The 230686-nt window shown below is 55.4% G+C and carries 229 protein-coding genes, 2 tRNA genes, 1 other RNA gene, 2 pseudogenes and 1 other annotated feature (1 of these 235 running past the window's edge); of the genes and pseudogenes, 112 read left to right on the forward strand and 122 right to left on the reverse strand.

Features of this window, described 5'->3' with window-relative positions; genetic code table 11:
* The 3 genes in view from KW828_RS21805 to KW828_RS00245 are tightly spaced (at most 17 nt apart) and all read left to right on the forward strand, a layout consistent with a single transcriptional unit that may run on beyond the window.
* Positions 1-257 carry the 3' portion of a hypothetical protein gene (locus KW828_RS21805; protein ID WP_256349922.1) on the forward strand. Its footprint begins 103 nt before the window's first position, so 257 of the gene's 360 nt are visible here — the last part of the coding sequence; the start codon falls outside the window, past its left edge; the stop codon is at positions 255-257.
* A gap of 17 nt (positions 258-274) precedes the next feature.
* Complete coding sequence (locus tag KW828_RS21810; protein ID WP_256349923.1) at positions 275-2218, forward strand: pesticin C-terminus-like muramidase; 1944 nt, start codon at positions 275-277, stop codon at positions 2216-2218.
* Positions 2208-2564, forward strand: coding sequence for a hypothetical protein (locus KW828_RS00245; protein WP_218334471.1), 357 nt, complete (start codon positions 2208-2210; stop codon positions 2562-2564). Before KW828_RS21810 ends, KW828_RS00245 begins: the two co-directional genes overlap by 11 nt.
* Positions 2565-2776: 212 nt before the next feature.
* On the opposite strand, the gene bdcA is transcribed toward KW828_RS00245, so the two are convergent.
* Complete coding sequence (gene bdcA, locus KW828_RS00250; RefSeq protein ID WP_218334472.1) at positions 2777-3490, reverse strand: SDR family oxidoreductase; 714 nt, start codon at positions 3488-3490, stop codon at positions 2777-2779.
* 73 nt (positions 3491-3563) lie between these two features.
* On the opposite strand from bdcA, the gene KW828_RS00255 reads away from it, so the two are divergent.
* Positions 3564-4178, forward strand: coding sequence for a TetR/AcrR family transcriptional regulator (locus KW828_RS00255; protein ID WP_371316064.1), 615 nt, complete (start codon positions 3564-3566; stop codon positions 4176-4178).
* Positions 4179-4396: 218 nt separating this feature from the next.
* On the opposite strand, the gene KW828_RS00260 is transcribed toward KW828_RS00255, so the two are convergent.
* The 5 genes from KW828_RS00260 to KW828_RS00280 all read right to left on the reverse strand — a co-directional run bounded on the left by KW828_RS00260 (position 4397) and on the right by KW828_RS00280 (position 9288).
* Positions 4397-4537, reverse strand: a complete 141-nt coding sequence (locus KW828_RS00260; protein WP_218334474.1) for a hypothetical protein — start codon at positions 4535-4537, stop codon at positions 4397-4399.
* A gap of 188 nt (positions 4538-4725) precedes the next feature.
* Positions 4726-4938: a cold shock protein CspG gene (gene cspG / locus KW828_RS00265; protein ID WP_218334475.1), complete on the reverse strand. Its 213-nt coding sequence runs from the start codon at positions 4936-4938 to the stop codon at positions 4726-4728.
* An 867-nt stretch (positions 4939-5805) separates the two neighbouring features.
* Positions 5806-6072 carry a VF530 family DNA-binding protein gene (locus tag KW828_RS00270; RefSeq protein ID WP_218335325.1) on the reverse strand — a complete coding sequence of 89 codons (267 nt, stop codon included), beginning with the start codon at positions 6070-6072 and terminating at the stop codon, positions 5806-5808.
* Positions 6073-6230: 158 nt separating this feature from the next.
* Positions 6231-7517 (reverse strand): PTS ascorbate transporter subunit IIC, encoded by a 1287-nt coding sequence (locus KW828_RS00275; RefSeq protein ID WP_371316065.1) that lies wholly within the window; start codon positions 7515-7517, stop codon positions 6231-6233.
* Between the two features lie 283 nt (positions 7518-7800).
* The gene (locus KW828_RS00280; RefSeq protein WP_218335326.1) at positions 7801-9288 is read right to left on the reverse strand and encodes a diguanylate cyclase; all 1488 of its coding nucleotides are present in this window, start codon (positions 9286-9288) and stop codon (positions 7801-7803) included.
* A 378-nt stretch (positions 9289-9666) separates the two neighbouring features.
* Between KW828_RS00280 and KW828_RS00285 the strand changes: the two genes are divergently transcribed.
* Positions 9667-11235: a methyl-accepting chemotaxis protein gene (locus KW828_RS00285; protein ID WP_218334477.1), complete on the forward strand. Its 1569-nt coding sequence runs from the start codon at positions 9667-9669 to the stop codon at positions 11233-11235.
* Positions 11236-11585: 350 nt separating this feature from the next.
* Here the strand turns inward: KW828_RS00285 and KW828_RS00290 are convergent, their stop codons facing one another.
* The 8 genes from KW828_RS00290 to sad form a co-directional block, all read right to left on the reverse strand.
* The gene (locus KW828_RS00290; protein ID WP_218334478.1) at positions 11586-13037 is read right to left on the reverse strand and encodes a tagaturonate reductase; all 1452 of its coding nucleotides are present in this window, start codon (positions 13035-13037) and stop codon (positions 11586-11588) included.
* A gap of 100 nt (positions 13038-13137) precedes the next feature.
* Positions 13138-13680 (reverse strand): GNAT family N-acetyltransferase, encoded by a 543-nt coding sequence (locus KW828_RS00295; RefSeq protein WP_218335327.1) that lies wholly within the window; start codon positions 13678-13680, stop codon positions 13138-13140.
* An 86-nt stretch (positions 13681-13766) separates the two neighbouring features.
* A complete protein-coding gene (locus KW828_RS00300) occupies positions 13767-14735 on the reverse strand; it encodes a diguanylate cyclase (RefSeq protein WP_218334479.1) in 969 nt (322 codons plus the stop codon).
* A 53-nt stretch (positions 14736-14788) separates the two neighbouring features.
* The gene (locus KW828_RS00305; protein ID WP_129363210.1) at positions 14789-15781 is read right to left on the reverse strand and encodes a sensor domain-containing diguanylate cyclase; all 993 of its coding nucleotides are present in this window, start codon (positions 15779-15781) and stop codon (positions 14789-14791) included.
* 151 nt (positions 15782-15932) lie between these two features.
* Positions 15933-17360 (reverse strand): GGDEF domain-containing protein, encoded by a 1428-nt coding sequence (locus KW828_RS00310; protein ID WP_218334480.1) that lies wholly within the window; start codon positions 17358-17360, stop codon positions 15933-15935.
* Positions 17361-17488: 128 nt separating this feature from the next.
* Entirely contained in the window at positions 17489-18415 is a 927-nt protein-coding gene (gene glsB / locus KW828_RS00315; RefSeq protein WP_218334481.1) for a glutaminase B, read from the reverse strand.
* 54 nt (positions 18416-18469) lie between these two features.
* Complete coding sequence (locus tag KW828_RS00320) at positions 18470-20059, reverse strand: methyl-accepting chemotaxis protein (protein WP_218334482.1); 1590 nt, start codon at positions 20057-20059, stop codon at positions 18470-18472.
* A 178-nt stretch (positions 20060-20237) separates the two neighbouring features.
* A complete protein-coding gene (sad, locus tag KW828_RS00325; RefSeq protein ID WP_218335328.1) occupies positions 20238-21626 on the reverse strand; it encodes a succinate-semialdehyde dehydrogenase in 1389 nt (462 codons plus the stop codon).
* Positions 21627-21730: 104 nt separating this feature from the next.
* Here sad and KW828_RS00330 point away from each other — a divergent pair, with 104 nt between their 5' ends.
* Both KW828_RS00330 and KW828_RS00335 read left to right on the forward strand, forming a co-directional pair.
* Positions 21731-22600, forward strand: a complete 870-nt coding sequence (locus KW828_RS00330; protein WP_218334483.1) for a LysR family transcriptional regulator — start codon at positions 21731-21733, stop codon at positions 22598-22600.
* Positions 22601-22686: 86 nt separating this feature from the next.
* Positions 22687-23631 carry an L-lactate dehydrogenase gene (locus KW828_RS00335; protein ID WP_218334484.1) on the forward strand — a complete coding sequence of 315 codons (945 nt, stop codon included), beginning with the start codon at positions 22687-22689 and terminating at the stop codon, positions 23629-23631.
* A 2-nt stretch (positions 23632-23633) separates the two neighbouring features.
* On the opposite strand, the gene KW828_RS00340 is transcribed toward KW828_RS00335, so the two are convergent.
* Entirely contained in the window at positions 23634-24431 is a 798-nt protein-coding gene (locus KW828_RS00340) for a PhzF family phenazine biosynthesis protein (RefSeq protein WP_218334485.1), read from the reverse strand.
* Positions 24432-24609: 178 nt separating this feature from the next.
* Between KW828_RS00340 and KW828_RS00345 the strand changes: the two genes are divergently transcribed.
* Positions 24610-25806: a sugar transporter gene (locus KW828_RS00345; RefSeq protein ID WP_218334486.1), complete on the forward strand. Its 1197-nt coding sequence runs from the start codon at positions 24610-24612 to the stop codon at positions 25804-25806.
* A gap of 38 nt (positions 25807-25844) precedes the next feature.
* Here the strand turns inward: KW828_RS00345 and KW828_RS00350 are convergent, their stop codons facing one another.
* The gene (locus tag KW828_RS00350) at positions 25845-26510 is read right to left on the reverse strand and encodes a MarC family NAAT transporter (RefSeq protein ID WP_088221881.1); all 666 of its coding nucleotides are present in this window, start codon (positions 26508-26510) and stop codon (positions 25845-25847) included.
* A 186-nt stretch (positions 26511-26696) separates the two neighbouring features.
* Here KW828_RS00350 and marR point away from each other — a divergent pair, with 186 nt between their 5' ends.
* Genes marR through marB form a run of 3 tightly spaced genes read left to right on the forward strand, consistent with a single transcriptional unit; the run spans position 26697 to position 27777 of the window.
* Positions 26697-27131, forward strand: a complete 435-nt coding sequence (gene marR, locus KW828_RS00355; RefSeq protein ID WP_088221882.1) for a multiple antibiotic resistance transcriptional regulator MarR — start codon at positions 26697-26699, stop codon at positions 27129-27131.
* Between the two features lie 17 nt (positions 27132-27148).
* On the forward strand, positions 27149-27529 hold the full coding sequence (marA, locus tag KW828_RS00360) for an MDR efflux pump AcrAB transcriptional activator MarA (protein WP_140419632.1): 381 nt from the start codon (positions 27149-27151) through the stop codon (positions 27527-27529).
* A gap of 32 nt (positions 27530-27561) precedes the next feature.
* Complete coding sequence (marB, locus tag KW828_RS00365; protein WP_218334487.1) at positions 27562-27777, forward strand: multiple antibiotic resistance protein MarB; 216 nt, start codon at positions 27562-27564, stop codon at positions 27775-27777.
* A gap of 32 nt (positions 27778-27809) precedes the next feature.
* Here marB and eamA read toward each other — a convergent pair whose 3' ends face one another.
* Positions 27810-28706 carry an O-acetylserine/cysteine exporter gene (eamA, locus tag KW828_RS00370; RefSeq protein WP_218335329.1) on the reverse strand — a complete coding sequence of 299 codons (897 nt, stop codon included), beginning with the start codon at positions 28704-28706 and terminating at the stop codon, positions 27810-27812.
* 202 nt (positions 28707-28908) lie between these two features.
* On the opposite strand from eamA, the gene ydeE reads away from it, so the two are divergent.
* Positions 28909-30105, forward strand: a complete 1197-nt coding sequence (gene ydeE, locus KW828_RS00375; RefSeq protein WP_218334488.1) for an efflux MFS transporter YdeE — start codon at positions 28909-28911, stop codon at positions 30103-30105.
* 259 nt (positions 30106-30364) lie between these two features.
* On the opposite strand, the gene KW828_RS00380 is transcribed toward ydeE, so the two are convergent.
* Positions 30365-31468 (reverse strand): cobalamin-independent methionine synthase II family protein, encoded by a 1104-nt coding sequence (locus KW828_RS00380; protein ID WP_218334489.1) that lies wholly within the window; start codon positions 31466-31468, stop codon positions 30365-30367.
* Positions 31469-31626: 158 nt separating this feature from the next.
* Positions 31627-31983, reverse strand: coding sequence for a helix-turn-helix domain-containing protein (locus KW828_RS00385; protein ID WP_256349924.1), 357 nt, complete (start codon positions 31981-31983; stop codon positions 31627-31629).
* 89 nt (positions 31984-32072) lie between these two features.
* On the opposite strand from KW828_RS00385, the gene KW828_RS00390 reads away from it, so the two are divergent.
* A complete protein-coding gene (locus KW828_RS00390) occupies positions 32073-32822 on the forward strand; it encodes an SDR family NAD(P)-dependent oxidoreductase (RefSeq protein ID WP_218334490.1) in 750 nt (249 codons plus the stop codon).
* 21 nt (positions 32823-32843) lie between these two features.
* Here the strand turns inward: KW828_RS00390 and KW828_RS00395 are convergent, their stop codons facing one another.
* The gene (locus KW828_RS00395) at positions 32844-33245 is read right to left on the reverse strand and encodes a rhodanese-like domain-containing protein (RefSeq protein WP_218334491.1); all 402 of its coding nucleotides are present in this window, start codon (positions 33243-33245) and stop codon (positions 32844-32846) included.
* Between the two features lie 67 nt (positions 33246-33312).
* Between KW828_RS00395 and ftrA the strand changes: the two genes are divergently transcribed.
* A complete protein-coding gene (ftrA, locus tag KW828_RS00400) occupies positions 33313-34320 on the forward strand; it encodes a transcriptional regulator FtrA (protein ID WP_218335331.1) in 1008 nt (335 codons plus the stop codon).
* Between the two features lie 521 nt (positions 34321-34841).
* Here ftrA and dcp read toward each other — a convergent pair.
* Positions 34842-36887 carry a peptidyl-dipeptidase Dcp gene (gene dcp / locus KW828_RS00405; RefSeq protein ID WP_218334492.1) on the reverse strand — a complete coding sequence of 682 codons (2046 nt, stop codon included), beginning with the start codon at positions 36885-36887 and terminating at the stop codon, positions 34842-34844.
* Between the two features lie 160 nt (positions 36888-37047).
* Between dcp and ydfG the strand changes: the two genes are divergently transcribed.
* The gene (gene ydfG, locus KW828_RS00410) at positions 37048-37794 is read left to right on the forward strand and encodes a bifunctional NADP-dependent 3-hydroxy acid dehydrogenase/3-hydroxypropionate dehydrogenase YdfG (protein ID WP_218334493.1); all 747 of its coding nucleotides are present in this window, start codon (positions 37048-37050) and stop codon (positions 37792-37794) included.
* Positions 37795-37833: 39 nt separating this feature from the next.
* Here ydfG and KW828_RS00415 read toward each other — a convergent pair whose 3' ends face one another.
* Entirely contained in the window at positions 37834-38448 is a 615-nt protein-coding gene (locus KW828_RS00415) for a TetR/AcrR family transcriptional regulator (RefSeq protein ID WP_218334494.1), read from the reverse strand.
* Positions 38449-38733: 285 nt separating this feature from the next.
* On the opposite strand from KW828_RS00415, the gene KW828_RS00420 reads away from it, so the two are divergent.
* From KW828_RS00420 to KW828_RS00435, 4 genes are all read left to right on the forward strand, one after another.
* Positions 38734-39186, forward strand: a complete 453-nt coding sequence (locus KW828_RS00420; protein WP_218334495.1) for a hypothetical protein — start codon at positions 38734-38736, stop codon at positions 39184-39186.
* A gap of 125 nt (positions 39187-39311) precedes the next feature.
* Positions 39312-40004: a hypothetical protein gene (locus tag KW828_RS00425; protein WP_218334496.1), complete on the forward strand. Its 693-nt coding sequence runs from the start codon at positions 39312-39314 to the stop codon at positions 40002-40004.
* Between the two features lie 525 nt (positions 40005-40529).
* Positions 40530-40682 carry a hypothetical protein gene (locus KW828_RS00430; protein ID WP_218334497.1) on the forward strand — a complete coding sequence of 51 codons (153 nt, stop codon included), beginning with the start codon at positions 40530-40532 and terminating at the stop codon, positions 40680-40682.
* A gap of 166 nt (positions 40683-40848) precedes the next feature.
* A complete protein-coding gene (locus KW828_RS00435; RefSeq protein WP_218335332.1) occupies positions 40849-41205 on the forward strand; it encodes an MmcQ/YjbR family DNA-binding protein in 357 nt (118 codons plus the stop codon).
* An 83-nt stretch (positions 41206-41288) separates the two neighbouring features.
* Here the strand turns inward: KW828_RS00435 and KW828_RS00440 are convergent, their stop codons facing one another.
* Both KW828_RS00440 and KW828_RS00445 read right to left on the reverse strand, forming a co-directional pair.
* Positions 41289-41870, reverse strand: a complete 582-nt coding sequence (locus KW828_RS00440; RefSeq protein WP_218334498.1) for an alpha-ketoglutarate-dependent dioxygenase AlkB — start codon at positions 41868-41870, stop codon at positions 41289-41291.
* Positions 41871-41904: 34 nt separating this feature from the next.
* The gene (locus tag KW828_RS00445) at positions 41905-44448 is read right to left on the reverse strand and encodes an excinuclease ABC subunit UvrA (RefSeq protein WP_218334499.1); all 2544 of its coding nucleotides are present in this window, start codon (positions 44446-44448) and stop codon (positions 41905-41907) included.
* A gap of 227 nt (positions 44449-44675) precedes the next feature.
* Here KW828_RS00445 and KW828_RS00450 point away from each other — a divergent pair, with 227 nt between their 5' ends.
* Entirely contained in the window at positions 44676-45566 is an 891-nt protein-coding gene (locus KW828_RS00450; RefSeq protein WP_218334500.1) for a LysR family transcriptional regulator, read from the forward strand.
* Positions 45567-45632: 66 nt separating this feature from the next.
* Here KW828_RS00450 and KW828_RS00455 read toward each other — a convergent pair whose 3' ends face one another.
* Both KW828_RS00455 and KW828_RS00460 read right to left on the reverse strand, forming a co-directional pair.
* Complete coding sequence (locus KW828_RS00455) at positions 45633-45959, reverse strand: multidrug efflux SMR transporter (protein WP_218334501.1); 327 nt, start codon at positions 45957-45959, stop codon at positions 45633-45635.
* The gene (locus KW828_RS00460; protein ID WP_218334502.1) at positions 45956-46282 is read right to left on the reverse strand and encodes a multidrug efflux SMR transporter; all 327 of its coding nucleotides are present in this window, start codon (positions 46280-46282) and stop codon (positions 45956-45958) included. The genes KW828_RS00455 and KW828_RS00460 overlap by 4 nt, the downstream gene beginning before the upstream one ends.
* A 481-nt stretch (positions 46283-46763) precedes the next feature.
* Between KW828_RS00460 and KW828_RS00465 the strand changes: the two genes are divergently transcribed.
* A complete protein-coding gene (locus KW828_RS00465) occupies positions 46764-47246 on the forward strand; it encodes a glutathione peroxidase (protein WP_218334503.1) in 483 nt (160 codons plus the stop codon).
* 19 nt (positions 47247-47265) lie between these two features.
* On the opposite strand, the gene KW828_RS00470 is transcribed toward KW828_RS00465, so the two are convergent.
* Positions 47266-48207, reverse strand: a complete 942-nt coding sequence (locus tag KW828_RS00470) for an AraC family transcriptional regulator (protein ID WP_218335333.1) — start codon at positions 48205-48207, stop codon at positions 47266-47268.
* Between the two features lie 94 nt (positions 48208-48301).
* Here KW828_RS00470 and KW828_RS00475 point away from each other — a divergent pair, with 94 nt between their 5' ends.
* Positions 48302-49072, forward strand: coding sequence for an SDR family oxidoreductase (locus tag KW828_RS00475; protein WP_218334504.1), 771 nt, complete (start codon positions 48302-48304; stop codon positions 49070-49072).
* 69 nt (positions 49073-49141) lie between these two features.
* On the opposite strand, the gene KW828_RS00480 is transcribed toward KW828_RS00475, so the two are convergent.
* Positions 49142-49873, reverse strand: a complete 732-nt coding sequence (locus KW828_RS00480; RefSeq protein ID WP_218334505.1) for an SDR family NAD(P)-dependent oxidoreductase — start codon at positions 49871-49873, stop codon at positions 49142-49144.
* Positions 49874-49972: 99 nt separating this feature from the next.
* Between KW828_RS00480 and KW828_RS00485 the strand changes: the two genes are divergently transcribed.
* Positions 49973-50353, forward strand: coding sequence for a helix-turn-helix domain-containing protein (locus KW828_RS00485; protein WP_218334506.1), 381 nt, complete (start codon positions 49973-49975; stop codon positions 50351-50353).
* 74 nt (positions 50354-50427) lie between these two features.
* Here the strand turns inward: KW828_RS00485 and KW828_RS00490 are convergent, their stop codons facing one another.
* A complete protein-coding gene (locus tag KW828_RS00490; protein WP_256349927.1) occupies positions 50428-51501 on the reverse strand; it encodes an FAD-binding oxidoreductase in 1074 nt (357 codons plus the stop codon).
* 261 nt (positions 51502-51762) lie between these two features.
* On the opposite strand from KW828_RS00490, the gene KW828_RS00495 reads away from it, so the two are divergent.
* Positions 51763-52839: a mechanosensitive ion channel family protein gene (locus KW828_RS00495; RefSeq protein ID WP_218334507.1), complete on the forward strand. Its 1077-nt coding sequence runs from the start codon at positions 51763-51765 to the stop codon at positions 52837-52839.
* 65 nt (positions 52840-52904) lie between these two features.
* Here the strand turns inward: KW828_RS00495 and KW828_RS00500 are convergent, their stop codons facing one another.
* The 3 genes from KW828_RS00500 to KW828_RS00510 form a co-directional block, all read right to left on the reverse strand.
* Positions 52905-54215 (reverse strand): PAS domain-containing methyl-accepting chemotaxis protein, encoded by a 1311-nt coding sequence (locus tag KW828_RS00500; protein WP_218334508.1) that lies wholly within the window; start codon positions 54213-54215, stop codon positions 52905-52907.
* A 138-nt stretch (positions 54216-54353) separates the two neighbouring features.
* Positions 54354-55037, reverse strand: coding sequence for a hypothetical protein (locus KW828_RS00505; RefSeq protein ID WP_256349928.1), 684 nt, complete (start codon positions 55035-55037; stop codon positions 54354-54356).
* 64 nt (positions 55038-55101) lie between these two features.
* The gene (locus KW828_RS00510; protein WP_371316066.1) at positions 55102-56250 is read right to left on the reverse strand and encodes an MFS transporter; all 1149 of its coding nucleotides are present in this window, start codon (positions 56248-56250) and stop codon (positions 55102-55104) included.
* A gap of 116 nt (positions 56251-56366) precedes the next feature.
* On the opposite strand from KW828_RS00510, the gene KW828_RS00515 reads away from it, so the two are divergent.
* Entirely contained in the window at positions 56367-56852 is a 486-nt protein-coding gene (locus KW828_RS00515; RefSeq protein ID WP_218334509.1) for a MarR family transcriptional regulator, read from the forward strand.
* Between the two features lie 239 nt (positions 56853-57091).
* Here KW828_RS00515 and KW828_RS00520 read toward each other — a convergent pair whose 3' ends face one another.
* The 3 genes from KW828_RS00520 to KW828_RS00530 form a co-directional block, all read right to left on the reverse strand.
* On the reverse strand, positions 57092-57439 hold the full coding sequence (locus KW828_RS00520) for an outer membrane protein assembly factor BamE (protein ID WP_218334510.1): 348 nt from the start codon (positions 57437-57439) through the stop codon (positions 57092-57094).
* Positions 57436-57957: a hypothetical protein gene (locus KW828_RS00525; protein ID WP_256349929.1), complete on the reverse strand. Its 522-nt coding sequence runs from the start codon at positions 57955-57957 to the stop codon at positions 57436-57438. The genes KW828_RS00520 and KW828_RS00525 overlap by 4 nt, the downstream gene beginning before the upstream one ends.
* 521 nt (positions 57958-58478) lie before the next feature.
* On the reverse strand, positions 58479-58925 hold the full coding sequence (locus tag KW828_RS00530) for a hypothetical protein (protein WP_218334511.1): 447 nt from the start codon (positions 58923-58925) through the stop codon (positions 58479-58481).
* 246 nt (positions 58926-59171) lie between these two features.
* On the opposite strand from KW828_RS00530, the gene KW828_RS00535 reads away from it, so the two are divergent.
* Positions 59172-59675 carry a thioredoxin fold domain-containing protein gene (locus KW828_RS00535; protein WP_256349930.1) on the forward strand — a complete coding sequence of 168 codons (504 nt, stop codon included), beginning with the start codon at positions 59172-59174 and terminating at the stop codon, positions 59673-59675.
* Between the two features lie 18 nt (positions 59676-59693).
* Here KW828_RS00535 and KW828_RS00540 read toward each other — a convergent pair whose 3' ends face one another.
* Positions 59694-60242 (reverse strand): helix-turn-helix domain-containing protein, encoded by a 549-nt coding sequence (locus tag KW828_RS00540; RefSeq protein ID WP_218334513.1) that lies wholly within the window; start codon positions 60240-60242, stop codon positions 59694-59696.
* Between the two features lie 99 nt (positions 60243-60341).
* Between KW828_RS00540 and KW828_RS00545 the strand changes: the two genes are divergently transcribed.
* The 5 genes from KW828_RS00545 (at position 60342) to KW828_RS00565 (ending at position 63571) form a co-directional block, all read left to right on the forward strand.
* On the forward strand, positions 60342-61010 hold the full coding sequence (locus KW828_RS00545) for an AzlC family ABC transporter permease (protein WP_256349931.1): 669 nt from the start codon (positions 60342-60344) through the stop codon (positions 61008-61010).
* Positions 61010-61330, forward strand: a complete 321-nt coding sequence (locus KW828_RS00550) for an AzlD domain-containing protein (RefSeq protein WP_218334514.1) — start codon at positions 61010-61012, stop codon at positions 61328-61330. Before KW828_RS00545 ends, KW828_RS00550 begins: the two co-directional genes overlap by 1 nt.
* 110 nt (positions 61331-61440) lie before the next feature.
* Positions 61441-62292 carry a glyoxalase III HchA gene (gene hchA, locus KW828_RS00555; protein WP_218334515.1) on the forward strand — a complete coding sequence of 284 codons (852 nt, stop codon included), beginning with the start codon at positions 61441-61443 and terminating at the stop codon, positions 62290-62292.
* 190 nt (positions 62293-62482) lie between these two features.
* A complete protein-coding gene (locus KW828_RS00560; protein WP_218334516.1) occupies positions 62483-62812 on the forward strand; it encodes a hypothetical protein in 330 nt (109 codons plus the stop codon).
* A gap of 72 nt (positions 62813-62884) precedes the next feature.
* The gene (locus KW828_RS00565; RefSeq protein WP_218334517.1) at positions 62885-63571 is read left to right on the forward strand and encodes a GntR family transcriptional regulator; all 687 of its coding nucleotides are present in this window, start codon (positions 62885-62887) and stop codon (positions 63569-63571) included.
* A gap of 281 nt (positions 63572-63852) precedes the next feature.
* Here KW828_RS00565 and KW828_RS00570 read toward each other — a convergent pair whose 3' ends face one another.
* The 4 genes from KW828_RS00570 to rspA form a co-directional block, all read right to left on the reverse strand.
* Complete coding sequence (locus KW828_RS00570) at positions 63853-65310, reverse strand: mannitol dehydrogenase family protein (protein ID WP_218334518.1); 1458 nt, start codon at positions 65308-65310, stop codon at positions 63853-63855.
* A 172-nt stretch (positions 65311-65482) separates the two neighbouring features.
* Positions 65483-66859, reverse strand: coding sequence for an MFS transporter (locus tag KW828_RS00575; protein WP_218334519.1), 1377 nt, complete (start codon positions 66857-66859; stop codon positions 65483-65485).
* 54 nt (positions 66860-66913) lie between these two features.
* Positions 66914-67933 (reverse strand): Zn-dependent oxidoreductase, encoded by a 1020-nt coding sequence (locus KW828_RS00580; protein ID WP_218335339.1) that lies wholly within the window; start codon positions 67931-67933, stop codon positions 66914-66916.
* A 12-nt stretch (positions 67934-67945) separates the two neighbouring features.
* The gene (gene rspA, locus KW828_RS00585; protein WP_218334520.1) at positions 67946-69160 is read right to left on the reverse strand and encodes a starvation-sensing protein RspA; all 1215 of its coding nucleotides are present in this window, start codon (positions 69158-69160) and stop codon (positions 67946-67948) included.
* Between the two features lie 155 nt (positions 69161-69315).
* Between rspA and KW828_RS00590 the strand changes: the two genes are divergently transcribed.
* The gene (locus KW828_RS00590; RefSeq protein WP_218334521.1) at positions 69316-69873 is read left to right on the forward strand and encodes a nucleotidyltransferase family protein; all 558 of its coding nucleotides are present in this window, start codon (positions 69316-69318) and stop codon (positions 69871-69873) included.
* Here the strand turns inward: KW828_RS00590 and KW828_RS00595 are convergent.
* Entirely contained in the window at positions 69870-70199 is a 330-nt protein-coding gene (locus tag KW828_RS00595; RefSeq protein ID WP_218334522.1) for a YnfA family protein, read from the reverse strand. The genes KW828_RS00590 and KW828_RS00595 overlap by 4 nt on opposite strands.
* 179 nt (positions 70200-70378) lie before the next feature.
* On the opposite strand from KW828_RS00595, the gene KW828_RS00600 reads away from it, so the two are divergent.
* Positions 70379-70720, forward strand: a complete 342-nt coding sequence (locus KW828_RS00600; protein ID WP_218334523.1) for a DUF1283 family protein — start codon at positions 70379-70381, stop codon at positions 70718-70720.
* A gap of 23 nt (positions 70721-70743) precedes the next feature.
* Entirely contained in the window at positions 70744-71304 is a 561-nt protein-coding gene (gene speG / locus KW828_RS00605; RefSeq protein ID WP_218334524.1) for a spermidine N1-acetyltransferase, read from the forward strand.
* 9 nt (positions 71305-71313) lie between these two features.
* On the opposite strand, the gene KW828_RS00610 is transcribed toward speG, so the two are convergent.
* A complete protein-coding gene (locus KW828_RS00610; protein ID WP_218334525.1) occupies positions 71314-72024 on the reverse strand; it encodes a YnfC family lipoprotein in 711 nt (236 codons plus the stop codon).
* Positions 72025-72195: 171 nt separating this feature from the next.
* Here KW828_RS00610 and KW828_RS00615 point away from each other — a divergent pair.
* The 5 genes and pseudogenes from KW828_RS00615 to dmsD all read left to right on the forward strand — a co-directional run.
* Positions 72196-72494, forward strand: a pseudogene (locus tag KW828_RS00615) (DUF1161 domain-containing protein); the annotation flags it as partial.
* Between the two features lie 164 nt (positions 72495-72658).
* The gene (gene ynfE / locus KW828_RS00620; protein WP_218334527.1) at positions 72659-75097 is read left to right on the forward strand and encodes a selenate/tellurate reductase subunit YnfE; all 2439 of its coding nucleotides are present in this window, start codon (positions 72659-72661) and stop codon (positions 75095-75097) included.
* 10 nt (positions 75098-75107) lie between these two features.
* Positions 75108-75725, forward strand: coding sequence for a DMSO/selenate family reductase complex B subunit (locus tag KW828_RS00625; RefSeq protein ID WP_218334528.1), 618 nt, complete (start codon positions 75108-75110; stop codon positions 75723-75725).
* A 1-nt stretch (position 75726) separates the two neighbouring features.
* A complete protein-coding gene (locus KW828_RS00630; RefSeq protein ID WP_218334529.1) occupies positions 75727-76584 on the forward strand; it encodes a dimethyl sulfoxide reductase anchor subunit family protein in 858 nt (285 codons plus the stop codon).
* A gap of 14 nt (positions 76585-76598) precedes the next feature.
* Positions 76599-77210 carry a Tat proofreading chaperone DmsD gene (dmsD, locus tag KW828_RS00635; protein WP_218334530.1) on the forward strand — a complete coding sequence of 204 codons (612 nt, stop codon included), beginning with the start codon at positions 76599-76601 and terminating at the stop codon, positions 77208-77210.
* A gap of 156 nt (positions 77211-77366) precedes the next feature.
* On the opposite strand, the gene bioD is transcribed toward dmsD, so the two are convergent.
* From bioD to KW828_RS00650, 3 genes are all read right to left on the reverse strand, one after another.
* On the reverse strand, positions 77367-78062 hold the full coding sequence (gene bioD / locus KW828_RS00640) for a dethiobiotin synthase (protein ID WP_218334531.1): 696 nt from the start codon (positions 78060-78062) through the stop codon (positions 77367-77369).
* Positions 78063-78188: 126 nt separating this feature from the next.
* Positions 78189-79409 carry a sugar metabolism global transcriptional regulator Mlc gene (gene mlc / locus KW828_RS00645; RefSeq protein ID WP_218334532.1) on the reverse strand — a complete coding sequence of 407 codons (1221 nt, stop codon included), beginning with the start codon at positions 79407-79409 and terminating at the stop codon, positions 78189-78191.
* A 131-nt stretch (positions 79410-79540) separates the two neighbouring features.
* Positions 79541-80434 (reverse strand): LysR family transcriptional regulator, encoded by an 894-nt coding sequence (locus KW828_RS00650; RefSeq protein WP_218334533.1) that lies wholly within the window; start codon positions 80432-80434, stop codon positions 79541-79543.
* 121 nt (positions 80435-80555) lie between these two features.
* Between KW828_RS00650 and KW828_RS00655 the strand changes: the two genes are divergently transcribed.
* A complete protein-coding gene (locus KW828_RS00655) occupies positions 80556-81806 on the forward strand; it encodes an MFS transporter (RefSeq protein WP_218334534.1) in 1251 nt (416 codons plus the stop codon).
* A 55-nt stretch (positions 81807-81861) separates the two neighbouring features.
* Here the strand turns inward: KW828_RS00655 and KW828_RS00660 are convergent, their stop codons facing one another.
* The gene (locus tag KW828_RS00660) at positions 81862-81960 is read right to left on the reverse strand and encodes a KPN_01571 family protein (RefSeq protein ID WP_218334535.1); all 99 of its coding nucleotides are present in this window, start codon (positions 81958-81960) and stop codon (positions 81862-81864) included.
* Positions 81961-82124: 164 nt separating this feature from the next.
* Here KW828_RS00660 and KW828_RS00665 point away from each other — a divergent pair, with 164 nt between their 5' ends.
* From KW828_RS00665 to KW828_RS00675, 3 genes are all read left to right on the forward strand, one after another.
* Positions 82125-83609: a carboxypeptidase M32 gene (locus KW828_RS00665; protein WP_218334536.1), complete on the forward strand. Its 1485-nt coding sequence runs from the start codon at positions 82125-82127 to the stop codon at positions 83607-83609.
* Positions 83610-83762: 153 nt separating this feature from the next.
* Positions 83763-84098 carry an acid resistance repetitive basic protein Asr gene (gene asr, locus KW828_RS00670; RefSeq protein WP_218334537.1) on the forward strand — a complete coding sequence of 112 codons (336 nt, stop codon included), beginning with the start codon at positions 83763-83765 and terminating at the stop codon, positions 84096-84098.
* Positions 84099-84379: 281 nt separating this feature from the next.
* The gene (locus tag KW828_RS00675; RefSeq protein WP_218334538.1) at positions 84380-85201 is read left to right on the forward strand and encodes a serine protease; all 822 of its coding nucleotides are present in this window, start codon (positions 84380-84382) and stop codon (positions 85199-85201) included.
* Here the strand turns inward: KW828_RS00675 and KW828_RS00680 are convergent, their stop codons facing one another.
* From KW828_RS00680 to KW828_RS00705, 6 genes are all read right to left on the reverse strand, one after another.
* Positions 85202-87364 (reverse strand): bifunctional diguanylate cyclase/phosphodiesterase, encoded by a 2163-nt coding sequence (locus KW828_RS00680; protein WP_218334539.1) that lies wholly within the window; start codon positions 87362-87364, stop codon positions 85202-85204. It abuts the gene before it with no gap.
* A gap of 101 nt (positions 87365-87465) precedes the next feature.
* On the reverse strand, positions 87466-87795 hold the full coding sequence (mdtI, locus tag KW828_RS00685; RefSeq protein ID WP_218334540.1) for a multidrug/spermidine efflux SMR transporter subunit MdtI: 330 nt from the start codon (positions 87793-87795) through the stop codon (positions 87466-87468).
* Positions 87782-88132 carry a multidrug/spermidine efflux SMR transporter subunit MdtJ gene (gene mdtJ / locus KW828_RS00690; protein ID WP_218334541.1) on the reverse strand — a complete coding sequence of 117 codons (351 nt, stop codon included), beginning with the start codon at positions 88130-88132 and terminating at the stop codon, positions 87782-87784. The genes mdtI and mdtJ overlap by 14 nt, the downstream gene beginning before the upstream one ends.
* 440 nt (positions 88133-88572) lie before the next feature.
* Positions 88573-88716: a hypothetical protein gene (locus tag KW828_RS00695; protein ID WP_218334542.1), complete on the reverse strand. Its 144-nt coding sequence runs from the start codon at positions 88714-88716 to the stop codon at positions 88573-88575.
* Positions 88717-88772: 56 nt separating this feature from the next.
* Entirely contained in the window at positions 88773-89210 is a 438-nt protein-coding gene (locus tag KW828_RS00700; RefSeq protein ID WP_218334543.1) for a hypothetical protein, read from the reverse strand.
* 221 nt (positions 89211-89431) lie between these two features.
* Positions 89432-89671: a hypothetical protein gene (locus KW828_RS00705; protein WP_218334544.1), complete on the reverse strand. Its 240-nt coding sequence runs from the start codon at positions 89669-89671 to the stop codon at positions 89432-89434.
* A gap of 433 nt (positions 89672-90104) precedes the next feature.
* On the opposite strand from KW828_RS00705, the gene KW828_RS00710 reads away from it, so the two are divergent.
* Positions 90105-90989 carry an SDR family oxidoreductase gene (locus KW828_RS00710; protein WP_218334545.1) on the forward strand — a complete coding sequence of 295 codons (885 nt, stop codon included), beginning with the start codon at positions 90105-90107 and terminating at the stop codon, positions 90987-90989.
* A gap of 51 nt (positions 90990-91040) precedes the next feature.
* The gene (locus tag KW828_RS00715; RefSeq protein ID WP_218334546.1) at positions 91041-92879 is read left to right on the forward strand and encodes a glycoside hydrolase family 15 protein; all 1839 of its coding nucleotides are present in this window, start codon (positions 91041-91043) and stop codon (positions 92877-92879) included.
* Between the two features lie 66 nt (positions 92880-92945).
* Here KW828_RS00715 and KW828_RS00720 read toward each other — a convergent pair whose 3' ends face one another.
* Complete coding sequence (locus KW828_RS00720; RefSeq protein WP_218334547.1) at positions 92946-93134, reverse strand: DUF1272 domain-containing protein; 189 nt, start codon at positions 93132-93134, stop codon at positions 92946-92948.
* Positions 93135-93321: 187 nt separating this feature from the next.
* Between KW828_RS00720 and KW828_RS00725 the strand changes: the two genes are divergently transcribed.
* The gene (locus tag KW828_RS00725; protein ID WP_218334548.1) at positions 93322-93573 is read left to right on the forward strand and encodes a ParD-like family protein; all 252 of its coding nucleotides are present in this window, start codon (positions 93322-93324) and stop codon (positions 93571-93573) included.
* Entirely contained in the window at positions 93570-94352 is a 783-nt protein-coding gene (gene map, locus KW828_RS00730) for a type I methionyl aminopeptidase (RefSeq protein WP_218334549.1), read from the forward strand. Before KW828_RS00725 ends, map begins: the two co-directional genes overlap by 4 nt.
* A gap of 196 nt (positions 94353-94548) precedes the next feature.
* On the opposite strand, the gene smrA is transcribed toward map, so the two are convergent.
* Complete coding sequence (gene smrA / locus KW828_RS00735) at positions 94549-95112, reverse strand: DNA endonuclease SmrA (RefSeq protein ID WP_218334550.1); 564 nt, start codon at positions 95110-95112, stop codon at positions 94549-94551.
* A gap of 516 nt (positions 95113-95628) precedes the next feature.
* Between smrA and ogt the strand changes: the two genes are divergently transcribed.
* The 3 genes from ogt to uspE all read left to right on the forward strand — a co-directional run bounded on the left by ogt (position 95629) and on the right by uspE (position 98182).
* On the forward strand, positions 95629-96144 hold the full coding sequence (gene ogt / locus KW828_RS00740) for a methylated-DNA--[protein]-cysteine S-methyltransferase (RefSeq protein ID WP_218334551.1): 516 nt from the start codon (positions 95629-95631) through the stop codon (positions 96142-96144).
* Positions 96145-96338: 194 nt separating this feature from the next.
* Positions 96339-97091: a fumarate/nitrate reduction transcriptional regulator Fnr gene (gene fnr, locus KW828_RS00745; protein WP_218334552.1), complete on the forward strand. Its 753-nt coding sequence runs from the start codon at positions 96339-96341 to the stop codon at positions 97089-97091.
* A gap of 143 nt (positions 97092-97234) precedes the next feature.
* Positions 97235-98182, forward strand: coding sequence for a universal stress protein UspE (gene uspE, locus KW828_RS00750; RefSeq protein ID WP_218334553.1), 948 nt, complete (start codon positions 97235-97237; stop codon positions 98180-98182).
* Positions 98183-98279: 97 nt separating this feature from the next.
* Here the strand turns inward: uspE and pntB are convergent, their stop codons facing one another.
* Together pntB and pntA are read right to left on the reverse strand one after the other, a co-directional pair.
* Entirely contained in the window at positions 98280-99668 is a 1389-nt protein-coding gene (gene pntB, locus KW828_RS00755; RefSeq protein WP_218334554.1) for a Re/Si-specific NAD(P)(+) transhydrogenase subunit beta, read from the reverse strand.
* Positions 99669-99678: 10 nt separating this feature from the next.
* Positions 99679-101208: a Re/Si-specific NAD(P)(+) transhydrogenase subunit alpha gene (gene pntA / locus KW828_RS00760; protein WP_218334555.1), complete on the reverse strand. Its 1530-nt coding sequence runs from the start codon at positions 101206-101208 to the stop codon at positions 99679-99681.
* A gap of 526 nt (positions 101209-101734) precedes the next feature.
* On the opposite strand from pntA, the gene ydgH reads away from it, so the two are divergent.
* From ydgH to tus, 6 genes are all read left to right on the forward strand, one after another.
* Positions 101735-102679 carry a DUF1471 family protein YdgH gene (ydgH, locus tag KW828_RS00765; RefSeq protein ID WP_218334556.1) on the forward strand — a complete coding sequence of 315 codons (945 nt, stop codon included), beginning with the start codon at positions 101735-101737 and terminating at the stop codon, positions 102677-102679.
* 180 nt (positions 102680-102859) lie between these two features.
* On the forward strand, positions 102860-104242 hold the full coding sequence (locus KW828_RS00770; protein WP_218334557.1) for an amino acid permease: 1383 nt from the start codon (positions 102860-102862) through the stop codon (positions 104240-104242).
* A 37-nt stretch (positions 104243-104279) separates the two neighbouring features.
* Positions 104280-105002: a dihydromonapterin reductase gene (gene folM, locus KW828_RS00775; RefSeq protein WP_218334558.1), complete on the forward strand. Its 723-nt coding sequence runs from the start codon at positions 104280-104282 to the stop codon at positions 105000-105002.
* Positions 105003-105068: 66 nt separating this feature from the next.
* Positions 105069-105791, forward strand: a complete 723-nt coding sequence (rstA, locus tag KW828_RS00780; protein ID WP_218334559.1) for a two-component system response regulator RstA — start codon at positions 105069-105071, stop codon at positions 105789-105791.
* A gap of 26 nt (positions 105792-105817) precedes the next feature.
* Entirely contained in the window at positions 105818-107125 is a 1308-nt protein-coding gene (gene rstB, locus KW828_RS00785; protein WP_218334560.1) for a two-component system sensor histidine kinase RstB, read from the forward strand.
* A gap of 64 nt (positions 107126-107189) precedes the next feature.
* Positions 107190-108119, forward strand: a complete 930-nt coding sequence (gene tus, locus KW828_RS00790) for a DNA replication terminus site-binding protein (RefSeq protein WP_218334561.1) — start codon at positions 107190-107192, stop codon at positions 108117-108119.
* Here tus and fumC read toward each other — a convergent pair.
* Positions 108116-109519 (reverse strand): class II fumarate hydratase, encoded by a 1404-nt coding sequence (fumC, locus tag KW828_RS00795; RefSeq protein ID WP_218334562.1) that lies wholly within the window; start codon positions 109517-109519, stop codon positions 108116-108118. The genes tus and fumC overlap by 4 nt on opposite strands.
* A 147-nt stretch (positions 109520-109666) precedes the next feature.
* Positions 109667-111313, reverse strand: a complete 1647-nt coding sequence (fumA, locus tag KW828_RS00800; protein ID WP_218334563.1) for a class I fumarate hydratase FumA — start codon at positions 111311-111313, stop codon at positions 109667-109669.
* Positions 111314-111512: 199 nt separating this feature from the next.
* Between fumA and manA the strand changes: the two genes are divergently transcribed.
* Together manA and KW828_RS00810 are read left to right on the forward strand one after the other, a co-directional pair.
* Positions 111513-112691: a mannose-6-phosphate isomerase gene (manA, locus tag KW828_RS00805; protein WP_218334564.1), complete on the forward strand. Its 1179-nt coding sequence runs from the start codon at positions 111513-111515 to the stop codon at positions 112689-112691.
* 98 nt (positions 112692-112789) lie between these two features.
* Positions 112790-114325, forward strand: coding sequence for a YdgA family protein (locus KW828_RS00810; RefSeq protein WP_218334565.1), 1536 nt, complete (start codon positions 112790-112792; stop codon positions 114323-114325).
* 75 nt (positions 114326-114400) lie between these two features.
* On the opposite strand, the gene malI is transcribed toward KW828_RS00810, so the two are convergent.
* A complete protein-coding gene (malI, locus tag KW828_RS00815; protein ID WP_218334566.1) occupies positions 114401-115423 on the reverse strand; it encodes a Mal regulon transcriptional regulator MalI in 1023 nt (340 codons plus the stop codon).
* Positions 115424-115587: 164 nt separating this feature from the next.
* On the opposite strand from malI, the gene malX reads away from it, so the two are divergent.
* The 3 genes from malX to add all read left to right on the forward strand — a co-directional run bounded on the left by malX (position 115588) and on the right by add (position 119468).
* Positions 115588-117180, forward strand: a complete 1593-nt coding sequence (malX, locus tag KW828_RS00820; protein ID WP_218334567.1) for a maltose/glucose-specific PTS transporter subunit IIBC — start codon at positions 115588-115590, stop codon at positions 117178-117180.
* 10 nt (positions 117181-117190) lie between these two features.
* Positions 117191-118360, forward strand: a complete 1170-nt coding sequence (locus tag KW828_RS00825; RefSeq protein WP_218334568.1) for a MalY/PatB family protein — start codon at positions 117191-117193, stop codon at positions 118358-118360.
* Positions 118361-118466: 106 nt separating this feature from the next.
* On the forward strand, positions 118467-119468 hold the full coding sequence (gene add, locus KW828_RS00830) for an adenosine deaminase (RefSeq protein ID WP_218334569.1): 1002 nt from the start codon (positions 118467-118469) through the stop codon (positions 119466-119468).
* A 31-nt stretch (positions 119469-119499) separates the two neighbouring features.
* Here the strand turns inward: add and KW828_RS00835 are convergent, their stop codons facing one another.
* Positions 119500-120540, reverse strand: coding sequence for an oxidoreductase (locus KW828_RS00835; RefSeq protein ID WP_218334570.1), 1041 nt, complete (start codon positions 120538-120540; stop codon positions 119500-119502).
* Positions 120541-120747: 207 nt separating this feature from the next.
* On the opposite strand from KW828_RS00835, the gene blr reads away from it, so the two are divergent.
* From blr to gstA, 12 genes are all read left to right on the forward strand, one after another.
* Positions 120748-120885, forward strand: coding sequence for a division septum protein Blr (gene blr / locus KW828_RS00840; RefSeq protein WP_218334571.1), 138 nt, complete (start codon positions 120748-120750; stop codon positions 120883-120885).
* Positions 120886-121007: 122 nt separating this feature from the next.
* Entirely contained in the window at positions 121008-122408 is a 1401-nt protein-coding gene (locus tag KW828_RS00845) for a GH1 family beta-glucosidase (RefSeq protein ID WP_218334572.1), read from the forward strand.
* Between the two features lie 220 nt (positions 122409-122628).
* Positions 122629-123069 carry a DUF2569 domain-containing protein gene (locus KW828_RS00850; RefSeq protein ID WP_218334573.1) on the forward strand — a complete coding sequence of 147 codons (441 nt, stop codon included), beginning with the start codon at positions 122629-122631 and terminating at the stop codon, positions 123067-123069.
* A gap of 75 nt (positions 123070-123144) precedes the next feature.
* Entirely contained in the window at positions 123145-123726 is a 582-nt protein-coding gene (rsxA, locus tag KW828_RS00855) for an electron transport complex subunit RsxA (protein ID WP_218334574.1), read from the forward strand.
* Complete coding sequence (gene rsxB, locus KW828_RS00860) at positions 123726-124304, forward strand: electron transport complex subunit RsxB (RefSeq protein WP_218334575.1); 579 nt, start codon at positions 123726-123728, stop codon at positions 124302-124304. Before rsxA ends, rsxB begins: the two co-directional genes overlap by 1 nt.
* The gene (gene rsxC / locus KW828_RS00865; protein ID WP_218334576.1) at positions 124297-126408 is read left to right on the forward strand and encodes an electron transport complex subunit RsxC; all 2112 of its coding nucleotides are present in this window, start codon (positions 124297-124299) and stop codon (positions 126406-126408) included. The genes rsxB and rsxC overlap by 8 nt, the downstream gene beginning before the upstream one ends.
* Positions 126409-127461 carry an electron transport complex subunit RsxD gene (gene rsxD / locus KW828_RS00870; RefSeq protein WP_218334577.1) on the forward strand — a complete coding sequence of 351 codons (1053 nt, stop codon included), beginning with the start codon at positions 126409-126411 and terminating at the stop codon, positions 127459-127461.
* Between the two features lie 9 nt (positions 127462-127470).
* Positions 127471-128091, forward strand: a complete 621-nt coding sequence (gene rsxG, locus KW828_RS00875; protein ID WP_218334578.1) for an electron transport complex subunit RsxG — start codon at positions 127471-127473, stop codon at positions 128089-128091.
* A 3-nt stretch (positions 128092-128094) separates the two neighbouring features.
* Positions 128095-128793, forward strand: a complete 699-nt coding sequence (locus KW828_RS00880; protein WP_218334579.1) for an electron transport complex subunit E — start codon at positions 128095-128097, stop codon at positions 128791-128793.
* Positions 128793-129428, forward strand: a complete 636-nt coding sequence (nth, locus tag KW828_RS00885; protein WP_218334580.1) for an endonuclease III — start codon at positions 128793-128795, stop codon at positions 129426-129428. The genes KW828_RS00880 and nth overlap by 1 nt, the downstream gene beginning before the upstream one ends.
* A gap of 522 nt (positions 129429-129950) precedes the next feature.
* A complete protein-coding gene (gene dtpA / locus KW828_RS00890) occupies positions 129951-131453 on the forward strand; it encodes a dipeptide/tripeptide permease DtpA (protein ID WP_218334581.1) in 1503 nt (500 codons plus the stop codon).
* 100 nt (positions 131454-131553) lie between these two features.
* Positions 131554-132156, forward strand: a complete 603-nt coding sequence (gstA, locus tag KW828_RS00895; protein WP_218334582.1) for a glutathione transferase GstA — start codon at positions 131554-131556, stop codon at positions 132154-132156.
* Between the two features lie 89 nt (positions 132157-132245).
* Here the strand turns inward: gstA and tyrS are convergent, their stop codons facing one another.
* From tyrS to anmK, 4 genes are all read right to left on the reverse strand, one after another.
* Positions 132246-133520 (reverse strand): tyrosine--tRNA ligase, encoded by a 1275-nt coding sequence (gene tyrS / locus KW828_RS00900; RefSeq protein ID WP_218334583.1) that lies wholly within the window; start codon positions 133518-133520, stop codon positions 132246-132248.
* 123 nt (positions 133521-133643) lie between these two features.
* The gene (pdxH, locus tag KW828_RS00905) at positions 133644-134300 is read right to left on the reverse strand and encodes a pyridoxamine 5'-phosphate oxidase (RefSeq protein WP_218334584.1); all 657 of its coding nucleotides are present in this window, start codon (positions 134298-134300) and stop codon (positions 133644-133646) included.
* Positions 134301-134356: 56 nt separating this feature from the next.
* On the reverse strand, positions 134357-134680 hold the full coding sequence (mliC, locus tag KW828_RS00910; protein ID WP_088221979.1) for a C-type lysozyme inhibitor: 324 nt from the start codon (positions 134678-134680) through the stop codon (positions 134357-134359).
* Positions 134681-134783: 103 nt separating this feature from the next.
* Positions 134784-135917, reverse strand: a complete 1134-nt coding sequence (gene anmK, locus KW828_RS00915) for an anhydro-N-acetylmuramic acid kinase (protein WP_218334585.1) — start codon at positions 135915-135917, stop codon at positions 134784-134786.
* A gap of 279 nt (positions 135918-136196) precedes the next feature.
* On the opposite strand from anmK, the gene slyB reads away from it, so the two are divergent.
* Positions 136197-136664 (forward strand): outer membrane lipoprotein SlyB, encoded by a 468-nt coding sequence (gene slyB / locus KW828_RS00920; RefSeq protein ID WP_218334586.1) that lies wholly within the window; start codon positions 136197-136199, stop codon positions 136662-136664.
* Between the two features lie 51 nt (positions 136665-136715).
* Here slyB and slyA read toward each other — a convergent pair whose 3' ends face one another.
* Positions 136716-137156 (reverse strand): transcriptional regulator SlyA, encoded by a 441-nt coding sequence (slyA, locus tag KW828_RS00925; RefSeq protein WP_218334587.1) that lies wholly within the window; start codon positions 137154-137156, stop codon positions 136716-136718.
* Between the two features lie 195 nt (positions 137157-137351).
* Here slyA and KW828_RS00930 point away from each other — a divergent pair, with 195 nt between their 5' ends.
* The 3 genes from KW828_RS00930 to KW828_RS00940 are packed head-to-tail and all read left to right on the forward strand — an operon-like array spanning position 137352 to position 140459.
* Positions 137352-137588, forward strand: a complete 237-nt coding sequence (locus KW828_RS00930) for a DUF1656 domain-containing protein (protein WP_218334588.1) — start codon at positions 137352-137354, stop codon at positions 137586-137588.
* Positions 137589-137595: 7 nt separating this feature from the next.
* A complete protein-coding gene (locus tag KW828_RS00935) occupies positions 137596-138447 on the forward strand; it encodes an HlyD family secretion protein (protein WP_218334589.1) in 852 nt (283 codons plus the stop codon).
* Between the two features lie 2 nt (positions 138448-138449).
* Entirely contained in the window at positions 138450-140459 is a 2010-nt protein-coding gene (locus KW828_RS00940) for an FUSC family protein (RefSeq protein ID WP_371316068.1), read from the forward strand.
* Here KW828_RS00940 and sodC read toward each other — a convergent pair.
* The 3 genes from sodC to KW828_RS00955 form a co-directional block, all read right to left on the reverse strand.
* On the reverse strand, positions 140452-140973 hold the full coding sequence (gene sodC / locus KW828_RS00945) for a superoxide dismutase [Cu-Zn] SodC (protein ID WP_218334590.1): 522 nt from the start codon (positions 140971-140973) through the stop codon (positions 140452-140454). The two genes, KW828_RS00940 and sodC, sit on opposite strands and share 8 nt — an antisense overlap.
* A gap of 80 nt (positions 140974-141053) precedes the next feature.
* Complete coding sequence (locus KW828_RS00950; protein WP_218334591.1) at positions 141054-141950, reverse strand: aldo/keto reductase family oxidoreductase; 897 nt, start codon at positions 141948-141950, stop codon at positions 141054-141056.
* A 49-nt stretch (positions 141951-141999) separates the two neighbouring features.
* Positions 142000-142239 carry a DUF1289 domain-containing protein gene (locus tag KW828_RS00955; RefSeq protein WP_088221987.1) on the reverse strand — a complete coding sequence of 80 codons (240 nt, stop codon included), beginning with the start codon at positions 142237-142239 and terminating at the stop codon, positions 142000-142002.
* Positions 142240-142337: 98 nt separating this feature from the next.
* Here KW828_RS00955 and KW828_RS00960 point away from each other — a divergent pair, with 98 nt between their 5' ends.
* The 4 genes from KW828_RS00960 to rnt all read left to right on the forward strand — a co-directional run bounded on the left by KW828_RS00960 (position 142338) and on the right by rnt (position 145338).
* Positions 142338-142937, forward strand: coding sequence for a TetR/AcrR family transcriptional regulator (locus KW828_RS00960; protein ID WP_218334592.1), 600 nt, complete (start codon positions 142338-142340; stop codon positions 142935-142937).
* Positions 142938-142990: 53 nt separating this feature from the next.
* The gene (locus KW828_RS00965; RefSeq protein WP_218334593.1) at positions 142991-144085 is read left to right on the forward strand and encodes an alkene reductase; all 1095 of its coding nucleotides are present in this window, start codon (positions 142991-142993) and stop codon (positions 144083-144085) included.
* 87 nt (positions 144086-144172) lie between these two features.
* On the forward strand, positions 144173-144580 hold the full coding sequence (gloA, locus tag KW828_RS00970; RefSeq protein ID WP_088221990.1) for a lactoylglutathione lyase: 408 nt from the start codon (positions 144173-144175) through the stop codon (positions 144578-144580).
* 101 nt (positions 144581-144681) lie between these two features.
* The gene (rnt, locus tag KW828_RS00975) at positions 144682-145338 is read left to right on the forward strand and encodes a ribonuclease T (RefSeq protein WP_218334594.1); all 657 of its coding nucleotides are present in this window, start codon (positions 144682-144684) and stop codon (positions 145336-145338) included.
* 37 nt (positions 145339-145375) lie between these two features.
* Here the strand turns inward: rnt and grxD are convergent, their stop codons facing one another.
* On the reverse strand, positions 145376-145723 hold the full coding sequence (gene grxD, locus KW828_RS00980) for a monothiol glutaredoxin 4 (protein WP_088221992.1): 348 nt from the start codon (positions 145721-145723) through the stop codon (positions 145376-145378).
* Between the two features lie 329 nt (positions 145724-146052).
* Between grxD and KW828_RS00985 the strand changes: the two genes are divergently transcribed.
* The gene (locus KW828_RS00985) at positions 146053-146895 is read left to right on the forward strand and encodes a C40 family peptidase (protein WP_218334595.1); all 843 of its coding nucleotides are present in this window, start codon (positions 146053-146055) and stop codon (positions 146893-146895) included.
* 56 nt (positions 146896-146951) lie between these two features.
* On the opposite strand, the gene KW828_RS00990 is transcribed toward KW828_RS00985, so the two are convergent.
* A complete protein-coding gene (locus tag KW828_RS00990) occupies positions 146952-148115 on the reverse strand; it encodes an MFS transporter (RefSeq protein WP_218334596.1) in 1164 nt (387 codons plus the stop codon).
* 169 nt (positions 148116-148284) lie between these two features.
* A complete protein-coding gene (locus tag KW828_RS00995; protein ID WP_129361951.1) occupies positions 148285-148377 on the reverse strand; it encodes a YnhF family membrane protein in 93 nt (30 codons plus the stop codon).
* A gap of 294 nt (positions 148378-148671) precedes the next feature.
* Between KW828_RS00995 and purR the strand changes: the two genes are divergently transcribed.
* Positions 148672-149697, forward strand: coding sequence for an HTH-type transcriptional repressor PurR (gene purR / locus KW828_RS01000; RefSeq protein WP_072568299.1), 1026 nt, complete (start codon positions 148672-148674; stop codon positions 149695-149697).
* A gap of 16 nt (positions 149698-149713) precedes the next feature.
* On the opposite strand, the gene punR is transcribed toward purR, so the two are convergent.
* Entirely contained in the window at positions 149714-150625 is a 912-nt protein-coding gene (gene punR / locus KW828_RS01005; protein WP_218334597.1) for a DNA-binding transcriptional activator PunR, read from the reverse strand.
* A 113-nt stretch (positions 150626-150738) separates the two neighbouring features.
* Between punR and punC the strand changes: the two genes are divergently transcribed.
* Both punC and cfa read left to right on the forward strand, forming a co-directional pair.
* Positions 150739-151923, forward strand: a complete 1185-nt coding sequence (punC, locus tag KW828_RS01010; RefSeq protein ID WP_218334598.1) for a purine nucleoside transporter PunC — start codon at positions 150739-150741, stop codon at positions 151921-151923.
* Between the two features lie 300 nt (positions 151924-152223).
* Positions 152224-153372, forward strand: coding sequence for a cyclopropane fatty acyl phospholipid synthase (gene cfa / locus KW828_RS01015; RefSeq protein WP_218334599.1), 1149 nt, complete (start codon positions 152224-152226; stop codon positions 153370-153372).
* Between the two features lie 37 nt (positions 153373-153409).
* On the opposite strand, the gene KW828_RS01020 is transcribed toward cfa, so the two are convergent.
* A complete protein-coding gene (locus tag KW828_RS01020) occupies positions 153410-154042 on the reverse strand; it encodes a riboflavin synthase subunit alpha (RefSeq protein WP_088221998.1) in 633 nt (210 codons plus the stop codon).
* A 225-nt stretch (positions 154043-154267) separates the two neighbouring features.
* Between KW828_RS01020 and mdtK the strand changes: the two genes are divergently transcribed.
* From mdtK to KW828_RS01060, 8 genes are all read left to right on the forward strand, one after another.
* Positions 154268-155641 (forward strand): MdtK family multidrug efflux MATE transporter, encoded by a 1374-nt coding sequence (gene mdtK, locus KW828_RS01025; protein ID WP_218334600.1) that lies wholly within the window; start codon positions 154268-154270, stop codon positions 155639-155641.
* 150 nt (positions 155642-155791) lie between these two features.
* Positions 155792-155868 (forward strand) — tRNA-Val (locus KW828_RS01030).
* Between the two features lie 15 nt (positions 155869-155883).
* Positions 155884-155960: transfer RNA gene (locus tag KW828_RS01035), tRNA-Val, on the forward strand.
* A gap of 98 nt (positions 155961-156058) precedes the next feature.
* Positions 156059-156832 carry a DeoR/GlpR family DNA-binding transcription regulator gene (locus tag KW828_RS01040; protein WP_218334601.1) on the forward strand — a complete coding sequence of 258 codons (774 nt, stop codon included), beginning with the start codon at positions 156059-156061 and terminating at the stop codon, positions 156830-156832.
* A 119-nt stretch (positions 156833-156951) separates the two neighbouring features.
* Complete coding sequence (locus KW828_RS01045) at positions 156952-157743, forward strand: inositol monophosphatase family protein (RefSeq protein WP_218334602.1); 792 nt, start codon at positions 156952-156954, stop codon at positions 157741-157743.
* A 19-nt stretch (positions 157744-157762) separates the two neighbouring features.
* Complete coding sequence (locus KW828_RS01050; protein ID WP_218334603.1) at positions 157763-158941, forward strand: MFS transporter; 1179 nt, start codon at positions 157763-157765, stop codon at positions 158939-158941.
* 414 nt (positions 158942-159355) lie between these two features.
* A complete protein-coding gene (gene pykF, locus KW828_RS01055; protein ID WP_218334604.1) occupies positions 159356-160768 on the forward strand; it encodes a pyruvate kinase PykF in 1413 nt (470 codons plus the stop codon).
* Positions 160769-161076: 308 nt separating this feature from the next.
* The gene (locus KW828_RS01060) at positions 161077-161313 is read left to right on the forward strand and encodes a major outer membrane lipoprotein (RefSeq protein ID WP_007374746.1); all 237 of its coding nucleotides are present in this window, start codon (positions 161077-161079) and stop codon (positions 161311-161313) included.
* Positions 161314-161375: 62 nt separating this feature from the next.
* Here KW828_RS01060 and KW828_RS01065 read toward each other — a convergent pair whose 3' ends face one another.
* The 10 genes from KW828_RS01065 to KW828_RS01110 all read right to left on the reverse strand — a co-directional run bounded on the left by KW828_RS01065 (position 161376) and on the right by KW828_RS01110 (position 172969).
* Positions 161376-162392 carry a L,D-transpeptidase family protein gene (locus tag KW828_RS01065; protein ID WP_218334605.1) on the reverse strand — a complete coding sequence of 339 codons (1017 nt, stop codon included), beginning with the start codon at positions 162390-162392 and terminating at the stop codon, positions 161376-161378.
* 100 nt (positions 162393-162492) lie between these two features.
* Positions 162493-162909 carry a cysteine desulfuration protein SufE gene (gene sufE / locus KW828_RS01070; RefSeq protein WP_218334606.1) on the reverse strand — a complete coding sequence of 139 codons (417 nt, stop codon included), beginning with the start codon at positions 162907-162909 and terminating at the stop codon, positions 162493-162495.
* A 12-nt stretch (positions 162910-162921) separates the two neighbouring features.
* Positions 162922-164142: a cysteine desulfurase SufS gene (gene sufS / locus KW828_RS01075; RefSeq protein ID WP_218334607.1), complete on the reverse strand. Its 1221-nt coding sequence runs from the start codon at positions 164140-164142 to the stop codon at positions 162922-162924.
* Positions 164139-165410, reverse strand: coding sequence for a Fe-S cluster assembly protein SufD (gene sufD / locus KW828_RS01080; RefSeq protein WP_218334608.1), 1272 nt, complete (start codon positions 165408-165410; stop codon positions 164139-164141). Before sufD ends, sufS begins: the two co-directional genes overlap by 4 nt.
* A complete protein-coding gene (gene sufC / locus KW828_RS01085) occupies positions 165385-166131 on the reverse strand; it encodes a Fe-S cluster assembly ATPase SufC (RefSeq protein ID WP_218334609.1) in 747 nt (248 codons plus the stop codon). Before sufC ends, sufD begins: the two co-directional genes overlap by 26 nt.
* Before the next feature lie 9 nt (positions 166132-166140).
* Positions 166141-167625 carry a Fe-S cluster assembly protein SufB gene (gene sufB / locus KW828_RS01090; protein ID WP_218334610.1) on the reverse strand — a complete coding sequence of 495 codons (1485 nt, stop codon included), beginning with the start codon at positions 167623-167625 and terminating at the stop codon, positions 166141-166143.
* 8 nt (positions 167626-167633) lie between these two features.
* A complete protein-coding gene (gene sufA / locus KW828_RS01095) occupies positions 167634-168002 on the reverse strand; it encodes a Fe-S cluster assembly scaffold SufA (protein WP_218334611.1) in 369 nt (122 codons plus the stop codon).
* Between the two features lie 388 nt (positions 168003-168390).
* Positions 168391-169305, reverse strand: coding sequence for a kdo(2)-lipid IV(A) palmitoleoyltransferase (gene lpxP / locus KW828_RS01100; RefSeq protein ID WP_218334612.1), 915 nt, complete (start codon positions 169303-169305; stop codon positions 168391-168393).
* Between the two features lie 200 nt (positions 169306-169505).
* Complete coding sequence (gene menI, locus KW828_RS01105; RefSeq protein ID WP_218334613.1) at positions 169506-169916, reverse strand: 1,4-dihydroxy-2-naphthoyl-CoA hydrolase; 411 nt, start codon at positions 169914-169916, stop codon at positions 169506-169508.
* Positions 169913-172969, reverse strand: coding sequence for an FAD-binding and (Fe-S)-binding domain-containing protein (locus KW828_RS01110; RefSeq protein ID WP_218334614.1), 3057 nt, complete (start codon positions 172967-172969; stop codon positions 169913-169915). Before KW828_RS01110 ends, menI begins: the two co-directional genes overlap by 4 nt.
* A gap of 206 nt (positions 172970-173175) precedes the next feature.
* Here KW828_RS01110 and ydiK point away from each other — a divergent pair, with 206 nt between their 5' ends.
* Both ydiK and rprA read left to right on the forward strand, forming a co-directional pair.
* Positions 173176-174270 (forward strand): AI-2E family transporter YdiK, encoded by a 1095-nt coding sequence (gene ydiK / locus KW828_RS01115; protein ID WP_218334615.1) that lies wholly within the window; start codon positions 173176-173178, stop codon positions 174268-174270.
* Positions 174271-174456: 186 nt separating this feature from the next.
* Positions 174457-174563: antisense sRNA RprA (gene rprA / locus KW828_RS01120), an RNA gene on the forward strand.
* Between the two features lie 64 nt (positions 174564-174627).
* Here rprA and ppsA read toward each other — a convergent pair.
* Positions 174628-177006, reverse strand: coding sequence for a phosphoenolpyruvate synthase (gene ppsA / locus KW828_RS01125; protein WP_218334616.1), 2379 nt, complete (start codon positions 177004-177006; stop codon positions 174628-174630).
* A 332-nt stretch (positions 177007-177338) separates the two neighbouring features.
* Here ppsA and KW828_RS01130 point away from each other — a divergent pair, with 332 nt between their 5' ends.
* Together KW828_RS01130 and aroH are read left to right on the forward strand one after the other, a co-directional pair.
* Entirely contained in the window at positions 177339-178172 is an 834-nt protein-coding gene (locus KW828_RS01130; RefSeq protein WP_218334617.1) for a pyruvate, water dikinase regulatory protein, read from the forward strand.
* A 179-nt stretch (positions 178173-178351) separates the two neighbouring features.
* Complete coding sequence (gene aroH, locus KW828_RS01135; RefSeq protein ID WP_218334618.1) at positions 178352-179398, forward strand: 3-deoxy-7-phosphoheptulonate synthase AroH; 1047 nt, start codon at positions 178352-178354, stop codon at positions 179396-179398.
* A 256-nt stretch (positions 179399-179654) separates the two neighbouring features.
* Here aroH and selO read toward each other — a convergent pair whose 3' ends face one another.
* From selO to fumD, 15 genes are all read right to left on the reverse strand, one after another.
* Positions 179655-181097 carry a protein adenylyltransferase SelO gene (gene selO, locus KW828_RS01140; protein WP_218334619.1) on the reverse strand — a complete coding sequence of 481 codons (1443 nt, stop codon included), beginning with the start codon at positions 181095-181097 and terminating at the stop codon, positions 179655-179657.
* A 61-nt stretch (positions 181098-181158) separates the two neighbouring features.
* Positions 181159-181872, reverse strand: a complete 714-nt coding sequence (locus KW828_RS01145) for an EAL domain-containing protein (RefSeq protein ID WP_218334620.1) — start codon at positions 181870-181872, stop codon at positions 181159-181161.
* Positions 181873-182192: 320 nt separating this feature from the next.
* Entirely contained in the window at positions 182193-182657 is a 465-nt protein-coding gene (locus KW828_RS01150; protein ID WP_218334621.1) for a C40 family peptidase, read from the reverse strand.
* A gap of 77 nt (positions 182658-182734) precedes the next feature.
* Entirely contained in the window at positions 182735-183484 is a 750-nt protein-coding gene (btuD, locus tag KW828_RS01155; RefSeq protein ID WP_218334622.1) for a vitamin B12 ABC transporter ATP-binding protein BtuD, read from the reverse strand.
* Entirely contained in the window at positions 183484-184035 is a 552-nt protein-coding gene (locus tag KW828_RS01160) for a glutathione peroxidase (RefSeq protein WP_218334623.1), read from the reverse strand. Before KW828_RS01160 ends, btuD begins: the two co-directional genes overlap by 1 nt.
* Positions 184036-184071: 36 nt before the next feature.
* Positions 184072-185052, reverse strand: coding sequence for a vitamin B12 ABC transporter permease BtuC (gene btuC, locus KW828_RS01165; protein ID WP_218334624.1), 981 nt, complete (start codon positions 185050-185052; stop codon positions 184072-184074).
* Positions 185053-185153: 101 nt separating this feature from the next.
* Positions 185154-185453, reverse strand: coding sequence for an integration host factor subunit alpha (gene ihfA, locus KW828_RS01170; protein ID WP_006820203.1), 300 nt, complete (start codon positions 185451-185453; stop codon positions 185154-185156).
* Between the two features lie 4 nt (positions 185454-185457).
* Complete coding sequence (pheT, locus tag KW828_RS01175) at positions 185458-187845, reverse strand: phenylalanine--tRNA ligase subunit beta (RefSeq protein WP_218334625.1); 2388 nt, start codon at positions 187843-187845, stop codon at positions 185458-185460.
* Between the two features lie 14 nt (positions 187846-187859).
* Positions 187860-188843, reverse strand: coding sequence for a phenylalanine--tRNA ligase subunit alpha (gene pheS, locus KW828_RS01180; RefSeq protein ID WP_218334626.1), 984 nt, complete (start codon positions 188841-188843; stop codon positions 187860-187862).
* A gap of 63 nt (positions 188844-188906) precedes the next feature.
* Positions 188907-189029, reverse strand: a sequence feature (Phe leader region).
* Positions 188980-189024: a pheST operon leader peptide PheM gene (gene pheM / locus KW828_RS01185; protein ID WP_001386830.1), complete on the reverse strand. Its 45-nt coding sequence runs from the start codon at positions 189022-189024 to the stop codon at positions 188980-188982. (Overlaps the previous feature by 45 nt.)
* A gap of 118 nt (positions 189030-189147) precedes the next feature.
* Positions 189148-189504 (reverse strand): 50S ribosomal protein L20, encoded by a 357-nt coding sequence (gene rplT, locus KW828_RS01190; RefSeq protein WP_088222026.1) that lies wholly within the window; start codon positions 189502-189504, stop codon positions 189148-189150.
* A 46-nt stretch (positions 189505-189550) separates the two neighbouring features.
* Entirely contained in the window at positions 189551-189748 is a 198-nt protein-coding gene (rpmI, locus tag KW828_RS01195; RefSeq protein ID WP_001124225.1) for a 50S ribosomal protein L35, read from the reverse strand.
* Between the two features lie 91 nt (positions 189749-189839).
* Entirely contained in the window at positions 189840-190382 is a 543-nt protein-coding gene (gene infC, locus KW828_RS01200) for a translation initiation factor IF-3 (RefSeq protein ID WP_088222027.1), read from the reverse strand.
* 3 nt (positions 190383-190385) lie between these two features.
* Positions 190386-192314 (reverse strand): threonine--tRNA ligase, encoded by a 1929-nt coding sequence (gene thrS / locus KW828_RS01205; RefSeq protein ID WP_218334627.1) that lies wholly within the window; start codon positions 192312-192314, stop codon positions 190386-190388.
* 213 nt (positions 192315-192527) lie between these two features.
* Positions 192528-192743 carry a fumarate hydratase FumD gene (gene fumD / locus KW828_RS01210; RefSeq protein WP_218334628.1) on the reverse strand — a complete coding sequence of 72 codons (216 nt, stop codon included), beginning with the start codon at positions 192741-192743 and terminating at the stop codon, positions 192528-192530.
* Positions 192744-193046: 303 nt separating this feature from the next.
* Here fumD and KW828_RS01215 point away from each other — a divergent pair, with 303 nt between their 5' ends.
* Positions 193047-194498 carry a flagellin gene (locus KW828_RS01215; RefSeq protein ID WP_218334629.1) on the forward strand — a complete coding sequence of 484 codons (1452 nt, stop codon included), beginning with the start codon at positions 193047-193049 and terminating at the stop codon, positions 194496-194498.
* A gap of 84 nt (positions 194499-194582) precedes the next feature.
* On the opposite strand, the gene KW828_RS01220 is transcribed toward KW828_RS01215, so the two are convergent.
* Positions 194583-194816 carry a hypothetical protein gene (locus KW828_RS01220; RefSeq protein ID WP_218335341.1) on the reverse strand — a complete coding sequence of 78 codons (234 nt, stop codon included), beginning with the start codon at positions 194814-194816 and terminating at the stop codon, positions 194583-194585.
* A gap of 273 nt (positions 194817-195089) precedes the next feature.
* Positions 195090-195848, reverse strand: a complete 759-nt coding sequence (locus KW828_RS01225; protein ID WP_218334630.1) for a YdiY family protein — start codon at positions 195846-195848, stop codon at positions 195090-195092.
* 292 nt (positions 195849-196140) lie between these two features.
* Here KW828_RS01225 and pfkB point away from each other — a divergent pair, with 292 nt between their 5' ends.
* The 3 genes from pfkB (at position 196141) to KW828_RS01240 (ending at position 198454) form a co-directional block, all read left to right on the forward strand.
* A complete protein-coding gene (gene pfkB, locus KW828_RS01230; protein WP_218335342.1) occupies positions 196141-197073 on the forward strand; it encodes a 6-phosphofructokinase II in 933 nt (310 codons plus the stop codon).
* Between the two features lie 112 nt (positions 197074-197185).
* Complete coding sequence (gene ghoS, locus KW828_RS01235; RefSeq protein ID WP_218335343.1) at positions 197186-197488, forward strand: type V toxin-antitoxin system endoribonuclease antitoxin GhoS; 303 nt, start codon at positions 197186-197188, stop codon at positions 197486-197488.
* 105 nt (positions 197489-197593) lie between these two features.
* Positions 197594-198454, forward strand: a complete 861-nt coding sequence (locus KW828_RS01240) for a fructosamine kinase family protein (protein WP_218334631.1) — start codon at positions 197594-197596, stop codon at positions 198452-198454.
* Positions 198455-198510: 56 nt separating this feature from the next.
* Here the strand turns inward: KW828_RS01240 and KW828_RS01245 are convergent, their stop codons facing one another.
* On the reverse strand, positions 198511-199047 hold the full coding sequence (locus KW828_RS01245; RefSeq protein WP_218334632.1) for a YniB family protein: 537 nt from the start codon (positions 199045-199047) through the stop codon (positions 198511-198513).
* A gap of 137 nt (positions 199048-199184) precedes the next feature.
* On the opposite strand from KW828_RS01245, the gene hxpB reads away from it, so the two are divergent.
* The 4 genes from hxpB to KW828_RS01265 all read left to right on the forward strand — a co-directional run bounded on the left by hxpB (position 199185) and on the right by KW828_RS01265 (position 202976).
* Positions 199185-199853: a hexitol phosphatase HxpB gene (gene hxpB / locus KW828_RS01250; protein WP_218334633.1), complete on the forward strand. Its 669-nt coding sequence runs from the start codon at positions 199185-199187 to the stop codon at positions 199851-199853.
* A gap of 149 nt (positions 199854-200002) precedes the next feature.
* Positions 200003-200764 (forward strand): 2-dehydro-3-deoxy-D-gluconate 5-dehydrogenase KduD, encoded by a 762-nt coding sequence (gene kduD / locus KW828_RS01255; protein WP_218334634.1) that lies wholly within the window; start codon positions 200003-200005, stop codon positions 200762-200764.
* Positions 200765-200859: 95 nt separating this feature from the next.
* Positions 200860-201450 carry a metal-dependent hydrolase gene (locus KW828_RS01260; RefSeq protein ID WP_218334635.1) on the forward strand — a complete coding sequence of 197 codons (591 nt, stop codon included), beginning with the start codon at positions 200860-200862 and terminating at the stop codon, positions 201448-201450.
* A 134-nt stretch (positions 201451-201584) separates the two neighbouring features.
* Positions 201585-202976: an L-cystine transporter gene (locus KW828_RS01265; protein ID WP_218334636.1), complete on the forward strand. Its 1392-nt coding sequence runs from the start codon at positions 201585-201587 to the stop codon at positions 202974-202976.
* Positions 202977-203035: 59 nt separating this feature from the next.
* Here KW828_RS01265 and cedA read toward each other — a convergent pair whose 3' ends face one another.
* A complete protein-coding gene (gene cedA / locus KW828_RS01270) occupies positions 203036-203389 on the reverse strand; it encodes a cell division activator CedA (protein WP_218335344.1) in 354 nt (117 codons plus the stop codon).
* Positions 203390-203509: 120 nt separating this feature from the next.
* On the opposite strand from cedA, the gene katE reads away from it, so the two are divergent.
* Positions 203510-205768, forward strand: a complete 2259-nt coding sequence (gene katE, locus KW828_RS01275; RefSeq protein WP_218334637.1) for a catalase HPII — start codon at positions 203510-203512, stop codon at positions 205766-205768.
* A gap of 138 nt (positions 205769-205906) precedes the next feature.
* Here the strand turns inward: katE and chbG are convergent, their stop codons facing one another.
* The 8 genes and pseudogenes from chbG to osmE all read right to left on the reverse strand — a co-directional run bounded on the left by chbG (position 205907) and on the right by osmE (position 211715).
* On the reverse strand, positions 205907-206668 hold the full coding sequence (gene chbG / locus KW828_RS01280; RefSeq protein WP_218334638.1) for a chitin disaccharide deacetylase: 762 nt from the start codon (positions 206666-206668) through the stop codon (positions 205907-205909).
* Between the two features lie 3 nt (positions 206669-206671).
* A complete protein-coding gene (locus KW828_RS01285; protein ID WP_218334639.1) occupies positions 206672-208024 on the reverse strand; it encodes a 6-phospho-beta-glucosidase in 1353 nt (450 codons plus the stop codon).
* Between the two features lie 44 nt (positions 208025-208068).
* Complete coding sequence (gene chbR, locus KW828_RS01290) at positions 208069-208908, reverse strand: transcriptional regulator ChbR (protein WP_218334640.1); 840 nt, start codon at positions 208906-208908, stop codon at positions 208069-208071.
* A gap of 15 nt (positions 208909-208923) precedes the next feature.
* Positions 208924-209271 carry a PTS N,N'-diacetylchitobiose transporter subunit IIA gene (gene chbA, locus KW828_RS01295; RefSeq protein ID WP_218334641.1) on the reverse strand — a complete coding sequence of 116 codons (348 nt, stop codon included), beginning with the start codon at positions 209269-209271 and terminating at the stop codon, positions 208924-208926.
* Positions 209272-209325: 54 nt separating this feature from the next.
* On the reverse strand, positions 209326-210684 hold the full coding sequence (gene chbC, locus KW828_RS01300; protein WP_218334642.1) for a PTS N,N'-diacetylchitobiose transporter subunit IIC: 1359 nt from the start codon (positions 210682-210684) through the stop codon (positions 209326-209328).
* Between the two features lie 10 nt (positions 210685-210694).
* Positions 210695-210757 (reverse strand): annotated as a pseudogene (locus tag KW828_RS21820) (hypothetical protein); the annotation flags it as partial.
* A gap of 6 nt (positions 210758-210763) precedes the next feature.
* Positions 210764-211081, reverse strand: a complete 318-nt coding sequence (locus KW828_RS01305; protein ID WP_218334643.1) for a PTS sugar transporter subunit IIB — start codon at positions 211079-211081, stop codon at positions 210764-210766.
* A 292-nt stretch (positions 211082-211373) separates the two neighbouring features.
* Positions 211374-211715: an osmotically-inducible lipoprotein OsmE gene (gene osmE / locus KW828_RS01310; RefSeq protein WP_218334644.1), complete on the reverse strand. Its 342-nt coding sequence runs from the start codon at positions 211713-211715 to the stop codon at positions 211374-211376.
* Positions 211716-211971: 256 nt separating this feature from the next.
* Between osmE and nadE the strand changes: the two genes are divergently transcribed.
* Together nadE and cho are read left to right on the forward strand one after the other, a co-directional pair.
* Positions 211972-212799 carry an ammonia-dependent NAD(+) synthetase gene (gene nadE / locus KW828_RS01315; RefSeq protein ID WP_218334645.1) on the forward strand — a complete coding sequence of 276 codons (828 nt, stop codon included), beginning with the start codon at positions 211972-211974 and terminating at the stop codon, positions 212797-212799.
* Between the two features lie 151 nt (positions 212800-212950).
* Positions 212951-213826, forward strand: coding sequence for an excinuclease Cho (gene cho, locus KW828_RS01320; protein ID WP_218334646.1), 876 nt, complete (start codon positions 212951-212953; stop codon positions 213824-213826).
* Between the two features lie 28 nt (positions 213827-213854).
* Here the strand turns inward: cho and ves are convergent, their stop codons facing one another.
* The 7 genes from ves to KW828_RS01355 all read right to left on the reverse strand — a co-directional run bounded on the left by ves (position 213855) and on the right by KW828_RS01355 (position 221557).
* On the reverse strand, positions 213855-214412 hold the full coding sequence (gene ves / locus KW828_RS01325; protein ID WP_218335345.1) for an environmental stress-induced protein Ves: 558 nt from the start codon (positions 214410-214412) through the stop codon (positions 213855-213857).
* 305 nt (positions 214413-214717) lie between these two features.
* Positions 214718-215200 carry an ATP-independent periplasmic protein-refolding chaperone Spy gene (spy, locus tag KW828_RS01330; RefSeq protein WP_218334647.1) on the reverse strand — a complete coding sequence of 161 codons (483 nt, stop codon included), beginning with the start codon at positions 215198-215200 and terminating at the stop codon, positions 214718-214720.
* Positions 215201-215530: 330 nt separating this feature from the next.
* Complete coding sequence (gene astE, locus KW828_RS01335) at positions 215531-216499, reverse strand: succinylglutamate desuccinylase (RefSeq protein ID WP_218334648.1); 969 nt, start codon at positions 216497-216499, stop codon at positions 215531-215533.
* A 9-nt stretch (positions 216500-216508) separates the two neighbouring features.
* The gene (gene astB, locus KW828_RS01340) at positions 216509-217834 is read right to left on the reverse strand and encodes an N-succinylarginine dihydrolase (protein WP_218334649.1); all 1326 of its coding nucleotides are present in this window, start codon (positions 217832-217834) and stop codon (positions 216509-216511) included.
* Positions 217831-219309 (reverse strand): succinylglutamate-semialdehyde dehydrogenase, encoded by a 1479-nt coding sequence (gene astD, locus KW828_RS01345; RefSeq protein ID WP_218334650.1) that lies wholly within the window; start codon positions 219307-219309, stop codon positions 217831-217833. Before astD ends, astB begins: the two co-directional genes overlap by 4 nt.
* Positions 219306-220340: an arginine N-succinyltransferase gene (astA, locus tag KW828_RS01350; RefSeq protein WP_218334651.1), complete on the reverse strand. Its 1035-nt coding sequence runs from the start codon at positions 220338-220340 to the stop codon at positions 219306-219308. The genes astD and astA overlap by 4 nt, the downstream gene beginning before the upstream one ends.
* Positions 220337-221557 (reverse strand): aspartate aminotransferase family protein, encoded by a 1221-nt coding sequence (locus tag KW828_RS01355; protein WP_218334652.1) that lies wholly within the window; start codon positions 221555-221557, stop codon positions 220337-220339. The genes astA and KW828_RS01355 overlap by 4 nt, the downstream gene beginning before the upstream one ends.
* 445 nt (positions 221558-222002) lie before the next feature.
* On the opposite strand from KW828_RS01355, the gene xthA reads away from it, so the two are divergent.
* Positions 222003-222809, forward strand: a complete 807-nt coding sequence (gene xthA, locus KW828_RS01360; protein WP_218334653.1) for an exodeoxyribonuclease III — start codon at positions 222003-222005, stop codon at positions 222807-222809.
* Positions 222810-222812: 3 nt separating this feature from the next.
* Here the strand turns inward: xthA and KW828_RS01365 are convergent, their stop codons facing one another.
* Positions 222813-223097 carry a YnjH family protein gene (locus KW828_RS01365; RefSeq protein ID WP_218334654.1) on the reverse strand — a complete coding sequence of 95 codons (285 nt, stop codon included), beginning with the start codon at positions 223095-223097 and terminating at the stop codon, positions 222813-222815.
* Positions 223098-223332: 235 nt separating this feature from the next.
* Between KW828_RS01365 and gdhA the strand changes: the two genes are divergently transcribed.
* Both gdhA and KW828_RS01375 read left to right on the forward strand, forming a co-directional pair.
* Positions 223333-224676, forward strand: a complete 1344-nt coding sequence (gdhA, locus tag KW828_RS01370) for an NADP-specific glutamate dehydrogenase (RefSeq protein ID WP_218334655.1) — start codon at positions 223333-223335, stop codon at positions 224674-224676.
* A gap of 43 nt (positions 224677-224719) precedes the next feature.
* Positions 224720-224971, forward strand: a complete 252-nt coding sequence (locus KW828_RS01375) for a hypothetical protein (protein ID WP_218334656.1) — start codon at positions 224720-224722, stop codon at positions 224969-224971.
* A 20-nt stretch (positions 224972-224991) separates the two neighbouring features.
* On the opposite strand, the gene KW828_RS01380 is transcribed toward KW828_RS01375, so the two are convergent.
* The 3 genes from KW828_RS01380 to KW828_RS01390 all read right to left on the reverse strand — a co-directional run bounded on the left by KW828_RS01380 (position 224992) and on the right by KW828_RS01390 (position 228643).
* Positions 224992-226926, reverse strand: coding sequence for a DNA topoisomerase III (locus KW828_RS01380; protein ID WP_218334657.1), 1935 nt, complete (start codon positions 226924-226926; stop codon positions 224992-224994).
* 4 nt (positions 226927-226930) lie between these two features.
* Positions 226931-227974 carry a selenide, water dikinase SelD gene (gene selD / locus KW828_RS01385; RefSeq protein ID WP_218334658.1) on the reverse strand — a complete coding sequence of 348 codons (1044 nt, stop codon included), beginning with the start codon at positions 227972-227974 and terminating at the stop codon, positions 226931-226933.
* 117 nt (positions 227975-228091) lie between these two features.
* Positions 228092-228643 (reverse strand): NAD(P)H nitroreductase, encoded by a 552-nt coding sequence (locus tag KW828_RS01390; RefSeq protein ID WP_218334659.1) that lies wholly within the window; start codon positions 228641-228643, stop codon positions 228092-228094.
* 163 nt (positions 228644-228806) lie between these two features.
* Here KW828_RS01390 and sppA point away from each other — a divergent pair, with 163 nt between their 5' ends.
* Positions 228807-230660, forward strand: coding sequence for a signal peptide peptidase SppA (gene sppA, locus KW828_RS01395; RefSeq protein WP_218334660.1), 1854 nt, complete (start codon positions 228807-228809; stop codon positions 230658-230660).
* The last annotated feature ends 26 nt before the right edge of the window (positions 230661-230686 follow it).

Here is a 230686-nt window from a genome sequence, read left to right on the forward strand (position 1 = left end):
TCGGCATGAGTCATTACTGGCACGGGGGGATCCACATCGGGACGTCATCCTCTCCGGCCTCAGTGCTGGATCAGGATACGCCGGAAAAATCCGTGCCGCTCCAGTTCATGATGAACGGCGAGGTGGTGGCATGGCGGGTTAACCGGGATTACGCAAATATTGACTGTTACCTGGAACGCCCCCTGCGCCAGTCCGGCACCTTTGTTCTGGTCAAATCAGTGTACAAGCCAGACGAGCAGGATGAATTCTCCTGCTGACGCTGTACCAGCTTTACATGCACATCGCACCATTGTCGGAATTTCCGAAACGCCCGCTTCACCGGGTCACGCCGAAGGGACACGGCGTGCGGATGCGCAAACACTCCCGCTACGATGACAGCCGTGAAATCGTGCCGGACGTGCTGGCAAATAAACACGGCCACGCCAGAACGCTGATGCAGGGTGACACGCTTGCCGTGCTGCAACAGAAATCTTTTTTACTGGAACAACAGCCGGAGCCGTTCGCTCTGGTGCAGCGTCTTCAGGACGGTAAACCCGCAGGCAAGCTGTTCTGGGTCTCGATGCGTCCGGAATTTCTGGAGCAAGATGGCGACTGTTACGTGTGCCTCCCAGACTGGATGCACAGCGCACTGAATCACGGCGTATTTGATGATGTGGTGGTGCCATCTGTTCCGCTGAAAGTCATGGTGAAAGCAGGGGATCCGGTCGGGTTCCTCGGCGCTCAGGATCTGGCTGACGAAGATAACTATCCGCAGATTATTACCACGGACTATAAAGCCCATATCGAGCTGCTGAGCCCCGATGAGCATGTGCCGGATGTGGTGGCAAACGTGAAGGGCATCAAAACGGGCAAACAGTTCATTAAGCTGAAGCTGAAACGGCCGCTGTACCTGCGAAACGGGGAGGGCGAGGAAAGTACCTTTGAGCAGATGAGCGCTATTACCCGTGCCGATGCAGGGAAAATTATTCCGCGTGATGCCACGTACCCGTTTATGGATAAAACCGGGGTCACATACTTTCAGATCCGCCCGCATACGTGGATGCACCAGGACGATGTGGAACAGCTCAGCCAGCATGATTTAGCCGGATTGGACTTTGACTGTATTGAAGCTGAACACACAACCGATTTTACCCGCACGTTGGATGAACGCTGGTTTATTGATGCCCTGAAAAGCATCAGCTCGCACTTTGATAGCGAAAAAGGACCTGCATCAGCACAGGCAAAAATGTTTTATGACAGCCTGATCCACAATGCTGAAAACAGAAGACCGCCCAGCCCGTATCCCGATAAATCTCAGGACGAACTGCTGTTCGGCGCACTGCATACCAATCAGATGAACATCCCGGAATATGCGCGGCGCCTGATAGTGAAGCATGACAGCGACTGGCACAGTACCCGCGAAGATACACGCTGGTCATCGGTATTTAAGGCCAGGGATGAAAGCCCGGTTGTGCAGCAGGCCAACGGGGGATTTCTGGACGCCACGCGCTGGATGGATAAGGTTCCGCCGTTCGCCAGTCAGCGGTCAGTATGGCATTTTCATCCACTTGAGTTCTTATATGTAATGTCCGGTGATGATGATATGGATATCAAATGGTTAACTGTACCTAAAGGTCAGTTAACATTTGATGCTGAGGGGAATGATAATAACGACAGTCCTTATTTCAGTCGTCACATTCATTGGCCTGGAGGTGTATCAGGGATAACTATTGGACGAGGATATGATTTAGGACAGCAAAATGATCCATCATCAGATTTTGACTCTATTGAATTAAGTCAACCGTTAAATAATTGGCTTGTAGAATCAAAAGGCATGTCTGGTTTGGATGCTAAAAACCGTTATAAATCAGCGGATAGCAGCATCAGTGATTATGAGATAACAAGAAAACAGCAATATGATCTTTTTGTCATTACTTACAATAGGTTAGAGGAAGATGTAAAAAGAATATGTCAAAAGCCTGATACTATTAGGGTGTATCATCCGAATCTAAATACCACTCCAGAACAAGCATGGAATGATATTCCAGAAAAAATAAAAGAGGTGCTTGTAGATCTTAGATATCGTGGGGATTACACGCCTCATGCTCGTTCTTTAATTCAGCGGCATGCATATTCTGGGGATTTATCTTCATTCGGTCAGGTATTATCAAATAGGAATCAATGGTCAAATGTTCCACAAGATAGATTTTTAAGGAGAGTTAGATTTTATGAAAATTAAATATATTTTGTTCGCTTTGTTTGCTTCATATTCTGCGGCAAGTGTTGCCGCATTTTCTGAGGAAGAAAATAGCCAGCTTGCAGGTATTAATGAGAAAAGATCAGGGGAAGTAAAAGCGGCATTAGATAAATTGAACAAATCGGTTGATGCACAGGTCGATAACAACCCAGAACGTAAGCACTTGATTCTGGCTTTGAAAAAGTCATGGGGAGATATGATTGTTAAAAAGTGCCAATTGGAAACGATTGATTCCAAAGGAACTGATGCAGAAACAGCTGAAGTGAGCAATTGCCTTCTAAAAAGCTATCAGGAAGAAATGAAGTATTTCGATGCAATGCTCCCGTAATATTCACTTATTGCCTCGAGAACAAAATCAGAAGATGGGGCAGAATGTTTAACATTAGCCAGAGCTGTAATTGGCGGCCAGCGTACAGCATGTGGTGGGCAGCCACTACAGCGCGGGGCACTGGCTGGCCAACTTTGCTTGATGCCGCTGGAGTAAAGGCAGGGCAGAGACGGCAGGAATAAGGGGTTCGGCGATACCAAACCCCGTCGGGATCACGCGCCAAATGCGCCGTCAATGGTGTGCATGGCGCCGGTCACGAAAGAGGCTTCCGGCCCGGCGAGCCAGGCTACCATACCGGCCACTTCTTCAGGTCGCCCGTGACGTTTGATGGCCATAAAGCTGTGCATCAGATCTTTCATCGGGCCATTTTCCGGGTTAGCGTCAGTATCAATTGGGCCAGGCTGAATGACATTAACGGTGATACCGCGTGGACCAAAATCTCGCGCTAAGCCACGAGCCAGGCCCTGTAACGCGGATTTACTGACAGCGTAAGAGGCCATGCCAGCAATGGGCATCCGATCGCCATTGACCGATCCCATAATAATGATGCGTCCTCCTTCCGGCATTTGCCGCGCGGCCTCGACGGCAGCGTGATAGGGCGCATGGATGTTGATGCGAAACAGACGATCCACAGCATCACTATCCTGCTCAAGTGCGTCACCGAAAAGCGCAATACCGGAGTTCACCACCAAAATGTCCAGCGGACCGGCTGTACGAACCAGATTGATCACCGCGTCGCGATCGGCGCTGTCAGCCTGTACCGTTTTGCTGCCCGTTTCTGCCGCCAGTTGCATTGCTGCGTCCTGCGACCCGGCGTAACTAAAGGTGACTGATGCACCTTCGGCGGCAAACCGACGGACGATGGCCGCGCCGATACCTCGGCTGCCACCAATAACGAGAACGGATTTGTGTTGAAAAGAAGTCATGTGCGTGTCCTTGTGGTATTGTAGTGAGCATTACAATATTCGACGGTCATGCAGCCTGTCAAGGAGTTATGTAGTGGTCACTACAAAAGCAAGTAAAACCCCGGGGCGTCCCCGCAAGTTTGATGCTGAGCAGGCGATCGCCACAGCGCAAAAACTCTTTCATTCAATGGGATACGACGCACTCAGCGTAGCGGATCTCACGAAAGCGCTGGGTATTAATCCTCCCAGTTTTTACGCCGCGTTTGGCAGCAAGTTCGGCCTGTATCAGCGCGTGCTGGCGCGTTACTCCCGCCAGGACGCTATTCCGTTTGCCGACATTTTACGTGCAGATCGTCCGGTGGCGCAGTGCCTGACCGAGGTGCTGAACGAAGCCGCGCGGCGGTATGTTGCAGATCCGATCACCAGCGGCTGTATGGTGGTTGAGGGCACGCATTGTGATGATCGGGAAGCGCGCGATGCGGCGTGTGAACTTCATCAGGCCGCAGAAAGAATGATCCGCGAATTTATCGCGCGTCAGTATCCTGAACAAGCCGAACGGCTAACCGATTTTATAGCCACGGTGATGGCCGGGCTTTCTGCCAGAGCACGGGCAGGATACAGCGAAGCGCGATTGCGGGAAACGGTACGCATGTGTGCCGCGGTGCTGGAACAGGCGCTGCCGGTTGATGCTGGCGCGAGACAGGAATGATGCGTTCCAGGCCTGAGGCGTAAAACATTTTCCTACAAACCCGGCAAACATGCCGGGTTGGTTATTAACGGTAAACGACAGATGCGGGCGTAATCATAAAGGGTGGGGCTGAGTTGCAGGCGGTGCGCGTGACCCTAAATACAATTTAACATAATATACATTATGCGCACTGTTGATGTGGTAGTTAAATGCTGAGGTTTAATCCCGGCCCAGATATGTCATAACTTTCCAGCCTTGCGGCCGCGCAGCGTCGCATCCATCCATCTGAGCTGGTCAGTATTCAGCACGATTGCTTCAATGACCTTCTTCAGGTTCATCAGATCGGGCTGCAATCTTTTCATCTTGTCCAGGACTGACATTCCGTATCGTCATGACGAGTACTGTTTTTCTGTGGCGGTATCCTTCCTGCTCCTGCCTGCGGGATCCTTTTTCCCATGAATTCAGGAAACAAAAAAACCCGCTCAAGGCGGGTTTTTTATCACGTTTACTTATCTGCTCAGGCTCTGGCCGTCATCGCTATCGTAAGTGTTCGTGGCATTATCGGCTCTTACAGCGCGATAACGTTAGCAGCTGCCGGACCTTTGGCGCCATTCTCGATAGAGAACTCAACCTTCTGCCCTTCGTCCAGCGTCTTGTAATCGTTGCTCTGGATAGCAGAAAAATGTACGAATACATCTTTGCTGCCGTCTGCTGGCGTAATGAAGCCGAAGCCTTTTTCAGAGTTAAACCATTTTACTAAACCAGTCATTTTATTAGACATAGATACTTCCTTTAATTTTCTTGAGCCACAGATTGTGGCGAACATGGCCTGCTTGCAGATGAGGACTTATTGGGCACTTAGGAGGAGGCTCATGCAGAAGAGTATCTAAGGATAACGCTTGAACTGAGGACTGCTTTACTAAAACTGCTTTCATAAGGTCTGTATGCCAAACCGATGACGCATAATGGACTGTTATGGGTTGTGAAGCAAGATTAGTTTTGTCAATGTTTTGCGCGGGAAATTTACAATTCGAGGAGGTGTTTGAGTAATCTTAAAAGCCCTGACCATTGCAGTCAGGGCTTTTAAGGTACTATGGACTTCAGAGTTAACATTAATGGACTTAATAGAGTGATACTACTATTTATACTGCTTTTAAATGCACCCGTTTACTACAGATAATATTGGGCATTAAGACTAAAAAACCTCCCACTATTTATCTCGTTAAACACCTGCCTGCGCTTTTTAAAGCTAAGCGTGGCAACTTAAACAAGTACATCCCCATCGCGACATATACTCTTTGATGCGTTGCCCTTTGCCGTTACGGTTACAAAAAATAAGCTAAACCGCCAGCATGTACTACAAAAACAAGGCCTTACATCGTCGCGTTATCACTACCATTTTGCGAATCAGCACAATCACTACGAGGCCTGAAAGCATACTGCATCCCAAACTACAAACTTCGTGGCCTTTATAGCAAAATGGCTTACCCCAGTATTTCAAACTATTCACTAAGGACTTTCATTGTGCTGCTAAGTTCTAATTTACGCATTTGAACTCAGGAGTCAATACTGTTTTTAAACGCATGTTTATACTTACAGCGCCATAATAATGAGAAACCATTTACTGACGCTTAAATGAACATTGCCTCTACTTCCACTTCGACCACGGCCCGTCATCCGCTTGAGACGAAACCTTATCCCCAAGCGTACTGACGTAAAGATCTTCCACTTCCTTTCGTGCCCAGGGGGTACGGCGCAAAAATTTCAGGCTTGATTTGATACTGGGATCTTTTTTGAAGCAGTTGATATTTATGCGTGCGGCCAGCTCGTCCCAGCCAAAACGGGCGACAAGATCGGTTAATAAGGCTTCGAGCGTAACGCCGTGCAGCGGGTCTTTGGAAACATGTTCAGCCATGATGATCCCGGAGAGAGTAAATTTCTGCACACCATACTGCCCTGCGCGGCGTAATGCAATTCAAGCCCCCTGTTTGGCTAGCGAATTTGGGTCTGTTACAAAGCCCGTCATCAGGCACTCAGGAGAGCCAAAGGCGATGATGCCTCCGGCTCTTTTGTTTAGCTGAATAACCGCAGCAGATAATCCAGAATCAACGACGGCAGCGTAAAGTCCGGATCCGCGAACGTCACCCCCTTCGCGCCCAGTTGCGAGAAGATGGGCAACGTCAGCGCCGGTAACACACACAGCAGCAATCCATTAATACTGCTGGCGATCACCGCGCCACGGAACCCGCCGGTCGCATTCCCAAAAATAGCTGCCGCGCCGCCGGTAATGAAGCTCGCCATGATCCCCGGCACAATAATCGGCAAGCCAATAAACGGGAACAAGAAGATACAGACCAGTTCAACGGCGAAGCTTATCAAAAAGCCAATCAGCGTGGCGTTAGGCGCTTTGGTGAACAGCACCATAACGTCTACGGCCGGAACCGCACCCGGTGCAAAAACGCGGGCGAAACCTTTAAAAGCCGGCACGATTTCAGCGGTGAATAAATTCACCCCTGCTTTCGCAAGATAAAGGCCGCAGGCAAAAATAGCCGACTGTTCCAGCACAAAGATAACGACGTTCTTATCCCCTGCCCCTGCACCATATACCACGGTCATTGCATCTTTGATCTGCGGTTGCGTGGCAAAAACACAGGAAATCAGCAGTAGCACCAACATTGTTAACAATGTTGCAATATTAGGCTCACGGATAAAATCGAATTTATTACTGATATTTAAGTGCTCAGTATCGCTTTTTTTATTACCGAACCATTTCCCCATATAAGAGCCAATCACATAGGAAGAAATAGCGGCATGCGAAATAGCGTATTCATTAGAACCGATAATTTCACGGCTGAAGCGGCTGAGGATAAACGGCGATACGGCCATATAGGTGCCAATCAGCAGTGAAGCGATGACAACCATCATGGTATGACTGAAGCCGAACTGCATCAGCACTGCCGTAATGGCGAAGGCCATAAACAACACCAGATGCAGGGACAGATAGATGTACTTGCAACGGGTAAATCGCGCCAGCAGTATATTAAGTATCATAGAAAACAACAGGATAAGTGCAGCGATTGAACCTAACTTATCAATAGTTGCCGCCATAATGGCTTCGTTGCTCGGCACCACCCCAACAATATTAAATGCGTTTGAAAACAGTGAACTAAAAGCGGTCAGCACTTTCATTAAAATGCTGCCGCCCACTTTGATCATCGTAAAACCGATAAAAGATAAAAAGGTTCCCGTAATCAAACGGGAAATTGACGCTTTTTGAAATAACAATCCGAGAAAGGCAACGATTGCTATGATAACGGCGGGCGTTTTAACAAGCCCTAAAAGTATATCCATTATTATCATCCCAGTAGGTACGACTGATTACACCATTATGTCGGGCTCCATGCAAAGAACCCGCGGAGATACTATCACTGGCGATCAACATCGATCTGCTATACACATCACAGTTGAAATAATATATACGCAAAACTAAAACATTATTTCATTTGAGTTAATGATAATTGTATGGATGATTTGATATGCTTAGTTAATATATTGTTACTACCATTCTAGTCATCTAATAAAAGCGATTTTTATTTAAAAAAAAGCATGCGCGAAGGCATGCTTTAAGCGAAGAGAAAGGATGTTAACCCGGTGGTGTAATGACGAACGCACGATCGCGCCCTTTGATTTTCGCCGCATAGAGCGCTGAGTCAGCCCCCTCTTTGATCATGCGCGCATCGTCTTCAGTGCCGGTACCCACCAGACTGAAGCAGCCAGCGCTGATAGTGACCACCTGACGCCCCGTTGATGAATGTTCGTGCCTGATCCGCGCATAGCGCACCGCGTCCACGGCGTTCTGCGCCAGCATAAAAGCTTCTCGCAGATCGGTTTCTGGCAGCACAATCGCGAATTCCTCTCCGCCATAACGGGCGATCAAATCACTCTGACGTAAATTCAGCTGCATCAGTATTTCGGCAACCTGACGTAAACAGTTATCCCCCGCCACGTGGCCGTAGTGGTCGTTATAGCGTTTAAAGAAATCAATATCGATCATGATAAGCGACACGGGCTGCTGCGTATGGACAGAGGTTTTCAGCGACTGGGTCAGGAAGAGATCGAACTGGCGACGGTTAGCCAGCCCGGTGAGACCATCCGCCAGTGCCATCGTCTGTAAGGTGTGATTAATACTGGTCAGCTCATCCCGCAGCATGGTCAGTTCGGTCTGGTCACGCACGTTGCGTCTCACCTGGCGAAACACCAGGGCGCCCATGATCACCGTCGCGAGCAACAGCATGGCGTTGAGGATGATGTCGGGCAGGCTCTCTTTTAGCCAGCTTTGCCACAATGCCGGTTTGTCATACCCCGCCGCGACGACCAGCGGGAAGCGCTCAAGGCGCGCATAGCCATAAATACGCTCGACGTTATCCAGCGCCGATTTCCAGGTCGCATTGCCGCGATCGTGTTTAGGGAGTTCACGAGTAAACAGCGGACTGGCAGAAAGGTTGCGGTTAATGACATTGTTATCAAACGGTCGCGCATAGAGCGCCGTGCCGTCGGTGCTAAGCAGGGCCAGTACATCACGCTGCCCCATCTCAAAGTAGTTATAGAAGTGACGGAAATAGTCGACTTTTACCGTTGCCAGCGCCACGCCGGCAAAGCCGCCGTACCTGTCATTAATCCGTAGCGACACCGGAATAATCAGATCGCCCGTTGAACGGCTACGAATAACATGCCCGATATGCACGCTGCCGTGGCCATTCGCCCGGTGATAAAGAAAATATTCGCGGTCGGCGTTATTCGCGATGGCCGGTAATTTGCCAAAAGACGTCACGCGCATAAAACCCTGTGCATCGTAGACGAACAGACCATGCAGCTGCGGCAAGCGCTCTTTAATATCGGCGAGATAGCGATTGAATTTTTTCGGCTCCATGCCGCTGATGCCGGTTTGCGGGATATTACGGCGTATCTCACGCAGCGTCAGTTCCGCCTGCACAAAGGTATCTTCCGCCTGACGCGCCTGTGACACCGACAGGTTGATCGCGCTACGCTCCGTCTCTTTGATGGCGCGTTCCCAGGAACGGTTGAGCGTCCAGCTGCTGGTGGCGATGCCGGCGATCAGCAATCCGCCCATAAACAAGGTGATGCTGCGCCCCAGTGATGAACTGAGCGACAGTGCGCCTGCAATGTGTTTACCGACTTTCACCCTTCCTCCTGCGCCACACCCTGACTTTCAGTAAAGCACACAATGCGCTGATTTATTAACAGAATAGGCTGACATATTGTTCCTTGCTGTCAGCCTCAGTCAACGCTATCGCCCTCACCCACTGTAGATTTATGTCAAATTTATCACAGTAAAAAAACACATTTAAAACATCATTTTAAAATATTTATACGGACTGTTTACAGCCGAAAAATAAGCACCTGATATGTGATAAGGATCAACTTATTTAATGAATCTTTTCAAGGTTATGCCGTTAATAGTATGACCTTTTATAACGAAGTTACTCCCATGAAAAAATATGCACAATCAACCGTATTCACCAAATTATTAACCGGTTTTTCCGTTCTTATCGCCATGATGCTGTTATTAGGCGTGGTGGCGATTTATCAACTTCACGCCAGCAATCAGCACATTGATGCTTTCCGTGATAATCGTATGCCGGGGGTACGATCGTCGCTGGAAATGCGCGGTGTACTTTCTGAAATGCGGCTACAGCAAATTCAGTACATTAACTCCACAACCCCCGCCGAGCGGGAAAAACACCGCCTTGAGCTGCTGCAAAACCAGGAGATTTTCCTCAATGCGCAGCGGCGTTATGCGCGTCAGTCCAGCCTCACTTCGCCTGAAATGCAGGCGTTATTTTCGCAGGTGGTCAATAACTTCACGCAATTTGTCGATGTGAACGCAAAAGTGATCGACGCTGTTAATGCAGAACGTCTTGAGGAGGCCAGCCAAATAAGCGGCGCGGTGTCGTCAAAATATCGTACGCAGCTGATGAAAGATTTAGCTTCGCTGGTCGATATGGAAATTGCTATTGGGGATCAAGCCAGTCAGAAAGCCGCCAGTGGTTATAAACAGGCATTGTATATGCTGTGCGGTTTATTAATTCTTGCGCTTATTGCCACCGGTATTATCGCCGCGTGGATTTCGCGTAATCTCTCCCGACAACTGGGTGGCGAACCGGGCTATGCGGTGGAGATCATGCAGCATATCGCCGCCGGTAAACTGGCGACCCACATCGAACTTAAAGACCAGGATCAACACAGCCTGCTGGCGACCATTAAGTTTATGAACAGCAAGCTGGCGGAAATTATTCACAGCATTATCAACGGCAGCGAATCCATTTCTCATGCCGCCAGTGAAATCGCTATGGGCAACAGCGATCTGTCACAACGTACCGAAGAACAGGCCGCGTCGCTGGTACAGACCTCTGCCAACATGCAGCAGATCACCGAAAACGTGAAAAGTAACGCTGAAAACGCGCATAAAGCCAGTGAACTGGCGCGTCAGACCTCGCAAACCGCGGTTAAAGGCGGCAAAGAGGTGCACGATATGCTGCAACGCATGCACCAGATTTCCGACAGTTCACAGAAAATCGTCGATATTATTTCGGTCATTGAGGGTATCGCCTTCCAGACCAACATTCTGGCGCTCAATGCTGCCGTAGAAGCCGCCCGCGCCGGTGAACAAGGCAAAGGCTTTGCGGTGGTTGCCGGTGAAGTGCGTAATCTGGCGCAGAAAAGTGCCGAAGCGGCAAAAGAGATCAAAACGCTGATTGATGGCACGGTGGAGAAAATTACCGAAGGTTCACGCTATGCGGATACCGCCAGCCGGGCGATGGAAGATATTGTGAACTCGGTGAATAAAGTGACCAGCATTGTGGCCGAGATTTCGTCGGCGTCCCATGAACAGCATCAGGGCATTCGCGAGATCAGCGTCGCCATCGACCAGATGGACCAGGTCACTCAACAAAACGCCGCGCTGGTTGAACAGGCGGCGGTGGCCGCCCATTCGATGACCGAACAAAGCGAGCACCTGCGGGATTCGGTGCGCTTCTTCCAGCTCTCAGCCAGTTAAAGCCTCAGGGGGCGCAGGCCCCCTTTTCTTCACGGTCGGTGTTTCAGGGTAAGTCAGTGACAAGAGAGAGGTCGTAAGCGGTGGCGAACATAGCAACGCAGGCGACCAGCACCACTATCATTTGAACGATTCTTTCCATTGCGCGTCCCTCCTCTGTTCAAAGCTAATCTTAGGGCTAATGCAAACTAATTGCTAAGTAAATGTGGCGCATTTGTTTCACTACGTAGCCATTACGACGCTGTAGCCACAGTTTATGTTTTGAGAAGAATAAAGGATGTTGTAACTACAGGAGGGGTTAAAAAAACCCGGCCTTCGCCGGGTCAGGGTTTACGCGAGTTTGCTGCACGGCCTCAGCACAGCGGCTTCACCGCATCGCGCATACCCCGCAACAGGATTGCATCCAGATCCAGCGACACCTGCTCGACCAGACCGGTGACCTGCGTCAGATCCTGCTCCCAGTGTTCGCTCACGGACAGCACCGCTTTCACCAGTTCGCTGGTGCTGATCTGGCGATCGCCATGCTGCGCCCACAGTTTCTGATAACGCTCGATCCAGTGCGCATCATCCTGCACCGGATAGGTTTCGCCGTTGCGCTCGCCACGATAGAACGCAATCAACGCCGCCAGAGCAAAGGTCAGACGGGCCGGCAATTTACCGGTCGCCTTCTGCCCTGCCAGCAGCTGCGGCAGAATACGTGTGCGGAATTTAGTCATGCCGTTGAGGGAAATCGACAGCAGCTGGTGCTTGATGTACGGGTTACGGAAACGGCCGGTCACCGCGCTGGCAAAGGTTTCCAGCTCATCGCGCGGCAGATCCAGCACCGGAATGATCTCGTCGTAAATCGCTTTTTCCACAAACGCACAGATGTCGCTGTCGTTCATCGCCTCGCCTACGGTGTCGATCCCGGCCTGGTATGCCACCGGCACCAGTGCGGTATGCGCGCCGTTGAGGATCGCCACTTTGCGCTCTTTGTACGGTTTAATGTCATCCACAATCAGCACGTTGAGCGGGAATTTATCCAGACGCAGATCAGACGCCAGTGACTTCGGCCCCTGAATGACAAACAGGTAGAAATGCTCGGCAGTATCAAGGAAGCCATCGTGATAGCCCAGCTCAGCTTCGATGCTGGCAACCTCATCACGCGGATAACCGGTCACAATACGATCCACGAGGGTGGAACAGAAGGCATTGGTGCTGTCCAGCCACTGCACGAACGCCGCCGGTAACGCCCACTCCTGCGCATAGCGCAGCACCAGTTCACGCAGCGCATCGCCGTTATAGTCAATCAGCTCGCACGGCACGATCACCCAGCCTTTGTCTGCCGCGCCATTGAAATGGCTGAAACGCTCAAACAGCAGACGGGTCAGTTTCGCCGGGTAGCTCACCGCTGGCGCATCTTCAAACGTGTCGCCGGCGTGGTAGCTGATGCCCGCTTCGGTGGTGTTAGAGAACACAAAACGGATGTCCGGGTTGTGTGCCAGCTTCAGGAACTCATCATACTGTGTGTAAACGCTGATCTCGCGATTCACGGAGCGGATCAGACGCGCATCGCTGACGGCTTCGCCCTCTTCATTCAGCCCACGAATGATGGTGGTATACAGCCCATCCTGCGTGCTCAGGGACGGCGGGAAATCGCTCTGGATCGGACGAACGATCACAATCCCGGCATCAAGGTCGGTATGTTCGTTCAGCAGATCGATTTGCCAGTCAACGAATGCGCGCAGGAAATTCCCTTCGCCGAACTGAATGATACGTTCCGGGTACTGGGCTCCGGGAAAATCGCGACGGTTAATCGTTTTCACAATGGGTTCCTTTTTGATTAGTCATACAACCTGGGAAGATTGGTGTGATAACTTACCAGACTTTACGACTATGAAACCCTGTTTTGATCAAAATGCGTCGTCATATTGCGGCGAATGTTAAATTCTTATAAAAAATTGTCGTGCCCGTCACATTTCCGTCCGGCATCAGCGCATAACCGGGGATCTCGCCCACCCGCTGCCAGCCACAATTGGCATAGAAATATTCCGCATTGCTGCCGGTTGCCGTATCGAGAACCAGCAACGTTTTGCCATTTTCCTTTGCAATATCATCGAGTTTGTCCATCAGCACGCGGGCCACACCCTGCCGCCGCGCAGATTGGTGAACCAAAAGTTTGGCCACATCCGCACGATGTGGCTGATTGGGCGGCTGGTCGAGGATAATCTGCGCGGTACCGATAATGCGCGCCGCCGTGTTTTCGGCAATCACCAGCACCCGCTCGCCCCGCGCCACGCTCGCTGCCACTCCCTGCCAGAAACCGCTGGCGACCTCACGGGTAATGGGCAGCATAAAGCTCACAGATGCGCCGCCGCGCACGCAGTCTTCGAGCACGTCGCAGAGTTCGTCAATTCGCAGGAGGATGTCGTCGCGCCCGAGCGGGCGGCAGTGAAATGGCGTGGTCATCATGCTTTCCTTTTCAAAATGACCACTATGCTGATAACAAAATCTTAACGCAACGGTGTAGCCATAGCGTTTTCCTGTGGCTGCGCTCAGCGTGACGCGCTGTTTTTCACCTTCATGGCATACATGCGATCGTCTGCCGTTTTCAGCCAGCTTTTGATGTCCGGCATGGCCTGGTGATCGTACTCACTGACGCCCCAGGAGAACGACAATTTCCAGGGCTTTTGTGAGGAGTGATTAAAGGCCTCTGCCTGCTCAACCAGATGGGTCATCGCGACCCAGGCGCCATCTTCGGTGGTATCGGAAAACAGCACCGCGAACTCATCGCCGCCGAAGCGCACCAGCAGATCGGCCTCACGGAAACTCTCCCGCAACAGCGCCGCCACGGCTTTCAGGGCATTGTCGCCCTCTTCATGGCCCCAGGTATCGTTGATGTATTTAAAGCGATTGAGATCGATCCACGCCAGCGTCAGCGGCTCCGCCCGGCGGCGGGCGGCGGTGATGGCGAATTTCGCGAGGTTTTCAAAACCACGGCGGTTGTACAGGCCGGTCAGCCCGTCGGTTGTCGCCACGCTGATGGTGGCGAACTCATCTTCCACAATGGCGGCAAAATCTTTCAGTACCGCCAGTTCCGGCGGGGCAAACTCGCGCGGTTTCCTGTCGATAATACAGAACGAGCCCACGTTGGCCCCATCCGGCACGCGCAGCGGATAACCGGCGTAAAAACGGATAAAGGGTTCGCTGGTCACCAGTGGGTTATCGCTAAAACGCGGATCGGCCCGCGCGTCGGCCACCACCATCGGCGTGTCATTCAAAATCACGTGCCCGCAAAAAGAGATTTTGCGCTCGACATGCCCCTCCTGGATGCCGTCACAGGAGATAAAATGCAGCGCATTGTCACCCACCAGGCTGACCAGCGCGATGGGCACGTCGAACATGCGTTTTGCAAGACGGGTCAGCCTGTCGAAGCGTTCATGGGATGCGGTTTCCAGCAAACCAGATTCGTGCAGCGAGGCCATCCGTTGCGATTCGTTGGGGGGAATTTCAGGGTGTTTCATAATGCACTCTTCTCGCCAGACATGCATAAAGTCTAGCGCATTCAGCGAGTTTGTCAGTGGCAGTAGATCCGGTTTTTCCCTTCACGCTTGGCGCGATACAGGGCATCGTCGGCGGCTTTCAGCCAGTCGGCGACGTCATCCATCGCCGGGGTCGCACTGGCTATACCAATACTCAGCGTGGTACGAAAGGTGGTATCCGCGCCAATGGTCATCACCGACGCGCCGTCCATAATTCGGGTGGCGACGACATACGCCTCGTCGAGCGTCGTATCCGGCAGCAGGATCACAAACTCATCGCCCCCCAGTCGCGCCGGGGTATCCGTTTGCCGGGTCGCAACATGGAGAATTTTCGAGACCGTCACCAGCAGCATATCGCCCACTTTATGGCCGAACCTGTCGTTGACGTCTTTGAAATTATCAATATCGATAAACATCAGTACCGAGCTACGGCAGCGCTGATTCAGCGTTTCCAGCTCATGGGTAATGCGTTTTTCCAGCAGGCGACGATTGGCGATGTCCAGCAGCGGATCCATCATGGCAATACGTTCCAGCTCGCGGCTTTTCAGCCGCAGCTTACGGGCAATGGAATCCGTCAGCACGCTCAACGCGAGCATATAGATCGCCACCAGCGGCAAGGTGGCAAACATCGTGCGCTGGGAAACCCCGGCCACAAAGGGCATACCGCTCACCAGCCAGGCCAGCAGGCACACCGCCACCAGCGCGATGGCCGCTTTGCGCAGCAGTTTACGCCCACCCGCCGCCAGCCTGTCCGAGAGCAAAATAGTGGCGATCACCACCGACGGCAGCGGATTCAGTGCCATCATGGCGATCCAGAAACCGCCCGCCCCCGCATCAAACAGCAGATTCTGATGCTCCGTGGTCAGCGGGGTGGCAGCACGTCTGGCGCGGTAAAACGCGGCGGTTGGCCAGATAAAGGCATTCGCGCCGAGCAGCGCCATCATCCACAGCGGCTGATGGTGTTCCACCAGCACCGAGAGGATCGGGAAAAAGCACAGCAGCGTACCGAGGATACGCATCAGATACATGCGGCGAACGAATCGCAGCCCCGTCACTCTGGCATTAGTGTTCAGTTTATCCGATCCGTTCATGACGCGAGTCTCACCAGACAGCGCTGGCCGAAGTATTGACGTAAAGCATAGTATTGACGTGGAAAATACCTGGCAAGCCCTTTCACGGTTATACCGCCAGACAATGCACGTCACCGGGTGCACTCACGCGATTACGCCCGGCCTTTTTCGACAGATAAAGAAACGCATCCGCTTCATTCAGCAGACGATTAAACGTTTCCGTCTGCTGCCAGAATTCCGTCACCGCATGACTCAGCCCGATACTCACCGTCAGTGACAGCGTCTGTTGCCGCCAGCGAAAACGGTGTTCTTCAATGCTCTGACGAATAGTTTCCGCCAGCGCCAGCGCCTGTTGTTCATTTGCCAGGGTGGCGATCACCGCGAACTCCTCCCCGCCCATACGCGCCACGCTGCCTGCTTTCCCGACGAGCTGCTGCACCTTCTGCGCCAGCGCAGTGAGGATCCTGTCCCCGCATTCGTGACCATAGTTGTCATTAATGGTTTTGAAGTAATCAATATCCAGCAGCATGACCGACATGGTTCGCGGCGCATGGGTATCCTTCTCCTGCTGACGCAGCAGCTCATACAGCCCCGAGCGGGAATAAACCTGCGTGAGAAAATCGAAGTCCGCACGCAGCGACACCTGCTGGATCAGCGCATTAATCGCATTCACACTTACCGACACCATGATCGGGCAAATCGTCATGGTGGCGATCCCCAGACGGGCGGAAAACATCTGTGAGGTATGCAGATGTTCAGCAACAGAAATATTGATCACCGAGTTCGCCACCAGCACGATCTCTGTGGCGCCGGTGATCAGCGTCAGTACCGCTGTAGTCAGCAGCGAATAACGCACCGCACACCAGATCAGCGCCGGCAGCGGGAATGCCAGACTGCCCGCCCCGCCAATCACCACCGAGGCGGCGATACAGATCGTCAGCGTCACCAGCGGTAACAGATGCTGCACCTTAAACGGACGACGCAGCCCCGGCCAGGAAACGGCCAGAATGCACGGCAGGATCATCACGCCAGTAGAAAACTGTTCGCTGAACCAGTCGGCAAACAGCGGCCAGAACGCCTGACTGTCGATACCATAAGACGCAAAGGTGCCAAAGAACGCGCACAGCACCGAGGCCAGCAGACAGTAATTAAACAGCCGCAGGGCGATGGCGAGCGCTTCCGCTTTCTCCGGCGCATGTTTATCCCGTTGCACCAGCAGCGCAAAGGTGAGGATAAACACCATATTGGAGAAGTTAATGACGAAAGAGGTCGCCCCCCAGTCGGTGGTCAACCCGTCATACAGCAGCATCGCGATATAGCAAATGGCGTAATTATGCAGGCGGTTAAGCCAGGCAACACGCGCAAAAATACCGGCCATCACCGCATTCAGCGGCCAGAACAGCGACAGCTCTTCCACCAGCCGCAGCATCGCGCCAATGGCGTAGAACAGCGTGGTAATAAGAAACAGACAGACAGCGTTACGCAGTGGTTTATCTTCGCGAAACACACGAAAAGGCGTCTTCACATCAGGGCGCATTCAACAGGAATTCCAGACAATCGCACAGGGCGAGCATGAGGCCAGACAAAAATGGATCAGGAGCTTAACATGTCCTTAAACATCCTGATCGGCAATCGCGTCATATTCTCTGTGCGTATATCTGACGATCAGTAAACGGAACGTCCCATTCGCGTGGTTAGGGCTTCAAGCGCCGCAATGCCCGCCAGTGAATTCCCCGCCTCATCGAGTTCCGGGCTCCAGACGGCAATCACCATTTCATGGGGCACCACGGCGATGATCCCCCCGCCGACGCCGGACTTCGCCGGTAGCCCCACGCGCCAGGCAAATTCCCCTGCGCTCTGATACATGCCACTGGTGGCCATCAGGGCATTCACCTGACGGGCCTGTAACGGCGTAACTACAGGCTCCTCCAGATGCGGGGCGCGGCCTTCGCAGGCGAGAAACAGAAAGGTCTTCGCCAGTTCGGCGCAGTTCATCCGCAGTGCGCAGTAGTGGAAATAGTTTTGCAGCACGGTGGTGACATCGTTATGGAAATTGCCAAAGGATTTCATCAGCCAGGCAATCGCCGCGTTACGCGCAGAATGATCGAACTCCGAGCGGGCGACGGTCGCGTCATAGGCAATGTCCGGCACATCGCTGAGCTTACGGACAATTTCCAGCATCCGCTGACGGGGCGCGCTAAGACGACTTTGCAGCATATCGCACACCACCAGCGCCCCGGCATTAATAAAGGGATTGCGCGGAATGCCCTGCTCGATTTCCAGCTGTAACAGAGAGTTAAAAGGATGACCGGAGGGATCTTTACCGACGCGCGACCAGAGTTCATCTTCCTGATAGTGGTTCATCGCCACCACCAGACTCAGCACCTTGGAGATTGACTGAATGGAGAAACGCTCGTCGGCATCGCCCGCGGCAACATGCTGCCCGTCCACGGTGCTGATGGCGATCCCCAGCTTGTTACCGTCCACCGAAGCCAGCGCCGGAATATAATCCGCCACCTTGCCGCGCCCCAGCAGCGGCCTGACCTGCGTCAGAATAGTTTCCAGTACGTCGTTATTGATGATCATCGCCACAGCCTGCTCCTTACACCCCGGCCAGAAGAGGCCAGGAGTATACCAGAGCGGCCGTCAGGCCGGCAGACGAAAACGCGCCACCGCCTGCATCAATTGATGTGAATCATCATGGAGTTGCCGGGACGCCATCGCCGCGGTACCCACCAGTTCACCCGTATGCCGCGCTACCTGATTAAGACCGTGCAGCTGGCGGGTCATCTGGTGAATATTCTCCCCCTGACTGAGGGTAGCGGCGGAAATATCATTAAGCAGCGTGCTCAGATGCCCCACCAGCCCGGTAACCTGTTGCAAATTATCTTCCAGCCGCGTCACCGCCTGCGATCCATCCTCAATCCCCTGTAATGAATGCTGGATCAGTTGCTGAATGGTCTGCGTGGAGTGACTGCTCTTGCGCGCCAGCAGACCGACCTCTTTCGCCACCACCGCAAAGCCGCGCCCGTGATTCCCGGCATGCGCCGCTTCGATGGCCGCATTGAGCGCCAGAATGTTGGTCTGGAAGGCGACGCTGTCGATAATCGACACAATGCCGCGCATCTCGGCGGAGCGTTCAACAATCGCGCGCATCGAGGCATTGACCCTTTCCATCATGCGATCGCCCCCCGCCGCCACCTGTTGCGCCTCATCGGCCCGCTTGCTGGCAAGTCTTGCATAGCCCGTATTCCCTTCGACGTGGGATTCCAGCGCCGCGATATGCGCCGTCACTTCATCCAGTTCCTGCGCCTGCCGGGCCGATTGCTGATAAAGCTTCTGGTTACCTTCAGCCAGATGATTGATGTGATCCACCATCGAGGCGGTAGCATCGTTCACCTGCGCCACCAGCTGTAACAGCCCCTGCTGCATGGTGCTGATACTGCTGCCGAGCTGGCTGATTTCCCGGTTGAAGTACCTCACCTGTGGAAGCGGCGTGGAGAGATCGCCGGCGGCAAGCAAATTAATATGCGCAATCAGACGGCGCAGCGGCACGATCACCCAGCGGGACATGCCAAACCACACCGCCACGGCAATGCCCAGCAGTAACGCTGGTGCCAGCAAATAAAGATCCTGCAAGCCGGTGAGACTGCCCATCAGCGCCTGACGCCCCTGCTCCGCCCGTTGCTGGCTGGCCTGCTGATAGCGGGCAAAGTTCTCGTTGAAATCCGCCTGAAACGCCTGGGCGGGCACGGCAAAAAAGGCGTCAATGGACTGGGTGCGGGTCAGACCGTCGGCCTGCTCTTTAATCGCGCCGAAGAACTGCTGATAGCTGTTAATCAGCGCCTCATCGTTAACCGGGTGTAACGCCAGCCAGTCGTCCCAGGCCTTATGGGAGGTGACCAGCGCCTGCTGCGCCTCATCCATCAGACTGTGCCAGCTACCGTCAGACCCGGTGGCCTGATCTTGCATAAACCATACCCCGGCGCGGTTTAGCAAATCGCTGGCGGCGAGCAGCGCGATGCGCGACTCATCAAGTTTGACCTGCTGTTGTTGCGCCAGCTGATTGCGCTGTTCGTTATGCTGCGCTTCGTTAAGGGAGCGGGAGAGCAACAGCGAGGAGGAGATCTGGAGGGCGGAAAACAGGCCGATCACACAAAAAATACCGGCCAGCAAACCAAACTGCCGTGGGGTAAATCGCCGCGTCAGACGACGAAAAATTTGCAATAAGTTCATGATATTCTTCTGTAACCTCACAATGGGCGCGAGTCTACAAAAGATAAATGACAGTACCATGACATTGAGATTGCCATGGACAATGACATGGACATGGACATCGCCCGGCGGCGCGTTGCTTGCCGGGCCTACGGGCGAGATGTTGTAGGCCCGGCAAGCGCAGCGCCGCCGGGCAAGCTCACCAGACGCGATCCTTCCACACCGTCTGCACATTACAAAACTCATGCAGGCCGAAATGGGACAGCTCACGGCCAAAGCCACTTTTCTTCACCCCGCCAAAGGCGACGCGGGCATCGCTGGCGCTGTAGCCATTAATAAACACCCCGCCGCACTCCAGCCGCGCCGCAAAACGGGCGGCACGCGCCTCGTCGGCGGTAAAGATCGTCGCCGATAACCCAAAATCACTGTCATTCGCCAGCGCCAGCGCGTGCTCCGCATCCTTCGCCACGGTGATCGCCGCGACCGGCCCGAACAGCTCCTGCCGAAACGCCGTCATCTCAGGCGTGACGTTACCCAGTACGGTGGCCGGATAGTAATTCCCCGCGCCCGCCCGTTTCTCACCGCCGAGCAGCAAGCTGGCCCCTTCGCGCAGACTGGCTTCTACCTGCTGGTGCAGCTCGTCGCGCAAATCAAAACGCGCCATCGGGCCGAGAAACGTCTCTTCGTCCTCCGGTGCGCCCATTTTCAGCGCTGCCGCCGCGACAAACTTTTCAGTAAAGGCGGCGGCAATCCCTTCCTCGACGATAAAGCGCTTCGCCGCGGCGCACACCTGCCCGGTATTCTGATAGCGCCCGGCAACGGCGGCGTTTACCGCCAGATCCAGATCCGCATCGTTAAGCACAATAAAGGGATCCGAACCACCCAGTTCCAGCACGCATTTTTTCAGCGCTGCGCCAGCCTGCGCACCAATGGCCGCCCCAGCCCGCACGCTGCCGGTGACCGTCACTGCCGCTATACGCGGATCGGCAATCGCCTGGCTGACACCGTCATTCGTGGCATTCACCTGCGCAAATACCCCTTCCGGTATGCCCGCCTCGCGGAAAATTTCCGCCAGCAACTCTGCACAGCCCAGCACATTGGGGGCGTGTTTCAGCAGGTAGCTGTTACCGGCAAGCAGGATCGGCACCGCGCCGCGAAGGACCTGCCATACCGGGAAGTTCCACGGCATTACCGCCAGCACCGGGCCAAGCGGACGATACTCAATCACCGCCTGATTGTTTTCCACCAGCGTCGGTTCCGCCTTTAGCATCCCCGGGCCGTGTTCAGCATACCAGTCGCAGAGATCCGCCGATTTTTTTACTTCGGCGCGCGCCTGCACAATGGGCTTACCCATCTCCTGAGTTATGCATTGGGCCAGGGTTTCACCGTGCAGGCGCAGCGTGGCGCCAACCTGACGCAGCTTATCTGCACGTTGCAGCACGTCCAGCGCGCGCCACTGGTGATAGCCACGCTCGGCCTCGGCGATGGCGTTATTCACCTCGTCAGCGGTGGCCCATGGACGGGCGGCGAGGGTTTCTCCGCTGGCCGGGTTGACGGACAGCGCATGGGTGGCAGATGTAAGGGTCATCATTTTCTCTCTTATTGACTGTAAGACTTGCCCTATCCTGCCTGCCTCTGCTATTCCTGAAAACTGAATAATATTAACCGCACTGTTCACAAATTGAGAATGGCATGGATTTAACCCAGCTTGAGATGTTTAACGCCGTGGCCCGTACCGGCAGCATTACCCAGGCGGCGCAGCAGGTGCACCGCGTGCCTTCAAACCTCACCACCCGTATTCGCCAGCTCGAAGCGGATCTGGGGGTCGATCTCTTTATCCGCGAAAACCAGCGGCTGCGCCTGTCCCCCGCCGGGCACAGTTTTCTGCACTACAGCCAGCAGATCCTCGCGCTGGTGGACGAGGCACGCAGCGTAGTGGCAGGTGATGAACCCCAGGGCTTGTTCTCCCTGGGCGCGCTGGAGAGTACCGCCGCCGTGCGCATTCCGGTGACGCTGGCACAATACAATCAACGCTATCCGCGTATTCAGTTTGATCTGGCAACCGGGCCGTCCGGGACGATGATCGATGGCGTGATCGACGGGCGGCTCAGCGCGGCCTTTGTCGATGGCCCGCTGATGCATCCGGGGCTGGAGGGGATCCCGGTGTACCGGGAAGAGATGATGCTGGTTGCCCCTGGCGGGCATGCGCCGGTGACGCGCGCCGCCGAGGTCAGCGGCATGAGCATTTACGCCTTTCGCGCCAACTGCTCTTACCGCCGTCATTTTGAGAGCTGGTTTCAGGCGGATCACGCCACGCCGGGTAAAATCCATGAGATGGAGTCCTACCACGGGATGCTGGCGTGCGTGATCGCAGGCGCAGGCCTTGCGCTGATGCCGCGCAGTATGCTGGAAAGTATGCCCGGTCATCATCAGGTCAGCGCCTGGCCGCTGGCGGAAAACTGGCGCTGGCTCACCACCTGGCTGGTGTGGCGGCGCGGTGCGAAGACCCGCCCGCTGGAGGCGTTTATCGAACTGCTGAGCGAGCGGGACGCGGCGTCATAGGATTTTGCTATACCCGCGTCTGAACATTGCGCAGACCGGGGGCGGAGCGGTACGTTTAGTGTTTCCCTCCTGATAATGGAACAGGCATGAACACCAAAGCCCGAAAGGTCATGATCATCGGTACCGGCAACGTGGGCGCCTCGGCGGCCTACGCCCTGCTCAATCAGAATATATGTGAAGAACTGATCCTCGTGGACATCAATCATGAGCGCGTGGCGGGCCATGCGCAGGATCTGGCAGATGCAGCCGCGTATATGCCGGGCATGATGACCCTCTCCACCCGCGAGATAACAGAATGTGCGGATGTCGATATTGCGGTGATCACCGTTTCCGGCGGCGCGCTGAAGCCCGGTCAGACCCGTCTTGATGAGCTGACCGGCACCGCGCGCATTGTGCAGAACATCGTGCCGCAGATGATGGCGAACGGTTTTAACGGTATTTTTCTTATCGCCACCAACCCCTGCGACATCATTACCTGGCAGGTGTGGAAACTCTCCGGGCTGCCGCGCAATCAGGTGATCGGCACCGGCGTCTGGCTGGATACCACCCGTCTGCGCCGCACGCTGGCGGAGGCGCTGGACATCGGCGCGCAGAGTATTGATGCCTTTATCCTCGGCGAACATGGCGACACCCAGTTCCCGGTGTGGTCGCACTCGTCGGTTTACGGCTCACCCATTGCCGAGGTCTACCTGCGTAAAACCGGGCAGCCGCTGGATGGCGACCAGCTGGCAGCGAAAGTGCGTCGTCTGGGATTTGATATTTATGCCCGTAAAGGCTGCACCGAATACGGCATTGCCGGCACGATCGCCGAGATCTGCCGCAATATCTTTACCGGCAGCCACCGGGCACTGGCCATCTCCTGCATTCTCGATGGCGAGTACGGCCTGAGCAATATCGCCATTGGCGTGCCCGCCGTGCTGGCGCAAAGCGGGGTACAACAGATTATCGAATTACAACTGGCAGACGACGAGCTGGCGCTGTTCCGTCACTCCGCCAGCGTCATCGCCGCCAATATTGAGCGGCTGCCGTAAAATCACGCCTGTTTGAGCTGAATGCGCCCGGTGAGATAGGTGGTGGCCTGACCCGCAATACTTACCCGCTCGCCGCGCCATTCACAGCGCAGATCGCCGCCACGGGCAGACACCTGACGCGCCGCGAGCTGCGTTTTCCCCAGTTTTTCACCCCAGTACGGAATGAGCATACTGTGCGTCGAGCCGGTGACCGGATCTTCCGCCACCGCCTCGCCGGGGCAGAAAAAGCGACTGACAAAATCATGACTGTCGCCCGGAGCGGTGACGCAGACCATCTTACCCAGCGGCATCATCGCCGGAATATCTGGTTGCAGGGCTTCCACCTGCTGCTGATCCTGCAACACCACCAGGTAATCGCGTCCGGCACGGACCTCCACCGCGTGGTCGATCCCCAGCGCACTGAACAGCGCAGGCGGCGGCGTGTCCACCGGCTGCGTCTGCCAGGCCGGGAAATCCAGCGTCAGCCAGTCGCCGTGACGCGCGACGGTTAACGGACCGACAAAGCGCGTGGTAAACGCGATTTCCGTGTCAGGATGACCCAGATGATTAAATATCACGTGCGCGGCGGCGAGCGTCGCGTGACCGCACAGGTCAATTTCATACTGGGTGGTAAACCAGCGCAGTTCATAACCCTCAGCATGACGCACAAAAAACGCTGTCTCGGACTGGTTATGCTGTTTCGCCATTTTCAGCAGCGTCTCATCCGGCAGCCACTCCGTTAAGACGCATACCGCCGCCGCGTTGCCACCAAAGGCGCGGTCGCTGAACGCATCAACCATATAAAAATCAATTTCCTGCATTGCCTGCTCCTGTTACGGGTCCGACGGTTACCATGACACAGGGCGGCGAGGCGCGCAGCCATTTTTCACCCTCAGCGGGCGCAGAAAAATGAGATATAGATCACAAAACGGCTGTATTTTCGCCAGCGATCGTTTTAAGATCGCCGCCTTTCCTTTTGCTTTCACGCCTGAGAATTTTATGACAACCAACACGGTTTCACGCCGGGTCGCGTGGCTACGGGTGGTTACGCTTGCCATTGCCGCCTTTATTTTTAATACCACCGAGTTTGTGCCGGTGGGGCTGCTCTCTGACATCGCGCAGAGCTTTGATATGGAAACCGCGCAGGTCGGCATTATGTTGACCATCTATGCCTGGGTGGTGGCGCTGCTGTCACTGCCGTTCATGCTGCTCACCAGTCAGGTGGAGCGGCGCAAACTGCTGATTGGCCTGTTCGTGCTGTTTATCGCCAGCCATGTGCTGTCATTCCTGGCGTGGAACTTTACCGTGCTGGTATTAAGCCGTATCGGTATCGCCTTTGCTCACGCGATTTTCTGGTCGATCACCGCGTCGCTGGCGATCCGCCTCGCCCCGGCGGGTAAACGCGCCCAGGCGCTGAGCCTGCTGGCGACGGGTACCGCGCTGGCGATGGTGCTCGGTCTGCCGATTGGCCGGATCGTCGGACAGTATTTCGGCTGGCGCACCACCTTCTTTATTATCGGCCTTGGGGCGCTCATCACCCTGCTGTGCCTGATGAAACTGCTGCCGCGCCTGCCGAGTGAGCATTCCGGATCGCTGAAAAGCCTGCCGGTGCTGTTCCGCCGCCCGGCGCTGATGGCGATCTATCTGCTGACCGTGGTGGTGGTGACGGCGCACTACACCGCCTACAGCTATATCGAGCCGTTCGTAATGACCGTAGCCGGATCGAGCGCCAGCTTTGCCACGCTGCTGTTGCTGGTGCTGGGCGGCGCGGGCATCATAGGCAGCGTGCTGTTCAGCAAGCTGGGTAACGCGCACGCTTCCGGGCTGGTGAGCGGGGCTATCGCCCTGCTGACGCTGTGCCTGGTGTTGCTGCTTCCGGCGGCAGACAGTGAGCTGCATCTGGCAGTGCTGAGCGTGTTCTGGGGCGTGGCGATCATGGTGATCGGGCTGGGGATGCAGGTGAAAGTGCTGTCACTGGCACCGGATGCCACCGACGTGGCGATGGCCCTGTTCTCAGGGATATTTAACTTAGGAATTGGCGCGGGGGCGCTGGTGGGAAATCAGGTGAGTCTGCACGGGTCGATGAGCGCTATCGGCTATGTCGGCGCAATGCCTGCGCTGGCGGCGCTGATCTGGGCGCTGCTGATTTTCCGCCGCTGGCCGACGGCGCTGGAAGAACACGCGCCGACCGCCTGAACGGACAGCCCCTCACCGAAACGGTCAGGGGCTGTTTTTTAATGGTAAGTGGTTATGATTTCCAGCACGCCATTAATGATGAACTGCACCCCCATACAGACCAGCAAAAAGCCCATCAGACGTGAAATCGCTTCGATACCGCCTTTGCCCACCAGCCGCATGATCGCCCCGGAGCTGCGCAGGCTGCCCCACAGAATCAGTCCGACCAGCGCGAAAATAATCGGCGGTGCCACGGTGATCACCCACTCCGGAAATTCGCTGGTGTGGCGTACCGTGGAGGCGGAGCTGATGATCATCGCAATGGTTCCCGGCCCGGCGGTGCTCGGCATCGCCAGCGGCACAAAGGCGATATTGGTGTCCGGCGCGTCTTCCAGCTCCTCGGATTTGGTTTTCGCCTCCGGCGTTTCATGGGCTTTCTGCTGCGGGAACAGCATCCGGAAACCGATAAAGGCGACGATCAGCCCCCCTGCAATACGCAGACCGGGTATCGAAATACCAAAGGTGTTCATCACCAGCTGCCCGGCATAGTACGCCACCATCATAATGATAAAGACATACACCGAGGCCATGCGTGCCTGTTCGTTACGCTGGGCGTTGTTCATGTTCCCGGCCAGGCCAAGAAACAGCGCGACGGTGGTTAACGGGTTCGCCAGCGGCAGTAAGACTACCAGCCCAAGGCCAATCGCCCGGAAGAGATCCAGCATGAGAATTTCACTCCTGTGATGAGGTAAAGACCGGTCAAGTATATCTGCAAACGGGGGTGAGGGGCAGGACGGTGACGACAGTGAAGGGTTTTAGCAATTCGTGGCATGGGTTGATTCATTCAGTTGACTTATACTTGCCCCGGCAATAATATCCGCCGTGATTACTTACTTGCCGGGGCAACCATCGTGAAAAGCACAAGTGACTTGTTTAACGAAATCATCCCACTTGGCCGTCTTATTCATATGGTTAACCAGAAAAAAGATCGCCTGCTCAACGACTATCTGTCGCCGCTGGATATTACCGCGACGCAGTTTAAAGTGCTTTGCACCATTCGCTGCCCCGGTTGCATTACGCCGGTGGAACTGAAAAAAGCACTGTCTGTCGATCTGGGCGCCCTGACCCGCATGCTGGATCGTCTGGTATGCAAAGGCTGGATCGAACGTACGCCAAACCCGCACGATAAGCGTGGCGTACTGATCCGGTTGACCACCGATGGCGCGGCGCTGTGCGAGCGCGGTCATCAGTTATTAGGACAAGACCTGCACCAGGAACTAACAAAAAACTTAACGGCAGACGAAGTGGCAACTCTTGAGCATTTGCTCAAAAAAGTACTGCCGTAAACCAACGAGGTATGACGATGTCCAGACGCAATAATGACGCCATCACTATTCATAGCATTTTGGACTGGATTGAAGATAACCTGGAATCACCGCTGTCGCTGGAGAAGGTTTCCGAGCGTTCAGGTTACTCAAAGTGGCACCTGCAACGGATGTTCAAAAAAGAGACTGGCCATTCATTGGGTCAATACATCCGCAGCCGCAAACTGACTGAAATTGCGCAAAAGCTCAAGCAAAGCAACGAGCCGATCCTGTATCTGGCCGAGCGTTATGGCTTTGAGTCTCAGCAGACGCTGACGCGCACTTTCAAGAACTACTTTGACGTGCCGCCGCACAAATACCGTACCACCGGTATGCATGGCGAAACCCGGTATCTGCTACCTATTAACCACTGTAATTGAGAAACGCCTGTTTTAGACGTATCGAGGAAATCATGAAAACTATCGTCTCCGCTGCCCTCACCGCTCTGATGCTGGTAAGTGCCCAGAGCTATGCGGAGCAGTCCGGTCATCCTTCGGCGGCAACCAGCCGCGACGCGATGATTATGCCTTCGGCCCATGACGAGTCACCTTTCGACTTTAACCATATGGGCACCGGCAGCGACAAATCCGACGAATTAGGCGTGCCTTATTATAACCGGCACGGCTAATTCGCTTTGCCCCGCTTCGGCGGGGCTTTTTTTTATCTGACCGGCAGCGCCTTACGCAGGCGAATGCCAAAGACATTGATATACAGCCCCGCCATAATCAGCACCGCCCCCGCCAGTTGCAGCAGCGTCAGGGTCTCCCCGAGCAGCAACGCCGCGCTGCCCATACCGAACACCGGCACCAGCAACGACAGCGGCGCGACACGCCAGGTTTCATAGCGCCCGAGCAGCGTTCCCCAGATGCCGTAGCCGATAATGGTTGCCACAAACGCCAGATAGAGCAGTGAGAAGACGGTGACAATGTCGATATTCACCAGGCTTTGCAGCATCACCGCCGGACCATCGAAAATCAGCGACGCCAACATAAAGGGCACAATGGGGATCAGCGCGCTCCACACCACCAGCGACATCACCGACGGGCGCACCGGCAGCTGCATGATCATCTTGTTGAAAATATTGCCGCAGGCCCAGCTGAGCGCCGCCGCCAGCGTCAGCATAAAGCCGAGCAGCGCCACATGCTGACCATTCAGGCTCGCCTGCGCCAGCACCAGCACGCCGAACACCGCCAGCGTAATGCCGATCACCTGTTTCGCCTGTAAACGCTCGCCGAACACGCAGGCACCGAGAATGATGGTGAAAAACGCCTGTGCCTGGAGCATCAGCGAGGCCAGCCCGGCGGGCATGCCGAAGTTAATGGCGCAGAACAGAAAAGCAAACTGCCCGAAGCTTATCGTCAGCCCGTAGCCCAGCAGCAGACGCAGCGGGATCTTCGGGCGGGAAACCACCAGCAGCGCCGGAAAGGCCACCAGCACGAAACGTAATCCCGCCAGCATCAGCGGCGGCATGTTATGTAGCCCGAGTTTAATGACGACAAAGTTCAGTCCCCACACCACCACGACCAGCAACGCCAGCAGACTATCTTTGCGCGTCATCATTGCCCCGATCAGTTAGATTTATTAAATTTATGTAAAAAAGTAACGTTAACGTAAACGAATGTACAGAGGCAGATCCCAAATTCTGGCAGGGGCATTTTCGCATTTGAGAGCAAACCCGTAGCTATACAAGCGCTTTTATGCATGTTATTGCTGTAAGACATAGCAAATAACGATAACAGATGTGATGTCAGGCAAGCCCATGATCCCAGCACAAACCCGTTCCACCCTCGCACTATTGGCCTCCTCGTTACTGCTGACCATCGGTCGCGGTGCCACGCTGCCGTTTATGACCATCTATCTCAATCGCCAGTACGGCTTGACGGTGGATGCGGTGGGTTATGCCCTGAGTATCGCCCTGACCATCGGCGTCTTTTTCAGTCTGGGCTTTGGCATGCTGGCGGATAAGTTTGATAAAAAACGCTACATGCTGATCGCCATTACCTGTTTTATCGTCGGCTTCACTGCCATTCCGCTCAGTCATAATGTGGTGCTGGTGGTGGCGCTGTTTGCGCTGATCAACTGCGCCTATTCGGTGTTCTCCACCGTGCTGAAAGCCTATTTCTCGGACACCCTGACGCCGTCGGCAAAATCAAAAATTTTCTCGCTCAACTACACGGTGCTGAATATTGGCTGGACGGTGGGGCCGCCCCTCGGCACGCTGCTGGTGATGCAGAGCGTGAATCTGCCGTTCTGGCTGGCAGCAGCCTGCGCCGCGTTCCCGCTGGTGTTTATACAGCTGTATGTGCAGCGCATTCCGGTCACGCCTGATGGTGAAGTGAGCGTGGCCTGGTCGCCGTCAGTGCTGCTGCGGGATAAAGCCCTGCTGTGGTTTACGCTGTCGGGCTTTCTGGCCGCGTTCGTCGCCGGTTCGTTTGCCTCCTGTATTTCCCAGTACGTGATGAGTGTGGCGGATAACAGTTTCGCCGAGAAAGTGGTGGCCGTGGTGCTGTCGGTGAACGCCGCGATGGTGGTCAGCCTGCAGTATGCGCTGGGTCGCCGTCTGACGGCGCGCAACATTCAGCCATTGATGGCCGCCGGGACGGTCTGTTTTGTCATCGGGCTGACCGGATTTATGCTCGCCGGCAGCAATTTGTGGTTCTGGGGCGCGGCATCGGCGATCTTTACCATCGGCGAGATTATCTATGCGCCGGGGGAATACCTGCTGATTGATAACATCGCCCCCGCGGGCATGAAAGCGAGCTACTTCTCGGCACAGGCGTTAGGCTGGCTCGGCGCGGCGTTAAACCCGCTGGCGACCGGGGTGATCCTCACCACATTGCCGGGCTGGTCGCTGTTTGTGATCATGATGGTGGTGATTGTGCTGGCCTGGCTGATGATGCTGCTCGGGATGCGGGTCAGTCCGTGGCAGGATGTGAAGCAAAAGGTGACGGTGTAAGGCGTTTTGCCGGGCGGTGGGGGGTTTAATGGTAAATGCCGGGTGGCGGCTACGCCTTACCCGGCCTACGGCACACGTGGTGAAGATCGTAATGGCGTTGTAGGCCCGGCAAGCCACGCGCCGCCGGGCATTTACTACTACGCCTTACCCGGCCTACGGTGCTCGAGGTGAAGATCGTAATGGCCCTGTAGGCCCGGCAAGCCACGCGCCGCCGGGCAACTGCTGCGTTAAACCCTCAAACAAAAGGTTACACCGTCACTTACCACACATCACTGGCGATCGCCGTTACCAGCCGGACTTTATCCCACTGCTGCGCTTCTGTGAGGGAGTTGCCCTCTTCGGTTGACGCAAAGCCGCACTGCGGGCTTAAACAAATCTGCTTGATGTCCACATACTGCGCCGCTTCCTGCAAACGCGCTTTGATACCTTCCGGGTATTCCAGCTCACCATTTTTGGTGGTGATAAGCCCCAGCACCACCTGCTGTTTGCCCGGACGCACAAAGCGCAGCGGCGCAAAATCGCCGGAGCGGTCGTTATCGTATTCCAGGAAGAACGCATCGACATTCACCGTGCCGAACAGCACTTCCGCCACCGGCTCGTAACCGCCTTCGGAGATCCACGTCGAGCGGAAATTCCCCCGGCAGACATGCAGCCCGATAGTCAGATCGTCCGGCTTACCTTCCAGCGCCTTGTTGAGCACGCGGGCATAAATCTGCGCCAGCTCATCCGGATCATCGCCCCGCTCACGGATCTGCCGACGCTGGTCGTCAGAGCACAGGTACGCCCACACGGTGTCATCCAGTTGCAGATAGCGGCAGCCGGCATCATAAAAGGCACGAATGGCATCGCGCCAGGTGGTCGCCAGATCGTCGAAATAGCGGTCAAGGGTCGGATACACGGTAGCGTCAATCGCCTGGCGACCGCCGCGGAAATGCAGCACGCTCGGGCTGGGGATGGTCATTTTCGGCTGCGCGTTACCGCTGATGCTTTGCAGATAACGGAAGTCTTCCAGCATCGGGTGATCGCCAAAACTCAGCTTGCCGGTCACGCGCACGCTGTGGGCTTTGGTCTGCACGCCGTTAAACTGAATGCCCTGCTCCGAATCGTAACGCTCCACGCCGTTCAGACCATCAAAGAAGTCGAAGTGCCACCAGGCGCGGCGGAACTCACCGTCGGTCACCACATGCAGGCCACAGGCGCACTGCTGCTCCACCACCTGGCGGATGGCGTCATCTTCCACGGCGCGCAGCTGCACGGCGTCGATTTCACCGCGGGCAAATTGCAGACGGGCCTGTTTAATGGCGTCCGGGCGTAAAAAACTGCCGACGACATCGGCGCGGTACGGGGCGTGTTGCTGCTGCATGGTTCTCTCCTTGCCGCCAGTGGAAGTAATACCCTGGCGTGATAGTTCATTATTTGAATTTTTAGCCTTCTGGACGGCTAAACATCCAAAAAAAGATGTCATATCCTGCCGCTGATGGCAAATGAGAAAACCTCACCCATGATGAAAAAGATTCATCTTCAGTCCGTCGTGCTTGCCGCTTCTGCTTCGTGGGCAGGTTTAGCTGCCAGGTTTTCCCGGTTGCGGGTGCCCCATTCACACAGCGGCTGCAACGCCTGGGCCAGCGAACGACCAAACTCGGTGATGGTGTACTCCACCCGTGGCGGCACCTCCTGGAAATCATGACGACTGATGATGCCGTCTTCCGTCATCGCCTTGAGCTGCTGGATCAGCACTTTCTCGCTGATCCCCTCCACCAGCCGTTTAAATTCCCCGAAACGACGCGGGCTGTACTGCACGTAAAACAGCAGCAGCGGCTTCCATTTACCGCCAATGTAATGCAGGGCCACATCAAGGCCGCAGACAGGTTCCATCATTTTTCTCCATACATACCTTTTGGTAGGTACTAGTATACAGGAAAGTCTGTGCTTACACTGCTTTCTCACACACAATGCCGGAGAACATCATGGGTAAGCTTGCAGGTAAAGTTGTCGTTATTACGGGTGCGAACAGCGGGATCGGTCTGGCGTCGGCGAAACGCTTTGCACAGGAAGGCGCACGTTTATTTCTGACCGGTCGTCGCGTCAGCGAACTGGAGAGTGCCGTGGCGGAGATCGGGCATGGCGCGGTCGGTATTCCGTGTGACATTTCAAAAATGGCCGATCTCGACAACCTGTTTGACCAGGTCCGTCAACAGGCGGGACAGATTGACGTGCTGTTTGCTAACGCAGGCGGCGGGGATTTCGCGCCGCTGGCGGAAATCACTGAGGAGCACTACGAACGTATTTTTGACACTAACGTCAAAGGCACGCTGTTTACCGTGCAGAAAGCGCTGCCGCTGCTGAAAGATGGCGGATCCGTTATTCTCACCGGCTCCACCAGCGCCACCACCGGTATTCCGGCGTTCAGCGTTTACAGCGCCAGCAAAGCCGCGCTGCGCACCTTCGCCCGCGGCTGGATCCTCGATCTGGCCCCGCGCAAGATCCGCGTGAATGTGCTGGTGCCTGGTTCCACCTCCACACCCGGCTGGCATAACCTGTCGCCGGATGAGACAGCGAATCAGCAGATGATCCAGGACGTTGAGGCAACGACACCGCTGGGCCGTCTGGCGGAGCCGTCCGAAGTGGCCGCCGCCGCCCTGTTCCTCGCCTCGGACGACAGCAGCTTCGTTAACGGCAGCGAACTGTTCGTGGACGGCGGCGCGGCGCAGATCTGACACCGTTATCGCGCAGGGCGATCACGCCTCGCCCTGCGCAAACGCATAACCCTCATCTTCCCAGCCGGTGATGCCGCCAATCATGATTTTTACCGGCAGGCCGAGACTGGCGAGTTTTAACGCGGCGCGATCGGCGCCGTTGCAGTGTGGCCCGGCACAGTACACCACAAACAACGTGCCGTCGGGCCACGCCTGCATCCGTTCGGCACTCATCTGCGTATGCGGCAAATGGATCGCCCCCGGCAGATGGCGGCGGGCAAACATCGCCTCACTTCCCACCACATGCAGTAACACAAAATCCTGCTCCTGATGCGTGATGGCGTGATGGACGTCGGCGCAGTCCGTTTCCACCCGCAGGCGGGTCAGAAAATGCTGGCGGGTGTCTTCCGGCGTGGCGGCAGGGAATTCGGTTACATAGCTCATCGTGTTTTCTCCGGGTTTGTGATACCACTACTCTATCGTGTCAATCACCGTGCCACCGCCCGCCGGTCTGCCAGAAAACGCCAGGATCATGACAATATTATCTTCTCCTTCCTACCGCCCGCTGGTGGTCGCCCTCGCCTACGATGGTTTATGCACCTTCGAATTCGGCGTGGCGGTGGAAATTTTTGGCCTGCCGCGCCCGGAACTGGGCGACAACTGGTATCGCTTTGCGGTAGCGGCGGTGGATGAAGGGGAACTGCGCGCCACCGGCGGCATCCGCATCATGACCGACGGCGGGCTTACTCTGCTGGCGCAGGCCGACACCATCGTGATCCCCGGCTGGCGCGGCGCGGACACGCCGGTGCCGCAGGCACTGTGCGATGCCCTGCGTGCCGCCAGCGCGCGCGGTTGCCGCATCATGACCATCTGTTCCGGGGTATTTGTGCTCGCCGCCACCGGTTTGCTGAACGGGCGCAACGCCACCACCCATTGGCGCTACACCGCGCAATTGCGCAGCCGCTTTCCGGCCATTCAGGTGCTGGAGGATGCGCTCTATTATGATGAGGGGACGGTGCTGACCTCGGCGGGCAGCGCGGCGGGGATCGATTTATGTCTGCATGTGGTGCGGCGTGATTATGGGGCAGAGATCGCCAATAACGTCGCCCGCAGACTGGTGGTGCAGCCGCACCGCGACGGCGCGCAAACCCAGCAGCTGGTGCGTCCGGTTGCCCGCGCGCGGGAGAGCAAATCGCTGGGCATGATCTTTGATTTTTTGCATCAGTCGCTGGCGGAAAATCACACCGTGGACGCGCTCGCCCGTCAGGCGGGGATGAGCCAGCGCACCTTTTTACGGCGCTTCGCCGATGCCACCGGCACCACGCCCGCGCGCTGGGTGCTTAACGAGCGGCTGCGGCGCGCAAAAGAGTATCTGGCCAGCTCGACGTTACGCATTGATGAGATCGCCGACCAGACCGGATTTGGCAGCGCGGCCTCGTTGCGTCACCATTTCCGCGCGCAGTTCGGCCAGGCACCCGGCGACTACCGCAAAGCCATGCTGACCCGCCCGCTGGACTGAATCGCAGGCAAAAAAAATCCGCCAGAAGTCTGGCGGAAATGCTTGCATGGATAGGATCATTGTTATGCGTTGTACGTATGCCCGTCAATGCATTGACGGGGCCACGGTTCGTTTAAGACCTTAGCAGTACCAGGCTCAACAAGAGCTAAACGATGGCAATACAGCGCAGTCTGAATTCGCCGTTTTAAGGTCCTGCGATAATTCCCAAATAAGAAGATATATCCTTTAGGGCCAAAAATTTGTGTTAGCGTCTGTTCTCCACCTGACCGGCGTGAGGGATTATTTACAATCTCAAATTTATTTGCCCAACATGTCACGGAAGCTCGTTTATCTTCACGACTTTCAACCCAGAAAAGCACCATCCACACGGCGCAATTTGTTCAACTTGTGGTACACGTTTAACCGCAAGCTCCTGCATCCAACGAAAGCGCAAAGCGCGTAAGATGGCAAGCTGATGAAATACAGACAATGCCCTTGTTATTAAACAAGGGCTTATTTTACCCGCGAACCTCACCGTTCACTTAACGACTCAACCCGCGATTTTTCAGCATCGGCTCAGGCAGCGGATCGTGCCCGCGCCACTGGCGATAAAGCTCAGCTAAATCACTGCTGTTTCCCCGTGACAGGATCGCCTCCCGGAAACGTCGCCCGTTTTCCGCACGTAAGCCCCCCTGCTCCACAAACCACTGATAGCCGTCATCGGCCAGCATCTGCGTCCACAGATAGGCGTAATAACCTGCCGCATAGCCGCCGCCAAAAATATGCGCGAAGTAGCTGCTGCGATAGCGCGGCGGCACCGCCTCCAGATCGAGGTTTTCCTGTTTAATGGCCTGGGCTTCGAAGGCATCGACGTCGTTAATGTCACGATCCGCGCGGATGCTGTGCCAGTTCATATCCAGCAACGCGGCGCTTAACAGCTCCGTCATGTCGTAGCCTTTATTAAACAGCGTGGCGCTGAACATTTTTTCACGCAGCGCGTCCGGCATCGGCTCACCGCTCTGATAATGACGGGCGTAACGGGTAAACACCTGCGGATGGCTTGCCCAGTGCTCGTTGATCTGCGACGGGAACTCGACAAAATCTCGCGGTGTGTTGGTCCCGGAAAGCGTGGCGTAACGCTGGCTGGCAAAGAGGCCGTGCAGCGTGTGGCCGAACTCGTGGAACAAGGTGATCACATCGTCCCAGGAGATCAGCGCGGGCTGCCCGGCGGCAGGCTTCTGATAGTTACAGACATTGTAGATCACAGGCCTGGTGCCGTTTAAGGTCGACTGCTCCACAAAGTTGCCCATCCACGCGCCGCCGCTTTTCGAGTCGCGGGCGAAGAAATCACCGTAAAACAACGCAAGCCCTGTACCGTCCTCATCGAAAATTTCCCATACCCGCACGTCCGGGTGATACACCGGAATATCCGCCCGCTCGGTAAAGGTGAGGCCAAACAGCTGGCTTGCCGTCCAGAACACGCCGTCCACCAGCACGTTGTCCAGCGCGAAGTAGGGTTTGATCTGGCTTTCATCAATGGCGTATTTCGCCTGGCGCACCTGTTCACCGTAGAAAGCCCAGTCCCAGGCGCGGGCGGTAAAGCCGCCCTGCTGCGCGTCGATCACCTGCTGAATATCCGCCAGTTCCTTTTCGGCACGGGCGCGTGCCGCGGGGGCGATGTCACGCATAAAGCGCAGTGCGGCAGCCGGTGTTTGCGCCATCTGATCGGCGATCTTCCACGCGGCATAATCGTCAAAGCCCAGCAACTGCGCCTGACGGGCGCGGATCTGCGTTAAGCGCAGCACTATCTGCCGGGTGTCGTTTTCATCGCCGCGCTGAGTACGCAGCCAGCCCGCGGTAAAGAGTTTTTCACGGGTCTGGCGATTGCGCAGCGCCGCAAGCCAGGGCTGCTGGGTGGTGTTTAGCAGCGGGATCAGCCAGCGGTCGTGCAGACCTTTCTCTTCTGCCGCTGCGCGTGCCTGGGCGATCTCGTCCTCATTCAGGCCGTCGAGTTCACCGACATCCTCCACCACCAGCGCCGCCGCTTTTCCGGCGGCCAGCAGATGCTGGTTAAAGCGGCTGGTCAGCTGCGCCGCTTCGGTATTGAGCGCTTTCAGCGTCTGTTTATCCGCCTCAGGCAGTTTAGCGCCGGCGAGGATAAAGCGCTGATAGGTGACTTCCAGCAGGCGGCGGGATTCGTCGTCAAGCCCGGCGGTATCCCGCGCGTTATAGACCGCTTCCACGCGGGCAAACAGCGCGTCATCGAGGTAAATATCGTTGGCAAGATCCGCCAGTTCAGCGGAGAACGCCTCGTCCAGCAGTTGAAGCTCGTCGTTGGTATGCGCCGAGGTCATGGCGAAAAAGATGCTGGTCACACGCGACAGCAATTCCCCGCTCTGCTCCAGCGGCAGCAGCGTATTGGCAAAGGTTGGCGCGTCAGTTTGTCCGGTGATGGCGGCGATGTCGGCGCGTTTTTGCCGTATCCCTTCATCAAAGGCGGGCCGGTAGTGGCTGTCCTGTAGCATATCGAAACGCGGTGCCTGGTACGGCAGCGTGCTCTGTTCAAACAGTGGATTGGTGGCGGACATGTTTTACTCCCCTGAGCCGTTGATCGCTTTCTACAGTAACAAATCCCCCCGTCACGGGACCAGATTATTTGCCACACTACACACTCGCCCGGTATGCGTTGCCACCGGGCCGCTGCGCAACTATGCTAAGGCAACACAAAAAGCGTTAAGGAACAGAGAGATGATTATTTTAGTAACCGGGGCAACTGCGGGTTTTGGTGAAGGTATTACGCGTCGCTTTGTGAAAAACGGCCATAAAGTGATCGCCACAGGCCGCCGCCAGGAGCGCTTACAGGCGCTGAAAGACGAACTGGGCGACAGCGTGCTGACGCTGCAACTGGATGTGCGCAACCGCGCCGCCATTGAACAGGCAATGGAGAATTTACCCGCTGAATGGCGCGACATCGACGTGCTGGTGAATAACGCCGGTCTAGCGCTGGGCATGGAGCCGGCGCACAAGGCGAGCGTCGAGGACTGGGAAACCATGATCGACACCAATAACAAAGGCCTGGTGTACATGACCCGCGCTGTGCTGCAGGGCATGGTGGCGCGCAATCGCGGTCATGTGATCAACATCGGTTCAACGGCGGGCAGCTGGCCGTACGCAGGCGGCAACGTCTATGGCGCGACCAAAGCCTTTGTGCAGCAGTTCAGCCTGAACCTGCGTACCGATCTGCACGGCACCGGCGTGCGCGTGACCAATATCGAGCCGGGGCTGGTGGGCGGCACCGAATTCTCTAACGTGCGTTTTAAAGGCGACGACGACAAAGCCGGAAAAACCTACGAGAACACCACGGCGCTGACGCCGGAAGACGTTACCGAAGCGGTCTGGTGGGTGGCGACGCTGCCGAAACACGTCAACATCAACACGCTGGAAATGATGCCGGTCAGCCAGACCTTTGGCGGCCTGAGCGTGCACCGCGGCTGATGTGCAGACCCCGGCGCCAGCCGGGGTTAGTTCTCTGCGCTACGGGGCCAGACTGCGCAGGATCAGCGACGACAGCAGTACCGCCGCCGTCGGGGCGTCCTCAAGGTTGTACTGTAACTGCACCGGGCTGATATACGGCTTCATCACCAGATAAATCGCCTGCGCGGTTTCATCCAGCGGCGTTTTGCGCTCAAACTCCCCTGACTTACGCCCTTCCCGCAGCACGTCCTGAATCAACTGTTTAAGCTGTTCTTCGTAGGCGCGGGTGGATGCCCACTGATCGCGCGTGGCCACCGCGGCGATGTCGTAAAGTTTGCGGTCATGGAAAAAGAGATCGCTGCCTGCCTCTGCTAACGCCCGGAACAGACGACGAAATTTTTCCGACGCCGTGGGCGCGTCAGCAATGGCGGCAGTGACGATCTCCATGATCATCGCCAGCCGGTTGCGGCAGATCACTTCCCCGATGGCCTGTTTGGAATCGAAGAATTTATAGATGTAGGCTTTCGAAAAGCCGATGGCGCGGGCAAGATCGGACACCGTGGTTTTTTCATATCCAAAGTGGCTGAAATGTTCGGTGGCGGCTTCCACCACCTGATCGCGAACGCTGTGGTCCGCCGTGCCGCGCGTGGCGTGTGGGTTCAATTTTTTCGTCATCCGATAAGCTTAACTCAGCAGCGCCGGGTTAACAACGAGTGACCAGATGGTAATAGGGTCACAAGCGGCATCAGAGACGGCCTGTCTTTTTTATTCCTGCGAGCAGGTACGCATTTTATCCATTCGCACCGCCGTCTTCCCGTCGCTGTCTTGCCGTTTTGCGCTGAAAACGGTATCTTTCGCCCGCACCTGCAAAATCAGGTGCCGGGATTGGCATCCTGCAAACTTCACTGACGACATACGACGCGCGAGCGTCAACGTTAACTGACTGCAGGAGCCTATCCCATGACCCGCTTTATCCACCCGTTACTTTCCATCCCGTTTGATGCCGACACCGATTTCACCGTCCTTGCCGATCACTGCCACCAGCTTGCGGAAGCGCAGGCGGAAAGCCTCGATCCGGCGCTGCGAATGGCGCTGTGCGGGCGCTTTTCCGCCGTGTTTGCCCTGCTCAAACCCCAGCTGAACGAGCCGATCCCGCCGGAACAGCAGGCGCGTTTTACTGTGAATACCCTGCCCACTCGCGTTCCCCAGTTTGCCCCCGATTCCGATACGCTCGGCGAATACTGCGCAGCCCTGGCCCAGGTATTACTTTGCCGCAGCGTACCGCCGCAACAGGAAGAACCGCTGCGCTGGCTGCTGGCAGATTTGATGGCGTATCTGGCCGAGGAAATCAACGCGCCGCGCTGGATCCGCACAGAAGACGGGGTGAGCGTTATTGATGACGTGACAGGGTAACGTACTGGCGTAAGGCTTAGGTGGGGTAATGTCCGCTTTGTGGGAGCGGACATCTATTTTTGGGAATGATTTCCCATGGACAACAATGAATAATAGGACGTAATAAACCCCAGCAAGGAGCGAATATGTACTACAACAATGAAGTTATTAGTTATTTACAGGCAAATAAAATTCTGGCGTTAAAACTCGACCATGCTTTTACAGAAACTGGAAAGAGAGTATCACATCAAATTGAAACTATAGGCGCAGGTGCAACGCGCGTGCTGTATTACACATCCTGCTTTACAGATGAATATCAGGACGTCTGCCAACGCCAAAAGAGCGAGGACCTCCGATTCGCCAGGGGCGTTTACCATATTCTGAGAAGTGAAAATATTGTTTATGAAATGCTAAAAATCTACTTTGAAGAAATATTTCGCTACAAAACATCCGATCAATTAGATCATATAAAACATCTGTTAATGGCAGTGAACATCCATATTGCCGCCAGTTCACTTACGAATACAGGATTTGCTTTTGCAGCCGCAACCTCCGTCGCCGCTGGCATGAATTTAAGCCTTGAAATCAGCGCATTAGTCGGCAACTGGTCATCGAGAGGGATCGCATCGGTGGGTATATATGGTGTCGTTCAGAACGCTGCTGATAGCGCAGACCGCCTTCACTTTACTTACCCTGCTTACTATGCTGCGCTATATGCCCAGGAACTGGAAATGATGTATTTTCTGATTGCCCCCCTGTTTGAGCGGGCTGAGGCAGTTAAAGCACAGTGGGCAACGGATGATAGTATTGCAGATATTATCACCAGGATGATTCGGTAAGATATGATGAACCTTATCAGAAGATTTTTTAAGCGAGTGTTCAGATCATTATTTTCAATGTACGGCCCAATATTGCTAACACTCTTGTTCGCCGTCGTACTGGTACATTTTTTCCCTGACGGACCTTTATGGCCTGTGCCTGTTTTTCTCATATTCATGCTAATTATTTTTGGTCGCTACGTGAAAGGCTAAGCAAATGGAATAGTGTGCTTGATCACAAAGATTGTCAGAGGCGTCAAATGACGCCTCTGACAAACAAATAGCAATGCACAGTCATTGCAAGGCTGGCGACAATGATGCCAATGCCTGTTACCACGCTGATTATCATTGCCATGGCAGACTGTTCGAAACCACATTCGCCGGTAGCCAGAACCAGTTCAAGTTCCAGTTACCCCTTTCTACAAGTGACACCGCGCACGTCGTCCCATTTTCTTTTTTAGCAATGTATTGACCCGCTGCCTGTCACAATACCGCTTTTACCCAGATTCTGATGCTCTCGATAGATAAGGTGCTATATCGGCGCAGGTGTTACTTTGCCCCAGCGTGCCGCCGCAAGAAGAAGAACCGCTGCGCTGGCTGCTGGCAGATTTGATGGCGTATCTGGCCGAGGAAATCAATGCCCCGTGCTGGATCCGCACAGAAGACGGGATGAGCGTTATTGATGACGTGACAGGGTAACGTTTTGATACCCGGCTATACTCAGGTAATGTCCGCTTCGCGGCAGAAGCACTAAGTAAGGGCCATCAGAAATATACCCTAAATAGGGAATGGCCTCACGTAAGCCTCAGCTTTCGGGAACAATGAGGTACAACATCCTGCAAACCACCTCAATTCGGAAGACATGATGAAAAGAGAGACGCTGTTCAAATATGCACGTGAACATTACAAAGCCGAGCCAGAATATTTATGGAGCAATCTTCCAGGCTATGCTGTTCTCCGGCATCACGACGGCAAGAAGTGGTTCGGATTAGTAATGAACGTGCCCGGTACAAAGCTTGGCTTGCATACTGAAGAGGAAATTGACGTGCTGGAGGTCAAGGTCAGGCCAGAACACATCGGTTCTCTCAGAAAAATGGCAGGGATTTTGCCTGCTTATCATATGAATAAAGAGCACTGGATCAGCGTTATTCTTTCCGGGCCGCTATCACCCAAGGAGATCCACGATCTTTTATCCGAAAGCCATGAACTCACCACAGGGTAAAAAATAAACGCCGCCTACGGGCGGCGTGATGACATGTAAGGGACTCAGCAGCCTGCTCCGAACTTATCCATCCGCGGCCTGCCTTAATGATGTTCCCGGTTCACCCGCAGCGTAATGGACCAGCGCGGATATTTCACGGGAGGAACGGCGTGCTGCCATCCCCAGCGGGCCTCGCCGTCGAGTTTATATATTGAGCGGGGCACTACCTCAAGGCTGACGGCCCTGCGACTATTCAGCCTGTCGGGCGGCCATGGCCTGAAGCGGATCGTGGCCGGGTTGTCGAGTGAGATCCCGACGATGGTTTCGTATACCGGAACATCGCGGTGCCATCCCAGCTGTGTACCGGGTACATACTCGGTGACAAGCAGGTGGGAAATCGCCTCATACTCCACTTTCAACCAGTCAGCGACCCGGTTTCGCAGGGGAACAAGGCGTATATCCAGTTCCGGGCTCGGCTTTACGGTATGCGTGCTGAAATCGTAAAGACCACCAAAGCTGAGAATACGCACCTTAGATTCATACTCCTTATACTGTGCGGGCTTCAGAGGCAGTGTGGCGATGATCTCCAGCAGGCTTTTTTCCTCTTCCGGCGTCAGAAAATCGGTCTGGTAGATCAGCCCCGGAATAGAGGGCAGCACGTCGCCAGCAAATAAATCAAACTGCATGTTCCCTCCTTACCGTGATTGGTTCCGACCGTCGCTATTGCCCAGGCTCGCCGTCTCGCTTGTCCAGCCTTGCCAGAAGATAGGAAGCGGTAAGGCTGTCCGGCGCGCGGCTGACCTCTTCCGGTGTGCCGGCTGCCACGATTTGCCCGCCGCTTTCCCCCGACCCGGGCCCCAGATCGATGACCCAGTCGGCTTCGCAGGCGATACGCATATCGTGCTCCGCGATTACCACTGTATCGCCGCGCTGAACCAGCCTGTCCAGGACGCGCATCAGCTTGTCCATATCTGCCGGATGCAGTCCAGTGGAAGGTTCATCCAGCAAATAGAGCGTTTTGCCACGCTGCGTGCGCTGTAGTTCCCAGGCAAGCTTAATGCGCTGGCATTCGCCACCGGACAGTTCAGTGGCCGGTTGACCCAGCGTCAGATAACCGAGACCGAGGGAGGCAAGCGCAGCGAGAGAGCGCTGGATGGTGTCATTATTTCTGAATACCGAAATGGCTTCGTCGACGGTAAGAGCCAGCACGTCCGCGATCGTCCTGTTATGCCAGCGGACTTCGAGCGTCTCCTCGTTGTACCGCCGTCCACCACAGGCAGAACAGGGTGCGCTTGCCTGCGGCATAAACATCAGTTCAATGGTGATCTGCCCCTGCCCCTCACAGGCGGGGCAGCGGCCGGCCGGCAGGTTAAAAGAGAACCGGCTTGCGTCAAAGCCCCGCTTTTTAGCCTCGTCGGTGTCGGCAAAGAGTTTGCGCACGGTGTCAAAAAAGCCGGTATAGGTGGCCAGGTTAGAGCGCGGCGTGCGGCCAATAGGCCGCTGATCGATACGGACCAGTCGTTTCAGGGAGGTCCCGCCAGCGGTGATGCTCCCCTGTACATCTGGCATAACGCTGTCGTCTTCGGCGTCCTCTTCATCCGGTGTTTTGTCGAGCCGTTCAAGCAGCGCCGGAAGCACCCGTGACAGAAGCGTGGACTTACCTGAACCGGATACGCCGGTGATGGCAGTCATCCGCTCAAGGGGAATGCGCACATCAAGATCCTGGATGTTATTGCAGGTGACCTGTTCAAGACTCAGCCAGCGCTCCGGCAGACGCCGACGACGAAGACCCGGACGATGCCTGTCAAACAGGTAGCCCGCGGTGGGAGAGCGTGAGATCTGTTGCAGTCCGGGGGGCGTACCGTTATAGACGATTTCACCGCCTTGCCCCCCGGGGCCAGGCCCTATCTCCGTCAGCCAGTCGGCCTCAGCGATGACGTCAAGATTGTGTTCGACGATGACCAGAGAGTTACCGGCCTCCACCAGCAAACGCAGGGACTGGAGCAATGCCCGTACGTCTTCCGGATGTAGGCCAGCTGCCGGCTCGTCGAGCACGTAGATCACGCCGAAAAGCCGCGAGATAAGCTGCGTGGCCAGACGGATACGCTGCAACTCGCCGGACGAGAGCATGGTAGTCCTCCGGCCAAGAGACAGATGGCCAAGACCGAGCTTTTCGAGCTGGCCGAGGCGTCCGCAGATGTCGGTCGTCATTCTGATGACGGCCTCCCGCAGTGCGGTTTCGCGTGGCAGATCCTCAGAAAGTCCTTCAGCACAGGGCGAAAGCAACGCTCTGAGCTGCGTTATTGTCAGTTCACCCATTTCGGCAATGTCACGGCCTGCAAAGGTGTAAGCCAGGGCATCCCTATTAAGGCGCTTACCGTGGCATTCATTGCACGATGCCACGGTAATGAAACGGGAAAGACGCTTTTTTACGGACTCCTTACCGCCTGAGAAACTCTGCAGCAGGTATTTTCGGGCGCTGGTATAGGTTCCGGTATAAGCGGGCTCGGTACCCGCCGCGATCGCCTCCCTGCGCTGCTCCGCATTCAGTCCCATAAAGATAGGCACTGATGGCTGTTCATCAGTGAAGAGGATCCATTCCCGATCTTTTTCAGCCAGCGTATTCCATGGTGCATCAATATCGTAGCCCAGCGTATCGAGAATTGAGCGTAGGTTTTTCGCCTGCCAGCCGTTGGGCCAGGAGGCTATCGCCCCTTCGCGAATGCTAAGCGTTCCGTCAGGGACCAGCGCGTCGGCTTTAACTTCATGCACTATGCCCATGCCCTGACAGGCAGGACAGGCCCCCTGAGGATTATTAGGCGAGAAGGCTTCGGCCGGCAGGAACGTAACGTCCGCAGGATGGCTCCCGGCACGAGAGAATAGCAGCCTTAGGGTAACGGAAATGCGCGTCAGGCTACCGACCGTTGAGCGTTCCTGCGCGCCTGCCCGGCTCTGTTGCAGGGCGACGGCAGGCGGAAGCCCGTCTATAGCGTCCACATCCGGCGTGGACGCCTGCTCGATCAAACGTCTGGCGTGCGGTGCAACGGATTCCATAAACCGTCGCTGCGCCTCAGCATACAGCGTATCAAATGCCAGTGATGATTTTCCCGAGCCGGAGATCCCGGTAAACACCACCATGGCATTACGGGGAAAGGAAAAGGACACATCCCTGAGGTTGTGCGTCCTGGCCCCGTGTACAGTGACGCCAGGGCTGATATTCTGAGAGTGTAAGCTGATGCGTTCTGATGCTTTTTCGGATGACATGGTTTCCCCTGATAATGCGTCAGTCTGTTGGTAACGCCGTATTGTTTTGGCGTAAAAATCGCTTTTGACTGAAAAAGTGCCGGAGAGACGGCATTTAAAGAACTTCAAGGGTAGACCCGGGGAATGCATCGTACAATTGTCAGTTCCGTTAATTCAGTCGTGACTAAATGGAATGTGTTTCCGCGATATGATGGAAAAATTGATGTTCTGTTTCACAGGAGAATAGGATGAACCTGGTTGACGGTATAGAAGCGTTCGTGAGGATTGCTGACCTGGGCAGCTTCGCGGCTGCGGCGCGTGAGATGAATATTTCCCCCTCAGCCGTAAGCAAGCTGATCAGCAAAACGGAAGAAGAGCTGGGAACGCGTTTACTGAACAGGAACACGCGCGGATTAAGCCTGACGCAGGAGGGCGAGATGTTTCTTGAGCGTAGCCGGATCATTCTTGATGAGCTGCGGTCAGCGAAAGAAGAACTCTCGTTAATCGCAGGAGTGCCAAGAGGCAAGCTTCGCGTTAGCATGCCTAATATGCCCTCTTTTTTTTCGCCCATTATTAGCCGATTTATGGAGCGCTACCCGGCTGTAGTTCTGGAGGTGGATCTGAGCGACAGACTGGTTGACGTGGTGGATGAGGGATTCGATGCAGTAATACGTGTCGGCCAGTTGTCAGACTCTCGTCTGACGGCCCGATCACTCGGTAACTGCGCAATGAATCTGGTGGCATCGCCGGACTACCTCAAGCGATACGGAACACCTGCGAGCGTGGAAGATCTCCTTTCCCATACCTGTATCCAGTACCGCTATCCCTCCAGTGGACGCACGGAACCCTGGCCGTTTCCGGATTCTGCTTCCGTCGTGCAGGACGTTATCCCGGCGCTCGTCTGCAATAGTACGGATGTTCGCCTTGGGCTGGCACTCGACGGTAAAGGTATTGCTTTTATGCCCGGCTTGCTCACGGAAAAATATATAAAATCTGGTGAGCTACACATTGTCCTGGGAAATAGCGTGGGACAAAACTATGAAATGAATCTCGTCTGGCCCACAAACAAATATGCACCTCCCAGGCTCAAAGCCTTTACGAATTTTATGGTGAATTATTTCACTGACAGATACGCTTAATTTAAAAACATTCTCGCTTTCTTTGTGGCTCATGCTCAGGCTTCGACTGGAAGAGAGAATAGAGAATTAAACCAGCTTCAGCATAATGGCACTGAAGATAATAAGAAATATACTGGCCCCCTTAAACAGACGGATTTTGTCGCCGTTAATAAATACGCCTACCGTCACCGCGCCGATCGTACCCACGCCCGTAAAGATGGCATAGGCAACGGACAGCGGGATTTCCTGCATGGAGATACTCAGGGAACTGAGCGCCACAGCAAAGAGTAAAATGGTAGCCAGCAGGAACGTGATCTTACGCCGAACGGTACCGGCATTCGCATAGCCGTTGAGGGTAGAGATACCTGCGACCTCAAAGCAGCCCGCAATGAAAAGAATGAGATAAGAAATCATGATTTTGCTCCTTTCACACCAATCACGCCCAGCATCAGGGTGACGACAAATACGATACGAAGGACTTCTATGTGCCCCCCATGAGATAACGTGTCGGCCATTTCGATCATTACGACAAACAGAGTGCCAAGTCCGGTGTAAACCACGTAGGCAATACTTGCGCCGACGTATTTAAAAGAGAGCATGAATATACCGAAGCTGGCCACCACGCAAAACACTGTCAGAAATAGTTCAAACGAGCCCTGCGCGTGCTTAAGACCGAATGCCCAGGCGCATTCAAACATCGCGCCGATAATAATAAGAATGAGACCTTTGGTATTCATAATAATATCCTCTTAAGATACTGGTATTTTTTTAAATATGAGTGTCGACATAAAAAAATGATAACCCCATACCAGGAAGCACGAATTAAATAGTCAGGTATAACAATTATTATATCAGTGAAATTTATTTAGTTCCGTGCTGGAATAGAAGCAATATTAAGCCTCTCACTCATTCACGACAATACAGGCCATTGGTATTTCAGAAGTGACAAAACGGAAACGATACTGAGTAATCCTGTTTGTTCACATAACAGCTAGTGCCCTGACGATCGGAACAGTGCAGGATTCACGCGGCTGCGCAGACCGTAGATGCACGGGTAGTGGAGATAATGAGTCTGTTCTTAAAATACCAGGTGAACTTCCGCTTTTCGCTCAAAGCAGACATTGCCTGTGTGACCAACCGCTTCGTGCCACACGCAGTCATGTTAAAGTGCCCCCCTGTACCCAGAACCCATACCATTCCAGCCTCGAGGTTTCCGACATGACGACCTTTTATCAACTGACTGCCACCAGCCTGCGCGGCGAACCCATCCCGATGGCCGACTATGCGGGTAAGCTGGTGCTGGTGGTGAATACGGCCAGTAAATGTGGTTTCACGCCGCAGTATGCTGGGCTTGAAACGCTCTACAAAAAGTACGGCGCACAGGGGCTGGTGGTGCTGGGTTTCCCCTGCAACCAGTTCGGTAAACAGGAGCCAGGCGGGGCCGACGACATCGCGCAGACCTGTCACATCAACTACGGCGTGAGCTTCCCGATGTTTGAGAAAGTGGAGGTCAATGGTGCCGCCGCGCATCCGGTGTTCCGCCACCTGAAAGCCGAGCTGCCCGGCGTGCTGGGCGGGCGCATCCTGTGGAACTTCACTAAATTTCTGATTGGGCGCGACGGCAAACCGCTTAAGCGTTTCGCCCCCGTTACCACCCCGCAGAAAATGGAAGCCGCCATCGTCGCCGCACTGGGAATATAACGCAGCCGGACGGATCACGTCACAGCGCGACTGACGAACGCCTTCTTGCTCTGACAGTCTCATCAGCCGCATTCTGCCGTCGAAATTCCCCCGGCGGCATACCTGCATAGCGGGCGAAAGCAACGTTGAACGCACTTGCAGACTGGTAGCCTGTCCGAAAAGCGATCTGTTCTATTTTATCCTGGCCACTCAGCAGCGCGTTGCGGGCTAACGACATTCGCCAGAACAGCAAATACTGCCCTGGAGACATGCCGACCGTCTCGCTGAAGACGGCGAAAAAAGAGGATCGGGACATCGCGCATTCGCGCGCCAGCCGGGCTATTTGCCAGTCAGCGCCGGGGTTTTGATGAATGTGATGCAGCGCGGTGGCGATCTTGTCGTGCTGTAGCCCTTTCAGGATCCCGGTCGTTGTCGACAGTGCGGCATCGCTGCGCAACGCCTCCACCAGCAACAGTTGTAAAAGATGCATCAGTACCACGTCCCGTCCGGGTCGCCGGGTACGGCTTTCATCCAGCAGGAGGTCGAACAGGGTGACGAAACGACGTTGCCCTTTGATCAGGATCTCATTGGGGAGTAGCGCGACGATGAGCTGTTTGTCCGGCGTATCGAATTCACAGTGCCCCACATTCATGAGAAATTCAGCCTCCCCTGTTGGGGAGCCTATTCTCACGTGTCCCTCGCCCAGCACGGTCGGCGTCGTAATGCCTGCGGGAGGGGCGGCGCCCGCATTGGTATTCTCGAAGGTATAGGTGGCGGGTATCAGCACGAAATCACCGGCGACAAGCCGTGTCGGCGCGTTACCGTTAATACGCATCAGGCATTCGCCCTGCAACACCGCGCAGTAAAACGCCTCGCCGGCAGACTCCCGGACCACGCGCCACGTCCCTGCCCCCTCAACGAGCTTTGCCTGGGTCGGTCTGGGATTGAGCAACGCAACCATATCGGTTAACGGATCTGACACTGGACGCTCTCTCAAGAAAAGTGGATTTCTGATTATATATTGTCCAGACACTGACCGCTATGATTGCTGCTCTGACCCACAACGAGGATTTACCATGCCAACTGCACTGATTACCGGATGCTCTTCAGGTTTTGGGCTGGCAACAGCACACCTGTTTTTAGCCAAAGGCTGGCACGTGATTGCCACCATGCGAACGCCAGATGCCACGCTTTTTCCTGCCAGCGACCGGCTGACACTATTGCCGCTGGATATTACGTCTGAGGAGAGCATCAGCGAGGTGGTGAAACAGGCGGGCGCGATTGACCTGCTGGTCAATAATGCCGGTCTTGGCGCCGCGGTACCCGTTGAACTGACGCCCCTCGCCACCGCGCAGCAATTAATGAACATCAATGTGCTGGGCACGCTGGCGTTAACCCAGGCGTTTCTGCCGTTGATGAGAGAGAAAAAAGCGGGGGTGATCATCAATGTATCTTCGTCGGTAACCACCAAAGCGATGCCGCTGATTGGGCTTTATCGCGCCAGTAAAGCGGCGCTGAATGCCTGGAGCGAGACATTAGCCCTGGAAGTGAAGCCTTTCGGGATCCGCGTTCACGTTGTGTTACCGGGGCGCTCGCCCGAAACGAAGTTTGGCGAAAATGCACGGGCGTATTTCGGCGGCCGTGACGATCCTGCCTATGGCACTATGCTGAATGAGTTTATCCAGAAAGCCGGCGATGCCGGGTCGCCAGTGACGCATGCGGAGGATGTGGCGAACGCTATTCTGGCGGTTGCTGAGCAGCAAAACGCCCCGCTCTACACCGCCGCAGGTGAAGATGCGATGCAGTTTCTCACCGCCGCGCAGCAGCGTTCCCCGTTTTGTGACTGATTGCGCCGTATGACACCTGAAAAAAGAGAGAGGGTTTTCCTCTCTCTTTTCTCCGCCACACAACCTCTATCAAACCTGCGTCAGCCCACCATCCACACAGATTTCTGCGCCAGCGATATAGCTGCTTTCTTCACTCGCCAGGAATAATGCCGCACTGGCCACTTCGTCGGGCCTGGCCATCCTGGCTAACGGAATGGCGCTGATGATTCCATTGCGCAGCTCTTCGGAGGCAGCCTGCATCATTTCCGTATCAACAGGCCCTGGGGCGACAACATTAATGCGAATACCGCGGGCGGCAAGCTCATTGGTCCAGGTGCGGGCAAACGATCGTAATGCCGCTTTACTGGCGCCGTAGACGCCATACCCTTTGGTGCCAATGACATCGGCGATCGAGCCGATCAGCACTACACTCGCCCCCTCTTTCAGCAGAGGAAGTGCGGCCTGAAGCGCAAATAACGGCGAGCGCACATTCAGCCCGAAAATAGTGTCAAACTGCGCCGGGGTGACGTCATCAATGGTCGCGTACTCGGCCATACCGGCGTTGATGATCAGCACATCAATGCGGCCGGACTCCGCGTTAATCAGGTCAGCGATCCGTGTCAGTTCGCTTAGCTGACTGACATCTGCACGCAGCGGTCTGGCGTCGCCTTCTATGCCAGTAAGGGCGATGTCTAACTCCTCACTGCGGCGCGAGGTGAACCAGGTGGTTGCGCCTTCACGGGCAAAGCGCTGGCTGATAGCAAGACCAATGCCTTTTGCGCCGCCCAGGATCAGGGCCACTTTATTCTCTAATTGTTGCATCTGCTAACTCCTTCAGGGGTGGAAAACAGATGATATAATTTTTATACTTAATAACAATTACGCACTTTGTTTATACCAGGTATCACGGAGTATATCGCCATGTGTCAGATTGACGGCAACAACCTGAAAGAAGTAGGAAAAACCCGACCGGTGCTGGAGAACATCACCAATAAATGGTCGATTTTAATTCTCACCGTGCTGTGCAGCGAGCCTGCACGCTTTAATGAACTCCGCCGTCGGCTGGATGGCATAACCCACAAAGCGTTGGCGGACGCGCTAAAGCGGCTGGAGCGCAATGGGCTGGTGAATCGCAATGTGCTGCCGACGTCGCCCGTCAGTGTCGAGTACAGCCTGACCCCGCTGGCCAGGACGCTACAGGAACCGTTCAGCGCGCTGTACGACTGGGCGCTCAGGCATGGGCCGGAAGTGGCGCGGGCGCAGCAGGAATATGATGCCCGGCATACAGAAGAGGTTTGCTGAAGCGGGCATCAGTTATTTACCGGATATGAATCAACATCACCGCTATCCGTGATGTGTCAGTGGTTAATTACGCATTAAGGCGTGGTGGTGAAGCGCGATGGCCGATAATTTTGCGGGATCTCATCGTGCTCTGCGTCGCTGAGTTCCTCACAAACCAGCCGGCCAATTGTCGCTGCGCAGGTCACCGCAGGATGCATGGAAGCGACATAGAGGCTTTTGCTTTCATCAGTAAAACCAAGTACCGGATACCCATCCTGCGGAACAGGACGTTCGCCTGTGGCGTTGTGGATAAGCGAGGATGATTCAGCGCCTCTAATTCTGCTTCTTACCGCCGTCTGCGCAGCCAGAGCCGTTTCTGTTACGTTGCCGCTTGCAGGGTAATCTTCTGCGGCGACTAAATCCCCGTTACGGGCATGCCGAACCTCAATATCATCACCTGAGATAATCGTTTTGACCACGCACCGGGGTGCGGTAAAGCGCAGTAAGATGGCGGGCGATGACAACACCGGAACAGGGGTGCCAGTCTGGGCAGTCAGGGCGGAAATACCTGTTCCACAGGCCAGCACCACGCAATCAGCATCCAGCTCACCCTGTGACGTCAACACACCTGTCACCCTACCCTCGGTCATGCAAAGCCCCGTAACGGTTGTTTGGGTTTGCAGCACAGCCCCTTTCTCGCAGGCTTTTTCCACGAGTAAACGTGTCGCGTCGGTCGCCTCGATGGCCCCGTCTTTTGCTGCATAACGGGCGTGTGAGGGAGGGTTGACCAGCGCAGGCTCCAGACTGGCGATGTCTGCCTGCTGGAGTAGGCTTTCCCCCTCCACGCAGGTTTCGGAAACTGCGCCGTATTTTAACGAGCCACTCCAGTTAATCCGCAGTTCCGGTATTTTTTCTTCCAGCCTGTGCCAGTCCGTCAGTGCGGCGCGCCGCAGAAGCGCATCCGCCGCCTCATCGCTCACCGCGCCCGTCAGCCAGCCAAACGCGCTCCCCGTCGCACCTGAAGCGGGCATCTTTTGCTCAACAAGGGTGACGTCAAATTCATGGCTGGCAAGATGCCATGCGATTGAGGCGCCGGTAATTCCGGCTCCCACGACGACGATCTTTCTTTTGCTACGGGTCACGGTGACCTTCTCCGGTGTGGCAAACATATTCTTGCCATGATGCAAAAGTAATCTGTTTCAGGCAAGCTGCCAGGATCCTTAGCCACAATGGGTTAAGCGTTGATCGCACAGGCCGCGCTTTCCAGCATCAGCGGATATTTTTATGCCCTGACAAGGCCAGTTTCCCCTATCTTTCATATAATAGTGCGCGTCTGTCAGCCACTGCGCACAGTCGCGGCAGATCAAGCGTGACCGATTTTTTAACCGTTCTGACAGCTCAGGGTTGTTGGCAGAAAATAAGGGGAAAGCATGCCTTTTTTAGTTGGTGAGTTATCTGGCGCTCCGGCATGGGTGCCTGCGGTATTGCTCGTCACTGTTTCGCTCGCGGTGGGATTCCTGGCAAGATTTATACTTTTGCAGTTTATTCGTTACTGGCAGAGTCGCGACCGAAAGCTCTTTAAGTCACTGGAGAAACACCTTCGCGGATCGATGTTTCTTTTCATTCCCCTGCTGTTAATCCGCGTAGGGGTCAATTATGCCAATATCCAGCCGGAGTCCCTGAGCTTTATCAGAACGACAACGAATATCTTTATTATTTTGTCGTTTTGCTCCGTCCTGATTCGATTAATTAATGTTGCTCAGGATATGCTTTTTATTCGCTATGACATTAATATTTCGAATAATCTTCGCGCCCGTAAAATTCGCACGCAGATCATGTATGTCAAGAAAGTCGCTATCGTCTTACTGGTGACGTTTTGTTTATCCCTGATTTTACTGAGTTTTCCTGGCGTGCGGCAGTTCGGCACCACTATTCTGGCGGGTGCCGGGGTAGCCGGGATAATAATCGGTTTTGCGCTACAAAAGTCGCTGGTTAATTTATTTGCCGGTATCCAGATTGCCTTTACGCAACCGATAAAAATCGATGACGCGGTGGTGGTGGAAAAAGAGTGGGGCTGGATCGAGGAGATAAATCTGACGTATGTGGTAGTGCGTCTGTGGGATCTGCGCCGCCTGGTATTGCCCATTACCTATTTTACCGAAAATCCCTTCCAGAACTGGACGCGTAATAACGCGCAAATTTTAGGTTCGGTGTTTCTTTATGTGGATTATTCCATGCCGTTGCAGCCGCTGCGCGAACACTTTGAAAAAGTGCTCAGTGAAACCCGGCTTTGGGATCAGGAAACGCAGGTGTTGCAGGTGACCGATACCACCGAAAAAACCATGACCATCAGGCTATTGATGACGGCACAGAACTCACCGACGGCTTTTGATTTACGCTGTTACGTGCGGGAAAAAATGATTGAGTTTATTCAGCAGAATTATCCGCAGAGTCTTCCGCAGGTGCGGGCGACCCTGCCCCCTTCCGTTGCCGCCGACAGCGAGTAAGGCGTTGCCCGGCCTCAGGACATCAGCAGGTTCTGAGGCGGGCACCATCGGCGAATTGTCCGGCGTTATCCGGCTTTGACTGACAGAGCGACATCTTTAACCGCCGTCTCAACCCCGGCGGCGTTCATCTGAATGCTGGCGATCACCTCACCCGCTTCCCGCATCAGCGTCACCCCTTCGCGGGTATTCGTCAGGTTGTTTTCGATACCACTGAGTACCTCTTTAGCCAGCTGATTATTGCTGGCCACTACCCGCTCAATTTCTTCCGTAGCGCTGCTGACGCTGGCCGCAAGCGTGCGGACTTCGGCGGCAACCACCGCAAAACTGCGTCCAGAGGCACCCGCCCTCGCCGCTTCAATTGCGGCATTGAGGGCAATCAGCCGTGTCTGCATGGCAAAGCTGCGGATGGTTTCCACTATGCCGTCAATGCTGTCGGACTGATTGTTAAGCCGGGAGACATCGGCAGAAACCGCCCCCAATCCCTGGGCAATGGTGTCAATCATGCGGATGCTGTTATCGATAACGCTGGCCCCGGCCTGCGCACTGCCGCGGGTCTGCACCGCCATATCCCATGCATGAACCGCCGCTTCCTGCTCTCGCTGGTTACGCAGGACATCTGCCGTGACGTCGGTGGCGAACTTCACAATTTTATAAAGCTGTCCGTCATGGTTAAAAACCGGGTTATAGGTTGCGCGCAGCCACAGCGGCTCTCCCTGACGGTTTAGGCGGGGAAACTGACCGGAAAAAAACTCGCCCTGATTCAACCGCTCCCAGAACTGACGGTATTCATCGCTTTTATACAGCGTCGGTGAACAGAACAGCCGGTGATGTTTACCGATAACCTCCTCCCGTTTATAACCGGTGGCGGCGAGGAAATTCTCATTGGCTTCCAGCACGATACCCTCGGGGCTAAACGAGATAATCGCCATGGAGCGGCTGATGGCAGTGACGATGGATTCCTGCTCAAGGGCCACCTGGATACGCGCAGAAATATCCGCCGCAATCTTAATAACGCGCGTCACCTTGCCGCGCCGGTCCGTAATGGGGATATAGCTGGCTTCCAGCCATACCGGTCGATTGCCCTTTGCCAGACGCAGATATTTGCCGCTGAAGCTTTCGCCGCTGGCAAGGCGCTGCCAGAACTGGCTGTACTCCGGCGAGCTGATGAATGACGGCGGGCAGAATAGTCGATGGTGTTGACCAATGATGTCCTCAGCCCGGTATCCCATCGCAGAGAGAAATAGCGGGCTGGCTTTCTGGATCACTCCTTCCGGACTGAATTCAATGACAGGTTTATTCTGACAAAGTGCGTGATAAGACGCGGCTGAACGCAGACGGTTCAGGGAGAAAAAACGTTTAAGTGCAGTTATACGCATCAGATGTACCGGATAAAGTAAGGATTCATTCTGGTTATCGGCAATCCGGCGGCCAGCGTTATGTATTGCTGCGATAGTTGCAAATGATGAGTGATGCCCCCTCAGCCGCATCAGGCCGGAAGGGGCATTATTTTCTGACTATGATTTGATGTCGGCTACCGGCGAAACCTTCGAAAATATTTCCAGGTAGTCATGTGAGCCGTAACCGGGGAAAACCAGAAACAGCAGCACAGCGCTGCCTTGTTCATAATGCACCGCCATGTCTCCGTTGCGGGTGATAAAAAGCCGGTGGTTCCACCACTGGCATCCCACACTCATATCAGGGGTGCAGTTGCGCCTTTTATGCACCAACTGGCCCTCTTTTGTCAGATAAAAATAGTTGGTTTCAGGGCTGGAAGGTTGTGGTGCGGACTCATCGAGTAAGATAAAGGTTTCTTTGCTGAGCGGTCTGTTACCGGCATCCAGCGACACGGCTTCCAGGGATTTTGCCGGATAGTTGAAGCGAAGCTGAACGGTGGAAGCGTCTTTATCATTGACCCTGAAGAGTTGCGTTAACTCACCCGCCCCCCAGTAACGCTCCCCGCTGGCCTTAATCGGCGTCGTTTTAAACTGATAAACATTCTGCTGACGAATATCCTGGCGGCGCGGGTATTCCGCTTTATACAGCGCTTTTTGCGGTGATGAGGTGATGCATCCGGCAAGTAAAGATGACAATAAAAGGGCGAATAAAACGCGCATTGGCGTACTCCTGGCTTCCGCTGTCGCGGCTAACATTTTGATATTGTAACCGTAATACAACAACGCCCGCCGTGCCAGTGCCATGACGCTGGCCGGGCTGACGAACTCGCCGTGACGCCTTCACGCCCCGGCAAACGTCAGCCACGTTTCACGCCTGCGGCCTGAAGCGCAGCGCCATAAACATCAATACCACAATGCCGACGCTCATGATGGCCCAGGCGCTGTCCAGCGAGGCGGCGCGGTCACGGACTATTCCGGCCACCAGCGGCATTAACGCCGCCAGCATATAACCGCCGCCCTGCACAAAGGACAACAGCGCGCCCGCCTCTTCCGGCGCGGTGGCATGATCAAGCGTGACGATCAGCGACAGCGGAAACAGCGCACCAATCCCCAGTCCCAGCAACAGCGTTGGCAGCCACGCCTGCGCACCGCCCAGCAACATCAGGCTCACCAGCCCCAGCAGGATCAATGCCAGCACCACCAGCAAGGGACGACGGCGATCGCGAAAGCGGTGGATCAGGGTGGAAAGGATAAATCCTGCGGCCACTTCGGTCAGCGTCAACGCGCCCAGCACGTAGCCACTCTCTCCGGCCTGCCAGCCGTGCTGCATGTAAAACGGCGGCAGCCACGCCAGCACCAGCGTATACGCCCCCGTGCCGACGCCAAAGAAGATCATCAGCAACCAGGCGCGGCCCGTGAGCGGCACGCGGGGACGATGAGTGAGATTCAGCGGCGCGGTCCGGCGCACGTGGGTCAGCCACAGCACCAGCGCGATGGCGGCGGGGAGCGCCGGTATCGCCAGCGTCAACGCCAGCCCCTGACGCATCGCCAGCGGTGCGGCGCTGGCCGCCGCCATTGCCGCGCCCGCCATAATGCCGGTAGAAAATAGCGCCATCAGCGTGCCCGCCTGAGCGCCAAACTGCCGCTTGATCAGCGGCGGCATCAGCGCCTGAATAACGCCAATCCCCACGCCTGCCAGCAGCGCGCTGATAATCAAGGTGGCGGCAGATTGATGTAAACCGCGTGCGGCGCTTGCCAGCACCAGCACGATCAGACCAGCGGTGATCCCCCGTACTTCGCCCATTTTCTGTTGCAAACGCGGCCCGGCAAGCGCCGCCAGCCCCATCATCATCACTGGCAAGGTGGTCAGCAGACTAAGCTGTGTGGCGCTGAAGTGAACATCATGTTGCAATAGCGGGAACAGCGGCCCCATTGCCGCCATCACCGGGCGAAGATTGAGTGCGATGATAAAAACCAGCACGATAAACATTCCTGCCGTTGATAAGATACGATCCACTTTCCTGCTCCTGATAAGCCAACTTATCTTAACGTTAAGATAAATTACGGAGCGGCAACAGGCCTTGTGCACAAAATAACAAAGGTGGCAGCAAGCCCGCCTGAAGGAGTTCAAGAGTGGCAGATCATGTCGATTTCATCGTGGATCAGTGGGCCAGCGCGATGCCGGAGCTGGATGCGTCATCGATGTTGGTGTTCGGGCGAATGCTGCGCATCATGAAAAACCTGGCGAAAGCGCGTGCCGCGGCGCTGGCATCCTTTGGTTTCCGTGACGGCGAGTTTGATGTGCTGGCGACCCTGCGCCGGGCGGGTGAACCTTATCGCCTGTCCCCCACCCAGCTGTATAAATCATTGCTGGTCACCTCAGGTGCCATGACGAATCGTCTCCATCATCTGGAAGACGCCGGGCTTATTGCGCGCGTGAGTGATCCTGACGATAAGCGCAGTATGCTGGTCGCCCTGACCGAAGCCGGACGTGAAAAAATCGAGCGGGCGCTGAAAATACATACCGAGACGCAAAACCAGTTTCTCAGTACGCTGAATGACACTCAGCAGCAGCAACTGCGGCAGTTGCTGAGTCTGTTACTTTGTGATGAAACGTAACGCTTTCGCCCAGCGGGGCATGGTGGATCCAGCATGCGTGGCAGGGTGTTTCCCCCTGATTCCTGTACGCTTGATGAATACTATACCGCGCTGGAGCAGGTGTTACTTTGTCAGTACGTTTGCTCACAACAGGAAAACGCTGCGCTGGCTACTGGAGGAGTTATGGACGTTTCTTGCGGATAACATTAAAACACCCCGCTGGAGCCGTATGGCGCACGGGGCGATTTTGGTCGAGGAGATTACTGCTCGGTATAATTCATGTTAGTCACTACACCAGCATCATTGAATTCCAGCAACAAAAGTTGATTTCTGTCCTGAATGAGCGGGATAACCAAATAAATTCGCCGATCGACCACCTTTGAGACGTAAGTCCAGTGATGGGCAGTTTTAAACTCTTTCGGCGTTGTAGGGGCACCGAGTAATAACAACACATCTTTTTTAGTGGATTTCCCCACCACGATGCTTTGCCGGATAACCGTCTCTGAATAATTATTTAAATTTGTGGCTTGCGTTTTGTCCACATTCGCAGCACAACCGCTCAGTGCGACAGTACTTAAGGCCAGCAGAAACACGTGTTTTAGTTTCATTTAGCATCTGCCTCATAATAAACACCCATATCTGCGTCGTATTTGATTTCTTTGGCGTAAATAACGCAGTAGCCGCTCTTGTCTGCATAGCTATAATGAATCTCATACAATGCATTTTTCTTCGGCGAAATTTTAATATTAACCGAGCAACCACCATACAATGAATGATGAATCCTTGTCAGGCGATCAGCCAATATCGTTGTTTCGAAAAAGGTGTCACTGTAATCTTTATTTTTTAACTTAGGGAAACCCAAATCCCTGGTATTCCCTGACATAATATTTACGAAACCACTGTGCTCCTGAACCCACCCTCCAGTTTCCTGACCGTCACTGCCTGTTTGATACAAGGCGTAACTCATAGGCGCACCCATCAATCGAATTTTCGCAATATCTGATGTATTTGCAGGAGGTACGTACACGGGTGGTTTTTTGAAAAAAGTGCTACAGCCAGCTAATAATAAACTTACCGCTAAAGCAGCCGCTTTTCGTGCACCATTCTTACTAATCAACTGATTCATTATTGTTAATCCCTTGCAGCATTTGCATTCTAATTGTTACTTTGCGGGTGAAAATGTAATGCAATCACCTTCTCAACATGAAGCAATGACTGAACTCTTTAGAGGGATGCCGCCTACGAACGGCTGCATGCCGGGCGGGCTGTCCTGAGCAAAATAAACGCATCCTTCCTCCATCGTCACCCTTCTTGTCCAGAAAATAACATCGGCAGAATTCATGTGTTCTTTAGGTCAAAATGAAAATGTTGGCGGAGATGGCCTGCATGCCGGCGATGGCCTGTGAAAGCCTCAACCATGGTCTTTTTGAATGGGACGCGGGATCGGAGAAAGTGAAATACGAGCCGTTCTTTTCCTCAGACCATTCACCGGGATTACTGCATTGTTACATCTGATTTACGCGCGCCATAAGCACCCTTCCGCCCTGGTACGGGCGTATCTGGATTTTTATGTGGCGTGGGTGGAAACACTGAAATAATGTGCCAACAAAACCGGCCTGAGCGGTGGTTGAGGCAATTATTTTATATTTACCAGCTCATCAACAGCAGGCCACTCACCACCAGCAGAATAATGATGACGCGGCGTATCATCTTCCATTGTTGGTATTCCGCTGCATCGGCTGCGCATATCCTCTTCTCCGCGTCGCTTTCGAAACTTTCATTTTTACCCTGTTCAAGTATGTGCCGATAATGTTTCCGCATCCCATAAACAGTAAACTGGTTCCAGATCAAAAATGCGGGATATAAAATACACACTGTGCTGAGAAAATCATGAAAAAAACCCACCTGGCCGGAGAAAAACAGGTGATTCACTTTATTGGCAAATACCATCCAGATAAGCGCCATTGCCGCGCCAGTCCAGAATTCACTATGGGTGGTCATTGCACGCAATGCTGCTTTAAAGTTCTTACTTCTCCGGGCGGCAGAGAGGTCAGTCAGTTCAGGAATGCTTTTTCTGGTCCAGTAAATTCTCATGGTTTGTCCTGTCCGTTTGTGTCACACAACGGCAATTAAAATAGACCTACGATTATATTGACTCTGTTACCTGACACGCCTACTTTATACGGACGCCAGCTTAACGTCACCCCTTAAAAATTTCTTCTTCAGAATATACCTACAGTCTGCGATCCTGACGTGAGCAGAACAACATTTAAGTAAAATTTTATAGAGAGATGCGCGATGGAATGCCTTAAAAAGGTTGTAGCGGGAAGTCTGTTATTAATGAGTTCTAATATTTTTGCCGCAACAAATAACGCCCCGGATGCAGAAGCGCTTCGCTTTTATGAGGATATCGTCCATTCGTTACCTGAACTTGAACCTGTAACATGGACCGCGGCTGCTGAAAAATACAAGCTTCTCGTTTTCATTGATAACCAGTGTATATATTGTACTCAGGTTGTTAAGAATGTTAAAAAATATAACGATGCGGGTCTGACAATGTCGTTTATTACCGTTGCGCCATCGTCAATACGTGACAGCGTTATCGAAGATATGGGCAGAGTCTGGTGCGCAGCAGATCGCAAGAAAAGTTTGCAAAACGCGATGGCGGGATTTCTGCCGGATAACGACGCGTCGGAAGCCTGTACAAATAGGATCGTTAAACAATCCGCTCTGGCCGTTCGGCTCGGCGTAACGGTAACGCCAGTAATGGTCGTCATCGATAAATCTGTTCATCCCTTTATCGGCAGCGTCCCACCAGCGCAGATCCTTTCTGAACTGCAATAAGCATCCCTGCTACGTTATTCAGTTCTGTTCCGACACCAGGAGCGCCATGGTGTCCGGCTCCAGCGCGCAGAATACGTGCTCCTCATCCGCCGGGTAGGAAATGTAATCCCCCGCGCCCAGCTCCACAGGCGACGCCGTCAGCCCGACCCGCGCACGACCCTGCGTCACAATAATATGCTCAACGGATCCCGCCGGGTGCGGCATGGACAGCCTTTCCGAGCCCGGCTGGGTGATCAGCAGATAGATGTCCCGCCGCGCGCCGGGTGGACAGGTCGCCAGTAAAATCGCCTTATAGTCAGCCAGCTCCGCGGTCACCGTCGGGCCTTCCCCACAACGTATGACCTGCATCTTATTGATTTCAGGCTCCATTAGCCGGGCAAACGGGATATTCAGCGCTACACACAATGCCCATAAGGTTTCGAGACTGGGATTACCGCTACCCGACTCCAGCTGCGACAGGGTGGATTTCGCAATTCCGGCCCGACGCGCCACTTCCGCCAGCGACAGCCCGGCGCGCTGGCGCTCTCGTGTCAAACCTTTCGCGATCAGATCTATTGGTTGATTCATTATTTCGCCTGTATCGTATTTTATATCGAACGATCGTTCGACTTGAAAAACGCTTTTGATGCGTTCATTATAATGAACAACCGTACTTTATGAGAAGAGATGATGAGCAATAAACCTGCTGCGTTACCGCCTGATGCGATAAAAAGCATTGTGTTAATTTGCCTGGCTGACAGTCTGGTGGGCCTCTCCTACGGGTCGCTTGCCATTTCGGAAGGCTTTCCGCTGTGGGTCCCGCTGTCGTTATCATTGCTGGTGCTGGCCGGTGCCTCTGAGTTTATGTTTATTGGCATTGTGGCGGGCGGCGGCAGCCCGTTAACCGCTGCCGCCGCTGGTCTGCTGGTCAACCTGCGGCATTTTCCTTTTGGCATCGCGGTAAAAGATCTGGCCGGGCGCAAGCGTTTGAGCTGGCTGGGCTGCCATATCATGAATGATGAAAGCGTGGTGGTGGGCATTTCGCAGGAAAACCTCGTGCAGCGCCGTGCGGCGTACTGGGCCTGTGGACTGGGCATCGCCTTCTGCTGGCCGGTGAGCGTCCTTGCCGGGGCCTGGCTGGGGCGTTTTATCCCGGATACCCAGGCCATGGGGCTCGACGCCGTGTTCCCGGCGATTTTAATTGCGCTGATATTCCCGGCCTTGCTGAAACGACGCGTGGCGATCCCGGCGTCGGTCGGCGCGGCGGTGAGCCTGATCACGGTGCCTTTTCTGCCTGCGGGGATGCCGGTTCTCTGTGCTATGGCGGGCATGCTGGCCTGGCGGGGGGATAAATAATGTCATCGACAATGATCGCTGTCGGCATCGCGGTGCTGGCGCTGGGAACCTATCTGATCCGTTTTGCAGGATACCGGCTGGGCACCCGACTGGCGCTTTCCGAACGCACACAAACGTTATTATCCGATGCCGCGATCCTGCTGTTACTGGCCGTGGCCGCCATCAGTACCCTTTATGAAGCGCAGGAATTTGCTGGCGTGGCACGGGTAGCCGGCGTGCTGTTTGCGCTGTTTCTTTGCTGGCGAAAAGCGCCACTGGTGCTCACTATTATTGGCGCGGCAGTCATGACGGCGGGTCTGCGCTATATCGGCCTTGCCTGACGGCGCGGGATAGTGATTCCTCTGATTCTGCCGCGCCTGCGTCTGGCGGCTAAAAGCGTGGCATATAATTCATGTTGAAATCATTCACAATGAATCAATGAGGAAGAGTTATGAGCAGCGAAAAAAGTAAACAGCCACAGAGTGATCATGCTGAAGATAACGCCTTTTTCCCTTCAGAATATTCTCTGGGCGAATTTACCAGCCCTGTTTCTGATTTGAGTGATGCTGATTATCCTCATCCCTATAAAGGCGGAAAAAAGATCCTGGTCATAGCTGCCGATGAGCGTTATCTGAAGACAGATACCGGGGCGTTATTCTCAACGGGGAATCATCCCGTTGAAACGCTGGTGCCGCTCTATCATTTACACGCTGCCGGTTTTGAATTCGAGGTGGCGACGGTTTCCGGCCAGATGGCAAAATTTGAATACTGGGCGATGCCACGCCAGGATCCACGGATCATGCCTTTCTTCAAACAGTATCAGTCACTATTCAAGTCGCCGAAAAAACTCGCTGACGTGGTTAAGGATCTGAGCGGCGACAGTGACTATGCGGCGGTGTTTATTCCCGGCGGCCACGGCGCGCTGATTGGCCTGCCTGAGAGCGACGCCGTGGCGGATACCCTGCGCTGGGCGATTCATCACGATCACGTGGTGATCTCGCTCTGTCATGGTCCGGCGGCGTTCCTGGCGCTGCGCAACGGTGAGAACCCGCTCAAGGGTTATTCAATCTGCGCCTTCCCGGATGCCACTGATAAACAGACGCCGGATATGGGCTATATGCCCGGTCACCTGACCTGGTATTTTGGCGAGGCATTAAAAGCGATGGGGATGAATATCATCAATGATGATATTGATGGCAGTGTGCATCAGGATCGTAATCTGCTGACGGGCGACAGTCCTTTTGCGGCGAATGCTCTCGGCCAGCTGGCGGCGAAAGAATTGCTCACCCGCTATACCCATTAATTTGCCCCGAACGTACCTCGCGTTTTAATAGTGGTAATAACCTTTAAAAGCCCCGGCGTGTGGTCCGGGGTCCCCTACTAATATTGGCATCAGATTCTTCTCAAACACTTAATACAGTGCCTGGTAAAAATGTTTACAAAGCCTTTACCGGCTTATAATCGAATTTTACAAAACGTAACAGGGACTGATAATGAAGAAAACATGCCTGCTGGCAGTGATTACCGGAGCATTATTGCTCCAGGGCTGCGCGTCTGCTTTTCAGAAACACCATGGTATTGACTGGGGTAATGCTGATACCTGCCCGGCCCCCAAACCCAGCGAAATTAAAAATACGCGTCTTCTGATTGAAGACGGTAAGACCCTGAAATGCCAGATCAGACCTTATGTCAGCAATATGGCGTGTCAGGGCATCACTGATAAGACAAATGCGGATGGCGTGGTCTGTCAGAACGGCATGGGAAACACCATCCTGTTTATATTTGATGAGAAGGGTGTACTGAAGAGCCACGGCCCAATATAAGCGCCCTCAGGTGGGCTGCCTGCAAAAAAAATGGTATGGTAGCCAGGTTACCCATCTGAGAACTCACATCGAATGGCCGCTGAAACGCAATTAAATCCAACACAGCCTGTAAACCAGCAAATCTACCGTATTCTGCGCCGGGATATTGTGCATTGTCTGATCGCTCCCGGCACGCCGCTGTCTGAAAAAGACGTCTCGGTGCGTTTCGACGTTTCCCGCCAGCCTGTACGCGAAGCTTTTATTAAGCTGGCGGAAAATGGGCTGATCCAGATCCGCCCGCAGCGCGGCAGCTACGTTAATAAAATTTCCATGCAGCAGGTACGCAATGGCTGTTTTGTGCGCCAGGCCATTGAGTGCGCTGTCGCTCGCCGGGCGGCCACATTAATCAACGACAGCCAAAGCTATCAGCTTGAGCAGAACTTGCATCAGCAGCGCATTGCCATTGATCGCAAGCAGCTCAACGATTTCTTCCAGCTTGACGACGAATTTCACCAGAAACTGGCGCAGATCGCCGATTGCCAACTGGCCTGGGACACCATCGAAAACATCAAAGCCACCATGGACCGCGTGCGTTATATGAGCCTTGATCACGTGTCGCCACCGGAAAAACTCCTCAGTCAGCATCAGGATATTTTTGCCGCGCTGGAGAAAAAGGATGTTGAAGGCGTGGATCAGGCGATGACCCGCCATTTGCAGGAGATCGGTGAAACCGTGCAGCTGATACGTCAGGAAAACCGCGACTGGTTTACGGAGGAGTAAAGCGTTACGTGGTGCCCGGCGGCGCTGCGCTTGCCGGGCCTACAAAGGCATGTTAGCGATAAAATCATAATAAGTAGGCCGGGTAAGGCACAGCCGCCACCCGGCATGTTAGCGATAAAATCATAATAAGTAGGCCGGGTAAGGCGCAGCCGCCACCCGGCATGTTAGCGATAAAATCGTAATATGTAGGCCGGGTAAGGCATAGGCGCCACCCGGCATGTTAGCGATAAAATCATAATAAGTAGGCCGGGTAAGGCGTAGCCGCCACCCGGCTTTTTACGTTATGAAACGTACTGCGCCACCGTGGCTTTTGCCCCCTGGCGTTGCAATAACTGATACGCGCGGTTCACCTCGCTGACAAACGCGCTTTCATGCGGCAGTTCGTTACCGAAAATCGCCTCAATGCCCAGCAGTGCTTTTACCCGCGCTTCCCCTTCTGCACTGCTGTTCACTGCCTGCTGGATCACCGTCAGCAACGGATCGCACACCTCAATCGGCTGCCCCTGCTCGTCCGTGCCGCCGACATAACGCATCCAGCCCGCCACGCCCAGCGCCAGCAAACGGAAATCGCTGTGATGAACCAGATGCCAGCGCACCGAGTCCAGCATGCGCTGCGGCAGTTTCTGGCTGCCGTCCATGGCGATCTGCCAGGTACGGTGACGCAGCGCAGGATTGCTGTAACGGGCGATCAGCATATCGGCATAATGCGCCAGATCCACGCCCTGCACGCTCAGCGTCGGGGCTTGCTCTTGCAACATCAGCGCGTGCGCCGCGCGGCGATAGTTGTCGTCTTCCATGCACTCGTTAATGTGCTGATAGCCCGCCAGATACCCCAGATAGGCCAGGAAAGAGTGGCTACCGTTCAGCATGCGCAGCTTCATCTCTTCGAAGGGCAGCACATCCACCACCAGCTCGGCACCGGCTTTTTCCCACGCCGGACGTCCGGCCACAAAGTTATCTTCCACCACCCACTGACGGAACGGCTCGCAGGCCACACCCGCCGGATCGCGCACGCCGGTGAGCTGCTCGATTTTATCCAGCGTTTCAGCGGTCACGGCGGGCACAATGCGGTCCACCATGGTGGACGGGAAAGTGACGTTTGCGGCGATCCAGTCGGCGAGATCGGCATCAACCGCGCGGGCATAGGCGGTGATCACATTGCGCATCACATGCCCGTTTTCCGGCATGTTGTCGCAGGACATGACAGTGAAAGCATTTAGCCCGGCGGCCCGGCGGCGCGCCAGCGCTTCGACAATGACGCCCGGCGCGGATTTCGGCTGCTGCGGGTTTTGCAGGTCTGCCAGGATCAACGGGTGATCGAGCATCAACTGGCCAGTTGCCGGTGAGTGGCAATAGCCTTTCTCGGTGATGGTCAGGGAGACGATCGCCACCTGCGGCTCACACATCGCCGCCAGCACGGTTTCCAGACCTTCCACCTGCGCATGCAGCGCACGTTTTACCACGCCGACGACGCGGGCGGTCCAGGCATCCGCAGACATTTCGGCCACGGTATAAAGATGATCCTGCGCGTTCAGATCGGCGATCTGCTGCTCGCCGCCAATCAGGTTGACCTCGCAGTAGCCCCAGTCGCTGTTATGCTCTGCGGCCAGAATGTCGGTATAAACCGCCTGATGCGCGCGATGAAAAGCGCCAAAACCCAGGTGCACAATGCGCGGCACCAGCGCGTTACGATCGTAAGCCGGTAAGGTGGCTTTCGCGTTTAACAGTCTGTTTTCCATGGATGAGACTCGTCTTATTAAATGAAACACCGGTCCATAAGATGACGGATGCCGGGTCGCGGTATGTTGACCTGAGACAGGGTTTGCTGACTACACCAACTAGAATGGTAACTAAATGTATCAAAAAAGGCGCTTTAATGATTCAGCGCCTGAATGGTTATACGAGGTTTATTCAGACCGGATGACGCGCGCCTGTTACCTGCTGCTGCGCCGTTTTTTCTGCGGCATCCTCACGAATACTCAGGTCACGGTCACGAACTTCCGGCATCAGAATGGCAGATACCAGACCAATGATTGAGTAGACGATCATCATCGCGACAATCGGCCACCAGGAGCCGGTCATGTTGCAGAAGATCCCCGCCAGCACCGGGCCAAAGCCCACTGCGACCAGACCGCCCGCTTCTTTGGAGATCGCCATACGGGTAAAGCGGTTCCGCGAGCCGAACATTTCGGCCATGGTGATATTTTCCAGGGCGAACAGGCCGAGCACGGCGAAATTATGAATAACGATAATCGACGCCATGATCACTCCGGGCGTATAGCTGGTGTCGACGATAATCGAAATCATCGGGTAGGCCAGCACAATCGCGGAGATGTTGAGCAGGATGTACGGCACCCGGCGGCCAATTTTATCCGACAGCCAGCCCAGCAGCGGGATGGTGATAAAGCCGAGGATCGAACTTATCATCAGCGCATCGGTGGGAATGCTTTTGTTGAACAGCAGCGTCTGCACCAGATACCCGGCAAGGAACGTCTGGATCAGCCCGGAGTTACCCGCCTGACCAAAACGCAGACCGGTCGCCAGCCAAAAGGTTTTACTGCGGAACATTGCGCCCAGCGTGGTTTCAGATGCCTGTACCTTCGCGGGTATGGCATCGTCGTCGTTGACCTGCTCGAACACCGGGCTTTCTTTCAGGTTCAGGCGCAGCCAGATGGCGAAAATCATTACCACGACGCTGGCGAGGAACGGAATACGCCAGCCCCAGGCAACCAGCTCTTCACGATCGAGCACAAAGAACATAAAGGCCCAAATCGCGGTGGCGCTGAGCGTACCGCAGTTGGTGCCCATCGCCACCAGCGAGGAGATGATCCCGCGTTTGCCCTTCGGCGCGTACTCCGCCAGCATGGTGCCCGCGCCGGAGATCTCCGCCCCGGCCCCCAGTCCCTGAACAATACGCAGGGTTACCAGCAGCACCGGCGCAAAGATGCCAATTTGCGCGTAGGTCGGCAGCACACCGATAAGCGTGGTGCAGATCCCCATCATGGTGATGGTGATAAACAGCACTTTTTTACGCCCGATACGGTCGCCCATTTTGCCGAAGAAAAAGGCCCCGACAATACGCGCCACATAGCCTGCGCCATAGGTTCCCATCGCGAGGATCAGCGCCATCGCCGCTGACTGTTCGGGGAAGAATATTTCATGGAATACCAGCGCCGCGCCAAGCGAGTAGAGCTGGAAATCCATAAATTCGAGCGCGGTACCCAGCCAGCCAGAAACGGCGGCTTTCACCAGGTCGGACGTCGTTCTTTCATTATTTACTTGGGTCATAATGGCTATCTCTGAAAAAGTAAGATGCGTACCACTCACTCGCATTGATTGTTGTTATTGTGGGAACGTCAGTAAGACTTTGCAGCATTGCCGCTGGTCTTTTTCAAACAGTTCGATGGCGTCGGTAACCTGTTGGTAATCAAACGTATGGGTAACGAGCTTGTCAGGATCGATAAGCCCCCTGCGCATCCAGTCGATCACCATCGGGAATTTGTGCGCATTCAGGCGCGATGAAAATATCGACAGTTCTTTGCCGGTAATACCCTGCTGCACGATGTGCGAGGGTTCACTGGAAAAGCCCATGATCACGATGCGCGCGGCGGGTGACGCGAGGCCGATGGCTTCCGGCAAAATCGCCGGGTGACAGGCCGCATCGATAATAATGGTCGGCTTGATCCCCTGCGCCTCCAGCGTCTCCTGCAACGATGCCTTGCCGTTGTTGATCACCCAATCCGCGCCGCTGCGTTTCGCCATTGCCAGCCGTTCTTCGATGCGATCGGTGACAATCACCTGTTTAACCCCGTAAACGCCCTTCAGCGCCTGCACGGTGGTCAGCCCCATCGGGCCTGCGCCGTAAATCAGCGCGATGTCGTTCTCGCCGGGATTGATCTGCCCGGTGACGTTCGCCGCAATGGTGAACGGTTCAACCATCACCGCCTGTTTATCGGGGATGGCGTCCGGGATGGTCCAGGCGTTTTTCGCAGGCACCACGGCATATTCACTAAAACCACCGTCACGGTGTACGCCCAACACCACAAGCGAAGTACAGACGTTAGGCTTGCCCACCGAGCACGGGTAGCAGTGTCCACAACTGATCACCGGATCCACCGCCACGCGCTCGCCGAGTCGCGCGGCGTCCACGCCCTCGCCCACCGCGTCAATGACGCCGAAGAATTCATGGCCAATCACCCGCGGGTATTTCGCAAAGGGATTGTGACCGCGGTAAATATGGCTGTCGGAGCCGCAAATCCCGGCCAGTTTGATTTTGACGCGAACGTCGCCGGCCGCGGGTGCTGGTAACGGGCGTTCATCAATCAGCAGTTGGTTGGGTGTTTCAATAACAATACTTTTCATCATCTCTCCTGATCACCAGTTCCACAGCGTGCCATCTTCCAGCCGCGCGACGGGTAAATACGCGGGATCGTAGGGATATTTCGCCGCCAGCTTTTCATCGAATTCGATACCGAGGCCCGGCTTATCACCCGGATGCATATAGCCGTTATCAAACGTCCAGTTATGCGGGAACACTTCCAGCATTTGTTCCGAATACCCCATATATTCCTGCACGCCAAAGTTCGGCACCCATAAATCGAAATGCAGCGCGGCAGCGTGGCAAATGGGCGACAGATCCGACGGCCCGTGAGAGCCAGTGCGCACCTGATACAGCGAGGCAAAATCGGCAATGCGGCGCATACCGGTAATACCGCCCGCATGGGTAATCGTGGTGCGGATGTAGTCGATCAGCTGCTCTTCAATCAGCTGTTTGCAGTCCCAGATGCTGTTAAACACCTCACCGACGGCAATTGGGGTGACGGTGTGCTGGCGTATCAGACGGAAGCATTCCTGGTTTTCTGCCGGGGTGGGATCTTCCATCCAGAACAGACGGTACTCTTCGATGCTCTTGCCAAAACGTGCCGCTTCGATGGGCGTCAGGCGGTGATGCATGTCGTGCAGCAGATGCTCGTTGAAACCAAATTTATCGCGCACGGCGGCAAACAGCGACGGCGTGAAATCGAGGTATTTTTCCGTGGACCAGAGCTGTTCTTCCGGCCACTGGCCTTTGGTCGCCGGTTCGTAAGCCAGCCCTTTGCCCTTTGACATGCCATAGGTGGTCTTCATGCCCGGCACGCCGCACTGCACGCGGATCGCCTTAAAGCCCATCTCTTTGTGACGGGCGTAATCTTCCAGCACATCATCAACGGAATGCCCGGTGGTATGGCAGTACACCATCACGCCCTCACGGGATGCGCCGCCCAGCAGCTGGTAAAGTGGCATATTCGCCGCTTTCGCTTTGATGTCCCATAGCGCCGTATCCACAGCAGAGATCGCCGACATGGTGACCGGGCCACGACGCCAGTACGCGCCTTTGTAAAAGAACTGCCAAATATCTTCGATACGGTGCGCGTCGCGCCCTACCAGTTGCGGGCAGACATGATCTTTCAGGTATGAGGCGACAGAGAGTTCACGCCCGTTGAGCGTCGCATCTCCCAGCCCGGTGATCCCGTCATCCGTCGTGATTTTCAGCGTGACAAAATTTCGCCCTGGACAGGTGACAAATACTTCAGCACTAACAATCTTCATCGTGGTTCCTGCGTCTTTTGATGTAATGAATGAAATCTAACCAACAGCACTACTACCATACATGTATGAAGATCTAAATTTACGTGCTGGCTCACAAAACAACGCGTCTGCCGGTAAAATAAAAGGCCCTGCTCACCTGAAGAAAAGACGCCGCGATGCGATATGCCGATGAACTGCGTGACCTGCTTTTGCGGGATGAATGTCGAATGGAAGCCCTGAAGGCCGTCGCGGCATCAGGTGTCGAGGCGTGCTGGGTAGGTGCCGGGCTGGTACGCGATGCGGTGTGGGATCACCTGCACTACTTACCCCCGCAGCCGCCAGGCGGCGATGTGGATGTGGTGTGGTTCGATGCCCGTCAAATCGATGACGCCGTCGATCGTCATATGGAACAGCGATTGCGGGAAATAAGCCCTGGCCTTGACTGGTCGGTAAAAAACCAGGCGCGGATGCACGGGCGTAATCATGACCGGGCTTATCACAGCGTGGAAGACGCCCTGCGCTTCTGGCCGGAAACCGCCACTGCAGTAGCGGTCCGGTTACGCGGGCCGGAGCAGATCGAGATTATTGCGCCTTTTGGCCTGGAGGATCTTTTCGCCTTACGGCTGCGTCCCACGCCGCGTTTTCAGCACGAAAAACGCGCCATCTTTGATGAGCGGGTGATGCGTAAGCGCTGGCTGGCGCGTTATCCGAAGCTTGTTCTGTACGAGGATTAACCGGCGCGGCCCCAGCCGGCGACGATAATTAACATCCCGCACAACGCGACCGCCGCCCCCAGCCAGTCATAGACACTGAGCTTTACGCCATCCACCACCCGCAGCCAGATCAGTGCGGTGAATACATAAACGCCGCCATAAGCTGCATACACCCGTCCGCTGGCCGCCGGATGCAGCGTCAGTAGCCAGACAAACAGGCACAGTGACACCGCCGCTGGCAGCAACAACAGTGCGCTACCGCCGCGTTTCAGCCATAACCAGGGCAGAAAACAGCCAATAATTTCACAAAGCGCAGTGATAAAAAAAAGCAGTGAGGTCTTAAGCATACGGGGTTGTCAGTGTCGATTGGTTTAAGAAGATGACGGCATCATACCGGGTGACGCAGGCGAAAGGCCAGGTCCGTCACTTCTCCTGCGGCATAACCCGTCGCGCCGGTATGTCACCGGCAGGCGATGGTGTAGAATATAAACAATATGTCTCTGCAACATTAAATAAGGACTTTCTGATGAAAATCTCTCCAGGCAAACGCCTGTGCCTGACGGCGATGCTGACGCTGGGCGCGATGATGGTTACTCCCGGCGCGATGGCGGAAACCAGTAAACTGATTATTGAATCCGGCGACAGCGCCCAAAGCCGCCAGCAGGCCGCGATGGAAAAAGAGCAGTGGAATGACACCCGCTCACTGCGTAATAAAGTGAATAAGCGCGTGGAAAAAGAGTGGGACAAAGACGACGCCGCGTTTGATGCCCGTGATAAGTGTCAGCAGAGCGCTAACCTCAATGCATACTGGGAAAACAACACCCTGCGCTGTCTTGACCGTCGTACCGGCCGCGTCGTCGCGCCGTAAGTTTTTGTCATAAGGATTTGACTATGAATGAGATTAATAGCGTGAAACTGCGCCCGCTTGAACGTGAAGATCTGCGTTATGTTCATCAAATGGATAACAACGCCAGCGTTATGCGCTACTGGTTTGAAGAGCCGTATGAGGCGTTTGTCGAGCTGTCCGATCTGTATGACAAACATATTCACGATCAGAGCGAGCGCCGTTTTGTAGTGGAGTGCAACGGTGAAAAAGTGGGTCTGGTGGAGCTGGTAGAGATCAACCATGTGCACCGCCGCGCGGAGTTTCAGATCATTATCTCCCCGGAGCATCAGGGCAAAGGTCTGGCCACCAAAGCCGCTAAGCTCGCTATGGATTACGGCTTCACGGTATTGAACCTCTATAAGCTGTATCTCATCGTCGATAAAGAGAATGAAAAAGCCATTCATATTTATCGCAAGCTCGGCTTTATGGTGGAAGGCGAGCTAATCCATGAGTTCTTTATTAATGGCGAATACCGCAACACGATCCGCATGTGTATTTTCCAGCAACAGTATCTTGACGATCATAAAGCACCCGGCAAGACACTGTTAAAGCCTACTGCTCAGTAGGCGGCGACATTAATAGTAAGCGATCGTATTTTTGATACTGAATTTACGCTCGACCGCTGGCGTGACGCTTTCATCGACGATCAGCAGCGTGCAGCTGACCGGATTATCGTGGCGGTCGTAGTCGCAAGTTTGCTTCACATGGCCAAGTGGCTTGTCGTTAAGCACGCTGACGGCGGTATAGTCGAGTTTTTTACGCTTATCCGCTGACGGCGTGGAATCCACCTGTAAGTGCATCTCTTTCGAGGTGGTGGATTTGCCCAGCGGATAACCTTCGCCGTCGTAGCGATAATCCACCTGTAAATCCTTGCCGCGCGCGGTCACCACAAAGCCTTTATCATCCGTGTCCCAGGTTACGCCCGCGGCCGGGAACGCGGCAAGCTGGCATTTACCCTGGAGACGCAGGCGTTTTTCATTGGTTTGTGCATCAATATAATAATTCGCATCCAGCACCAGCGAGACACCGGTATTATTTTCGATGTCGTGGAGCTCCAGTGAATCAAAACACCCTTCTGCCGACAGCGTGCCGGTCACGCGTTTCGCCACTTCCCCTTTATCATTCAGCAGCGTCTGGCTGAAATCCTTTACCGGCCCGCGAAGGGGATCAAAATCAAATTCGTTCGAAAAACTCGCCATTTCCGGCGTAAAAGCGACCGGGTCCTGCTTATTATCACAACCGGCGAGCGCTACCGTCAGCGCGGCCAGAATGATGATTTTTTTCATGGTGATTACCAGAGGTGCAAAATATTCAACCATAGTAGCAAATACAGCGAATTATCGCCTCACCCGTCTCGCCTGTTATGCGGAAGGTTCTGAGATTTTCCTCAACTGACCTGCTTCCCGCGTGGGCTGCTAAACTGTAGATAAATTTATGAGAGAAGGGATCGTTTATGAAAGCTTGCTACGTGTTATGCGCAGGATTATTAATGGCAGCGGCACCGGTTATGGCTGCGCCGGAGTCCTGTGAAAACGTGAAGAGCGATATTTCGCAGCGCATCGTAAACAATGGCGTGCCGGAATCCAGTTTTACATTGGATATTGTGCCTGGCGATCAGGCCGATAAACCGGATGCGCAGGTGGTCGGCCATTGCGCCAATGATACCTGGAAGATCCTTTATACCCGCACCAGCGGTGCCAGCGCCTCCAGCGGCACGCCTGCCACCCCTGATGGCGCACGCACTGAGCCGCAATAAGTTAAGCGTATTACCGTTATTCCCTCTGTCTTTACAGGGGGAATTTCCCAAACATTGACCTCAGATAATACCTTTCTACTCCCTTATTAGTACCCTCTCCCTTCCTTAGCCTGATCGTAATTTCAGCTAATAATGATTTTCATTATAAGAACAGGGAGTGAGCGATGTCCGATGTCGATAATTCCGGCGGTCTCAGCCGGCGTACCCTCGTAAAATCCACCGCTGCTGGCGCGCTTATTATGGCGGCTGGCGGTTTCGCTTTACCATTTGGGCTGCGCCGCGCCGCCGCAGCCGTACAGGAAGCCGTCAAACCGGATGCGGATAAAACCGTCTGGGGGGCGTGCTCCGTAAACTGCGGCAGCCGGTGCGCCCTGCGCCTGCATGTCCGTGATGATGAAGTGACCTGGGTGGAAACCGATAATACCGGTGACGACACCTACGGCGATCACCAGGTGCGTGCCTGCCTGCGCGGGCGCTCTATCCGCCGCCGCATTAATCATCCCGATCGGCTTAATTATCCGATGAAGCGCGTGGGTAAACGCGGCGAAGGGAAATTTGAACGTATTTCCTGGGATGAGGCATTAAATACCATTGCGACGAATCTCAAAGGCGTCGTGGAAAAATACGGTAACGAGGCGGTATATATTAATTATTCCTCCGGCATTGTCGGTGGAAATATGACCCGCTCGTCCCCTTCTGCCTCGCTGGTGGCGCGATTAATGAGCTGCTATGGCGGTTTTCTCGGTCAATACGGCACCTACAGCACCGCACAGATCGCCCGCGCCATGCCCTTTACCTACGGCAGTAACGAAGGCAACAGCACCTCGGACATCGAAAACACGCAGCTAGTGGTGATGTTTGGCAACAACCCGGCCGAAACCCGCATGAGCGGCGGCGGCATTACATATTTCCTTGAACAGGCGCGGAATCGTTCGAATGCCCGCATGATCGTTATCGATCCGCGCTATACCGATACCGCCGCCGGGCGTGAAGATGAGTGGATCCCGATCCGCCCCGGTACTGACGCGGCGCTGGTGGCGGGCATCGCCCATGTGCTGATCAGCGAAAACCTCGTCGACCAGCCGTTCCTCGATAACTATTGCGTAGGTTACGATGAAAAGACGCTGCCGGAAGGTGCGCCTGCCAACGGACATTACAAGGCCTATGTTCTGGGTAACGGCGATGATGGCATCGCCAAAACGCCACACTGGGCGGCCGCTATTACCGGCATTCCCGCCGAGCGCATTATCAAACTGGCGCGGGAAATCGGCACCGCGAAACCGGCGTATATCTGCCAGGGCTGGGGTCCCCAGCGCCAGGCCAACGGCGAACAGACCGCTCGTGCCATCGCTATGCTGCCGATCCTCACCGGTAACGTCGGCATCAATGGTGGCAACAGCGGCGCGCGCGAATCTACCTATACCATCACCATTGAGCGCGTCCCGGTGCCGGAAAACCCGGTGAAGACGAAGATCTCCTGTTTTACCTGGACTGATGCCATTGCCCGAGGCCCGGAGATGACCGCCACCCGCGATGGTGTGCAGGGTAAAGAGAAGCTCGACGTGCCCATCAAGTTCATCTGGAACTACGCCGGTAACACGATCATTAATCAGCACTCGGACATCAATAAAACCCACGATATTTTGCAGGACGAAGCGAAATGCGAAACCATCGTGGTGATTGAGAATTTCATGACCTCATCGGCGAAATACGCCGATATTCTTCTGCCGGACCTGATGACCGTCGAACAGGAAGATATTATTCCTAACGATTACGCCGGAAACATGGGCTATCTGATTTTTATCCAGCCCGCCACCTCCGCCAAATTCGAGCGTAAGCCGATTTACTGGATCTTAAGCGAAGTGGCGAAACGCCTCGGGCCGGATGTGTACCAGCGGTTTACCGAAGGCCGTACTCAGGAAGAGTGGCTGCACTATCTGTATGCGAAAATGCGGGCGAAAGATCCGCTGCTGCCGACGTATGACGAACTGAAAGCAATGGGCATTTATAAACGTAAAGATCCGCAGGGTCATTACGTCGCCTATAAAGCATTCCGTGACGATCCGCAGGCTAATCCGCTGAAAACCCCTTTCGGAAAAATTGAAATTTACTCCTCGCAGCTGGCCGACATCGCCGCCCACTGGCAACTTGAACAGGATGAGGTGATAAGCCCTCTGCCGGTGTACGCCGCCACCTTTGAAGGCTGGGATTCGCCGGATCGTAAGACATTCCCGTTGCAGCTGTTTGGTTTCCACTACAAAGCGCGGACCCACTCCACCTACGGCAACGTCGATGTATTGCAGGCCGCCTGCCGTCAGGAGGTGTGGCTGAACCCCATTGATGCCGCGCAGCGTGGCATTGTCAGCGGCGACATGGTGCGGGTGTTTAACGCCCGCGGTGAAGTGCGTATCGAAGCGAAAGTTACGCCGCGCATTATGCCTGGTGTTAGCGCCATGGGCCAGGGCGCGTGGCATCAGGCCAGTATGACGGGTGATCGCATCGATCACGGCGCCTGCATCAATACGCTAACCACGCACCGACCTTCTCCGCTGGCGAAGGGAAATCCGCAGCACACCAACCTGGTGGAAATCGAGAAGGTTTAAGGAGTAACCCATGACAACTCAGTACGGCTTTTATATAGATTCCAGCCGCTGCACCGGGTGCAAAACCTGCGAGCTGGCCTGCAAAGATTACAAAGATCTGACCCCGGACGTCAGTTTCCGGCGCATTTATGAATACGCGGGGGGAGACTGGCAGGAGGACAACGGCGTCTGGCAACAGAACGTTTTTGCGTATTACCTGTCGATTGCCTGCAACCACTGCGAAGATCCGGCCTGCACTAAAGTCTGCCCCAGCGGGGCGATGCACAAGCGCGACGACGGCTTTGTGGTGGTCAACGAAGAGGTCTGTATCGGCTGCCGCTACTGCCACATGGCCTGTCCGTACGGCGCGCCGCAGTACAACGCCGCCAAAGGCCATATGACCAAGTGTGACGGCTGCCATGCGCGCGTGGCGGAGGGTAAAAAACCGATCTGCGTCGAGTCCTGCCCGCTGCGCGCGCTGGATTTTGCGCCCATCGACGAGCTGCGTAAAAAGTACGGCACGCTGGATGCGGTGGCCCCGCTTCCTGCGGGGCGTTTTACCCGCCCGAATATCGTGATCAAACCCAATGCCAACAGCCGCCCGACCGGGGACAAGACCGGCTTTTTGGCTAACCCGCAGGAGGTGTGAGATGGGTAACGGATGGCATGAATGGCCGTTGATGTTTTTTACCGTGATCGGTCAGTGCGTTACCGGCGGGCTTATCGTCAGCGGCCTCGGCTGGCTGGCGTGTGCTGACAACAGTGAAAATCGCGCCCGACTGACCCGCAGCCTGTTTTTTCTCTGGCTGCTGATGGGCATCGGGTTTGTGGCCTCGATGATGCATCTGGGATCGCCCCTGCGGGCGTTTAACTCCCTTAACCGCATCGGCGCGTCGCCGCTGAGCAATGAAATCGCCGCCGGTTCGCTATTTTTTGCCGTCGGCGGTCTGTGGTGGCTGGTGGCCGTTCTCGGTAAAATGCCGGACGTCCTCGGCAGGATCTGGCTTGTCCTCAGCATGCTGCTCGGGGTGATCTTTGTGTATGCCATGACCCGGGTTTATCAGATCGATACCGTGCCGACCTGGCATAACGGTTACACTACGGCGGCATTTTTCCTTACCGTGCTGCTGAGCGGCCCGCTGCTGGCGGCGCTGTTGCTGCGAGTGGCACGTATTCCCTTTAATGGCGGTGTATTTGCGTTTATCAGCGTGCTCGCGCTGCTGGCAAGCGTGGCGGTGGTGATCATGCAGGGCGCGGATCTCGCCACCCTCGCCTCGTCAGTACAACGCGCAAGTGGGCTGGTACCAGATTATGCCGCGCTGCAAGTGTGGCGTCTGGTGTTGCTCGCCGCCGGCCTGGGATGCTGGATCTGCCCGCTGCTCTGGCGTCGTGAGCCGCAGGTTCTCAGTTTGCTGGTCGGGCTGGTGATGGTGCTGGCGGGCGAACTGCTGGGCCGCGGGGTGTTTTACGGATTACATATGACCGTCGGTATGGCGGTTGGTGGATAAATCAGGAGTGTTTTATGGATGACGCACAGCGTCAGGCGTTTGCCGTTGCCGCCCGGGTTCTGGGGGCATTATTTTATTACCCGCCGCAGAGTGAACAGGCCGCCCCGCTGGTGGCGGCGCTTCAGGATCCGTCCTGGCAGTCACAGTGGCCGCTGCCGTCCGGCAGCCTGTCGCCGCTGGCAGAGCGCTTTACCGCATCCGCCGACGAGCTGCTGCCGGAGGCCTGGCAACGTCTGTTTCTCGGCCCATGGGCGCTGCCCGCGCCGCCCTGGGGATCGGTGTGGCTGGATCGTGAAAACGTCTTGTTTGGTGATTCGACGCTGGCGCTGCGCCAGTGGATGCGGGAGAACAACATTGTTTTTGCGCCGGGTCAAAATGAGCCGGAAGATCATATCGGGACGCTGCTGATGCTGGCAGCCTGGCTCCTGGAAGAAGGACGAGAAGCGGAATGCGAACAGCTATTGGCCTGGCACCTGCTGCCGTGGGCCGGGCGCTGGCTTGCGGTGTTCAGCGAACATGCCGCGCATCCGTTTTATCAGGCACTCGGCGAATTAACCCGTTTAACGCTGGCGGCCTGGCAGACGCAGCTGCTGATCCCGGTGGCAGAAAAACCGCTGTACAAATAAGAAACACATCCCTGAGCCGCGCGGTGTCTGCCGTGCGGCTTTTTTATTCATACTGATAGCGGATGTGAGCGCCGGGTGGCGCTGCGCTTACCTGGCCTGTGGAACTGCAACAGCGTGTTGGCCCGGCAAGCAAAGCGCCGCCGGGCAAACTGACCGTTATGCCAGTACGCGATCCGCCGCCAGCGTGCGGTTTAGCGTCAGCAAATTAATATATTGCGCCAGATCGCGCTGTTCTGCGCGGGGCAGATAAGGAAGTTCGCCGATCAGCGGCGCCGGGATTTTACGGCTCAGCACATTGATAATTTCGGCGTAATGGGCCAGACCCGGATTGATACGGTTCGCCACCCAGCCAATCAACGGCAGGCCATCGCTGGCAATCGCCTGCGCGGTTAATAACGCATGATTGATGCACCCTTCCTGGATCCCCACCACCATCACCACCGGAAGCTGTTCCTGCACCACCCATTCCGAGAGCGGACGCAGATCGTTCATCAGGCTGCGCCAGCCGCCAGTACCTTCAACCACCACATGCTCAACCTGCTCGCCAAGCTTTGCCAGACCGCTGCTCAGCAGGCTGTAGCTGATAGCCCGGCTATGCGCCACGCTACTCTCTTCTTCACTCAGCGCAATGGGGTTAATTGAATCATAAGGCAGCTCAATACTTGAGACGCTTTGCAGCACCAGCGCATCTTTATTGCGCAATCCTTCCGGCGTCTCTTTACTCCCCTTCGCAACTGGCTTGTACCCCGCCACGCTTCTGCCACTGGCAGCGAGCGCCTGCAGTAGTGCACGTGAAACCACGGTCTTCCCGACTGCAGTATCTGTACCTGTTATAAAGAAACGCTTAAGCATTACTTACTCCACCGTTATGCTTCGGAAATATTAACCAGAACAATAATTCAGTGGCGGGAGTCTACGTGAACCCGTAAGTTGTCAGCTTGAGGTAGCGCAATTTTTTGTACGTCTGGCTAAAAAATGTTAACCCTGCAACAGACGAATTAACAAAGAACCGTTATACATCGCGTCTTTTACCAGCGCCGCGCCCGCCATTGTCCCCTGATTGGTAAATTGCGTGCTTTCCACCACCATATGCCTGCTGTAAGCCGGAAGGGATTGCTGACGGATGCAGTCGCTGATCGCCGGAAACAGAATGTCGGCGGCTTTACTCAGCGGCGAGCCGATAAGAATTTTTTGCGGGTTAAACAGATTGACCATGATGGCGAGGATGCGGCCGACGTTGGTGCCAACGCCGGTGATAATGTCTTTTGCCAGCAGATCGCCGTCCTGCGCGGCCTGACACAGTGACTCAACGCTGAGCGGCTTGCCGTGCAGCATTGAACTCATCGACTGGCTCATGCGCTGCTGCGCCAGCTCCAGCACGCTGTCAACGCTGGCAATGGTTTCCAGGCAGCCATTGTTACCGCAGTAACAGCGCTTGCCATAAGGATCAACCTGGGTATGGCCGATTTCCACCAGGCTGCTGCTGCCGGCGTGTAACAGGCGACCATCGGTGATCACCCCGGCGCCCACGTTATGGTCGATCACCACCTGAATCACGTCCCGCGCGCCGCGTGACGCGCCAAACAGCGCCTCGGCCATCGTCCATGCGCTGATGTCATGCTGAATATAGACCGGCACGCCAGTGTGGCTCTCCAGCGCCTCGCCGAGCGCCATATCTTTCACGTCGTCGTAAAACGGCATGCGGTGCACGATACCATTTTCAGTATCAATGATTCCCGGCAAGGTAATGGCGATGGCGGTCAGGCGTTCAAGCTGATGCTGATGGCGAATAAAGAATTGATCGATGTGGGTAATAACACGTGAAATTAACGGCTCGTCCGACACCAGCGGCAGCGGCTGCTGCTCTTCCACCACCAGTTTGCTGCTCAAATCACGCAGCGCCAGATGAATTTCTCCGCGGCTGATACGCAACGACAAATAGTGCCAGGCTTCGGTTTCTACCACCAGCCCGACGGCGGGACGGCCCCGACTGCCCGGCTCCTGAATTTCCGTTTCCTGTACCAGATGCGCCTCGAGCATCTCGCGCACTATCTTGGTGATGCTGGCTGGCGCAAGCTGCGCCAGGCGTGAAAGATCGATGCGCGAAACCGGGCCAAGCTGATCAATCAGGCGATAAACGGCACCTGCATTAGTCTGCTTAATCTGATCAATATGCCCTGGCTGACTATCAGCAACCACCTAAGACTCCCTTTATTTTCGAGCTTCGAAATAATCTGCGGGCTATGGTGAAGTAGTTCAATGAGGCCGTCAAATTTTTGATTAGCCATGTGATTTACCGCACATTTTACCGATAGCCGTGGTGAATAAATTTACGGAATGGTCGCCAGCAGATGTTCCCTGAAACGCGCCGCAGCCGATCCCTGCTCATGATGTTTCGCCCACACCAACCACATTTCAGAAACCGCATCCGCCTCAAGGATGGGCAACCAGCGCATTTCATCCAGCTGCACACGTTTAAAGGAGGCTGGCAGGATCGACACCCCTAACCCGGCGGCCACCAGCCCGATAATCGTCATCGCCTCCCCGACCTCCTGGGCGATCGCGGGGGTCAGTCCGTAGCGGCGCAGCAGCCCAAGAATATCGTCATACAACCCGGTGCCGACCTGCGGATCGAAGAAGACAAACGGCTCGCGGGCCAGTTCGCTCAGCGTCACGCTGGTTTTCTCCGCCAGCGGATGATCCCGCGGCACCATTGCCAGTAGTGGCTCGCGCAGGATCACCTGCCAGGTCAGCGTATCCGGCAGCTGAGTGTTGCGCATCAGCCCTAAATCCAGACTGCCATCGTGCAACGGCGCGATCTGCTCCCGGGTGTTGATTTCGCGGGTCTGCAAATGCACGTCGGGATAACGACGGCGAAATAACGACAGCGTATCGGAAACCGGCCGGATAAAGGGCGCGGAAGACGTAAACCCGATGCGCAGCTCGCCGGTCTGCCCCAGATGCAGCCTTGCGGCGCGGGCAGCGGCGTCTTCTACCTGACTTAAGATCAGGCGGCAATCAGCAAGAAATTGTTTTCCGGCAGGCGTGAGTTCAACGCTGCGGTTGGTGCGGGCAAGCAGCCGTGCGCCAATTTGCTGCTCCAGCATCTGGATCTGCTGACTCAGCGGCGGCTGGGAGATATTCAGCCGGGCCGCCGCATGACCAAAATGCAGCTCCTCAGCGACGGCGACAAAATAGCGCAGGTGACGCAGTTCAATATTCATATGCTAAACATCTCATTTGAGAGGATTAATATATTAGACAGAATATTTACATTTTCCTACCCTGAGGTCGTGGTCTTACCCGTCACCTTTAATCACGGGGATGTAAAGTTAAGGATGTTCTGTGAGTCATACCACCCCTGTTGACGTCGCCCCGGCCAGCGACACCGATGTACAGGTGAACGCCCGGCCCGCCCCGTATATTAAACGCGGCACTTCTCAGTTTATGCGCGTCACCCTGGCGATGTTTTCCGCCGGACTTGCCACCTTTGCCCTGCTCTATTGTGTACAGCCGATTTTGCCGGTGCTGTCGCAGGAGTTTGGCGTGTCGCCCGCCAGCAGCAGTATTTCCTTGTCGATTTCTACCGGAATGCTGGCCACCGGCCTGCTGTTTACCGGCCCGTTGTCCGATGCCGTTGGCCGCAAATCCGTGATGGTGACTGCCCTGCTGCTCGCCTCCTGCTGTACGCTGCTCTCTACGGTGATGACCAGCTGGCATGGGATCTTAATCATGCGGGCATTGATTGGCCTGTCGTTAAGCGGCGTGGCGGCGGTAGGCATGACCTGGCTTGCCGAAGAGATCCACCCCAGTTTTGTGGCGTTCTCGATGGGACTGTACATCAGCGGCAACTCGATAGGCGGCATGAGTGGGCGTTTGTTAAGCGGCGTGTTGACGGATTTCTTCTCGTGGCGCGTTGCGGTGGGCGTCATTGGCTGTTTTGCCCTGGCCGCGGCACTGATGTTCTGGAAAATCCTGCCGGGATCGCGCCACTTTCGCCCGACCCCGCTACGGCCCCGCACGCTGGCGATTAACTTCCGCCTGCACTGGCGCGATCGCGGCTTGCCGCTGCTGTTCGTCATCGGTTTTCTGCTGATGGGCGCGTTTGTCACCCTGTTTAACTATATTGGTTACCGGCTGATGCAGACCCCGTGGCAGCTGAGCCAGGCGTTTGTCGGCTTGTTGTCGGTGGCGTATCTCACCGGGACCTGGAGCTCACCTAAAGCCGGGATGATGACCAGCCGTTACGGCCGCGGCCCGGTAATGCTCGTTTCCACCGCGATTATGCTGACGGGCGTGCTGCTGACGCTGTTGACGTCTTTATGGCTGATCTTTGTCGGTATGCTGCTCTTTTCAGCAGGCTTCTTTGCGGCGCACTCGGTGGCCAGTAGCTGGATCGGGCCACGGGCGCGGCGGGCGAAAGGCCAGGCGTCATCGCTGTATCTGTTCAGCTACTATCTGGGATCGAGCGTGGCGGGCACTCTCGGCGGTGTGTTCTGGCATCGTTTTGGCTGGAATGGCGTGGGAGGATTTATTGCACTGCTGTTGATCGCAGCCCTGCTGGTGGGGCGTTGCCTGCACCGCCGTCTGGGGTGATGAATGACGTTGTGCCGCCAGGACGTCTGCACTGGCCCGGCTTGCGTGGCATTATTTACGAAAACATGCCCATCACTGATGACGCGCCCATCAATTCACGTACGGCATCCAGCGCCATTAGTGCAAATATCACCCAGATAAACGGATTCATCATGATCGAATTCTTATGTTGTTGGTTCACATGAATTTTACCTATTATGGCATAGTATTATATTTCTTCACAAAAATACGACTTCCGTTTGATGGCAATCATAATTCCCTATCAGAATTTACTTAAGCACCATTATTCCTGGGCCGTTTCCGCTCCTACGAGGCAATATGGAAAATAAAAACTATCAGCAACTCACCCGCATCTTTACCCGTCTGTCGCGCTTTTCTCACCTCTCGGCCATGGCAGGCTGGGACATGTTCACCATGATGCCGCCGGGCGGTAGCCAGGCGCGCGGCGAAGCCCTGGCGGAACTGAGCGTGCTGCAACACCAGATCCTGACCGATAAAAATGTCGCGGTATGGCTTGCGGGCGCGGCACAGGAAAATTTAAATGATCTTGAACAGGCTAACCTGCGCGAGATGACCCGCCAGTATCAGCAGGCGGCGCTGTTGCCGGAAGCGCTGGTGGAAGCAAAATCCCTGGCAGGCAGTAAATGCGAGCACGCCTGGCGCAGTCAGCGTCCGGCCAATGACTGGGAAGGTTTTGCAGAAAACTTAAAAGAAGTGGTCAAGCTCAGCCGCGAAGAGGCCCGTCTGCGTGCCGATGCCAAAGGCTGTTCGCCTTATGATGCGCTACTGGATATTTATGAGCCGGATATGACCAGCGCGCGTCTTGACGAGCTGTTTGGCGATTTGAAATCCTGGCTGCCGGATCTGTTAAATCAGGTGGTGGAGAAGCAGGCGCAGCAGCCGCTGATCGCCCCGCAAGGTCCCTTCCCGATCGCCCTGCAACGTGAGATCGGCGTTGAAACCATGGCGCGTCTCGGTTTTGACTTTAACGGCGGTCGGCTGGACGTCAGTGCACACCCGTTCTGCGGCGGCGTGCCGGAAGATGTGCGCATCACGACCCGTTACGACGAAAACGAACTGTTGAGCGCCCTGCTGGGCGTTGTGCATGAAACCGGTCATGCGCGTTATGAGCAAAATCTGCCGCGTACCTGGCCGGGTCAGCCAGTGGCGCTGGCGCGCTCTACCGCCATTCATGAGTCCCAGAGTCTGTTTTTCGAAATGCAGCTCGGCCGCAGCGAAGCTTTCCTGAAACAACTGTTGCCACTGGTGGTACAGCGTTTTGGCGATCAGCCCGCGTTCAGCGAAAGCAACTTTGTGGCCTGGAACCAGCGCGTCAAACCGGGTTATATCCGTGTCGATGCGGATGAAGTCAGTTACCCGGCCCACGTGGTGCTGCGCTATGAAATTGAGCGCGCACTGATTAATGGTGACATTGAAGTAGAGGATATTCCGGCGCTGTGGGACGAAAAAATGCGCAACTGGCTGGGGCTGTCTACCACCGGTAACTATCGCGACGGCTGTATGCAGGATATTCACTGGACCGACGGCGGCTTTGGCTACTTCCCGTCTTACACCCTGGGTGCCATGTATGCCGCGCAGCTGTTCCACGCTGCCAAAAAAGCCTTGCCGGATCTGGACGCCGCAATTGCCCGAGGCGATTTCACCGCGCTGTTCGACTGGCTGCGACAGAATATCTGGCAGCATGGCAGTCGCTTCACTACCGCACAACTGATTGAAAATGCTACCGGCGAAGCACTGAACAGCCGCTATTTCCGCCAGCATCTCACCGCCCGCTATCTGTAAATCCCCGCCGCGCCGGGTCATCTTACCCGGCGTTGTACATATGGTTACACGCCGATACCAATCACTCACGGAAGCCGCGAATTATCAGGCATATAGTGTTTTCAACGGCCCCGCAGTGGGGTTGAATGATGAAACCAATTCGAGGATCACGAGATGAAAAAAGTATTAGCTCTGGTTGTTGCCGCTGCTATGGGTCTGTCTTCTGCTGCGTTCGCTGCTGATGCTGCCACCTCTACCACAACTGCACCGGCCGCGACCGCGACCACGACTCAGGCTCCGGCTGCCACGAAAGCGGCACCGGCAAAACACAAGAAACACAAAAAAGCCGTTGAGCAAAAAGCCCAGGCTGCCAAAAAACACCACAAAAAAGCTGCCGCTAAACCCGCTGTAGAGCAAAAAGCGCAGGCCGCTAAAAAGCATCACAAAAAACACGTAAAACATGAAGCCGCTAAACCGGCCGCTCAACCCGCTGCTCAACCTGCTGCTTAAGTTGTAGCAATGTTATCTGTGCCCGCATGTCCGGGCACGTTAATAACACGGCGCTTAGCTTTATGGTAAGCGCCGTTTTTTATCCGGAGGGCGTATGCTGGGGCGTTATCGATTTGAGTTAATTCTCATCACGCTTATTTTATGCGCAATCGTTGCTACGCATTTCTATTTTTCCTGAATGTAGTTCGCTGATTTTACTCCCACTTTCCACGCCTCCCGTCTATAGTTAGTCTTACATTGGGTTACTTTTAATAATCATAATTGCCCCACCAGAGTGTGCTATGCGTAAAACCTTTTTGATATTACTGGGATCGTTCTGCTTATTTTCTGCGGTCGTGCATGCCGATGAAGGCGATGACGAGGCAATGAATGCCGATGAGGTGAAAACGTTGTTTTTCGGTCATGATGATCGCACCCGCGTCACGGACCCTGAACAGTCTCCCTGGGATGCCATCGGGCAACTGGAAACCGTCAGCGGCAATTTATGTACCGCTACCCTGATCTCCCCGCATCTTGCCCTGACCGCCGGACACTGCCTGCTAACTCCCCCCAACGGCAAACCAGATAAAGTACTGGCGCTGCGCTTTGTGGCACAAAAAGGCATCTGGCGTTATGAAATTCACGGTATCGAGGGTCGTGTCGATCCGTCACTCGGTAAACGACTCAAACCTGATGGGGATGGCTGGATCGTGCCCTCCGCCGCCGCGCCCTGGGATTTTGGCTTGATTGTGCTGCGCTATCCGCCGTCCGGCATTACGCCGCTGCCGCTGTTTACCGGCGATCGCGAGGCGTTAACCGCGGCGCTGAAAACCACGGGCCGTCGCGTTACGCAGTCCGGCTATCCGCAGGATCATCTGGATAACCTCTATAGCCACCAGGATTGTGTGATCACCGGCTGGGCGCAGAGCACAGTATTGTCCCATCAGTGCGACACGCTGCCTGGTGATAGCGGTTCGCCGTTGATGATAAAAACCGACGCCGGCTGGCAGCTGATTGGGGTGCAGAGTTCCGCGCCCGCCGCGAAAGATCGCTGGCGGGCTGATAACCGGGCGATTTCCGTGACCGGTTTTCGGGAGAAACTGAGCGAGCTGGCCGAGGAGTGATCATCCGTACCGCTTTTTGCGCAGCGGTAATAGCGCTGAAATGGGCTGTGGCTGGCTGAAGTAAAAGCCCTGTAACCGATCGCAACCGGCAAGCCGCAGCAATTTCATCTGCTTTTCGTTTTCCACACCTTCCGCCGTTACAGACATGCCCAATGCGCTGGCGATGCGGATGGTGCCGCCGACCAGGGCAGCAGCCTGTTCATCTGCATCCACCAGCCCGGCCAGCGATTTATCTATTTTGATGCTGTCAAAATTCAGGCGTCGCAAATAGCCAATACTGGAGTAGCCGGTGCCAAAATCATCCAGCGCCACGGTGATCCCCAGCCCTTTAAGATTGGCGATTGCCGTGCGCGAGCGCTCCGGATTTTCCAGCACATAAGTTTCGGTCACTTCCAGTTGCAGGCGATGCGCCGGGAAGCCGACCGTCTCCAGCACGCTCGCCACTTTTACTTCAAATTCCGGATCGCGAAACTGCGCGGGGGAAATATTCACCGACAGTTTAAGCTCGTCGAGCGCCTGTAAATCGCTACAGGCGCGCCGCAGTACGAACTGACCGAGGCCATAAATCAGGCCGCTGCTTTCCGCCACCGGGATAAACTCATCCGGCCCCAGCGCGCCAGCCGGGCGACGGGGCCAGCGCACCAGCGCTTCGACGCCGGTCATTTCCAGCGTATGCGCATCGATAATCGGCTGATACCAGACGTCAAATTCCTCATTTGCCAGCCCGTTACGAATATCATTTTCAATGATCAGTTTACGTTCGCGCGCGCTGTTTAACGCGGCGTCATAGTGGGTGATGCGGCCTTTGCCAGTCATTTTTGAGTGGTACATGGCGATGTCGGCACGGCGGAATAATTCGGTACTGGTGCAGTCACCCTGCATGCTGCTGGCGATGCCGATACTGACGGTAATATGAATACTGCGCTCATCCAGCCGCACCGGCGCATTGAACCAGGAGAGCACCAGCATCGCAAAAATTGCGCTCTTTTCATGCGCATTATCGCCATGCATGGTCATCGCAAATTCATCGCCGCCCATGCGTGACAGCATGCCGCCATGCGGCACTTTTTCCTGCAGGCTACGGGCGATAGCGACGATCAATTTATCTCCCACGTCATGCCCGTAGACATCGTTCACATCTTTAAAGCCATCCAGATCCATAAATACCACGCTGATGGTGTCGGTATCGCCGGATTGATTCAGTTGCTCCAGCCGCTCGATTAACGCACGGCGGTTGGGCAGGCCACTGAGCCAGTCGGTCACCGCAATGCGCCGCGCCAGTTTTTCACCACGCGAGAGTTTATACAGCCCGGCGCTGGTCAGCAGGATAAAGAGCAGGATCAGTAGCGTCACCAGGCCGACAATCTGGCGGATTTCCCAGGCCGCCGCCTGTGCCGCCTGCGCGCCGGGAAGATGAGGATCCCAGCTCAGATAACCGAGAGTCTCCCCCGCCGAGCTGCGCAATGGGATGCTGGACGGCGAAGGCAGGGTATCGCTAAAAGTGAGGTGGTTGATCTGGAAGGTATCCCCCAGATCTTTAATAAGCTTAGGATCCAGATGGCGGGTGATCACCAGATAACGACGGGTATGATCATTGACTTCCAGACGTCCGGTCATCGGTCTGATAAGCCCGATACCGATAAAAGCCACGCCATGACGCGTGCGGGTGATCCCGGCGTAAATGGTATTATCGTCCGGCAGCGCGTGCTGATTATGATCGATTAACGCCTTCAGACCTGCGCCAAAAAAATCCAGATTCTTTTCGGTGAACGGCTCCCGGCTAAAGGAGCCCCACAGCAGGGTGAAATTCTCATCCAGCACGAAGGTCCCATCATAAAGATTATTGACCTTAACCCCCGTTCCCCAACTGTTATATAACCAGGTGTTATTGACCTGTGGACTGTAGACCTCGCGCACGGCATCATCCCAGACGGCGTTATCGAGCACCAGCGACCACACCCGATTCACCGACGTCTGGATTGCCCCCTGTACCGAGAGCGCCGAACGGTGTTCATCAATTTCATTCGTTTTGGAGCTGATAAGGTGCAGCGAGAGGTAGATCAGGGCAACAACGGAAATAACCAGACCAATGCCCGCCACAAAGATCATGACGGATAACGTTCGTGCGGTGGGAAGATTACGCCAGCTGAAGGGTTTAAACATTCACCGCTCTCTTATGCGCCTGAAAAGGCTGTTATCTTTTTAATTTAAGTAAGAATAAGCGTAGCTGATTTCGCCGCCAGCGGCAGCCGACGGCGATCACATCAGGCAAGTTTAATCAGCACCATACCGACAATCAGCAGCAGTACCCCGGCCCATCCTTTTTTATTCAGGCGCTGAGAAAACAGGATCCAGCCTGCCGCCAGCGTCGCGGCGATACCGAAACCGCCCCACAATGCATAAGCAACGGACAAATCAATGCCTTTCACCGCCTGCGACAGCGCACTAAACGCGGCGAGCACCGCAGCCAGCGATAACACGCCATACGTTTTTCGACGAAAACCGTCCGAGAACTTCAGCAGGATGTTGGCGATGATTTCCAGCAAAATGGCGACGCCAAGCCAGGCTCCATGTTGCCACTCAAAGGGTTGCATGGTCAGACTCCCTGGCTTTACGGGTGCCGGACTTGATGAGCGCAATGCCCACCACCAGTGTGGTCAACCCCGCCACTTTCATCACCGTCAGGCTTTCATCAAACCACGTCACGCTACATAAGGTTATCAATAAGATGCCGATCCCTTCCCACAGGGCGTAAGCGACGCCAAGGGCGATTTTTTTAACGGCAAATGACAGAAAAATATACGATAAGGCGATCATCGCCAGCATTAAAATAAACCCGGTGTTTCCGCCCGACACGCTTGCCCATTTCATCGACAGCGTACCAATAATTTCAGCCAGAATGGCCAGCGCCAGTAAGATCCAGTAACGCATCACGCTCTCCTGCATGAGAATATTATTTTTCGCGACTTACGATAAATCGCAAACCTGAAAACAGTTGATGTTAGCCGCGCGCATTATGCGCAAGCTGATGCAGAGAGAAAATGGGCTAAAGCGCGGAGCGCCAGTGCTGGTCGCCAGCGAGCAAGTGAGCGGTAGAAGAGATTACGAGAGGGATAAAGCGAAGTGACCTGCAATTGTTATCCATAAAATTACAATTATCCGCGTATTGCTTCTCGTCCTGCGGATGAAAATTGTCCTCTGTTGTTGAAGTTGAGTATTAAACACGGAATATTTCTACCATAAACATTGTGGAGAAGGATAAAATTTTCAATTCTTTACCAACTGGCTGGGTTATTTTTTGGACATCTTTACTATCAGCCAAAAATAATAAAGGGTGCCAGGCACCCTTTATTTTTAATACGTGACGGATATTAGCTCGCCTTGAAAGGATCTTTGTGGTCATCCTGACTGTCATCACGCTTACGGGGCATCTCGCCCTGCTTCGCCGGGTTGTCTTTGACCGGGCGCTGCTGTTCAGCTGCTGTGCTGTGAGCTGGTTGAGAGTGATTTGTCATGTCGGCCTCCTGTTATCTTGTCTTTTTAGTTTAGTCGATAATCGCCGAACGGGTATTTAACGAGCAATCTCGCTCTCGCTGCGCTTTTTCTTGACCCTGGGAACAGGGCGATTAATTGCATAACCTTCATTCAGAAAAGCATAATTATCCATTAACTGATCTTCTTCATGTTCACCCGTCCATAAGCCGGAGAGCGCATTAAAGTTCATGGTCTGTTCTCCGTCAGGCGTTTCGACATAATAATCACCGGTTTTCAGATAGCCTGCTGAAAACATAACGCGGCGATGACTGTTGGTTTTCATTTTGTATTCAATCTTACGAAAACCTGTTGGTACGGCGCGATATATATATAAAGGCAAATGGGTAATTTTAAAATCCCCTAACCCGGCGATAACTTCCCCATCACGCATAAGTACGACGTCCTCAACCATAAGGTTTATTGGAACCGTATTATCCTGCTGATGATTCTCCGCCTTAAAATATACAAAGTTCATGCTTTCTCCATTCCGCAGATACAATCTATCTGTATTAAGTTATAGCGCATAACGCAGCGGCAAAGAATTAATTAAGATTCCGCTGAGAGGCAGGGTTAATGAGAAAGTATGAACGAGTGGTTTATATTTAATACGTTATTCAGCAGGATAGTGAGCGGGAAAGCTATATCGCAGCAGGCACAGGTGAATCAACGGACTGCTGCGGTTTGCGAGGGACAGACTCAGGCGACTTTCGTTTCCAGCGGTGCTTCACATTCACGCAGGCTGCGCTGCAAATCATAAATCAGACTGCGAACCATCTCAGGTGAAAGACTAAAGAACTGCGAATCAAAGGTACTGGCGCCCACCGAATGAGGTGATGTGCTGTAGCCAAACTTTACAACAACGTTACTACGATTCTCAACCGGACCAACCTGCCAGCCAACGACCGGAAAGGCAGGAAACACGGGCTCAATGCTCATCCTAAATCTCCTTATAAATTCGATGTTTTTCACATGGTTAACATTACAACACGCGAGTCACGACATGTTTAACCGATCAAAAAACAGTGCAAGGCCATCACTTTCTAAAACGATGCTTGCTAATCAGGCTCCAGTGTCAGGAATTATCTTAGCCTAATGGCTAATACTCACAAGTGTATTTCGTAAGAAATATCTTATTTAAGGAATAATCCGTTTTTTAAGGTTATCGAATCGTTCTGACCCAGTAATTCTGCCCCACTCGATTAACAAAAAAGAACATTTTTTAAACATACACCCTTATTTAGGGCAGGTAGATCCTAATATATAAGAAGTAAAGTTATTAAAATAAATATTAATTATTATAGAAAATTTTCGCGCAGCGCTGATTTCGTGTCTAGGGTTAATACGTGTTTTTATCAACGAGGCGGATATAATGACCAACCAGGATAACAAACTTTCGCAATACCCACGTCCACCGTTCCCTGAGCAGCCGCAACAGGCACCAGGCCTTGCCTCTGAGATGAAGCCGCTCCCCGATCATGGCGAAACTCGCTATATCGGCTCTGGCCGTCTGGCAGGTAAAAAGGCGCTCATTACCGGTGGCGATTCAGGCATAGGTCGTGCCGTGGCCATTGCCTATGCACGTGAAGGTGCTGACGTGGCGATTAACTATTTACCGGAAGAAGAATCCGATGCGGAAGCCGTCATTGCTCTGATTCAGGCCGAAGGCCGTACCGCCGTGGCCCTGCCCGGCGATATTCGTTCGGAAACTTTTTGCCAGCAATTAGTGGTGGAAGCCATTAATAAGCTCGGTGGCTTAGATATTCTGGTGAACAACGCGGGCCGTCAGCAGTTCTGTGAATCTATTGAAGATCTGACGACCGAGGCGTTTGACGATACCTTCAAAACCAACGTGTATGCGCCGTTCTGGATCACCAAAGCGGCTGTACCGCACCTGAAAGAAGGCGCGGTGATCATCAATACCTCGTCCGTACAGGCGTTTAATCCAAGCGATATTCTGCTGGATTACGCACAGACCAAAGCCTGTAACGTGGCCTTTACCAAGGCGCTCGCTAAGCAGCTGGGTAAGAAAGGTATCCGCGTAAATGCGGTGGCCCCCGGTCCATACTGGACGCCGTTGCAGTCCAGCGGCGGTCAGCCGCAGGAAAAAGTGAAAGCCTTCGGTGAGAGCGCGCCGCTGGGCCGTCCGGGTCAGCCAGTAGAAATTGCCCCGCTGTATGTGCTGTTCGCCTCTGACGAAAGCTCCTTCGCCTCCGGGCAGGTCTGGTGCTCCGATGGTGGTACCGGCACCGTGTAACATAATGGCAGGCCTCGCCTGCCATTTTTCTTTTCGCAGGATAGCGTGTCGATGAAGAACCAAACTTATTCCCATCCGGAGCGCGTGGATGGCTTTGCCGGGCTGGGTGATTACGCCGCGATTGGCGATGGCCGCTCGGTGGCGCTGATCGCCCCTGACGGCGCAATTGACTGGTGGTGCGCCCCTAATATGGATTCACCACCGCTGTTTGACCGCATTCTTGACGCCACGAAGGGCGGTTACTTTCAGATTGAACCCCTTGGCGACTACCGAACCCATCGTCAGTACCGGGAAAACAGTAACGTGCTGGAAACCTGCTATGAAACCGATTCCGGCAAAGTGATGTTCACCGAGTCGCTGAACAGCAATCATGCGGGGCGACTCCCCTGGTGTGAGCTGGCGCGGCGGGTGGAAGGTCTGGAAGGCGAAGTGGCGTTAAAAATCGTGTTTGTGCCCGGTTCAGCGTCCTGTACGCGCGCGCCCTGGCTGGCTCAGTCCCCGAAAGGCCAGGTTATACATATCGGTGAACTGATGGCGATGATTAATACCACGCCGGATGTCACCGTCACCCTGGCTGAAGACGATCGTATCGAAGCGACGTTAACCACCTCCCCCGGCTCCCGCAGCCTGATTGCCCTGTTGGTAAGCGACAAAGAACCGCTCGCCGTGCCGCCGCTGGAGAAAATTGACCGCCGTATTGAGATCAGCGACCAGATGTGGCGACAGTGGGCGGAGGATCTGAGTTACGACGGCCGTTTTCCGGAGCACGTTAAGCGTTCGGCGCTGGCGCTGAAATTTCTGCTTTATTCCCCGACCGGCGCACTGGCAGCCGCACCGACCACGTCATTGCCCGAAGGCATCGGTGGTGAGAAAAACTACGATTACCGCTACGCCTGGATCCGCGATGCCTGCCTTATCATCCGCGCCTTCGCCTTTATTGGCGCGCTGGAAGAGTGTAAAGCCGCCTTCTCCTGGCTGACGAATACCATCGTGCGTCATGAGGGCGAACTGCGCGCCTGTTATACCCTCAATGGTGAGATCGTGCCGGATGAAACCTGGCTACCGCTGGAGGGTTATAAGGGATCGCAGCCGGTGCGGATCGGCAATAACGCGCAGAGTCAGCGGCAGCTGAGTATGTTCGGCGATATGCTCGACACCGCCCTGCTGTTCGTCCACGCCGGTCATGTGCTGGATCTGACCACCTCGCGCCTGCTGTCGCGGCTGGCGAACGACTGCACCGACTCCTGGCGTCAGGATGACTCCGGCATCTGGGAGTTGCCTGAGCGAAATCACTATACCCATTCGAAAATGGCCTGCTGGGTGACGCTGGACATTGCCGCACAGCTTGCCGAGGACGGGCATATTGAATCGACCTGGATCGCCCGCTGGACGCGGGAGAAAGATCGTATTCGCGACTGGATCGAAGAGCATTGCTGGTCTGAAAAGAAACAGGCTTATACCTTTTACGCCGGTACGGATCGCCTCGATGCCTCGCTGTGCCTGGTGTGGTACTACGGTAAGAAGAATAATCTTGCGCGTATGACCGCCACCTATGATGCGCTGGTAGAGGAGTTGGGCCACGGCGAGCCAATGCTTTATCGCTACAGTGATGTGGAGAAAGAGGAAAGTACCTTTGTTGCCTGCTCGTTCTGGCTGGTTGAAGCCTGGGCGCGGTTGGGTAATAACGAGAAAGCCTCAGATTATATGGAGCGCATCCTGAAATGCCTGTGCAATAAAGGCAACGTTGAGACGTTCAATGAGATGTTTGATGTGCGCACCGGCGAGTGGCGCGGTAACGTGCCGCAGGGGTTAAGCCATCTGTCATTGATCTGCGCGGCGGATGCCCTTTCGCGCCAGCGGGAAGAAGGCGACGATGCCTGGCATGTGTGACGCAATATCGCATATCGGATAAGGTGCAGCGGCCGCCCGACACAACTCGCAACACATCAGAGGCCGTCAGGCCTCTTTTTTATGCCGCGCCGGTCGCCGAACCAGCTCGCCGCCGCAGTTCGGACAGCGATGCTGCAACGGTGTTTTGGCGCAATCAAGGCAAAACGTGCATTCGTAGGAGCAAATCAGCGCCTGCGTCGAGTCAGGCGGCAATGCTTTGCCACAGCGCTCACAGTCAGGTTTAAGTTCCAGCATCCTGTTCCCCTTTTGATGTTTTCATGAGCATACGAAAAGCACAGCGCAGACTCTAGCCCGCCAACAGACAGAAGAAGGCCAAAAAGGGACAGCTTTACTGAATGTGTGCCCCTGTTCGTGATCCCGTGAGTTATGCTATTATACGTTTCATATACATTTCGTATTAACCCGACATCCAGGATCATTGATGGGCATTGTAAAAATCTCCGACCTGATGCATGAGAATCTTCGTCTTGCCAGCAATGCGATGAGCCGGTCGATCAATTCTCAGGCAGAACACTGGTTAAAAATCGGCATGCTGGCGGAAGTGTATCCGCATTTGACCCATCAGGATCTCATGCGCCTGCTGGTGCAGACCGAGTCCCAGGGCGGTGCGGAAATTCAAAAATTAGTGCAGCGCGAAGGGTTCGCGGCACAGAAAGAGGCGCAGATACCATGACGATAAAACTTCATACTCAGGAAGAAATTGAACTTGCCCGTGCCGCCGGACAGGCTGCCGCCAGCGTGCTGGCGATGATCGGCCTTCATGTAAAAGCCGGGGTCACGACCGATGAACTGGACAGGTTGTGTCACGATTTTATCGTCAACGAACTGAAAATTACGCCCGCCAACATTGGTTATCATGGCTATACCCGTACCGTGTGCACCTCGGTTAACCACGTGGTATGCCACGGGATCCCGGCGGATAAAGTGCTGAAAAAAGGCGACATCGTTAATATCGACGTGGCGGTGATCAAAGATGGCTGGTACGGCGACACCAGCCGAATGTATTTTGTCGGCGAGCCGTCCATTCGCGCGAAACGTCTGGTAGATATTACCTACGCATCGATGGTGGCAGGCATCAAAACGGTTCGCCCAGGCGCGACCCTTGGCGATATTGGGGCTGCGATCCAGCGGGTCGCGGAAGACGCAGGATTTTCGGTGGTCAGAGAATACTGCGGTCATGGCGTGGGCCAAATTTATCATGATGAACCGCAGGTTCTGCACTATGGCATACCGGGCACCGGCACGGTGCTCAAACCAGGCATGATTTTTACCATCGAACCGATGATCAACGCCGGTAAAGCCGCCACCAGCGTGCTGTCTGATGGCTGGACGGTAGTGACCAAAGACCGGTCGTTGTCGGCACAGTGGGAACATACGGTGGCGGTAACCGAGAGCGGTTATGATTTACTGACGCCATGGCCAGATGGCACTGGCGAATACGAAGCGCCGTAAAACCAGATATTACTCTACTACTAAGGGATTATATTTCAGATGCCCCGCCCGAGTGCGGGGCGTTTTATATTCATTCCCTGCAAAACTTCTTAAAATTAATTTAATTCTGTTGCCCTTTTTTATATTTTTAACGACGTGACGAGCCGCACACATTATTGCTGGCGCACCTCGTCAACAGCACCTAAATAAACCGCCGCTAACGACTGCGTTTCGCATGACGTTCCCAGGTGTCCTGTTTAGCGGCGGCAGATTTACGTAATGCAACATAACACGCGCCGCTGCCGCCGTGATGTTCTTTCGCCACACAAAATGCCTGCACTTCCTCAAACTCGGTCAGCCAGCGGGCCAGATAGCTACGCACAATATTGGCATGGGAATTATCCTCGCGGCCTTTGCCATGGATAATCAGCAAATTGCGCAGATTATCTTTGCCTGCCTGATGCATAAAACTGAACAGCATTTTTCGGCATTGTTCGACGGGCTGACGCAGTAAGTTCAGGCTCGCCTGTTGGCTGTATTTCCCCTGGCGTAGTTTCTCAATGACGCCGGTTTGCAGGCCTTCCCGCCGGTACTCCAGCGGGGTGCTCAGGGGCACAATATCCAGAAAGCCGGTGGTGAGAAAGTTATCAAGTTGCAGGAGATCAGGATGCTGCGGGCCAATGGCCCGGCGTTCGCGCTGCCAGTGCACATCGGTATTGCGCTTAAGCGGCTGGACATCTTCCATGGCGTCGAGGAACAGGGATTTTTCGTCAAGGTTCATGATGGTGTCCTCAGGCTACGTCTACTGAAACCAGCAGCGCTTAACTATAACCGTGTATGGCGCGTGTCTCAATGAACATTCCAGGTTTGCGAAACACGTTAAGCCGCAAAGGATCATAACCAGAGGGCATAATATTTCACTGGTCGGTAGTTTACCGCCACTTAACTAATACCGTAGGGGAATTAAATAAATTCGTTAATTATGCTTTGGCTAAAATTTATCATCATTAAAACTGGAAATATGCCACCGGGTTGCTATAACTTAAATTAACCCACAAGGACGATTTATTCGGGAATAAGCTTAGGAAGCACTGCTGTGTGTACTGTAGAGTCTGGCGGATGTCGGCAGACTCTATTTTTTTATTGCCGGGTTTTATTATCGCTTATTATTCCACCATCAAAACGTTTCGCTGCCGGTTTAATACGTTTTACTCCTTACGAATTGTAGAAACCGCCCCCTTCCTCGTGCTAAATTGATCGCGCCCTGTCCCCCTCTGCCGCATGTTAAGGATGCCCAATGCTGACTCTGCTTGAAGATAAAATTGCCACCCCGTTGGGTCCGTTGTGGGTGATTTGTGATGAACAGTATCGTTTGCGGGCGGTGGAATGGGAGGAGCACAGCGACCGCATGGAGCAGTTGCTGGCGCAGCACTACCGACGCGAAGGTTTTCAGCGCGTCAGCGCCAGCGATCCGGGTGGACTGAGTCAGAAACTGCGCGACTATTTCGCAGGCGACCTCGCCATTATTGATACCCTGCCCACCGAAACCGCCGGCACGCCCTTTCAGCGTGAGGTGTGGAAAGCGCTGCGTGCCATCCCCTGCGGCCAGGTGATGCATTACGGACAGCTGGCCACCCTCCTGGGACGCGCGGGTGCCGCCAGAGCAGTCGGTGCGGCGAATGGTTCTAATCCGGTGAGTATTGTCGTGCCCTGCCATCGGGTGATCGGCAGTAACGGTACGCTGACCGGTTACGCGGGTGGCGTGCAGCGAAAAGAGTGGCTTTTGCGCCATGAAGGCTATTTCTTATTGTGAGATTAAAGCGCATTTAGTGCTTTTCTATCAGTGATTAGCGTAAAAGTCCTCACTGTATATATGGAATATCAATGACATAGCAAAAATAATGTTATTAGGTTTCCAATAATCACGTTCTACGACTGTCCCAGGCTTACGTCTGTAGCAAAAAGATGTTAAAATTGACCAAAATCAATTAAGGCTTGAGCAGACCTATGATCCCGGAAAAGCGAATTATACGACGCATTCAGTCTGGCGGTTGTGCTATCCATTGCCAGGATTGCAGCATCAGCCAGCTTTGCATCCCGTTCACCCTCAATGAACATGAGCTGGACCAGCTTGATAACATCATCGAGCGCAAAAAGCCCATTCAGAAAGGTCAGACGCTGTTTAAAGCAGGGGATGAACTGAAATCGCTCTACGCTATCCGTTCAGGTACCATCAAGAGTTACACCATCACTGAACAGGGCGATGAGCAAATCACGGGTTTCCATCTGGCGGGCGATCTGGTGGGCTTTGATGCTATCGGCACCGGTCATCACCCGAGCTTTGCGCAGGCGCTGGAAACGTCCATGGTCTGTGAAATCCCCTTTGAAACGCTTGACGATCTGTCCGGCAAAATGCCGAGCCTGCGTCAGCAAATGATGCGTCTGATGAGCGGCGAAATCAAAGGCGATCAGGATATGATCCTGCTGTTGTCGAAGAAAAACGCCGAGGAGCGTCTGGCGGCCTTTATCTACAATCTGTCCCGTCGTTTCGCACAGCGTGGTTTCTCACCGCGCGAGTTCCGTCTGACGATGACCCGCGGCGATATTGGCAACTATCTGGGCCTGACGGTCGAAACCATCAGCCGTCTGCTGGGACGTTTCCAGAAAAGTGGCATGCTGGCGGTGAAAGGCAAATACATCACCATTGAAAACGGTGATGCACTGGCCGTGCTGGCCGGACACTCCCGAAACGTTGCCTGATTTTTCCCTTCCGTATCAGCCTTTGCTGGATCGCTAAATTTATCTGATTTATTGATCTGGCAAAGGTAATCCCCTGTTTCATTCAGCATATATGGGTTATCTTTTACTTACAGACTGCGGTGACAGATGTAAGGAGACCCTGTATGGCCAAATATCAAAATATGCTGGTTGCCATCGATCCTAACCAGGACGATCAACCTGCATTACGGCGCGCTGTGTATTTGCATCAACGGATTGGTGGTCGGATCAAAGCCTTTTTGCCAATCTATGATTTTTCCTACGAGATGACCACCCTGCTGTCGCCCGATGAGCGCACCGCCATGCGGTCCGGCGTGATCAGTCAGCGAACGGCGTGGATCCGTGAACAGGCGCAATATTATCTGGATGCCGGTATTCCTATCGACATCAAAGTCGTCTGGCATAACCGTCCTTTCGAAGCCATTATCCAGGAAGTGCTGTCAGGTCATCATGACCTGGTGCTGAAAATGACGCATCAGCACGACAAACTGGAATCGGTGATTTTCACCCCAACCGACTGGCATCTGCTGCGGAAATGCCCCTGCCCGGTGTGGATGGTAAAAGATCAGCCGTGGCCGGAAGGCGGCAAAGCGCTGGTGGCGGTTAACCTCGCCAGCGAAGAGCCGTACCACAATGCGCTGAATGAAAAGCTGGTGAAGGAAACTATTCAGCTCGCGGATATGGTTAACCATACCGAAGTGCATCTGGTCGGTGCCTACCCGGTTACGCCTATCAACATCGCCATTGAACTGCCGGAATTTGATCCGAGCGTTTATAACGATGCGATTCGTGGCCAGCATCTGTTAGCCATGAAGGCGCTGCGCCAGAAGTTCAGCATCGACGAAAAGCAGACCCATGTGGAAAAAGGTCTGCCGGAAGAAGTTATCCCGGATTTGGCCGAGCATCTGCAGGCGGGCGTGGTGGTGCTGGGCACCGTAGGTCGAACCGGGCTGTCCGCGGCGTTCCTTGGTAATACGGCGGAACAGGTTATCGATCATCTGCGCTGCGATTTGCTGGTGCTGAAACCGGATGAGTTCCAGACGCCGGTAGAGCTGGACGACGAAGACGATTAACCTTCGCCGTTTATTGATGTCCAGCTAAAATAAAAGGCCGCTCAGTGAGCGGCCTTTTTTATTGCAGCATGTTTATTACCACTATTACCACAGCGCGTTACAGCGCTTTCAGGATCGCATCCACGCTGGCTTTGGCATCGCCAAATAACATGTGGGTGTTCTCTTTAAAGAACAGCGGGTTCTGCACGCCGGCATAGCCGGTGTTCATCGAACGTTTGAAGACGATCACGTTCTGCGCTTTCCACACTTCCAGCACGGGCATACCGGCGATCGGGCTGCGCGGATCGTCCAGCGCCGCCGGGTTCACCGTGTCATTCGCGCCGATCACCAGCACGGTATCGGTATCGCTGAAGTCGTCGTTGATTTCATCCATCTCCAGCACGATGTCATACGGCACTTTCGCTTCCGCCAGCAGCACGTTCATGTGGCCTGGCAAACGCCCGGCAACCGGGTGAATACCGAATCGCACTTTGATGCCGCGCGCGCGCAGCTTCTCGGTAATATCCGCCACCGGATACTGTGCCTGTGCCACTGCCATGCCGTAGCCCGGAGTGATGATCACGCTGTGGGAGTTTTTCAGCATTTCAGCGGTTTCTTCGGCACTGATTTCACGGTGCTCGCCCACTTCTTCATCGCTGCCCGTTGAAGAGCCGTCCGTGCCGAAGCCGCCGGCAATCACGCTAAAGAACGAGCGGTTCATCGCCTTACACATGATGTAAGAGAGGATGGCACCTGACGAACCTACCAGCGCACCGGTGACGATCAGCAGGTCGTTGCTCAGCATGAAGCCCGCCGCCGCCGCCGCCCAGCCTGAATAGGAGTTGAGCATGGACACCACCACCGGCATATCTGCGCCGCCGATAGAGGCCACCAGATGCCAACCGAAAGCGAGTGCGATCACGGTCATGATCAGCAATGCCAGCACCTGCAGGCCCACGCTGTCGGTGCGAACAAAGAGCACCAGCAACAGGAAAGAAACCACCAGCGCCGCCAGATTCAGCTTATGACGGTTAGGCAGCATCAGCGGCTTCGAGGAGATCTTGCCGCGCAGTTTGCCAAAGGCCACGATGGAGCCGGTGAAGGTCACCGCACCGATAAAGATGCCGAGGAACACTTCAGTAAGATGGATGTTGACCAGAATCGGCTCAAGACCCGCCTCGTGGTACAGGTAGCTGTTAAAGCCCACCAGCACCGCCGCCAGACCGACAAAACTGTGCAGAATGGCGACCAGCTCCGGCATTTCGGTCATTTCGACTTTCTTCGCCAGATGAATACCAATCGCGCCGCCAATCACCATCGCCACGATGATCCACACCACGTTGCCGGTTTCCGGCCCGAAGATAGTGGCAATCAGCGCGATCGCCATCCCGGCGATACCGAAACGGTTACCCTGCTGGGAGGTTTCATGTTTTGACAACCCGGCCAGACTAAAAATAAACAGGATCGCGGCAACAATGTATGCAGCTGTAACTAATCCTCCAGACATGTGCTACCCCTTAGTTCTTCCGGAACATTTTCAGCATGCGCTGAGTGACGGTGAAACCACCAAAAATGTTGATGCTGGCGATCAGCACGGCAATAAAGCTCAGGAAGCTGATCCAGCCGCCATGACCGATCTGCAATAACGCCCCGACCACGATAATGCCTGAAATGGCATTGGTGACCGACATCAGCGGCGTGTGCAACGCGTGAGAAACGTTCCACACCACGTAATAACCGACCACGCAGGAGAGCGCGAACACGGTGAAGTGACCGAGGAACTCCTTCGGTGCCACATCGGCCAGCCAGCCAAACAGAATGATCGCCAGCGCCATCAGCGCGAATTTACGCCATGGCGATGCCGGTGCTTTATCTTCAACAGGCTCAGGGGCCGCTTTAGCTGCCGCTTTCGGTTGGGCAGAAACCTGAATTGGCGGCGCGGGCCAGGTGATTTCACCGTCACGGACTACCGTCACGCCGCGTACCACAACATCGTCGAAATCAACGGTCACGTTACCGTCTTTCTCTTTGCACAGCAGCTTCAGCAGGTTTACCAGGTTGGTGCCATAGAGCTGGGAAGACTGCGTCGGCAGACGACCCGGTAAATCGGTATAGCCGATCACTTTTACGCCGTTCGGCGTGGTGACCACCTGATTGGCAATGGTGTATTCGCAGTTACCGCCGTTTTGCGCCGCCAGATCGACAATCACGCTGCCCGGCTGCATGGAATCCACCATTTCACGGGTGATCAGCGTCGGCGCGGGTTTGCCGGGGATCAGCGCGGTGGTAACAATAATATCCACCTCTTTCGCCTGGGCGGCGAACAGCGCCATCTCTGCTTTAATGAAGGCTTCGGACATCACTTTGGCATAGCCATCGCCGCTGCCCGCTTCTTCTTCGAAATCCAGCTCCAGGAACTCCGCGCCCATACTCTGCACTTGTTCTTTCACTTCCGGGCGGGTGTCAAAGGCACGGACAATCGCGCCCAGGCTGTTAGCCGCGCCAATTGCCGCCAGACCTGCCACGCCTGCGCCGATCACCATCACTTTGGCGGGCGGAACTTTACCGGCAGCGGTGATCTGCCCGGTGAAGAAGCGGCCAAATTCGTGTGCGGCTTCGACAATCGCGCGGTAACCGGCGATGTTAGCCATGGAGCTGAGGGCATCCAGTGATTGCGCGCGGGAGATACGCGGCACGGAATCCATCGCCATAATGGTGACATTGCGGGCCGCGAGTTTTTCCAGCAGTTCCGGATTCTGCGCCGGCCAGATAAAGCTCACCAGGCGGGTGCCGGGGTTGAGCAACGCGATCTCATCGTCGTCCGGGGCATTCACCTTGAGAATAATGTCTGACTGCCAGACGTCGTTTCCTTCAACGACCAGCGCGCCCGCCCGGGCATACGCGTCGTCATCAAAACTTGCCAGTTTGCCGGCGCCGCTTTCAACAGCGACAGTGAAACCCAGTTTCAGCAGTTGCTCTACCGTTTTCGGTGTGGCAGCAACGCGGGTTTCATTGGCCAACCGTTCTTTTGGTACACCAATACGCATAGTTTTCCCTTCCATCGGTTTAAGATGATGGTTTGTCAGTTTTTTCAAAAAGACCTTGTCCCTCACCCGCGCGGGTCAGGGGCATCAACGCTAATAAATCAAACAGTAACAAACTTTCTATAACCTACTGAAAATAACGCCTGCGATCTAGCGCCGGAAAACAGTATTTCCTATTTAATTGCGGAATATTAAGAGAAACGCGTTCTGACAGGCTGGTTTACCTTAAAATTGCGGCCCATGCCCCATATTCCGCCACAGCGAGACGGCAAAACATGATTACCTGCGTGAGGAGATCAACATTTTAACAATGAGTTAACTTATAAAAGTCATATGCTTTACCGGTTTTGCTGGTCTGGCGGCTGTTTTTTCCACATATATCTAATCGTTATGATATTTCAGCGTCTGCCCCGCACAGGCCGTTAAAAATGACGCAGACAGTCACGACATTTCAATGCCATAATCGGCAACGTTTTCAAGACAACCACACTACCAATAACTGGTTTGCGCAAGGCGAAGGATAATTTTTATGAAGCTTAAGAACACCCTCGTGGCGTCTGTACTTCTTTCAGCGACAACATTGTCGGTTAATGCAGCGACAGAACTAACCCCTGAGAAGGCAGCCGCGATTAAGCCGTTTGATCGTATTACGATCACAGGTCGCTTTAATGCCATCAGCGATGCTGTCAATGCGGTTTCTAATCGTGCAGATAAAGCGGGCGCGGATGCATTCTATATTGTTGACTCCGCTGATTATGCCAACAGTGGCAACCAGCGCGTGGTCGCCGACCTGTATAAATCAGATGCGCCTAAAGCGGATGGTCCGAAAAACCGCGTCATCAATGGCGTGACTGAATTATCAAAAGATCAGGCCGTTGAGCTGGAGCCTTTTGATACCGTCTCTGTTCGTGGCTTCTACCGCAGCCAGCCAGATATTAACAACGCCATCACCAAAGCGGCGAAAGCGAAAAACGCGGCCTCCTACTATATTGTGCGCCAGGTCGATACTAACGACGGCGGCAACCAGATGATCACCGCCTATATTTACAAAGCCGATGCGAAAAAACGTGTGCTGCAGAGCCCGGATGCCGTTCCGGCGAACTCCGAAGCGGGTCGTGCACTGCTGGCAAAAGGCGGTGATGAGGCGAAGAAAGTAGAGATCCCGGGTATCGCCACCAGCGCCGCGCCGAGTGCCGACGTGGGTCGCTTCTTTGAAACCCAGTCCACAAAAGGCGGGCGTTACACTGTCACGCTGCCGGATGGCACTAAAATTGAAGAGGTGAATAAAACCACAGCGGCGCAAATGGTGCCCTTCGATAGCATCAAGTTCACCGGTAACTACGGCAACATGACGGAAATCTCCTATCAGGTTGCTAAACGCGCGGCGAAGAAAGGCGCAAAATATTACCACATCACCCGCCAGTGGCAGGAACGTGGTGCAAACATCACCATCAGCGCCGATCTGTATAAGTAATTCCCCTCTCTGAAGGCGGCTTCTGCCGCCTTTTAGCGCTTTTTGCAAAATTTTCTGCTCTGGCGCATTGCATGCGCTTGCCGCTCTCCGTAAAATTCCGCGCCTCAGTCTGATCCACCATTTTTATGCGCTACGGCGAAATAATTATTCTGGATCCAGTTCGTTCATAACAGGATGACGATGGAAAAGAAACTTGGCCTTAGCGCTTTAACTGCGCTCGTTCTGAGCTCAATGCTCGGCGCGGGTGTGTTCAGTCTGCCGCAAAATATGGCGGAAGTGGCCAGTCCCGCGGCCCTGCTGATTGGCTGGGGGATCACCGGCGCGGGCATCTTATTACTGGCTTTTGCCATGCTACTGCTGACGCGACTGCGCCCGGACCTCGATGGCGGCATTTTTACCTATGCCCGTGAAGGATTTGGTGAACTGGTCGGTTTCTGCTCTGCCTGGGGCTACTGGCTGTGCGCGGTCATCGCCAACGTCTCGTATCTGGTGATCGTTTTCTCGGCGCTGAGCTTTTTCACCGACACGCCACAGCTGCGCATTTTTGGCGACGGCAATACCTGGCAATCTATCGTCGGTGCTTCCTGCCTGCTGTGGATCGTTCATGCGCTGGTGCTGCGTGGGGTACAAACCGCCGCCAGTATTAACCTTGCCGCGACGCTGGCAAAACTGGTACCGCTGGGGCTGTTTGTGGTGCTGGCCGCACTGGCGTTTAATTTTGATAAGTTCAGGCTCGATTTTACCGGCATTGCGCTGGGCGTACCGGTATGGGAGCAGGTGAAAAACACCATGCTCATCACCTTGTGGGTGTTTATCGGTGTTGAGGGCGCGGTGGTGGTATCAGCCCGCGCGCGCAGCAAACAGGATGTGGGCCGCGCGACGCTGCTGGCGGTGATGGCCGCGTTAACCGTGTATCTGCTGGTGACGCTGCTGTCGCTGGGGGTGGTCGCCCGTCCTGAACTGGCTGAAATGCGTAACCCGTCGATGGCGGGCCTGATGGTGCGCATGATGGGCTCGTGGGGTGAAATTGTGATTGCCGCGGGGCTTATTGTGTCGGTATGCGGCGCCTATTTAAGCTGGACGATCATGGCCGCGGAAGTGCCGCTACTGGCCGCCACCTATAAAGCCTTCCCGCGGATCTGCGCCCGTCAGAACAAGAACAATGCCCCCTCTGCGTCACTGTGGCTGACTAATGCCTCCGTGCAGGTGTGTCTGGTGCTGATCTGGCTGACGGGTTCGGATTACAACACGCTGTTAACCATCGCCTCAGAAATGATCCTTGTGCCCTACTTCCTCGTCGGGGCCTATCTGTTAAAAGTTGCCCGCCGACCGCTGCATCAGGTGGTAGGTATCGGATCCTGTCTGTATGGGTTATGGTTACTGTATGCTTCCGGCCCAATGCACCTGCTGCTGTCCGTCGTGCTGTATGCGCCCGGTCTGCTGGTATTTATCTATGCCCGCCGCACGCACCAGCACGATAAGCAACTGCACCGCGCGGAACGTGTCATGATCGCCTGTCTGCTGATTGCAGCGGTACCGGCGACCTGGATGCTGATGGGGTAATGACCACGCCCATCGTCAGAACGTTAAGGAGATAACGATGGGTAACACGCAGCCCAGCCCGATTTTGATCACCGGTGGTGGCCGTCGTATCGGCCTCGCCCTTGCCCACCATTTTCTCACTCTGCACCAGCCGGTGATCGTCAGTTACCGTACGCCCTATCCGGCGATTGAGGTGTTGCAGGACGCGGGCGCGGTCTGCATTCAGGCCGATTTTTGCTCCGATGAGGGGATTTTAGCCTTTGCCGACGAGATAAAATCCCGCACCCGTTGTCTGCGCGCGGTGATCCACAATGCCAGCGGCTGGCTGCCGGAAAACCCCGGTACGCCTCTCACCGAGGTGCTGTCTGCGATGCTGCAAATCCATGTCCATGCCCCTTATCTGCTTAATCATGCGCTGGAAGGGTTGCTGCGCGGTCAGGGTCATGCGGCCACTGATATTATTCATTTTACCGATTACGTGGTGGAGCGCGGCAGCGATAAACACATTGCTTACGCCGCCAGTAAAGCCGCGCTGGATAACATGACCCGCTCGTTTGCCCGCAAACTGGCACCGGAAGTCAAAGTCAATTCCATCGCCCCGTCGTTGATTTTATTCAACGAGCACGACGACGCCAGCTACCGCCAGAAAGCGCTAAACAAGTCGCTTATGAAAATCGCGCCGGGGGAAAAAGAGATTATTGATCTGGTGGATTATTTGCTTACCAGCTGTTACGTCACCGGTCGCAGTTTCGCCGTCGATGGCGGTCGTCCACTGCGTTAACGAAAGATTGATGGCGGGTTGAAACAAGGCGGTGTATGTTGGCGTTTTTAGCTAACCATCATGCATATGAATAAGATCGTTTTTGTAGAAGACGACCCGGAAGTCGGCGCGCTGATCGCGGCGTATCTCGGTAAACACGATATTGACGTTATTGTTGAGCCGCGTGGCGACTGCGCTGAAGCCGTGATCCTGCGCGAAAATCCTGAACTGGTGCTGCTGGACATTATGCTGCCCGGCAAAGACGGGATGACGCTGTGCCGCGATCTGCGCGGCCAGTGGCAGGGTCCGATTGTGCTGCTGACCTCCCTCGACAGCGACATGAACCATATTTTGTCGCTGGAAATGGGTGCCAGTGATTACATCCTGAAAACCACCCCGCCCGCCGTGCTGTTGGCCCGCCTGCGGCTGCATCTGCGTCAGCACGCCGGGAGCACTACCACGCCCGCGGCCTCGCAACACACCTTAACGCCCCACAAAGCGCTGCGCTTTGGCAGCCTGTCCATCGATCCGGTCAATCGTCAGGTGCTGCTGGCGGGGGAAGAAATTATCCTCTCGACCGCCGATTTCGATCTGCTATGGGAGCTGGCGACCCACGCCGGCCAGATTATGGATCGGGATGCGCTGTTGAAAAATCTGCGCGGCGTCAGCTACGACGGCATGGATCGCAGCGTTGACGTGGCGATTTCCCGCTTGCGTAAAAAACTATTGGATAACGCCACCGAGCCATACCGCATCAAAACAGTACGTAACAAGGGCTACCTGTTCGCCCCTCATGCGTGGGAAAACTGAGTGCTGGCGCAACCACGGGTGTCTGAATGAAAAAGCTTTTCGTGCAGTTTTACCTGCTGCTGTTTGTCTGTTTCCTGGTGATGACCATGCTGGTCGGGCTGGTATACAAATTCACCGCCGAACGCGCGGGCAGACAGTCGCTGGACGATCTGATGAAAAGCTCGCTGTATCTTATCCGCAGCGAGCTGCGCGAGATCCCGCCCCACGAGTGGAGCAAAACGCTTAAAGAGATGGATCTCAACCTCTCCTTTGATATGCGTATTGAGCCGCTGAATAAATTCAGCCTCGATGCCTCGACCGCCCAGCGGCTGCGCGAGGGCGATATTGTGGCGCTGGACGCGGAGTACACCTTTATCCAGCGCATTCCCCGCAGCCACTATGTGCTGGCGGTCGGACCGGTTCCCTACCTCTTTTATCTGCATGAAATGCGCCTTCTTGATATGGCGTTGCTGGTGTTTATCGCCATTTCGCTGGCCTTCCCGGTGTTTATCTGGATGCGACCACACTGGCAGGAGATGTTGCGCATTGAGTCGGCGGCCCAGCGCTTTGGTGACGGGCACCTGACAGAGCGGATTCACTTTGACCGGGGTTCAAGCTTTGAGCGGCTTGGCGTGGCCTTTAATCAGATGGCGGATAACATCAACGCGCTGATCGCCAGCAAAAAACAGCTGATCGACGGTATCGCCCATGAACTGCGCACGCCGCTGGTGCGGCTGCGTTATCGGCTGGAGATGAGCGATAACCTGAGCGAGCCGGAGCGAATGGCGCTGAACCGCGACATCGGCCAGCTGGAGGGTCTGATCCAGGAACTGCTGACCTATGCCCGTCTGGATCGCCCGCAAAATGAATTGCACCTGACCACGCCGGATCTGCCCACATGGCTCACCAGCCACATTGCCGACGTGCAGAGCGTCAACCCTGATAAACGTCTGCGCGTCACTGCCGACAGCACGGCGCATTATGGCGCGCTGGATATGCGCCTGATGGAACGGGTACTGGATAATCTGGTCAATAACGCCCTGCGCTATTGTGAAAACGAGGTCAGCGTCAGCCTGAATCTGGACGGCGTTTATGCCTGTTTGCAGGTGGATGATGACGGCCCCGGCATCGCTGAAACGGAACGCCAGCGGGTGTTTGAGCCTTTTGTCCGGCTTGATCCGAGCCGCGATCGCGCCACCGGCGGCTGCGGTCTGGGGCTGGCGATTGTACACTCCATCGCCCAGGCGATGGGCGGCGAGGTGAGCTGTGACGCCAGCGATGCCGGCGGCGCGCGCTTCCGGTTTCGCTGGCCGGTGACGCAACTGGTCGCCCTTCCCGTCCTGCCAGACCGCTGATCGCAGTGGCCGGACGTGCCGGAATATGCTACACATAAAGTATGTTGTAACTAAGGGGAATTATATGGCGCGCTATGATCTGATCGAACGCCTCACCGGCACGTTCCGCCAGCTCGAACAGGAACTGGCGGAACTGAAAACAGAACTCGCGGCCTGTCGCCTGCTGGCAGGCCGTGTCTTCGAGTTGCCGGACGTGGCGAAAGGCAGTGAACACGATCCGCTGACAGTGATTGCGGTGAAGCAGCATATCGGTAAAGAGGCGGCGGAACGCGCGATGCGCCACTTCACGCATCTTTTTATCCAACAGCAATCTGAAAAACGCAGCAGCAAAGCCGCTGTGCGCCTGCCGGGGGTTATCTGTCTGCAAACGTCCCCGGACGTGCGCCAGCAGATTGAAGCGCGCATCGACACCATTAACGAACTAAAGCGGGCCTTTGAGCGCATTATTACCGTGGAGTCAGAGCTGCCTCCCGCCGCGCGTTTTGAGTGGGTGCATCACCATCTGCCGGGGCTGATTACCCTTAACGCCTATCGCTCAATAACCACCCTGCGCGATCCGGCGACGCTGCGCTTTGGCTGGGCGAACAAACACATTATTAAGAATCTGACGCGGGATGAGGTGCTGGCTATGCTTGCGAAAAGCCTGAAAGCCCCGCGCGCCGTTGGCGGCTGGACGCGCGAACAGTGGCAGGCGCGACTGGAGCAGGAGTACAACGACATTGCCGCCCTGCCGCAACGAGCGACGCTGAAAATCAAGCGACCAGTGAAAGTCCAGCCCATTGCCCGCGTCTGGTATGCGGATACGCAAAAGCAGGTGCAACACGCCTGCCCCGCGCCGATGATTGCCTTGATCGACGAGGAAAACGGCGGCAAGGTGCCGGATATTGGCGAGTTACTGAATTACGATGCGGAGAATATTCAGCACCGTTTTAAACCTGAGGCGCAGCCGTTGAGGCCTATCATTCCCCGGCTGCACCTCTATGTCGCCGGTTAGTGGCCCGGCTTCATGCTACCGACCATCGACTCCGGGCGCACCCAGCTGTCGAATTCGTCAGCGGTGAGGTAGCCCAGCGCCAGAGCTGATGCTTTGAGCGTCAGCCCTTCTTTATGCGCTTTCTTGGCGATTTCCGCCGCCTTGTCATAGCCAATATGCGTATTCAACGCCGTCACCAGCATCAGCGACTCATTGAGCAGCTGGTCAATGCGGCTGCGAACCGGTTCAATGCCGGTGGCGCAGTGCTCGTTAAAGCTCTCCATGCCGTCTGCCAGCAGACGCACCGATTGCAGCACGTTGTGAATGACCATCGGGCGGAACACGTTCAGCTCAAAGTTACCGGACGCGCCGCCCATGTTCACCGCCACGTCGTTGCCCAGCACCTGACAGCACAGCATGGTCATGGCTTCGCACTGCGTCGGGTTCACTTTGCCTGGCATAATGGAGCTGCCCGGTTCGTTTTCGGGAATGGCGATCTCACCGATGCCGCAACGCGGGCCGGAGGCCAGCCAGCGCACATCGTTGGCGATTTTCATCATTGAGGCTGCCAGCCCCTTCAGCGCGCCGTGGGTGTGCACCAGCGCATCGCAGGTGGCGAGCGCTTCGAATTTATTGGGCGCGGTCACGAACGCCTGCCCGGTGGTGGCGGCCAGCTCTTCCGCCACCCGCACCGCGTATTCCGGGTGCGTATTCAGCCCGGTACCTACCGCCGTACCGCCCAGCGCCAGCTCGCTCAGATGCGGCAGGCTGTGCTCAATGTGTTTGAGATTATGCTCCAGCATCGCCACCCAGCCGGAAATCTCCTGCCCCAGGGTCAGCGGCGTAGCGTCCTGCAAATGGGTGCGGCCAATTTTGACGATGTCTGCAAAGGCGCGGGATTTTTCGCTGAGCGTGGTTTTAAGCACGTTCAGCGATGGGATCAGCTGTTCGCGGATGGCGATGACGGCTGCGACGTGCATGGCGGTGGGGAAAACATCGTTTGAACTCTGGCTCTTGTTCACGTCGTCATTGGGGTGAACTTTGCGCTCCATACCGCGCACGCCGCCCAGCAGCTCACTGGCGCGGTTCGCCAGCACTTCGTTCATGTTCATGTTGCTCTGCGTACCGGAGCCGGTCTGCCAGATGGCCAGCGGAAACTCGTCAGGATGTTTACCCGCCAGCACTTCATCGGCGGCGCTGATAATCGCGCGGGCTTTTTCTTCGGGCAGTAACCCCAGATCCTGATTCACCTTAGCGGCGGCACGTTTGGTCAGCGCCAGCGCGCGGATCAGCGCCTCCGGCATTTTTTCCGTCGAAATACGGAAATGCTCCAGCGATCGTTGGGTTTGTGCGCCCCATAATTTATCGGCCGGAACGTCGATGGCGCCCATTGAGTCTTTTTCACTGCGATGCGAAGTCATACTTTCTCCCTGAATATCAAGTGATGGGGGTTGCCGACATTGCTCACCTGCAAACGAAGTTGTAAGTATTACTGATGTTGCGTGGGACGATAGAAAATGTTGCAAAAAAACGTCCGGCAACGCGCTACGCCGCCGGACGGAAAGGGCTTATTTCACACAGCGCGCGCAGGCCGAAGACTGGATCTGAGCGAAGAAATCGTTGCCTTTGTCATCCACGAGGATGAACGCCGGGAAGTCTTCGACTTCGATTTTCCAGATAGCTTCCATCCCCAGTTCCGGGTACTCCACGCACTCGAGACTTTTAATGCTGCTCTGCGCCAGTACCGCTGCCGGGCCGCCGATGCTGCCGAGATAGAAGCCGCCGTGCTTGTGGCAGGCATCCGTCACCTGCTGGCTGCGGTTACCTTTTGCCAGCATGATCATGCTGCCGCCCTGCGACTGGAGCTGATCCACATAGGAGTCCATACGTCCGGCGGTGGTCGGGCCAAGTGATCCTGAGGCATAACCCTCCGGTGTTTTGGCGGGACCAGCGTAATAGATCGGGTGATCTTTCACGTACTGCGGCAGGCCTTCGCCTCTGTCCATACGCTCTTTTAACTTCGCATGGGCAATGTCGCGGGCAACAATAATAGTGCCGCTCAGTGACAGACGGGTGGATACCGGGTATTGCGACAGCTGGCGCAAGATCTCTGCCATCGGACGGTCGAGATCGACTTTTACCGCCTCGCCCTCCCCGGCCTGGCGCAACGCTTCGGGGATGTATTTCCCTGGGTTGTTTTCCAGTTTTTCCAGCCACACGCCGTGGCGGTTGATCTTCGCTTTAATATTGCGGTCGGCGGAGCAGGAGACGCCCATCCCCACCGGGCAGGACGCGCCATGACGCGGCAGACGCACAACGCGAATATCGTGAGCGAAGTATTTACCGCCAAACTGCGCGCCAAGACCGAGATCCTGCGCCGCGCGCAGCAGCTCGTTTTCCAGCTCGATGTCGCGGAACGCCTGACCCAGCTCGTTACCTGAGGTCGGCAGTTCGTCATAATATTTGGTAGAGGCCAGCTTCACCGTTTTCAGCGTTGCTTCTGCCGAAGTGCCGCCGATAACAAAAGCGATGTGATACGGCGGGCACGCCGCGGTGCCGAGCGTGCGCATCTTATCTACCAGGTAATCCTTCAGCCGGCCCGGCGTCAGCAGCGCTTTTGTCTCCTGATAAAGATAGGTTTTGTTGGCGGAACCGCCGCCCTTAGCGATGCAGAGGAATTTGTATTCGTCGCCGTCGACGCTGTAGAGGTCGATTTGCGCTGGCAGGTTGGTGCCGGTGTTCACCTCTTTATACATATCCAGCGCCGCATTTTGTGAATAGCGCAGGTTATCTTCGATATAGGTGTTGTAAACGCCGCGGGCAAGCGCTGCCTCATCACCACCGCCGGTCCATACGCGCTGGCCTTTCTTGCCCATAATAATCGCCGTGCCGGTGTCCTGGCAGGTGGGCAGAATGCCTTTGGCAGCAATTTCAGAGTTCCGCAGGAATTGCAGCGCGACATATTTGTCGTTTTCGCTGGCGTCCGGGTCAGCCAGAATATCGGCCACCTGCTGCTGATGCGCCGGGCGCAGCATAAAGGACGCATCGTGGAACGCATGTTGCGCCAGTAATGTCAGGGCCTGGGGGTCAACTTTGAGGATTTCCTGGCCGTCGAATTCGGCGATGGAGACGTGGTCACGGCTTAACAGATAGTATTCGGTCTGATCCTTATTCAGCGGAAAAGGATCCTGATACTGGAAGGGTTTATTCGACATTGTTCTCTCACTGACTGCACGGTCTGGTTATGGTTCGGGCAGATGTTCCATTGCCCTGCTTAAAAGCGAGTCGCTTTATCCTACACAATTTTTTAACAAAAACTGAGACTAGTACGACTTTTTGCGTGCAGTGGTTACTTCCCTGACGTTTATTGGTTTAATACCGGCCATCTCTTTACTGAAAATACAGGGCTTGATAATGCAAAAACTCATCAACTCAGTGCAAAACTATGCCTGGGGAAGTAAAAGTGCGTTAACGGATCTCTACGGTATCGCCAACCCGGAACAGCTGCCGATGGCGGAGCTGTGGATGGGCGCGCATCCAAAGAGCAGCTCAAAAGTGCAGGACGCGGACGGTGCGGTTCAGGTGCTGCGCGATCTGATCGATCAGGATAAAACCGGCTGGCTGGGCGACGCGGTAGCAAACCGTTTTGGCGAACTGCCGTTCCTGTTCAAAGTGCTGTGCGCCGATCAGCCGCTTTCCATTCAGGTGCACCCGAACAAGCAGGCGTCGGAAGCCGGTTTCGCAAAAGAAAACGCCGCAGGTATTCCGCTGGATGCCGCCGAGCGCAACTACAAAGATCCGAACCATAAACCGGAACTGGTCTTTGCCCTGACGCCGTTCCTCGCCATGAACGCGTTCCGTGAATTCTCTGAGATCGTGTCACTGTTGCAGCCGGTCGCCGGTGCGCACCAGGCGATTGCCCATTTTCTGGAGCAATCGGATGCAGACAGCTTAAGCCACCTGTTCGCCAGCCTGCTCAATATGCAGGGTGAAGAAAAATCCCGCGCGCTGGCAGTGCTGGGCGCGGCGCTGGCCAGTCAGCAGGGGGAGCCGTGGGAAACAATCCGTCTCATCAAGCAGTTCTACCCGGACGACAGCGGTCTGTTCTCACCGCTGCTGCTTAACGTGGTGAAACTGGCCCCAGGCGAAGCGATGTTCCTGTTCGCCGAAACCCCGCACGCCTACTTGCAGGGCGTGGCGCTGGAAGTGATGGCGAACTCCGATAACGTGCTGCGCGCCGGACTGACGCCGAAATACATCGATATTCCTGAGCTGGTGGCGAACGTGAAATTCACGCCGAAACCGGCAGCTGAGCTGCTGACCCAGCCGCAGAAAAACGGCAACACGCTGGAATTCCCTATTCCGGTGGAAGATTTTGCGTTCTCCCTGCACGACTTATCGTCACAGGAAACGGCGCTGGCTCAGCACAGCGCGGCGATTGTGTTCTGCGTGGAAGGCGAAGCCCTGCTCAGCAAAGGCGACGCGCGTTTGTCGTTGAAACCTGGCGAGTCGGCGGTGATCCGCGCCGATGAGTCGCCGGTGGCCGTCAGTGGTGTTGGCCGCGTGGCGAGAGTCTACAATAAGGTCAACTAAGTTACTGACGTAACTGGCAGGGATTGCTAAGCTTAGCAAGACTTTACGATCGTCCAGGCGGCTCTTACCGCCTGGTTTCATTTTTATGGATAATCATTATGAAAAAAACGCTGGTCGCCGCAGGAGTAATTGTTGCACTGGGTGCTATCTGGACGGGTGCAGCCTGGTACACGGGAAAACAGCTTGAGGGCCGTATCGCGGATATGGTCAATCAGGCAAATGCAGAAATCAAAAACAGCGCGCCGGAAGCGGGCGTGGAACTGGCTTATCAGAGTTATCAGCGTGGTGTATTCAGCAGCCATTTGCAGCTGGTGATCAAACCTGTTGCCGGCAGTCAAAATGTCTGGCTGAAGCCGGGTGAAAGCGTGGTGTTAAACGAGTCTGTCGATCACGGCCCATTCCCGTTTGCCCAGCTTAAACATTTCAATCTGATCCCGGCGATGGCGTCAGTGAAGTCAACGCTGGTGAATAACAATGTGTCGAAGCCGCTGTTTGATATGGCGAAAGGCGAGTCACCGTTTGTGGTGGACACGCGCATTGGCTACGGCGGCGATACCCGCTCTGACATCGCCCTGAAACCGCTGAACTATGAAAAAGAAGGTGAGAAAGTTGCTTTCAGCGGCGGTGATTTCCAGTTGAATGCAGACCGCGACGGCAATGAAGTGTCGCTGACCGGTGAAGCAGAAAGCGGCCTGGTGGACGCCGTCAACGAGTACGGCCAGAAAGTCCAGATCACCTTTAACAATCTGAAAAGCGAAGGCAACAGCAAACGCGCCAGCTTTAACGAGCGCATCGGCGATCAGAAACTGACGCTGGAAAAACTGGCTATCTCTGTGGAAAACAAAGAGATGGCGGTGCTGGAAGGGATGGATCTGACAGCGAAGACCGACGTGGCGAAAGATAACAAAACCGTCAACAGCCAGATTGATTACACCCTCAACAGCCTGAAAATTCAGAACCAGAATATGGGCAGCGGCAAGCTGACGCTGAAAGTGGGTCAGATTGACGGTCAGGCGTGGCATCAGTTCAGCCAGCAATATAACGCGCAAACTAAAGCACTGATGGCGCAGCCAGAGGTGATGCAGAACCCGGAACTTTATCAGCAGAAAGCGACCGAAGCGTTCTTCTCCTCCCTGCCGCTGCTGCTGAAAGGCGAACCGGTGATCACCGTGGCGCCGCTGAGCTGGAAAAACGACAAAGGCGAAACCGCCTTTAACCTGTCACTGTTCTTAAAAGATCCGTCTGCCGCAACCGGCGAACCGCAAACCCTGGCGCAGGAAGTGGATCGTAGCGTGAAGTCCCTCGACAGCAAGCTGACCATTCCGGTGGATATGGCAACCGAGTTTATGACTCAGGTAGCGAAACTGGAAGGTTATCAGGATGCCGACGCCAGCAAGCTGGCTGCACAGCAGGTAAAAGGTCTGGCGGCAATGGGCCAGATGTTCCGCATCACGACGCTGGACAACAACGTGATCGCCACCAGCCTGCAGTACGCGAATGGTCAGGTGACGCTGAACGGACAAAAAATGCCGCTGGATGAGTTTGTCGGCATGTTCGGTATGCCGGATCTCGGCCTGCCGACACCGCCTCAGCCGCCGGTTGCCCCGGCCGTGCCTGCGGTTCCGCAACAGTAATCCCCGTCTGCACCTGAAATGCGGCGCTTGCCGCAAAGTAAGGTGCAGTTTCCATTTCTGCATTAGTCCCGCAATTTATCTGACCGTCACCAGCCGTGAGGGCATGATCTGCTCCTGTGTGGCTGCGTCATGCTTATCGATGCGTTGCAGGATCCGCTCCGCCAGCGCACAGCCAATCTCCTGCGCCGGGGTCAATGACCAGGCGATGGGCAGATCGTCCAGCTGGCTTTCCGGCACGTCCGCAAAGGCCGCCAGCGCAACCTGCTGATCAAATACGTTACCGACGCTTTCAAAACCGCTCTGCCGTCCGGCCCGCATCAGGCCAAACCAGGCGCCCATGGCGATGGTGCTGTTGTAGCACATCACTGCGCTGATGGTGGGATTGTGGCGCAGCAGTGCGCCAATGGCCTCGGCGGCGTGCTTCTGACTGGTTTCGCACTCCACTACCCATTCATTGTGAAACGGCAGGCTGTATTTCAACAGGGTGGCGCAGTAGCCGCCGACCCGTTCCGCGCGAGTCAGGGAGGAACTTTTGCCGCCCAGCCAGGCGATACGCTGATGACCGCCGCGAATAAGATGTTCGGTCAGCATTTGTGCGGCCTGCATATTGTCCGGGCGAATAATGTCGGCGTCATCGAGATAGCTGGCGCGTGAGGCGAACACCACGGGCACTCCATTGACGCGGGCGTTGATCTCGGCGGTATTACTGACGCCGCCGGCAATGACGATCCCGTCTACCCCCTGCGCCATCAGCGTGTCAATGCGCGACAGCAAATGCTCGCCCTGCCGCCCGCCCTGGGTGAGAAACACCATTTTGCCCTGCGCCTCCAGCACGCCGGATAATCCCGCCGTCAACTGAGCATAAAACGGATCGGAGAAGTGGCTGACAATCAGCCCCACAACGCCGGTTTTGCCGCCGCGCAGCAGTGCCGCCTGACGGTTGCGCACAAAACCAAGCTGCTCGACCGCCGCATTCACTTTTTGCCCGGTGGACGGCGAAATGCGCCCTTTGCCGCTGAGCACCAGCGACACGGTGCTGACCGATACGCCTGCATGCAGCGCGACATCATTGATGGTGATTTTTTTACTGTTCGTCATCCCGGCGAGGTATCCCTGCTAATGATTCAGGTAAAACGTTTTTTTACCGTTACCCTTTTTACCGCAATTTATACGCTTACTATGTGATATTTGTCGCACTAAAACTTGATAAAACGTTTTATCTTCTGGCCACTGAATCCACTTTTCCAGACAAGGAATTGTTCATGCCTGTCAAAACTGCACCAAAAATTACGCTGTGGGAGTTTTTCCAGCAATTAGGCAAAACGTTTATGTTGCCGGTGGCCCTGCTCTCTTTTTGCGGGATCATGATGGGCATCGGCAGCTCGCTGAGCAGCCATGATGTGGTGACGCTGTTACCGGCACTCGGTAACCCCGTGTTGCAGGCGATTTTCATCTGGATGGGGAAAGTCGGATCTTTTGCGTTCAGCTTTCTGCCGGTGATGTTCTGTATTGCTATCCCGCTGGGGCTGGCGCGTGAAAACAAGGGCGTGGCGGCCTTTGCTGGTTTCGTCGGTTATGCAGTGATGAATCTGGCCGTTAACTTCTGGCTGACCGCGAAAGGCATTCTGCCTACCACGGACGCTGCCATTCTGAAAGCGAATAACGTGCAGAATATTCTGGGGATCCAGTCGATTGATACCGGCATTCTCGGCGCGGTGATCGCCGGCGTCGTGGTGTGGTTGCTGCATGAACGTTTTCATACGGTGCGTCTGCCGGATGCACTGGCATTCTTCGGCGGCACGCGCTTTGTGCCGATTGTCACCACGGTGGTGATGGGACTTGTGGGGCTGTGTATTCCGCTGATCTGGCCGTTTTTCGCCATGGGCATCAACGGGCTGGGGCAGATGATCAACAGCGCCGGAGATTTTGGTCCGATGATTTTCGGTACCGGCGAGCGTCTGCTGTTGCCCTTTGGCCTGCACCATATTCTGGTGGCGCTGATCCGCTTCAGTGAAGCAGGCGGCACCCTCGATGTCTGTGGACATACGGTCAGCGGCGCGTTAACCATTTTCCAGGCGCAGTTAAACTGCCCGACGTCCCACGGTTTTGCCGAGAGCGCCACGCGCTTTCTGTCACAGGGTAAAATGCCCGCCTTTCTTGGCGGCTTACCGGGTGCCGCGCTGGCGATGTACCACTGCGCCCGCCCCGAGAACCGTCATAAAATTAAAGGCCTGCTGATTTCCGGCGTCGTTGCCTGTGTGATCGGCGGTACGACCGAGCCGCTGGAGTTCCTGTTCCTGTTTGTCGCGCCGGTGCTGTATGTGATCCATGCGCTGCTTACCGGTCTGGGCTTTACCATGATGGCGGTGCTGGGCGTGACCATCGGCAATACCGACGGCAACGTGATCGACTTTGTGGTGTTTGGCATCCTGCACGGTCTGGCAACCAAGTGGTATATGGTGCCGGTGGTCGCAGCAGTCTGGTTTGTGGCCTACTACGCCATTTTCCGTTTCGCTATCACCCGCTTTAACCTCAAAACCCCAGGCCGCGAAGCGGAGATCAGCAGCCAGCTTGAAAAGCGCTTTGCCGGCAGCGCCGGGAAATCCGGCTATAACGTCCCGGCAATTTTGGCCGCGCTCGGCGGTGCGGAAAACCTGGTGACCATCGACAACTGCATTACCCGTCTGCGTTTGTCCGTGGCGGATATGAACAAGGTGGATACCGAGGCGCTGAAAGCACTGCGGGCGATTGGTGTGGTGAAATTAAACGCGCATAATCTTCAGGTGGTCATTGGCCCGCAGGTTCAGTCGGTCAAAGATGAACTGGTGTCACTGATGAATACCGTTGAAGCATAAGGATATAACGATGTTTGATTTCTCACGTGTCGTGGATCGCTACGGCACCTGGTGTACCCAGTGGGATTATGTGGCGGACCGTTTTGGTCATGCTGACCTGCTGCCCTTCACCATCTCGGATATGGATTTTGCCACCGCCCCCTGTGTGATCGACGCTTTGCAGGCACGGTTAGCGCACGGCGTGCTGGGCTACAGCCGCTGGAACAACGAGGAATTCATCAGTGCCGTACGGCACTGGTTCGGTACGCGCTTTAACGCCCCGCTGCCGGACAATGCGCTGGTGTATGGCCCGTCGGTGATCTATATGGTCGCCGAACTGATCCGCCTGTGGTCGGCGACAGGCGACGGAGTGGTAGTGCATACCCCGGCCTATGACGCCTTTTACAAGGTGATCGAAGGCAACGATCGCCGCATCGTGCCGGTGCCTTTACAACACAATGGCGACTGGTATTGCGATATGACCAGGCTGGAAGCCGTGCTGGCACAAGAAGAAAACAAAATCCTGCTGCTGTGTAGCCCGCAAAACCCCACCGGGAAAGTCTGGACGCAGGACGAACTCAACACCATGGCGACACTGTGCGACCGCCACGGCGTGAAGGTGATCAGCGATGAGATCCATATGGATATGACCTGGGGCGATCATCAGCATATCCCCTGGAGCCGCGTCGCTCAGGGGCCGTGGGCGCTGCTCTCGTCGGCATCGAAAAGCTTTAATATCCCGGCGCTTACCGGCGCATACGGCATTATTGCAGACGACGTGACACGGTCACGTTATCTCACTGCACTGAAGAGTCGCGACGGGCTGTCATCGCCATCGGTACTGGCGCTGCATGCGCATATCGCCGCCTATGAGCAGGGCGCGCCCTGGCTGGATGCGCTGCGGGACTATTTAGCGGCGAATCTGGCGTATGTCGCGGCGGAATTGAACGCCGCTTTCCCTGCCCTTAAGTGGCAACAGCCGCAGTCAACCTATCTGGCATGGATCGATCTGCGCCCGCTCGGCATCGACGATATGCAGTTGCAAAAAGAACTGATTGAAAACCAGAAAGTCGCCATTATGCCGGGGCTCACTTACGGCGATGCGGGCCGCGGGTTTGTGCGTCTGAATGCTGGTTGCCCGCGGGTTAAGCTGGAACAGGGTGTCAGCCGGTTAATCGCCGGGATCCAGGCACTTTTGTGATTTTGTGTTGCGCAACCAACTTATTGCTTGCGCAACATAGCTTTTTACCCCGATTTATTTTTATAATGCTCTGCACTTTACCTAAAACATCTAAAAAGAGTGCAGCATGATCGATTCCACTATTCCATTGACCGACATTCACCGCCACCTTGATGGCAATATTCGCGCCCAGACGATCCTCGATCTTGGCCGCCAGTTTAATCTCGCCCTCCCTGCTGACACCCTTGATACCCTGCGTCCACACGTTCAGGTCACAGCTAACGAACCCGATCTGGTCAGCTTCCTGTCGAAACTCGACTGGGGCGTCAAAGTGTTGGCCTCGCTGGACGCCTGCCGTCGTGTGGCGTTCGAAAATATGGAAGATGCCGCGCGCAACGGCCTGCACTATGTGGAACTGCGTTTTTCACCAGGCTACATGGCGATGACCCATAACCTGCCGGTGGCGGGCGTGGTGGAAGCGGTTATCGAGGGCGTCCGTCAGGGCAGCAGCGCGTTCAACGTACAGGCGCGCCTGATTGGCATTTTGAGCCGCACTTTCGGTGAAGCGGCCTGTCTGGAAGAGCTGGAAGCGCTGCTGGCGCACCGGGACAGCATTACTGCGCTGGATCTGGCGGGTGATGAGCTGGGTTTCCCCGGCAGTCTGTTCCTTTCCCACTTCAACCGCGCGCGCGACGCTGGCTGGCACATTACCGTCCACGCGGGTGAAGCGGCAGGCCCGGAAAGCATCTGGCAGGCGATCCGTGAGCTGGGCGCCGAGCGTATCGGCCACGGGGTCAAAGCCATTGAAGATCGCGCGCTGATGGATTTCCTTGCCGAGCAGCGTATCGGTATTGAATCCTGCCTGACCTCTAATATTCAGACCAGTACCGTCGCCTCGCTGGGTGCGCATCCGCTGAAAGTCTTCCTTGAGCACGGCGTGCTGGCGACGCTGAATACCGACGATCCGGCAGTTCAGGGCGTGGATATTATTCATGAGTACAATGTGGCGGCTCCGCAGGCGGGTTTAAGCCGCGAGCAGATCCGTCAGGCGCAGATCAACGGGCTGGAGATCGCTTTCCTGAGCGCCGCTGAAAAGCAGGCGCTGCGCGATAGCCTCACCCGTAATTAAAAAAAAGCCCGGCACGCGCCGGGCTATTTCATTAAGACAGGCAAAGCGTCGAGCGATGTTTTGCCGATTCCATCCCCAGCTCGATCAGCTCCATGATCTGGATCGCCTGACTGGCGGGCACCGGGTTTTCCCCTTCACCGTTTAGCGCATCGCGGATCCCGGCGTAATACGCCGGATAGTTGCCCGGAATGGTCAGCAGCGTTTCTTCTACCCGCTCGTCGCCTTCCGCACGGGTCAATACGCCATCCCGCATGTCATAGCCCCAGTCCTCCTGCGGCAGACGCTCGCCGTTTTTCAGACGTTCTTCCTGCGGATCAAGGCCAAACTTCACGTAGCTGCCGCGCGTGCCGTGCACGATATAACGCGCTGATTCTGCCGCGGCCAGCAGCGTGCCGTGCAGGATCACACGTCGCTGCGGGTAGGTGAGCACCGCATGGAAATAATCCGTGGCCTGTGCGCCGGGACGCAGCTGCGCCAGGTCAACGCTCAGTCCTACCGGCAAGCCAAACAGGTTGACCGCCTGATCGAGCAGATGCGGCCCCAGATCGTACCAGATGCCGCTGCCCGGTCCGGCCATTTCACGCCAGCGGTTACGTACTTCAGGACGGTAGCGGTCAAAATGCGACTCGAAGAAGGTGACTTCCCCCAGCGTGCCGTCTGCCACCAGCGCTTTCAGGGTCAGAAAATCACTGTCCCAGCGGCGGTTATGGAACACGGACAGCACGCGACCCAGGCTTTTCGCCAGCGCATCCAGTTCGCGAGCCTGTGACAGTGTCACGGTAAACGGTTTATCCACTACCACATGTTTCCCGGCTTCCAGCGCCGCTTTCGCCAGCGGGAAATGGGTGTCGTTGGGCGTGGGGATGACAATCAAATCCAGTGAAGGATCGTTAAACAGGTGCTTCGGCTCTGACACCACCGGCACGTTCGGCCAGCCGGCGTGGACTTTGTTTTCGTCACTGCTGGAGATCGCCGCCAGCTCCATCCCCGGCGTACCTTCAATCAGTGGTGCGTGGAAGGTTTTGCTGGCATAGCCATAACCAATTAATCCGACACGGATTTTGTCACTCATATAGCTGCCTCTCATCAGTGGAGGAATGGAATAACAGGTTGTTCATCATACGTGGCGAAATTGCGCCTGTCTTCCCCGACACTCCTGCCGTAAAGGACAGACTTTTTTCAGCGCATTCCTAAAAATGGGAAAGTTCCCGCGACGACTTGTCCGGATAATTACCTGCCGCTACTATTCCGCTTCAACAAAAAAGGAGAAGTCGGAATTATGTACGGAGTTTTCAATCGCATCGTTGAATTAGCCGGTTGGGTTGTGCTTGGCGTCAGCGTCATTCTGCTGGGTGTGGCCAGTCATATTGACAATTATCAGCCCCCAGAACCTGCTGCCGTCACCCAGGCAAAATAACCTGGCCTTTACGGAAAGGTGACTGCCCTCCCATTCCTGTAACCGGTTTCTGAAACCGGTTGCGGTTATAAAAGCATCGCGTGTAACGTTCCTGAACGTCATAGATCAGTAAGGAGCGAAAGATGGCTGCTTTTCCGGAACATTTTTTATGGGGTGCCGCAACCGCGGCGTATCAGGTTGAAGGCGGGCATGATGCCGATGGCAAAGGCCCGTCGATCTGGGATGTGTTCTCACATATTCCCGGCGCGACCTGGCAGGATACCAATGGCGATGTCGCCGTTGACCATTACCATCGCATGCAGGAAGACGTTGCGCTGATGGCGGAGATGGGCCTGCAAAGTTACCGCTTTTCCATTTCGTGGCCGCGACTGCTGCCGAAAGGCCGCGGCGAGGTGAACGAAGCGGGCGTGAAGTTTTACAGCGATCTGATCGACGCCCTGCTGGCGCATAATATTGTCCCGATGATCACCCTTTATCACTGGGATTTGCCGCAGGCGTTACAGGATGAAGGCGGCTGGGAGGCGCGTTCAACTGCTGAAGCCTTTGAAGAGTATGCCCGTCTGTGTTACGACCGTTTCGGCTCCCGCGTCCGCCTGTGGGCCACGTTTAATGAAACCATTGTCTTTATCGGCCACGGTTATATCACCGGTAGCCACCCTCCTTCTGTCACCGATCCGGCACGCGCCATTCAGGCCTGTCACCATGTGTTTATCGCCCACGCACTGGCGGTGAAAGCCTTCCGTCACGCTGGCATTGCGGGCGACATCGGCTTTGTGAACGTCCTGCAACCGCATACCCCGCTCACCCACCTGCCGGAAGATGTGGCGGCGGCAAATATGGCGGACGCTATTCATACCCACTGGTTCTACGATCCGGTGCTGAAGGGCGAATACCCGGCGGCATTACTGGACGCGGCGCAGCAACGCTGGGGCGTACCGCGTTTTGCCCCGGATGACGATCGACTGCTACGGGAAAACCGCTGCGATTTTATCGGCCTTAATTATTACCGCCGTGAAACGGTAGTGGCGAATCCAGGCGAAACCCACATTCAGTCGAATCATTCCGGTGAAAGTAATAGCGGACATGAATTCGGCTTTAAAGGTCTGTTTAAATTTGTCCGCAATCCCGATGGCGTCTATACGGACTGGGACTGGGAAATCTGGCCGCAGGGTCTGACCGACGGCATTATGCAAATTAAAGCGCGTTACGGTGATATTCCGATGTACATCACCGAAAATGGTTTAGGCGCGAAAGATCCCATTATTAACGGCGAGATTGTTGACGACCCGCGAATTGATTATCTGCGCATGCACGTGGACGCCATGGCCGAGGCGATGGCTCAGGGCGCGGATGTGCGCGGCTATTATCCGTGGTCCTTTATTGATCTACTGAGCTGGCTTAACGGCTATAAAAAACAGTACGGCTTTGTGTATGTCGATCATAACAATAACCTTGCCCGCAAACGTAAAAAGAGTTTCTTCTGGTATCAGCAGCTGATTGCCAGCCGGGGCGCGCAGCGTTAATTCCTCTCGCAGGCACATTCCGCTGCCTGCGTTATTCTGCTTAAGAAAATCCTTATTTCACCTCGCACCGCATAGACGGACAAATGCGCCCCTGGAAGTCGCGTATTATTGCCCGTTGCGTCTGACCGTTACCGGTAATAAAGGCTGTCGTAATCGCATGGCAATGCTTTATAATCCCGGCCCGGCAAATCACGTGTATTGACATAAAGGTGAACTATTCATGACTGCTACGCCCGCAGAACGCATCGGAGGCTGGTTGCTCGCCCCACTGGCATGGCTGCTGGTTGCTCTGCTGAGTACCTCGCTCGCGCTGCTGTTGTATACGTCAGCGCTGATGTCGCCGCAGACATTCGCCACACTGCGCGCTCAGGGCGTGCTGTCGATAGTGATGTGGTTTGCCACGCTGCTGTTCGCCGTGGGGATGTGGTATTACACCCTGTGGCTGACCATCGCCTTTTTCAAACGACGCCGCATGGTGCCAAAGCACTATATTATCTGGCTGCTGATTTCCGTGCTGCTGGCGGTGAAAGCCTTTGCGTTTTCACCGGTATCAGACGATCTGGCGCTGCGCCAGCTGCTGTTCCCGCTGTTGGCGGCCGCGCTGCTGGTGCCCTATTTTAAGCGGTCAACGCGGGTGAAAAACACCTTTGTTAACCCGTAATAACCCTACAGTTATGCTGTTGTCGCCCGTTACGGATTGCCCGATAATGGGCGGTTTTTTCTTTCAGGCCGAATAATGACTGATTACTTGCTGCTGTTTGTCGGAACCATTCTGGTCAATAACTTTGTGCTGGTGAAGTTCCTGGGACTCTGCCCGTTTATGGGGGTGTCCAAGAAACTGGAATCCGCCATGGGGATGGGACTGGCCACCACATTTGTCATGACAATGGCGTCGGTGTGCGCGTGGATCATCGATACGTGGATCCTCATTCCGCTGGATCTGATCTATCTGCGTACGCTGGCCTTTATTTTGATCATCGCCGTGGTGGTGCAGTTCACCGAAATGGTGGTGCGCAAAACCAGTCCGGCGCTGTATCGCCTGCTGGGTATCTTCCTGCCCCTCATCACCACCAACTGTGCGGTGCTGGGCGTGGCGCTGCTCAATATTAATCTTGGGCACAATTTTATGCAGTCCGCGCTGTACGGCTTTTCCGCAGCGGTGGGCTTTTCACTGGTGATGGTGCTGTTCGCCGCGATCCGCGAGCGTCTGGTGGTGGCGGATGTGCCTGCCCCTTTCCGCGGTAACGCCATTGCACTGATCACCGCGGGTTTAATGTCTCTGGCCTTTATGGGCTTTAGTGGTCTGGTGAAGTTGTAATGAGCACGATCTGGATTGCCATTGCGGCCCTGAGCGTCCTCGGGCTGATTTTTGGCGTCATTCTTGGCTACGCCTCCCGCCGCTTTGCGGTGGAAGACGATCCCGTTGTCGAACGCATTGACGAACTGCTGCCGCAGAGCCAGTGCGGTCAGTGCGGCTACCCCGGCTGCCGCCCCTATGCGGAAGCCGTGGGCATTCAGGGTGAAAAAATTAACCGCTGCGCCCCTGGCGGCGAAGCGGTGATGCTGAAAATCGCCACGCTGTTAAACGTCGATCCACAACCGCTGGACGGCGATGACGCCGCCCCCGAGCCGGTGCGTATGCTGGCGGTGATCGATGAACCTAATTGTATTGGCTGCACCAAATGTATTCAGGCCTGCCCGGTCGATGCCATCGTTGGCGCGACCCGCGCCATGCATACGGTGATGAGCGACCTGTGCACCGGCTGTAACCTTTGCGTCGATCCGTGCCCGACCCGGTGTATTGAATTGCGTCCGGTTACCCCGACGCCTGACAGCTGGAAGTGGGATTTGCAGACGATCCCGGTGCGCATTATTTCTGTGGAACAACATGCTTAAGTTATTCTCCGCCTTCCGAAAAGATAAACTGTGGGACTTCCACGGCGGTATTCATCCGCCGGAAATGAAGACCCAGTCCAACGGCACCCCGCTGCGTCAGCTGCCGCTGGCTTCGCGTTTTGTGATCCCCCTCAAGCAGCATATTGGCGCTGAGGGTGAGCTTTGCGTACGGGCCGGCGATCGCGTGCTGCGCGGTCAGCCGTTGACCCGCGGTCGTGGTCGTATGCTGCCGGTTCATGCCCCGACGTCGGGCGTGATCGTGGCCATCGCCCCCCACTCCACGGCGCATCCGTCGGGTCTGGCGGAACTGAGCGTGATTATTGACGCTGATGGTGAGGATCGGTGGATCGAGCGCGACGGCTGGAGCGATTACCGCTCACGCAGCCGCGAGGCGCTGATTGAGCGGATTCATCAGGCAGGTGTCGCCGGTCTGGGCGGCGCAGGCTTCCCTACCGGCAATAAATTGCACGGCGGCGGCGATAAAATCGACACGCTGATTATTAATGCCGCCGAGTGTGAACCCTACATCACCGCCGATGATCGGCTGATGCAGGACTGCGCGGCGCAGGTGGTTGAAGGTATTCGTATTCTCGCGCATATCTTGCAGCCGCGTCAGGTGCTGATCGGCATTGAAGATAACAAACCGCAGGCGATTTCTATGCTGCGTGCGGTGCTGGCGGGTTCGCACGACATCACGTTGCGTGTGCTCCCCACCAAATACCCCTCCGGCGGTGCGAAGCAGCTGACGCAGATCCTGACCGGTAAACAGGTGCCGCACGGCGGGCGTTCGTCTGACATCGGCATCCTGATGCAAAACGTTGGCACGGCGTATGCGGTAAAACGCGCGGTGGTGGACGGCGAGCCGCTGACCGAACGTGTGGTGACGCTGACCGGTGAAGCAGTAAAACAGCCCGGTAACGTCTGGGCGCGTCTGGGTACGCCGATACGCCATTTGCTGGATGCGGCGGGTTTCTGCCCGAGCGGTGAACAGATGGTGATCATGGGCGGCCCGCTGATGGGCTTTACCCTGCCGTGGCTTGATGTGCCGGTGGTCAAAATTACCAACTGCCTGCTGGCCCCCTCCGCCACCGAAATGGGCGAGCCGCAGGAAGAGAAAGGTTGTATCCGCTGTAGCGCCTGTGCGGATGCCTGTCCTGCGGATCTGCTGCCGCAACAGTTGTACTGGTTCATTAAAGGCCAGCAGCACGACAAAGCCACGTCGCATAATCTCTCCGACTGTATCGAGTGCGGCGCCTGTGCCTGGGTATGCCCAAGTAATATTCCGCTGGTGCAGTATTTCCGTCAGGAAAAAGCCGAGATCTACGCCATCGCGCAGGAAGAAAAACGCGCGGCCGAGGCAAAAATGCGCTTTGAAGCGCGTCAGGCACGGCTTGAGCGTGAAAAAGCCGCGCGCCTCGCCCGTCATAAACAGGCGGCCGTGCAGCCAGCGGCGAAAGATCAGGCCGCTATTGACGCCGCACTCGCCCGGGTGCGCGAGAAAAAACAGAACGCCACCCAGCCAGTGGTTGTGCAGGCGGGCGCCGTTCCGGATAACAGCGAGATGATCGCCGCCCGTGAGGCCCGTAAAGCCGAGGCCCGCGCCCGTCAGGCGGCAAAAGCCGAACAGCGTGAAGCCGTTACCGAAACGGACGTCGATCCGCGCAAAGCGGCGGTAGAAGCCGCCATCGCCCGCGCCAAAGCGCGTAAAGCCCAGCAGCACACTACCGGGACGCCAGAGCCGGAAATTGCGTCTGCGCCGGTTACACAGGAGATCGATCCGCGCAAAGCGGCAGTGGAAGCGGCCATCGCCCGCGCTAAAGCGCGTAAAGCACAGCAGCACGCTGCCGGGACGCCTGAGCCGAAAATTGCGCCTGCGCCAGCTGCGCAGGACATCGAACCGCGCAAAGCCGCGGTTGCAGATGACATCGATCCGCGCAAAGCCGCAGTCGAAGCCGCCATCGCGCGCGCCAAAGCACGTAAAGCACAGCAGCAGGTCACCGATACCGCGGCGGCCAATGACGATCCGCGTAAAGCGGCCGTCGCCGCGGCGATCGCCAGAGTTCAGGCTAAGAAAGCCGCACAACAGGCCGTAAACGAGGATTAAATGGTTTTTCGAATCGCAAGCTCCCCTTATACCCATAACCAGCGCCAGACCTCGCGCATCATGCTGCTTGTGTTGCTGGCGGCCCTGCCGGGCATTGCCGTGCAAAGCTGGTTTTTCGGCTGGGGAACGCTGATACAAATTCTGCTGGCGGGCGTCAGCGCACTGGCGGCTGAAGCGCTGGTGCTTAAATTACGCAAGCAAAACATCCGTGCGATCCTCGCGGATAACTCGGCACTGTTAACCGGGCTGCTGCTGGCGATCAGTATTCCGTCGTTTGCCCCCTGGTGGATGGTGGTACTGGGCACGGTGTTCGCGGTGATCATCGCCAAACAGCTGTATGGCGGCCTTGGGCATAATCCGTTTAACCCGGCGATGGTCGGCTATGTGGTGCTGCTGATCTCCTTCCCGGTGCAGATGACCAGTTGGCTGCCGCCGCATGAGATCGCCGCCACGGTGCCCGGCTTTATGGATGCAGTACAGTTGATCTTCTCCGGCCATACGGCGTCCGGTGGCGACATGAACACCCTGCGCATGGGCATTGACGGCATCAGCCAGGCGACACCGCTGGATACCTTTAAAACCTCCCTGCACGCCGGACATTCTGTCGATGAGATCCTGAGCTACCCCATTTACAGCGGCGTGCTGGCCGGTGCAGGCTGGCAATGGGTTAACCTGGCCTATCTGGCAGGCGGTGTGTTCCTGCTGTGGCAAAAAACCATTCGCTGGCATATTCCGGTGAGCTTTATCGCCATGCTGGCCTTTTGCTCAACGCTCGGCTGGTTGCTGTCGCCGGACAGCCTGGCATCCCCGACGCTGCATATTTTCTCTGGCGCTACCATGCTGGGCGCGTTCTTTATTCTGACCGATCCGGTGACCGCCTCGACCACCAATAAAGGCCGTCTGATTTTTGGCGCGCTGGCGGGTCTGTTGGTGTGGTTGATCCGCAGCTTCGGCGGCTATCCGGATGGCGTGGCCTTTGCCGTGCTGCTGGCGAATATTACCGTTCCGTTAATCGATTACTACACGCGTCCGCGCGTGTACGGTCACCGCTGAGGACACACCATGTTAAAGACCATGCAGAAACACGGTGTAACGCTGGCGATCTTCGCCGCCTGCTGTACCGGTATGACCGCCGCGATTAATCAGCTGACCAAATCCACCATCGACGATCAGGCCGCGCTGCAACAAAAAGCGCTGTTCGATCAGGTGGTGCCCGCGTCGCTTTACGATAACGATCTCAGCCAGAGCTGCTATTTTGTAACAGCGCCGGAGCTTGGCAAAGGTGAGCACCGCGTGTATATCGCCCGTAAAGGCGACACGCCGGTGGCGGCGGTGATTGAAGCCACCGCGCCCGATGGCTATTCCGGCGCGATCCAGCTGCTGGTGGGCGCGGATTTCAACGGCACCGTAACCGGCACGCGCGTCACTGAACACCATGAAACACCAGGACTGGGGGATAAAATCGAACTGCGTATCTCCGACTGGATCCTGACCTTTGCGGGGCGGAAAATCGATCCGCAGGACTCAGCACATTGGGCGGTGAAAAAAGACGGCGGCGATATCGATCAGTTTACCGGTGCGACCATCACGCCGCGTGCGGTGGTGAACGCCGTGAAACGGGCCGGGATTTATGCGCAGTCGCTGCCTGCCCGCCTTAACCATTTACCGACCTGTGGAGAGTAAACCATGAGCGAAGTAAAAGACGTTATTGTTCAGGGGTTGTGGAAGAACAACTCCGCGCTGGTGCAGTTGCTGGGGATGTGTCCGTTGCTGGCGGTCACCTCGACGGCGACTAACGCGCTGGGGCTGGGGCTGGCAACCACGCTGGTGCTGACGTTGACCAACCTGTCCATCTCTGCCCTGCGTCGCTGGACACCGGCTGAGATCCGTATTCCGATTTACGTGATGATCATCGCCTCGGTGGTGAGCGTGGTGCAGATGCTGATCAACGCTTACGCTTTCGGCCTTTATCAGTCGCTGGGGATCTTTATCCCGCTTATCGTCACCAACTGTATTGTAGTGGGTCGTGCTGAAGCCTTTGCAGCGAAAAAAGGCCCGGCGCTGTCGGCGCTGGACGGTTTTGCCATCGGCATGGGCGCCACCGGCGCGATGTTTGTTCTGGGATCGATGCGTGAAATTATTGGTAACGGAACGCTGTTTGACGGCGCGGATGCGTTGCTGGGTAGCTGGGCGAAAGTGCTGCGCATTGAGGTGTTCCACACCGATTCCCCTTTCCTGCTGGCGATGCTGCCGCCCGGCGCGTTTATTGGCCTCGGCATGATGCTGGCAGTGAAATACCTGATCGATGAGCGCAGTAAAAAACGCCGTGCCGCTGCGGTGGCGACGACCGATGCGGCACCAGCCGCCACGCCCGGGAAGGCATAATGAACAATGTGAAAAGAAGGGAAATCTTGACCCGTCTGCGGGATAACAATCCGCATCCGACCACCGAACTGAATTTCAACTCGCCCTTTGAGCTGTTGATTGCAGTGCTGCTGTCGGCGCAGGCCACCGACGTCAGCGTTAATAAAGCCACGGCAAAGCTCTATCCGGTCGCGAACACGCCGCAGGCGATGCTGGAACTGGGCGTCGAGGGTGTGAAGTCTTACATCAAGACCATTGGCCTGTTTAACAGCAAAGCGGAAAACGTCATCAAAACCTGCCGGATGCTGATCGAACTGCACGGCGGCGAGGTGCCGGAAGATCGTGCGGCGCTGGAAGCGCTGCCGGGGGTCGGGCGCAAAACCGCGAACGTAGTGCTGAACACTGCCTTCGGCTGGCCAACCATTGCCGTGGATACGCACATTTTTCGCGTCTGTAACCGTACCCGTTTTGCGCCTGGCAAGAATGTCGAGCAGGTGGAAGAGAGCCTGCTGAAAGTGGTGCCTGCGGAGTTTAAAGTGGACTGCCACCACTGGCTGATCCTGCATGGACGTTACACCTGCATCGCCCGCAAGCCGCGCTGCGGCTCCTGCCTGATTGAAGATCTTTGTGAATACAAAGAAAAAGTGTACGAATAATGTTCTCGCCCGTGGCTGAAACCCGGGCGCTTATTCCACCAGAAAGCCTCTTAATGTTTTTTTATCGCAAAAAATTTCTATAACACTCGCGGGGCAGTGCATTTTTTGCAGTTTGTTAAATTAATGTGTTTTTCTGCAAGATTGCGCCTTGTATCAAAGAGGCTTTTTTTCAACCAGCAACAGATAAAACCAGTCAATTCTTAAAAGCTGGACGTATTCGCTGAATTTATCGCTTCCCGGCAGAATATATCGCCATATCCCAGAAGTACCGCGACCTTCACAGAGTAAAAAACTGCGTTTTAATCCATAGTGAAATTTAACGCTAAATAACATTTAGCCGTTCCGAGTTTTATGCCGCTCTGATTATATGTAACAGACTATTACAAAGGTCTTGCCTGAAAGCCCCGGATAGGGAACATTACCTGCCGTTTCCCCCCTCCACTATAACTATAAGCGCGATGAACTCTGGACATGGCGCACTGAACACCCCCATTAATATGGGATGTAAAAAAAGAGGTATATGTGTCGACTGCAAACAAAAAACCAGCAGATAACGTAAGTATGAACGCGTTCAAGCAACCGAAAGCGTTTTATCTGATCTTCTCTATCGAATTATGGGAACGCTTCGGCTTCTACGGCCTGCAAGGCATCATGGCCGTCTACCTGGTGAAACAACTGGGTATGTCCGAATCGGATTCCATTACGCTGTTCTCCTCCTTCAGCGCCCTCGTGTACGGTCTGGTTGCCATCGGCGGCTGGCTGGGCGACAAAGTGCTGGGTACCAAGCGTGTGATTATGCTCGGCGCGATTGTGCTGGCGATTGGTTATGCCCTGGTGGCATGGTCCGGTCACGACGCGGCGGTGGTTTATATGGGTATGGCGACCATTGCGGTGGGTAACGGCCTGTTTAAGGCGAACCCGTCCTCCCTGCTCTCCACCTGCTATGCCAAAGACGATCCGCGTCTGGACGGTGCTTTCACCATGTATTACATGGCGGTGAACATCGGTTCCTTCTTCTCCATGCTGGCGACCCCGTGGCTGGCCGCGAAATTCGGCTGGAGCGTGGCCTTTGCCCTGAGCGTGGTCGGTATGCTGATCACCGTCGTGAACTTCGCCTTCTGCAAACGTTGGGTGAAAAACTACGGCTCTAAACCGGACTTCGAACCGCTGCGCGTGGGTAGCCTGCTGCTGACGCTGGTGGGCGTGGTGGTACTGGTGACCATCGCGACCTGGCTGCTGCACAACCAGGGCATCGCCCGTATGGTGCTGGGTGTGGTTGCGCTGGGTATCATCTTCATCTTCGCGAAAGAAACCTTCGCAATGCAGGGTGCGGCGCGTCGTAAGATGATCGTGGCCTTCATTCTGATGTTACAGGCGATTGTGTTCTTCGTGCTGTACAGCCAGATGCCGACCTCTCTGAACTTCTTTGCGATCCGTAACGTTGAGCATTCCATTCTGGGTATCGCGTTTGAGCCGGAGCAGTTCCAGGCTCTGAACCCGTTCTGGATCATCATTGGCAGCCCGATCCTTGCCGCCATCTATAACAAGATGGGCGACAACCTGCCGATGCCGCACAAGTTCGCTATCGGTATGGTGTTGTGCTCTGCGGCCTTCCTGATCCTGCCGCTGGGTACCAAATTCGCCACCGACGCGGGTATCGTCTCCGTGAACTGGCTGATCGTGAGCTACGCCTTCCAGAGTATCGGTGAGCTGATGATTTCCGGCCTCGGCCTCGCGATGGTGGCACAGCTGGTGCCGCAGCGTCTGATGGGCTTCATCATGGGCAGCTGGTTCCTGACCACTGCCGGCGCAAACCTGATCGCCGGTTATGTGGCAAACCTGATGGCTATCCCGGAAGGGGTAACCGATCCGCTGATGTCGCTTAACGTCTACGGCAGCGTATTCCTGAAAATTGGTATTGCCACCGCGGTGATGGCTGCGCTGATGGTGCTGCTGGCACCGAAACTGAACCGTATGGCGCAGGATGATTTAAAAACTGACGCCCCGGAAATCGCGAAAGCGTAATCGCTTCGGGAAACGCAAATAAGAAACCGCTGGCACACTGTCAGCGGTTTTTTTTTAAGGTTTATCGTACACTTGAGTTTCATTCAGACAGGAGTTAACTATGAAATTGTTCTACAAACCGGGCGCCTGCTCTCTTGCTCCGCACATCATCCTGCGTGAAACCGGGAAAGCTTTTACCCTGGAAGCAGTCGATCTGATGACCAAACGTCTGGGCGACGGCAGCGATTACCTGGCGATCAACCCGAAGGGCCAGATCCCGGCATTGCAGCTGGATGACGGTACGCTGATCACCGAAGCCGGGGTAATCATGCAGTATCTCGCCGACAGCGTGCCGCAGAAAAACCTGCTGGCCCCGACCAGCGAGCTGTCTCGTTATAAGACGCTGGAGTGGCTGAACTATATCGCGACCGAACTGCACAAAGGCTTTACGCCGCTGTTCCGCCCGGATACGCCGGACGAGTACAAACACACCGTGCGCGGCCTGCTGGAGAAAAAACTGAGCTTTGTTAACGCCGAACTGGCTTCACGCGAATTTATCGCTGGCAACCATTTTACGATTGCCGATGCGTATCTCTACAACGTGCTGCGCTGGGCGCGCGCCGTAAAACTGGAGATGGGCAGCCTGAGCAACATTGACGCCTTTATGGCGCGTGTGGCGGCACGTGAGAGCGTGATCGACACGCTGGCCGCAGAAGGGTTATAAAATTATGCCGGGTGGCGCAGAACGCATGCCACCTGCAATAAAAAAGGGAGTGATTTCTCACTCCCTTTTTAACGCTTAAGGTTTAACGCTTACTTCCAGCACACCAGACAGTAGTTCTTCTTACCGCGACGCAACAGCGTGTAGCGGCCGAACAGACGGTCGCTGTCCACAAAGGTATATTCCGGATCGGCCTGTTTTTCACCGTTAATGGTAATGGCATTAGAGGCGATAGTTTTACGCGCCTGGCCACGGGACGGCTGCAGATCGGAATCCACCAGCGCCTGCATCAAATCCGCGCCCTTATCCATCTCAACCATTGGCACGCCATCCTGGGCCAGCTGTTCGAAATCCGCTTCGCTCAGATCGCTCAGGTTACCGTTAAACAGGCTGGCGGTAATGCGTTTAGCGGCTTCCAGACCTTCTTCGCCATGGACCAGACGCGTCACCTGATCGGCTAACACATACTGGGCGCGCGGCGCTTTACCGCTGTTCTTGTCTTCTTCTTCCAGCGCATTGATCTCTTCCAGATCCATAAAGGTGAAGAATTTCAGGAAGCGATACACATCCGCATCGGCGGTGTTGATCCAGAACTGGTAGAACTTGTACGGGCTGGTTTTCTTCGGATCGAGCCACACCGCGCCGCCTTCGGTTTTCCCGAATTTGGTGCCGTCAGCTTTGGTGATCAGCGGAACGGTCAGACCGAAGACCTGTTTCTGATGCATGCGGCGCGTCAGATCGATACCGGAGGTGATGTTACCCCACTGGTCAGAACCGCCGATTTGCAGTGAAACGTTATGCAGTTTGTTCAGGCAAGCGAAATCGTAGCCCTGCAACAAATTGTAGGAGAACTCGGTGAAGGAGATACCCTGGTCGTCACGGTTCAGACGCTGTTTTACCGCTTCTTTGTTAATCATCTGGTTAACAGAGAAGTGCTTACCAATATCGCGCAGGAAGGTCAGCACGTTCATATTGCCGAACCAGTCATAGTTATTCGCCGCGATAGCGGAATTCTCGCCGCAGTCGAAATCGAGGAACGGTGCTACCTGGCGGCGGATTTTATCCACCCACTCCTGCACGGTGTCTTCGGTATTGAGCTTACGCTCGGCGGCTTTGAAGCTCGGATCGCCAATCAGACCCGTTGCCCCACCCACCAGCGCAACTGGCTTATGCCCGGCCTGCTGGAACCGTTTCAGGCATAACAAAGGAACCAGATGCCCCAAATGCAAGCTGTCAGCGGTAGGATCGAAGCCGCAATACAGCGCGATCGGACCTTGCGCCAGCAGCGAGGCTAATGCCTCTTCATCCGTCACCTGGGCGACCAGGCCCCGCTCTTGCAATTGTTTAATCAAGTTACTGCTTGCCATCAAATTCTCCATATAAAACGACTGCACCTCTGCCGGTACACGGCCTTTCGCCAGTTACGAAAGAGACATAGAATAAAGCGCCGGAAACAGGAGCACCAGCGCTTAACACAACATTTTTAGTGATTACGGCGCGAGACGGTCAATTTTCCAGGCGTCATTTTCCCGCTGGTATAAAAAACGGTCATGCAGACGATGAGCGCCGCCCTGCCAGAATTCCATCTGCTCGATGCTGATGCGAAAACCGCCCCAGAAACTCGGCAACGGCACTTCACCCTGCTGAAACTTCTGCTTCAGTTCCAGAAACTTGCTCTCAAGGATACCGCGCGCGGAGATGCGGGTGGACTGTTGCGAAACCCAGGCGCCGATCTGACTGTCGCGCGGGCGGCTGTGGAAATACTTCACCACGTCCAGCGTCGACAGGCGCTCGGCTTTACCGGTCACCATCACCTGACGTTCCAGCATGTGCCAGGGGAAAAGTAAATTCACGCGGGGATTGCGTTCGATATGCTGCGCTTTGCGGCTGCCGAGATTGGTGTAAAACACGAAGCCTTTTTCATCATAGTGTTTGAGCAACACAATGCGCTGATACGGCTGACCGTTTTCGTCAACGGTCGCCACCACCATGGCGGTGGGATCGGCAAGTTTGGCTTCGCAGGCCTGGCCCAGCCAGCGCTCAAACAGCGCTAGCGGTTCAGCGGGGAGATCGTTACGGCGTAAACCGCCTTTGATATATTCACGGCGCAGGTGCGCAATTTGCTGCAGTTCATCGTGGTCTGACATGGCATTCGCTACGTTGTGATGGGGTGGCGCTATTGTGCGCCGCCCAGGTAGAAATCTCAACGTTGCGGGTTTTGCAGTTGACAGTTATCCAGTACAACACGGTCACGATGATAAACGGTGGCGCTGTCACCCTTCGACCAGAAGACATAGATGCCGTCAGTGTAACGGGCGCCTGAAGCCGACAAGCCCTGCGTCAGCGTTAAGGGTTTGTTATCCAGCACAAAGCTTACTTCTTCGCGGGGATGATTCAGCTTTACGGTCAGCGGTTTTTCATCACACTGGTATTCCAGCGTATCGGTATTCATCCGCTCCACAAACTGATTGTAGGTACTACATCCTGCCAGCAGCACTGGCACACATGCGATTAACAGTTTTTTCATTCACCTGCCCCATAGACTTTCCCGGTCTGAGAGGGCAATGCCCTCTCTCTTAACCCGCTCAGTTTACCGGCCGGTGGCGCACCGGGGAGTCAGGAAACTCTGATTATGACCGTTCGCGCGGGGGAGTGCGGGGATTGGCGGGGAAAATCGCGCCCAGTACACTGGCGGCAGACGCGCCCGTGACCGACGGTAGATTGCCCGGTAAGCCGGCGACCGTGCGCCAGGCCAGCCAGGCGAAAGCCAGCGCTTCCATATCGTCGCCGCTGATCCCCGCCTCGTCAGTGGTAGAGACTTCGATGCCTGGCAGCAGTCCTGCCAGCCGCGCCATCAGCAGCGGGTTGCGACCGCCACCACCGCATACCAGCAGGCGCTCCGCGCCACCGCTGAGCATGACCTGTTCGGCTATCGTCATCGCCGTCAGCTCCACCAGCGTGGCCTGAACATCGACGCTCGCGACGCCGGGGAAATGCGCCAGATGGCGCTCCAGCCAGCCGTAATTGAAATACTCGCGCCCGGTGCTTTTGGGTGCTGGCGCAGAGAAATAGGGGTCGCTAAGCATATTTTGCAGTAATGGCAGGATCACATTACCCGCGCTGGCCCACTGCGCGTCTTTATCATAAGGCTTGCCTTTTTGCCGCCAGATCCACGCATCCAGCAGCATATTGCCCGGCCCGGTGTCGTAGCCGCGCACCGGCTGATCCGGAAAGAGCAAAGAGAGGTTGGCGATACCGCCAATATTCAGCACCATGCGCCGTTCGGTGGGATGCGCCAGCAGCGCATGATGGAAGGCAGGCACCAGCGGTGCGCCCTGCCCGCCAAGGGCCATATCGCGGCGGCGGAAATCGCCCACTACCGTGATGCCAGTGCGCGCGACGATCTGATTATTGTCACCGATTTGCAGCGTGTGCGGCGCATCGCCCTGCGGTTCATGCCAGACGGTTTGCCCGTGGCAGCCAATCGCTACCACATCTTCAGCGCGTACCTGCTCCTGGGCCATCAATGCCAGCACCGCGTCGGCAAAGAGTTTGCCCAGCTGCGTATCAAGCTGGCCGAACTGTGACAGCGTGAGCTGCTGCCCCTGGCAAATGTTAAGGATCGCCTGCTTAAGCGGTACGGGGATGGGATACGTCAGGCTAGCCTGCTGCGCCACCATTCGGTCATCAATTGCCGCAAGGACCACATCCACCCCGTCCAGGCTGGTTCCCGACATAACGCCAATGTAGCGACCTGATTTCATACGCCTTCCTGTTTGCGTGCGGATTAAAAGATACCAGACACAACACTCCACCATAAAGTGGCGGCTAATACTATGAAGTCTTATGTCTTTTTGTGTATAGCCGTTATCGTCCCGCCCTTTTTGTCGCTACACTGGTTTCGTTTAGACACAGTTAAACGGGCCAAAGGTACAATATTTGCCATGTTTTGGCAGAAGTTGTGTTCTCACTGGGTAAATGCCATATAATTTAGTTATACGGATGCTCACCTGAGCGTTTCATGTTGGACAGGAGATTCATAAATGATGTTACGTGTTTTGGCCGTTTCGCTGGTTGGCTTCACCCTTGCAGGTTGTGTGAACAACGATAGCCTTTCCGGGGACGTTTATACGGCATCCGAAGCCAAGCAGGTTCAGAATGTGACCTATGGTACTGTCGTCAATGTGCGTCCGGTGCAGATCCAGGGCGGCGATGATTCTAACGTCATTGGCGCATTAGGCGGCGCGGTGCTGGGCGGCTTCCTCGGTAACACCGTTGGCGGTGGTACCGGTCGTTCGCTGGCAACAGCGGCTGGTGCGGTTGCAGGTGGTGTAGCCGGTCAGGGCGTGCAGGGTTCGATGAACAAAACCCAGGGCGTTGAGCTGGAAATTCGTAAAGACGACGGCAACAGCATTATCGTGGTGCAGAAACAGGGTAACTCCCGCTTCTCCCCGGGTCAGCGTGTTGCGCTGGCCACCAATGGCAGCCAGGTAACGGCGTCTCCGCGTTAATTACTCCGCCTTGTGATAATAAAAAAGCCCTGCATTGCAGGGCTTTTTACGTTAATCGCGCGTATGTAATTCAATAATGTTTTGCTCAAGACGTGCGATAAGGCTGATAAGCTGCGTCAGTTCTTCATCTGAAATTCCCGCCAGTATTTCCCCACGCGTCTTTCTGATCACCGTTTCCATTTCATCTATAATGGGTGTGGCTTTCTCTGTGAGCTTAATACGTTTTGCACGACGGTCACTGGCGCAGGTCTGACGGGAGATAAGCCCCTTGTCTTCCAGCTGATCCAGCGTACGCACCAGCGAAGGCTGTTCAATGCCGATCGCTTTTGCCAGTTGAATTTGCGACTGCTCGGGAGGTAACTGGTGAATATTATGCAGCGTTACCCAGTGAGTCTGCGTTAATTCCAGAGGTTTGAGGCGATGGTCAATTAAAGCACGCCAGATGCGCACTAAACGTGCCAGATCAGAACCTAATGGCGATTCCAATTTCATCTCCTTATAATTAGCTTGCTAAGTTATTATACTGATTTTAGAATAGTGTGCAGCATTTATATTGGTAAAACAAATGTAAAGCTTTTCTGTATTTTACTATGTAATTGTTTTTAAAGACTTCCCGCACGAACATTATTGTTACTTTTTTGTGTTTTATTCACATTACGCGCTTAACTCTGCACAGGATCCCCAACCGTGACGTTCAGGTTCTTTACCACCGGCTTGCCACTGCAGGATCTGATCGTCGGCGCTTCCGTCTATTTTCCGCCGCTGTTTTATGCCGTTGCGCTCGGTTTCTTTCTTTGGCTTATTATCCATCGTCTGCTGCGCAGCTGGCTCTATGCTGGTGAGATCTGGCATCCATTGCTGCTGGATCTTTCCTTGTTTGTCATTTCGGTGGCGCTGGCGCAGGCCCTTTTGATCGCGTGGTAACTCCTGCATGAAAACCCTTAAATATTTCTCGACGCTGCTGGTACTGGCCCTCGCGATTGTCGCCGGGATTGGGCTATGGAATTACTATATGCAGTCGCCGTGGACGCGAGACGGAAAAATCCGCGCCGAACAGGTCAGCGTGACGCCGCAGGTTTCCGGCAGCATCACGGCGATCAGCGTGCGCGATAACCAGTTTGTTCATGCCGGCGAGGCGCTGTTCCGCATCGACGAAACGCCCTATCGCATCGCCATTTTAAACGCCGAAGCCCAGCTGGCCCGCGCGCAGACGGAACTGGCGAAAGCCAATAACGAAGCCAGCCGCCGCCGTCACCTCCCCCACAATTATATTTCCGCCGAAGATCTGGATACCGCCAATATCAACGTCAAGGCTATGCAGGCCGACGTCGCAGTCGCCCAGGCCGAGCTTGCGCAGGCGCAGTGGCAGCACCAGCAGACCACGGTGAAATCGCCGGTGGATGGCTGGGTTACTAACCTTTCCGCGCGGGTGGGTAATTACGCTACGGCCGGCCAGCCGGTATTTGCGGTAGTGGACAGCCATTCGTTCTACGTAGTGGGCTATTTCGAAGAAAGCAAATTGCGGCATATTCGTGAAGGCATGCCTGCCAGCGTGGTGCTCTACAGCAGCGATCAAAAGTTACAGGGTCACGTATCCAGCATCGGTCGCGCGATTTACGATCAGAGTGTAGAGAGCGACGGCAGCCTGGTAGCCGACGTCAAACCTAATGTGCCCTGGGTACGTCTGGCCCAGCGCGTGCCGGTACGCATTGAGTTTGATGCGCCGCCGCAGGGACTGACTCTGGTATCCGGCACCACCTGTACCGTGGCAATCGGGCGCTGACGGTGCGGCTGCTCCAGGCGCTGCCGTGGTTTAAGGCCAGCCGTGGGCAGTGGCGCTACGCCCTGCGCAACGGGATTGCCATGTGTCTGGCGCTGAGCGTCGCCTATACGCTTAATCTCGACGAGCCTTACTGGGCGATGACCTCGGCGGCGGTGGTCAGCTTCCCGACGGTGGGCGGGGTGATCAGCAAAAGCCTTGGCCGCATTGCCGGGAGTCTGTTGGGCGCGGTGGCAGCATTGCTTATCGCCGGTCATACCCTAAACGATCCCTGGCTGTTTTTATTCGCGATGGCCGGCTGGATTGGCTTTTGCACCTGGGCCTGCGCGCATTTCAGCAATAACGTGGCTTATGCTTTTCAGCTGGCGGGTTACACCGCGGCGATCATCGCTTTCCCGGTGATCAACATCAGCGAAACCACAGAGCTGTGGGACATCGCCCAGTCGCGAGTATGCGAGGTGATTGTCGGTATTTTGTCCGGGGGCGTGATGATGATGATCCTGCCCAGTACGTCAGACGGCGCGGCGCTGCTCACTGCGCTGAAAAAAATGCATGCCCGGCTGCTGGAGCATGCCGGGTTACTCTGGCAAATGGACACCAGTGATGCCATTCGCACTGCCCATGAAAATGTCATCGGCCAGATCCTGACCATGAATTTGCTGCGCATCCAGGCGTTCTGGAGCCACTACCGTTTTCGCCAGCAAAACTCCCTGCTCAACTATTTACTCCATCAGCAGTTGCGCATGACCAGCGTGATCTCAAGCCTGCGGCGTCTGCTGCTGAACTGGCCCGATGCGCCGGCGATGACCCGTCCGCTGCTGGAACAACTCCTGGCAGTACTGGCGCGCCCGGATGCCGATTTTTATACCGTCGCGCGCATTATTGCCCCGCTCGCGCCAAAGCATGATACCGATTACCGTCATCGCGCCTTCTGGAACCGGCTGCGCTATTTTTGCCAGTTGCACCTCGCTGGCAGTCGCTGGATCCAGCAGCTGGAAAACGCCAGACCCGTCAGCGCGCTCGCCGTGCCGCGCACCCCGGCGCTGGCCCGCCATACTGATAATCTGGAAGCGCTGTGGAGCGGATTGCGCACTTTCGCGACCCTGGTAGCCATCGGCGCATGGACCATTGGCGCGCAATGGGAGTCCGGTGCATCGGCGCTAACGATGGCGGCAATCAGCTGCGTGCTCTATTCCGTCGTCGCCTCACCTTATAATTCGCTGACATTGCTGATGCGCACGCTGGTTTTGCTGTCGCTGTTCAGCTTCGCGGTAAAATTTGGCCTGATGGTGCAGATCACCGAGCTGTGGCAATTTTTACTGTTCCTGTTTCCGCTGCTGACCACAATGCAACTGCTGAAGCTGCAAATGGCGAAATATGCCGGGCTCTGGGGGCAGCTTATCGTTTTTATGGGATCGTTTATTTCAGTGACCAATCCGCCGGTTTATGACTTTGCGGATTTCCTGAACGACAATCTGGGTAAATTACTCGGCGTGGGAATAGCCTGGCTGGCGTTTGCGGTGCTGCGTCCTGGTTCGGATGTGCGCAAGAGCCATCGGCATATTCGCGCCCTGCGCCTGCGCTTTATCGATCAGCTGAGCCGCCGACCGCAGTACCGCGAAAGTGAGTTTGAGTCGCTGGTGTATCATCACATCAGTCAGCTCAGTCAGAGTAAAGATGCCCAGTCCAGGCGCTGGCTGTTACGCTGGGGCGTTGTGTTGCTCAACTGTACGCATGTGGTGTGGCAGTTGCGGGAGTGGGAAACGCGATCCGACCCGCTGTCGCGGGTACGGGATCGCTGTCTGGCGCTGTTGCGTGGGGTGATGAGCGAAAATGGCGTCCGGCATGGCTTGCTGGGCGTGACGCTGGCGGAGTTACAGCATATTTGCGATACCCTGGCACAGCATCATCAGCCTGCTGCGCGGGAGCTGTCGTCGATTGTCTGGCGGCTCTACTGTGCGCTTTTGCAGCTCGAACAGGCCCCGGCAGCAGGAACGGTTGCCGCGGTTACCTGATCACACCACAGGCGTAACGCGCCCCGCCACCGCCCAGCGGTTTGGGATTGTCAGACATGTTATCGCCGCCAACATGGATCATCAGCGCTTTATCCTTCACTTCATCGAGTTTTTTCAGGCGCGGTGCAATCACAGCATCAGTGGCCTTGCCGTCATTGTTGACCACCAGCACAGGCAGATCGCCGGTATGCCCTGCGCCTTCCGGGCCTTCATGTTTACCGGTATTGTGCGGGTCGAGGTGTCCGCCTGCGGCTTCCGCCGGCATCGCTTTACCGTCTTTTATGGCCGGTTCGCAGGAGCCTTTGGCATGCACATGGAATCCATGTTCACCGGGCGGCAGTGCTTTAAGATTGGGGGTAAATTCCAGCCCTTTGTCGGTTTCAGTAATGTTAACCGTACCAATAGACTGACCGATGCCCCCGGAGGTGACGAGGTTCATCTTAACTTCTTCGCTGGCAGCCTGCGCACCGGCGCAAACAGACAAAGCGAGCATCGCGAGACAAAAACGCTTCATATAACCTCCCGTAATTTTATTTGCCCCTGAAGTGTAAACCAGGGGCGAGGATCTTACTGGAAAGTCAGGTTAATCCGTGATCAGGGTACGTCGTAACCGAGTGCCGCTTTGCGAATACGGAACCACTGCTGGCGGCTGAGTTGAATATTCTCCGCTTCAATGGCTGCGCGCACGCGCTCAATTTTACCGGAGCCGATAATCGGCAGCGGTTGGGACGGCAGACGCAGGATCCACGCATACACCACCTGTTCGATGCTCCCGGCGTTAACTTCTTCGGCAATCTGCGCCAGTTCATCGCACAGCGGCTGGAAAGCGTCGTCGTTAAACAGGCGACCGCCGCCAAGGCAGGACCATGCCATCGGACGCACGCGCAGTTGCTGGAGCTGGTCGAGGGTGCCATCGAGGATCAGCGGTTGATGCACCGGGGAGATCTCCACCTGGTTGGTGACGAGGGTAAACGGCAGACGGGACTGCAACAGCGCGAACTGCGCCGGGGTGAAGTTCGACACGCCGAAATGGCGCACTTTGCCGCTCTGATGCAGATGCAGGAAGGCTTCTGCCACCTCATCGGCATCCATCAACGGATCCGGGCGGTGGATAAGCAGCAGGTCGAGATGGTCGATGGCCAGGTGGTGCAGCGACTGTTCGGCGCTGGCGATAATATGGCTTTTATCGGTGATGTAATGACCCAGCGCGTTTTCTGCACGGGCGGTGGTGGCGATGCCGCATTTAGTGACCACTTCCATGCGCGCACGCAGATGTGGGGCCAGCTTTAAAGCTTCGCCGAACGCCGCTTCACACTGATAGCCGCCATAAATGTCAGCATGATCAACCGTGGTGACACCCAGATCCAGGTGCTCCTCAATAAAACTGACCAGCTGGCGCGGGGACATATTCCAGTCCATTAAACGCCAGTAGCCCATCACAAAACGCGAAAATTCCGGGCCTTGCGGCGCAAGGGTAATACGCTGAACCATAACCGCTTCCTCTTTAATTAATCTGCACTGAGTATACGCATTTGCAGGATTAAAAAAGTGAAGGTTGTTGCGGTTCCTCCGGCGCATCCGGTTTGTTTGCGCGTAATTTACGCAACAGGCGTTGACGGCACAGACGCAACACCGTCTGTTTTTGCGTATCGCTCATGCTTTGCCAGTTAAAACGCTCGTCTCGTGTACGCATACATCCCCGGCAAAATCCGCGCTCGTCCGACTGACAAATGCCCCGACACGGACTCTGGATCGGGAAAAACTCTAATTGCTCTGCCACGCTCCGTCTCCGGTTAAGGGTTTATTACATTGAAGACGTCAGCGGGTCATTTCGCAAATCGACTTGCATTAGACCGAACGGTCTATTACAGTGTTTCCATGAACAGACACTGCGAACATGATACCCGCGAACATCTGCTGGCCACCGGCGAGCAGTTATGTATGCACCGTGGCTTCACCGGCATGGGGTTAAGCGAACTGCTGAAAACGGCAGAGGTGCCCAAGGGATCGTTTTATCACTATTTCCGCTCGAAAGAAGCTTTTGGCGTCGCGCTGCTTGAACGGCATTATGCCAATTACCATGCCCGTCTGGCGCAGCACTTTGCCAGCGCGGAAGGTAATTATCGCGATCGTGTGCTGGCGTATTATGAATATACCCTGGAGCAGTTTCGCCAGCAGGGCATTATCAGCGGGTGCCTGACGGTGAAGCTGTCAGCGGAAGTGTGCGATCTGTCTGAAGATATGCGTACCGCCATGAATCGCGGTGCCGGCCAGGTGATTGCCCTGCTCGCTGACGCGCTGGAAAAAGGCCGCGAAGAGCGCAGTCTTGAATTTCCCGGCGATGCGCTGACGCAGGCTCAGGTGCTCTATTCCCTGTGGCTGGGCGCCAATTTGCAGGCCAAGATGTCCCGCAGCGCCGTGCCGCTGGAAAGCGCACTGGCCCATGCCCGTTTTGTTATCGCAACGCCTGCTCTATAACAGGCGTTTTTATTTAAACTTTTACTAGTCGACCGGTCTATTCAGGAGCAGTTATGTCTAAGACGTTATTTACCCCGTTGAAAGTGGGTGCCATTACCGTACCGAACCGCGTATTCATGGCTCCGTTGACGCGCCTGCGCAGCATTGAGCCGGGTGATATTCCGACCCCGCTGATGGGCGAGTACTACCGCCAGCGCGCCAGCGCCGGTCTTATCATCAGCGAAGCAACGCAGATTTCCGCACAGGCGAAAGGTTATGCAGGCGCACCAGGGCTGCACAGCCCGGAGCAGATCGCCGCTTGGAAAAAAATCACCGATGGCGTGCATGCGGAAAATGGCCGTATGGCCGTACAGCTGTGGCACACCGGTCGTATCTCCCATACCTCGCTGCAACCGGGCGGTCAGGCACCGGTCGCGCCGTCTGCTCTCGCTGCTGGCACCCGCACGTCCCTGCGTGACGCCGAGGGTAACGCCATCCGCGAAGAAACCTCCGTGCCACGCGCGCTGGAAACCAGCGAAATCCCGGGAATCGTTGACGATTTCCGTCAGGCCGTAGCCAATGCCCGCGAAGCCGGTTTCGACCTGGTCGAACTGCACGCGGCTCACGGCTACCTGCTGCACCAGTTCCTGTCCCCTTCCGCTAACCAGCGCACCGACCAGTATGGCGGCAGCGTGGAAAACCGCGCCCGTCTGGTGCTGGAGGTCGTGGATGCGGTCTGTAACGAATGGGGCGCGGACCGCATTGGTATTCGCGTCTCGCCAATCGGTACCTTCCAGAACACCGATAACGGCCCGAACGAAGAAGCCGATGCGCTGTATCTGATCGAAGAGCTGGCCCGTCGCGGCATCGCCTATCTGCATATGTCTGAGCCAGACTGGGCGGGTGGCGCACCGTACACTGACGCGTTCCGCGAAAAAGTGCGCGCACGTTTCCATGGCCCGATTGTTGGTGCCGGGGCGTACACGCCAGAGAAAGCAGAAGATCTGCTGAGCAAAGGGCTGATCGATGCCGTGGCCTTTGGTCGTGACTACATCGCCAACCCGGATCTGGTTGAGCGCCTGGAGCGCAAAGCCGAACTGAACCCGCAGCGTCCGGAAAGCTTCTACGGCGGCGGCGCAGAAGGTTACACCGATTACCCAACGCTTTGATCCGTTGATTGATAGCGGCGGCAATCCGCCGCTATACTGAGTTAAGGTTTATGACCGGAACGCAAAACAACTGATTAAGAGGATAATATGCGCTTACTTCACACCATGCTGCGTGTTGGCGATCTGCAACGCTCCATCGATTTTTACACCAACGTGCTGGGCATGACGCTGCTGCGCACCAGTGAAAACACCGAATACAAATACTCTCTGGCTTTCGTGGGCTACGGTCCGGAAAGCGAAGAAGCGGTTATTGAGCTGACTTACAACTGGGGCGTCGACAGCTATGAGCTGGGCACCGCCTACGGTCATATCGCGCTGGAAGTGGATAATGCGGCTGAAGCCTGCGAACGTATCCGTCAGAACGGCGGCAATGTCACCCGTGAAGCGGGCCCGGTAAAAGGCGGCACTACTGTTATCGCCTTCGTTGAAGATCCGGACGGTTATAAAATCGAACTGATCGAAGCCAAAGATGCCGGTCGCGGTCTGGGCAACTGATCTCCCCACGGGCGCGCTGCGCCCGTTCTTTTTACGCGGTATAATCCTTTCGTAAAATTTGCCATAATGCGCGCTGCATTTTTCCGTCTTAAGAGATCCTGATGTCCGATAACGCTCAACTCACCGGTCTGTGCGGCCGTTTTCGTGGTTTTTATCCTGTTGTAATCGATGTAGAAACTGCCGGGTTTAACGCTAAAACCGATGCGCTGCTAGAAGTTGCCGCCATTACGTTAAAAATGGACGACCAGGGCTGGCTGATGCCGGACAGCACACTGCATTTCCACGTTGAGCCGTTCGAAGGGGCAAATCTGCAACCTGAAGCGCTGGCGTTTAACGGTATCGACCCCAACAACCCGCTGCGCGGGGCGATCAGTGAGCACGATGCGCTGCATGCGATTTTTAAAATGGTGCGCAAAGGCATCAAAGACAGCGGCTGTAGCCGGGCGATCATGGTGGCCCATAATGCGACCTTCGATCACAGCTTTATGATGGCCGCCGCGGCGCGCGCCTCACTCAAACGCAACCCTTTCCATCCGTTTGTGACCTTTGATACCGCGTCGTTGAGCGGTCTGGCGCTGGGACAGACGGTGTTATCCAAAGCCTGTGCCGCGGCCGGTCTGGATTTCGACAGTACCCAGGCCCACTCTGCCCTCTACGACACCGAGCAAACCGCCCTGCTGTTCTGTGAGATCGTTAACCGCTGGAAACGACTGGGCGGCTGGCCGATGGCACTGCCTGCCGACGATAATCAGGCATAAAAAAAAGCACCCGAGGGTGCTTTTCTATTGCCTGCGCTTATTCAGCGTCCGGCTCTTCGGTTTTGTACTTCGCCGCGGTTTCTTTGATCAGCGGCTGAAGTTCACCGCGCTGATACATCTCAATGATGATGTCGCAGCCGCCTACCAGCTCGCCATCCACCCACAGTTGCGGGAAGGTCGGCCAGTTAGCGTATTTCGGCAGCTCGGCACGGATGTCCGGGTTCTGCAGAATATCAACATAGGCAAAGCGTTCGCCACAGGCGGAAAGCGCCTGGACGGCCTGGGCAGAGAAGCCACAGCTAGGCAGCTTAGGGGAACCTTTCATGTACAGCAGGATCGGGTTTTCAGCGATTTGACGCTGGATTTTTTCGATGGTTTCGCTCATTGTCTTGCTTCCTTAACTTCTTCTTACGACAGTCGTCTCATTGTAGCGGTTCAGACAACCCACGGAAAATAACATTTTGTTCACCACGCACTATATTATCGTCTGCCGCGCAAAGATGCCTTAAGAATATCTGTTTAAGCGAAACGATTCGCTCATCCCGTAACCATTAATTGGCCTGTATTGCTGCTTTTTTTTGCGCTCGTTAACGAATTCGCGTCAGGATGCAAAAAGCCTATTAACTTTTTTGCTTTTTATGCTTTAGAATCGACGAGTTTTGAAAATCACCCGCAAGCATGATTTCATGCCTGCCCGAATCAGGGGAATGCTCAGTGGCGCGGATAAATAAAATCTCGATCACGCTCTGTGCTTTAGTTTTTGCCTCGCTGACGTTTACGCCATTAAGTCAGGCGTCCGAACAGGCGCGGCCCTCTGCCGTGCAAAAAACGCATCTGGCAAAAACCACCGACCGTAAAAAACAAAGCACGACCCAAAAGACAACAAAGAAAAGCAGTGGCACCAGTAAAAAAATAGCGAAACAAGCAACCAGTAAAACTCCCCGTCAAAAAACGTCTGCTAAAACAAAACGCCTGTCAACCAGTACAAAAATCAGCAGCGTCGCTTCACGCAAAACTAAATCCAGCGCAGGAAAAATCGCCGCCGTTACCGTTACGGAAAAGTGCACTACCCGTAAAGGTCGTAAGCCGCATTGTGTGAAAGTGAAAAACAGCAAGCCGGTGACGCTGGCAGAGGCGCATAAAGTGCGTATCAAAAAAGCGCAGACGACTGCGTTATCGACATTAATGAACCAGATCGGCAAACCCTATCACTGGGGCGGCACCTCACCCCGTACTGGTTTTGATTGCAGCGGACTGGTCTACTACGCTTACAAAGATCTGGTGAAATTCCGTATTCCACGCACCGCGAACGAAATGTATCACCTGCGTGATGCGTCGCCGGTGAACGTGGCGGAACTGGAGCGCGGCGATCTGGTGTTCTTCCGTACCCAGGGTCGCGGTACCGCCGATCACGTGGGCGTCTATGTTGGCAATGGCAAATTTATCCAGTCTCCGCGCAGCGGCCAGGATATTCAGATCACGTCCCTCAGCGAAGATTACTGGCAGCGTCACTATGTTGGCGCACGTCGGGTTATGACGCCGAAAAACGTCCGCTAAAAAAAATCACCCTGCCAGACTGCGCAGGGTGATCTTCTTTTATTACTCAGTAAGGGTCAGTTTGCCAGGCATTCCCGGCGGGCATCAGCACGGGAAAACAGCACCAGCAGCAGCGCCAGCGCCGCAATGATCGCGCCCATCACCGGTACGAACGCATAACCCAGACCAGCGGAAATCACCGCCCCACCCGCTGCCGCGCCCAGTGCGTTGCCGAGGTTAAAGGCACCGATATTCACGGAAGAAGACAGTCCCGGCGCTTCGTGGGCGACACGCATGACGCGCATCTGCAACGGCGGCACGACGGCGAAGGTTGCAGCGCCCCACACCACCATCGCCATTGCCGCGCCGACATCGCTTTTTACCAACAGCGGGATCGCCAGCATGATCACCATCAGCAGCAGCAAAAAGCCTTTCAGCGTACCGCTGACCGAACGGTCCGCAAACTTCCCGCCGAGATAATTGCCCAGCGAGAAGCCCACGCCAATCAGCACCAGCATCGCCGTGACAAAGAACGGCGTGGCGTGATTCAGATCCTGCAACACCGGAGAGATATAGGTATAAAGCGTGAACATCGCCCCGGCCCCCAGCACGGTGGTCAGCAGCGCCGACAGCACCTGCGGACGCATCAGCACCGACAGCTCCTTGCGCACATCAGGACGCACCCCCGCACTCCCCTTCGGCAGGGAGAAGAACAGGCTGATCATCGACACGACGCCCAGACCGGCGGTGGCGAGGAAAGACATCCGCCAGCCGATAGTTTCGCCAAGCCAGGTCGCCGCGGGTACGCCGCCGATATTGGCAATGGTCAGCCCCATAAACATGGTCGCCACCGCACTCGCCTGCTTGTGCTTCGGCACCACGCTCGCCGCCACTACCGAGCCAAGCCCGAAAAATGCCCCATGGTTGAGGCTGGTGATAATGCGCGACAGCAGCAGCGTGGTGTAATCCGGCGCAATGGCCGACAGCACGTTGCCGAGGGTAAAAATCGCCATCAGGAAAATCAGCGCATTACGACGGGCGCGATGTGACAGCAGCAGCGTCATCAGCGGTGCGCCCACCATTACGCCAATCGCATAGGCGCTAATCAACATGCCAGCGGCAGGAATGGAGACATCGATGCCGCGGGCGATAACCGGCAGCAATCCCATCGGTGAAAATTCAGTCGTACCTATCCCAAAAGCCCCAATCGCCAGTGACAGCAGGGGAAAATTCATCTTCATTGTTTAACTCCAGTAATGCGAAAGCGCGCAGGCCGCCTCGCGGTGAAGTCAAAAGCATGACATCAATCACAAAAAAACAGAAGTTAATGAAGTGACAAAAGAGTATTGCGAATTTGATAATAATCGGCGGGAATGAAAAAGAGCGGGAGAGAGTTCTCCCTGCTCTGGATCAATTAAAAGCGGCAGTCATTGCGCCAGCAACAATGAGGCTGAGCACAATTACGGTAGTCAACAGCGAATACTTCAGATTGCTATCCATCATTTTTTCTCCTTCGTTAACCCCCACAAAAAGTGAGATTGCTCATTTTTGCATAGTTAAACGTAAAAATCTTCTCAGTTTTAGATTGATAACGATTTTTGGACTTCCCCTTTTCATCAAGATCAGCCAGAATTCCACGCTAAATTTATTCGCGTACCGGCCACTGACCCCTCCTGACGTACTGTGTTGTTTTCCCGGCGTACCGCAACTGATAAAAGTTGTGTGAAGGGTTAATAAAGGCAAACGTTTACCTGTAGAAGTTTCAGGAGTTAAAGATATGGTCTGGAGTGAGATCTAATGGCAACAATTAAAGATGTAGCGAAACGCGCAAACGTTTCCACTACAACCGTATCACATGTTATTAACAAAACCCGTTTTGTGGCGGAAGAAACGCGCAACGCGGTGTGGGCAGCCATTAAAGAGCTGCATTATTCCCCCAGCGCCGTGGCGCGCAGTCTGAAGGTCAACCATACCAAGTCGATCGGCTTGCTGGCGACCAGCAGCGAAGCGCCGTACTTTGCTGAAATCATTGAAGCTGTTGAGAAAAACTGCTTCCAGAAGGGCTATACGCTGATCCTCGGCAATGCCTGGAACAATCTCGAAAAGCAGCGCGCCTATCTGTCGATGATGGCGCAAAAGCGCGTCGACGGCCTGATGGTGATGTGTTCCGAATACCCGGATCCGCTGTTGCGCATGCTGGAAGAGTACCGTCATATCCCGATGGTGGTGATGGACTGGGGCGAAGCGAAAGCCGACTTTACCGATTCGGTGATCGATAACGCCTTTGAAGGCGGTTATATGGCAGGCCGGTATCTGATCGAGCGCGGCCACCGTGAAATCGGCGTCATTCCTGGGCCGCTGGAGCGTAACACCGGCGCAGGCCGACTGGCGGGCTTTATGAAGGCGATGGAAGAAGCGCTGATCAAAGTGCCGGAAAACTGGATCGTGCAGGGTGATTTTGAGCCGGAATCCGGTTACCGCGCCATGCAGCAGATCCTTTCCCAGCCGCATCGCCCTACCGCTGTCTTCTGCGGCGGCGATGTAATGGCGATGGGCGCGCTCTGTGGTGCTGATGAAATGGGTCTGCGCGTGCCGCAGGACGTGTCGCTGATTGGCTATGACAACGTGCGCAACGCGCGTTTCTTCACCCCGGCGCTGACCACCATTCACCAGCCCAAAGACTCGCTGGGTGAAACGGCCTTTAATATGCTGATGGACAGGATCGTCAGCAAACGCGAAGAGTCACAGTCTATTGAGGTGCATCCGCGCCTGATTGAACGCCGCTCTGTCGCCGACGGTCCGTTCCGCGATTACCGCCGTTAAGCCTTCCGGGAGCCAGTTACGCTGGCTCCCGCAACCACTCGTTATTCAGCGTTTCACTGTCCCCTAAATAATCCAGCAGCCAGCTTAAGGCAGGCGAGTTGTCGTTTTGCTGCCACGTCAGGCAGCAAGCGGCATCCGGGAACGGATTTTCCAGCGGCAATGCCACCCACTCTCCGCGATCAAGCCACGGCTTGGCAAAGTGCGCCGGAACCATACCGATACAGAGCCCCGCCGACAGACACGCCGCCGACGACTCCCAGTCGGGTGCCACAATGCGGCGCTGGTTGTCCAGCAGCCAGGTGATACGCTTCGGCAACGAGCGGGAGGTGTCTTCGCGCACCAGCGACGGCCAGTTGCGCAACGTGTCATCGCTGAGCGGCCCGTCCATCGCCGCCAGTGGGTGCTTGCTGGATACCACGCACTTCCAGCTCAATTTACCCATATCGCGGAAAGCATAGCGTCCGCCCACCGGCACCGCCTGGGTCGCCCCTATCGCCAGTTCAACGCGGCCATCCGCCAGCGCATCCCACACGCCATTGAACACTTCCTGAAAAACGATCAGCTCCACATCCGAGAAATGCCGGTAGAAGTCGACGATCATCTGCCGGCTGCGCTCAGGTCTGACAATATTATCCACCGCGATAGAAAGCTGACCGCGCCAGCCGTTGGCGATCTGCTGACACTGTTGGCGGGTGATCTGCATTTTTTTGATAACAGAACGCCCCTCCTTCAGAAACCAGCGCCCTGCCGGGGTTAATACCACGTCACGATGACGCCGTTCAAACAGCGGCACCGCCAGCCACTCTTCCAGTTGCCGCACGGTATAGCTTACCGCCGAGGGCACCCGGTGCAGTTCCTGTGCCGCCGCGCTGAAGCTGCCGGTTCGGTCCACCGCATCAACCACTTCCAGTGAATATTCTGACCACATGTTCTGCCTGCAAATTTTTTGAATGCAATGTGCAAATATTAGCGTTTCACAAGCCGCATTGCACTCCCTACACTCTGCCGCTCTGTTCACCTGCCTAAATAAGAGAACGAGACATGAACCCTGGAAAAGGATTTTTAGTCTGGCTGGCGGGGTTAAGCGTACTGGGCTTTCTGGCTACAGATATGTATTTACCCGCCTTCGCCGTTATTCAGAATGACTTACAAACGCCAGCGGCTGCCGTCAGCGCCAGCCTGAGCCTGTTTTTAGCCGGATTTGCCATTGCGCAACTGGCCTGGGGACCGCTGTCCGACAGCTATGGTCGCCGCCCGGTGCTGTTGAGCGGTCTGGCGCTCTTTGCCGTCGGTTGTCTGGGTATGCTGTGGGTGCGCGACGCCACCTGGCTGCTGGTACTGCGCTTTGTACAGGCAATCGGCGTTTGCGCCGCCGCGGTCACCTGGCAGGCGCTGGTGACAGATCATTATCCGGCGCACCGCACCAACCGTATTTTCGCCACCATTATGCCGCTGGTCGGCCTGTCTCCGGCGCTCGCCCCGCTGCTGGGGAGCTGGATCCTCGCGCATTTTTCATGGCAGATGATTTTCATGACACTGTTTGTCATTACCCTCGTGCTGATGGTTCCAGCGCTGCGCCTGAAACCGGTGGTGAAAAAAATCGACCGGGACGCCGTGCCGCTGACCTTTGCCACGCTGCTGCGCTCCCGCGACTATCGCGGTAACGTGCTGATCTACGCCGCCTGTTCTGCCAGCTTCTTCGCCTGGCTGACCGGTTCGCCCTTTATTCTCAGTGAAATGGGTTACGGCCCGGCGGCGATTGGCCTGAGCTATGTGCCGCAAACCATCGCCTTCCTGATCGGCGGCTACGGTTGCCGCGCGGCGCTGCAAAAATGGCAGGGTCAACAGCTGCTGCCGTGGTTGCTGGTGATCTACGCCCTGAGCGTGGTAGGCACCTGGCTGGCGGGTCTGCTGGCCGGTCAATCCCTGACCGCCCTGCTGGTTCCTTTCTGCGTGATGGCGATGGCGAATGGCGCTATCTATCCGATTGTGGTGGCGCAGGCACTGCGGCCATTCCCGCAGGCGACCGGGCGTGCGGCGGCGTTGCAAAACACCCTGCAACTGGGGCTTTGTTTCCTGGCCAGCCTGCTGGTTTCTGCGCTTATCGGTACTCCGCTTCTGACCACCACCAGCGTCATGCTGGTAACGGTATTACTGTCAGCGATCGGTTATCGCATGCAGCGTCACAGCGCTAAAGAAAGGGAGCGCGACACGGCGGCTGTATAATTCCCCTGGCAACTATGTTGCGAATCAGTGATTAGGTTGCTAAGAATTTACTATTGTATCTGCCGGATCTGAGGCCTATACTCATTTCCGGCACCTATAATTACGATAAATATTATGCATTAACAGGCCCAGGATGTTGCCTGTCTCACCACGGATGGCCTTTTCGGCAAGGGTAATCTCCCTTCCTCTGTTCTACGTCGGATTTCTGGCTCGCGGACCCTTCCGTGAGATTTCTCACAAACCCTTAAAAGCGACTACGCTGTTTGAAGGTTCTGATCACATACAGGTGATGGAGAAGCTATGAGTTCATCGTGCATAGAAGACGTCAGCATACGGGATGATGACTGGTTTCGTATCGTAAGCGAACTGCTTGGTCGGGCGGGGATCACTATCAATGGTCCCGCACCGGCAGATATTCAGGTCAAAAATCCTCGTTTTTTTAAACGCGTGCTTCAGGAAGGATCGCTGGGGCTGGGTGAAAGTTATATGGATGGCTGGTGGGAGTGCGACCGGCTGGACATTTTCTTCAATAACGTGCTGCGCGCCGGTCTTGAAAACCAGCTGCCGCACCATCTCAAAGATACGCTGCGTATAGCAGGCGCCAGATTATTTAATTTGCAGAGCAAGCGCCGGGCATGGATTGTCGGCAAAGAGCATTACGATTTAGGTAATGACCTGTTTAGCCGCATGCTCGATCCTCAAATGCAATACTCTTGCGCCTACTGGAAGGATGCCTCAACGCTGGAAGACGCCCAGCTCGCCAAGCTAAAGCTGATTTGCGAAAAGCTACAGCTTAAGCCAGGTCAGCGGGTGCTGGACATTGGCTGCGGCTGGGGCGGTCTTGCGCAATATATGGCGCAGCATTATGGCGTCAGCGTCGTGGGGGTAACGATTTCTGCCGAACAGCAAAAAATGGCGCAGGAACGCTGCCATGGGCTGGACGTGACTATCCTGTTGCAGGATTATCGCGATCTGAGTGAGCAGTTTGACCGCATTGTGTCGGTCGGTATGTTTGAGCACGTCGGCCCGAAAAACTACGCCACCTATTTTAAGGTGGTCGATCGCAACCTTAAGCCTGATGGCCTGTTTTTACTGCATACTATCGGCTCGAAGAAAACGGATCACCACGTCGATCCCTGGATCAATAAATACATATTTCCCAACGGCTGCCTGCCGTCGGTACGGCAGATTGCCACCGCCAGTGAACCGCATTTTGTTATGGAAGACTGGCATAACTTCGGCGCGGATTATGATACGACCTTAATGGCGTGGCATAACCGTTTTCAGGGGGCATGGCCGGAGATCGCCGATAATTATTCCGAGCGCTTCAAACGCATGTTCAGCTATTATCTCAATGCCTGTGCGGGGGCGTTTCGTGCGCGGGATATACAGCTCTGGCAGGTGGTATTCAGTCGCGGCGTGGAGCAGGGTTTGCGCGTGGCGCGCTGATAAAAAACCCCGGTTCGCCGGGGTTTTTTTATGGGATTTACTCGTCGCGCTCAACGACAACGACACGGGCCGCCATCACGCGCTCGACGGTGTCCACCACGGCCTGCGTTTGTGGATCGATCTCGATATTCACGCGGCTGCCCAGTTTTTTAGCGCTGAGCGTCGTGCGCTCCAGCGTTTCCGGGATCAGGTGTACGCAGAAGCGGGTTGGTGTCACCTCGCCTACCGTCAGGCTAATACCGTCAATGCCAATAAATCCTTTATAAAGAATATATTTCATCAGCGTCGGGTCCTGGACTTTAAACCAAATCTGGCGATTATTTTCTGAGGCCAGGATCTTAACCACTTCCGCCGTAGTGATAATATGACCGGACATTAAATGCCCGCCAATTTCATCACTGAATTTCGCCGCACGTTCGACATTTACATAATCGCCGGGCGCTAATTCACCGAGATTGGTAATACGCAGCGTCTCTTTCATTAAATCGAAGCTGATAAGATTGCCATTAATTTCCGTCACGGTCAGGCAGCAACCGTTGTGCGCCACGGACGCGCCCGTCTCCAGACCATCCAGCATGGTGTCTGGCAGCTCAACCACGTGAGTGCGGAAATTGGGTTTCTCATCAATGGACACCACTTTTGCCGTGCCCTGTACAATACCGGTAAACATGCCTGGTGCTCCTGTATCATTAATTCGGTTAACCGTGTTTCGCTCCCAGCACAATAACAGGTGAAAAATGAGGTTGCCAGTCTCGGGCCTTATTACGCTGTTTTTTCTCTGGATTAATCGCATTTCCCCGCTACAATGTACTGGTTATTTCTCCTGCAAATCTTTTGCTGCCAGTTACGGCGGCTGCTCAGTTTTTCATATAACTACAATTCAACAGGTGTTCACGTGCAGAAGTACTTTCTCGAAGCGCGTCAGTTATTAGCACTGGCAATCCCGGTGATCATTGCGCAAATCGCCCAGACTGCGATGGGTTTCGTCGATACCGTGATGGCGGGCGGCTACAGCGCCACCGACATGGCGGCGGTGGCTATTGGTACATCCATCTGGCTACCCGCGATCCTTTTTGGTCATGGCTTACTGCTGGCGCTGACGCCGACAGTGGCGCAACTGAACGGCTCCGGCCGCCGCGAACGCATTGCCCATCAGGTGCGCCAGGGTTTCTGGCTGGCGGGCGGCGTGTCGATACTGATCATGATCGTACTGTGGAACGCTGGCCATATTATTCATGCGATGCACAACATCGATCCTGAGCTGGCGGATAAAGCCGTGCGCTATCTGCGCGCCCTGCTGTGGGGCGCACCGGGCTATCTGTTCTTCCAGGTGGCGCGTAACCAGTGTGAAGGGCTGGCGAAAACCAAGCCCGGCATGGTGTTTGGTTTTATCGGCCTGCTGGTGAATATCCCTATCAACTATGTGCTGATTTATGGTCATTTTGGGATGCCGGAAATGGGCGGTGTCGGCTGCGGCGTGGCGACGGCGGTGGTGTACTGGATGATGTTCATCTGCATGGTTTCGTACATCAAACGTGCGCGTTCCATGCGTGACATCCGCAACGATATGCGCTTTGGGAAACCGGATTTTCCGGTTCTGCTGCGTCTGGCGCAACTGGGGCTGCCCATCGCCCTTGCGCTGTTCTTTGAGGTGACGCTGTTCGCGGTAGTGGCGCTGCTGGTGTCGCCCCTCGGTATTGTTGATGTCGCCGGGCATCAGATCGCACTTAACTTCAGCTCGCTGATGTTCGTCCTGCCGATGTCACTGGCGGCGGCGGTCACTATTCGTGTGGGTTATCGTCTGGGCCAGGGTTCGACGCTGGATGCGCAGACCGCAGCGAGAACCGGACTGGCGGTAGGCGTCTGCATGGCGGCAGTGACCGCTGTTTTCACTGTTCTGCTGCGGGAAGATATTGCCCTGCTGTATAACGACAATCCGGAAGTGGTGCATCTGGCCTCGCAGCTGATGCTGATGGCGGCGGTATATCAGCTTTCTGACTCGATCCAGGTGGTCGGCAGCGGCATCCTGCGCGGTTATAAAGATACCCGTTCCATCTTCTTTATTACCTTTACCGCCTACTGGGTGCTCGGACTGCCAAGCGGCTACGTGCTGGCGCTGACCGACCTGGTGGTGGATCGCATGGGGCCTGCCGGTTTCTGGATGGGCTTTATCATCGGCCTGACGTCAGCGGCCATTTTGATGATGCTGCGGATGCGCTATCTGCAACGCCAGCCTTCAAGTGTGATCCTCACCCGCGCGGCGCGGTAAGCAAAGAGTCGCCGCCTGCGGGCGGCTACTTTCTCAACATTTTGCGCAGTTGTTCCGCAATCGCGTGAAATCAGGATGAAAATTGCTTTTTTCCGCTTGCCACAGGCGCGGCCTGCCGCTAATATTCGTCCCCGTTGTCAGCACAACAATGCGTTCATAGCTCAGTTGGTTAGAGCACCACCTTGACATGGTGGGGGTCGTTGGTTCGAGTCCAATTGAACGCACCATCCTTTCTGTACAGTGCGTCCGTAGCTCAGTTGGTTAGAGCACCACCTTGACATGGTGGGGGTCGGTGGTTCGAGTCCACTCGGACGCACCATTCAGCAATACTCTCTTCGTTCTTCTTGTTTGACACCCTGGTTGCTTTATCCGATCATGCTCGCTTATGCACAGCCATGATGATTTCAGTGAGCCTCCATGTTTGATTACGCCGAATTCCCCGAACAACGCCAGGACAAAATAAAACAACTGTTAGCCCAGCACGGCAAAGTCGTGTGCGCTCAGCTTGCGCCTGAACTTAACGTCTCTGAGCACACTATTCGCCGCGATCTTAAAGAACTGGCGAATCTTGGCCTGTGCAAGCGCGTGTATGGCGGCGCGGTCAGCGAGCTTCCCCCCTCCGGCAACTTTCTTAACCGTGAAAACGTCAACAGTGAGATAAAAGAACAGCTTGCCCGGCACGCCGTTACGCTGATTAAGCCGGAAAGCTGCGTCTTCTTTGATGCTGGCACCACTAACCTGGCCATTGCGCGCCAGCTCCCTGCGGGTATGGTCCTGACCGCCGTCACTAACTCCCCCTTGATTGCTGCTGAACTGATGCACCACGAGGCGGTGGAAGTGATTTTCCCCGGCGGGCGCATCAATAAACAGACTGGCGGCGCGACAGGTATTGATACCTTGCGTCACATCGAAAAAATGTTTTTTGATCAGTGTCTGCTCGGTGCCTGCGCATTCGATGCTGACGAAGGCGTCACGGTTTTCGAGTATGACGACGCCGAATTCAAAAAATGTCTGGTGACGCGCAGCAGTGAAATCATCGTCACGTTGACCGCCGATAAAATTGCCACCCTCGCCCGCTATCAGGTCGCCAGCTGCGACGAGATCACCACGCTGGTGGTTGAAGACTCTCTGAGTAAGCCCGCGTTAAACGCACTGCGAAACAAGAAGCTGGATGTGATCCTCGCCCGTTGAGCAAAAATAATCCGCAGGGACGTTTGTACTCTCGCACACAATCGCGCATAATCGAGCACAACCAAGCAGAGAATTATTCTCTGCCCCCTGCTGTTGTTCACGCTTAAAAGGATCGAAACATGAACCATTCCCTGCCTGATGTCGCTTTCCTCCATGAACTGGCCGATGCCGCGGATAAAGAGACGCTGCCGCGTTTCCGCTCCGGGTTAAACCTGCACGTCGGCTCCAAGCCCAAAGAAGGCTTTCGCTTTGATCCGGTGACCGATGCCGATCGCGAAGCCGAGCGCGTGATGCGTGCCATTATCAACGAGCGCTTCCCTTCTCATTCCATCATGGGGGAAGAATTTGGCACCACCGGCGACGGCCCGTTGCAGTGGGTTCTGGATCCGGTGGACGGTACGCGTCCGTTCCTGTGCGGCCTGCCGGTCTGGGGAACGCTGATCGGACTCACAGTGGAAGGCCGCGGACAGATGGGCATGATGGGCCAGCCGTTTACCGGCGAGCGTTTCTGGGCAGACGGGAAACAGGCCTGGCGCAGCGGCCCGCGGGGCAGCGGTGTGATGACCACCCGCAAAGGACTGTCGCTGGATCAGGCCATTTTGCACACCACCTCGCCGGAGCCGATTGCCCGCACGCCGGACGTTAACTTTGCGGCGCTGCACAGCGCGACCCTGATGACCCGCTACGGCGGCGAGTGCTATGCGATGGCGATGCTGGCGGCCGGGCAGATCGATCTCTGCCTGGAATATTCCCTGCAACCCTATGACATCGTGGCCTTTGTGCCGATTGTCGAGCAGGCTGGCGGTGTAGTGACCACGCTGTCAGGAGATCGCCCGGAAGCCGGTGGCCGCATTCTGGCGTCAGGCTGCCCGCGTCTGCACGATGAAGCGCTGAAAATTCTTAACAGTTGATGTGATTAACAGGATTTCTATGAGCGATAAAAATCCAGCCCTGCCGCTGCCCGGTGCCACCGACACCGCGCATCCCCTGCCCGGCACAAACGAGCAACGGGCGACACGCATTGTCTTTTTTATGGCCGGGTTTGCTACGGCGGCCTGGGCGGCGCTGGTGCCTTTTGCCAAATATAATACCGGCGTCAGCGACGGCACACTGGGCCTGCTGCTCCTGTGCCTCGGCGGCGGTGCACTGGTAGCGATGCCGCTCACCGGTGCGCTGACCGCCCGTTTTGGCTGCCGCCGTGTCATGGTGGTATCGGTGCTGATTTTCTGCGCCATTCTGCCGCTGCTGGCGGTGACCCAGGATGCGCGCTTACTGGCGCTGGCGCTGCTGCTGTTCGGAATGGGGATTGGCACCACGGATTGCGCAATGAACGTGCAGGCGATCATTGTGGAAAAAGCGGCGCCTCGTCCGTTGATGTCCGGTTTTCACGGCTTTTACAGCGTGGGGGGGATTGCCGGTGCCGGGGCGATGAGCGGCATGATGTCGCTGGGGCTTTCCTCACCCGCGGCCAGCCTGGTGACCACGCTTATCGTGGTAGCCTTACTGCTGGTGTGCGTGCGCGGTTTTCTTGGCTATGCGAATCCGCAGGAAGGCCCGGCTTTTGCGGTTCCTCGCGGCGTGGTGTTGTTGCTCGGTGGGATCTGCTTTGTAGTGTTTCTGGCTGAAGGCGCAGTACTGGACTGGAGCGCCGTGTTCCTGACCGAATATCGTGGGCTGCCGGAAGCGCGCGGCGGGCTGGGTTTTGCCTGTTTCGCGGCGACCATGACGCTGGGCCGCTTAACCGGCGATCGGATCGTCGCCCGCCTCGGCCAGCAGCGCGTGGTATTTGCGGGTGCCCTGTTGGCCGCCGCGGGTCTGTTGCTGACGGTGCTATCTGCGTCCTGGGCGCTGTCGCTGGTCGGTTACGCGTTGATCGGGCTGGGTTGCGCAAACATTGTGCCGGTGATGTTTTCGGCCATTGGCAAACAGACGGCTATGCCGCAGGTGCTGGCAGTACCCGCAGTGACAACGCTTGGCTATATGGGGGTCCTCGCGGGACCGGCAAGCATCGGCGGCATTGCGCATCACAGCAGCCTGACCGCCGCCTTCGTGGTGGTCGCCGTGGCGATGGCTGGCGTGGCGCTGGTTTCACGGCTGGTTAAGGTGTGACAACTTCCTTCCGGCCCGGTCGATTTTTATCGTGCCGGGCCTGTTAATCGTATTAAGTCCCTGAAAATATTTTTATCTTTACTTAACACGTTGATAACACTTCGTTGTGAATCTGCACAGATGCATTTTGAAACGCTGTTTTCATTTTCCTTTTGCCTGCTTTTCATCGTATAATGCGCGCCAATTGACTCTTGAATGGTTTCAGCTCATTGAACTGTAATATTCAACTATCACAGCGACTCATTCCCCCCTGGGCTGATACACAAGCACATATTCCTCTGCACGCTTTTTTTGATGTCACCTATTCTTATGACGTGACATCGCAAAACTTTCGCAACACCGGTTTGACTCTGCGGCGGTGCGCCCCCGGAGCACTATTTCCATATCCTTCTCAACTTAAAGACTAAGACTGTCATGAAAAAGACCAAAATTGTTTGTACCATCGGCCCGAAAACCGAATCAGAAGAGATGCTGACCAAAATGCTGGACGCTGGCATGAACGTGATGCGTCTGAACTTCTCTCACGGTGACTATGCAGAACACGGTCAGCGCATCAAGAACTTGCGCAACGTGATGAGCAAAACGGGCAAAAAAGCCGCTATCCTGCTGGATACCAAAGGTCCGGAAATTCGTACCATCAAGCTGGAAGGCGGAAACGACGTCTCCCTGAAAGCGGGCCAGACCTTCACCTTCACCACTGACAAAACCGTTGTGGGTAACAGCGAGATTGTTGCTGTGACCTACGAAGGTTTCACCAGCGATCTGTCCGTTGGCAACACCGTACTGGTTGACGATGGTCTGATCGGCATGGAAGTGACCGCCATCGAAGGCAACAAAGTTATCTGTAAAGTGCTGAACAACGGCGACCTGGGTGAAAACAAAGGCGTTAACCTGCCGGGCGTATCTATTGCCCTGCCGGCACTGGCAGAGAAAGACAAACAGGACCTGATCTTCGGCTGTGAGCAAGGCGTTGACTTTGTTGCCGCTTCCTTCATCCGTAAGCGTTCTGACGTGGTGGAAATCCGTGAGCATCTGAAAGCGCACGGCGGCGAGCACATCCAGATCATCTCCAAGATCGAAAACCAGGAAGGCCTGAACAACTTCGACGAAATCCTCGAAGCCTCTGACGGCATCATGGTTGCGCGTGGCGACCTGGGCGTTGAAATCCCGGTTGAAGAAGTCATCTTCGCACAGAAAATGATGATCGAAAAATGTATCCGCGCCCGTAAAGTGGTGATCACCGCCACCCAGATGCTGGACTCAATGATCAAAAACCCGCGTCCGACCCGTGCGGAAGCAGGCGACGTGGCGAACGCCATCCTCGACGGTACCGATGCAGTTATGCTGTCTGGTGAGTCTGCGAAAGGTAAGTACCCGCTGGAAGCGGTATCTATCATGGCGACCATCTGCGAACGTACTGACCGCGTGATGACCAGCCGTCTGGAGTTCAACAACGACAGCCGTAAACTGCGTATCACCGAAGCCGTTTGCCGTGGCGCGGTGGAAACTGCGGAGAAACTGGCTGCGCCGCTGATCGTAGTGGCGACCCAGGGCGGTAAATCCGCACGTGCTATCCGTAAGTACTTCCCGGATGCCACCATTCTGGCGCTGACCACCAACGAACTGACCGCCCGTCAGCTGGTGCTGAGCAAAGGCGTTACCGCGCAGCTGGTGAAAGAAATTTCGTCCACAGACGATTTCTACCGCCTGGGTAAAGAAGTGGCGCTGGAAAGCGGCCTGGCGCAGAAAGGTGAAGTGGTGGTTATGGTTTCCGGCGCGCTGGTTCCGAGCGGCACAACCAATACCGCTTCTGTGCACGTCCTGTAATAATTGCAGTACGAATTAATCTGATTAAAAAAGCGCCTGTGTGGCGCTTTTTTTTATTCATTCAATAACAATTTTCAATAAGTGCAAATCAATTTTAACTATTTCTCAAGATTCTTTCTAAGATGAATCCGATGAAAGTGGTCTGTTTTCACACAGTTTTTTTATGTCTTTACCTGAAGTCGGTGTTTCTTTGAGCGAACAGTCAAATTTAAGGGTATTCCCAACAAAAAAATATTCTCAATATAAAAAAGTTTGTGTAATACTTGTAACGCTACATGGAGATTAACTCAATCTAGAGGGTATTAATAATGAATCGTACTAAACTGGTACTGGGCGCGGTAATCCTGGGTTCTACTCTGCTGGCTGGTTGCTCCAGCAATGCTAAAATCGATCAGCTGTCTTCTGACGTTCAGACTCTGAACGCTAAAGTTGACCAGCTGAGCAACGACGTGAACGCAATCCGTTCTGACGTTCAGGCTGCTAAAGATGACGCAGCTCGCGCTAACCAGCGTCTGGACAACCAGGCTCACTCTTACCGTAAGTAAGAGTTCCTGTAATAAAATGGCGCACATTGTGCGCCATTTTTTTGTCTGCGATTTCCCTTCCGTTACTGCGTCATCACTTTCCCGTCGTCGTTCGCCACAGCTGTCACCGCTGGCTCACCATTTTTTGCTGACAATACCGCTGCCGGGCTGGACGTAGCCTGCTTTGCCGCCGGGATCGCCACCGGGTAACCGGCACGACGCACCATCGCTTTATCAATTGCCGTCTGCTCCCCACCCGCCTGACGAATAAAATCGCCAAAGGTCGCGGTCAGCGTGATCGGTACCGTCTGGGTGTTTTCTTCAAGCGTAGCGGCCAGTGGACGGTGCACCTCGATATAGTGTCTGCCGTCTGGCTCTACAGAGTACTTCACCGGTTCGTTGATGATACGCACTGGCGTACCGGTGCTCACCTGCGAGAACAGCGCTTCGATGTCTGGCGCCCCCATCCGAATGCAGCCGGAGCTGACGCGTAACCCTACGCTGTCCTGCGCATTGGTGCCGTGAATAAGATATTCGCCGTTGCCCATCCCCAGACGCAGCGCATAACGCCCCAGCGGGTTGTAGGGACCGGCGGGCACCACGGCGGGTAAATCGATACCCTTCGCTTTCGAGCGCGCACGAATGCCTGCTGGCGGCGTCCAGGTCGGGTTCGGGATCTTCTGGCTAACGCGCGTGACGCTCACCGGCGTTTCCAGCCCCTGCTGACCAATGCCGATGGGGAACACCTGCACAATGTCTTTACCCGGCGGATAAAAATAGAGGCGCAGTTCCGCCAGATTGACAATGATCCCTTCTCGTGGGGTGTCCGGCAGCAGCATCTGCGTGGGGATGGTCAGCGTCGTGCCAGGTGCGGGGATGGGGGCCATGGTATCGTTCGCTTCGACGAGCAGCATAGCGCTGGTGTCAAAGTGCCGGCTGATAGCCTGCAGATTGCGATCCTGTGGTTGCACGACATACGTTTGATTCTGGCCGATAAGACGACTGCCTGTCGGCGGTAATGGATAATCGGCCGCCCAGGCACCCTGTATGACGCTGTAAGCGCCGATAAGACTTAATGTTATTAGAGACGCGCGCTTCATGCTGAAACTCCTGTAATCACTGGCAGTGCGCCAGAAGGCTGATAAACCAGCGAGGCAGAAATGCTGCCTCGCATAACAGGATAGTCGCTGTCTTTTGAGTTTAGCTAATGTTTGCGGCTTTCGTACGAATTGCGCGGATCATTGCTTCCAGCCCTTGCGAGCGGGACGGGGTTAAATGCTGGGCGAGAGACATCTTTTCAAACCACGGGCGCACGTCAAACGCGACGATGTCCTGCGCGGTCATCTGCTGGTACAGAATAAACACCACCGCGATCAGTCCCTTGACGATGGCGGCGTCACTGTCGCCCTGCAGTTCGATGACGCCGTCATCGCGACGCTGCATCACAATCCATACCTGACTCTGGCAGCCCTGAATACTATTTTCCGGGTTGTGCGCCTCGGCGGCCAGTTCCGGCAGCCGCTGGCCCAGTTCAATGATATAGAGATACTTCTCTTCCCAGTTGGCGCAACGGGTAAAGTTGCGCAACAGTTTTTCTTTATCGGGTAAAGCGGCCATTACGTCCCCCTGTCAGCCTAATAACTGATGAATGCGTTTCAGTCCGGCCACCAGACGATCCACTTCTTCTTGCGTGTTGTACATCACCAGCGACGCGCGGCACATGGCGGGCACCTGGTAAAACGCCATCAGCGGCATTGCGCAGTGATGCCCGGTGCGCACGGCGACACCATAATTATCCAGGAAGCTGCCCACGTCATAGGCGTGATAATGACCCAGGTTAAAGGCGATCACGCCCAGACGGTCGGCCGGACCGTATAACGTCAGATCCGGCACGTCAGCCAGCGCGTTCAGCGCATAACGCATCAGCCCGCGCTCGTACTCCGCAATGGCGTCAAGCCCCAGCGCGGTCACATATTCCATGGCGGCGCCAAAGCCGATAATGGCGCCGGTGTTCGGCGTACCCGCCTCAAAGCGCCACGGCGCTTTCGCCCAGGTCGTGCCTTCCGTCAGACTGACGCTGGCGATCATCGCCCCGCCCCCTTCCCACGGTGGCATCGCCTGCAGGATCGCTTTTTTGGCGTAGAGAACGCCGATACCGGTCGGCCCATACAGTTTATGCGCAGAGAAAACGTAAAAATCGCAGTCCAGCGCCTGCACATCTACCGCGTGATGCATCACCGCCTGCGCGCCGTCCACCAGCACTTTCGCGCCCTGTTGATGGGCCTGCGCGATGATGTCCGCCACCGGGTTTTCGGTACCCAGAACGTTGGAGACGTGCGTGACCGCTACCAGTCGCGTGCGATCATCGAGCAGCCCGGCCAGCGCGTCCAGCTGAAGCGTACCGTCCTGATTGATCGGGATGACCCGCAGTTCCGCGCCAGTGCGTTCACACAGCATCTGCCAGGGCACGATATTCGCGTGGTGCTCCATGGCGGTGATAATGATGTTGTCACCCGCCGCCACGTTGCGATTGCCCCAGCTGTTGGCGACCAGATTGATGCCTTCGGTAGTGCCGCGCACAAACACCAGCTCTTCCGGCGTACGGGCATTGATAAAGCGGGCAACCTGCGTGCGCACGTTTTCCATGCGCTGCGTCGCTTCTGCACTCAGGGTGTGAATGCCGCGGTGCACGGCAGCATAGCCGTGACGGTAAAACTCCGCTTCAGCATCAATCACCTGATGCGGTTTTTGCGCGCTGGCGGCGCTGTCGAGATAAGCCAGCGGCTGACCATTCACTTCACGCTTCAGAACGGGAAAATCCGCCCTTACGCGCTCAACGGAAAAACTCATGCGATGCCCCCTGGCAGGCGCTGACCGATACGGGACAGCACCTCTTGCCTGAGCGCCTCGTCGCTGATGGCTTCCGTCAGTTCAGCGGCAAAGGCGTAGATAATCATTTGCTGCGCGGCCTTTTCGTCGATACCACGCGAGCGCAGGTAAAACATTTGTTCATCGTCAATGCGGCCAATGGTCGCGCCATGGCTGCATTTTACGTCGTCGGCGTAAATTTCCAGCTGCGGTTTGGTGTCCACTTCCGACAAACGGCCAAGCAGCAAATTATTGTTGGTCATCTGCCCGTCGGTTTTAATGGCATGCTGTGCCACGTTGATCAGACCGTTAAACACCGCGCGGCCTTTGTCAGAGACGATGGTTTTGTGCAGCTGACGGCTGTTGCAGTAACCCTTGTTATGCGCAAGCCAGGTACGGGTATCGCACACTTCATTGTTGACCGGCATCACCAGGCTGTTAACGCGCAGTGTGGTGTTTTCGCCGTTCAGCGCCATGCTGGTGTTATGCCGCAGCACCGCGCCGCCGAGCAGGAAACTGTGGCTGTGCGCAGCGGCATCGGCGGCCAGCAGAATATCGTTATGCGCAAAGTGGTAACTCTGCGGGTTTTCAAACACCAGCTTCGCGTGATGCAGCTGCGCATTCGGCGCCACGTCCATGGTCAGACGCGAGCCGGTGAAATGGCGCTGATCGTTGAGGCTGACATAATGCTCGTACACCGTTGCTTCAGCGCCCTGCTCCAGCGTCAGGTGATGGCGGTAGTGCGCTGTGTTCATCTCCTCGCCCGTCAGACCCTGAGTGATATGCATCAAAAGCAGCGGCTTCGCCGGTCGCTGGTTACGCGCCACGTGGATATGCGTGACGCTGTGCGCCAGGCTTTCCGTCAGGTGCAAAAACACCTCAGGCTGGACCGGCGCGGGCAGCGCGGCGCGTTCATCGTTAATGATGACCGCAAAGCCACTGTTGTCGGTGCTGTCGCTGAGATCGGCGTCAAAACGCCCGTCAACAAACACCAGCCGCACCGCGTCCACCGGCAGGGCCAGCGCGTCACGCTGTTCGGCGGTTAAGCGGGTTTGCCTGCTGACAAACTGGCTGCTGAGCAGGCCTTCCAGCGGCGTGTATTTCCAGTTCTCATGCTTGCGCGTCGGTAGCCCTAAACGCAGCACCTGTTGCAGATGCTGCTGCGCCTGCTCCGAACGGGCGTCGCCCTCGCTTTCAAACAGATGATGCCATTGCTGAAGCGCGTTACTGCTGTTCGGTAAGCCAGCCATAGCCCTGCTCCTCCAGTTGTTTCACCAGCGTGAAATCACCGGATTTCACGATGCGGCCCTGGTACAGCACGTGCACAAAGTCGGGCTTGATGTAATCCAGGATGCGCTGGTAGTGCGTGACGATAATAAAAGAGCGCTTTTCGTCGCGCAGGGAGTTGACCCCTTCAGCAACGATTTTCAGCGCATCAATATCCAGACCGGAGTCGGTTTCATCGAGGATGCACAGTTCCGGCTCCAGCACCGCCATTTGCAGAATGTCGTTACGCTTTTTCTCGCCGCCGGAGAAACCCACGTTCACCGAGCGGGTCAGCAAATCTTCCGGCATTTTCAGCAGCTTGATTTTCTCTTCCATCAGATCCTGGAAGTCAAAGCGGTCAAGCTCCTCCAGCCCACGGTACTTACGCACGGCGTTGAGGGCGGTTTGCAGGAAAAACTGATTGCTGACGCCAGGGATCTCAACCGGATACTGAAACGCCATAAAAATGCCTTCGCCCGCGCGATCTTCTGGCGACAGCTCCAGCAGATCTTTGCCGTGAAACTGGACTGAACCGCCGGTCACTTCATAGTCTTCGCGCCCGGCGAGCGTGGCGGATAGCGTACTTTTCCCGGAGCCGTTAGGTCCCATAATGGCGTGAACTTCCCCTGGACGTACCTCAAGGCTCAGCCCACGCAGGATCTCTTTCTCTTCAACGGCAACCTGCAAATCTTTAATGCTTAACATGTAATTTCCTTAACCGACGCTGTGCTCAAGGCTGATGGCGAGTAATTTCTGGGCTTCTACGGCAAACTCCAGCGGCAGCTCGGAGAAGACATCCTTACAGAAACCGTTAACGATCATTGAGATCGCATCTTCTTCGCTGATGCCGCGTTGCAGGCAGTAGAACAGCTGATCTTCACCGATACGCGAGGTGGTGGCTTCGTGCTCCAGCTGTGCGCTGTTGTTGCGGCATTCCACGTACGGGAAGGTATGTGCGCCACAGTCCGGGCCAATCAGCATCGAGTCACACTGGGTAAAGTTACGGGCGTTGGTCGCGGTCGGCATGATTTTTACCAGCCCACGATAGCTGTTCTGGCTTTTACCGGCGGAGATCCCTTTTGAGATAATGGTCGAGCGGGTGTTCTTGCCGATATGGATCATCTTGGTGCCGGTATCGGCCTGCTGATGTCCACTGGTCAGCGCCACCGAATAAAATTCGCCGATGGAGTTATCGCCACGCAGAATGCAGCTCGGGTATTTCCAGGTGATCGCCGAGCCAGTTTCCGACTGCGTCCAGGACATTTTGCTGTTTTCGCCTTCGCACAGCGCACGCTTGGTAACAAAGTTCAGAATGCCGCCAGTATTGTTGTCGCCAGGGAACCAGTTCTGCACGGTGGAGTATTTTACTTCCGCGTCTTTGTGGATGATCACTTCCACCACCGCCGCATGCAGCTGGTAGCTGTCGCGCACTGGCGCTGAGCAGCCTTCGATATAGCTGACGTAGCTGCCTTCATCGGCGATCAAAATAGTGCGCTCGAACTGACCGGTTTTTTCCGCGTTGATACGGAAGTAGGTCGACAGTTCCATTGGGCAGCGCACCCCTTTCGGGATGTAGATAAAGGTACCGTCTGAGGCTACCGCCGCATTCAGCGCGGCAAAGAAGTTATCGTTCGAGGGCACGACGGTGCCGAGATACTTCTGCACCAGTTCCGGGTGATCGTGGATCGCCTCCCCGAAGGAGCTGAAGATCACGCCGTGCTCAGCCAGTTTTTCACGGTAGGTGGTGGCCACGGAAACGGAGTCAAAAATGGCGTCCATCGCCACTTCACGCCCTTCACGAACCGGCACGCCCAGCTGATTAAAGGCTTCTTCCACTTCATCCGTCAGGTAGCTGCCCGCACCGGTCTGCTGCACCGCCCCCGGCTGCGAGGCACAGGTATCATCGCAATTGCCGCAAGATGGCGCGGAGTAGTAGCTGTAATCCTGATAATCCAGCTTGTCGTAATGGGCTTTCAGCCAGTGCGGCTCTTCCATGTCCAGCCATGCCCGATACGCTTTCAGGCGGAACTCCAGCATCCATTCAGGTTCGTTGCGTTTGGCCGAGATCGCCCGCACTACATCTTCATTGATGCCGTGGGCCATTTCGTCCGTCTGTAACCGGGTAAAGAAGCCCTCTTTGTAATTCAGTGGGCCGGACCAGGTTTTGACATCGTCAGTCGCTTCAGTATTACGAGACATAGTACCGCCTATACCCCAAAGCTTTCGCCACAGCCACATTCGTGCTGCGCTTTCGGGTTATTGAATTTGAAAATCTGATTCAGTCCTTCGCGCACATAGTCCACTTCGGTGCCATCAATAAACGGCATCGCCTGAAGCGGCACGTAGAGACGCGCGCCGTCAAACTCAAACAGCAGATCGTCTGCCGCTGGCTCTGCGACCGTATCAAGAACATAACCAAAGCCAGCACAGCCCGTCTGTTTAATGCCCAGACGCACGCCGAGCAGGTCTGGCTGCTTTTCCACCAGCGCGCAGATATGCTTCGCGGCAGCGGGCGTTAGCGTAAGTCCCTGCCAGCCGGGATTGTTGGGGTCGAAGGTTCCTGCTTGCAATTCCATAGGTCTACCTCACGTAATGGTGCCAAAGGGCATAACGCTATGTTAGTGATAATGATTATCACTTCAACCTCTATTCCAAAGGGTTATTACCAGAAACGCCCTTTTTGCACAGTTCTATTAAGCATAGACCCTGACAACGGGCTTATCCGTAAAGGGCTCCGATATTTAACTCATTGAAAATAAAGCGTTCTGAAGCGGTGTTATTACTGACACCGTACGGAAATGAAACATGTATAGGCAATGCCTATTTATCAGATAGGATTTTATAACAAATTTGCAATATGTACGTGACAAATGATGCGAGGAGCGCCCGCCGTAGCAGGCGTGCCGGGTCGGCGTGTAAGAATGGTATGCCGGGTAAACGTAGCGCTACCCGGCAAGGCAAATATTAACGATACAGTGAGGATTCACCCGACGGGCGGGTTTTAAAGCGGCGGTGGACCCACAGATACTGCTCGGGCGCCCGGAGGATCTCGCTTTCGATCACTTTGTTCATATAGCTGGCGGCTTCGAATTCATTCTCTCTCGGGTAATCGGTCAGTTCCGGGCCGATGAATAATGAATAGCCTGTGCGATCGGGCTTACGCACCATGGTCACCGTCAGCATAACGGAACCTGAAAGACGCGACAGCACATAGGTGCCGTTGGTTGTGGCAGCGTTAACTTCAAAGAATGGCGCGAAGGTACTGCCCTTACGGCCATAATCCTGATCCGGCGCAAACCATACCGCTTCGCCCTTTTTCAGCGCGTTAACCAGCCCTTTAAGATTACGACGGTCAATCATGGATTTATTGGAACGCATCCGCCCGCGCGTCTGCACCCACTCCATCAGCGGGTTATTGTGTGGACGGTAAGTGGCCATCATTGGCTGACATAAGCCCATCACGCGGCCACCCAGCTCCAGCGACATAAAATGCACACCAATGACCATGACGCCCTTCTGTTTTGCCTGCGCTTCCTGCAAATGCTGATAGCCATCAACATCAAACCAGCGGCGCACGCGCTCATCAGACCAGAACCATGCCATTCCGGTTTCCAGCAGGCCCATGCCCAACGAACGAAAGTTGTTTTCGATTAATGCTTCGCGCACCAGCGGATCCATTTTCGGGAAGCACAGTTCCAGATTGCGGCGGGCAATACTTTCACGCCGTTTCAAAAAGGGACGCGCCAGGGTGCCGAGCGAAGTGCCAAGACGGGCAATGAGTGGATAGGGTAATTGCACCAGCAACCAGAGAACGCCGAGGCCAAACCATGTCGTCCAGTAGCGGGGATGAAGAAAAGAGAGTTTTAACGATGTACGCATTGCAATGTTACCTGAAGTACCTCTATTAAGTAGCGCGCCAGGAACCACGAATCTTATCTTCAGGCTGTGATGCGTTACCGTCTCTGAGTCTGACAACGATCACGTTCAGAGATTCACTGTTGTGCACTATATCACAGCGCGAAATAATCACGCGACGTTTCTAATGGATTAGGCGGCTGCATCTGCAGCCGCGTTAACGGTCAGAGAATGGCTGTGGTCAGCCGGGATGAGCAGCACAAACGGTTCTGTTCATCATAAATATGGATCTGCCAGACCTGATGGCGGCCGCCGGTATGCAACGCCGAACAGACCCCTCGCACACGGCCACTGCGCACCGAGCGAATATGGTTGGCGTTCACTTCCAGCCCCACCACTTTTTGCTCCCCTTCACTGCACAGATACCCCGCCACCGAGCCGAGGGTTTCCGCCAGCACCACCGACGCCCCGCCGTGCAGCAGGCCGAAAGGCTGATGCGTGCGGTTGTCCACCGGCATGGAGGCTTCGATCGACTCCGCGGTGAGGCGTTCAAACTGAATATCCAGCAGCCCGACCATGTTCCCTTCGCCCATCGCGTTTAACGCGTCCAGCGTTACTTCACGTTTCCAGATCATCCTGTTATCTCCAGTAATGCCTGTAAAGGATGGCGAACGCCGCTGCCCTCGATACGCTTGACCTGGCTACGGCAGGAATAGCCGGTCGCCAGACAGCGATTGCGCGGCAAACGCTGCATCGCCTGATGCCATGACAGTTCATAAATGCCCAGCGAACTGGCATGATTTTTCACTTCGTGGCCGTAGGTGCCGGCCATGCCGCAGCAGCCGACGCTGATATTTTCCAGCTTCGCGCCGAAACGGGCGAAGATGGCGGCCCACTGCCCGGGCGTGCCCGGCAGCGCCGTCACTTCGGTACAGTGAGCAAACAGATACCAGGACTCACCACTGACGGCGCGCGGCTCCACGGCTTCCAGCGCAGCGGGCAGCCATTCATGCACCAGTTGCACATTAAATTCACCACGCTTGTCACCCAGCGTTTGCTTGTATTCATCGCGATAGCAGAGCACCAGCGCCGGATCGACACCCACCATCGGCATGCCAAGCTGGGCGATGCGCGTCAGGAAGTCGGAGGTTTTCTGCGCCGTCTTCGCAAAGCGCGTCAGGAAGCCTTTAATGTGCTGCGCCTTGCCGTTGGGGGAGAACGGCAGGATCACTGGCTGATAGCCGAGTTTTTCCACCAGCCGCACAAAATCGCTCACCACCTGCGCGTCGTAGTAGCTGGTGAAGGGATCCTGCACCACCAGCACCGTTCTGGCTTTTTCTTCGGCGCTTAATATTTCCAGATGTTCCAGCGTCATATTCGCCGTGCGATGGCCCACCAGTTGCTGTTGCAGGGAGGGTTCCGACAGCAGCGGCAAATCCACCATCCCGATACGTTTTTCCGACAGCGTGCGCACCCAGGGCTGGCGCAGGAAAAAGTTAAAGGTTTTCGGTGCGCGCGCCATCAGCGGCGCATAACTTTCCACCGAGGCGACCAGGTGATCGCGCAGCGGGCGCAGATAACGGGTGTGATAAAGCTGCAGGAAGCGCGAGCGAAATTCCGGCACATCGATTTTGATCGGGCACTGGGTCGAGCAGGCTTTACAGGCCAGACAGCCGGACATCGCCTCTTTTACTTCATGAGAGAAGTCGTATTCGCCTTTGCGCGCATGCCAGCTGTTGCGCGTGCGTTCGATAAGCCCTCGCAGGCTGACGCGGCTTTCCACCAGCTCTTTTTCCAGCTTCAGCGGATCGACACCGCGATCCGCCAGCAGACGCAGCCATTCACGCACCAGCGTGGCACGACCTTTCGGCGAGTGAATACGATTGCTGGTGATCTTCATTGACGGGCACATCGGGCTTTTCACGTCAAAGTTAAAGCACAGGCCGTTGCCGTTACACTCCATCGCGCCGCGCCAGGATGACCGCACCGCAATCGGGATCTGGCGATCAAACGTGCCGCGCTTTATTGCATCCACCTGCATCATCGGCGTGTCAACGCCCGCAGGCGGGCAGATTTTGCCTGGGTTGAGCCGATTATGCGGATCGAATGCGGCTTTGATTTTGCGCAGTTCGCCGAACAGCTGCTCGCCGAAAAACGCCGGACTGTACTGAGCGCGAAAGCCTTTACCGTGCTCGCCCCACAGCAGCCCGCCATATTTCGCGGTAAGCGCCACTACCTCATCGGAGATCTGTTTCATCAGCATCTCCTGCTGCGGATCGCACATGTCCAGCGCCGGACGCACATGCAGCACGCCGGCATCCACATGTCCGAACATCCCGTAGCTCAGACCGTGGCTGTCGAGCAGCGCGCGGAACTCAACGATGTAATCCGCCAGATGCTCCGGCGGCACGCAGGTGTCTTCCGCAAAAGGAATGGGTTTGGCCGCGCCTTTCGCGTTACCCAGCAGACCGACGGCTTTTTTACGCATCGCATAGATACGCTCAATGCCCGCCAGATCGCCGCACACCTGCCAGCCAATCACGCCGCCCTGCTCTGCGGCAATCAGGCTATCCAGCCGCGCACACAGCGCGCTGACCTGGCCGTCGATCAGCGCTTCGTCATCACCGGTAAACTCGACAATGTTCAGGCCGAGCATCTCTTTATCCGGCACATCGGTGATCAGTTCATGCACCGAATGCCAGACAATATCTTCCCGCGCCAGGTTGAGCACTTTTGAGTCAACGGTTTCCACCGACAGCGCCTGCGCCTCCACCATAAAGGGGGCATTGCGCAGCGCCGAGTTAAAGGAGTCGTACTTGATATTGACCAGGCGGCGCACTTTAGGCAGCGGGGTAATATCCAGCCGCGCTTCGGTAATAAACGCCAGCGTGCCTTCAGAGCCGGTCAGGATGCGGGTTAAATCGAAACGGGTCATCTCGTCGTTGAAGACATGACGTAAATCGTACCCGGTGAGGAAGCGGTTAAGCTTCGGGAACTTATCGATAATCAGCTGGCGATGATTGCGGCAGCTCTCGAATACGGTTTTATAGATCCGACCAATGGCGGTCTGCGCCTCGCCGAGGGTTTCCGCCAGCTCCAGCGACACCGGTTGCGTGTCCAGAATGTCGCCGCCCATCAGTACCGCGCGCACGCCCAGCGTATGATCCGAGGTTTTACCGTATACCAGCGAGCCCTGCCCGGACGCATCGGTATTGATCATGCCACCCAGCGTGGCGCGGTTACTGGTGGAAAGCTCCGGCGCAAAGAAATAACCGTAGGGCTTCAGATACTGGTTAAGCTGATCTTTGATCACCCCGGCTTCCACGCGCACCCATCCCTCTTCGGGATTGATTTCAAGAATGCGGTTCATATAGCGCGACAGATCGACCACAATCCCGGCGTTCAGCGCCTGACCGTTGGTGCCGGTCCCCCCGCCGCGCGGGGTAAAGATCAGCGATTCGAAACGCGGTTCGGCGGCGATACGCGCGATCAGCGTGACATCAGCCGTTGAACGGGGGAAGACCACAGCATCGGGAAGGAGTTGATAAATGCTGTTATCGGTCGCCATGGTCAGCCGGTCGGCATAACTTGTGGCGGTGTCTCCGGTGAAACCTTGTTGCTCCAGTGCCTGTAAAAAATTCAGCACCAGCTGAACGACGCCGGGTGCCTGAGAAATCTGTGGGATCATTACTGTTGACCCTGCCTGACTGTTAGAGTTGTGAGTATTTAATCGTTTGCATTTTGCGTTTATCGTTGTATCACATTTTTTTCTTATACGCGCGGCAGAATTACAGGCAGAATTCGCTGTCTGAAATCGCTGATATTTAGCAGGTTTAGAAAGTCATTTTCACGTCGCGCTGGCGTTCCGGCGTACCTACAGGATGAAGAAAGAATATGGTTAATTTTCGACAGGCCAGGGATGTACCGCAGGTAATGCTGTCGGTGCTGTTTTTAGCGCTCATGATTGTCGCCTGTCTGTGGATCGTGCGCCCGTTTGTGCTGGGATTCGCCTGGGCTGGCACTATTGTAATTGCCACCTGGCCGCTGTTTTTACGTCTGCAACGTCGGCTGCTGGGCCGCCGCTCACTGGCGGTGCTGGTGATGACGCTGTTCCTGATCCTGGTGTTTGTGATCCCCGTTGCGCTGCTGGTGAACAGTCTGGTGGACGGCAGCGGCCCGGTGATCCATGCCATTACCGCCGGCGATATGAGCCTGCCGGATCTGGCGTGGCTGAACAGCATTCCGCTGGTGGGCGACAAACTGTATACCGGCTGGCATAGCCTGCTGGATATGGGCGGCAGCGCCATTATGGCGAAAGTGCGTCCTTATATTGGCAGCACCACCACCTGGTTTGTCGGCCAGGCGGCGCACATTGGCCGCTTCCTCATGCACTGTATGCTGATGCTGTTATTCAGCGCCCTGTTGTACTGGCGCGGCGAGCAGGTGGCGCGCGGTATCCGTCATTTCGCGACCCGACTGGCGTCCACGCGTGGCGATGCGGCGGTACTGCTGGCGGCACAGGCGATCCGCGCCGTCGCGCTGGGTGTGGTGGTGACGGCACTGGTACAGGCAATTCTGGGCGGCATCGGTCTGGCGATTTCCGGTGTGCCCTATGCCACGCTGTTAACCGTCGTCATGATCCTCTCCTGCCTGATTCAGCTTGGACCATTGCCGGTGCTGATCCCGGCCATTATCTGGCTGTACTGGAGCGGCGACACCACCTGGGGCACGGTGCTGCTGGTGTGGAGCTGCGTGGTCGGTACGCTGGATAACGTCATCCGCCCCATGCTCATCCGTATGGGCGCTGACCTGCCGCTAATCCTGATTTTATCCGGGGTGATCGGCGGGCTTATCGCTTTCGGCATGATTGGCCTGTTTATCGGTCCGGTATTGCTGGCGGTGAGCTGGCGTCTGTTTGATGCGTGGGTGCAAGAAGTGCCCGCGCCCGTGGAAATCCCGGCGCAGCTCGGCAAAGACCAGAGTGAATAAAACGTAATTAATGGCGGGGAAACCCGCCTTTAATTAAGCATTACTAATCAATTCTCTGCCTGTCTGCGAATATTCCTGGATACCTTCCCGCCACATCCCACTTCTTTGTCGCAAATTCTTTACGCTTATTTAACTATTGAGACGAATCTGATCGACGCAAAAATTCACCATGCCTACTATTAGGACACGGTTATAAATCAACATATTGATTTATAAGCATGGAATCCCCTGAGTGAAACAACGAATTGCTGTGTGTAGTCTTTGCCCATCTCCCACGATGGGCTTTTTTTTATCCTGAAAACGCCTTATTCAGGATAAAAAAATCCCCGGACCAAACCGGGGATGAATATTAAGTGATTATTTATTCAGTTCGGCCAGACTGAGCCAGGTTTGCACCACGGTATCCGGGTTGAGCGACAGACTATCGATCCCCTCCTCCATCAGCCAGGCAGCAAAGTCTTCATGGTCAGACGGGCCTTGTCCACAGATGCCCACGTATTTGCCCTGTTTCTTCGCCGCGCGGATCGCCATCGACAGCAGCGCTTTCACCGCGTCGTTACGCTCGTCAAAGAGTTCAGAAACCACGCCGGAATCGCGGTCAAGCCCCAGCGCCAGCTGCGTCATGTCATTAGAGCCGATGGAGAATCCGTCGAAGTACTCAAGGAACTGTTCAGCCAGCAGGGCATTGGACGGGATCTCACACATCATGATCACTTTCAGGCCGTTTTCGCCGCGCTTAAGCCCCTGGCGCTCCAGCTCTTCAATGACCGCTTTCGCCTGTGCCACCGTACGTACAAACGGGATCATGATCTCGACGTTGGTCAGCCCCATATCGTTACGCACGTATTTCACCGCCTCGCACTCCAGCGCGAAGCAGTCGCGGAAGCTATCGGCCACGTAGCGGCCCGCGCCACGGAAGCCGAGCATCGGGTTTTCCTCCTCCGGCTCGTAACGCGCCCCGCCTACCAGGTTGGCGTATTCGTTCGATTTAAAATCGGACAGGCGCACAATCACCCGTTTCGGGTAAAACGCGGCACCCAGCGTGGCGATGCCTTCGCTTAGACGTCCAATATAAAAGTCTTTCGGCGAATCGTAGCCTTTCATCAGCGCGCGGATCTCGTTTTGCAGCGCTGGCTCCTGGTCGTCAAATTCCAGCAGCGCGCGCGGATGCACGCCGATCATGCGGTTGATAATAAATTCCAGACGGGCAAGCCCCACGCCTTCGTTAGGCAGGCAGGCAAAATCAAACGCGCGATCCGGGTTACCGACGTTCATCATGATTTTTAACGGCAGATCCGGCATGGTGTCGACGCTGGAGCTTTTGATACTGAAATCGAGCATCTCGGCGTACACGTAACCGGTATCGCCTTCGGCGCAGGAGACGGTGACTTTTTCGCCATCCTTCATGCGCTCGGTGGCATCGCCACAGCCCACTACCGCCGGAATGCCAAGCTCACGGGCGATGATCGCCGCATGGCAGGTGCGTCCGCCACGGTTAGTGACAATCGCCGCCGCTTTTTTCATGATCGGCTCCCAGTCCGGGTCGGTCATGTCGGTGACCAGCACATCGCCTGGCTCAATCCGGTTCATTTCGCTGATGTCGTGGATCACTTTCACCGGACCCGCGCCAATGCGGTGGCCAATAGCGCGGCCTTCAGCGATGATTTTGCCCTGGTCATGCAGCGTGTAGCGCTCCATCACCTGACCACGTGAACGCACAGTTTCGGGGCGCGCCTGCACGATAAACAGTTTCCCGGTATGGCCGTCTTTCGCCCATTCGATGTCCATCGGTCGGCCATAGTGCTTCTCGATCTGCACCGCCTGTTTCGCCAGCTCCTGCACTTCGTCGTCGGTAAGCGAGAAGATGTCGCGATCGGCTTCGGGCACATCTTCAATGCGCACCTGTTTGCCGTGCTCCTGGGTTGGGGCATAAATCATGCGGATTTTTTTCGAACCCAAGGTACGGCGCACGATCGCCGGACGCCCGGCTTCCAGCGTCGGTTTGTGCACATAGAATTCATCCGGGTTCACCGCGCCCTGCACCACCATTTCACCCAGCCCCCAGGCCGAGGTGATAAAGACCACCTGGTCGAAGCCGGATTCGGTATCAATGGAGAACATCACACCGGACGACGCGAGGTCGGAACGCACCATCCGCTGTACGCCCGCCGACAGCGCGACGCCGCGATGGTCATAGCCCTGATGGACACGATAAGAGATGGCGCGGTCGTTAAACAGAGAGGCATACACATGTTTAACGGCCACCAGCACGGCGTCATAGCCCTGCACGTTTAAGAAGGTTTCCTGCTGGCCGGCAAAAGAGGCGTCCGGCATGTCTTCTGCGGTGGCGGAAGAGCGCACCGCAAAAGAGGCTTCCGCGTCGTCAGCCGACAGCCGGTTATACGCCTCGTGAATGGCCTGTTCCAGTTCTGGCTGGAAAGGTGTGTCGATGATCCACGCCCGAATTTGCGCGCCTGCTTTCGCCAGCTCGCCCACGTCATCAATATCCGTTTTATCCAGCAGATCATAGATGCGTTCGTTAACGCCGCTTTGATCAAGAAACAGATTAAAAGCATCCGCGGTGGTGGCAAATCCGTTCGGTACGGCAACACCCATACCGGACAGATTGGTGATCATTTCACCCAGGGAGGCATTTTTGCCTCCAACTCTGTCTACATCATTCATGCCGAGTTGGTTATACCAAAGCACCAGCGGTGACGAGCCATTGTTGGACATCGAACAATCCTTTTGTGATATATGAACGGGTTTAGGAAAGACCTGATAACACAATTATCCTGGCATACTTACTCTGTTGAAAAAAACGGTGAATCGTTCAAGCAAATTTTATTTGTGCTTTTTAAGACTGTTTCCCTGGGCGTGGTAAGTCACTGAATCAACTAATTTCATGAGATTGTGTGCATTATTCCCTGCACGTCTAAAAATGAAATGCACTTTTCATTAAAAATAAAAACAGCATTTCACTTTTTAAATTATCCATCGCTGACTACGCAGCCTGATGATTTTAATTTATGCTTTTATGTCATTACGAATGGCGACGAGATGGGAAAATGGATAATTCTGTAGACAGGCACGTTTTTTATATTTCCGATGGCACGGCAATCACCGCTGAAGTTCTGGGTCATGCGGTAATGTCGCAGTTTCCGGTGGCCATCAACAGCATCACCCTGCCCTTTGTCGAAAATGAGAGCCGTGCGAAAGCCGTAAAAGAACAGATCGACGCCCTGTATCAGCAGACGGGCATTCGCCCGCTGGTGTTTTATTCCATCGTGTTGCCGGAAGTGCGCAACATCATTACGCAAAGCGAAGGATTCTGTCAGGACATCGTGCAGGCGCTGGTCGCGCCTTTACAGCAGGAACTGAAGCTCGATCCCTCTCCTGTTGCGCACCGCACGCACGGGCTGAATCCCGGCAACCTGATCAAATACGATGCGCGTATCGCCGCTATTGACTATACGCTGGCGCACGATGACGGCGTGTCGATGCGCAATCTCGATCAGGCACAGGTTATTTTACTGGGCGTGTCACGCTGCGGTAAAACCCCCACCAGCCTCTATCTGGCGATGCAGTTTGGCGTGCGCGCTGCCAACTATCCGTTTATTGCCGACGATATGGATAATCTGGTGCTGCCCGCTGCGCTAAAACCCCTGCAACATAAACTTTTTGGCCTCACCATTAACGCGGAACGTCTCGCCGCCATACGCGAAGAGCGCCGGGAAAACAGCCGTTATGCCTCGCTGCGCCAGTGCCGGATGGAAGTGGCAGAAGTCGAAGCGCTGTACCGGAAAAACCAGATCCCTTATCTCAACAGCACCAATTTCTCCGTGGAAGAGATCGCCACCAAAATCCTCGACATGATGAAGCTCACGCGCCGGATGTACTAACGATTAAAAATCCTCTTGAACTAGTAAGCTAGTACATCGGTTGAAATTTCGTTATCATTGCCTTTTGGTTTGTGATGCACATCACGCCCGTACTTGAAATACGACGGGATTGGTTTATCGTGATGTCCATCACTTCCCGGCAGTCCTGCCGCTGAAGCCACAAATTTCTGAGAAATGTAATGAATAAAACCGATGAACTGCGTACTGCGCGCATAGAGAGCCTGGTGACCCCGGCTGAGCTGGCGCAACGGTATCCTGTTTCCGCAAGCGTAGCGGAACATGTCACGGCCTCACGACGTCGCATTGAGAAAATCCTCAACGGTACGGATCGCCGTCTGCTGGTGATCGTCGGGCCGTGCTCGATTCACGACCTCGACGCCGCGATGGATTACGCCCGCCGCTTACAGCCGCTACGTGAAAAACACCAGCACCGGCTGGAAATCGTGATGCGCACCTATTTCGAAAAACCACGCACCGTCGTGGGCTGGAAGGGGCTGATTTCCGATCCGGATCTCAACGGCAGCTATCGCGTTAATCATGGCATCGAACTGGCACGCAAGCTGCTGTTGCAGGTGAACGAACTGGGCGTCCCTACCGCCACCGAATTCCTCGATATGGTGACCGGGCAGTTTATTGCCGATCTCATCAGTTGGGGTGCTATTGGCGCGCGTACCACTGAAAGCCAGATCCACCGGGAAATGGCCTCGGCGCTCTCCTGCCCGGTGGGTTTCAAAAACGGCACTGATGGTAATACGCTGATCGCCGTGGATGCGATCCGCGCCTCCCGCGCCAGCCATATGTTCCTCTCGCCGGATAAATCCGGGCAGATGACCATCTACCAGACCAGCGGTAATCCCTATGGTCACATTATTATGCGCGGCGGCAAGCAGCCGAACTATCAGGCGGCCGATCTGGCGCAAGCCTGCGTCACGCTGCGTGAATTCAATCTGCCGGAGCGCCTGGTGGTGGATTTCAGCCATGGCAACTGCCAGAAACAGCATCGCCGCCAGCTTGCGGTATGTGAGGATATTTGCCAGCAGATCCGCGGCGGTTCGACAGCCATTGCCGGGATCATGGCGGAAAGTTTTATTGAGGAAGGCACGCAGAAAATCGTCGCCGGTCAGCCGCTGGTGTACGGCCAGTCGATCACTGACCCTTGCCTCGGCTGGGACGACAGCGAAACGTTGCTGGAGATGCTCGCCCGCGCCGTTGACAGCCGCTTCTGACGGCTGAGGCCACCGCGTTGCCCGGCGGCGCTGCGTTTGCCGGGCCTACATCTGGAATTACCACTTTGCCCGGCGGCACTGCGCTTGCCGGGCCTACATCTGGAATTACCGCTTTGCCCGGCGGCACTGCGCTTGCCGGGCCTACATCTGGAATTACCGCTTTGCCCGGCGGCGCTGCGCTTGCCGGGCCTACATCAGTCGATCCCAAAGTGAAGGTAGGCCGGGTAAGGCAAAGCCGCCACCCGGCACCCTTCGCCTAGCTTGAACAGCTCACTTCCAGACGCTTACCCCAGTCCGGTGGACGACTGACGTAATCATCATTGCGATCGGCAAACGGCGTGCGCAGTGCCGTATGCAGACGCGCCAGCTCGGTCATATCACCCTGCTCGGCCTGTTCAATAGCACGCTGGGCCAGCCAGTTACGCAGGACCATGGCCGGATTCACCGCCTTCATCTGCGCCTGACGTGTCGCATCATCAATCCCTTCCCCCTGCAAACGCGCACGATAATCCGCAAACCAGGCATCAAATCCTGCCCGGTCGATAAACTCGTCGCGCAGCGGTGAACGGGCGCTGTGTTGTTCCGTCTGGCTCAGCAGACGGAAAGTGCGGGTGTAGTCGCTGCCTTCTCTCGCCATCAGTGCAAAGAGACGATTCAGTATCTCGTTATCGCCTTTCTGCTCTGTCGTGAAGCCCAGTTTGCCGCGCATCAGTGCGCCATAGTCGCGCAGCAACACCTGCTGATAGTTTTCCAGCGCCTGATTTAGCACGTCAACCGCCACAAAAGGCGACAGAGTTTGCGCCAGCTTTTGTAAGTTCCACAACCCGACGCCTGGCTGATTATCGAAGCGATAACGGCCCTGGTAATCGGAGTGGTTACAGATATACCCCGGCTGGTAATCGTCGAGGAAACCGTAAGGGCCGTAATCAATAGTCAGGCCGAGGATCGACATATTGTCGGTATTCATCACACCGTGGGCGAATCCCACCGCCTGCCAGCGGGCGATCAGCGACGCGGTACGGCTGACCACATCGTTAAACCACAGGGCATATTTATCTGCCTCATCCTGCCACTGTGGCCAGTGATGGCGAATAACGAAATCCGCCAGCTTCTGCACCTTTTCCGGTTCGCGCCGGTAGTAGAAATGTTCGAAGTGACCGAAACGCGCATGGCTTTGCGCAATGCGGATCATCATTGCGCCCTGCTCGGTGGTTTCCCGGCGCACCGGCGTATCGCTGGTGACAATCGACAGCGCGCGCGTGGTAGGAATGCCGAGATAGTGCATGGCCTCGGAGGCCAGGCTTTCACGAATGGTGGAACGCAGTACGGCGCGGCCATCGCCCATACGCGAGTAAGGCGTCAGTCCAGCCCCTTTGAGATGCCAGTCGCGGGTGGTGCCATCGGCAAGCAACTGCTCGCCCAGCAGAATGCCGCGTCCGTCACCAAGCTGACCGGCCCACACGCCAAACTGGTGACCGCTGTAAACCTGCGCCAGCGGCGACATGCCAGGCAGCAGCGCTTCGCCGCCCCATACGCCTGCGCCTGACGCTGAATCAAACAGCGATGCGGGGATGCCCAGGCTTTCGGCCAGCGGTGCGTTATGCCAGACCAGACGCGCATTCTGTAGCGGTGTGGGTTGCAGTGCGGTGTAAAACTCCGGCAGCTCATCGCGCCAGTGGGTTGTAAAAGACAGGGTCATGTTTCCTCCTGTCTTAAGTGTAGAGGGTAATGCAGCGGTTAAACACGGGATAACCGCAAGGTTATCCCTGCGCCAGCGTCGTCAAGTTGTTCACACTGACGGGCGGCCATAACGCGCCCATCATCGCCGGGAAATTAAATGGCATGACGCGCTGAAGAGTAGATTCATTATCAATGCCCGCGATGATCATTGACTGACAATAAGGTTTTACCTGACTGGCAATGGTTCGTATAAAAGGTTCGAACGCCGGAGAGGTTAATCGATGATGGACAAAGTTTTTATCCAAAATCACTCGCTTAAACATTCCATCGAATATGGCACGGGTGGAACTCATTCCCGATCCAAAATTCCCCAGCACCAGAGAATAACGTTCGGCTAGCAGTGAAAGCTCTGGATGACTTTTGCCTTTATTTAAATCGGGATAATTCTCATTAATTGTAAATTCCAGAAAAGGGAAACGCTCAACGCTGGCGGCCAATTGCGGATCGCTTAAAAGCGCCCCGGCAATCACCGGAGTTATATTTATCCACGCGGGAATATGGTGCTGCATGAAAAAGAGTTTACAGGCGTCAAGTAATTCCAGTTGCTCGGCGAACAAGGTCAGCGCGGACTGGGCAGACAGGCGCGGCAACACCTGCCCGGCAGGCGTATGGGCGTGACCATCTGCGCCAATAAAATTGACGATAATTTCCAGGCCTTCCAGCTTGCCTTGTGCGCTACGGGCGGGCTGTAATAACAGCTCGGTGCGCCATGTCGATTCAAGCGTTACGATCATATCGCCAGTCCCATTATCGGGGTGTTTCCCGGCTCGCTGAAAGGGGGTGTAATACCATTCACCGCTATGGGCTGTAGACGAAATACTTTCATTTTTTCCTTTTAATTACGGTTCATCCTTTGCCCTAAGGCAAATCTTATCCCGAAAAAATTTTAATTGCCAGCATCGTAAATTTCATTAACACAATAGTTTAGAAATATTAACAGGCTAATTAATTAGGATGATTTACCAGGAATAATCCGCAGTGAAATAATTAGAAAAGAAAAAACAAAGAAAATGAGATACATTTACCCACCGCGCCCGGTGGGTAAATGTCCGAATTAAATGCGGCGGGCTTGCCAGAAATTTTTACGCCAGTAGACGTTATCCAGCGAGGAGCGCATCACACCGCGGCTGGTGGAGGCATGAATAAACTGGTTATCGGTGTCGTAAATGCCGACGTGCAGGCCGCTTTCGCCTGAGCCGGTTTTGAAGAACACCAGATCGCCGGGCAGCAGATCGTCTTTGTCGATTTCAGTGCCAATCTTCGCCTGCTGGCGGGTTTCGCGCGGCAACTGTAAGTCGAACTTGTCACGGAAGGTCATCAGCACAAAGCCGGAACAGTCCACGCCGCCGCGACTCATACCGCCATAGCGATACGGCGTGCCACGCCAGTTGCTAAGTTGATCGTTAAGACCCGCGATAACGGTGATCGAGTCGGAAAGACGGGGATTTGGCGGCGGTGCGCGATGGCTGCTGCACCCTGCCAGAAACAACGCTGCTGCGAGTAAAAACCAGAAACGCATACCGGACGCATCCTATTCATTATTATTTCTGCAGAAATTTAGCCTGTGAGCTGTGTTATGCGCAAGTTGCCATTCACTTATTGCGCGGAAATCAGCACGCTGTGCCCCTCAATGTTCAGGCGACGAAATGGAATGTGATAAGCCTTTTCCAGATTGGCAGGCGTCATGACACGATCGCGTGCGCCGCTGGCGACCAGTTGCCCCTTGCACAGCAGCCATGCACGATGCGCATGACGCAGCGTATGGTTGAGATCGTGGCTGCTCATGACAATAGTCAACCCCGCTTCGCACAGCGCGCTGAGAAGCCTGTCCAGCGCGGCCTGTTGCGCCACATCGAGACTGTTCATTGGCTCATCCAGCAGCAGCAGTTGCCCGTGAGGATTCCCCTGCGGATGGATCTGTAAGATCACGGCCGCCAGACGAACACGTTGCCATTCGCCGCCGGATAACTGGCTGGTGGCGCGACCGAGCTTATCGCTCAGACCGAGCGCGGCCGCGACCGCTTCGCTCAGCGCCGTGTCAGGTTGGTGCCGCTGATGCAATGTCAGAAAGTGCCAGACCGGCATGGAGAACGGCGGCATCTGCTGCTGCGCCAGAAAGGCGCGGTGGCGGGCAAGCGAGGTGGCATGCCAGGCATCCAGCGATTTATCGTTGAAGGTGACGCTGCCCTGCCCCTGGGTCAGCCCCGCCATACGCGCCAGCAGTGTGCTTTTCCCGGCACCGTTAGGGCCAACAAGATGCAGGATCTCGCCACGGTGAATATCGCCGCTAAGCGGCCCGAGGCGATCCTTCGCTTCAACATCCTGTAATTGCATCAGTACTGACATTATTTCGCCAGTGCGGCCTTGATGGCTTCCATCACAATCGGATCTTCCGGGGTCATGTCTGGCGAGAAGCGCTGCACGACCTGGCCATCACGACCAATAAGGAATTTCTCGAAGTTCCACAGGATGTCATCCGGGTACAGCGGCGCGCGGCCTTTGCTGGCCAGGCGCTCCTGAAAACCGCTCGCTTCCGGCGCAACGGCGGTCGGTGCTGCGGCTATCAATTTGCGGTACAGCGGGTGACGATTTTCACCGTTGACCTCGATTTTGCTGAACATCGGGAACGTCACGCCATACGTCGTGCTGCAAAAGGTTTTGATCTCTTCTTCGCTGCCCGGCTCCTGGCCGAGGAACTGATTGCACGGGAAACCCAGCACCACCAGACCGGCATCTTTCCAGGCTTTCTGGATGTTTTCCAGCTGCTCGTACTGCGACGTGAGGCCACATTTAGAGGCCACGTTGACGATCAGCAGCACCTTGCCTGCATAGTGTTCCAGCGTCGTGTGTTCGCCATCAATGGTGGTCACATCGGTATGTAAAATCTCGTGTTGCATAACATCCCCTTAGTTTGCAGATCGTATAGCCGGGTCTTAACGCCCGGCCTTTAATAATAGCCAGATAAATACAGGTGCGCCCAGTGTGGCAGTCACGACGCCAATCGGCAGCTCTGCTGCACTCAGCGCCAGACGCGCAACGATGTCAGCAAACAGCAGCGCTGAAGCCCCCGCCAGTGTGCAGCCGGGGAGCAGGATGCGGTGATCGGTAATCCCGCACAGGCGGAGAATATGGGGGATCACCAGCCCGATAAAGCCAATCGCACCCGCCAGCGCCACGCTGACGCCCACCATCCAGCCGGTGGCGAGCACCAGCACGTTGCGCCAGAACCACAGCGACAGCCCCAACTGGCGGGCGGAGGTTTCTCCCAGCGCCAGCATGTTAAGCGGCTGCGACTGGACGCATACCCACGCCATAACGGGTACCAGCGCCAGCATCAGCCAGCTTTGTTGCCAGTCAACGCCGCCGAAGCCGCCCATCATCCAGTACATGAGCTGGCGCAAGTCGAAGGAGGTGGAGAAATAGATCGCCCAGGTCATCAGAGCGCTACAGATAATGCCCAGCGCCACGCCCGCCAGCAGCAGACGGCTGGTGGAAAGATGCCGATGTGCAAACCGCAGCAGAATAAGGGTAATGACCAGCGCGCCGCAGATAGCGCACAGGCCCAGCGCCCATTCGGGCAAGACCCCCTGCCCGAGCATCACGGCAGCGATAAGCCCGACCCCTGCCCCGTTCGATACGCCCAGCAGCCCCGGCTCCGCCAGCGGGTTTTCAAATAGCGCCTGCATGATCGCCCCGCACAGCGCCAGCGCGCCGCCCACCAGCATCACCGCCACGGTTCTCGGCAGACGGATTTGCCAGACAAATAAGCGCCCGGCGTCGCTAAACCATGCCTCGGGGGCGATCCACTGATCCCCGGCACACAGGCTGAAGGTGCAGGCAATCAGTAGCAACAGAGCGAGGAAGCACAGCCTGCGGCGATCGTGGCGGTGCTGATGACGGGCCAATGCCTGCATAATGTCTGCTATTCGGTGAAATGATGTGTTTGATTTTAATGCTGATATTGCAAGGAGGAAAGAAAAAAGGCCGCAGTTGCGGCCTTTTTGGTTAGCTCAGATTACTCTGCTTTGGGCGAAGCGTTTTCGACGCGGCTTTTTAACTTCTGGCCGGGTCTGAAGGTCACCACGCGCCGGGCTGTAATGGGAATATCTTCACCCGTTTTCGGGTTACGGCCCGGGCGTTGATTCTTATCACGCAAATCGAAATTACCGAAGCCAGAGAGTTTCACCTGTTCACCGTTTTCCAGAGCGCGACGGATCTCTTCGAAAAACAGCTCTACAAGCTCTTTGGCATCTCGTTTGCTAAGCCCAAGCTTATCAAACAGATATTCTGACATTTCAGCTTTTGTTAGCGCCATAGGTTCAATCCCTCAATGATGCCTGGAATCGCTCTTTTAATGCCTCTACGCATCTGGCAACGGTAGTGGCAATATCCTCTTCTTCGAGTGTACGGCTGTTATCCTGAAGGATCAGGCTGATAGCGAGGCTCTTATAGCCCTCCGCCACACCCTTGCCGCGGTACACGTCAAATAAGTTTACGCCAACTACCTGATTTACGCCAACTTTCTTACATTCAGCCAAAACATCTGCTGCGGGTACATTTTCAGCGACCACAACAGCGATGTCGCGGCGGTTTGCCGGGAAGCGGGAAATCTCCTGCGCCTGAGGCACCACGCGGTCTGCGACCTTGTTCCACTCCAGTTCAAACACGATGGTACGACCATTGAGATCCAGCTTGCGCTCCAGCTCAGGATGCACAACACCAATGAAACCAACGCGTTCGCCTTTCAGATAAATCGCGGCGGATTGGCCCGGATGCAGCGCCGGATTTGCCTCGGCTTTGAACTGAATGTTGTTCAGTTGGCCGGTCAGATCGAGCACAGATTCCAGATCGCCTTTCAAATCATAGAAATCAACGCTCTCTTTTGCCAGATTCCAGTGCTCATCGTGACGGTTGCCACAGATTACGCCTGCCAGCATCACATCCTGACGAATACCCAGGTTTGCCGAGGTATCAGGGACAAAACGCAGACCGGATTCAAAAATGCGGACGCGGTTCTGCTGACGGTTCTGGTTGTAGACCACCGTGGCCAGCAAGCCTGTCCACAGGGACAGACGCATCGCTGACATTTCGCTGGAGATCGGGCTTGGCAGGATCAGCGCTTCCTCACCAGGATGCACCAGCTGCTGCACTTTCGGATCCACGAAGCTATAGGTGATAACTTCCTGATAGCCTTTGTCGATGAGCAGGGTTTTCACGCGCTTCAGCGACAGGTCCGCTTCGCGATGCTGACCCATGATCAGGCCAGCCTGCACCGGCTCGTCCGGAATATTGTTGTAGCCGTAGATACGTGCCACTTCTTCAACCAGATCTTCCTCGATGGCGATGTCGAAGCGCCAGCTCGGGGCAACGGCCTGCCACTGGCCCTGACCTTCGGTCACCTCACAACCCAGCCGGCGCAGAATGTCGCTCACCTGCGCATCGGCAATATGATGACCAATCAGGCGATCCAGCTTGCTGCGGCGCAGGGTGATGGTCGCCGGTTTTGGCAATGCCGCGTCGTGGGTCACGTCGATCACCGGGCCAGCGTTACCGCCGCAGATGTCGATCAGCAGACGAGTCGCACGTTCCATAGCTTTGAACTGCAACGCCGGATCCACGCCACGCTCGTAGCGATGGGACGCATCGGTGTGCAGGCCATGACGGCGCGCGCGACCAGTGATGGAGAGCGGACTGAAGAAGGCGCATTCCAGCAGCACATCCTGCGTTTGATCATTCACGCCGGAGTGCTCGCCGCCGAAGATACCGGCCATCGCCAGCGCTTTGCTGTGGTCAGCAATAACCAGCGTGTCAGCGCTGAGCTTCGCTTCGTTGCCGTCCAGCAGCACGAGGGTTTCGCCCTCTTTTGCCATGCGCACCACGATGCCGCCGTCAATACGGTTCAGATCGAAGGCGTGCATCGGCTGACCCAGTTCCAGCAGCACATAGTTGGTGACATCAACCACGGCATCGATAGAACGAATACCACAACGGCGCAGTTTCTCTTTCATCCACAGCGGCGTAGGCGCGCTGACGTTGATACCTTTTACCACACGGCCCAGATAACGCGGGCAGGCGTCAGCCGCTTCCACAGTAATCGGCAGCGTATCATTTACGGTCGCCGTAACCGGTGCGATTTCTGGCTCTACCAGCGGTGCCTGATTCAGCACCGCTACGTCGCGGGCGACACCGATAATACCGAGGCAATCGGCGCGGTTTGGCGTTACGCTGATTTCGATGGTGTTATCGTCAAGCTTCAGGTAGTCGCGCAGGTCGGTGCCAATCGGCGCATCGGCAGGCAGCTCGATGATGCCGTTATGATCGTCGGAAATGCCCAGTTCAGAGAAGGAGCAAAGCATGCCTTCAGAGGGTTCGCCGCGCAGTTTGGCTGCTTTAATTTTGAAATCACCCGGCAGCACAGCACCGACCGTCGCAACAGCAACTTTCAGACCCTGACGGCAGTTTGGCGCGCCACAGACAATATCCAGCAGGCGATCGCCGCCGACGTTCACTTTCGTCACGCGCAGTTTGTCGGCATTCGGGTGCTGACCGCACTCCATTACTTCGCCCACAACCACACCGGTAAAGCGGCCTGCGACCGGTTCAACGCCGTCAACTTCCAGACCTGCCATGGTGATTTGACCGGACAACGCTTCGCTGTCAATTGCCGGATTCACCCATTCGCGTAACCACAGTTCACTGAATTTCATTGTTTTGTCCTGCCTTATTTAAACTGTTTGAGGAAACGCAGATCGTTTTCGAAGAATGCGCGTAAATCGGTCACGCCATAGCGCAGCATGGTCAGACGCTCCATGCCCATACCGAACGCAAAGCCGGAATAAATTTCCGGATCGATGCCGACATTGCGCAGCACGTTCGGGTGCACCATGCCGCAGCCCAGCACTTCCAGCCATTTGCCGTTTTTACCCATCACATCCACTTCCGCAGAAGGTTCGGTGAACGGGAAATAGGACGGACGGAAACGGATCTGCAGATCCTCTTCAAAGAAATTACGCAGGAAGTCGTGAAGCGTGCCTTTCAGATTGGTGAAGCTGATGTTGGTGTCAACGATCAGGCCTTCCATCTGGTGGAACATCGGGGTGTGCGTCTGGTCGTAATCGTTACGGTAAACGCGGCCTGGCGCGATAATGCGGATGGGCGGCTGCTGGTTGGCCATGGTGCGGATCTGCACGCCAGAAGTCTGCGTACGCAGCAGGCGAGTCGCATCAAACCAGAAGGTGTCGTGATCGGCACGCGCCGGGTGATGGCCAGGAATATTCAGTGCATCAAAGTTATGGTAATCGTCTTCGATTTCCGGTCCGGTCGCTACGGTAAAACCAAGCTCACCGAAGAAACTTTCGATGCGATCGATAGTGCGTGTTACCGGGTGCAGACCACCGTTTTCAATGCGACGGCCCGGCAGGGAAACGTCGATGGTTTCAGCGGCCAGACGGGCGTTGAGCGCCTCGTTTTCCAGGTCGGCTTTACGGGCATTCAGCGCCTGCTGAACCTGCTCTTTAGCTTCGTTGATCACCGCACCTGCTGCCGGACGCTCTTCAGGTGGCAACTCACGCAGCGTGGTCATCTGAAGGGTCAGTTGCCCTTTTTTACCCAGATATTCGACACGCACATTATCTAATGCGGCAACATCTGAAGCCTCGTTAATGGCTGCCCTGGCGCTGGCAACCAGCTCTGCGAGATGTGACATGGTTTTCCTCATTATGTCGGTGCAGACACCGTTATGGTGGTCTCTTATTTTTAAAAATCAGGCATAAAAAAAGCCTCCATCGGGAGGCTTTCTGGCGCTGTTTTTCGTTTCTTCTTTCACGCGCTAGCCTCCTGATTCAGGTGCTAAAGTAAAAAAAGAAGCGGAAAATAGCAGCATTCATGCTTGCGTTACCTTGTGTGGAAAAACCGATAATGCCTATTGAAAAGGCCGGGCGACAAATTGTCAACAAAATGACGGTATTACAAATAAAAAAGAGGGAGCTAAGCCCCCTCTCTTCACTGGCTTATGCCAGAGCTGCTTTCGCTTTTTCGACCAGGGCAGCGAATGCCACTTTGTCGAATACAGCGATGTCAGCCAGAATCTTACGGTCGATTTCAACAGAGGCTTTTTTCAGGCCGTTGATGAACTTGCTGTAAGAAATACCGTTCTGACGTGCTGCTGCGTTAATACGCGCAATCCACAGTTGACGGAACTGACGCTTTTTCTGACGACGGTCACGATAAGCGTACTGACCTGCTTTGATAACAGCCTGGAAGGCAACGCGGTAAACGCGTGAACGCGCACCGTAGTAACCTTTAGCTTGTTTCAAAATTTTCTTGTGACGTGCACGTGCAACTACACCACGTTTTACGCGAGCCATATGTGCTCTCCTGTATCTATTCTTAAAAAGTTAAAAGGTTAACGACTTATGCGTACGGAAGGCACGCGATTACCAGACCCAGATCGCCTTTAGAAACCATGGCTTTCGGGCGCAGGTGACGTTTACGCTTAGTAGCTTTTTTGGTCAGAATATGACGCAGGTTAGCGTGCTTGTGCTTAAAACCACCTTTACCGGTTTTTTTGAAGCGCTTAGCAGCACCGCGTACGGTCTTAATTTTTGGCATTTTAATAACTTCCACTTCGCATTGTTAATAAACGAAACAAAGGCGAATCAATCCCGTGAGCATGGCCCACAGGAATGATTACTTGATGGCCTTACTGTTTCTTCTTAGGAGCAAGCACCATGATCATCTGGCGGCCTTCGATCTTCGATGGGAAGGATTCGACCACTGCCAGTTCACTCAGATCTTCACGGACGCGATTAAGCACTTCCATACCAATCTGCTGGTGAGCCATCTCACGACCGCGGAAACGCAGTGTGATCTTAGCTTTATCACCCTCTTCCAGAAAGCGAACCAGGCTGCGGAGTTTTACCTGGTAGTCGCCATCGTCGGTACCAGGTCGGAATTTGATTTCCTTAACCTGGATAACTTTTTGCTTCTTCTTCTGTTCCTTAGAAGATTTGCTTTTTTCATAGAGGAACTTGCCGTAATCCATTATACGACAAACGGGCGGCTCGGCGTTAGGGCTAATTTCTACTAAATCGACCCCGGCTTCATCAGCTTTTTCCTGAGCTTCTCTCAAATTCACAATACCAAGCGGTTCGCCTTCCAGACCTGTTAAGCGAACTTCTGTGGCGCGAATCTCGCCATTGATGCGATTCGGTCGCGCCGTTTGAACTCGTTTTCCGCCTTTAATACTTTATTCCTCCAGTTGTTGAAGACTGCGGCTGCGAATCTCTTGTTGCAGCTTCTCGATAACTTCATTTACGTCCAGGCTACCCAGGTCTTTACCTCGACGGGTACGCACGGCTACTTTGCCGGCTTCAACCTCTTTGTCACCACAAACCAGCATATAAGGGACACGACGTAAAGTGTGCTCACGGATTTTAAAGCCAATCTTCTCGTTTCTCAAGTCTGCTTTTACGCGAATGCCGGCATTTTGCAGTTTGCGTGTCAATTCGTTGACATATTCAGCCTGAGAATCAGTGATATTCATAACAACTACCTGCACCGGCGCAAGCCAGGTTGGGAAGAAGCCCGCAAATTCTTCGGTCAGGATGCCGATAAAGCGCTCCAGTGAACCGAGGATCGCGCGGTGAATCATCACCGGAACTTGTCGCTCGTTATTTTCGCCAACATAAGAGGCGCTCAGACGAGACGGCAAGGAGAAGTCCAGCTGTACAGTACCGCACTGCCATGCACGATCGAGGCAGTCATACAGTGTAAATTCAATTTTCGGACCGTAGAACGCGCCTTCACCCAGTTGATATTCAAACGGGATGTTGTTCTCTTCCAGCGCGACTGCCAGATCCGCCTCAGCACGATCCCACATCTCGTCGCTACCAATACGTTTTTCCGGACGAGTTGAGAGTTTGACAACGATTTTCTCGAAGCCAAAAGTGCTGTACATATCGTAGACCAAACGAATACAGGCGTTCACTTCATCACGCACCTGCTCTTCTGTACAGAAGATATGGGCGTCATCCTGAGTGAAGCCACGTACACGCATCAGCCCATGCAACGCGCCTGATGGCTCGTTACGGTGACAGCTGCCAAATTCTGCCATACGCAGTGGCAGGTCACGGTAAGATTTTAGACCCTGATTGAAGATCTGCACATGTCCTGGGCAGTTCATCGGTTTTATGCAATATTCACGGTTCTCTGAAGAGGTCGTAAACATGGCATCTTTATAGTTGTCCCAGTGGCCGGTTTTTTCCCACAGCACACGGTCCATCATAAACGGGCCTTTCACTTCCTGATACTGGTACTCTTTCAGTTTAGAACGTACAAACGTTTCGAGTTCACGGAAAATAGTCCAGCCATCGTTGTGCCAGAATACCATACCTGGCGCTTCTTCCTGCATATGATACAGGTCGAGCTGCTTACCGATTTTGCGGTGATCGCGTTTTGCGGCTTCTTCCAGACGCTGCAAATAAGCGTTCAGCGCTTTTTTATCTGCCCACGCAGTACCGTAGATACGCTGCAACATCTTATTGTTGCTGTCGCCACGCCAGTACGCGCCTGCGGTTTTCATCAGTTTGAAGTGATGGCAGAAACGCATGTTCGGCACGTGCGGACCACGGCACATGTCGACGTATTCCTGATGATGGTACAAGCCAGGCTTGTCATCATGGGCGATATTTTCATCAAGAATGGAAACTTTGTAGCTCTCGCCGCGGGAAACAAAGGTTTCACGCGCTTCATGCCAACTGACCTTTTTCTTAATGACATCGTAGTTGGTTTCGGCGAGCTCATGCATACGTTTTTCAAGCGCGTCAAGGTCTTCCTGCGTCAGGGTATGGTCAAGGTCAATATCATAATAGAAACCATTGTCGATAACCGGACCGATCGCCATTTTGGTATGCGGCCACAGTTGCTTGATGGCATGACCCAACAGGTGCGCACAGGAGTGACGAATAATTTCCAGACCATCTTCATCTTTTGCGGTGATGATAGCCAACTGCGCATCGGTTTCTATGAGATCGGTTGCATCGACCAGCTCGCCATTAACACGCCCTGCGATACACGCTTTCGCGAGACCAGGACCGATATCCAGTGCGACATCTAATGGGCTTACTGCTTTATCGAAGTGACGTTGACTGCCGTCAGGAAGGGTAATAACTGGCATTTTATATCCTTATTTGCAGTGGTGACCCACACGAAAGATCACATACAAAACTATTTTCTAATAATTATCAGCAGCTAAGATAAGGTTTTCCGCTTCACTCTGCGGAATGTGTGCGCCTGATTTGCTACGCACCCTTACCCTCTGCGGATAAGCTCACCCCTGATAGTACACGTCTAAGCCGTTGGTTAAAAGGCTCTTCGGGGGAAATCCGGGTCAGGCCGTGTTAGACAGCGCTTTGATAACCGCTTCCATGGCGACTTTGGTGAGTTCAGTTCGCGCGATGCGCTGATTCGCCAGTGAGGTACGCAGCACGCCAGCAATAACGATGTGCTTGGGCTCCTGGCCCAGATCGCGCATCTCCAGCACGACTTTACCTACCACCCGGCACATCTCCTGGTATAACTCATCATCTTTCGCCTGATTCCCCACATTCACCCCTGTTATTGCTGTTTATGATCGGCTGTAGCTCATCGAAAAACCGCGGTGCCGTCAAGCAAAGACTTTTTTTGGCGTGAGGTTTAGCGCGATTCATTCATATCACTAATGTAAATATGCATTTTACAATCGCCTGTCCGAGTTCCCATAAGTGCATGGTAAGTCGATATATTCGTCTTTATTACCACCCTGGCACCCTGTATTTACGGCCAACCGCCGATGATTTGCATTAAAGTCAGCGTGGATTTTGCCGATGATCTGGTTATCCATGGCCACGAGAATCGTTAAGAAAAGCAAATGCAAGCACTCAACTATAACGCGATTGCCGGTCTGAATCTGGTGGCGAGACAAAACACCACGTCGCTACTTTCGCAGTCCATTTCCAGGCTGTCGTCAGGATTACGGATCAATTCAGCAATGGATGATGCAGCCGGGCTTGCGATTACCAACAGAATGCGTTCGAACATTAATGCCGACACGGTGATTTCCCGTGGACTGGATGATGCGACAAGTCTCGCTCAAACGGCGGACGGCAGCCTGAGTTCAGTGGCTACGTTGTTGATCCGCGCCAAAAGTCTGGCGATCCAGTCCGTCAACGACACGTTATCGGAAAGCGATAGAGCGAGCATTAAGCATGAATACGCCAGTATTCTCGCCGGGATTAGCGATCTTTCCGAGCAAACGGAAATCTTTGGCAAATATCCGCTGGCAACTGCCACTCCGGAACTGCCCCCTGCCCTGATTGGCGATATTGCGCCGATCAGTGGCAAGTTTCCGGTTGCTGGTAGCAATTACACCTTCAGTTCTGGCGTGGTGCCTTTGGCCTATTTACCGGCAGGCTCCACGAATATCACCTTAACTATCGACTCGCTAGGCCTCGACGACGACATCCAGCTATTTACTCGTGACGGTAAACACCTGGCGGGCACACCTTTTTCCGGGCCTGATCCCGATTATACCTGGGTCAGTCGCGGGATCACCGATGCGGCAAAAGCCGGCAGCAAACTCCTGACGGCGGCGAATGGTTTTCAGAACGGTGCGACGTATGACGACAGCCAGCTCATTGAAGGTGGCGTAGCCTGGAGCCTGAATGGCAGCGAGACGTTAAATTATAACGGTATGACCATAACCTATAGCGGCGATGGCGATCGTTATGAAGATCGCGGTATCGGTGCCTATAACGACGGGGCCAATGGCAGTAATCGTCTTGAACGCCTGACTATTGATAATGTCAGTGAAGATTTGATCGTGGTGATTGTCGGTAGCGGTTCTTTTACCAGTAATTTGACATGGGGTGCGCTGCCCACACCAACCATTACGCCCGCCACACCGCCGAAAAAGAGCGGTCCAATGGAGGTCATTACCAGCGCTAATTTTGGTGACGATATACAGGCGATGACCCTAACCGCTACGCCTGCCGACACCAAAACATTGGGCATTGACGACACCAGCCTACTGACCGTGGCGTCATCCCGTTCTGCAATGGGCGCACTGGACAGTGCACTGGAAAAAGTGAGTCGTTATCGCGCACAGTATGGCGCCTGGATGAATCGCTTTGATTCCGCAAAATCGGTGTTGTCACAGCAAACGCTATCCACGCAAACCGCTCAGAGCCGGATCATGGATGCAGATTACGCGCTGGAAACCAGTAAACAAATTAAAGCGCAGATTTTACAAGAGAGTCAGAACGCCGTGCTGAAAATTGCCAATCAGCTGCCTGACAATTTACTGACATTATTACGCGCATAAAAAAACCGGCACTAAATATTCCGGTTTTTTAAATAATAGTAAGATAATGCTTACTACTGATTAATAACCTCGGGTTAGTGTGGATTAATACCACTCCCCGGCCACCAGCGTTTCGACATTAAATGCGTCATCGGCGGAACGACCCGTAGATTGTGCACCCGGCTGAATATTGGAACCCGCTTCGATGTCTTTAGCATGGAAAGAGGCATTAGGTTTACTGGTGTCACTGGCAGACGTATAAGCAGTGTCAGCGGCGAATACGCTGAAGGAGAGTGCGGAAAGCACCGCTGCTGCTGCGATAGTTTTAAATGTTTTCATCATGTTTATTCTCTTTTTAGCTTAATACCGTGTGTCTTGTTGGGAATTAATTACCCATGGCAGTAAGTTTAGATCTGGATCACACTTTTTGATAGTCGAAATATTTATCAAATCTTGTCAAATAAATTGAACATGTGTCCGGGCAGGCAATTATGGAGAAATCATGAAGGAACACTATTTTTAATTAGCTAAAACATTGTACTGTTATTTTATAAGCACTAATTACACATGACACACAGATAAAGTGGGCCGAAAAATTCGGCCCAAAATCAATTACATCTTATAACCCAGCGACACAACAGTGCGGCGATCGGTATGCTTCGGCGCGGATTCTGGTGGCTCAGAGTTCCAGGTTACGTTATACGCCACCTTCAAACCAAAGTGCTCATTGATCGATACGTTCAGCGCCGTTTCCGAGTTTAGCGTCGTATCTTCGGCACCAAACACTGACACCCCCTGAGTGAACTTAGTGGTATCTGTCATCTGCCAGGCGTAAGTCCCTGACGCATAACCCAGCGGCTGTGTTTCGTTATCGCCATCGGTGTACTCGTCATAACGCACGCCCGGACCAAATTCAAAACGCAGGCTGTGCACCGGGCCATTCAGGAACTGGCGTCCATAACCTGCCGTCGCGATATCACGCTGACGATACCCGTTGTAACGGTCGGTCAACCAGCTGGCCTGACCAAACAGGTAATCGGCATCGTTCACGTTATAGCGTGAACGACCACCAACAGCATATTTCTCAGAAGAACGCTCATCATTAGAAGAGGTGTTGCTGGCGTTGCCCCACAGCGACCAGGCGGTAGTATTTCCGTACCAGGTCAACGTGGAATCAGCGGTCAGCGAGGAACTCTTGGTGTTACCTGACTGGGCCAGGTAACCAGCATTCAGATTACCTTCAAACGGTTTCTGTGCAGTGGAGGGATCATCCATGACAGTAAAAACGGTATCATCTGCGGCAGCATTCAGGGACGCAAGCACGCCTCCCGCAAGCATAACAACTGCGGGTACTGTCTTTAAAAGCTTCATTTATAAAGAGTCCGTACAACAAAAAAAGAGACCATCACGGTCCCGGAAACTTACATCAGGATCAACGATCAACAATCCTGAGAAAGGTAACAAATTATAAAAAGGCTCAATTAACATAGCAATGAATTCTTATTTCATTTTTTGAATAAGAGAGCTCTCAAAGCATCATTAAATGTATATCAAAGTGAGGACGATCAAATTCAACTTCATAATATAAATCATACGTTTATTTACGTTGCTATCTGGCGCAACGGTGCCATGCTTAAAAGATCCACGCTAAAAGGAGGTAATGATGGCTCGCATCTATACATTAACACTTGCCCCGTCGTTGGACAGCGCAACACTGACGCCGCAAATTTATCCCGAAGGTAAACTCCGGTGTACCGCGCCGGTATTTGAACCTGGCGGCGGCGGCATTAACGTCGCCCGCGCCATTACATTTCTTGGCGGCCAGGCTACGGCCATCTTTCCGGCGGGCGGGGCAACCGGTGAGCATTTAACCGCCCTGCTCGCTGACGAAAACGTTCCAACCCAGTGCATTCAGACCCAGGACTGGACCCGTCAAAACCTGCACGTCCATGTAGAAGCCAGCGGCGAACAGTATCGTTTTGTGATGCCCGGCGCGGCACTTGATGCCAATGAATTCCGCCAGCTCGAAGAAAAGGTGCTGGCCATTGAAAGCGGTGCGCTACTGGTGCTGAGTGGCAGTCTGCCGCCCGGCGTGCAGCTGGAGGCCTGGGTGCAGCTCATCAGCGCCGCGCAGCAGAAGGGTATCCGCTGCATTGTTGACAGCTCCGGTGATGCCCTGACCGCCGCGCTGGAAATCGGTAATCTCGAACTGGTGAAGCCAAACCAGAAAGAGCTAAGCGCACTGGTTAATCGCCCGCTCACGCAGCCGGATGATGTGCGTAAGGCCGCGCAAGAGCTGGTGAACAGCGGCAAAGTACGTCGCGTAGTAGTTTCGCTCGGCCCGCAGGGTGCACTGGGCGTTGACGGCAGTGAATGCGTGCATGTCGTGCCGCCGCCGATGAAAAGCCAGAGTACCGTCGGTGCTGGTGACAGCATGGTGGGTGCTATGACGCTGAAGCTGGCAGAAGGCGCTTCCCTGACCGAAATGGTGCGTTTTGGCGTGGCCGCAGGCAGCGCGGCGACGATCAATCAGGGCACCCGTCTGTGCGCGCTGGAAGATACGCAAAAAATTTACGACTATCTCAACCGTCATTAACTCTCGTCTTCCCCCGTCGGTTCAGGCGGGGGAAATCATACTCGCCGGTGGTCGCCAAATTTCCCATGTCGACTATGCTAAAAAAACTTTCAGGATAACAATGAGGTGAATGATGAGTACTGGTGACATCACCCGCTACGTAGTAACCGTCAAATTTCACGAAGACAGCCTGAGTGAAATTAACGAGCTGAACAACGAGTTTACCCGCGCCGGTTTTTTACTGACTCTCACGGATGATGATGGCAAAGTGCATGAACTGGGCACCAATACCTTTGGTCTGGTCAGCACGCTGGATGAAGAGGAAGTGAAAGCGCAAGCTGCCGCGCTGGCAGAAAGCGCGATGGATAGAGAGCCGGAGATCAGCGTGTCTCACTGGGATAAATGGCTTACGGAGCAACAGCAAAAAGCACAATAAGTGCCATTGCACACAGCAGGCGGCTCAGGTGTGCGTGAGTTCTTATTTTGTCCCGCATTAGTGCGCTAACCTTATGATCTGACAGATAACATGGGGAGAGACATCATGTGGCAAGCGATAAGTCGTCTGTTGAGTGAACCCTTTGGCGAAGGGGAAATCGAGTTCCGGCGCGAACTGCCCGGTGGTGAGATCCACGCCGCCTGGCATCTGCGCTACGCCGGGCGCGATTTTTTTGTTAAATGCGATAACCGCGAGTTATTACCCATCTTTACGGCGGAAGCCGACCAGCTTGAACTGCTTTCACGAAGTCAGACCGTCAGCGTCCCCCATGTCTGGGCTGTGGGTGCTGATCGCGATTACTGTTTTCTGGTGATGGATTATCTCCCCGCTCGTCCCCTTGATGCGCATAATGCGTTTTTATTAGGCCAGCAGCTTGCCCGTCTCCATCTGTGGAGCGATCAGCCGCAGTTCGGACTGGATTTTGATAACGACCTCTCCACCACGCCGCAGCCGAACGCCTGGCAGCGTCGCTGGTCGACGTTTTTTGCCGAGCAGCGGATCGGCTGGCAGCTGGAGCTGGCCGCTGAAAAGGGGCTGGAGTTCGGCAATATCGACGCTATTGTGGATCACGTAAAGCAGCGACTGGCGTCACATCAGCCGCAAGCGGCCCTGCTGCATGGCGATCTGTGGTCTGATAACTGCGCGCTGGGGCCGGACGGGCCTTATATTTACGATCCCGCCTGCTACTGGGGCGATCGTGAGTGCGATCTGGCGATGCTGCCGCTACACCCGGATCAGCCGCCGCAGATCTACGATGGGTACCAGTCCGTTTCGCCACTTCCCGCCGGATTCCTCGATCGCCAGCCGCTGTACCAGCTTTATACCCTGCTCAACCGTGCGATTTTATTTGGCGGGCCGCATCTGGCGACGGCGCAAAAAGCACTGGAGCGCGTGCTTGCGGCATGAGGTGTTAACGTAAGTGCCGGGTAAGCGTCAGCGCCACCCGGCCATGCCAGCAAGCGTTAAAGAAAACCGAGCAGTGAAAAGAACAGATAGCCGAGAACAATAATAATGACCGGCAGGATATAGAGGGTAAATATCTGGCGGAAAATGGAGTGATTCGGCACCACAATGCGCGCTTCGATTTGCGCCCGGTTAAGGCCTTCCTCGCCTTTGGCATTCTCCAGAATCGCCATGTCTTCGACGTTTTCCCGCAGAAAGCGCGCCTGTCGACTCATACGCGCGCCGGACGCCTGCAACGCCAGGCCAACAAAAATCAGCGCATAAATGATCCAAAAACCGATATTCAGCTGCTGATGGAAGTCCGGCAGCGGTGAGTTGTACCAGAAGAAATTCAGGAACGGCGTATTAAAACGCATCATCTCGATCATCACATGGGCGAAATCCTGCATCACTGCGCTGATGCCAGGCTGCTTTTCGCTGTGCTCGTACATAAACTTCAGCACGGAAATCAATGTTGAAATAAAGGCCGGGATGAAAATAACCCAACCCATCACGCGTTTGAGCACGGCAATGCGTCCAGCTTGTTGATACGTCATGTATTCCCCTTGTTAAAGACGTTCCATTTGCGCCTAAGTTTACCCTGTCATATTCATTTTCGCCTGTTCTTTAGAGGCGGTATGATGAGGAGTAAGCCATAATCCCCTGACACCCGCCCCAATAAGGAGAGGTATTAATGTCTACCCCGCGTCAAATTCTTGCTGCAATTTTCGATATGGATGGATTACTCATCGACTCAGAACCGCTCTGGGATCGTGCTGAACTGGAGGTCATGGCAAGTCTGGGCGTGGATATTACTCGCCGCAATGAACTGCCCGATACGCTCGGTCTGCGCATTGATATGGTGGTGGATCTTTGGTACGCCCAGCAGCCGTGGAGCGGCCCGGATCGTCATGAGGTCACGCAGCGTATTATTTCCCGCGCCGTGGCGCTGGTGGAAGAAGAACGCCCGTTGCTACCGGGGGTGCGTGAAGCGCTGGCGCTCTGTAAGGCGCAAGGACTGAAAGTGGGTCTGGCGTCGGCCTCGCCGCTGCATATGCTGGAAAAAGTGCTCGCCCTCTTTGAGCTGACCGACAGCTTTGATGCCCTCGCCTCCGCCGGTACGCTGGCGTACAGCAAACCGCATCCGCAGGTCTATCTGGATTGCGCCGCGAAGCTGGGCGTCGATCCGCTCACGTGCGTGGCGCTTGAAGACTCGGTCAACGGCATGATTGCGTCGAAGGCCGCGCGTATGCGCTCAATTGTCGTACCGGAAGAAGAAAATCAGCAGGATCCGCGTTATGCGCTTGCCGATGTGAAGCTGACCTCACTGGCTGAGCTGACCGTCTCGCACCTGCGCGGTTAAACGTATTGCGGGTAGCAGACGCCGTTCTGTTACCCGCGTCAATTATATTGAAACATCATTTCACTTTAATTTGTTTTTCAGATCCCTTCCTTCTATGCTCATCACAATCAGGCGCGTCTGCCTGCGTCATCAGCACAATTGAGGTGAATATGATACGGGAAGCTTTCAGTTTACGCGGTAAAGTTGCCATCGTGACCGGCTGTGACACAGGGCTGGGACAAGGTATGAGCCTTGGGCTTGCGGAGGCAGGCTGCGACATTGTCGGTATCAATCGCAAATACCCGCACGATACCGAACAAAAGGTCATCGCGCTCGGGCGACGTTTTACGGCGATCCAGGCCGACCTTAGCCAGCAATCCTCCTACGACACGCTGGTGCAGGAGGCCGTCAGCCGCATGGGGCGCGTTGATATTCTGATCAATAACGCGGGCACTATTCGTCGGGCGGATGCGCTGGAATTTAGCGAACAGGACTGGGATGACGTCCTTAACCTTAACCTGAAAGCCACCTTCTTTCTCTGCCAGGCGGTAGCAAGACAATTTATTGCCCAGGGCGGCGGCGGAAAAATCATTAATATTGCCTCCATGCTCTCTTTTCAGGGCGGCATTCGCGTCCCCTCCTATACCGCCTCAAAGAGTGGTGTGCTCGGCCTCACCCGCCTGCTGGCAAACGAATGGGCCACGCACGGAATTAACGTCAATGCCATCGCGCCGGGTTATATGGCGACGAACAATACGCAGCAATTACGGGAAGATGCGCAGCGCAATGACGAGATCCTCAGCCGCATCCCCGCCGCCCGCTGGGGGACACCTGACGATCTGAAAGGCCCGGCAGTTTTTCTCGCCTCCAGCGCTGCGGATTATGTCAACGGCTACACGCTGGCAGTGGACGGCGGCTGGCTGGCGCGTTAAGTCGCGTTTTGAGATAAACAGTTACACCGTCACCTCTTCCGCCTACTGTATAAAAACCCTATACTGTATACTTCGACAGTTTAGTGAGTGCAATCATGACGGCGGAAGGCCACCTTCTTTTTTCGATAGCCTGCGCGGTGTTTGCCAAAAACGCCGAGCTGACGCCTGTGCTTGCGCAGGGGGACTGGTGGCATATTGTCCCGTCGGCCATTCTCACCTGTCTGCTGCCGGATATTGACCACCCGAAATCATTCCTCGGCCAGCGTCTGAAATGGATCTCCAAACCCATTGCCCGGGCCTTCGGGCATCGCGGCTTTACGCACAGTCTGCTGGCGGTGTTTATTGCCCTGACGCTGTTTATGCTGAAAGTACCCGACAGCTGGCTGGTGCCCGCCGATGCCTTACAGGGGCTGGTGCTCGGCTATCTGAGTCATATCCTCGCCGATATGCTGACCCCTGCGGGCGTGCCGTTGCTGTGGCCCTGCCGCTGGCGGTTCCGCCTGCCGATCCTGATGCCGCAAAAAGGCAATCAACTGGAGCGCGTGCTCTGCATGGCGCTGTTCACCTGGGCGGTATTTATGCCGCAAACCATGACCGAAAACAGTGCCGTGCGCTGGTCATCCCAGATGATCAACACCCTGCAAATGGAATACAATCGCTTAATCCATGAACAGTTCGGTCAATAATCCGGCAATAAAGGGCATTTGAATATAATCCATTCCATTTGGATATAAGCGTCACATCACACTTCTGCTACTCTTCCGCCAACAAGTAAGGCGTTCTGCCGCCTGTCATAAAAAATCAGCTCAGGAGATTGGGGATGAATTTTCCATTAATCGCGAACATCGTGGTGTTCGTGGCTTTGCTGTTCCTGCTGGCGCAAACCCGCCACAAACAGTGGAGCCTCGCGAAAAAAGTACTGGTCGGTCTGGTGATCGGCGTGGTGTTTGGCTTTGCGCTGCAGGCCATTTACGGGTCCGATAACCCGGTACTGAAAGACTCTGTTCAGTGGTTCAACATTGTCGGCAACGGCTACGTTCAACTGCTGCAGATGATCGTCATGCCGCTGGTCTTTGCTTCTATTCTCAGTGCCGTGGCGCGTCTGCACAACGCCTCGCAGCTGGGTAAAATCAGCTTCCTGACCATCGGCACCCTGCTGTTTACCACGCTGATTTCAGCGCTGGTGGGCGTGCTGGTCACCAACCTGTTTGGTCTGACCGCCGAAGGCCTGGTCCAGGGCACTGCGGAAAGTGCGCGCCTCGCGGCTATCCAGACGAACTATGCCGGTAAAGTGGCGGATCTGACCGTGCCGCAGCTGCTGCTGTCGTTCGTGCCGAAAAATCCGTTTGCCGATCTGACCGGTGCCAGCCCGACCTCAATCATCAGCGTGGTGATCTTTGCCGCTTTCCTCGGTGTGGCTGCGCTGAAACTGCTGAAAGATGATGCGCCGAAAGGCCAGCGCGTGCTGACCGCCATCGATACCCTGCAAAGCTGGGTCATGAAGCTGGTGCGTCTGGTGATGCAGTTGACGCCGTACGGCGTGCTGGCGCTGATGACCAAAGTGGTGGCGGGTTCCAACCTGCAGGACATCATCAAGCTCGGCAGCTTCGTTGTGGCCTCTTACCTGGGACTGGCGATCATGTTCGTGGTGCACGGCATCCTGCTGGGCGCAAACGGCATCAGCCCGCTGAAATATTTCCGTAAAGTGTGGCCGGTGCTGACCTTTGCCTTCACCAGCCGCTCCAGCGCCGCGTCGATTCCGCTGAACGTGGAAGCGCAAACCCGTCGCCTGGGCGTGCCGGAATCCATTGCCAGCTTCGCCGCCTCGTTTGGTGCCACTATTGGTCAGAACGGCTGCGCAGGTCTGTATCCGGCAATGCTGGCGGTAATGGTTGCGCCGACGGTGGGGATTAACCCGCTGGATCCGGTGTGGATCGCCACCCTGGTGGGTATTGTGACCCTCAGCTCGGCGGGTGTGGCCGGTGTGGGTGGCGGTGCAACCTTCGCTGCGCTGATCGTGCTGCCTGCGATGGGGCTGCCGGTCACGCTGGTTGCGCTGCTGATCTCCGTTGAGCCGCTGATCGACATGGGTCGTACGGCGCTGAACGTCAGCGGATCAATGACCGCCGGTACGCTGACCAGCCAGTGGCTGAAGCAGACCGACAAAACTATTCTGGACAGTGACGACAACGCCGAACTGGCGCATCGTTAAGCTCTGATCGCCCGGCGGCAACGTAGTCTGCCGGGCGTGCTCTTCCCGCCCGGACGCTTTCAATCCTGCTCCACTTCCCCTTCCTGTCGCATCTGTTCAGCCCAGCGCTGGGCGGCGGCCGGCTCGCTGAAGACCGGTGAACGACAAAAACGCTCAGCGATCAGCACAAAAGCAACGTATTTCCCGCGGCGCAGCAGCCAGACATCGCGAAAACCATCGACCTTAGAGGCATGGTCAGGCGGGGCAGGCTCGACGCGTGGCACATAGCTGATAACTCGACGATTTTGTTGACGCAATGATTTCATAAGCCAGGATTCACTAAGTACAAATTCCACAAACAGGCAATTCCCATCATAGCCGAAACTGCCCCTGCTCGTCGCGCCTCGCCTTTTTTCCGCCGCCGCCCGGCTCATTTTTGTCAGTAACACGCTACGGTGAAAAGTCGTGTGCTGTTCTATAGTTAGAGTGAATTTGACGTAAAAACGGCCAGTTTCAATGCCATGACCCCGCAGCGAAAACAGGAGATTTGTTCAATGTCGCACTCTGATAGTCACCCCAAAAATCATCATGCCCCGGTCCACGATGACCGCGCCGCCCGCCCAGGCCTGGACTCTCTGGCCCCGGAAGATAATTCCCATCAGGCGGATCCCGTACCTACGCCGCCCGGCGCGCAACCTACCGCCCCTGGCAGCCTGAAAGCACCGGATACCTCTAACGAAAAACTCAAGGCGCTTGAAAGCTTCCGTAAGGGCGGCGAGAATTTTCCGCTGACCACCAACCAGGGCGTGCGCATTGCCAATGACCAGAATTCCCTGCGTGCCGGTCAGCGCGGTCCGACGCTGCTGGAAGATTTTATCCTGCGCGAGAAGATCACCCACTTTGACCATGAGCGCATTCCCGAGCGTATCGTCCACGCCCGTGGCTCTGCGGCGCACGGCTATTTTCAGCCCTATCGCGCATTGAGCGACATTACCAAAGCCAGCTTCCTTGCCGATCCCGATAAAATTACCCCGGTCTTTGTCCGCTTCTCTACCGTACAGGGCGGCGCAGGATCGGCAGACACCGTGCGCGACATCCGCGGCTTTGCCACCAAGTTTTATACCGACGAGGGGATTTTCGATCTGGTCGGCAATAACACGCCGGTGTTTTTTATTCAGGACGCGCATAAATTCCCGGACTTTGTGCATGCGGTAAAACCCGAACCGCACTGGGCGATCCCGCAGGGGCAAAGCGCCCACGATACCTTCTGGGATTATGTGTCGCTGCAACCGGAAACTCTGCACAACGTGATGTGGGCGATGTCGGATCGCGGTATTCCGCGCAGCTACCGCACCATGGAAGGCTTCGGGATCCATACCTTCCGGATGATTAACGCGGAAGGCAAAGCGACCTTTGTGCGCTTCCACTGGAAACCGCTGGCGGGTAAAGCCTCGATGGTGTGGGACGAAGCGCAAAAGTTGACCGGCCGCGATCCGGATTTCCATCGCCGCGAGCTGTGGGAAGCCATCGAAGCCGGGGATTTCCCGGAATACGAACTGGGACTCCAGTTGATTGCGGAAGAAGATGAGTTCAAATTTGATTTTGACCTGCTCGATCCTACTAAGCTGATCCCGGAGGAGCTGGTGCCGGTACAGCGCGTCGGCAAAATGGTGCTTAACCGTAACCCGGATAATTTCTTCAGCGAAAACGAACAGGTGGCGTTCCATCCTGGACACATTGTGCCGGGGCTTGATTTCACCAATGATCCCCTGTTACAAGGGCGACTGTTCTCCTACACCGACACGCAGATCAGCCGTCTCGGTGGGCCAAACTTCCACGAAATCCCGATTAACCGCCCGACCTGCCCGTATCACAATTTCCAGCGCGATGGCATGCACCGCATGGACATCGACACCAATCCGGCGAACTACGAGCCAAACTCGATTAACGACAACTGGCCGCGTGAAACGCCGCCTGCGCCGCAGCGCGGGGGATTTGAGTCGCATCAGGAGCGCGTCGAAGGTCATAAAATTCGCGAGCGCAGCCCCTCCTTTGGCGAATATTACGCGCATCCGCGCCTATTCTGGCAGAGCCAGACGCCGTTTGAGCAGCAGCATATTATCGACGCCTTCAGCTTTGAGCTGGGCAAAGTGGCGCGTGCTTATATCCGCGAGCGGGTAGTAGACCAGCTGGCGCATATCGACATCACCCTGGCGCAGGCGGTCGCACACCATCTCGGCATCACGCTGACCGACGATCAACGCAATATTGCGCCGCCGCAGGATGTCAGCGGCCTGAAAAAAGATCCGTCTCTTAGCCTGTATGCCATTCCAGATGGCACGCTGAAAGGCCGCGTGGTGGCGGTGCTGCTGAATGACACCGTCTCCGCCAGCCAGCTGTATACCCTGTTGCAGGGCTTAAAGGCGAAAGGCGTGCACGCGAAGCTGCTCTATTCGCGCATGGGCGAAGTGACGGCCGACGATGGTTCGCAGGTGCCGATCGCCGCCACCTTTGCTGGTTCACCGTCGCTGACCGTAGATGGCGTCCTGGTGCCCGGCGGAAATCCAGCCAGTCTGCTGGATAATGGCGATGCCAGTTATTATCTGCTGGAAGCCTATAAACACCTGAAGCCGATTGCGCTGGCCGGCGATGCGCGGGCGTTTAAAGCAGTGCTGAAAGTGGATGCGCAGGGTGAGGAAGGCATTACAGAAGGTGACAGTGTCACGCAAGCATGGATGGATGATTTCCTGCTGCAACTGGCGGGGCACCGCGTCTGGGCGCGATCAAGTAAAATCAGCAAGATCCCGGCGTAGTTGAAAGAAGATGCCGGGTGGCGCTGACGCTTACCCGGCCTGCGATACCGGACCTGAGGGCGCTGGCGCTTACCCGACCTGATTCGCTTCGTAACGTACTGTAGGCCCGGCAAGCAACGCGCCGCCGGGCATCACCTGTTATGGCAAATCCCACCACGAGCCCAGCCGATACCCCCGCTCCGCTATCGCATCTTTCAGCGAGGGCGAGGTCAGCACCTCCAGCTCTTTCAGCCGTGGCCAGCAATAACTGCTGGCAAGCAGCGTATTATCAATAAACGCCGGATGGCTCATTATCTCCAGCGACTGTTCGCCACGGGCAGTGGACGCATCAAGCACCGACAGAAACAGCGCGTCAGAAATATCATTCCCGTAAAAGCCGCTGGAATAGCCGTCGCTGCTGCGCACCGCGCCGGGCGTCAGGTCATGCAGCTTCGCCACCTCGCGGTCGATGCGAAGCCCGACGCCCTTCTCAGCCGCAAAGGCCGCCACCCGCGGGAAAATCTGCGGCAGCATATGCACATGATGATGGCTGTCGATATGCGTCGGCTGGCATCCAAAACAGTCGACAAAGCGCTGATACTGACACGCCAGCTCCTGCTCAATCTCCGCCAGCGGCAATTCGCCCTGCTCCGCCAACTCCCACAGCCATTTCCCCAGCTCACCGTTGCGCGTCAGTCCCGGCATCGGGCTTAACGGCGTGCCAAGCGTCAGCACAAAGTGCATACCGACCGCAAGTTCAGGCAGCGAGCGGCTGAGCGCTGCCGCATGCTCCACCGCCGGCGCGTTCATCATCGCTGTGGTTGACGTCACCACGCCGTTGATACACGCCTCCGCAATGCCGTAGTTTTGCGCCCTGCACAGTCCAAAATCATCGGCATTGACGATCAATAACCGTTCCATAGGTCACCCCTTAGCGTTAAAACCGTCGATGGTTTTCGCGAAGCGCGGCAGCCATTTCTGGTGCGCCAGCAGCAGTTCACGGGCGAGGATTTCTGCGTCTTTGTCGGAGTGGATCAGCGGGCTTAAATTTAACGCCAGCAATACATCGTTAAACTCGCCGCTTAATGCCGCCTGGCTGGCCGCAATTTCGAAGCCTTTAATGGTATGGATCAAGCCCATAACCTTGTCATCGAAATGCGTCACGCGCGGGTGCGGCGTCGCGCCGTCACGCCCGAGGATGCAGGTCATCTCTACCGCCCAGTCCGCGGGGATGTTATCGATATGCCCGTGATGGGGCACGTTAACGTAATGCTCCGCCTGCTTGTCGTTGTAAATGGCGTTGATGACTTCGCAGGCCGCATCGGAATAGTACGCCCCGCCGCGCTGCTCCAGCTCTTTCGGCTTCACTGCCAGCGCCGGATCTTTATACAGCTCAAACAGCTGCCTCTCGACCTTCTGCACCACCTGCGCCCTCACGCCGCCTTTGTAGAATTCACCCATCTCGATGGCCAGCATCTCTTTTTGCTTGAAGTAGTACAGCAGATAGGAGCATGGCAGGAGATTGAGTGCGCGGATCAGCCCTTCGCTGAACGGCAGATCGAAAATGTTCTTCACCGAGTTCGCCGTCAGCCTGCCGGAGGCCACGCCGTCCAGCAGCTCCGCAAAGCGCGACTCGCCGTTAACCAGCACATCCTTGATGAACACCATATGATTGAGGCCGAACAGATCGATACCCAGCTCATCGTCATCGGTGAGGCTCAGCACATCGCGAATAAACATCTTCATGCCGATGGGGATGTTGCACACGCCGATAAAACGTTTAAAGCCGGTATGACGATACACCGCCTCCGTCACCATGCCTGCCGGATTGGTGAAGTTGATCACCCAGGCGTCGGGGCAGATCGCTTCCACATCGCGGATGATGTCAAAAATCACCGGAATGGTACGCAGCCCTTTAAACAGGCCGCCTGCGCCGTTGGTTTCCTGACCGAGATAGCCGTGGCTTAACGGAATACGCTCGTCCATTTCGCGCGCCTGCAACTGACCGACGCGCAACTGGGTAGTAACAAAACTCGCGCCCTGCAGTGCCGCACGGCGATCGAGGGTTTTGTGCAGCGTCATTGGCACACCGGCTTTCTGGATCATGCGCTGGCACAGATCAAAAATAATATTTAGCTTTTCCTGTCCGTCTTCTACATCCACCAGCCATAATTCGTCGATCGGCAGTTCGTGATAGCGTTTAATAAAACCATCAACCAGTTCCGGCGTATAGCTGCTGCCGCCACCAATGGTGACGACCTTCAGTTTTTTATTCATAACATCTCTCTCTGGCACTGCCCAATATGAATGGCGTGCATTAATCAGTTAATAACGGTGAGGTGTTTCCGGTAACTGCCTGGCGTAAAGGACGTTACTTTCTTGAACGTCTTAATAAATAAACCGGGACTGCTGTAACCGGACTCATAAGCAATATCAGTGACGGAGTAATTGGTGATTTCCAGCTGCTTCTTGGCAAAATTAATGCGGATCTCATTGATGATCTGCATCGGTGTTTTACTGTAATAGCGCTGGGTGGCGCGCGTTAAATACTCTTGCGTCTTACCGGATAATTTCACCATATTTTCCAGCGCATTTTCGCCAAATTGCATTTTGTCGTGCATCTCTTCCACGGTAGTTTTCAGCCACTGCGGAATATCCCCCTGCACCACCTCTTCCCGGTGATGACGAAGCCGGTTGACGATATAAAAGGTCACCACTTCGATAAACTCATTGAATTCGTTATCGCGAAAATTAAGCGAGGCGATCACCGATTCAATCCAGGTGAGAAAGGCACTTTTCACGTGATAGACCTGCGACGCGACAAAGCAGAACGGCAGCAGCGGCAAATAGTGCTCTTCAAAAAACTGCCTGCTGACGCCGACGTTGAGAATGCGCGTCGCGCCGAATTCATAGAAGCTTTGATGGTGCGATCCCATCGGGATAAACACAAAGTCGCCCCGCTCCAGCAGTACGCGTTTGCCGTTGATCTCCTGATAGTAGCGACCGGTCAGCACGATGGTGAATTCGTAATAGTCGTGCTGGTGCAGCCCGCTGATGCTCTCCACTTTGTTATAGATGAAGACGTGAAAATTCCGGCCATTGAACAGCTGCTGTTCCCGTGCGGTTTTGATTTCCATCGCGTTCACCTGTGGCTGCATCATGGGGTAGCTCCTCTTTTAGTGCACTTTCTCGTGCAGCTCAATCAATTCGGCAATCAGTTCGCGCGCCAGCATCGAGGTCATCAGGTGATCCTGCGCATGCACCAGCACCAGGCTGACCTTCATGCGCCCCTCACCCTGATCGTTCTCAATCAGCTGCGTCTGTACGCGATGGGCTTCGTTAAGCGCGGTGCGCGACTGCGCCATGGTTTGCTGCGCCGCCGCGAAATCACCCGCCTTGGCCTGCTTTAGCGCGGCATAAGCAAGGCTGCGCGCCTGACCCGAGTTAATGATAAGCCCCATCACCACTTCTTCAAGTTCATCCGCGGCAAGCTCGGTTTCAACAACATCATCCAGATTAAACATACGGTGTTCCTCATGTCAGTCCGGCGCAGGCAGACTTCGCCTGCGCCGTCAGGCTTAAAATTTTAGGGCGTTGGCAATATCTTCTTCGCTTTCTTCTTCATCAATGACCGCCTGCGCTTTGTTGGCCACCATCACGAATGGCAGGTAAATCAGGGTGGCGATGCCAAGGTTGAACAGGGCCAGCAACAGGGCCGCCACGCTGCCATTGGTGTTAAAGAAGGCCCCGAGTCCGGTTGGCATGGTCCAGGGCGCGATGTTGGTGACCGGCGGAATAATGCCCATGTAGTAGGCCGCCAGCATGATGCCCGTCAGCACTGGCTGCACCAGCACGAACGGGATAAACATCACCGGGTTCATGATAATCGGCAGACCGAACAGAATAGGTTCGTTGATCTGGAAAATACCGGACGGTAACGCCAGCTTACCCACCTGCCGGTAATCCGCCCGGCGGGAACCGATAAAGATAGCGATGATAAGCCCCAGCGTGGCACCCGAACCGCCCAGCAGCACGTAAGAATCCAGCATCGGTTTAGCCCAGACGTGGAAGGTTTTGCCCGCCGCCAATGCCGCGTCAACGGAACCGTACTGCTGGTAGATCGCCATGTTTTCCAGCGCCCAGGGCGTCATGACGCCGCTTTCCAGCGCCGTCAGCGCCAGCGAACCGTGCACACCGAAGAACCACAACAGCGAGTTGAAAATGACGTATACCCAGCCGACTACGCTGCCCATTGAAGAGAGCGGTTTCGACACGGAGTCGAGAATGACCTGATGAAAGTTAGTCCCCCAGGCGGTTAGCCCCCAGCCAATAATGCCCATCACCGAGAGGATCAAAAAGCCCGGGATCAGCGCGGAGAAGGAACGGGATACCGAAGCGGGAACGCTGTCCGGCAGGCGGATCACCCAGTTACGGCGCACCACAAAGGTAAACATCTCCGCGACCACAAGACCAATAATAATACCGGAAATAATATTCGCCCCGCCGAGCCAGTTCGCGCCAACGGCATAGGCTTCACCCACGCTGTAGGGGGTGACTGTCATAAACGCCGCGACGGATAATAATCCGGCCGCCAGCGGATCGACTTTTCGCTCTTCGGCCAGCGCCATCCCAATAAAAAATGGCGCCATCAGCGACATAATCCCTAAGGTACCGTTATAAACGTTGCCGCCGATGGCCTTAAAACCATTCAGGGTTTCAATGGTCGACGCATCTAAACGAATGCCTAATGAGTAAAAAAAGGATCCATCGCCAAAACTTAAAAATACGTTATTAATTAAGACGAACATCGCCCCTGCAAGGGTTAATGGCATTAAACGTATAAAGCCATTTTTAATGGCGTTGACGTGCGGTTGTTTTCCTATTCTGACAGCAACAGGGATCAGCATTTTCTCCAGCGAATCAATTGCCTTGCTCATAGAAAAGTCCTTAAAAGCCGCAATAAATTATTGCGGCAGAAGTAAGTGAAATAACTCTTTGACGGGAAAATAAATAAAATTAATTTGCTGCTTTCTTAATGGCCGCGACAGCCGTTTTCAGTACAGCCAGACCATCGACTTTGCCGTAGTGGAGTGAATCTATAACTTCGACAGGTTTATTGGGTAACAGACGTTGAATTTCAGCCAGCATATAGGCGATTTGCGGGCCTAACAGCACAACATCGGCCTGTGGACCTTTTTCACCGGCCAGGGTTTCTGGAAAGGCATCGATCACCACCGGTACTTCATACTTCTCTGCCTGTGCACGCATTTTGGACACCAGCAGCGAGGTGGACATGCCCGCTGAGCAAAACAGATAGATATGTTTCTTTTCCATCACAACCTTCCTTACGTTTCAACCGCAGCACGCAGGCCGTGCAGGCAACGTGTTTGCTGATGACTGGGATAACTCGTTAACCCTTGAGTTACTTTTGTTTCTGGTTGAAGAAAATATACAGCATCCCGCCTGCGGGCGATAATCCGTGACTAACCCTAATTGTCTCTCATTGACCTGGTATGATGATAGCCTTCACATATTCGGCGAATAATTCGCGACAAGAAATAAGATTTTCGGGCAAAAAGAAACCGGCACGATGGCCGGTGTCTTTATATTGCTCAGGCTTAAAAAATTAAGACTTCGGTGCCTGCGGGTCAGTATCGTATTCCGCACAAGTCTGGTAACCGGAGTTCAGCACATGACCGGTTTCGTCCAGCGCAACGAAGTAAGTTTCAGTTTTGCCATCACGTTGACCCAGGATATAGGTCTGGCAGGTGCCACGTGCGTGGATCATGCTCACTTCAGAAGAAGGCTTACCGGCAACCTGCATTACCTGTGCACGGCTCATGCCTTTCTTAACGTCTTTTACCACTGGCGTGGCAACCTGATCTTTGGTGCGATCGTAAGCAGTACACCCTGCCAGCATGGTCATTACGGCTGCGGTACCCAGAATTCCTGCGAGTTTCTTGTTCATATTCATCCTTCCTCTTGTTATCCGCTTGTGTATCAGCGCGTTAACTAAGCCTGGAATATAAAATAACTTTTTTCAACCTCATGAACGTATTGGCATAACTTTAAGAAAAATCTAATAAATCCGACAGAGGCAAACAAAACGTTGTTATTTGTGTCACCTGCGCCGTCGCGCCTTGTCGTTTGGGCCACAACGGGTTAATTTGAAAAGATTGTTACTTAAAATCTGCCCGCAAGGGCGACAGACGGAGAGTGTTGTCATGACGCTGCAACAAGAGATTATTCAGGCGCTGGGCGTTTCGCCGCGCATCAATGCAGAAGAAGAAATTCGCCGTAGCGTGGATTTTTTAAAATCATATCTGAAAGCGCACCCCTTTCTGAAGTCGCTGGTGCTGGGGATCAGCGGAGGACAGGATTCCACGCTGGCCGGCAAGCTCTGCCAGATGGCGATTAGCGAACTGCGTCAGGAAACCGGCGATAAAGACTATACCTTTATCGCGGTTCGTCTGCCCCACGGCGTGCAGGCGGATGAGCAGGACTGCCAGGATGCCATTAACTTTATCAAGCCGGATCGCGTGCTGGTGGTGAACATCAAAGCCGCCGTGCTGGCAAGCGAGCAGGCTCTGCGCGACGCGGGTATCGAATTAAGCGATTTCGTGCGCGGCAACGAGAAAGCGCGTGAGCGTATGAAAGCGCAGTACAGCATTGCAAGTATGAGCAAAGGCGTGGTGGTGGGTACCGACCATGCGGCGGAAGCCGTCACCGGGTTCTACACCAAATATGGCGATGGCGGCACCGACATCAACCCGCTGTTCCGTCTGAACAAGCGTCAGGGTAAGCAACTGCTGGCGCAGTTAAACTGCCCGGAGCACCTGTACAAAAAGGCGCCGACTGCCGACCTGGAAGACGATCGCCCTGCACTGCCGGATGAAGTCGCACTCGGCGTGACCTATGAAATGATCGACGATTATCTGGAAGGCAAAACCATTGATGACAGCCATGCGCGCACCATCGAAGGCTGGTATCTGAAAACCGAACACAAACGCCGCCTGCCGGTGACGGTTTTTGACGACTTCTGGAAAAAATAGCAAATCCTTGATTTGTAGGCCGGGTCAGCGCAGCGCCACCCGGCAAAAGCTCACCATCAGGGTTTAATCTCACCAGGCGGCGCAAGCCGCCTCTTTTTTCGCCTCGCTTTGGCTGCTACACTGGATAAGTAAACAGTATCAGGAGTCTAATGTGGTAAGGCGTCAATCAGCCCCGCGCCTGCAGTTTGAAGCGGCGGCCATTTATGAATACCCCGAACATCTTCGCCCGTGGCTGGAAGCATTGCCCAAACATCCCGGCGTCTATTTCTTCCATGGCGAAAGCGACACCATGCCGCTCTATATCGGTAAAAGCATCAATATTCGCAGCCGGGTGTTGTCGCATTTGCGTACCCCGGACGAAGCCTCGATGCTGCGTCAGTCGCGGCGCATCACCTGGATCCTCACCGCCGGGGAAATCGGTGCGTTATTGCTGGAAGCGCAGCTGATCAAAGAACAACAGCCGCTGTTTAACAAGCGGCTGCGCCGCAACCGCCAGCTCTGCTCGCTGCGGTTCGACAGCGACAAGCCCGAGGTGATCTACGCCAAAGAGGTGGATTTTTCCTCGCAGCAGGGACTGTACGGGCTGTTTGCTAATCGCCACGCGGCGCTGCAAACGTTGCAGTCTATCGCCGATGAACACAAGCTGTGTTACGGCCTGCTGGGACTGGAATCGCTCAGCCGCGGTCGCGCCTGTTTTCGTTCGGCGTTAAATCGTTGTGCGGGGGCGTGCTGCGGTAAAGAGAGCGTTGAGGCGCATCATCAGCGTCTGCGGGATGCCATGACCCGCATGCAGCTGGTGTGCTGGCCGTGGCGTGGTCCGGTGGCGCTGCGGGAAAGCAGCGGTGAAATGACGCAGTATCACATTATTCACAACTGGTACTGGCTGGGTTCGGTCGCCTCGCTTGACGATGCGCCGTCGCTGTTAAAAACGCCTGCTGGTTTCGATCAGGATGGCTACAAAATTCTCTGCAAGCCGTTGATGGCGGGGATCATGGACATTCATGAGTTACCCTGGACCGCCCCCTGAACCGGCAATCGCCTGCCGGTTCAGGGGCTTAATGACCCGGCAGCCAGGTAATTTCGCTGTACAGCAGTTGTCCTTCCGATTTCAGTAAACGCAAGGTATGACTGCCCTCCTGCCAACTGGCACCCTGATCTGCCGTCAGCAGTTTATCCCCCAGTTGCCAGGCACCGCTGAGTACAAAAACTACCCCGCCGCGCGAGCCAAAGGTGGTGAAGGTGCGATCCGCCACGCGCACTTTGGCCTGGCAGTATTCGCGACGGGTCATGATATTAAAATCCATTGACATCTGCCCGTCGTGCAACTGCACCTTGATCGGCTGTTCGCCTGAAAAAGAGAAAGGCTGCAGGCGTTTTAAGGTATGACAAAACGCATTTCCCCCGTCGAGGGTCACTTCCCCGCCCTCGATCAGCGTGATCACGCGATCCACCCCCTGAAATTGCGGAAACTCACCGTTTGCCGCCAGGGATGCAATACTGGCGCGCCAGTGAAAATCCCGCGTCGCTTCCGGGAAACAGCAAATCTCACGGGTTTCGCCTGCCCCGTTGCGCCACAGGTTCACCGCCATTTTGCGAATATCAAAATATTCCATCATCACTCCTGAATGGCGCGTTATGCGCGCCTGCGCCGCAGCCAACCGCCGCGCACTGTTATCATCTTTTCATCTTGCCACACAGGTTATCGGCAGCGGATGGGTAATGCCTTAGCGATGGCGTGGCATCTTATAATATATTTTTTAACAGCATGATAAAGATGTAGTTTTGCGTAATAAGGTACAGAGCATACCGTGTCGCAGGCGAGGGGCAAAGGGGGGGACAAAAGAAAAACCGCCGGACCTGCCCACAGCCTTAAAGGCGTTTGTGGACAGGTCCGGCGGTCTTAGTAACGTTCGCGGTTTTATTCAGCGGATTCTGGCATTTTACCTTCTGCGGCCGGACGTTCTGTCAGACGCTTCTCAAAATTGGCATTAAATTGCTTTTTCTGTTCCGGCGTTAAAATGTTGTAAATCTTGTTCTGGGTTTCCATGTGCGCCAGCATACGGGCTTTGTGCTGGTCTTCCATCTTCGCAATCTGGGCTTCGGCTTTCGCTTTATCAAAGGTATCGCTGGCGATGATGTCATGGGTCGCGCGGCGTTCTTCCACGCTCGGGCGCTTCATCTGGTCGCGCTGGCTTTTCATGATCTCACGCACTTGCTGTTTCTGGGCGTCGGTCAGGTTCAGATCTTTAAACATCATATCGTGATGCATACCCGGCTTGCCTTTGTGGTGCATCATCGGCTTGCTGTCAGTCGGGGCTGCGGTGGTATCAGCAGCATGGGCCAGATTAGCAGCACCCATCGCCAGGGTAGAGGCAACAAACAGAGCGGTCAATTTACGCATAATGTATTCCTTCTTTCAGTTATTCTTTCGGCGTAATGCCGTGTTGACGAAGTTCACTTTACGGCGTTTTTCGTCAAATAATCAGAGCAACAGTAAAGCATTGAAAGGGGAAAAAACAAATTACGACCAATTATGAAGAAAATAAGGAAAAAGCGTGGAGAGTTGCAACGAAAATTATTCAGGATACTGATTTAAAAGAGATTGTGAAGAATGATACCTGAGCGCCGTATAATAATAAAGCAATGTTGTCAGATAATTCTGTATCGTCTGACCGCATCGCCCTTTTTATTTTTACGCAGGCGCTCATTGGCGGGAAAAATAACAGCGACGTCAGGGCAACCGTTCCAGCATCAGACCCGCGCGAAGCCCCATGGCAACCTGCGGATTAGGGAATAACACATATTCCGTCGCCGCCTGCGCCACGTAGCGCGTCTCGCCGTCTTCAGCGAGCAGCGTCCCGGCAGCAAATGGCGTGAAGTTCAGCGTCTCAGCGGACATGTGCAGCCTGAAAGCATCGCTGTGGCGGGTCAGCTGTTGCGCCACGCGATAGCGTAGCGGCGCGCTGCTGGCTGCAGGAGGCGGATTATCGCCCATCAGCGCCTGAATGGCGTGTAGCGTGGTGGCGAACTGATGCAGATCGTTTTCGCCAAACGGCAGCGCTTTTCCCAGTTCAAGCGTGCAGGCCAGCGCGGCAAAACGCTCACAGCTGTAATGGGTTAAGGTGCCGCCCGGCGTCTGATGAAAGACCAGCGCCTCAAGCCCTGCATCACCCAGCCAGCGCAGCCAGGCCTCATCCCACGGCGTGTCGCGCTGCGGCAGCACGCCAAAGCGCGGGTGATGCGAGCCACGAATGGCGGTATGCAGATCCAGATGCCAGCGATCGCCTGCGGGCTGGGCGGCGTAAAAACGGCTGATCGCTTGCTCCAGCTGTAGCGCGCGCACCGTTTCCACACTGTGGGCAAACTGTTGCCAGCGCCCGCCAAACATACGATTCAGATCGCTGTGCAGATAGCGTTTACCGGCACGCAGCGCAGGCGGGTTGCCGAGGATCACCAGCATGCGCCAGCGCAATGGCGTGTCGCCGTGCATCAGCGCCGTCAGCAGGTTGTCCAGCATCTCCACCGGGGCGGTTTCATTGCCGTGAATGCCCGCCGACAACACCAGTGATTTTTCCGTTGGCTGATGCGGGATCAGCTCAAGGATCCCTTCTGCACGCCAGTGCCAGCGCAGTATCTCGTTTTGCCCCCACGGATTTTCCGGCGCGCGGCCGCTCAGGGTCTGGGTAAGAAAATTCTCCATCGTCGCTCCTTATTGCTGGAACGGATAAACCGATCCCAAATCCAGTAACTGCGTCAGCCTGTCGAGCGCCTCCCGCCCTTCGCGCAGCAACTGCGGATCGGCAAGATCGGCCTGGGTGAGACGGTCACGGTAGTAGCGATCCACCCAGCCATTCAGCGCCGCGAACAGCGTATCGTTCATCATGACCGCCGGATTTACCGCCTGCTGTTCCGCCTCATTTAATACCACCCGCAAGCGCAGACAGGCCGGACCGCCGCCGTTAGACATGCTTTCGCGCAGATCGAACACCCGCAACTCGCGCAGCGGATTATCCCCGGCCAGCATGTCATTCAGATAGCGCCAGACGTTCGCCTGCTCACGACACTCCTGCGGCACCACCAGCAGCATGGTACCATCATCGCGGCTCAGTAACTGGCTGTTAAACAGGTAACTGCTCACCGCTTCTTTGACCGAGACCTGCGCCTGCGGCACTTCGATGGTCTGAAAGCCCGGCACCTGCTCCGCCAGCCGGGTCATCAGCCCGCGCTGTTGCACAAAGGCGCGTTCGTGGCAGAACAGCAGCGTACCGTTAGACACGGCGATCACATCATTATGGAACACCCCTTCGTCGATTACCGTGGGGTTCTGTTGGGCGAACATCACCCGCGCGGGATCCACCTGATTCAGCCGCGCCACCGCCTGGCTGGCTTCCAGCGTTTGCCGCGCCGGGTAACGCTCAGGCGCAGCATGTCCGTTCTCTTCCCGCCCGTAGACAAAAAGCTGCACGCCCGACTCGCCATACGCACGGCTGAAGCGGTTATGGTTCGCCGCCCCTTCGTCGCCAAAACGCGCCACCTGCGGCAGCGCACCGTGCACTAAAAAATGCCCTTCATCGCGGAAGATGGCGCGCAGCAAGGCTTCCGTCGTCGGCGCTTCCGTAGCGCGGTGGAATTTATTGTTCAGGTTTGCCACCGTCAGATGCACTTTATGATCAAGGGCATCTGCCGAGGGGCAAATCGTGGCGGCATTCGCCACCCACATCGGCGAGGCGGAGCTGGCCGCCGACAGCAGTTCCGGGGTCTGCGCCGCCGCCCTGGCGACCACCTGCTCATCGCTGCCGGTAAATCCCAGCTGACGTAATACCGCGATGTTCGGGCGTTCATGAGGCGGGATCACCGCCTGCGCAAATCCCAGATCCGCCAGCGCTTTCATCTTGAGCAAGCCCTGCTTCGCCGCCAGCCTCGGGTTAGAGGTGCGAAAACGGTGCGCGGTGGAGGCCTCGTTACCGAAAGATAGCCCGGCGTAGTGGTGCGTCAACCCCACCAGACCGTCAAAGTTAACTTCGCGTGCGGTCATGGCCTCTCCTCCCGGCTAAAATCCAGCCCCGGGCTGAGGGTTTCCGGTAGCGCAAGGCCTGGCGACTCGAGGCTTGCCATCGGCCAGGCGCAGTAATCTGCCGCATACCAGGCGCTCGGGCGATGGTTACCGGATGCGCCCACGCCACCAAACGGCGCGGTGCTGGCCGCACCGGTGAGCGGCTTGTTCCAGTTGACGATCCCGGCGCGCGCCTGTAGCAGTAACTGGTCGAATTTTTCCCGCGACGGCGTGATCAGCCCGCAGGCCAGCCCGTAACGGGTGGCGTTGGCGAGATGAATGGCGTCGTCAAAGGTGTCATAGCGCCAGACGCCAAGCAGCGGGCCGAAGACTTCTTCATCCGGCACCTCTGCCACGTCGGTCAGTTCGATAATGCCCGGCGTTAACAATGAAGTGCCGGGTTTGATCAGCCGCGGTGCCAGCAGCGTTTTGCCGCCCCGCGCCTCATGGGCCTGCCAGGCGGTATACACCGCCTCTGCCGCCTGAGGGGAAATCAGGCCACCCATAAAGGGTTGCGGCTCGGCGTCCCAGGCCCCCGGCATAATGCGTCCGGCGATCTCCACCAGCCGCGCAAGAAAGGCATCCCCCTGCGCGCCGCGTTTCACCAGCAGACGACGGGCGCAGGTGCAGCGCTGTCCGGCGGTCACAAACGCCGACTGAATAGTGAGATGCACGGCGGCATCAATGTCATCCACCTCTTCGACAATCAGCGGGTTATTGCCGCCCATTTCCAGTGCGAGGATCTTCTCCGGCTGGCCGCCAAGCTGGCGGTGCAGATGAAAACCGGTGCTGGCACTGCCGGTAAACAGCAGTCCGTCGAGATCGGCAAGCTGGCTCAGCGCCTGGCCGGTATCGCGCCCGCCCTGCACCAGATTCAGTACGCCAGGCGGCAGTCCGGCCTCCTGCCACAGTTTCACTACCGCTTCGCCGCTCCACGGCGTCAGCTCGCTCGGTTTGAAGATCACCGTGTTGCCAGCCAGCAGCGCCGGGACGATATGCCCGTTCGGCAGATGCCCGGGGAAGTTATACGGCCCGAACACTGCCAGCACGCCGTGAGGACGGTGACGCAGCGTGGCGGCCCCGTCCGGCATGGCGGTGTGCTGCTCGCCGGTGCGGGTGTGGTACGCCTTCACCGAGATGCCGATTTTGTTGATCATGGCGGTCACTTCGGTGGCGGCTTCCCAGCGCGGTTTGCCGGTTTCCCGCGCAATGATTGTCGTCAGGCTGGCTTTGTTAGCCTCCAGCTGCGCCGCAAATTTCTCAACGATGGCCTGGCGGGCGCTGAAAGGTTGCTGCGCCCAGGCCGGAAACGCGGCCCGTGCCGCGCGCGCGGCGTCTGCAACCTGTGCGGCATCGGCATCGCGTCCCTGCCACAGTGTCTCGCGGGTGAGCGGATCGTTTTTTTCCCGCTGTTCGCCCTGACCGCTGATCCAGTCGCCATTGATCCAAAGATTCATTGTGTTTTCTCCTCTGCACACAGACGGACCAGGCGAACCTGCTCCCCGGCGCGACATTTCAGGGCGTCCATCTGGGCGGCACTCAGCAGCAGACGATGGGTATCGGGATCGGCATTTACCAGCATGGCGCGGAACTGCTGGTACTGTTCGTTTGCCACAAGACACGCGGGCCACTCCCCTGGCGCGGGCTGCCCTTCGGCCACCTCTACCAGACGGCTTTTGCGGATCGCCCGTACACGGTCAATATCGCACTCCAGCGTCGGGCCGCCGTCAAAGATGTCGATATAGTGACGGTAGCGGAAACCCTCTTTTTCCAGCACCGCACGAGCGGGCGCTGTGTGCGGATGCACTTCACCGATCACCGCCTGCGCTTCTTCCGACAGGAAATGGGTATAGATAGGATGCTTGGGCATCAGCTCGGCGATAAAGGCTTTCTGCCCGGTACCGCACAGGTGGTCGGCACGGCTGAACGGCATGGAGAAGAAGCGTTTGCCGAGACTTTCCCAGAACGGCGAGTAGCCGGTTTCGTCGATCACACCGCGCATCTCCGCCACCACTTTTTCGTTAAAGCGATGGCGGAAAGCGGCCATAAACAGAAAGCGGGATTTCGACAACAGGTAGCCGTTGCCCTCTTTGCGCCAGTCGGCGTCGAGGAACAAGGTGCACAGCTCGCTGCTGCCGGTGTGATCGTTACTGAGAAACAGCGTCGGCAGGGCGTTGTAGACGTTCAGCTCTTTGGAGGCGTGCACCTGCGTGCCGACGCGGTAGTTGTACCAGGGATCGTTAAGCCCCACCGCCACTTCGATGGCGCAGATCCCGGCAACGGTGCCGCTCTGTGTCTCTTCCAGCACGAACACGTAACCCTGTTCCCCCGGCGGCAGTTCGTCCTGCCAGGTTTTGCGTGCACGCTCAATGCGTGCGGAGAGCGTGGCTTCATCCGCCGGCAGCGAGGTCAGCCCGCCGCCGGTTTTGCCGGCCAGACGCATCAGGGCCGGAAGATCGCTGTGTTCAATCGGGCGGATCACCATCATAGGCTTTCTCCTGCCAGGTAGCGTTCACAGGCGCGCGCCAGCCGTTCAAGGCCGTGACGCACTTCCTCTTCGCTGATATTCAACGCGGGCGCAAAGCGCAGCACGTTCGCCCCGGCAATCAGCACCATTACGCCCTCTGTCGCCGCCAGTTGCGAAATGAGTTTGGCTTTACCGGCATGTTCCGCCGTCAGCTCGCAGCCAATCAGCAGACCCAGGCCGCGGATCTCTTTAAACAGCGCATGACGGGTATTGATCGCCTGCAACTGTTCGACAAACCACTGGTGGCGCTGTTTCACACCGTCGAGAAAAGCAGGCTGGTTGATTATTGTCAGCACCTCGCCTGCCACCGCCGTCGCCAGCGGGTTACCGCCGTAGGTGGTGCCATGCGTACCGACCACCATCACCGCGGCAAACGCCTCGCGGGTCAGCATCGCGCCAATCGGGAAACCGCCGCCGAGCGCTTTCGCGGTGGTCAGCACGTCCGGCTCGACGCCGTAATGCATATAGGCATACAGCTCTCCGGTACGCCCGACGCCGGTCTGTACTTCATCAAAAATCAACAGCGCCTGATGCTTATCGCACAGCTCACGCAGGCCTTTTAAGAATGCTGCCTCTGCGGGTACTACACCGCCCTCACCCTGCATCGGCTCGACGATCACCGCACAGGTGTCATCGTTAATCAGCGCCCGGGCAGCGTTGAGGTTATTGAATTCCGCATGGCGAATATCCGGCGGCAGCGGCGCAAAATCTTTTGAATAGGCAGGCTGTCCACCGGCGCTGACGGTAAACAGCGTGCGACCATGAAACGCATTTTTAAAGGCCACAATGCCGCTTTTCTGCGCGCCGGCGTGGTCGTGAGCATATTTGCGCGCCAGCTTCAGCGCGGCTTCGTTGGCTTCCGCCCCGGAGTTACAGAAGAACACGCGATCGGCAAAGGTGGCATCAATCAGGCGTTTGGCAAGACGCAGCGCCGGTTCATTGGTGTAGCCATTGCCGGTGTGCCAGAACTTCGCCGCCTGTTCGCTGAGCACGCGACACAGCGCCGGGTTAGCGTGACCGAGGGCATTCACCGCAATGCCACCGGCAAAATCGATATACTCTTTTCCTTCCTGATCCCACAGGCGGGAGCCTTCGCCGCGAACCGGAATAAAGGGAGCCGGAGCGTAAACCGGCAGCATCCAGTGATCAAAGTTTTCACGCGTAATTGAGTGGGACATGGCGACCTCATCCGGTAAATAAAAGGTTGTTGAGATGTTAATAATTATGATTGTTTGCGCTGTTAATGTAGATTGCACGGTTCGTGCCATCCAGCGATAAAAATGCATAACCGCGGGGCGTGGTCGAAATATCAACGACTTAAAACCAAACGATATTCACTTTATCTGCATAATAAGTGAATAATTTTAAGGCATTTCCAGGTACCGGGCGGATCGCCAGGAAATTTTATGCATTGATAAAATATAATTCTGGAATTGTGATCTTACGCGGAAGGTGATCGCGTGCCGCGCCCTTTTTCAGGGCGCAATGCACCAAAGCGGGGCGGGATCGGCACCATCGACGACACCTGTTGCAGCCATGTACAGAAAAGCACGGCGCTGTGGCGTAACGCGGGGAATTTTCTGCTACCATCCCTGCACAATTTATTGCTAAGTGGCAGCGACTATGAAATTTGTCTCTTTTAATATCAACGGCCTGCGCGCCCGTCCTCATCAACTGCAAGCGATTATCGACAAGCATCAGCCCGATGTGATTGGCCTGCAGGAGACAAAAGTCCATGACGATATGTTCCCCCTCGAAGAGGTGGCGAAGCTGGGCTACAACGTCTTTTATCATGGTCAGAAAGGCCACTACGGCGTGGCGCTGTTGACCCGCGACACGCCGGTATCGGTGCGTCGCGGCTTTCCTGGCGATGACGAAGAAGCGCAGCGTCGTATTATCATGGCGGAATTAGCCTCGCCACTCGGCAATATCACGGTAATCAACGGTTATTTCCCGCAGGGAGAAAGCCGCGACCATCCCACCAAATTCCCGGCGAAAGCGAAGTTTTATCAGGATCTCCAGGATTTTCTGGAAAACGATCTCAGCAAAGACAGCCCGGTGCTGGTGATGGGCGATGTCAACATCAGCCCGACGGATCTGGACATTGGCATCGGTGAAGACAGCCGCAAGCGCTGGCTGCGTACTGGCAAATGTTCGTTCCTGCCGGAAGAACGCGAGTGGATGGCCCGTTTGCAGGGCTGGGGGCTGGTGGATACTTTCCGTGCGGCCAATCCGGATACCCAGGATCGTTTTTCGTGGTTTGATTACCGTTCAAAAGGTTTTGACGATAACCGCGGGCTGCGTATCGATCTGGTGCTGGCAAGCACTGCACTGGCTACGCGCTGCACCGATACCGGCATCGATTACGAGATCCGCGGCATGGAAAAGCCGTCCGACCATGCGCCGATCTGGGCGACCTTCGATCTCTAAGCGTCAGGGTTTGACGCGCCGCCACACCAGCGGATTCGTGCTCAGCGTGCGTTCGTCACGCTGACACTGTAATAAAATGCCGTCGGCTTTCACCACGGCCCCTTCCGAGTAATTTTCATCCTGATAAACGCAGCACTGATTACAGGGCTGCGGACGCTGACCGCCGGAGGAGAACACTTCCGGCGGCACATTCACGTCGACGTCGCCGGTACTGTAGCGCACCTCCGCCTGGGCGGTGGCGGTGACGAGCGCCAGAAGGCTGGCGGCAAACAGAGCGTGTCGGATCATCGTTTTTTTTCCTGATTACGTGGTGATATTAACTATAACGGTAAAAAAAGGCAGAACCTTTAATCCGTGGGGTCATCGTTTTTTATTATGACCTCCCGACGATTATTAATTTCCCTGTACCTGTCTAAATCGGTTGCCTTATGCCGCTTTTCCAGTGTTATAGTCGAAAACGCAAACAACGCCTTAACAACACACAACAAATTTTACGCCCCTGACATAAGAGGATGTTATATCGATGGATCAGTCTTGCTCTCTGGAAACCTTTCTAAGCCGTATTCAACAACGCGATCCCCATCAGACAGAATTTGCCCAGGCGGTTCGCGAAGTCATGACCACGCTGTGGCCGTTTATTGAAGAAAACCCGCGTTATCGCCAGATGTCGTTGCTGGAACGGCTGGTCGAGCCGGAACGTGTGATCCAGTTCCGCGTGGTGTGGGTGGACGATCGTAACCAGGTGCAGGTCAACCGCGCGTGGCGCGTGCAGTTTAACTCCGCCATTGGTCCTTTTAAGGGTGGGATGCGTTTTCACCCGTCGGTGAACTTATCGATTCTGAAATTCCTTGGCTTTGAACAGACGTTCAAAAATGCGCTCACTACCCTGCCAATGGGCGGCGGCAAAGGCGGCAGCGATTTCGATCCGAAAGGCAAAAGCGAAGGCGAAGTGATGCGTTTTTGTCAGTCGCTGATGACCGAACTGTACCGCCATCTGGGACCGGATACCGATGTGCCGGCGGGTGATATTGGCGTCGGCGGGCGTGAAGTGGGCTTTATGGCCGGGATGATGAAAAAACTCTCGAATAACAGCGCCTGCGTGTTTACCGGTAAAGGGCTGTCGTTTGGCGGCAGTCTGATCCGCCCGGAAGCCACCGGCTATGGCCTGGTCTATTTCACCGAGGCGATGTTAAAACGTCACGGTCTGGCCTTCGAGGGGCAGCGCGTGGCGGTGTCCGGCTCCGGCAACGTGGCGCAGTACACCATTGAGAAAGTGATGGAACTGGGTGGACGGGTGATCACCGCCTCTGACTCCAGCGGCACGGTGGTGGACGAAGCGGGCTTTAACCGCGAGAAACTGGCACGCCTGTGCGAAATCAAAGCCAGCCGCGACGGTCGCGTGGCGGATTATGCCCGCGAGTTCGGACTGGTGTATCTGGAAGGCAAACAGCCGTGGTCAGTACCGGCAGATATTGCCCTGCCGTGCGCGACCCAGAACGAGCTGGACGTTGACGCCGCCCGCACGCTTATCGCCAACGGTGTGAAGGCGGTAGCGGAAGGTGCCAACATGCCGACCACCATCGAAGCCACCGATCTGTTCCTGGAAGCGGGCGTGCTGTTCGCTCCGGGTAAAGCGGCGAATGCAGGCGGTGTGGCAACGTCCGGGCTGGAGATGGCGCAGAACGCCGCGCGTCTGAGCTGGAAGGCGGAAAAAGTCGATGCGCGTCTGCACCATATCATGCTGGATATTCACCATGCCTGCGTGGAATACGGCGGTGAAAGTAAGCAGACCAACTATGTGCGCGGCGCGAATATCGCGGGCTTTGTGAAAATTGCCGACGCCATGCTGGCGCAGGGCGTGATCTAATCGCGTGGAATTGCCCGGCGGCGCTGTGCTTGCCGGGCCTACGGTGACTGACTTAACCGGGGTGCCCGGCGGCGCGGCGCTTGCCGGGCCTACGATGACTGACTTAACCGGGTTGCCCGGCGGCGCGGCGCTTGCCGGGCCTACGGTGACTGACTTAACCGGGTTGCCCGGCGGCGCGGCGCTTGCCGGGCCTACGGTGACTGACTTAACCGGGTTGCCCGGCGGCGCTGCGCTTGCCGGGCCTACGGTTACTTTGCCGATCCCTGGGTTACCTTGTAGGCCGGGTAAGGCGTAGCCGCCACCCGGCAACATGCGCTACGCCGCCGGAGCCGCACTCGCAGGCGGCTTTTTCTTCGCCCGCCCTTTGAAGGTTTTCTTTTTATCCCCACCAGGTGCCGCCAGCCCGCGGAACTGACGCACCGGCGTGCTGCGAGCCTGATCGATCAGTTGATACAACGTACCCACCAGCGGCTGCATAAAATCCTGATAGCGACACTGCTTTTCGCTGATTTGCGTCAGCACTGATTCCCAGTGGGCGGTCATGTCCGGCCGCGCCGCCATCTCCGGCAGGGAGTGGATCAGCGCCCGCCCGGCGTCGCTGGAATGGATATAGCGCCCTTTTTTCACCAGGAAACCGCGCTTAAACAGTAGCTCGATGATCCCGGCACGAGTAGCTTCAGTGCCCAGCCCGTCGGTGGCGCGCAGGATCTTTTTCAGATCTTTATCCTGCACAAAACGCGCGATACCGGTCATCGCTGACAGCAGCGTGGCGTCGGTGAAATGCCGTGGCGGCTGGGTCTGCCGCTCCACCACCTCGCCCTTCTCGCACAGCAGTTCGTCGTCTTTGGCGACCACCGGCAGCGGCGTGCCGTCATTCTCTTCGTCGCGCTCTTTATTGCCCAGCAAAGTGCGCCAGCCCGCTTCCGCCAGAAAACGCGCTTTGGCGATAAATTTACCTTTGGCGATGTCGAGTTCGATGGTGCATTTGCGGAATACCGCGTCCGGGCAGAACTGCATCAGATACTGCCGCGCCACCAGGGTATAGACCTTCTCTTCGTTATCGGTGAGGTTCACCTTGCTGCTGCGCGCCGTCGGAATAATGGCATGGTGCGCATCGACTTTTTTGTCATCCCAGCAGCGGTTACGGATGTCGGTATCGATTACCGGCTGCGGCAGCAATGACGGGCTGTGCACGCTGATGGCGTTGATCACCGCCTGACGCCCGGCAAAATGCTCTTCCGGCAGATAACGGCTGTCGGAACGGGGATAGGTGATGAGCTTGTGGGTTTCATAGAGCTTCTGGCAAATATCCAGCACGTTCTGCGCGCTGAGGCCAAAGCGCTTCGCCGCTTCAATCTGCAAGGTGGAGAGTGAGAAAGGCAACGGCGCGGCCTCGGATTCCCGTTTGTCGTTATAGCTGGTGACCATCGCCGGCTGGCCGGTAATGCGCGTTACCACATGATCGGCAAGGCTACGGTGCAGCAGACGCCCCTCTTCATCCTGGTACGGTTCGCAGGCGTCGCTTGGCTGCCAGGTGGCGGTAAAACGCTCTTCTTTAGGGGTGACGATATGCGCTTTCACCTCGAAAAAGTCTTTCGCCACGAAGTTTTCGATCTCTTCGTCACGGCGCACCACCAGTCCGAGCACCGGCGTCTGCACCCGCCCCACGGAGAGCACGCCCTGATAACCGGCGCTCTGCCCGAGCAGCGTGTAGGCGCGGGTCATGTTGATGCCGTAGAGCCAGTCAGCTCGGGAGCGGGCCAGCGCCGATGAACTAAGAGGGATAAATTCGCTGTTGGCGCGCAAACGGGTGATCGCGCGCTCCACCGCCTGCGGGTTGAGGTCGTTTATCAGACAACGCTGCACGTTACGGCGTTTTTCCGCAGGCAGCTCCAGATAGTTCAGCACCTCATCCACCAGCAACTGCCCTTCACGATCCGGGTCACCGGCGTGAATAACTTCGCTGGCCTCCCCCAGTAAACGCTTGATGACGTTGATCTGTTTGGTGACCGAGGCGCGCGGTTGCAGCTGCCATTTTTCCGGCACAATCGGCAAATCCGAGAGGTTCCAGCGCGCATAGCGGCTGTCATAGGCATCCGGCTGCGCCTGCTCCAGCAGGTGACCAATGCACCAGGTGACCACCTGACCATTCCCGCACTCGATATAGCCGTCGCCCTTGCGGTGCGGCTTCGGCAGCACCTCGGCAATGGCGCGGCCCAGACTCGGTTTTTCGGCAATAAACAACCGCATTGACTTAACGGATCTCAATCATAGGACGACCACCACGGGCCTCAACCAGCTCGCCAATCGCCGTCAGGGTAATGCCATATTCGGCGGCAGTGGCCTGTACCTTATCTTCTGCGTCCGGCGTAACCGCCAGCAGTAAGCCACCGGAGGTCTGCGGATCGCACAACAGATCGCGCCACGCCTGCGGCATGTCGCCCATCAGATGACCGTAACTGGCGAAGTTACGCCCGGTACCGCCCGGTACTGCGCCCTGAGCAATGTATTCTTCTACGCCCGGCAGCTTCGGCACGTCATGATAGCGCACCTGCGCCTGCACGCCTGCGCCCTGGCACATTTCGCTCAGGTGGCCGAGCAACCCGAAGCCGGTGACATCGGTCATCGCTTGCACGCCGTCGATGCTGGCAAAACCGGCACCGGCGAGGTTCATCTGGCACATCACTTCCGTGGCCAGCCCAACGTGCTCGGGTTTAAGCAGGGATTTTTTCTCGGCGGTAGTCAGCACGCCAATGCCCAGCGATTTGGTGAGATAGAGTTTGCAGCCTGCTTTCGCGGTGCTGTTTTTCTTCACGCGTTCGGTTGGCACCACGCCGGTGACGGCGAGGCCAAAAATCGGTTCCGGCGCGTCGATGGAGTGACCGCCCGCCAGCGCGATCCCCGCCTGCTGGCAGGCAAAGCGTCCGCCTTCCACCACCTCACGGGCGATCTCCGGCGCAAGGGTATTGATTGGCCAGCCCAGAATGGCGATCGCCATAATCGGCTTGCCGCCCATAGCAAAAATATCGCTGATAGCATTGGTTGCCGCAATGCGTCCGAAGTCGAACGGATTGTCGACAATCGGCATAAAGAAGTCGGTGGTGCTGATCACGCTGGTGCCGTTGCCCAGATCGTAAACCGCAGCGTCATCACGGGTCTCGTTACCGACCAGCAGGTTCGGATCGATAAACTTTGCCCGATCGCTGTGCAGAATGGTTTCCAGCACTTTGGGGGAAATCTTACAACCGCAACCAGCTCCGTGACTGTACTGCGTTAAACGAATGGCTTGCTCGCTCATGGACATCTCCTGTCATTGCAATCCGGCTATGGTAGCGCTCAATCGGATAAGTGGTAAGTATGACTGTCCGAATTGCGTGGCTTTCGCTCACAATACGGACAGTCGGGCCGTGGTGGATCAGAAATAACGCACGAACGGCGTGGTATCAGGCAGGCTGATGGTAGTGGAGGCTTTCAGCTGCGGCGTGCCGAGGTAGAGGAAACCGACGATATGATCCTGTTCGCGGCACTCCAGCGCTTCACGCACCACCGGGCTGTCGGTCATCGGGCCGCTGCGCCAGATGCCGTTAAAGCCCTGCGCCAGCGCCGCCATTTGCATCGCCATCACAGCACAGCCCGCCGACACCAGCTGTTCCCAGTGCGGCACTTTCGGGTGATCTTCGCATTTAGCGACCACGGCAATGATCATCGGCGCGCGGAACGGGCCAGAGCGGGCTTTTTCAATGCCCTTTTCATCAAGACCGGCGGCAATCGCGCCTTTCTCCAGCAACTGGCTGAAGCGCTCGCGCCCTTCACCTTCAACGACAAAGAAGCGCCACGGCTGGAGCGTGCCATGATCCGGCGCACGCATTCCCGCCTGTAAAATACTTTTCAGTTGCTCCCCCGCCGGGGCGGGTTCGGTCAGGCGAGAGGCGCTACGACGGTTAACGAGCAGTTCAAGTGCATCCATTAGTTAACTCCTGTCATCAAATTTATGCATAAAATTAACACGACAGGAGATTTTGTTACAGCGACGGCGGCGGATCTTGCTGACAAGTTGCCGCGGTGTAATTAGGATAACCGCACATTCCGCTCAGGGTAGCGGGGGTTGTTAATCAGGACAGGAAGAATACATGCGAACCCTTTGGCATTTCATTGCTGGTTTTTTTAAATGGACATGGCGATTGCTCAATTTCGTCCGTGAACTGGTGCTCAACCTTTTCTTTATCTTTTTAGTGGTGGTGTGCGTCGGCATCTGGATGCAGGTGAAGAGCAGCACTGCCGAGCACAGTAACCGTGGCGCGTTGTTACTGGATATTGCCGGTGTGGTGGTGGATAAACCTTCCAGCAGCAGCAAGCTGGGCGTGCTGGGCCGTCAGCTGTTTGGCGCCAGTTCCGATCGCTTACAGGAGAACTCGCTGTTTGATATTGTCGAGGCGATTCGCCAGGCGAAAGACGATCGCAATATCACCGGTATCGTGATGGATCTGAAAGATTTTGCCGGTGCCGATCAGCCGTCGATGCAGTACATCGGTAAAGCGTTGCGCGAATTCCGCGACAGCGGCAAACCAGTTTATGCGGTGGGCGATAACTTCAGCCAGGGCCAGTATTACCTTGCCAGCTTCGCCAATAAAACCTTCCTCTCCCCGCAAGGCGTGGTGGATCTGCATGGCTTTGCCACTAACGGTCTGTATTACAAATCGCTGCTGGAAAAACTGAAAGTCTCAACCCATGTCTTCCGCGTCGGTACTTATAAATCCGCCGTCGAGCCGTTTATCCGCGACGATATGTCCCCGGCTGCGCGTGACGCCGACAGCCGCTGGGTAGGTGAACTGTGGCAAAACTACCTGAACACCGTCGCCGCGAACCGTCAGGTTTCGGCGCAGCAGATCTTCCCTGGCGCGCAGGCGATGCTGGAAGGGCTGACCAAAGTGGGTGGCGATACGGCGAAATATGCCCTCGATAACAAACTGGTGGATCAGCTTGCCACCAGTGCCGAAGTCGAGAAAGCGCTCAGCAAACAGTTTGGCTGGAGCGATGCCGATAAAAATTACAGCGCCATCAGCTACTACGATTACGCGCTGAAAAAACAGAGCGAAAACGGTGACAGCGTGGCGGTGATCTTCGCCAACGGCGCCATCATGGACGGTGAAGAAACTCCGGGTAACGTCGGCGGTGACACCACGGCGTCGCAAATCCGCGATGCGCGTCTCGATCCGAAAGTGAAAGCTATTGTGCTGCGCGTTAACAGCCCAGGCGGCAGCGTCAGCGCCTCTGAGGTGATCCGTGCCGAACTGGCCGCCGCCAAAGCGGCAGGCAAGCCGGTGGTGGTATCGATGGGCGGCATGGCCGCGTCCGGCGGTTACTGGATCTCCACCCCGGCTAACTACATTGTGGCGAACCCGAGCACCCTCACCGGCTCAATTGGCATCTTCGGGGTGATCAACACCTTTGAAAATAGCCTCGACAGCGTAGGCGTGCATACCGATGGCGTGGCGACCTCGCCGCTGGCGGATGTGGCGGTCACTAAAGCGCTGCCGCCGGAAGTGCAGCAGATGATGCAGTTGAGCATTGAGAGCGGCTATAAACGCTTCCTGTCGATTGTGTCGCAGTCGCGCAATAAGACGCCGGAGCAGATCGATCAGATTGCGCAGGGCCACGTCTGGACCGGTCAGGACGCGAAAGCGAACGGTCTGGTGGATGCGCTGGGTGATTTCGACGATGCGGTGGCAAAAGCGGCTGAACTGGCGAAGCTCAAGCAGTGGCACATCGATTATTATCAGGATGAGCCGACCTTCTTCGACCAGGTGGTTGACAGCATGTCTGCCAGCGTTCGCGCGGCGATGCCGTCAGCGTTACAGGCGTATCTGCCTGCGCCACTGGCCCCGGTTGCTGGAGTCGTGAAAGCGGAAAGCGATAAGCTGGCGGCGTTTAACGACCCGCAAAACCGCTATGCGTTTTGCCTGACCTGCGCTAACGTTCGCTGATAACCCATCCCCTCAGCCTTGAGGGG

This window comes from Enterobacter sp. ENT03 (assembly GCF_019218745.1).
Taxonomy (GTDB): domain Bacteria; phylum Pseudomonadota; class Gammaproteobacteria; order Enterobacterales; family Enterobacteriaceae; genus Enterobacter_D.

Bases quoted from the DNA above. Each gene is read 5' to 3' on its own strand.
- fnr (WP_218334552.1), top strand. From the start codon at position 96,339: ATGATCCCGGAAAAGCGAATTATACGACGCATTCAGTCTGGCGGTTGT.
- chbR (WP_218334640.1), bottom strand. From the start codon at position 208,908: ATGATGCAGCCACAGGTGAACGCGATGGAAATCAAAACCGCACGGGAA.
- speG (WP_218334524.1), top strand. From the start codon at position 70,744: ATGAATGAGATTAATAGCGTGAAACTGCGCCCGCTTGAACGTGAAGAT.
- bioD (WP_218334531.1), bottom strand. From the start codon at position 78,062: ATGCTTAAGCGTTTCTTTATAACAGGTACAGATACTGCAGTCGGGAAG.
- KW828_RS00440 (WP_218334498.1), bottom strand. From the start codon at position 41,870: ATGCAGTTTGATTTATTTGCTGGCGACGTGCTGCCCTCTATTCCGGGG.
- KW828_RS00245 (WP_218334471.1), top strand. From the start codon at position 2,208: ATGAAAATTAAATATATTTTGTTCGCTTTGTTTGCTTCATATTCTGCG.
- ydiK (WP_218334615.1), top strand. From the start codon at position 173,176: ATGGTTAATTTTCGACAGGCCAGGGATGTACCGCAGGTAATGCTGTCG.
- pykF (WP_218334604.1), top strand. From the start codon at position 159,356: ATGAAAAAGACCAAAATTGTTTGTACCATCGGCCCGAAAACCGAATCA.
- ghoS (WP_218335343.1), top strand. From the start codon at position 197,186: ATGAGTACTGGTGACATCACCCGCTACGTAGTAACCGTCAAATTTCAC.
- KW828_RS00960 (WP_218334592.1), top strand. From the start codon at position 142,338: ATGAACAGACACTGCGAACATGATACCCGCGAACATCTGCTGGCCACC.
- pntB (WP_218334554.1), bottom strand. From the start codon at position 99,668: ATGTCTGGAGGATTAGTTACAGCTGCATACATTGTTGCCGCGATCCTG.
- KW828_RS01265 (WP_218334636.1), top strand. From the start codon at position 201,585: ATGAATTTTCCATTAATCGCGAACATCGTGGTGTTCGTGGCTTTGCTG.
- KW828_RS00540 (WP_218334513.1), bottom strand. From the start codon at position 60,242: ATGAATCAACCAATAGATCTGATCGCGAAAGGTTTGACACGAGAGCGC.
- astA (WP_218334651.1), bottom strand. From the start codon at position 220,340: ATGATGGTGATCCGCCCGATTGAACACAGCGATCTTCCGGCCCTGATG.
- KW828_RS00335 (WP_218334484.1), top strand. From the start codon at position 22,687: ATGAACACCAAAGCCCGAAAGGTCATGATCATCGGTACCGGCAACGTG.
- kduD (WP_218334634.1), top strand. From the start codon at position 200,003: ATGATACGGGAAGCTTTCAGTTTACGCGGTAAAGTTGCCATCGTGACC.
- hchA (WP_218334515.1), top strand. From the start codon at position 61,441: ATGAGCAGCGAAAAAAGTAAACAGCCACAGAGTGATCATGCTGAAGAT.
- lpxP (WP_218334612.1), bottom strand. From the start codon at position 169,305: ATGCGTACATCGTTAAAACTCTCTTTTCTTCATCCCCGCTACTGGACG.
- KW828_RS00310 (WP_218334480.1), bottom strand. From the start codon at position 17,360: ATGCGCCCTGATGTGAAGACGCCTTTTCGTGTGTTTCGCGAAGATAAA.
- eamA (WP_218335329.1), bottom strand. From the start codon at position 28,706: ATGACGCGCAAAGATAGTCTGCTGGCGTTGCTGGTCGTGGTGGTGTGG.
- KW828_RS00490 (WP_256349927.1), bottom strand. From the start codon at position 51,501: ATGTTTGCCACACCGGAGAAGGTCACCGTGACCCGTAGCAAAAGAAAG.
- KW828_RS01150 (WP_218334621.1), bottom strand. From the start codon at position 182,657: ATGCGTTTCTGGTTTTTACTCGCAGCAGCGTTGTTTCTGGCAGGGTGC.
- KW828_RS00600 (WP_218334523.1), top strand. From the start codon at position 70,379: ATGAAAATCTCTCCAGGCAAACGCCTGTGCCTGACGGCGATGCTGACG.
- add (WP_218334569.1), top strand. From the start codon at position 118,467: ATGATCGATTCCACTATTCCATTGACCGACATTCACCGCCACCTTGAT.
- tyrS (WP_218334583.1), bottom strand. From the start codon at position 133,520: ATGGCAAGCAGTAACTTGATTAAACAATTGCAAGAGCGGGGCCTGGTC.
- KW828_RS00435 (WP_218335332.1), top strand. From the start codon at position 40,849: ATGAAAAGAGAGACGCTGTTCAAATATGCACGTGAACATTACAAAGCC.
- KW828_RS01390 (WP_218334659.1), bottom strand. From the start codon at position 228,643: ATGGATGCACTTGAACTGCTCGTTAACCGTCGTAGCGCCTCTCGCCTG.
- KW828_RS00530 (WP_218334511.1), bottom strand. From the start codon at position 58,925: ATGAGAATTTACTGGACCAGAAAAAGCATTCCTGAACTGACTGACCTC.
- KW828_RS01225 (WP_218334630.1), bottom strand. From the start codon at position 195,848: ATGAAGCTTTTAAAGACAGTACCCGCAGTTGTTATGCTTGCGGGAGGC.
- KW828_RS01260 (WP_218334635.1), top strand. From the start codon at position 200,860: ATGACGGCGGAAGGCCACCTTCTTTTTTCGATAGCCTGCGCGGTGTTT.
- KW828_RS00495 (WP_218334507.1), top strand. From the start codon at position 51,763: ATGCCTTTTTTAGTTGGTGAGTTATCTGGCGCTCCGGCATGGGTGCCT.
- rsxA (WP_218334574.1), top strand. From the start codon at position 123,145: ATGACTGATTACTTGCTGCTGTTTGTCGGAACCATTCTGGTCAATAAC.
- KW828_RS00950 (WP_218334591.1), bottom strand. From the start codon at position 141,950: ATGGTTCAGCGTATTACCCTTGCGCCGCAAGGCCCGGAATTTTCGCGT.
- KW828_RS00770 (WP_218334557.1), top strand. From the start codon at position 102,860: ATGGAAAAGAAACTTGGCCTTAGCGCTTTAACTGCGCTCGTTCTGAGC.
- ves (WP_218335345.1), bottom strand. From the start codon at position 214,412: ATGGAATATTTTGATATTCGCAAAATGGCGGTGAACCTGTGGCGCAAC.
- malI (WP_218334566.1), bottom strand. From the start codon at position 115,423: ATGACGAACAGTAAAAAAATCACCATCAATGATGTCGCGCTGCATGCA.
- nadE (WP_218334645.1), top strand. From the start codon at position 211,972: ATGACGCTGCAACAAGAGATTATTCAGGCGCTGGGCGTTTCGCCGCGC.
- sad (WP_218335328.1), bottom strand. From the start codon at position 21,626: ATGACCCTTACATCTGCCACCCATGCGCTGTCCGTCAACCCGGCCAGC.
- ppsA (WP_218334616.1), bottom strand. From the start codon at position 177,006: ATGTCCAACAATGGCTCGTCACCGCTGGTGCTTTGGTATAACCAACTC.
- KW828_RS00305 (WP_129363210.1), bottom strand. From the start codon at position 15,781: ATGTATCTGATGCGTATCCTCGGTACGCTGCTGTGCTTTTTCCCGATC.
- KW828_RS00300 (WP_218334479.1), bottom strand. From the start codon at position 14,735: ATGAAACACCCTGAAATTCCCCCCAACGAATCGCAACGGATGGCCTCG.
- pfkB (WP_218335342.1), top strand. From the start codon at position 196,141: ATGGCTCGCATCTATACATTAACACTTGCCCCGTCGTTGGACAGCGCA.
- astD (WP_218334650.1), bottom strand. From the start codon at position 219,309: ATGAATCTTTGGATCAATGGCGACTGGATCAGCGGTCAGGGCGAACAG.
- KW828_RS01355 (WP_218334652.1), bottom strand. From the start codon at position 221,557: ATGTCCCACTCAATTACGCGTGAAAACTTTGATCACTGGATGCTGCCG.
- tus (WP_218334561.1), top strand. From the start codon at position 107,190: ATGGCGCGCTATGATCTGATCGAACGCCTCACCGGCACGTTCCGCCAG.
- mliC (WP_088221979.1), bottom strand. From the start codon at position 134,680: ATGAAAAAACTGTTAATCGCATGTGTGCCAGTGCTGCTGGCAGGATGT.
- KW828_RS00880 (WP_218334579.1), top strand. From the start codon at position 128,095: ATGAGCGAAGTAAAAGACGTTATTGTTCAGGGGTTGTGGAAGAACAAC.
- rplT (WP_088222026.1), bottom strand. From the start codon at position 189,504: ATGGCTCGCGTAAAACGTGGTGTAGTTGCACGTGCACGTCACAAGAAA.
- KW828_RS00570 (WP_218334518.1), bottom strand. From the start codon at position 65,310: ATGGAAAACAGACTGTTAAACGCGAAAGCCACCTTACCGGCTTACGAT.
- uspE (WP_218334553.1), top strand. From the start codon at position 97,235: ATGGCCAAATATCAAAATATGCTGGTTGCCATCGATCCTAACCAGGAC.
- rsxG (WP_218334578.1), top strand. From the start codon at position 127,471: ATGTTAAAGACCATGCAGAAACACGGTGTAACGCTGGCGATCTTCGCC.
- KW828_RS01215 (WP_218334629.1), top strand. From the start codon at position 193,047: ATGCAAGCACTCAACTATAACGCGATTGCCGGTCTGAATCTGGTGGCG.
- dcp (WP_218334492.1), bottom strand. From the start codon at position 36,887: ATGTCCGCCACCAATCCACTGTTTGAACAGAGCACGCTGCCGTACCAG.
- KW828_RS01365 (WP_218334654.1), bottom strand. From the start codon at position 223,097: ATGATCCGACACGCTCTGTTTGCCGCCAGCCTTCTGGCGCTCGTCACC.
- KW828_RS01245 (WP_218334632.1), bottom strand. From the start codon at position 199,047: ATGACGTATCAACAAGCTGGACGCATTGCCGTGCTCAAACGCGTGATG.
- asr (WP_218334537.1), top strand. From the start codon at position 83,763: ATGAAAAAAGTATTAGCTCTGGTTGTTGCCGCTGCTATGGGTCTGTCT.
- KW828_RS00295 (WP_218335327.1), bottom strand. From the start codon at position 13,680: ATGACCACGCCATTTCACTGCCGCCCGCTCGGGCGCGACGACATCCTC.
- sufD (WP_218334608.1), bottom strand. From the start codon at position 165,410: ATGGCTGGCTTACCGAACAGCAGTAACGCGCTTCAGCAATGGCATCAT.
- KW828_RS01065 (WP_218334605.1), bottom strand. From the start codon at position 162,392: ATGAAGCGCGCGTCTCTAATAACATTAAGTCTTATCGGCGCTTACAGC.
- bdcA (WP_218334472.1), bottom strand. From the start codon at position 3,490: ATGACTTCTTTTCAACACAAATCCGTTCTCGTTATTGGTGGCAGCCGA.
- ydgH (WP_218334556.1), top strand. From the start codon at position 101,735: ATGAAGCTTAAGAACACCCTCGTGGCGTCTGTACTTCTTTCAGCGACA.
- KW828_RS00395 (WP_218334491.1), bottom strand. From the start codon at position 33,245: ATGAGCTATGTAACCGAATTCCCTGCCGCCACGCCGGAAGACACCCGC.
- KW828_RS00350 (WP_088221881.1), bottom strand. From the start codon at position 26,510: ATGCTGGATCTCTTCCGGGCGATTGGCCTTGGGCTGGTAGTCTTACTG.
- btuC (WP_218334624.1), bottom strand. From the start codon at position 185,052: ATGCAGGCATTGGCCCGTCATCAGCACCGCCACGATCGCCGCAGGCTG.
- punC (WP_218334598.1), top strand. From the start codon at position 150,739: ATGAACCCTGGAAAAGGATTTTTAGTCTGGCTGGCGGGGTTAAGCGTA.
- ydeE (WP_218334488.1), top strand. From the start codon at position 28,909: ATGATCCCAGCACAAACCCGTTCCACCCTCGCACTATTGGCCTCCTCG.
- KW828_RS00695 (WP_218334542.1), bottom strand. From the start codon at position 88,716: ATGACAAATCACTCTCAACCAGCTCACAGCACAGCAGCTGAACAGCAG.
- KW828_RS00610 (WP_218334525.1), bottom strand. From the start codon at position 72,024: ATGAAAAAAATCATCATTCTGGCCGCGCTGACGGTAGCGCTCGCCGGT.
- KW828_RS00475 (WP_218334504.1), top strand. From the start codon at position 48,302: ATGCCAACTGCACTGATTACCGGATGCTCTTCAGGTTTTGGGCTGGCA.
- KW828_RS00660 (WP_218334535.1), bottom strand. From the start codon at position 81,960: ATGATGAATCCGTTTATCTGGGTGATATTTGCACTAATGGCGCTGGAT.
- sufB (WP_218334610.1), bottom strand. From the start codon at position 167,625: ATGTCTCGTAATACTGAAGCGACTGACGATGTCAAAACCTGGTCCGGC.
- KW828_RS00835 (WP_218334570.1), bottom strand. From the start codon at position 120,540: ATGAGTGACAAAATCCGTGTCGGATTAATTGGTTATGGCTATGCCAGC.
- KW828_RS00825 (WP_218334568.1), top strand. From the start codon at position 117,191: ATGTTTGATTTCTCACGTGTCGTGGATCGCTACGGCACCTGGTGTACC.
- rpmI (WP_001124225.1), bottom strand. From the start codon at position 189,748: ATGCCAAAAATTAAGACCGTACGCGGTGCTGCTAAGCGCTTCAAAAAA.
- btuD (WP_218334622.1), bottom strand. From the start codon at position 183,484: ATGTCAGTACTGATGCAATTACAGGATGTTGAAGCGAAGGATCGCCTC.
- KW828_RS01380 (WP_218334657.1), bottom strand. From the start codon at position 226,926: ATGCGGTTGTTTATTGCCGAAAAACCGAGTCTGGGCCGCGCCATTGCC.
- KW828_RS00345 (WP_218334486.1), top strand. From the start codon at position 24,610: ATGACAACCAACACGGTTTCACGCCGGGTCGCGTGGCTACGGGTGGTT.
- KW828_RS00675 (WP_218334538.1), top strand. From the start codon at position 84,380: ATGCGTAAAACCTTTTTGATATTACTGGGATCGTTCTGCTTATTTTCT.
- fumA (WP_218334563.1), bottom strand. From the start codon at position 111,313: ATGTCGAATAAACCCTTCCAGTATCAGGATCCTTTTCCGCTGAATAAG.
- KW828_RS00680 (WP_218334539.1), bottom strand. From the start codon at position 87,364: ATGTTTAAACCCTTCAGCTGGCGTAATCTTCCCACCGCACGAACGTTA.
- marA (WP_140419632.1), top strand. From the start codon at position 27,149: ATGTCCAGACGCAATAATGACGCCATCACTATTCATAGCATTTTGGAC.
- sufC (WP_218334609.1), bottom strand. From the start codon at position 166,131: ATGTTAAGCATTAAAGATTTGCAGGTTGCCGTTGAAGAGAAAGAGATC.
- KW828_RS00520 (WP_218334510.1), bottom strand. From the start codon at position 57,439: ATGAAACTAAAACACGTGTTTCTGCTGGCCTTAAGTACTGTCGCACTG.
- ydfG (WP_218334493.1), top strand. From the start codon at position 37,048: ATGATTATTTTAGTAACCGGGGCAACTGCGGGTTTTGGTGAAGGTATT.
- KW828_RS00565 (WP_218334517.1), top strand. From the start codon at position 62,885: ATGGCCGCTGAAACGCAATTAAATCCAACACAGCCTGTAAACCAGCAA.
- pdxH (WP_218334584.1), bottom strand. From the start codon at position 134,300: ATGTCAGACCACGATGAACTGCAGCAAATTGCGCACCTGCGCCGTGAA.
- osmE (WP_218334644.1), bottom strand. From the start codon at position 211,715: ATGAACAAGAAACTCGCAGGAATTCTGGGTACCGCAGCCGTAATGACC.
- menI (WP_218334613.1), bottom strand. From the start codon at position 169,916: ATGATCTGGAAACGTGAAGTAACGCTGGACGCGTTAAACGCGATGGGC.
- KW828_RS01050 (WP_218334603.1), top strand. From the start codon at position 157,763: ATGAGCGATAAAAATCCAGCCCTGCCGCTGCCCGGTGCCACCGACACC.
- rsxB (WP_218334575.1), top strand. From the start codon at position 123,726: ATGAGCACGATCTGGATTGCCATTGCGGCCCTGAGCGTCCTCGGGCTG.
- KW828_RS00270 (WP_218335325.1), bottom strand. From the start codon at position 6,072: ATGGCTGAACATGTTTCCAAAGACCCGCTGCACGGCGTTACGCTCGAA.
- KW828_RS00425 (WP_218334496.1), top strand. From the start codon at position 39,312: ATGTACTACAACAATGAAGTTATTAGTTATTTACAGGCAAATAAAATT.
- KW828_RS00460 (WP_218334502.1), bottom strand. From the start codon at position 46,282: ATGAATACCAAAGGTCTCATTCTTATTATTATCGGCGCGATGTTTGAA.
- KW828_RS01110 (WP_218334614.1), bottom strand. From the start codon at position 172,969: ATGATCCCACAGATTTCTCAGGCACCCGGCGTCGTTCAGCTGGTGCTG.
- KW828_RS00385 (WP_256349924.1), bottom strand. From the start codon at position 31,983: ATGATGGAACCTGTCTGCGGCCTTGATGTGGCCCTGCATTACATTGGC.
- rnt (WP_218334594.1), top strand. From the start codon at position 144,682: ATGTCCGATAACGCTCAACTCACCGGTCTGTGCGGCCGTTTTCGTGGT.
- blr (WP_218334571.1), top strand. From the start codon at position 120,748: ATGTACGGAGTTTTCAATCGCATCGTTGAATTAGCCGGTTGGGTTGTG.
- KW828_RS00720 (WP_218334547.1), bottom strand. From the start codon at position 93,134: ATGCTGGAACTTAAACCTGACTGTGAGCGCTGTGGCAAAGCATTGCCG.
- anmK (WP_218334585.1), bottom strand. From the start codon at position 135,917: ATGAAATCAGGTCGCTACATTGGCGTTATGTCGGGAACCAGCCTGGAC.
- slyB (WP_218334586.1), top strand. From the start codon at position 136,197: ATGATGTTACGTGTTTTGGCCGTTTCGCTGGTTGGCTTCACCCTTGCA.
- KW828_RS00420 (WP_218334495.1), top strand. From the start codon at position 38,734: ATGACCCGCTTTATCCACCCGTTACTTTCCATCCCGTTTGATGCCGAC.
- gdhA (WP_218334655.1), top strand. From the start codon at position 223,333: ATGGATCAGTCTTGCTCTCTGGAAACCTTTCTAAGCCGTATTCAACAA.
- punR (WP_218334597.1), bottom strand. From the start codon at position 150,625: ATGTGGTCAGAATATTCACTGGAAGTGGTTGATGCGGTGGACCGAACC.
- KW828_RS00625 (WP_218334528.1), top strand. From the start codon at position 75,108: ATGACAACTCAGTACGGCTTTTATATAGATTCCAGCCGCTGCACCGGG.
- KW828_RS00450 (WP_218334500.1), top strand. From the start codon at position 44,676: ATGAACCTGGTTGACGGTATAGAAGCGTTCGTGAGGATTGCTGACCTG.
- KW828_RS01305 (WP_218334643.1), bottom strand. From the start codon at position 211,081: ATGGAAAAGAAACATATCTATCTGTTTTGCTCAGCGGGCATGTCCACC.
- rsxC (WP_218334576.1), top strand. From the start codon at position 124,297: ATGCTTAAGTTATTCTCCGCCTTCCGAAAAGATAAACTGTGGGACTTC.
- cedA (WP_218335344.1), bottom strand. From the start codon at position 203,389: ATGAGCCGGGCGGCGGCGGAAAAAAGGCGAGGCGCGACGAGCAGGGGC.
- rspA (WP_218334520.1), bottom strand. From the start codon at position 69,160: ATGAAGATTGTTAGTGCTGAAGTATTTGTCACCTGTCCAGGGCGAAAT.
- KW828_RS00485 (WP_218334506.1), top strand. From the start codon at position 49,973: ATGTGTCAGATTGACGGCAACAACCTGAAAGAAGTAGGAAAAACCCGA.
- rstA (WP_218334559.1), top strand. From the start codon at position 105,069: ATGAATAAGATCGTTTTTGTAGAAGACGACCCGGAAGTCGGCGCGCTG.
- marB (WP_218334487.1), top strand. From the start codon at position 27,562: ATGAAAACTATCGTCTCCGCTGCCCTCACCGCTCTGATGCTGGTAAGT.
- hxpB (WP_218334633.1), top strand. From the start codon at position 199,185: ATGTCTACCCCGCGTCAAATTCTTGCTGCAATTTTCGATATGGATGGA.
- chbC (WP_218334642.1), bottom strand. From the start codon at position 210,684: ATGAGCAAGGCAATTGATTCGCTGGAGAAAATGCTGATCCCTGTTGCT.
- KW828_RS00330 (WP_218334483.1), top strand. From the start codon at position 21,731: ATGGATTTAACCCAGCTTGAGATGTTTAACGCCGTGGCCCGTACCGGC.
- malX (WP_218334567.1), top strand. From the start codon at position 115,588: ATGCCTGTCAAAACTGCACCAAAAATTACGCTGTGGGAGTTTTTCCAG.
- KW828_RS00550 (WP_218334514.1), top strand. From the start codon at position 61,010: ATGTCATCGACAATGATCGCTGTCGGCATCGCGGTGCTGGCGCTGGGA.
- KW828_RS00260 (WP_218334474.1), bottom strand. From the start codon at position 4,537: ATGTCAGTCCTGGACAAGATGAAAAGATTGCAGCCCGATCTGATGAAC.
- pheT (WP_218334625.1), bottom strand. From the start codon at position 187,845: ATGAAATTCAGTGAACTGTGGTTACGCGAATGGGTGAATCCGGCAATT.
- KW828_RS00380 (WP_218334489.1), bottom strand. From the start codon at position 31,468: ATGCAGCAGCAACACGCCCCGTACCGCGCCGATGTCGTCGGCAGTTTT.
- KW828_RS00715 (WP_218334546.1), top strand. From the start codon at position 91,041: ATGAAGAACCAAACTTATTCCCATCCGGAGCGCGTGGATGGCTTTGCC.
- KW828_RS21810 (WP_256349923.1), top strand. From the start codon at position 275: ATGCACATCGCACCATTGTCGGAATTTCCGAAACGCCCGCTTCACCGG.
- KW828_RS00705 (WP_218334544.1), bottom strand. From the start codon at position 89,671: ATGAGCATTGAGCCCGTGTTTCCTGCCTTTCCGGTCGTTGGCTGGCAG.
- sufA (WP_218334611.1), bottom strand. From the start codon at position 168,002: ATGGAATTGCAAGCAGGAACCTTCGACCCCAACAATCCCGGCTGGCAG.
- KW828_RS00630 (WP_218334529.1), top strand. From the start codon at position 75,727: ATGGGTAACGGATGGCATGAATGGCCGTTGATGTTTTTTACCGTGATC.
- KW828_RS00560 (WP_218334516.1), top strand. From the start codon at position 62,483: ATGAAGAAAACATGCCTGCTGGCAGTGATTACCGGAGCATTATTGCTC.
- smrA (WP_218334550.1), bottom strand. From the start codon at position 95,112: ATGAACCTTGACGAAAAATCCCTGTTCCTCGACGCCATGGAAGATGTC.
- KW828_RS00275 (WP_371316065.1), bottom strand. From the start codon at position 7,517: ATGATAATAATGGATATACTTTTAGGGCTTGTTAAAACGCCCGCCGTT.
- KW828_RS01130 (WP_218334617.1), top strand. From the start codon at position 177,339: ATGGATAATTCTGTAGACAGGCACGTTTTTTATATTTCCGATGGCACG.
- KW828_RS01240 (WP_218334631.1), top strand. From the start codon at position 197,594: ATGTGGCAAGCGATAAGTCGTCTGTTGAGTGAACCCTTTGGCGAAGGG.
- pntA (WP_218334555.1), bottom strand. From the start codon at position 101,208: ATGCGTATTGGTGTACCAAAAGAACGGTTGGCCAATGAAACCCGCGTT.
- KW828_RS00990 (WP_218334596.1), bottom strand. From the start codon at position 148,115: ATGAAGATGAATTTTCCCCTGCTGTCACTGGCGATTGGGGCTTTTGGG.
- KW828_RS00535 (WP_256349930.1), top strand. From the start codon at position 59,172: ATGAGTTCTAATATTTTTGCCGCAACAAATAACGCCCCGGATGCAGAA.
- KW828_RS00415 (WP_218334494.1), bottom strand. From the start codon at position 38,448: ATGACGAAAAAATTGAACCCACACGCCACGCGCGGCACGGCGGACCAC.
- ihfA (WP_006820203.1), bottom strand. From the start codon at position 185,453: ATGGCGCTAACAAAAGCTGAAATGTCAGAATATCTGTTTGATAAGCTT.
- fumC (WP_218334562.1), bottom strand. From the start codon at position 109,519: ATGACTTCGCATCGCAGTGAAAAAGACTCAATGGGCGCCATCGACGTT.
- KW828_RS01160 (WP_218334623.1), bottom strand. From the start codon at position 184,035: ATGCAACACGAGATTTTACATACCGATGTGACCACCATTGATGGCGAA.
- KW828_RS00595 (WP_218334522.1), bottom strand. From the start codon at position 70,199: ATGCTTAAGACCTCACTGCTTTTTTTTATCACTGCGCTTTGTGAAATT.
- ogt (WP_218334551.1), top strand. From the start codon at position 95,629: ATGCTGACTCTGCTTGAAGATAAAATTGCCACCCCGTTGGGTCCGTTG.
- chbG (WP_218334638.1), bottom strand. From the start codon at position 206,668: ATGGAACGGTTATTGATCGTCAATGCCGATGATTTTGGACTGTGCAGG.
- KW828_RS00725 (WP_218334548.1), top strand. From the start codon at position 93,322: ATGGGCATTGTAAAAATCTCCGACCTGATGCATGAGAATCTTCGTCTT.
- KW828_RS00545 (WP_256349931.1), top strand. From the start codon at position 60,342: ATGATGAGCAATAAACCTGCTGCGTTACCGCCTGATGCGATAAAAAGC.
- rsxD (WP_218334577.1), top strand. From the start codon at position 126,409: ATGGTTTTTCGAATCGCAAGCTCCCCTTATACCCATAACCAGCGCCAG.
- KW828_RS00965 (WP_218334593.1), top strand. From the start codon at position 142,991: ATGTCTAAGACGTTATTTACCCCGTTGAAAGTGGGTGCCATTACCGTA.
- KW828_RS00935 (WP_218334589.1), top strand. From the start codon at position 137,596: ATGAAAACCCTTAAATATTTCTCGACGCTGCTGGTACTGGCCCTCGCG.
- astB (WP_218334649.1), bottom strand. From the start codon at position 217,834: ATGACCGCACGCGAAGTTAACTTTGACGGTCTGGTGGGGTTGACGCAC.
- KW828_RS00465 (WP_218334503.1), top strand. From the start codon at position 46,764: ATGACGACCTTTTATCAACTGACTGCCACCAGCCTGCGCGGCGAACCC.
- cspG (WP_218334475.1), bottom strand. From the start codon at position 4,938: ATGTCTAATAAAATGACTGGTTTAGTAAAATGGTTTAACTCTGAAAAA.
- KW828_RS00995 (WP_129361951.1), bottom strand. From the start codon at position 148,377: ATGATGGATAGCAATCTGAAGTATTCGCTGTTGACTACCGTAATTGTG.
- sodC (WP_218334590.1), bottom strand. From the start codon at position 140,973: ATGAAGCGTTTTTGTCTCGCGATGCTCGCTTTGTCTGTTTGCGCCGGT.
- gloA (WP_088221990.1), top strand. From the start codon at position 144,173: ATGCGCTTACTTCACACCATGCTGCGTGTTGGCGATCTGCAACGCTCC.
- folM (WP_218334558.1), top strand. From the start codon at position 104,280: ATGGGTAACACGCAGCCCAGCCCGATTTTGATCACCGGTGGTGGCCGT.
- KW828_RS01145 (WP_218334620.1), bottom strand. From the start codon at position 181,872: ATGATCGTAACGCTTGAATCGACATGGCGCACCGAGCTGTTATTACAG.
- KW828_RS00480 (WP_218334505.1), bottom strand. From the start codon at position 49,873: ATGCAACAATTAGAGAATAAAGTGGCCCTGATCCTGGGCGGCGCAAAA.
- KW828_RS01020 (WP_088221998.1), bottom strand. From the start codon at position 154,042: ATGTTTACCGGTATTGTACAGGGCACGGCAAAAGTGGTGTCCATTGAT.
- grxD (WP_088221992.1), bottom strand. From the start codon at position 145,723: ATGAGCGAAACCATCGAAAAAATCCAGCGTCAAATCGCTGAAAACCCG.
- aroH (WP_218334618.1), top strand. From the start codon at position 178,352: ATGAATAAAACCGATGAACTGCGTACTGCGCGCATAGAGAGCCTGGTG.
- mdtI (WP_218334540.1), bottom strand. From the start codon at position 87,795: ATGCAACCCTTTGAGTGGCAACATGGAGCCTGGCTTGGCGTCGCCATT.
- KW828_RS00810 (WP_218334565.1), top strand. From the start codon at position 112,790: ATGAAAAAAACGCTGGTCGCCGCAGGAGTAATTGTTGCACTGGGTGCT.
- KW828_RS00845 (WP_218334572.1), top strand. From the start codon at position 121,008: ATGGCTGCTTTTCCGGAACATTTTTTATGGGGTGCCGCAACCGCGGCG.
- dmsD (WP_218334530.1), top strand. From the start codon at position 76,599: ATGGATGACGCACAGCGTCAGGCGTTTGCCGTTGCCGCCCGGGTTCTG.
- mdtJ (WP_218334541.1), bottom strand. From the start codon at position 88,132: ATGCGTTACTGGATCTTACTGGCGCTGGCCATTCTGGCTGAAATTATT.
- slyA (WP_218334587.1), bottom strand. From the start codon at position 137,156: ATGAAATTGGAATCGCCATTAGGTTCTGATCTGGCACGTTTAGTGCGC.
- sufS (WP_218334607.1), bottom strand. From the start codon at position 164,142: ATGAGTTTTTCCGTTGAGCGCGTAAGGGCGGATTTTCCCGTTCTGAAG.
- cfa (WP_218334599.1), top strand. From the start codon at position 152,224: ATGAGTTCATCGTGCATAGAAGACGTCAGCATACGGGATGATGACTGG.
- KW828_RS01060 (WP_007374746.1), top strand. From the start codon at position 161,077: ATGAATCGTACTAAACTGGTACTGGGCGCGGTAATCCTGGGTTCTACT.
- KW828_RS00665 (WP_218334536.1), top strand. From the start codon at position 82,125: ATGGAAAATAAAAACTATCAGCAACTCACCCGCATCTTTACCCGTCTG.
- KW828_RS00650 (WP_218334533.1), bottom strand. From the start codon at position 80,434: ATGAATATTGAACTGCGTCACCTGCGCTATTTTGTCGCCGTCGCTGAG.
- KW828_RS00580 (WP_218335339.1), bottom strand. From the start codon at position 67,933: ATGAAAAGTATTGTTATTGAAACACCCAACCAACTGCTGATTGATGAA.
- selD (WP_218334658.1), bottom strand. From the start codon at position 227,974: ATGAGCGAGCAAGCCATTCGTTTAACGCAGTACAGTCACGGAGCTGGT.
- sufE (WP_218334606.1), bottom strand. From the start codon at position 162,909: ATGGCCGCTTTACCCGATAAAGAAAAACTGTTGCGCAACTTTACCCGT.
- purR (WP_072568299.1), top strand. From the start codon at position 148,672: ATGGCAACAATTAAAGATGTAGCGAAACGCGCAAACGTTTCCACTACA.
- KW828_RS00505 (WP_256349928.1), bottom strand. From the start codon at position 55,037: ATGGCACTGGCACGGCGGGCGTTGTTGTATTACGGTTACAATATCAAA.
- KW828_RS00525 (WP_256349929.1), bottom strand. From the start codon at position 57,957: ATGAATCAGTTGATTAGTAAGAATGGTGCACGAAAAGCGGCTGCTTTA.
- KW828_RS00320 (WP_218334482.1), bottom strand. From the start codon at position 20,059: ATGAACTTATTGCAAATTTTTCGTCGTCTGACGCGGCGATTTACCCCA.
- xthA (WP_218334653.1), top strand. From the start codon at position 222,003: ATGAAATTTGTCTCTTTTAATATCAACGGCCTGCGCGCCCGTCCTCAT.
- thrS (WP_218334627.1), bottom strand. From the start codon at position 192,314: ATGCCAGTTATTACCCTTCCTGACGGCAGTCAACGTCACTTCGATAAA.
- KW828_RS00285 (WP_218334477.1), top strand. From the start codon at position 9,667: ATGAAAAAATATGCACAATCAACCGTATTCACCAAATTATTAACCGGT.
- KW828_RS00445 (WP_218334499.1), bottom strand. From the start codon at position 44,448: ATGTCATCCGAAAAAGCATCAGAACGCATCAGCTTACACTCTCAGAAT.
- rstB (WP_218334560.1), top strand. From the start codon at position 105,818: ATGAAAAAGCTTTTCGTGCAGTTTTACCTGCTGCTGTTTGTCTGTTTC.
- KW828_RS01285 (WP_218334639.1), bottom strand. From the start codon at position 208,024: ATGAATAAAAAACTGAAGGTCGTCACCATTGGTGGCGGCAGCAGCTAT.
- sppA (WP_218334660.1), top strand. From the start codon at position 228,807: ATGCGAACCCTTTGGCATTTCATTGCTGGTTTTTTTAAATGGACATGG.
- KW828_RS00700 (WP_218334543.1), bottom strand. From the start codon at position 89,210: ATGAACTTTGTATATTTTAAGGCGGAGAATCATCAGCAGGATAATACG.
- KW828_RS00455 (WP_218334501.1), bottom strand. From the start codon at position 45,959: ATGATTTCTTATCTCATTCTTTTCATTGCGGGCTGCTTTGAGGTCGCA.
- manA (WP_218334564.1), top strand. From the start codon at position 111,513: ATGCAAAAACTCATCAACTCAGTGCAAAACTATGCCTGGGGAAGTAAA.
- map (WP_218334549.1), top strand. From the start codon at position 93,570: ATGACGATAAAACTTCATACTCAGGAAGAAATTGAACTTGCCCGTGCC.
- selO (WP_218334619.1), bottom strand. From the start codon at position 181,097: ATGACCCTGTCTTTTACAACCCACTGGCGCGATGAGCTGCCGGAGTTT.
- KW828_RS00500 (WP_218334508.1), bottom strand. From the start codon at position 54,215: ATGCGTATAACTGCACTTAAACGTTTTTTCTCCCTGAACCGTCTGCGT.
- KW828_RS00280 (WP_218335326.1), bottom strand. From the start codon at position 9,288: ATGGGCGGATTGCTGATCGCCGGCATCGCCACCAGCAGCTGGACGCTC.
- katE (WP_218334637.1), top strand. From the start codon at position 203,510: ATGTCGCACTCTGATAGTCACCCCAAAAATCATCATGCCCCGGTCCAC.
- KW828_RS00390 (WP_218334490.1), top strand. From the start codon at position 32,073: ATGGGTAAGCTTGCAGGTAAAGTTGTCGTTATTACGGGTGCGAACAGC.
- astE (WP_218334648.1), bottom strand. From the start codon at position 216,499: ATGGAGAATTTTCTTACCCAGACCCTGAGCGGCCGCGCGCCGGAAAAT.
- chbA (WP_218334641.1), bottom strand. From the start codon at position 209,271: ATGTTTAATCTGGATGATGTTGTTGAAACCGAGCTTGCCGCGGATGAA.
- KW828_RS00850 (WP_218334573.1), top strand. From the start codon at position 122,629: ATGACTGCTACGCCCGCAGAACGCATCGGAGGCTGGTTGCTCGCCCCA.
- gstA (WP_218334582.1), top strand. From the start codon at position 131,554: ATGAAATTGTTCTACAAACCGGGCGCCTGCTCTCTTGCTCCGCACATC.
- KW828_RS00710 (WP_218334545.1), top strand. From the start codon at position 90,105: ATGACCAACCAGGATAACAAACTTTCGCAATACCCACGTCCACCGTTC.
- KW828_RS00575 (WP_218334519.1), bottom strand. From the start codon at position 66,859: ATGACCCAAGTAAATAATGAAAGAACGACGTCCGACCTGGTGAAAGCC.
- KW828_RS00340 (WP_218334485.1), bottom strand. From the start codon at position 24,431: ATGCAGGAAATTGATTTTTATATGGTTGATGCGTTCAGCGACCGCGCC.
- KW828_RS01040 (WP_218334601.1), top strand. From the start codon at position 156,059: ATGTTTGATTACGCCGAATTCCCCGAACAACGCCAGGACAAAATAAAA.
- pheS (WP_218334626.1), bottom strand. From the start codon at position 188,843: ATGTCACATCTCGCAGAGCTGGTTGCCAGCGCCAGGGCAGCCATTAAC.
- KW828_RS00590 (WP_218334521.1), top strand. From the start codon at position 69,316: ATGCGATATGCCGATGAACTGCGTGACCTGCTTTTGCGGGATGAATGT.
- ynfE (WP_218334527.1), top strand. From the start codon at position 72,659: ATGTCCGATGTCGATAATTCCGGCGGTCTCAGCCGGCGTACCCTCGTA.
- KW828_RS01045 (WP_218334602.1), top strand. From the start codon at position 156,952: ATGAACCATTCCCTGCCTGATGTCGCTTTCCTCCATGAACTGGCCGAT.
- spy (WP_218334647.1), bottom strand. From the start codon at position 215,200: ATGCGTAAATTGACCGCTCTGTTTGTTGCCTCTACCCTGGCGATGGGT.
- nth (WP_218334580.1), top strand. From the start codon at position 128,793: ATGAACAATGTGAAAAGAAGGGAAATCTTGACCCGTCTGCGGGATAAC.
- KW828_RS01220 (WP_218335341.1), bottom strand. From the start codon at position 194,816: ATGAAAACATTTAAAACTATCGCAGCAGCAGCGGTGCTTTCCGCACTC.